We start from the raw sequence: 226387 nt of genomic DNA on the forward strand, positions 1-226387 counted from the left end.
GGGTGATTTCGACCTTGCGGGTTTCGCCGTCGGTGCCTTTGAGCGGGGCAGTGAACTGCCCGCCGGGGTCGCCGCGGGCGATGTGCTGCTCGGGCTGGAAAGCAGCGGGGTGCATTCGAACGGCTTTTCGCTCGTGCGCCGGGTGGTCGAACGGGCCGGGCTCGGCTGGGGCGATCCGGCGCCGTTCGGGGGCGGCTTGCTGGGTGCGGAACTGCTGCGGCCGACGCGGCTTTACGTGAAACCCGTGCTGGCGGCGATCCGCGCGGGCGGCGTGCGGGCGATTGCTCATATCACCGGCGGCGGGCTGGTCGAGAACCTGCCGCGGGTGCTGCCCGACGGCCTGGGCGCGCGAATCGATCTTGATGCCTGGCGGCCCGCGCCCGTGTTCGGCTGGCTTGCGCAGAGCGGCGAGATCGCGCAGGCCGAGATGCTCAAGACCTTCAACTGCGGCATTGGCATGGTGCTTGCGGTGGACGCATCACGTGCCGAGGCGCTTGCCCACCTGCTGACCGAAGCGGGCGAGCAGGTCCGCGTCATCGGCGAGGTGACCGAGGGGGCCGGGCTTTCGCTGTCGGGCCGGCTGCGGTGAGCGCAAGGCGCGTCGCGATCCTGATTTCGGGCAGCGGCTCGAACATGGTGGCGCTGGTCGAGAGCATGACCGGCGATCATCCGGCGCGCCCCTGTCTCGTGCTTGCGGACGACCCCCATGCCGGCGGGATTGCGAAGGCGCGCGCGCTCGGCGTGCCGGTCGCCGTGGTTGACCGGCGCGATCACGCGGGGGACCGCGCGGGATTTGAAGCGGCGCTTCTGGATACGCTCGAGGCGGCGCAGCCCGACATCATCTGCCTGGCCGGGTTCATGCGCATCCTCAGCCCCGGTTTCATCCGGCAGTGGGAGGGGCGAATGCTGAACATCCATCCCTCGCTTTTGCCGAAGTTCCGCGGGCTCGATACCCATGCCCGTGCGCTTGCGGCGGGCGAGGCGGAACATGGCTGCACCGTGCATCTGGTGACCGAGGATCTGGATGCGGGGCCGGTTCTCGGGCAGGCGCGGGTGCCGGTCCTGGCGGAGGATACGGACGCGACGCTCGCTGCGAGGGTGCTGGCGCAGGAGCACCGTCTTTACCCGGCGGTGCTCGAACGCTTTGCCCGCGGCCGCTGCACTGGGCCCGGCTGAGCCGTTAACGCGACGGCGCGCTTTCAAAAACGCGCCGGGCAGCATAAATACGGAGCACCTGCCGGGCGGGGGCATCTGCAACGCCATTCTGCCGCCGCCCGCGGACATGATAAGCAAGAAACGAAATTGCCGATGAGAACAATCACCACGACCGACGACCTTTCCGCTTTCTGCACGCAGGCACGGACGCAGGATTATGTGACTGTCGACACCGAATTCATGCGCGAGCGCACCTATTATTCGAAGCTCTGCCTCGTGCAGCTTGCCATGCCCGGCAGCGCGGGGGATGCCGTTCTCGTGGATCCGCTGGCCGATGGAATCCGGCTCGACCCGCTTTATGAGCTGTTCCGCGATGAAAACGTGGTCAAGGTATTCCATGCCGCGCGTCAGGATCTCGAAATCTTCTGGGTCGATGCGGATGTGCTGCCGCGGCCGCTGTTCGACACCCAGGTTGCGGCCATGGTCTGCGGTTTCGGCGATCAGGTCAGCTATGAGACCCTCGTGCGCCGGATCGCGCATGAAAAGGTGGACAAGTCCTCGCGGTTCACCGACTGGTCGCGCCGTCCGCTGCGCGAGGCGCAGAAGGTCTATGCGCTGGCCGACGTGACCCATCTGCGCGATATCTACGAGTGGCTGGCCATGGAACTCGAACGCAGCGGCCGCAGCCGCTGGGTGGCCGAGGAACTGGGGAGCCTGACCGACCCCGAGACCTACCGGACGCGCCCCGAGGATGCGTGGCGCCGGATCAAGACCCGCAACCATACGCCGCGGTTCCTGGCGATCGTGCGCGAGCTTGCCGCTTTCCGCGAGCGCCATGCGCAGGAAAAGGACATTCCGCGCAGCCGCGTCATGAAGGACGACGCGCTGCTTGAAATCGCTGCGGCAAAGCCCCGCACGCCGGCCGATCTGGGCGGATTGCGGCTGCTGCTGCGCGAGGCGCGCCGCGGCGAGATCGCCGAGGGCATCCTGGCGGCGGTGGAACGCGGCATGGCCTGTCCGCCCGAGGATCTGCCGAAGGACGAGGCGGTGAAGGAGCGGCTGCAGGTCAATCCGGCGCTGGCCGACCTGCTGCGGGTGCTGCTGAAATCAAAGACCGAAAGCTCGGGCGTGGCCGCGCGGCTGATCGCGCCGAGTTCGGATCTGGATGCGATCGCGGCCGGAAAACGCGACATCCCGGCGTTGAGCGGCTGGCGGCGCGAGGTCTTCGGTGCCGATGCGCTGCGGCTTTGCGAGGGCGAGATCGCGCTTGCCGCGAACGGGAACGCGGTGCAGGTGGTGCAGCTTTAAGGCGCTCGTGCCGGCCCGCCGATCTGCGCGGCCGGGCCTGCCGGGCGGCGGGTTTCAGCGGCGCGATTCAAGGGCGTTTTCGGCCCCGCGCACCCGGATTGCGCGTATGTTTTCAAGCTGGTGGTCGGTCAGGCTGTAGGCGGCGGTGATGCTGCGCGTATGGGGGCTGCCGGTTTCGGTGTCGCCTTCGGGATAGACCACGAGGAAATCGAAGGTCAGCGTCGCGGTCTCGTCGGGGCGCAGCTCCGGATCGGTCGGGACCAGACGCGCCTCGAACGCGCCCTGCCGCGCGGCAAGGCCGGTTGCGCGCAGGATCGCGCCGCCGCGCTTGCGTTCGACCACGAGTTCGCTCACCTGCGCGATCGGCTGCGAAAGGTCCGGGGCCTCGCGGCGGCTGAGCAGGCCCGGGCGCTGTTCGGGGATCAGCGCATTGTCGGCGCTGCCCTGCACCGGGACGCTTCGGCCCGATCCGAACCAGTTGGCCGGATTCAGCCGCGAATTGCACCCGGCAAGCGCCAGCGAACCGATCAGAAGAACTGCCAGAGGTCTGTACATGCGCCTGCTGCCCTCGGAATTGGTTTCGTCACGGTTAGCGCATTCACGCTCGGTTGAAAAGCATTCATGGACCACTGGACTCCGGCGGGTACGAGGCATAGCTCGGGAGGGGAAGACAAGGGGATTGCACGATGGCCAGCGCCGCATTCGAGGAAATCGTCGAGGATTTCGAGTTCCTGCCCGACTGGGAGGATCGCTACCGGCACGTGATCGAGCTTGGCCGCGCGATGGAGCCGCTCGACGAGGCGCTGAAGGTTCCCGCGACCAAGGTCGATGGCTGCGTGAGCCAGGTCTGGCTGCACCCGGAGATCGAGAGCGGCATCTTCAGCTTTCGGGGCGACAGCGATGCGCTGATCGTGCGCGGGCTGATCGCGGTGCTGCGCGCGCTTTACTGCGGGCTTCCGGTGGCGGAGGTGCCCGGGGTGGACGCGCGCCGCGAACTGGAGCGGCTGGGACTGAACGAGCATCTGTCCTCGCAGCGCTCGAACGGGTTGCGCTCGATGGTGGAACGCATCGGGCTGGTGGCGCAGGAAAAGGTCTGAGCGGCGGGAACGGTTGCGTTCGTTGCCCGGGGGGCGCTGCCCCCGTCGCCCTTTCGGGCGACTCCCCCGGGATATTTCAGCCAGAAGAAGACCGGGCGGTTGTGCCGGCGCGCGGGTGGGTGTCGTTATAGACCTCGAGCAGGCGGGCCGTGTCGACGCTGGTATAGGCCTCGGTGGTCGAGAGCGAGGCGTGGCCGAGGAGGTCCTGGATCGCGCGCAGATCGCCCCCCGCCGCGAGCAGATGGGTGGCGAAGCTGTGGCGCAGCGCGTGCGGCGTGGCGCTTGCCGGCAGGCCGAGCCCGGTGCGCGCCTCTGCCATGGCTTTCTGCACGAGTCGCCGCGAAAGCGCGCCGCCGCGCGCGCCGCGGAAAAGCGCCCCGTCTTCAGTGAGTGGGTGCGGGCAGAGCCGGACATAGGCCGCGACCGCCTCGCGCGCGGCGGGGAGCACGGGAACGACCCGTTCCTTGCCGCCCTTGCCGGTGATGCGCAGGGTCCGCGGCAGGGGCGCGTCGGCGCCCCGGAGCGAGAGCGCCTCGGAAATGCGCAGCCCGCAACCCCAGAGCAGGGTGAGAACGGCGCTGTCGCGCGCCCCGATCCACGCGGCGGCGGGCTGTTCGCGCACCGTTTCGAGCAGGTTGCGGGCGTCGCCCTCGGCCAGCGGGCGGGGCAGCTTGCGCTGGAAGCGCGGGGCGCGGGCGCTGAGCACGGCGGTCGGTTCGAACCCTTCGCGCTCGGCCAGCCAGCGGCAGAAGGATTTGACCGCCGAGAGCTTGCGCGCGAGGCTGCGCGAGGAGGCGCCGGTGCCGCGCAGATGGGCCATCCAGGCCCGCATCTCGGGGGTGGTGATCCGCCCCAGCGCGACCGGCGCCTGCGGACCGCCCCGGTGTGCGGTCAGGAAGGCGAGGAAATCACGCAGGTCGGTCTGGTAGGCAAGGCAGGTATTTTCGGCCGCGCCCTCGAGGCTGCGCTTGCGCTCGAGCCATTGTTCGAGCGCATCGCGGCAGGCGGGGGAGATGTCGATCACGCAAGCCAGCGGCGCAGGACGCGCTCGAAGACGCCGGTGAAAAAGCCGAGCAGATCGGTGCCCTGATCGGGCGAGAAGAGTTCGGCATCCGATGCGCCAAGCACCAGCATCCCCGGCAGGTGGTCCTTGCCGAGGTCGAGAATCAGGCAGGCCTCGGAGCGGATCCGCTGCGTGGTCTGTCCGTGGATCGCGCCGTCCGGCAACGCGTCGCTGCCCGCGGGTGCCCGCAGGGTGACCTGCCGCGGCGTGCCGCCCCGCCCGCCGGCAATGTAGCCCGCGCAGGTGCCCGGATCGGCGAGCATCAGCACATCCGCGAGGCGCCCCTCGTCCCGTTCGGGATCGGGTCGGGATTCGAGCACCAGCGTGACCGCATCGACGCAGAGGATATCGGCCACGTTTTCGCGCAGGTTGCGCAGGAAGCTTTCGAAATCGCCGGGCTCCAGCAGGCGCAGGATCGCGCGGTGAATCTGGTTCGTGCCGGCGAGATTGTCATAGGCCGCCGCGATCACCGAGCGGTGGGTGTCCTCGAGCCGGCCGAGCCGGGTTTCGAGCCGCTCCATGGCGATCGCGCGCAGATCGACGATGTTGCTGCCCATGGCGCGCTCGTTCGCGGCGACCAGCGCCTGCATCACGTCGGGGTCTTCGAGAATGGCATCCGGTCGGGCGAGAATCGCCTGGCGGAGGGTTTCGTCAAGTTCGGGGCTGCTGCTCATCACTGCCTCGTCATGCCTTTGCGGTTGATTTTCCGCCTTCTAGCACGAATTCCGGCGCCGCGTCGGAAAAACCGCGCGGGCGCCGGAGGACATTGCCGGGAAAAGTTGCCGGAAAGACCCGGTCAGAGGATTTTCTGCCCGGTCTTTTCCCAGTCGGCCAGGAAGGCGGCGAGCCCCTTGTCGGTCAGCGGATGCGCGGCCATCTGGCGGATCACCGCAGGCGGGGCGGTGATCACGTCGGCACCGATCAGGGCGCATTCGGTCACATGGCTGACGCTGCGGATCGAAGCGGCGAGGACTTCGGTCTCGTAGCCGTAGTTGTCATAGATCTGGCGGATATCGCGGACCAGTTCGAGCCCGTCGAGGTTGATATCATCCAGCCGGCCGATGAAGGGCGAGATGAACCCCGCCCCCGCCTTGGCCGCGAGCAGCGCCTGTGCAGCGGAAAAACACAGTGTCACGTTCACCAGGAAGCCGTCGTTGCTGAGCGTGCGGCAGGCGTGCAGCCCGTCCCACGTGAGCGGCACCTTGACCGCGATATTGTCGGCGATCGCGGCCAGCTTGCGGCCTTCGGCGATCATGGCATCGGCTTCGGTCGCGACCACTTCGGCCGAAACGGGGCCGTCCACCATGTCGCAGATCGCTTTCGTGACCTCGACGATGTTCCCCCCCGATTTCAGGATCAAAGAGGGGTTGGTGGTCACGCCGTCCAGCATGCCGAGTTCGTTCAGTTCGGCGATGGCGTCGATGTCGGCGGTATCGGCAAAGAATTTCATGGCATGGGTTCCTTTCCGGGTTGGGGGCCGGTCGGTCCTCCGGGGCGCGCGATATTGTGCCCGATGCCGGCTTGGCCTCTGCTCCTCATGGCTTTAGCTGATGGGGCATGAGGCGGGAACCCCTGAAACCCGAAGGTGTGCCATGGCGGGGCCGGATTATTTTGAAACGGGCGCCCGGGTCGGCGTCCTGACCGCGCAGCCGCTGGATGGCGTGCTGGATTACCGCGCGCCGGAGGGCGGCTGCCGGCGGGGCGATTTCGTCGAGGTGCCGCTTGGCCCGCGCAAGGTCATCGGTGTCGTCTGGGGGGCGGCTGCGGGCGGATTCGACCCCGCACGTCTGCGACAGGTGCTGCGCGTGCTCGACGTGGCGCCCATGCGCGAGGAACTGCGCCTGTTTCTGGAGCGCGCCGCCGAATACACGCTGACGCCGCTGCCCCTGATGCTGCGGCTGGCGACGCGCGCGCCGGGGCTTGGCGATCCGCCCTCGATGCGGCGCGTCTATCGCCCGGGTCCGGGCCGGCCCGGGCGGATGACCGATGCGCGGGCGCGGGTGATCGACGCGGCGGCGGAACACGGCGGGCTGGCCTTCACGCTGCATGAGCTTGCGCGGCTTGCCGGGGTCAGCCCTTCGGTGGTGAAGGGGCTTGTCGCCTCGGGCGCGCTGATCGAAGAGGACGCGCCGCGCGATCTGCCCTTTCCGCGGCTTGATCCGGCGCGGCCGGGAAAGGCGCTGACCGCGGATCAGGCGGCAGCGGCGGCGGCGCTCAGGACCGGGATTCGCGAGGGCGGTTACGGCACGACCCTGCTCAAGGGGGTGACGGGGTCGGGCAAGACCGAGGTTTACCTCGAGGCGGTGGCCGAGGCGCTCGCCCAGGGGCGGCAGGCGCTGGTTTTGATGCCCGAAATCGCGCTGACGGGCGAGTTCCTGACCCGGGTCGAGGCGCGCTTCGGCGCCCGTGCGGCCGAGTGGCACTCGGGCGTCACCATGAGCGAGCGGCGCCGGATCTGGCGCATGGCCGGGCAGGGCGGGGTGCAACTGGTGGTCGGGGCCCGTTCGGCCCTGTTCCTGCCGTTTCGCGACCTTGGCCTTGTGGTGGTCGATGAGGAACACGACGGATCCTACAAGCAGGAAGAGGGCGTGCTTTACAATGCCCGCGACATGGCGGTGCTGCGCGCCTCGATCTGCGGCGCGCGGGTGGTGCTGGCGAGCGCAACGCCGAGCCTCGAGACCTGGGTGAATGCCGAGGCCGGAAAATACGCGCGCCTCGACCTTGCCACGCGGTTCGGGCGCGCGCTCATGCCCGAGATGCGCGCGATCGACATGCGCGCCCAGACGATGCAGGCCGGGCGCTGGATTTCCCCGGCGCTCGGCGCGGCGCTCGAGCAGCGGATCGAGCAGGGCGAACAGGCGATGCTGTTCCTGAACCGCCGCGGCTATGCGCCGGTCACGCTCTGCCGTGCCTGCGGCCAGCAGGTCGGTTGCGAAGATTGCGATGCGCGCATGGTCGAACATCGCCATCTGAACCGGCTGATGTGCCACCAGTGCGGCGCGACCCGCCCGATCCCGGTCATCTGTCCGTCCTGCGGGGCCGAGGGGCGGATGGCGCCGGTCGGCCCCGGTGTCGAGCGGCTCCAGGAAGAGGCGGCGGCGCTGTTTCCGCAGGCGCGGATCGCGACGCTGAGTTCCGACCTTTTCGCCTCGGCACGCGCGCTCAAGGCGGCGATCGAATCGATCGCGGCGGGCGGGGCCGACATCGTGATCGGCACGCAGCTTGTCGCCAAGGGGCACAATTTCCCGCTGCTGACGCTTGTCGGGGTGATTGATGCCGATCTCGGGCTTCAGGGGTCGGACCTGCGCGCGGCCGAGCACACGTTTCAGCTCATGCGGCAGGTCGCCGGCCGGGCCGGCCGGGCCGAGCGGCCGGGGCTTGCGCTGCTCCAGACCTTTCAGCCCGAACACCCGGTGATCCGCGCGATCCTCTCGGGCGACGAGGAGGGCTTCTGGCGCGCCGAGGCGCAGGCGCGCCACGCGGCGGGCGTGCCCCCCTTCGGGCGCATGGCGGGGATCATCCTCTCGGGCAAGGATCTGGGCGCGGTGATGGAGCTTGGCAACCGCCTTGCCCGCGCCGACGGGGCGCTGCGCGAGATCGGGGCCGAGGTCTACGGGCCGGCGCCCGCGCCTGTCGCCCGGCTGCGCGGGCGTCATCGGGTGCGCCTGCTGGTCCGGGCGGCGAAGGGCGTGCCGTTTCAGCAGGCGCTGCGCCGCTGGATCGCGCCGGTTCGGACAAAGGGCGATCTGCGCCTTGCCGTCGATATAGACCCGCAGAGCTTCATGTAGGCGGGTTCGGGCAGGGCAGGCGGCGCGGCACAAAGCCTGCTTGCCTCCGCCGCCTTTTGCGGCAAATCATGGGGATATGAGCAGCCCGCCGTCGCATCTTGCCTTTTCCGCCGCCGAGGGGGCCGTGGCCTTCCACCGCAGCGAACTGGCCGTGATCCTGCCGCTTTACGGGCGGATGGTGGCGGCGGGGGAGTGGCGCGATTACGGCATCTCCTGCCTGCGCGACATGGCGGTGTTCTCGGTCTTCCGCCGCAGCGCCGAGCATCCGCTCTACCGGATCGAAAAGCACCCGCGCCTTGCCGGCCGGCAGGGGCAATATGCGGTCGTGGGCATGGACGGGCGCATCCTGCGCCGCGGACATGATCTGAAAACGGTGCTGCGCGTGCTTGAACGCAAGCTTATCCGCGCGGTGGAATAGGCTGGGATCCGCGCGGCCGGCGCCGCGCGATCATCGGGCCGCCGCCGGCCGCGCGGATCCGGGCACAAGCCGCGGCAAGCGGCTCTTCCGTCACCGCCATGTGATGGGCGTTGGCATGAAGCAGCAGGTCCGGCCCGGCGACCAGCCCGACATGGCCCTTCCAGAACACGAGATCCCCGCGCCGCAGCGGACCCCGCACTTCCGACCCCAGGCGCTGCTGCTGGTCGCTGTCTCCCGGGCAGGCAATCGCGCAGGCAAGCAGCGCCGCCTGCACAAGCCCCGAACAGTCGATTCCGGCGCTGCTGTTGCCGCCCCAGAGGTACGGCGTGTGCAGGAACGACCGGGCGACCTCGATCCAGTCATGCGGGCGGTCATTGATCCTGCGCAGATGGGCGCGAGGGATGAACCCGGCGCCGGTCTCAACGAACCCGCCCCGTTCCGATCGCACTGTGACGCGCGCGCCCAGCGACAGCGCGAAGCCTTCGCGCGTCTTGATGCCGGGGGAGGGATAGACATGGGTTGCCGGGGCGGCGACCCAGTGGCTCGGGGCCTCGCGCGGGGAAAGCGCGGCATCGGGCAGGTATCCGACGTAGCCGTCCTTCTGCGCCTGAACGAAGGCCCAGCCGGCGCGATACTCGTGGACCCGGACGAAATCACCGAGAAGAAGCTGTCGCGCGCGTGCCCCGTTGGGCGCGTCGCACAGATCGACAAGCGGGCGCGCAACCTGCATCGGCTCGCCCCGAACGGCGCGGCGGTCCAGAAATTCAGAGGCCAGATGCGCGGCCGCGACCCGTGGATTGACGGGGGTCAGACGACGATCCCGCAGCACCATTGCTCAGAGCCCGAGCAGGCCGGGAAGCGCGTCGAACATTGCGCGGATTCCCTGACCGACCCCGCCCTTGGGTCGCGCCGGGGCGGGTTTCGGCTGCCAGCCGTAGATGTCCCAGTGCACATAGCGCCCGCTGCCGGCAAAGCGGCGCAGGAACAGCGCCGCGGTGATCGCGCCGGCGAAACCGCCCGAGGGCGCATTGTCGAGATCGGCGATGCCGGGTTCGATCTCGGCCTCGTAGGGCATATGGAAGGGCAGGCGCCAGACCGGATCGGCGACGTTTTCGCCCGCATCGGCAAGCATCTGCGCGGCGGTGTCGTCATCGGTGAAGAACGGGGCAATGTCCGGGCCGAGCGCGACCCGCGCCGCGCCGGTGAGCGTCGCCATGGAGACCAGCAGATCCGGCGCATCCTCGGCCGCGAGCGCGAGCGCATCGGCCAGCACGAGCCGCCCTTCGGCATCGGTGTTGTTCACCTCGACCGTCAGCCCCTTGCGCGAGGTCAGGATGTCGCCCGGACGCATGGAACTGCCCGAAACGCTGTTTTCCACCGCCGGGATCAGCACCCGTAAGCGCAGCGGCAGGCCGAGCGCCATGATCATATGCGCAAGCCCGAGCACATTGGCCGCCCCGCCCATGTCCTTCTTCATCAGGCCCATGCTGCTGCCGGGCTTGAGGTTCAGCCCGCCGGTGTCGAAACAGACGCCCTTGCCGACCAGCGTGAGCGCCGGCCCCGATTCGCCCCAGGACATGTCGATGAGGCGCGGAGCCCCGGCGGCGGCCCGCCCCACGGCATGGATCAGCGGCAGGTCGTGGTCGAGCAGATGGTCGCCCGTCACCACCGAGACATGCGCCCCGTGGCGGGCGGCGAGGTTGCGCGTCGCCGCCTCGAGCTCGGCCGGGCCCATGTCCGAGGCCGGCGTGTTGATCAGATCGCGGGCCAGACATTCGCCGGCGGCGATGGTCTGAAGCCGCGCCGCATTCACCCCGTCGGGCGCGACCAGCTGGCGCCGTTTCCTGTCGCCTTCGGCATAATGGTCGAAGCGATAGCCCGCCAGCAGCCAGCCGAGCGCCTCGTTGCTGCGCGCCGCCTCGGGCAGGCCCGAAACGATGCGATAGCTGCCTTCGGGCAGGCGCGCGGCGGCGGCGGCAAGGGCAAAACGCCCCCTTGCCCGGGTCTCGGCGCTGCCGAAGCCGGCCAGCGCCATGGCCGGGCGGCCGCCCGCGCCGGGCACGAGCAGCGCTTCGCCCAGCTTGCCCCGGAAGCCGTTGGCCCGCACCCAGGTTCCGACATCCTCTGCCTGATCGCTCAGCCAGCCCGACAGGGCGGCGGTTTCGATCACATGCAGGGGCAGGGATTCGGGATCCGAGGAAAACAGGCTGAGGGACATGGGCGCGCTCCGTCTGATGGTCTGGGCCTGGTGGTCTGGGCCGGATGATCGGTCTGGCCGCACCTTACGCCCGCGCGCCGGGGCTGCAAGGCCGCTCAGCCCGGCAGGCCCGGCGAATCCCACACCGCCGAAAGCGAGCGCTCCCCGATCCGGGCCAGCCGCGCCACGGTGGCGCCGAGCGCGGCCGGATCGCGCCGGTCGGCGCAATCGACCACGTCGCGCGCCACCCGCGCCAGCGACACCATGCCGATCTGTTCCGCGATGCCGATGGTCGAGCGCGCGCAGCGGCGCAGTTCCGTGCAGTCGCCCGCGCGCCAGAGCCGTTCGCAGCGTTCGAGCCGCAGCGCGAGTTCCTCCACCGCGCGGCAGAGCAGATCATCCGCGCCGAATGCGCCCATCTCGCGGCAGAGATGGGTGAGTCGGTCCGGTTCGAGCCGGATATGCTCCTCGCGATAGAATTCGCGCAGTCTGATCATCGTGGCCTTCCTTTGCTTTCTCCCGGTTTAGCAGGATCACGACAATCATGGCAGGAGATTGGTGAAAGGTTGCGGCGGGCGTGCGATCTCTCTCGAATTTGATCTTTATCCACTGTAACAAGAGCGCGGAAATCACCACATGAGGACATCCGGGATGAAATACGCGAAACCCCTGCCGGGCTATCTCGCGCAGCGATATCATGGCTGGAAGGCGACTGCATTCAAGGAGAACGAGGTCTGGTATCGCCGCCTTGCCGATGATGGTCAGCATCCGCGTGCGATGATCATCTGCTGCTGCGACAGCCGGGTCGAGGCAACCCAGATCTTCGGGGCCGATCCGGGTGAATTCTTCGTTCACCGCAACATCGCCAACCTGATCCCCCCCTATGAGGTCGGCGGGCAGCAGCACGGCACCAGCTCGACCGTGGAATTCGCGGTCAAGATGCTGAAGGTGGCGCATATCGTCGTCATGGCGCATCAACACTGTGGCGGTGCACAGGGCTGTATCGACATGTGCGAGGGCAATGCGCCGGAACTCGAATCCAAGGACAGCTTCACCGGCCGCTGGATGGAGATGCTGCGCCCGCGCTATGAGCAGGTCGCGGACATCGACGACCCGGAGCAGAAGGCGCGCGAGATGGAAAAACAGACCGTCGTCGTGTCGCTCGAGAACCTGATGACCTTTCCCTTCGTCAAGGAAGCGGTCGAACAGAACGGTCTGAGCCTGCACGGGCTCTGGATCAATATCGGCGAGGGCGTGCTTGAAGGCTACGACCCCGCGACCGGGCGGTTCGCCCCGGTCTGACGGCAGGTGCCCTCCGGTTGCGTGCCGGAGGGCAGAGAGTGCCTTGGTTTCCGTGGCCCGGGCCCGGTTTGCCTCAGCCCTTTTTCAGAACCCGCTTGCCGAGTGTTTCGGCGATCTGCACCGCGTTGAGCGCCGCGCCCTTGCGCAGGTTGTCGCTCACGCACCAGAGGTTGATGCCGTTGTCGATGGTCGGATCCTGACGGATGCGGCTGATGAAGGTGGCGAAATCGCCCGCGCATTCGACCGGCGTGATGTATCCGCCGTCCTCGCGCTTGTCCACGACCATGATGCCGGGCGATTCGCGCAGGATGTCGCGGGCTTCGTCCTCGTCGAGGAAATCCTCGAACTCGATGTTGATCGCTTCCGAATGCCCGACGAAGACCGGCACCCGCACGCAGGTGGCCGTGATCTTGATCGAGGGGTCGAGCATCTTCTTGGTCTCGGCGACCATCTTCCATTCTTCCTTGGTCGAGCCGTCGTCAAGGAACACGTCGATATGCGGAATCACGTTGAAGGCGATCTGCTTCTGGAACTTCTTCGGCTTGACCTCGGCGGTCGGGTTGTAGATCGCCTTGGTCTGGTCCCAGAGCTCGTCCATTCCTTCCTTGCCGGCGCCCGAAACCGACTGGTAGGTGCTGACCACCACGCGCTTGATGCGGGCCCGGTCATGGAGCGGTTTCAGCGCCACCACCATCTGCGCGGTCGAGCAGTTGGGGTTGGCGATGATGTTCTTCTTGTGGCACTGCTCCACGGCCTCGGGGTTCACCTCGGGCACCACGAGCGGCACATCTGGGTCGGTGCGGTAGAGCGAGGAGTTGTCGATCACGATGCAGCCCGCCTTGGCGGCGCGCGGCGCGTGTTTCTCGGTCGCGCCGGAGCCGACGGCGAAAAACGCAATGTCCCAGCCGGCAAAGTCGAACGTGTCCAGATCCTGGGTCTTGAGGGTCTTTTCGCCAAAGCTGACCTCGGTCCCGAGTGACTTCCGGCTGGCGAGGACGGCGATGTCATCCACCGGGAAGTGGCGCTCAGCCAGGATGTTCAGCATTTCGCGGCCCACATTTCCCGTGGCGCCCGCGACGACGATGCGATAGCCCATTTCAAACTCCAGATTCTGGCCGGCAGTTCCGGCCGTGCGGCGGTGCTATACTGCCAATGCCTGACCGTTGAAAGAGGGTGCGGGGCAAACCCTGCGCCCGCCCCGGCTCGGGCGGATGGTGATCGGATGGTGCCGCACGGCGGTTCAGCTTTCGAGCCAACCCTCGAGCGCGGTGCCCCGCAGGTAGGTGGCGTCGGGGGCGAAAGCCTCCCATTCGGCGCGATGCTTTTCGGAAATCGTGGTCACGACCGGCCGCCCGGCGGCAAGCGCGGCCTCGAACGCCGGGAACAGCCCTTTCCCCATGGATTCGAGCTTGCCGAACTTGCTGAGTACCACCACGTCGCTGGCCGGGATCTGCCCGATCAGCGCGGCGCAGGCGGCAGTCACGCCCTCCGCGTCAAGGTGACAGGAAGTATCCGAGGGCGACGTGTCGAGATGGATGCTGAAATCCCGTCCCGAGCCGATGTCGCGCAGGAAGCCGGCCGAACAGGTGCGTTCGGGCGCATCGTCGCGCAGCGCGAGCACGCCGGCCACCCGGCGCCCCGCGGCCTGCCAGCCCGCGACCGCCCGGTCCAGACAGTCGGCGGCCTCGGCGCTCGTCGCGTCTTCGACAACGGCAATTCTGTGCATGGCGGACATCGCGGCACCTTTGCGGAGAGGAATACGGATACGAATGCGAATACGGGGGTCGCTTCCCTGTAGAATGGAGCGCCGCCCGCCCCCTGACAAGAGGCAGGGCTTGCGGAAAAGCGTCGCAGTCTGCGGCTTGCCAGAGTGATTCGCGGATGCTAGGGGCAGGCAAATCCGTTCGGGGAACCCGGCGGCGCCGAGTCCGGCAAAGCCGACGGCCTGAATGACGGCGTGAATCACGACCTCTATCAATGCGGGGTTCGACCATGGCATGGATCATCCTTCTGATTGCCGGGCTGCTCGAGATCGTCTGGGCATTCGCGATGAAGAAATCCGATGGGTTCACCGTGCTGATGCCGTCGATCGTCACCATCGTGACCGTTCTGATCAGCTTCGGCATGCTGGCGGTGGCGATGAAATCGCTCCCGCTCGGAACCTCCTATACGATCTGGACCGGCATCGGCGCCGCCGGAGCGTTCATTGCAGGTGCCGCTTTCCTGGGTGAAACGCTTTCGCCCATGCGGGTGCTTGCCGCCGCGATGATCATCGGCGGGATCATCCTGATGCGCCTCGCCAGTGCCGAATGAAGGCGGGTCGAGGGCGCCGGAAACCCTAGGCGGCGGCGCGGGGTGAATCCATGCAGGCACTCACCATCTACGTTGCGGCGGCCCTTGCCGAGATCGCCGGCTGCTTTGCCTTCTGGGCCTGGTTCCGGCTTGGCCAGAGCATCCTCTGGCTGGTGCCGGGGATAGCGGCGCTCGCCTTCTTCGCCTGGGCGCTGACCTTCAGCCCGGCCGATCAGGCGGGGCGCGCCTATGCGGTTTACGGTGGCATCTATATCGTTGCATCGCTGTTCTGGCTCTGGGCGGTCGAGGGGCACCGCCCCGACCACTGGGATCTGCTGGGCGCCGCGATCTGCCTTTCGGGCGCGGCCATCATCCTCTGGGCGCCCCGGGGCGGCTGACGCCGGCCTCGCGGCCCGACCTGCGTCAACGCGCTTGATCTGGCGACCCTGCAAGTGTATCCACGGCTCCTGTCGCGGGTGTAGTTCAATGGTAGAACGGCAGCTTCCCAAGCTGCATACGAGGGTTCGATTCCCTTCACCCGCTCCAAACATTACCGGTTAAATCAATAAGTTACGGCGCCATCTGTCCCGCGCCGGAGCCATCCGCGGGACACCCTGCCAATCCATCGCCCCGTCGCGGCCATGGCATCCCGGGCGAGGCGCCGCGGGCAGCCTTTGCCGGGGGCAGCCATGCGAATCCCGTGCGACGTAGATTCTCGTGGCCGGCATCCGGCACCCGGCATGAGCGCGTTTGACCGGGACATGTGGTTGCGCATGACGGGGGATGCGACTCCCCGCCGCCGTTCAATCACGACGCAGGGTCCGGGGCGATGACTGCGAACTTCCTGACCTCGCAGATTGATTATCCAGACGGTGGAAACAGATAGCATCAGGTTACCAGCAGGCGGGCGGGAATCATGAGCGATCAGTCAGAAGACTCCGGCGACACAGGAAATCCGCAGCGATCCCAACCGGGTTCATCGGCTGCCGGAAGCGGCGCGGACCCGCGGGGCGAGCCCGGGTCGCGGGCGATGCGGGTGCGCCATCAGGCCCGCCGGGTGGTCGGGGAAATGATCGACCCCGGTCCGGGACTGGTCCATCCGGCGCTGATTCCCGGCATCGGGGTCGAGCGCACCCATTACGTCTTTGGCACCAACCCGGTGGTCTATGCGGTTTCCGGGCTGCTGATCCTCGGCGTGGTCATCTGGGCCGTGGTTCAGCCCGGGGGCATCACGTTGGTCGGGAATGTCTCGCTCGGCTGGGTGACGGCCAATTTCGGCTGGATGTTCGGCGTTCTCGCGATCGCGATCTTCGGTTTCATGATGGTGCTCGGTTACGGGCGTGCAGGGGGCGTGCGGCTTGGTGCCGACGATGAGGAGCCCGAATTCAGCACCGTGTCCTGGGTCGCCATGCTGTTTTCGGCCGGCATGGGGATCGGGCTTCTGTTCTACGGCCCTTACGAGCCGCTGATCTATTTCGCTGATCCGCCCTATGGCTTCGAGGTGGCACCGGGGAGCGTCGACGCCACGCAGACCGCGCTTGCCCAGACCGCGCTGCACTGGGGGCCGATCGCCTGGTCGTTCTATGCGCTGGTCGGCGGCGCGATTGCCTATAACTCCTACCGGCGCGGGCGTCCGCCGCTGATCTCGGCGATCTTCGAGCCGGTCTTCGGCAGTGCGACCCGCGGCTGGATCGGCGCGGTGATCGACATCTTCGCCATCATCGTCACGCTGTTCGGCACCGCCATTTCGCTCGGGATCGGGGCGCTGCAGATCGCGCAGGGCACCGAGATCGTGACCGGCTGGGGCAAGCTCGGCAACCTGTTCATCATCGTCACCATGTCGGTCCTGACCTGCGCCTTCATCATCTCGGCGGTTTCGGGCGTTTCGCGCGGCATCCGCATCCTGTCGAATCTCAACATGGTGGTCGCGGGGCTTCTGGCGCTGCTCGTGCTGGTGACGGGGCCGACGCTGTTTCTGCTGAACTTCTATCCGGCGGCGATCATCTCGTTCTTCCGCGAACTCGGGGTGATGCTGCTGCGCAACCCGAATCAGGGCGCGCAGACCGCCAGTTTCATGGCGGACTGGACCACCTATTACTGGGCCTGGTGGATCACCTGGGCGCCCTTTGTCGGGCTGTTCATCGCCAAGATCTCGCGCGGGCGCACGCTGCGCGAATTCGTGACCGTGGTGGTCCTGATCCCGTCGATGGTCTGTGTCACCTGGTTCGCGATCTTCGGCGGAACGGCCATGTACATGAGTCTCAACGACATGGGCGTCGATGCCTCGCAGGCGCCCGAGGCGCTGCTGTTCAACGTGCTGGCGAACCTGCCGCTGTCCGGCATCACGCCGATCCTGGCCATGCTGTCGATCCTTGTCTTTTTCGTCACTTCGGCGGATTCGGCCTCGATCGTCATGAGCTCGATGACCCAGCGCGGCCAGCCCTCGCCCTCGGCCGGGGTGACCATCAGCTGGGGCGTGCTGCTGGGGCTGACGGCGATTTCGCTGCTGCTGGCGGGGGGCGAGGATGCGCTTTCGGGGCTGCAGTCGATCATGGTGGTTTCGGCGCTGCCCTTTGCCTTTGTGGTCATGGGCATCATGGTCGCCTGGGCAAGGGATTTGCGCACCGATCCCTATCTGTTGCGTTCGAAATATGCGCGCGCGGCCATCGCGCAGGGGGTGCGGCTCGGGATTGCGGATCACGGCGACGATTTCGTCTTCAGCACCAGCGAGGTGGCCAAGGACGAGGGCGCCGGCGGCTGGTTCAACAGCACCGATCCCGATCTCGTGGCCTGGTATGTCGAGGCCGCCGAAGAGGGCGAGATCGTGAGCGCCGAGGACATCCTGCGCACGCTCGATCCCGGCCGGATCCAGCCGCGGGGGCGGCGGCGCCCCGACCATCTTGCCTCGGGCGATGCGGCGACCATCGCCACGCGCCGCCGTCGCCGTCGCCTGCCACCCGCGGACGGCGGCGGGCGCAGCGGCTGATGCCGCAACATCCCTCTGCGCGGGCCCAGCAGTTCCGTGCGGCGGATGGATGCGCGCAGGCCGGCGGAAACGCCACCTTAACCGTTGGGCGTGGACCATGGACTGGCCCGGTCTTGCCAGAGCAGGTTCGATTGACCACATTGAAGGCATCGCTCCGGCCGGGCCGCTCTGGCGGGAGCGATGTCCAAGGCCCGCAAGGATCGTTCCGCAATGACCGCCCCGCAATGACCGCAACCGCCATGCCCGTCCCGGAAAACAGCGCGATGCCCGTTCCGACATGATGCCAGTGAAACGCTCCGGCCTGCTGCGGCTGGCCAGTTACAATGTCCAGAAATGTATCGGACTCGATCTGCGTCGCCTGCCGCGCCGCATCGTCGGGGTGCTGGACGGGCTGCAGGCCGATATCGTCGTGCTGCAGGAGGCCGACAAGCGCCTGCCGCCGCGCCCGGCGGCGTTGCCGCCGCCGGTGCTGGCCGCCGCGGGCTGGCGGGTTGCCGATTTCGGGCCCAAGGGGTCGCTCGGCTGGCATGGCAACGCGATCATCTGGCGCGAGGGCGCGCCGCTCGACCTGATCGAGATGGACCAGATCCCGCTTCCGGGGCTTGAGCCGCGCGGCGCCGTGCGGGCCGAATTCGACACCATGCAGGGGCGGGTGCGGGTGATCGGGCTGCACCTGGGGCTGATCACCCGCGACCGCTATGAACAGATCCGCAGCCTCGCGGCCTATTGTGCCCGGCTGCCCGACATCCCGACCGTCTGGGCCGGTGATTTCAACGAATGGTCGCGGCTGCCGGCCCTGGACAGCCACGCGCCGCGCATGACCTTTCTGCCGCCGTTGCCGAGCTATCCGGCGCCGCGTCCCATGGGGCCGCTCGACCGGATCGCGCTGGGCGGGGGCCTGCGGGCAAGCGGCCACGGCGTCTGGGGCGGGCGCCCGGCGCGGTTTGCCTCGGATCACCTGCCGGTCTGGGCCGACCTTGTGCTCCCCGCTCTGCTGCAGCATGAACAGGGTATCGTTGATGCCGGCCTGCACCCCTGATCAATGCGCCCCCGATCATTGCGCCCGTGCCCCGATCCCGGCCGGGCGGGCATGATGCGCCGGGGGGCCAGGGCACGAGCGCAGGCGGAGCCGCCGCAGGAAGGAGAACACGCCGAGATGTCGGAATCGATCATTGCCCGTTGCGAGGCCGCCGGTCTGCGTCTGACCGAACAGCGGCGCATCATCGCGCGGGTGCTTGGTGACAGCGACGACCACCCCGATGTGGAGCAGCTCCATGCACGGGCGAGCGCGCTCGATTCCGGGATTTCGCTGGCCACGGTCTATCGCACGGTCAAGCTGTTCGAGGAGGCCGGCATTCTCGAGCGGCTGGAATTCGGCGACGGGCGCGCCCGCTATGAGGATGCGGACCGCGACCACCACGACCACCTGATCGACATGACCACCGGCGAGGTGATCGAATTCGTGGACCCCGAGATCGAGGCCCTGCAGGAGCGCATTGCCGAGCGGCTCGGTTACGTGCTGCACGGCCACCGGCTCGAGCTGTATGGCGTGCCGCTGAAAAAGAATCGCGACTGACGCGCAGCCCCGGCCGGGTCCGGGCGACTCTCCGCGAAGGGGCAGGGGGCGGCGTCGCACAGCCCCTTTCCCCGCCGGTCCGACCCGGCTAGAAGGTCTGCGTCAATCAGTAACGACGGACAGCCCGACATGACCACGATCATTGATATCCACGCCCGCGAAATCCTCGACAGCCGCGGCAATCCCACGGTCGAAGTGGATGTGAGCCTCGAGGACGGAAGCTGGGGGCGTGCGGCGGTGCCGTCGGGTGCCTCGACCGGGGCGCACGAGGCCGTCGAGCGGCGCGATGGCGACCGGTCCCGTTACTTCGGCAAGGGGGTGCTGGAGGCGGTCGCTTCCGTGAACGGCGAGATCGCCGATGCGCTGATCGGCTGCGAGGCCAGCGATCAGGTCGCGATCGACCTGGCCATGATCGAGATGGACGGCACCCGGAACAAGAGCCGGCTCGGCGCCAATGCGATCCTCGGGGTGTCGCTCGCGGTGGCGCGCGCGGCGGCGCTCAGCACCGGCCAGCCGCTCTATCGCTATGTCGGCGGCACTTCGGCCCGGGTGCTGCCGGTGCCCATGATGAACATCATCAACGGCGGCGAACATGCCGACAACCCGATCGACATCCAGGAATTCATGATCATGCCGGTCGGCGCCGAGAATATCGCCGGTGCGGTGCGCATGGGGGCCGAGGTCTTTCATACCCTCAAGCGCGAACTTTCGGCGGCGGGGCTGTCAACCGGCATCGGTGACGAGGGCGGTTTCGCGCCCGACATCGCCTCGACCCGCGAGGCGCTCGATTTCATTCTCCGAGCGATCGAAAAGGCCGGCTACACGCCGGGCGACGACATCTGCCTTGCGCTCGACTGTGCCGCGACCGAATATTTCCGCGACGGGCTTTACATGCTCGACGGCGAGGAAGTGTCGCTCACGCCCGAGGAAAACGTCGATTACCTGGGCGCCCTGGTCAAGGATTACCCGATCATCTCGATCGAGGACGGCATGGCCGAGGACGACTGGGAAGGCTGGCGCGCGCTGACCGAAGCGATCGGCGACCGGGTGCAACTGGTGGGCGACGACCTGTTCGTCACCAATCCCGCGCGGCTCTCGGACGGGATCGCGCGGGGCTGCGGCAATGCGATGCTGGTCAAGGTGAACCAGATCGGCACGCTGACCGAAACGCTGCAGGCGGTCGAGATCGCCCATCGCGCCGCCTATGCCAATGTCATGAGCCACCGCTCGGGCGAGACCGAGGACACCACCATCGCCGACCTTGCGGTGGCGACGAACTGCGGCCAGATCAAGACCGGCTCGCTTGCGCGCTCGGACCGGCTGGCGAAATACAACCAGCTTATCCGCATCGAGGAAATGCTGGACGACAGCGCGATCTATGCCGGGCGGTCGATCCTGCGCGCCTGACCCGCGGCCAGCACGACCCGGACGGGGCGTCTGATCCGCAGGGATCGGACAGGCCCGCCGCCCGGGCTCCGGGCGACGGGCGGGCGTGGGGTTACGGGCAGGGCGCCTCGTAATAGGTGCCGTCGCCACGTGCATAGGCGCAGACCTTGCGCTGGTTGTTCTGGGCAACCATGGTGCCGGCAGCGGCGCCGCCGAGCGCGGAAATCACTTTCCAGTTCGAATTCGCGTCGAGCGCGTCTGCGGCAACGAGGCCCGCCGCCGCACCGCCGGCTGCACCGGCGACAGTCCGCTGCTGGCTGGTCATGTTGTCACAGGCTGCAAGGCTCAGGGACATCGCCGAAGCGCCGACGATTCCGATGATCCATTTTTTCACGTCAAATCTCCTTTCAAGGACATGTCGTTGCCGACGTTTACACGGGTTGATGCAACGCCAAGGCCTTACAGTAGCGCATCCCGAAACGAACGCAATGTGGCGCCGGACGGTGCAGCGGCGATGATACGGCTTTCGCGGGGGTTTTCAGCCGCAGCGCCGGCGGAAACCGGCGCGCCCGTAGCTGCGCGGCAACAGCTTGGCGGCCTATCGCGTTCCATGTCCTTGATTTACGCAGTTTCGCCTTAGGGGCTCGCGGTTCAGGAACCTTCGGCCTCGGTCGTCTTGACGCTGTTCCAGAGCCTGTCCATCTCTTCCGGGCTGCTCCCGGCCGGGGTCTTTCCCTGCTCGGCAAGCCGCGCCTCGATGGCGCCGAACCGGCGGGTGAATTTCGCATTGGCGCGGCGCAGCGCCGTTTCCGGGTCGAGCCCGAGATGACGGCCGAGATTGGCAAGCGTGAACAGCAGATCGCCGTATTCCTCTTCCACGGCAGCCGGATCCTCGCCCGCGCGCGCGGCGGCGAGTTCCTCGGTCTCCTCGGCGATCTTGCGCAGCACCCCGCCGGCATCGGGCCAGTCGAACCCGACCCGTGCCGCGCGCTTCTGCAGCTTTACCGCCCGCATCAGCGCCGGCAGGCCGAGCGCAACCCCGTCGAGCACGCCTTTCTGCGCCTGCCCGGCGCGTTCGCGGGCTTTCAGCGCCTCCCAGTCGCGGGTCTGCTGTTCGGCGCTCTTGTCACGCGGCTCGCTGCCGAACACATGGGGATGGCGCGCCACCATCTTGTCGCAGATCCGCCCGGCCACCTCGGCAAAGTCGAACAGGCCGGATTCCTCCGCCATCCGGGCATGATAGACGCTCTGGAACAGCAGATCGCCAAGTTCCCCGGCCAGATCGTCCCAGGCGCGCCGGTCGATCGCATCGGCGACCTCAAAGGCTTCCTCGATGGTATAGGGGGCGATACTCGCGAAATCCTGCTCGATGTCCCAGGGGCAGCCATGGTCGGGATCGCGCAGGGCACGCATGATCGAAAGCAGGCGGATCATGGCCTGCGCGGCGGCTGCGTCGCGCGGCGCGGGAGAATCGTCGGGCATTGCCTTGGCCTTTCGTTAGATGTCACATGGCAGGGAAAACCACGTCCGAGGGAGGAGTCCAGCCCATGCCTGTCGTCAATCGCATCGCCGAGTTTGCCGAGGACATGGCCGCATGGCGACAGTATCTGCATACGATTCCCGAACTTGGCTTCGACTGTCCGAAGACTGCGGGCTTCATCGCCGAACGGCTGCGCGAGGCGGGCGTTGACGAACTGCACGAGGGAATCGCCCGAACCGGCATGGTCGCGATCATCGAAGGACGCGCGACGGGGCCGACCATCGGGCTGCGCGCCGATTTCGACGCGCTTCCCATCACCGAACAGACCGGGAAACCCTATGCCAGCCGCCATGAGGGGAAAATGCATGCCTGTGGCCATGACGGGCACAGCACCATGCTGCTGGGTGCCGCGCGCTATCTGGCCGAGACGCGCAATTTCGCCGGGCGCGTCGCATTGATTTTCCAGCCGGCCGAAGAGAGCGGCGGCGGCGGGCGCGTCATGGTGGAAGAGGGCATCATGGAGCGGTTCGGAATCGAACAGGTCTATGCGCTGCACAACCTTCCCGGCCTGCCCGAGGGGCATATCCACACGACGCCGGGGCCGGTCGCGGCCTCGGTCGCGACCTTCCGCATCGACGTGACCGGGCAGGGCGGCCATGGCGCCATGCCGCACAAGACCCGCGACCCGCTGATTGCCGCCTGCGCAATCGCCCAGGCGCTGCAGACGATCGTCAGCCGCAATCACGACGCCTGCGACGACCTCGTGCTGTCGGTCACGCAGTTCCACGGCGGCACGGCGGATAACGTCATCGCCGACCGCGCATGGCTCGGCGGCACGGTGCGCAGTTTTGAGCCGCATGTGCAGCAGATGGTGCGCGAACGCATCGCGCAGATCGCCGCGGGGCAGGCGGAAAGTTTCGGCACCATTGCCGAGGTGCAATTCGTGCCGAGCTATCCCGCGACGGTGAATACGCCCGAAAAGGCCGAATTCGCGGCCGAGGTCGCGGAAGAGGTCGTCGGTTCCGACCGCGTGGACATCGCCGCCCGGCGGCAGATGTGGGCCGAGGATTTCTCCTATATGCTCGAGGCCCGCCCCGGCGCCTATCTGTTCCTGGGGCAGGGCGACAGCGCCGGGCTGCATCAGCCGGATTACGATTTCAACGATGCGATCGCCCCCGTCGGCGCATCGTTCTTCGCCCGCCTCGTCGAGCGCGCCCAGCCGCTCGGCTGACCCGCCCGGCAGGGCGGTTTTTCTTGACCCCGGCGCCCTGATGGCCGACATGGCGGCCATGGTCTCCGAAGAACGCCTGGAACAGATCGCGCAGCGGTTTGCCTATCTTGAAGCCTGCATGGCCGACGGCAGCCATGCGGACGAGATGGCCCGGCTCGGGCGTGAATATTCGGAACTGCGCCCGGTGGTGGCGCAGATCGCCGCCTGGCAGGATCTGCGGCGCCAGATCGACGAGACCGCGGGGCTGCTCGAAGACCCGGACATGCGCGCGCTCGCGCTCGAGGAACTGGCCGATCTGCGCGCGCGCCTTCCCGATGCCGAACATGACCTGCAGCTTGCGCTCTTGCCGCGGGACGAGGCGGATTCACGTGCCGCGATCCTTGAAATCCGCCCCGGCACCGGCGGCGAGGAAGCCGCGCTTTTCGCGGCCGACCTGCTGCGCATGTATCAGCGCTATGCCGAAACCTGCGGCTGGGGGTTCGACCTGGTCGAGCAGCAGGACACCGAGCTTGGCGGCATCAAGGAGGTCGTCGCGCGGATCAGCGGCGACAACGTGTTCGGACGGCTCAAGTTCGAAAGCGGCGTGCACCGGGTGCAGCGCGTGCCGAGCACCGAAAGCGGCGGGCGCATTCATACTTCGGCCGCCACGGTCGCCGTGCTCCCCGAGGCCGAGGATGTCGATGTCAGGATCGACGCGAACGACCTGCGCATCGACACCATGCGCAGTTCCGGCGCCGGCGGGCAGCATGTGAACACGACCGATTCAGCGGTGCGGATCACCCATATCCCCAGCGGCATCGTCGTGACCAGTTCCGAAAAATCCCAGCACCGCAACCGCGAGATCGCCATGCAGGTGCTGAAATCGCGCCTCTACGACCTTGAACGCCAGCGCGCCCGGACCAGCCGCAGCGCCGAGCGCGCGGCACAGGTCGGCAGCGGTGACCGCTCCGAACGGATCCGCACCTACAATTTTCCGCAGGGGCGCATGACCGATCACCGTATCAACCTGACGCTTTACCGGCTCGACCAGATCATGGACGGCGACCTTGGCGAGGTGATCGACAGCCTGCGCGCCGATGCCCAGGCCCGCCAGCTTGCCGAGATGGGCGCATGAGCACCGCCGCCGAAGCCATGGCCGATGCCGCCGCACGGCTGCGGGCGGCCGGTATCGCAAGCCCCGCCCGCGACGCGCGCATCCTTCTGGCCCATGCGGCACGGATCGACGCCATGCGCGTCACGCTGATCGCGCCCGAGGATCTCGCGCCCGAGATCGCCGAACGGTTCGAGCATCTCGTGGCGCTGCGCGCCGTTCATGTGCCGGTCTCGCATCTGGTCGGAGAGCGCGAATTCTACGGCCGCCGCTTCAAGGTGAGCCGCGAGGTTCTGGACCCCCGCCCCGAGACCGAGACCCTGGTCGAGGCCGCGCTTGCCGAGCCGTTCACGCGGGTGCTCGACCTTGGCACGGGGTCGGGGTGCATTCTCGTCACCCTGCTGGCCGAGCGCCCGGATGCGACCGGCATCGGCGTGGACCTGAGCGAATCCGCCTGCCTGCAGGCCAGCGCCAACGCGGTTCTGCACGAGGTCGCCGGGCGCACGGACATCCGCCGTTCCGACTGGTTCTCGGATGTTCCTGAACGGTTTGACCTGATCGTCGCCAATCCCCCCTACATCTCGCGTTCCGAGATGCGGGACCTGGCGCCCGGTGTGCGCCGCCACGAGCCGGAAATGGCGCTGAGCGATGGCGGCGACGGGCTCGGCGCCTATCGGCGGATCGTGCCGGGCCTTGCGGATCATCTTGTTCCGGGGGGGCGTGCACTGTTCGAAATCGGCCCGACCCAGGGGAAGGCTGTCAGCGGCCTTCTTGCGGGTGCCGGGTTCGATGTGCGGATCCTGCCCGATCTCGACGGGCGCGCCCGCGTGATCTGCGCCAGGATGGGCTGAAAATCGCCCGCAGGGCGTGAAAATTGCCGGCATGGGCCGAAAATATGCAGAATTTTCCACCCAACCCCTTGAATGGCGGGCCGGAACGTGTTTCTTGCTTGGGTATTGCGGCTGCAGAGGCTGTTGAGGCTCTCCCGCGATCCAAGCCCTAAAGTCTGTGATCCGTTCAAACTGCACGCGTCATGCGTCACCCCGGATCAGAGAGCAGTGCATAGCAAGGCTGACACAAGACCTATGAGATCGTCCAAATCCCGCTCGCGGTCGAAGTCGAACCGCAATCGTCCAGCGTCCGGCGGAAATGTCGTGAACCGCGTTTTCGACAGCTCCGGCCCCGAGGGCAAGGTGCGCGGCACGCCGCAGCAGATCATCGACAAATACAACCAGCTCGCCCGCGATGCGCAGCTCTCCAACGACCGCATCGCCACCGAGAATTTCCAGCAGCACGCCGAACATTACCTGCGCCTGCTGAGCGAGGCCCAGCGCGAGATCGACGCCCGCCGCGAGGAACAGGAAGCGCGCCGCGAGGAACAGGAGCGCCAGCAGCGCGAGCGTCAGGCCGAACGCGACCGCGCGGAGGCCGCCCGGCAGGGCCCGGGCGATGACGACGGCGCCGGAACCGATGCAGCGGACGAGGTGCTCGACCCCGCCGCATCCGGCGACAGCGACCTTGTCGAAACGCCCGAGGCGGCCCCGCGCAAGACCCCGCGGCGCAGCCCCGCGCGCAGCCGCCGCACCCCCCGCAAGACCGAGGACAAATCCGACGACAGTTCCGGGGACGGTGCCGAAGCCGGCGGGAACACGCCCGAAGCCGCCGAATAGCGGTCAGCCGGCCAGCGCCCGCGCGAGCGCGCAGAACCCCTCGACCGAGACCTGTTCCGCCCGCAGCTCCGGCGACAGCCCGGCACGGGCCAGCACCGCCGCTATGTCGGGCGCAATACCCTTCAGCGCGCTGCGCAGCATCTTGCGCCGCTGGTTGAAGGCCGCGGCCACGACCCGCTCGAGGATCGCAGCATCGGCCGGAAACCGCGGCGCCGGCAGCGCCGTCACCTGCACGACCGCGCTCGAGACACTGGGCGGCGGGGTGAATGCGGCAGGCGGCAGGCGCATCACGATCCGCGCCTGCGTGCGCCACTGTGCCAGCACCGAAAGCCGCCCATAGGCCTTGCTCCCCGGTGCGGCGGTGATGCGCTCGGCCACCTCGCGCTGGAACATCAGCGTCAGGCTGTCCCAGAACGGCGGCCATTGCTCCGGCGTGAGCCAGCGGATCAGAAGCTCGGTCCCCGCATTGTAGGGCAGGTTCGCCACCACCCGAACCGGCGGATCAAGATGCTCGCGCGGATCGACCGCCAGCGCATCGCCCTCGATCACCACAAGCCGCCCCGGGCAGGCCCGCACGATCTGTTCGAGCGCCGGCAGGCAGCGGCGGTCGCGCTCGATCGCGACCACGCGGCGCGCGCCTTCCGCCAGCAGCCCGCGCGTCAGCCCCCCGGGCCCGGGCCCGATCTCGAGCACGTCATGCCCCGAAAGATCGCCCGCCAGCCGCGCGATCCGGGCGGTGACGTTCAGATCCAGGATGAAATTCTGCCCGAGCGCCTTTTGCGCCGAAAGCCCGTGCGCCGCGATCACCTCGCGCAGCGGCGGCAGCGCATCGAGCCCGCTCACGGCTTCTTCTGGCCGGAAATATCCCGGGGGAGTCGCCCGCAAGGGCGACGGGGGCAGAGCCCCCGCCCGGAGGCCGCCGCCCTCGCGGCCGCCCTCATGACTGCCCCGCCCGACGCCGGGCCATGTCGCGCGCAAGCTCAAGCGCCGCGATCAGGCTGCCCGCTTCGGCGATGCCCTTGCCGGCGATATCGAAAGCGGTCCCGTGATCGGGGGACGTGCGCAGGAACGGCAGGCCGAGCGTCACGTTCACCCCGCTGTCGAAGGCAAGCGTCTTGACCGGGATCAGCGCCTGATCGTGATACATGCAGACGGCGGCGTCATAGCCGGCCCGGGCGCGGGTGTGAAACATCGTGTCGGCCGGCAGCGGCCCGAGAACGTCCATCCCCTCCCGCCGCAGCCGCTCGAGCAGGGGGGCGATCCATTCGATCTCCTGCCGCCCCATGGCCCCGCCCTCGCCGGCATGGGGGTTGAGCCCGGCCACCGCGATGCGCGGTGCGGCAATGGCGAAATTTTCACGCAGGCCGGCCGCAGTCAGCATGATCACCCGCTCGAGCAGCGCCGGGGTCAGCCGCCGCGGCACGTCCTCGAGCGCGATATGGATCGTGGCCGGCACCACCCGCAGCCCGGCGCCGACCAGCATCATCACGACATGTTCGACGCCCCCGAGCGCCGCCAGGAACTCGGTATGACCCGGATAGGCGAAACCGGCCCCGTCGATCAGGGCCTTCTTGTGGATCGGCGCGGTGCAGAGCGCCGAAGCCTCACCGCTCCGCACCAGTTCGACGCAGCGCTCGATCACCCGGATCACGTCACCCGCGTTGCGCGGATCGGCCTCGCCGGGCCGGGCCGGGGCGGCAAACCGATGCGGCAGCACCGGAAACGCCGCGGCGCAGACCGCGTTTGCCTCGGCGGGCCCGGAAATCTCGCGAAACGGCGTGCCGGGCGGCAGATGGGTGGGGTCGCCCACCCAGAAGAACGGACAATCCGCACGCAGCGCCTGCCACGCCTTCACCGCGATTTCAGGGCCGATTCCCGCCGGTTCGCCGCAACTGAGCGCGATCGGCGCGCTCATCGCTCGGTGATGACCGCATTGCCGCGCAGCTTTGCCAGCTGGTTTTCGGAAAACGCCTCGAGGCGCTGCTGCGCCAGCATGTTGCCGATGTCGTCATCCGATGCCTCGGCGGCGCTTTCGGCCGTGCGGTTGCAAAGCATGAGGAACAGGAGCGTCTGCCCGCTGTTGCGGGTCAGCGTGGTCGAGATCTCGCCGCGGTCGAGCTTTGCAAGTTCGATCGCGATGTCCTGCGGGATCTCGCCGGGGGCCTGTTCGACCTTTTCCAGCACCTCGGGCGGCTGCCCGGCGGCGATGCCGAACAGGTCGTCGCAGCGATCCACCCGCGCGGCGACCTCGGCCGCCTGCTTCAGCCCCTCGGGGCTGTGCCCGCCGGGAATGTAGTACTTGGCATAGGAGACCTTCGAATAGGCGTCGCGGTCGCGTCCGGTTTCGCGCATCTCGCGCATCTGGAACAGCGCCACCGCGTTCGAAAGCGGAATCGGCGGCGTCACCTCGCCGGGCTTCAGCTCCATGATGAGCGGGCGCAGCCCGGCAGGCAGATCGTTTACCGCCATCCAGGGGATCTGTCCGCCGGCCTGACGGCTTTCCGACGCGGAATAGCGCCTCGCCGCCTCGCCGAAGGCGTCGAAGCCGCGGATTTTCGACAGTTCCTCGGCCAGACCCTCGACCTGATCCATGTTCTCGGGGGTGACCGGCACGATGATCTCGTTCAAAAGCACGCTCACGCTGCTGCCGCTGTTTCCGGCAGCCCGGGCCTGGTCGATTTCCGCCTTGGAGGGGGCGGCGCGCGGCATGAACGTCGTGCGCACATATTCGCGCCACCCGACGTTCACGGACACGAAATCGCGCAGCGATTCATAGCTCACGCCGCCCTGCTGCAGGGCTTCGACGAATTCCTCGGGCGACAGGTCGGTGCGCTGGGAAAACTCGGCGATGCCTGCCCGGATGTCCTCCTCGGAGATCTCGATCTCCGCGTCCCGGATCGCCTGCTGCTTGAGCCGGTCCTCGATCAGTGCCTCGCGCGCCATCTGCATCGGGTCGCCCGGCGCCCGCAGCAGGTGCAGGAACCGCGCCCGCTGTTCGATCTCGAACCCGGTGATGGCGGCATCGTTCACCGTGATGACCGGGGCGAACAGGTTCTGCGCAAGCCCGGGCAGCGGCATGAGGGCGGTGCCGATCGCCAGCGCAAGGCCGCAGGCAAATGGGCGCAGCCCGCGCCGGAACCGGGGCAGGGACGGAATCGGGAGGGATATTCTCAGCTGCATGATCGCCTGTATTTCTCGTTGCCGCTTTCCACGGTGAAGCCGCGTAGTGAAATGGTAAAGCCGAAATCGGTGGTCGGCTCAACACTTGTCGAGCTTGTATACCGCCGGTTTACCGAAAGATCGACCGCGACGCACTCGTTTTGCCATCCCAGCCCGAAGCCGGCGCGCGTGGCGCTGGAATCGGTCAGGTCGTAACGCAGGTTGGCCCGCCCGGTCCAGTTCGGGGTGATTTCATAGGCCCCGTCCAGCCAGATTTCCGAAAGCGCCTCTTCGCGGCCCTCGTCGGGGTCGATCCCCTGCCAGAGATAGGTGCCGGCAAGACCGGTGCGCCTGCCGGTCCAGCTGCCGCGCAGTTCCGCCTTGGAGATGCCGAAACCGCTGTCGAGCAGGGTGCGGCCGCTGACCGCAAGGCCCCGTTCGAAACTGATCTGGCCGGCCAGCAATATGTCCGATGCCTTCCCCGAAAGCCCCGAGGTGCGGGTAAAGCCCGGATCCGCGTCCTGGCGGAACACCTGGCCGATACTGGCCGAAGCCTGCCAGCCCGAAGGCGCAAAGCGCGCCCAGTTCACGCCGTAGACAAAAGTGAATCCGTCCTCGCGCCGGTCGGGGGCGGGAAACCGCGACAGCGACAGGAGGTTGCCCTCGTCGAATTCGACAAAGGCGCTCTCGTCATTCGGCGGCGTGGTCCCGTGGGTGCTGGCCCAGCCGATCTGGGCGATGGGCTCCAGCATCTGCGTGGCGCCGTCCGCCGTGGTCTTCGTCATCGGATAGCGCAGGCTGAACGCCGACGACGGCGTGACGCGGGACAGGTCGTGGCCATAACTGTCGTCCTGGTAGATACGGAAGATGTCGGCGGCGATGCCAACGCGCCAGTCCGCGCGCAGGCCGGGGCCGATGATCCAGTTGCGCCGCCAGTTCAGGTCGGCGGTGGAGCGGATGACATCGCGTCCGAGGATATTGAGGTTCGAACTGCGGTGATGGCCCTGCACGTCGACGGCCATGCGCAATTCGCCGCCGATCCGGTCGGGAAACCAGCGCCGCTCGTAACGCAGGCTCGGCACGATGGTCGGGAGGGTGGACTGGTAATCGAGATCGCGCAGCGAATCGTAATAGATCAGCCCGGCGCGGAACGCGTCGTTGCGGCGATAGCGCGAGATCACCACTTCGTTGCGCAGCCGGTCGGTGTCGGGCAGGCCGTAATCCACAAGATACGCCTTGTCGCTCGCGGTGCGGATCTGGAAATCGAGGTTGAACCCGCGGTTCAGGTCGAAATGTCCGCTGCCGAACAGGTAGCCGCGCGCGTCGTCGGTCAGGTCGTCGCTGGTATAGGCGCCCTCGAAGCGGATCTCGCCTCGGCGGAACGCCTGCCGGTAACGGAACCCGAGCGTGCGCGTCTTGGGCGAAAGATAGGGTGTCAGCGTCAGGTCGCGATGATCGCCGAGCGGGATGAAATAGGGCACCCGTATCCCGGTGCCGAGCTGGTTGGTGCTGCGGATGGTCGGCACCAGAAAGCCGCGCGCGCGTTTCACGTTGGGGTCGGGCAGACGGAAGCGCGGCAGCACCATCACCGTCGCTCCGCGCACCATCAGGCGCGCGTCCTCGAAATAAAGCTGCTGCTCGTCCTCGTCGTGGATCACCCGGCGGGCCCGGATCTGCCAGAGCGGCGGGCGCCCGTCGCCGCAGACATGGCACGAGGTCACGGCCGTGGTGTAAAGCTGGGTATAGCGCCCGCCGACCCGGTTCATCTGCACCGCCGCAAGCTGCACCTGCCGGTTCAACACCATACGCGCGCCCCGCAGCAGCCCGTTCTGCAATTCGCGGTCGAGTTCGGCGGCGCTGGCCAGCACCGTGACATCCGCGCCCCGCTCGAGCCGGATCGGCCCCTCGATGGCAAGCTGCCCGCTGGCCTCGTCGTAAGTGACGCGCTGCGCGGTCAGGCGCACATCGTTGTGCAGGGCCTCGACATGGCCCTCGGCCACGAGCTGGCGCGAGGGGGTGACGTAAAGCGTGTCGGCCATGAGCACCGCGCGCTCTTCCCGGTCGGTGCCCTCCGCCGGGGTCTCCTGTGCCAGCGCGCTCCATTGCAGCACGAGCGACGCCAGAATGATCGCAAGCATGAGCGCCGCAAGGGCCGATAGGAGATGCCGCCGCCTGCTCATCAGCCGTCCTCTGTCTGCAGCAGCAGCCCGAGCGCCAGCAGGATCGCCGCGACCGGGGGCGCCCATGTGGCAAGAATCACCGGAAGCTGACCGTTCTCGCCGAGCACCTGCGCGAAATCGCGGATGAAATAAAGCCCGAAGCCAAGCAGCACCGCCGCGATCACCGCAACCCCGGTGCCGCCAAGGCGGGTGTGGCGCATGGTGAAGGCGGCGCCGACCAGCACCATGGCGATCAGGAACAGCGGGCGCGCGAGTTCGGACTGGAACCAGACCTCCTGACTGCGGGTCGCGAATCCGGCCTCGCGCAGTTCGCGGATGGTGGCGGGCAGGTCATAGATCGAAATCCCCGATGCCCGCCCGAGGCTTTCCTCGATCCGCGCCTGTGTCAGCGTGGTGGCAAGGGTCATCTCGGAGTGGGTCCGCGCCCGGTGTTCGGGGTTCAGATCACTGGCGAGCGGCCAGACCTTGGCGTTTTCCAGGATCCACTTGCCATCGCCCAGCCGCGCGCTTTCGGCAAGGATGCGCCGGTTCGGCTCCCCCGATGGGCCATAGCCGAGGATCGTCACCTGCCGCAGGGTGATGCCGCCCCGTTCGTGCAGGTAGTCCTCGGCATGGATCACGGCCTGTCCCTCGGCGCCGCCCTGCCGCAGCCAGAGCCCCTCGCTCCCCAGCGAGAGCGCCGAGGCATCGCCGCTGCGATAGATGTCGGAGAGGCGCTGATAGCGGTTCGCTGTCGTTGCCACGATCGGGTTGAGCATCGTTACCGCCAGCACGCCGATCAGCGCCGCGACGCCCAGCGGCGCGACCAGCGTGCGCAGCCCCGACCGGCCGGCCGCGCGCGTGACCACCAGTTCGCTGCTGCGGGCCATGGCCACGAAAAGCGCGATGGTGGCCAGGATCATCAGCAGGGGCAGGATCTTGTCGATGGCGCCCGGGGCGCTCAGGAGGGTCAGCGCGAAGATCCGGGCAAGCCCCGTGTCCGAGTCGCTGAAGCGGCGCAGTTGCTCGATCAGATCGACCAGCAGGATGAGGCTCAGGAACACGGCCGCGACCAGCAGGAAGCTGCCCAGGAAGCGCCGCGCGTAATAGAGGTCGAGGATCATGCCGCGGTCTCTCGCACGCGCGTCTGCCGGCGCAGCCGCAGGGCCGGCGGGCGGGCCGCGATCTGCAGGAACAGCGCGGCCACGGCAAGCCCCGCAAACGTGGGCAGATAGACCAGCGGCCAGAGCCGGGCATCGGCCAGCACCGGGCCCGAGACCAGCCCGCGCAGCACTTCGAGCAGGATCACCAGCACAAAGGCCAGCAGCGCCTGCCGCCAGACGCCGAAGCGCGAGAAGCCGCCGAGCATGAGCGTCGAGAAACCGATCAGCGCCACGGCGACACAGATCAGCGCCCGGGCAAAGCGCAGGTGCAGTTCCTCGGCGAGCTTGCCGGGATTGAACCCCTCGTCGCGGGCGATGTCGCTGCCCCGCGTCAGCAGCTCGATCGTCGGCACTTCGCGCAGGCTGCGTGCGCCGGGCTCGCGACTCGGAAGCAACGCGCTGATGTCGTATGAGAAATCAGAGAACCGCGTGGTCGAAAGCGTGTGCTCGTGATTGTCCTGAAGCTGCGCCATCCCGTTCACCATGACCAGGTTCGCCCGCTCGCCGTCGCGCAGCAGATAGGCGCGCTCGGCGGTATAGGTGACGCTCTGGTCGGAATCGCGTCGGTCCGATAGAAAGATATCGTTCAGCGTGCTGTCGGGGTCGATGCGGCCGATATAGAAGGTCACGCCCGCGACCGGGTGCAGGAAAGTGCCTTCGCTCAGCAGCCGCGCCGAGATGCTCTGCGCCACTTCGGCCTCGCGCGCGGAAAGCTGGCTGATCGAGGCCGGCAGCAGCAGGTGGGTGAGCACGCTCATCATCAGCGCCGCCAGCAGCCCGAATACGAGCGGCGGGCGGGCAAGCCGCCAGGGGCTGGTGCCGGTGGCCTGCATCACCGTGATCTCGCTGTCGCCCTGCATGCGGTTCGTGACATAGACGGCGGCCGCAAAGACCGCCATGGGCAGGATCATGCGGATCAGGTTGGGCAGGGCCAGCGCCGAAAATTCAAGGAACACCAGCAGCGACTGCCCGTCGCCGATCAGCCGGTCGAACAGCACCACCGCCCGGTTGATCCAGAACACCGCGACAAGGATCAATGCGAAGAAGCCGAAGAACAGAAGCAGGCGCGAGAGAACATATCTGTCGTAGCGCGACAATGCGACCCTCCCCGCGGCCCTGACGATTGATCCCGTGTTTTGCGCGACATTAATCCAATTGCCTGCCGGGGAAAACTGCTATCTGGTCAAGCGCAGGCGCCCGCGTTACCTCTGGGCGGCAGAGCGCCGGGCGCGCCCGCAGCAGGATACCGGGGCGTGCGGCGCAGGCCACACATGAAAGGAGGCGCCATGAGCAGCCTGACCCCGATCCGTTTCACTCCGGTCGATCTCGATGCGATGGCCTCGGCCGAAGGGCGCGTCGCGGTGGTGATCCCGCCGGAGGGCAAGATGGACCATGGCGCGCGGCGGGCCAACCGTCTGACCCGGGGCGCCCTTGCGCGGCTGATCGAAAGCCGGGAGTTCGCCCGTGCGAAGTCCGGGCAGGTGATCACGCTGGCCTGGCCGGGCGGGATGGCGGCCGAGGCGCTCGACGTGGTGGTGCTCGACAGCCGTTTCGATGCGACCGCGGCGCGCAAGGCGGGGGCGAAGCTCGCGGCGCTGGCCGGCGGCAAGCCGATGCTCGTCATGTTCGGCAGCCGGCGCCGCGGCGCCGAGCTTGCGCTGGGCATTGCCCTGCGCGCCTATCGCTTCGATGCGCACAAGACCGCGAAGGAAGGCGAGGACGCACCGTTCGACCCCGCGCCCGTGACCATCCAGATTTCGGACCCGGAGGCCGCCGAGACGGCGCTCGCCCCGCTCCTGGCGGTGGCCGAGGGGGTGCATATGACGCGCGATCTGGTGAACGAGCCCGCGAATGTGCTGACCACGAGTGAATTCGCCGAGCGGCTGCGGGCGATGGAGGATCTCGGCCTCAAGGTCGAGGTGCTGGAGGAGGACCGCCTTGCCGAACTCGGCATGCGCAACCTTCTGGCGGTCGGGCAGGGGTCGGACAGCCCCTCGAAGGTCGTGGTGATGGAGTGGCAGGGCGGCGAGCAGGGACGCGCGCCGCTGGCGCTGGTCGGCAAGGGGGTGGTGTTCGACACCGGGGGCATATCGCTCAAGCCCGGCGCCGGCATGGAAGACATGACGATGGACATGGGCGGTGCAGGCACGGTCGCCGGCACCATGCGGGCGCTGGCGCGGCGCAAGGCCAAAGCCAATGTGGTCGGGCTGGTCGGCATCGTCGAGAACATGCCCTCGGGCAATGCCGTGCGCCCGGGCGATGTGGTGCGCTCCATGAAGGGCGACACGGTCGAGATCATCAACACCGACGCCGAAGGGCGGCTCGTGCTGTCGGATGTGCTCTGGTATGCGCAGGAGCGGTTCAATCCAGAAGGCATCATTGATCTGGCGACGCTGACGGGGGCGATCATCATCGGTCTTGGCCATGAAAACGCCGGCGTCTTCAGCAATGACGACGCGCTCTGCGATGCCTTTCTCGCGGCGGCGAAGACCGAGGGCGAGGGCGCCTGGCGGATGCCGCTCGGCAAGGCCTATGACGACATGCTGAAATCGCGCGTCGCCGACATGAAGAACGTGGGCGGGCGCGCGGCCGGCTCGATCACCGCGGCGCAGTTCCTGCAGCGCTTCGTCAAGGAGGGCACGCCCTGGATTCACCTCGACATCGCCGGTGTGGCGATGATCAAGGAGGGCACGGCTTATGCCCCCAAGGGCGCGACCGGATGGGGTGTCGCGGCGCTGAACCGGCTGGTGGCGGATCGTTTTGAAAACGGCGACTAGGGAGCGATGGGCGAGGTCTTTTTCTACCACCTGACGCGGCGCCCGCTGGAATCCATGCTGCCGGCGCTCCTGGATCGTGCGCGCGGGGCCGACTGGCGGATCGAATTGCGCGGCACCGATGGGGGGCGGATGCGCTGGCTTGACGATCTGCTCTGGACCGCGCGCAAGGATTCCTTCCTGCCGCACGGGCTCGCCGGTGGTGCTGATGATGCGCAACAGCCCGTGCTGCTGACCGTGGCGGGGCAGGCGGCGGCGAATGCGCCGCACTGCCTGATCTGCGTCGATGGCGCGCCCCTTGCCGCGGAAGAGGCCGGCGCGGTCGCGCGCGCCTGCGTGATCTTTGACGGGGGTGACGGCGCGGCCGTGAGCCACGCCCGCGCGCAATGGAAGGACCTGGTCGGCGCGGGATGTGCGGCGCAATACTGGTCCGAGGACTCCGGCACCTGGGAGATGAAGGCCGAAAGCGGCTGAGCGCGCCGGCCCGCCCCTCCGCCTGTTGTGCGCCTGCCGCAGAATTCGGGAGCGGCGGTGAAAATCCACGCGCAGGCCACCGCTTTGCTTGCCGCCCGTGGCCCGCCGGGCCATGACGCAACCCGCGATGCGCATGGAGGAACATGAGGAATGGAGCCACGCAACCATAGCGACGACCACCCGGCCGCGATCCGCCCAAAGCCGGGCGGGCGCCGCGTTCCCGCCCCATTGCGCGAATTCGGCGCGCTGCTGTCCGGGCTGGCCGCCCCCCGGGGCAAGGGGGCGCCCGCGGCCTGGACGCTGTGGATGACCCTCGCGGTCATCCTGCTGCCGCTTGTGCTCGTGGTGCTGCATCGCTGGGATGCACCGATCGTGCGGGGTGCCATGACCAGCGATCTCTGGCTGATGGAGGTGGCGCGCCTCGTCACCAGCGCGGTGAAGGCGGTCTACTGGCTGGCGCTCTCGGTCGTCGTCTGGGTGCTGACCTGCTTCGTCCTGCGCGGCGCGGATGGCGCCCCGTGGCGCCGCCGGATCGCGCGCCTGCACGACTTCGCGACCTTCCTGATCCTGTCGATCCTCGTGGCCGGGATCCCGGTCGAGATCGGCAAGCGCACCGCCGGGCGTGCACGCCCCGCCCTGATGGATGAATACGGCTCGCTTCATCTTGAACCGTTCCACGGCGGCCATGCGTTCGAAAGTTTCCCCTCGGGGCATTCCATGATGACCGGGATCCTGCTCGTGGCGCTCTGGATCTTTTTGCCGCGCTGGCGGGGGCTGGTGCTGCCGGCGGCCCTGCTGATGCTGCTCGGCCGGCTTGCGGCGGGGATGCATTATCCGACCGATGTGGTCGCGGGCTTTGCCATCGGAATCGTTGCCGCCGCATGGATTGCACGGTTCATGGCGGGGCGTGGCGTCATTTTTCGGCCGGTGTCCGGGCGGGGGCTGCCGTCGCTTGCTGCGCGCCCGCCGCGAGGGGCGGGCGGGGCCTGAGGCGCTTCAGCGCGTCAGCACGAGCGTTCCGTCCTGGAAGTGCACGCTCGACCAGCGCTGGAGATAGCCCATGCCGAGCAGCGAGCCCGGCATTTCCCCGGCACTGACCCAGGCGCGCAGGTCGCGGTCGCTGATCGGCCCGGCGCTCACGCTGTCGAGCCGCACCGGTGCCGTACGCACGACCCCGTTCGCGGTCATCGCCTGCCCGGTATAGGCCAGATCGTCGGTGTCGATGCCGACCCGCGCCGCGTCGCGCTGCGACAGCACCATTTCCGATGCTCCGGTATCGACCAGGAATTCGACCGGGCGGTCGTTGATCGCGAGCGTCAGATAGTAATGCCCGTCCGGGGCGCGCGGCACGGTGATCGCCCCTTCGCCGGTGACGGTGCCGAGGCTCGGGCGCACGGTGCGGCGGATATCGCCCCAGAGCCCGACCGCCGCGATCACGCCGAGAAAGATCAGCCCCCAGGCGATGGCCTGCTGTGCCACGCGGCCAAGGCTCTGCCGGTTCTGGACGAAGAACCAGAACACCAGCACCGCGCCGAGCAGCACCAGATAGGCGGCGTTACCGATCTGCCATTGATCCATCGCTTGTTCCCTGACTGCGCCTTGAATGGGGATGCGGTTCATATGGGGGCGCGCGCCGCGGCTGTCACCTAGGCGCCGAACAGGCCGAAGGCATGCAGCCCGTCCAGCACGAACTGCACCGAAAGCGCCGCAAGCAGCATTCCGAACAGCCGGGTCGCCACGTTGATCCCGGTCCGCCCCAGAGCGCGTTCGAGCGTCCCGCTGGCCAGGAACAGCAAAAGCGCGAGCGCGATCACCGCCACCATGACGCCAAGCACCAGCACAAGCCCGTGCAGCCCGGGCTGCTGTCCGGTGAGCAGGATCATCGAGGTGATGGCCCCCGGCCCGGCGATGAGCGGGATCGCGAGCGGAAACACGGACGGATCGTCGCCGTCGTCCTCGTCGGCCTGCCCCTTGCGCCGCTTGCTGCGCCGCTCGAACAGCATGTCGAAGGCGGTGACGAACAGCAAAAGCCCCCCGGCGATCTGGAACGCGGCCATGGAGATGCCGACGAATCCGAGCACCGTTTCCCCGAAGGCCGCGAAGATGGTCAGCACGACGATGCTGGTCAGGCAGGCGCGCAGCGCGATGGTGCGGCGGCGCGCGGCACTGTCGCCCTGTGTCAGCGCAAGGAACATCGGCGCGAGCCCGATCGGGTCGATCACCACGAAGAGGGTGACGAAAGCGGTTATGAGATAGGCGCTGTCCACGCTACTGCTCGGCCGATTCGAGCTTTTCGAGCGCCGCGAGCCAGATCGCCTCGGCCCGCTCCAGCCCCTCGCGCACCTCGGCATACTTGCGCTGCCAGACGTCCGCCTCGCCCTCGCGGCCGGCTTCGTAAAGTGCGGGATCGGCCAGTTTCTGCACGAGGCGATCGCTCATTTCGGTCAGCTTCTCGACCCGTGCCTCGCCCTTCCTGACCTCCGAGCGCAGCGCGAGGATCCGCTCGCGGGTCGGGCGGGCGGACCGGGCGGCTCCGGGCGCGGCGGATGCCTTGCCTGCCGTGGCCTTGCCGGATGCGGCGGTTTTTTCCGGTGCCAGCAGCATCGCGCGGTAGCTTTCCAGATCGCCCTCATAGGGCGCGACGCGGCCGCCCGAGACCAGCCAGAGCCGGTCGGCGACCAGGCCGAGCAGATGCATGTCGTGGGAAATCAGCACCACCGCGCCCGGATAGGCGGTGAGCGCCTCGATCAGCGCCTCGCGCGATTCGATGTCGAGGTGGTTGGTCGGCTCGTCGAGAATAAGCAGATGCGGCGCGTCCAATGTCGCGAGCAGCAGCGAAAGCCGCGCCTTCTGCCCGCCCGACAGCCGCCCGACGGTGACATCCGCCTGATCCGCGCCGAGGCCGAAACCGGCAAGCTGCGCCCGCAGCCGGGACGGCGCCGTATCGGGGCGTGCGCGGGCCAGATGCTGGAGCGGGGTTTCGTCGAGCCGGAGTTCATCGACCTGGTGCTGGGCGAAGAAGCCGACGCGCAGCTTCGCGGCCCGCGTCACGCGCCCTTCCATGGTTTCAAGCCGCCCGGCGAGCAGCTTCGCCAGCGTCGATTTGCCCTGACCGTTGCGCCCCAGAAGCGCGATCCGGTCGTCCTGGTCGATGCGCAGGTCGAGCCCGGTCAGCACCACGCGGTCGCCATAGCCCGCGCTGGCGTTCCCGGTCGCAAGGATCGGCGGGGCGAGTTCCTCGGGGGCGGGGAAGGTGAACACCGTGCGCGCCTCGTCCTCGGGCGAGCGGATCGTCTCCATCCGCTCGAGCATCCTGATGCGGCTCTGGGCCTGACGCGCCTTGCTGGCCTTGGCGCGGAAACGATCGACGAACCCCTGGAGATGGGCGCGCCGCGCCTCCTGTTTCTTTGCCGCGGCGGCCTGCAGGGCCCGCCGTTCGGCGCGCTGACGGGCGAACTGGTCGTAATTGCCGCTGTAATAGCCGAGCTTTCCCTGATCCAGATGCAGGATCCCGGTCACGGTGCGGTTCAGCAGGTCGCGGTCGTGGCTGATGATGATGACCGTGTGCGGATAGTGGATCAGGTAGTTTTCCAGCCAGAGCGCGCCTTCGAGATCGAGGTAGTTGGTCGGCTCGTCGAGCAGCAAAAGGTCAGGGCGGGCAAAGAGCACGCAGGCGAGCGCAAGGCGCATCCGCCACCCGCCCGAGAAGGCCCGGCTCGGCATCTGCTGCTGCTCGTTGGCAAAGCCCAGCCCGCGCAGGATCGCGGCGGCGCGCGCCTCGGCCGACCAGGCGTCGATATCGGCAAGGCGCGTCTGCACCTCACTGATGCGGGCGGCATCGGTGGCCGTCTCGGCCTCGGCCAGCAGCGCGGCGCGCTCGGTATCGGCGGCCAGCACCGTGTCGATGAGCGGCGTGTCATCACCCGGCGCCTCCTGCGCCACGCCGCCGACGCGCGCCCGCGACGGCAGGGAGATCGTGCCGCCCTCGAGGGCAAGCTCGCCCCGGATCAGGCGAAAGAGCGTGGTCTTGCCGCTGCCGTTGCGTCCGACCAGCCCGACCCGGTGCCCGTCCGGAATCACCGCGCTTGCACCCCCGAGAAGGGGGCGGCCGGCGATGGAAAAGGAAATGTCGTCGATGCGCAGCATGGGAGGGATGTGGCGCAGCCGCGGGGGCCTGTCAATCCGCGCCGCCACTCCGGACTTCCCACGGCGGGGCGCCCATGCTAGGGCGCGCGCGACCTCAATTCGTTACAGGAGAAAGACCGATGGCCCTCGAGCGCACGTTTTCGATCATCAAGCCCGACGCGACCCGCCGCAACCTCACGGGGCGGATCAACGCCAAGTTCGAGGAAGCCGGGCTGCGCATCGTCGCGCAGAAGCGCATCCATATGACCAGGGCGCAGGCCGGCGAGTTCTACGGCGTGCACCGCGAGCGCCCCTTCTATGACGAGCTTTGCGAATTCATGTCCTCGGCCCCGGTGGTGGTGCAGGTGCTCGAGGGCGAAAACGCCATTGCCCGCAACCGCGAGATCATGGGCGCAACCAACCCCTCCGACGCGGCACCCGGAACCATCCGCGCCGAATTCGCCGAGAGCGTGGGCGAGAATTCGGTCCATGGATCGGATGCGCCGGAAACCGCCGCGGTCGAGATCGCCTATTTCTTTTCGGGTCTCGAGATCGTCGGCTGATGGGATGCCGTGCCGCGGGCGGGGCCGGGCGGCCGGGGCGGGCTGCTCCGGCGGTGGTGGTGCCGTCTGCGTCGGGGCAGAGATTTCATGCCTCCGGCGGGGATATTTCCGGCCAGAAGAAGGCATGTAACGGCGCCCCGCGCCCGTGTTGCGGCAAGGCCGGCTGATGGACCCGGCCCGGCCCGCATATCTGATCGGGGTGGATGGCGGCGGCAGCGGCTGCCGGGTTGCCATCGCCGATGCCACGGGCTGCGTGCTGGCCGAGGCGGCCGGCGGGCCGGGGAACGTGTCCGCCGACCCCGATCAGGCTGCGGCCAACATTCGCGCAGCACTTGACGAGGCCGCCGCCGGGGCGGGGATCGGCGCGGACGCGCTGCGCCACGCCCATGCGCATCTCGGCCTTGCGGGGGTGATGTCGGAGGCGGAGGGCGAGGCGATGGCGGCCCGGTTCGATTTCGCCCGCCTGCGCGTCACCGACGACCGCCCGACCGTGCTGGCCGGGGCGCTCGGTGGCGCGGACGGGGTGGTGCTGGCGATCGGCACCGGAAGTTTCATCGCCCGCAGCCGCGACGGTGCGGCGCGTTTCGTCGGCGGCTGGGGATTCGTCTGCGGCGATCAGGCCTCCGGCGCCTGGCTCGGGCGGGGAGCGGTGGAGGCGGCGCTGCTGGCCGTGGACGGGTTGCGCGAACATGGACAGGTGACGCGCGCGGTGCTCGGGAGCGTGGGCGGCGATCCGGCCATGCTGGCGCACAGGTCGCTTGTCGCGCCGCCCGGCTGGTTCGCGGAATTTGCGCCGCTCGTCGTGCGCGAGGCGGCGCAGGGTGATCAGGCGGGGCGCGAGATGATGGAGCGGGGCGCGGATTACATCTGCCGGGCGCTTGAGCGTCTCGGGCGCGGGTCGGGAGAGGCTGTCTGTGCCTTCGGCGGGGTGTCGCCACATTACGCGCCCTACCTTCCCGAGGACATCCGCGATTGCGTCGTCCGCCCGCTCGGGCGTGCGGTGGACGGGGCGCTGCGGCTTGCGGCGCGGCTTGCGGATGGCTGATGTTGCCCTTCTGGGCGCCGATATTCATGACGGCACCGCGCTGCACCGGAACATGGCGCTCTGGCGTTCCGGCGCGGATCTGCGGATCGTGCCGCCCGGGCATCTGCCCGAGGGCTGCCGGCGGCGCGATCTGGGGGGCGGGATCCTGCTGCCCGGTTTTGTCGATCTGCAGGTGAACGGCGGCGGCGGGGTGATGTTCAATGACGCGCCGTCGCTTGCGACGCTCCGGGTGATCGCGCGCGCCCATCATAGGCTTGGCACCCGCGCCTTCCTGCCGACGCTGATCAGCGACACCCCCGCGCAGGTCCGCGCCGCGGTCGCGGCGGTGGAGCAGGCGATGGCCGCCGGGGTGCCGGGGATCGTGGGGCTGCATCTCGAGGGGCCGCATCTTTCTGCGGCGCGGAAGGGCGCCCATGCGGCCGGGCTGATCCGCCCCATGGAGGAGCCGGATCTGCGCTTTCTCTGCGAGGCGGCGGCGCGGCTTCCCAACCTGATGGTGACGCTTGCGCCCGAGGCGGTGACGGGTGCGCAGATTTCGCAGCTTGCCGCCGCGGGCGTGATCGTCTCGGTCGGGCACAGCGCCGCCGACCACGGGCAGGCGCGGGCGGCTTTCGACGCCGGAGCGCGCTGCGTGACGCATCTGTTCAATGCCATGGAGCCGCTTCTTTCGCGGGCGCCGGGCCTTGTCGGCGCGGCGCTTGCAGATGGACGGATCAGTTGCGGGCTGATCGCCGACGGGTTTCATGTGGATCCGGTGGTGATGCAGGTCGCGCTTGCCGCCAAGCAGGGGCCGGGCCAGGTCTTTCTGGTGAGCGACGCCATGGCCACCGCTGCAAGTGCCGTTCCGGGCTTTGATCTGAACGGACGCCGGGTCCGGCGCATGGGAGGGCGGCTCGTGCTGGAGGACGGCACCCTTGCCGGGGCGGACCTGGATATGGCCGGTGCGCTGCGGGTTCTTGTCGGCAGGGCCGGCGAAAGCCCGGCCCGGGCGATCCGGCGCGCGACGGGCATCCCGGCCGCGCTGCTGCGCGACGACATGGGGCAGGGCCGGCTGCGGGCGGGGAATGTCATTCACCTTTGCGCGGATCTGCACCTGCGGGCCGATAGCGGCGATCTCTGGCAGGGCTGACGGGGCTGCGGAAATAATCCGAAGTTTCGCCTTGCATTACCGCCCGGTCGCGTCTATCTCCCGCAGCCGTGGACCGATAGCTCAGCTGGATAGAGTACTTGACTACGAATCAAGGGGTCGGGGGTTCGAATCCTCCTCGGTCCGCCACCACCCCAAAACAGCGTTGATTTAATTGGTTAATTTGGCGCTTTTGAAAGCTCGCGCACGCCGGTTTCCATGGCCTGCGAGGATTCCGCACCCGGAATCCCCTTTTGATCCGCCTGCCGGGTGTGGTGCGCGACATCGGACAGGCTGGCATGTCCCGTCCATGCGCCAATCTGCGATGCAGTAGCTCCGGCTTTGGCCGATGCGATGCGCGGGCTCTCGCGATCCGTATGCGGCGTGCGGCAAACCGTGAATGACGGCCCGCCGCCTCCATGCGCTGGGCGCCCCCTGTCGCCATAGCGAGACGAGCGCTTGGCGCGCGCTCCCGAGCAATGCGGTCTGAGATCGTCAAGGGCGACGGTCGTGATGCCGCCGCCCGATGGCGGGGCATATCCGTGTCCACCGCCATACGCATCCGAACCGGACCTTCGAAGAGACCGGCACTCACCGGCAGGCCGAACGCTCGATCAGATATTGTCCCTCTTGACCACCTGTTGCCGGCTGGCCCGGTGCCCTGTCGTGTTGGTCACGAAATGTCCCGGCCCCGGCGGGGGCCGCGGCAGGGCGTAGATGTCAGGCGCATATGTCAGGTCATGCCGGGCGCCTGGCTGCCGCGCTCGCGGTAGGGCGTGGTGCCGTAATGGGCGCGGTAGCATTTGGAGAAATGGCTCGGAGAGGCAAATCCGCAGGCCAGGGCCACGTTGATCACGCTCATGTCGGTCTGCATCAGGAGGTTGCGGGCACGGGCCAGCCTCAGTTCCATGTAATAGCGCTTGGGCGAGCGGTTCACATAGCGCCGGAACAGCCGCTCAAGCTGGCGGGTGGACATGCCCACATGCTGCGCCAGAAGCGAGGGGGTGATCGGTTCCTCGATGTTCTGTTCCATCATGTGGATCACCTGCGCAAGCTTCGGGTGCCGCACTCCGATGCGGGCCGGAACCGAAAGGCGCTGCACGTCGTGATCGGTGCGGATGCTGGAATAGATCAGTTGATCGGCCACCGCATTGGCGAGGTCGGCGCCATGATCGTCGGCGATCAGCTTCAGTATCAGGTCGAGCGAACTTGTCCCGCCGGCGGTGGTGAGGCAGTTGCCGTCGATGGTAAAGACCGAGTGGGTCAGGTTCACATCGGCGAAATCCTCGCTGAAGCCGTCGGCGTTTTCCCAGTGGATCGTCGCGCGCTTGCCGTCGAGCAGCCCGGCCCGGGCCATCACGTAGGATGCGGTGCAGAGCCCGCCGATCACCAGCCCCTTGCGTGCCTCGCGCCGCACCCAGTTCAGCAGGGTGCGCGTGGTCGCCGCCTGCACCTTGAGCCCGCCGCAGATCAGGATCGTGTCATCGCGGTTGAATTCGTCGAGCCCCGCATCCAGCTTGAACTGCGCACCGGTCGAACAGGTGGCGGTATCGCCGCCTTCGCCGACCAGCAGCCAGTCATAAATCCGCCGCCCCGCCATGCGGTTCGCGATGCGCAGGCTTTCGACGGCAGAAGCAAAGGAGAGCAGGGTGAATTGCTCGAGCAGCACGAACACAAAGCGGCGGGGGCTGGTGGCAGAGCGCTCCGCTTCTGTCACGGCACTTGGTCTTTCCTTCACTGCGTTTCCTTTTCCCCCTCGTTACCGCCGGCCGCCCGTAATTCGGCCCGCCATGCGGGTGCCCCGCGCCCGACAGGGCCGCGACACCATTTGGCGGTTGCACGCAACCGACGTCAATAGTGTCGCATATCACATATGGCCACTCCGGCGGCGGTTTTGTATACAGCCCCTGACGCATCATGCGGAGGATGAACCATGAGCAACTGGCACAAGGGCGACTGGCGCAACAGGCCGCGCGTGCAGATGCCGGATTACACCGATCCGGCGGCGCTGCGCGAGGTCGAGGCACAGCTTTCCAAATATCCTCCGCTGGTCTTTGCCGGCGAGGCGCGGCGGCTCCGGAAACATCTGGGCGCGGCGGCGCGGGGCGAAGCCTTCGTCCTGCAGGGCGGCGATTGTGCGGAAAGCTTCGAACAGTTCAGCGCCGATGCGATCCGCGACACCTTCAAGGTGATGCTGCAGATGGCCATGGTGCTGACCTATGCGGCCAAGGTTCCGGTGATCAAGGTCGGACGCATGGCCGGCCAGTTCGCCAAGCCCCGCAGCGCGGCGACCGAGACCGTGGACGGGGTGGAGCTGCCGAGCTACCGCGGCGACATCATCAACGAGCTCGCCTTCACCGAAGATGCGCGGATCCCCGATCCGCGCAAGATGCTGCAGGCCTATACCCAGGCATCCGCGACGCTGAACCTGCTGCGTGCCTTTTCCACCGGCGGCTATGCCGATGTGCATCAGGTCCATTCCTGGACGCTCGGCTTCACCGAAGGGGCGAAGGCCGAGAAATACCGCGAGCTTGCGAACCGTATCACCGATGCGCTGGATTTCATGTCGGCGGCCGGCGTGAACCGCGACACGGCGCATACGCTGCAGACGGTCGAATTCTACACCAGCCACGAAAGCCTGCTGCTGGAATACGAAGAGGCGCTGACGCGGCTCGATTCCACCTCGGGCAAATGGCTGGCCGGGTCGGGGCATATGATCTGGATCGGCGACCGCACGCGGCAGCCGGACGGGGCGCATGTGGAATATGCCCGCGGGGTGCTGAATCCGATCGGGCTCAAATGCGGTCCCTCCATGACCGAGGACGACCTGAAGCGCCTGATGGAGCGTCTGAACCCCGAGAACGATCCCGGGCGGCTCACGCTCATCACCCGTTTCGGCGCCGGCAAGGTGGCCGAACATCTGCCGCGCCTCGTGCGCGCGGTGGAGCGCGAGGGGGCGAATGTGGTCTGGGTCTGCGATCCGATGCACGGCAACACGATCAAGTCCTCGACCGGGTTCAAGACGCGCCCGTTCGAGTCCGTGCTGCGCGAGGTGCGCGAATTCTTCGGCGTGCATACCGCCGAGGGCAGCGTGCCGGGCGGGGTCCATTTCGAGATGACCGGGCAGGACGTGACCGAATGCACCGGCGGGGTGCAGGCGGTGACCGAATCCGACCTTTCGCATCGCTATCACACCGCTTGCGACCCGCGCCTGAACGCGAGCCAGTCGCTTGAACTGGCCTTCCTCGTGGCGGAAGAACTTGGCAGTCTGCGGGAGACCCGCAAGGAAAGCCGCGCGGCGGTCTGAGCCCGCCGGCGGTTCCGCGGCCCGGATTCCGGGCTGCGGTTGGCCGGTGTGGTTTGACCGGGATAGTCGGGCTCGCCTGACCATGCCACGTTCCGCACGCTGCCTTCGGACCGGGGCAGGGTGCCCGGGTTCCGAGTGTTGCGACCGGTAAGCGTGTCAGCGGGAGTCGTGGCTCGGGACGAGGCGCAGGTAGCTTGCGTTTTCGGGCATTGGCGCCTGACCCTCGCTCCGCCGGATGCCGCCGCACAGCACCTCGGCGCTGCGGCCTGACACCGGGCGGGCCTCGGCGCGAAGCAATTCGAAACGGCGCGGCGTGGCGGGCATGTCCTGATCCGAAAGCAGCACGCCGAGTGCACGCCCGATCTCGCCGCTGTCGGATCTGAGCGGAAGCAGCATCATCCGCGCCTCGAGCGTCCCGCCGCCCGGGTTGTCCATGTCATCGGCGCCGCCCGCGGTCAGGATCAGGTCGCCGACCGCCGGCATGGCAAAAACGTCCCGCAGAAGAACACCGACTGCGGCGCGGTGCCTGGCCGCGAACAGGGCGGCAAGCGGCATGCGGCGCAGATCCACCCCGGCGAGGTTGTTCACCTGCTGCCCGGCCACCCGGAACTGCGCCTGGTCCGGTGCCGTCCGTTCCAGGATGAACACGTGGCGCAGCACGGATTCCAGCCCGCGCGGGTCGATTTCGTTGCGCCAGGGAATGTCCCCCTCGCGGCGCAGCGCCGACCAGTAGGCCTCGGCCTGGTGCAGGGGCGAAAGCGGGCGCCCGTTGCGGAACCGGTTCATGAACACCACGTTGCCGTTCCCGCTGCCCCTGTCCGGATGATGCCCCGTTTGCGCCATCTGTCCCCATCCCGTCGGAAATCTGCCTGCACTGCGCGGAAGAAGGCGCAGTGCAGGCAGCTTGAACTTCATACTGGTTACCCGGCCGCAAACATGCCTTACTTTTGCCAGATATGGGAGAAGATCCTTAAATTCCGGTTAACGACGACCGGGAGCCATGGAGCTTCGGGGAGAACCATGGAGGTTCCGCGGCGAGCCGCGCGGGGCTTGCCCTTGACGTGCCTGCTGTTCTAGGTGCTGGACGCAACGAGGCGGCAATGCGGAGGAAACATGGCGACATCCGGGCCACTGGCAGGGGCGGCGCTCTCCGTGTCCGCAGGTCAAGCGCAGCAGGGCGGCGCGCATCGGACGGGGAATCACGCGATGGAACGGCGGCGGGGGCTGCTCATTATCCTGTCTTCACCGTCGGGCGCCGGGAAATCGACCCTTGCCGGGCGGCTGCGCGACTGGGATCCCGATATCGTGTTTTCGATCAGCGCGACCACGCGCAAGCCGCGCCCGGGCGAAACCGATGGGGTCGATTACCGCTTTCTGACCCAGGCGGATTTCGATGCCCGCGTGGCGGCGGGCGAGATGCTCGAACATGCGCAGGTGTTCGGCAATTCCTACGGCACGCCGCGCGCTCCGGTCGAGGCGGCGATCGAGACCGGGCAGGATGTGCTGTTCGATATCGACTGGCAGGGGGCGCAGCAGATACGGAACTCGGCGCTCGGGCTCAATACGCTGTCGATCTTCCTGCTGCCGCCCTCGATCGCCGAGCTGCACCGCCGGCTCGAGACGCGGGGGCAGGATTCGCCCGAGACCATCGCCCGGCGCATGCGGCAAAGCTGGGACGAGATCAGCCACTGGGACGGCTATGACTTCGTGCTGGTGAATGCGGACCTTGCCGAGACCGAGGCCCGCCTCAGGACCATCATCACCGCCACCCGCCTGCGGCGCAGCCAGCAGCCCGGCCTGACCGCCCATGTGCTGGCGCTTCAGGCCGAATTCGAGGAGATTCACCCATGACAATCTATGCGCTCGACACACGCAGGCCACAGATCGACGAGGATAGCTGGATCGCGCCCGATGCGAATGTGATCGGCGGCGTCATCATCGAGGCGGGCGTCGGCATCTGGTTCGGCTCGACCCTGCGCGGCGACAACGAGGACATCCGGGTCGGCGCCGATTCCAACGTGCAGGAAAACTGTGTCTTTCACACCGACATGGGCTATCCGCTGGTCGTCGGGCCGGGTTGCACCATCGGCCACAAGGCCATGCTGCACGGCTGTACCATCGGCGAAAACAGCCTGATCGGGATTGGTGCGATCATTCTGAACGGTGCGCGCATCGGCCGGAACTGCCTGATCGGAGCGGGGGCGCTGATCACCGAGAACAAGGAAATCCCCGACGGAAGCCTGGTCATGGGCGCGCCCGGAAAGGTGGTGCGGCAGCTTGACGAGGCGGCCATCGACGGGCTGCGCCGCTCAGCGCGCCATTATGCCGAGCGGATGCGCCATTACCGTGGCGCCCTGAAGGCGATCGGCTGACGGTCGGGATGGCGGACATGGCAGCCGGGCGAAAGAAAAAGGCCCCGCTGGACGGCGCCACGCTCAAGACGCGCCTGGTGGAGCAGGCCCGGGCCGAGGGATTCGTTTCCTGCCGCATCTGCCGCCCGGGCGACATTCCGCAGGTGCCCGGGCGGCTGCGGGCCTATCTCGATGCCGGCTGGCATGGGCAGATGGAGTGGATGGAGCGGCGCAGCGACTGGCGCGGCAACCCAGAGTCGCTCTGGCCCGAGGCGCGCTCGGTCATCATGCTGGCCGAAAGCTATACGCCCGAACATGATCCGACCGCGGTTCTTTCGCTGCCGGACCGCGGCGCGATTTCGGTCTATGCGCAAAACCGCGACTATCACGATCTGGTCAAGAAACGGCTCAAGCGTCTGGCCCGCTGGCTGATTGCGGAAAGCGGCGAGGGGACGGAACTCAAGGTCTTTGTCGATACCGCGCCGGTGGCGGAAAAGCCGCTCGGGCAGGCGGCGGGGCTGGGCTGGCAGGGCAAGCATACGGTGCTGATCAGCCGCGACTGGGGCAACTGGGCCTTTCTCGGTGCCATCTTCACCACGCTCGACCTGCCGCCCGATACGCCGGGGCGTGAACATTGCGGCACTTGCCGGGCCTGCCTCGATGCCTGTCCGACCGATGCCTTTCCCGCGCCCTGGAAGCTCGACGCGCGGCGCTGCATCTCCTACCTCACCATCGAATACAAGGGGCCGGTCGCGGAGGATCTGCGCCCGCTGCTCGGCAACCGCATCTATGGCTGCGACGATTGCCTGGCCGCCTGTCCGTGGAACAAGTTCGCGGTGACGGCGAGCGACATGCGCTATGCCGCGCGCGCCGATCTGGTGGCGCCGAAACTTGCCGACCTCGCGGTGCTGGACGATGCGGGGTTCCGCGCGATGTTCTCGGGGTCGCCGATCAAGCGCATCGGGCGCGACCGTTTCGTGCGCAACGTGCTTTATGCGATCGGAAATTCCGGCGATCCCGGCCTGCTTGGCGTCGCGCGGTCGCTGGTCGATGATCCCGACCCTATGGTCGCCGATGCGGCGCGCTGGGCGGTCGGGCGGCTCGAGGCGTTGGAATAGCGCTCAGACGTCCACTTCCTCGACGAAACGGGCGTTTTCCTGAATATACTGGAACCGCAGTTCGGGTTTCTTGCCCATGAGCCGTTCGACCAGTTCGCCGGTCTCGCCGGGTTCGTCCTCGTCGATGGTGACGCGGATCAGCTTGCGGCTGTTCGGATCCATGGTGGTTTCCTTCAGATCCTTGGCGTCCATCTCGCCAAGCCCCTTGAAGCGCGACACGTCGATCCGCCCCTTGCCGCCCAGCCCCCTGGCCAGCAGCGCATCCTTTTCCGCCTCGTCGATGCAATAGACCCGCCGCGCGCCCTGCGTCAGGCGGAACAGGGGCGGGCAGGCAAGGTAGAGATGCCCGTGGTCGATCAAGGGGCGCATCTTGGCATAGAAGAACGTCATCAGCAGCGAGGCGATATGGGCGCCGTCCACATCGGCATCGGTCATGATGATGATCTTGTCATAGCGCAGATCGTCGAGGTTGAACTTCGTGCCCATCCCGGTGCCGAGCGCCTGGCAAAGGTCGTTGATCTCCTGGTTGCTGCCGAGCTTGGACGAGGCCGCGCCCAGCACGTTCAGGATCTTGCCCCGGAGCGGCAGCAGCGCCTGCGTCCTGCGGTCGCGCGCCATCTTGGCCGAACCGCCGGCGCTGTCGCCCTCGACGATGAACAGCTCGGTGCCGTCGCGCGCGCCCAGAGAACAATCGACGAGCTTGCCGGGCAGGCGCAGCCGGCGGGTTGCGCTCTTGCGCTGGGTTTCCTTTTCCTGCCGTCGCCGCTGGCGTTCCTCGGCGCGCAGCACCAGGAAATCGAGAATCGCGCCCGCCGATTTCGTATCCGCCGCCAGCCAGTTGTCGAAATGGTCGCGTACGGCGCCCTCGACCAGCCGCGCGGCCTCGGTCGTGGCAAGGCGGTCCTTGGTCTGGCCGACGAATTCGGGATCGGCGATGAAGCAGGACACCAGCGCGCAGCCCCCGGCCAGCAGGTCGTCGCGGGTGATCTGCGCGGCCTTGCGGTTGTTCGCAAGTTCGCCATAGGCGCGGATGCCCTTGAGGATCGCGGCCCAGAACCCGGCCTCGTGGGTGCCGCCTTCGGGGGTCGGCACGGTGTTGCAGTAGGACTGGAGGAAACCGTCGCGCGAGGGGGTCCAGTTGATCGCCCATTCGACCTTGCCGGGCACGCCGAACCGTTCGCGGAAATCGACGCTGCCGGCAAAGGGCTGATCGGAATAGGTGCTGGCCCCGGCCAATGTCTCGGCCAGATAGTCGGAAAGCCCGCCGGGAAAGCGAAAGCTTGCCTCGGCCGGGGTTTCACCGTCGTCCACCTCGGATTTCCACCGGATCTCGACGCCCGAGAACAGGAACGCCTTGGAACGGATACTGGTGAACAGCCGCGCGGGCCGCAATTGGTGCTGGCCGAAGATTTCGGCATCGGGGTGAAAGGTCACCGATGTGCCGCGCCGGTTGGGGGCCGCGCCCGCATGTTCGACCGGGCCAAGCGCAATGCCGCGGGAAAACCGCTGCTCATGCAACTGGCGGTCGCGCGCGACCTGCACCACCATGGAATCGCTGAGCGCGTTCACCACCGCCGCGCCGACCCCGTGCAGCCCGCCCGAGGTCTGATAGGCCTTGCCCGAGAACTTGCCCCCCGCATGGAGCGTGCAGAAAATCACCTCGAGCGCGGATTTTCCGGGAAATTTCGGGTGCGGGCCGACCGGAATGCCGCGCCCGTTGTCGGTGATCGTGACCGAGTGATCCGCATGCAGCGTGACCTCGATGCGGTTCGCATATCCCGCGACCGCCTCGTCCATGGCATTGTCGAGAACTTCGGCCACCAGATGATGCAGGGCGCGCTCATCCGTGCCGCCGATATACATGCCGGGGCGCTTGCGCACCGGTTCGAGCCCTTCGAGAACCTCGATCGAGGCGGCATCGTAATCCGAGGCGCTCTCGGCACTGAGAAAGTCGTCGGCCATGGGGTTTCTGATCTGCTCGCTTGGCTTGTTGATGCATATTATGACAGAGCGCGCGGGCCGGGGAAAGTGCTGCCCTGCGGTGCCCGGCTTGCCGCGGATGCGGCTTGCGCCTAAAGCCGGACCGTGATGCCCCGGTTTTCGACATATGCCACCCATCTGCGGGTTCTTCTGCTGCTTGGCCTGCCGCTCATCGGCGGGCATCTGGCGCAGTTCGCCATCGGCCTGACCGACACGGCGATGCTCGGCTGGTACGGTGTGGCCGAGCTGGCGGCGGTCACGGTCGCGAACGGAAGCTATTTCATCGTGCTGTTCCTGTTCGGGGCCGGGTTCGCGATCGCGGTCATGCCGCTCGTGGCGGCGGCCGCCGCGGTCGGGGACGAACTGGCCGTGCGCCGCAGCACGCGCATGGGGCTCTGGCTGTCGGTGCTGTTTTCGGCGCTGGTCATGCCGCTCATGTGGTGGTCGGGTCCGATCCTGCGGGCGCTCGACCAGCCCGAAGCGGTGGCGAACCTTGCCGAGCAATACTTGCGCATCGCCGGCTGGGGCCTGTTCCCGGCCCTGCTGGTGATGGTGCTCAAATCCTATCTGGCGGCGCTCGGGCATACCATGGCGGTGTTCTGGATCACGGCGCTGGCGGCGGTGCTCAACGCGGTCATCAACTATGCGCTGATCTTCGGGCACTTCGGCGTGCCCGAACTCGGCATCCGCGGCGCCGCGATCGGATCGGTGCTGAGCCATGGCATCTCGCTGCTCGCGGTCGGGGTCTATGCGGTCCGCGCCATGCCGCAGCACGAACTGTTCCGCCGCTTCTGGCGCCCCGACCGCGAGATCTTCGCGCAGGTTTTGGCGCTCGGCCTGCCGATCGGGCTCACCACGCTGAGCGAGATCAGCGTCTATGCGGCCTCGGCGGTGATGATGGGATGGATCGGCACGGTTCCCCTGGCGGCGCACGGGATCGTGCTCGGCATCGCCGAGGCGGCCTTCATGGTGCATCTCGGATTCGGCAATGCGACCACGATCCGCGCCGGCACCGCCTACGGGCTGGCCGACCGGGACATGATGCGCAACGCGGCGCTGGTCGCGACGGTGCTTTCGCAGGTGATCGCGCTCGTCAGCGTCATCCTGTTCCTTGCCGTGCCCGAGCCGCTGATGGCGCTGTTCGTGGCGCGCGATGCGCCGGCGCGGCCCGAGATCTTCGCGGTCGGAGCCGGATTCCTTGCCATCGCGGCGCCGCTGCAGTTCCTGATCGGCGCGCAGGTGGTGGCGGTCGGCCTGCTGCGCGGCGTGCAGGACATGCGGGTGCCGATGGTGATCGGGGCGCTGTCCTATACGGTGCTCGGGATCGGTGCGTCCTATGTCCTCGGATTCACGTTCGACCTCGGCGGCGCGGGGATCTGGCTCGGGCTGCTGGCCGGCATCGGCTGCGCGAGCCTTTTGCTCATGCGGCGTTTCTGGCGGCGCGGGCTCGACCGGACGCTGATCGTGCCGGCACCGCCGACAGGGCGGCCCGGCGACTGAACCGGCGACACCGCCCGCAGCCGTGTCAGCCCGGCATGGTCCGGGGGGCTGCGTCGATACGGGCGGCCGTCTTGCGCACGAGGGTGCTGCGCAGGTCGTGCATGGCAAGAAGCAGCGGCTCGGTGAACTGCTCGAGCTCCGCGTCGCTGGCGCGCGCCTGCGCCCAGTGGGTGAGGGCGTTCATCTGTTCGATGCAGAGCCGCACCGATTCAAGCTCGCGCGCCGCCAGAACGGCGCTGCGCTCGGTCATCCAGTCACGGATCCGGGCCTGATCCTGCTCGGACAGGTCATGATCGCCATGCGGCTTTATCTCGCCGTTACGGATATTCACCGCGGCGATCTGGGTCATCTCGATGCGCCGCTGCCGGTTTTCCGTATCGACCCGGAAAACCAGCGCGCCGTTGTCGCGAAGCCGGAAATAGTAATCCGGCGGCGCCATGCTCATCGCAGCGACTCGCAGAAGCGGCGGATGCGCTCGCAGGCTTGTGCCAGAACGTCGTCGGCGGCGGCATAGCTGATGCGGAAATGCGGGCTGAGCCCGAAGGCCGCGCCAAAGACCAGCGCCACGCCGGCCTCGTTCAGGAGCGCGGTCACGAAGGTCTCGTCATCGGCGATCACCGTGCCGTCCGCGGTGCTGCGCCCGATCAGCCCCTTGATCGAGGGATAGACATAGAAGGCCCCGTCCGGCACCGGGCAATCGATGCCGTCGATCGCATTCAGCCGTTCGACGACCATGTTGCGGCGGCGGCGGAAGATCGCGTTATGCGCCTCGATATGGTCCTGCGGTCCTTCGAGTGCGGCGAGCGCGGCCCATTGGCTGATCGAACAGGGGTTCGAGGTGCTCTGGCTCTGGATTTTGCGCATGGCGGCGATCAGGTCTTCGGGCCCGCCGGCATAACCGATTCTCCAGCCGGTCATGGCATGGGATTTCGACACCCCGTTCACGGTAAGCGTGCGCGCGAAAATGCCGGGCTCCACCTCTGCCGGGGTGCAGAAGCGGAAATCGTCATAGGCAAGCCGCTCGTAGATGTCGTCGCTCATGACATGGACGTGTTCGTGGCGCAGCAGCACATCGGTCAGCTCCTTCACCTCGTCCCAGGCATAGGCGGCGCCGGTCGGGTTGCTCGGAGAGTTCAGGATCAGCCACTTGGTGCGCGGGGTGATCGCGGCCTCGAGCTGCGCTCCGGTCAGCTTGAATCCGCTTTCGGCCGTGGTCTCGACAAAGACCGGGGTGCCGCCGGCAAGCAGCACCATGTCGGGATAACTGACCCAGTAGGGCGCGGCGATGATCACCTCGTCGCCCGGATTGAGCGTCGCCATCAGCGCATCATAAAGGATTTGCTTGCCGCCGTTGCCGACGCTGATCTGCGAAGGGTTGTAATCCAGCCCGTTCTCGGTTCTGAACTTGGTGCAGATCGCGGCCTTGAGCGCGGGCATCCCGTCGGGATCGGTGTATTTCGTATGACCGGCGTCGATGGCTGCCTTGGCCGCCGCCTTGACGTGATCGGGGGTATCGAAATCGGGCTCCCCGGCGCTCAGCGCGATGACATCGCGCCCCGCAGCCTTCATTTCGCGGGCGCGGGCGCTGATCGCGATGGTCGGAGACGGCTTGACGCGTGCAAGTGTCGCAGAGAGGAAAGACATGGGAGCCTCCGTTTGAACAATAGGCGCATGCGTCATATGATGCCCCTCATGCCCGATCAAGCCGCGATGATGAACTACAGGCAGATGAGCTTATGACAGAACATCAGAAGGACTGGTTCGGCCCCGAAACCGCGACCTTCGGCGACCGCCTTGCCGGCGCGCGCGAAGCCGCGGGGATGACCCAGACCGACCTCGCCCGGCGCCTTGGCGTCAAGAAAACAACGCTGGTGGCATGGGAAGACGACCTTGCGGAACCGCGCGCGAACCGGCTGACCATGATGGCCGGGCTGACCAATGTCTCGGTCCAGTGGCTTCTGACCGGCGAAGGTGTCGGCGCCGAGGCGCCGGACGATTCCGTTCCGGTTCCGCATGATCTGTCCGAAGCGCTGCATGAACTGCGCGAGATCCGCGCCAGCCTGCGCAGCAATGCCGAACGCGCGGCGCAGCTTGAAAAGGCGCTGCGCCGGGTTCTTCTCGGGCAGGCGGCGGGATGAGCGAATCGCTTGAAATCCGCCGCAAGCGGCTGCTCATGCGCTCCATGCGGCGCGGGATCAGGGAAATGGACCTGATGCTCGGCAGTTATGCCGGCCGTGTGGTGCCGCTCATGACCGAACGGGAGCTTGACGCCTACGAGGATCTGCTCGCCGAAAACGACCGCGATCTTTACCAGTGGGCGATGTGCCCCGCCGAGGCACCCCCGCGTTTTCGGCGGCTGATCGAAGAAATTTCCAATACGTTCCGCGAGCATGTGACCTGCTTTTAACTCAATCTTCGCGATTGTCTCCGACAGTGACGCCTGCAGCAGGACACTGCGGAGGGACCGATGAGTATGGAAATGCGGATCGCGCCGCTTGCGGCACGGGCTTTCATGCCCGCCTATCTGGAGATCCTCATGCTGGTGGAGCGGCTGCACCGCCTGCTGCTCGACGTGATCAAGGACGAGTTCGAGCGGCTCGGCATCATCGACATCAACGCGGTCCAGGCGCTGCTGCTGTTCAATATCGGCGATAACGAGGTCACTGCCGGGGAACTGAAAAGCCGCGGCTACTACCAGGGCAGCAACGTCAGCTACAACCTGAAGAAACTGGTCGAGATGGGCTATATGCATCATCAGCGCTGCGAGATCGACCGCCGCGCGGTGCGGGTCCGCCTGACCGCGCAGGGGCGCGAGATCCGCGATACGGTGACCGAACTGTTCCTGCGTCATGCGGAAGGGCTGCAGAATCGCGAAGCGATCGACGCGGGCACGATCACCGACATGGCGCGCCTGCTGAAACGCGTCGAACGGTACTGGAGCGACCAGATCCGGTATATCTACTGACCCGCACCGGTGGATCCCGCCAGGATATCCGGCGGATGGGCGGAGCGAGCGGGCCGGCAGCAGGTCAGGGCGGGGGACAGGGCGAGAATACGAGCCGGACCGGAAAGAGCGGGCGCAGCAGGACAGCCCGCCGGGCGCGGCTTTTGGCTTTGCCTGCCGCCGAATGGCAGGCTATGTAATCTGACCATGGCCCTGCTTTCCATGCAGGCCCGCGGCTGTGCCGCTCCTTGTCCTGACCGGCATTTCCGGCCGAAATGTGGCAAGGAAAAGGCAGGATGGGACTTTGCCCGCGCCCCCCGGGGCGGTGGTGGCATTTTTCCGACCGGGCATCATATGCCCGCAGCGCCGAGCGGGACCCTCGCCGGAAGGTGGGCCTTGTGTTGTTGTGTTTGTTAACTGGTTGATCTGTCATGATTCGGTTGCAGGACGATGCCGCCCGGAGCGCCGGGACCATACGGCATGACCACTCCCCCGCCGCGGGACGTCCCGGCCATCCGCGAACCGTTCCCTGCTTTACCCGCAATACCCTGATCGCGACCCCCTGCGGCGCCCGCCCCGCCGGCGAACTGCGCGAGGGCGACCGGGTGCTGACGCGCGACAACGGGTTTCAGCGGATCCTCTGGCATGGATCCTGCCGGTTGAGCGGTGCCGACCTTGCGGCCGCTCCCCATCTGGCTCCGGTCCTGATCCGCGCCGGGAGCCTTGGCGAGGGCCTGCCCTTGCGCAACCTGCTGGTCAGTCCGGGCCATCGCCTGCTGCTCGCGGCGGATCGCGCCACCGTCCTGTTCGAGGAACGCGAGGTTCTCGTGGCGGCGCATCACCTGACCGGCTGCCCCGGGGTTGAGCGCCCCCCGTGCCGCGGCGTGACCTATGTCCACTTCATGTTCGCCCAGCACGAAATCGTGCTGTCCGACGGCGCATGGAGCGAAAGCTTCCAGCCCGGAGACCACAGCCTGACCGGGATCGGCACCATGCAGCGCAGGGAGATATTCGCGCTTTTCCCGGAATTGCGCTCGCCCGAGGGGCGCGAAAACTACCGTGCCGCGCGGCGCTCGCTGCGCCGGCACGAGGCCCGTCTGCTCGCGTCGTGACTACTTCCCGGCTCCGGCAGGCGCACCCCCGCCGTCAGCGGCCTTTCCAGACCGGGTCGCGTTTCTCGGCAAAGGCCCGCGCCCCCTCAAGCTGGTCTTCTGAGGAATAGAGTACGTCCACGCTGCGCAACTGCCGCCGCGTGATCCGGTTCATCGTGTCCTGAAAGCGCGCCCCCTCGGCATCGCGCACGATCTCCTTGATCGCTGCATAGACCAGCGGTGGCCCTGATTCGAGCAGGCGGGCCAGTTCCCAGGCGCGCTCCATCAACCTGTCGGCCGGCAGGAATTCGTTCACGAGCCCCCATCGCAGCGCCTCGTCCGCGCCGAACCAGCGCCCGGTAAGCAGCAGTTCCATGGCGATGTGATAGGGGATTCGCTTGGGCAGCTTGATGCTGGCGGCATCGGCCACGGTGCCCGAACGGATCTCCGGCAGGGCAAAGGTGGCATGTTCCGCGGCAAGGATCATGTCGGCGCTCAGTGCCAGTTCAAGCCCGCCACCGCAGGCGATCCCGTTCACCGCGGCGATCACCGGCTTGTTCATGTCGCGCAGTTCCTGCAGCCCGCCGAACCCGCCGACACCGTAATCACCGTCCACCGCGTCGCCCTCGGCGGCGGCCTTCAGATCCCAGCCGGGGCAGAAGAACTTTTCCCCGGCCGCGGTCAGGATCGCCACCCGCAGATCGGGATCATCGCGGAAATCGCGAAAGACCTCGCCCATGATCCGGCTGGTCGTAAGGTCGATCGCATTGGCCTTGGGGCGGTCCAGCGTAACAAGCAGGATCGCACCATTGCGTTCGGTTCTGACGGGAGAGGGAGTGTCACTCATGATCATTCAGCCTTTCGGATCAGGGCATCGGCCGCCACCGCACGCGTCGGCGTGCAGATCAGCGGATTGACTTCAACTTCGGACAGGCTCCCGGCGTTGGCAATCACATAGGACTGGATCGCCTCGACGGCGTCGAGAACCGCCTCGATATCGGCACCCGGCGCGCCGCGATAGCCTTTCAGCAGGGGCGTCATGCGCAGGCGCAGCAGCGCCGCCCGGATCTGCGCCCGGCGGCTCGGCACGAGGAGCGACACCGTATCGCGCAGGATCTCGGTCAGCACGCCGCCCGCACCGATGGTCAGCACGAAACCATGGGCCGGATCGCAGGTCACCCCGATCAGAAGCTCGGCCACGCCACCGGTGACCATCTCCTCGACCAGGAACCGGGCCGCACCGATTTCGCGCGCCGCCGCCTCGACCTCATCCGCCGCAAGCCCGACACGCACCGCGCCATGTTCGGATTTATGGGCAAAACCCATGCCCTTCAGGACGAGCGGCCCGGCAAGATCCCGTGCGGCATCCGCGATTGCCCCGGGCCCCTCAGCCAGGCGCCCGCGCGGGATGGCAAGCCCGTGCTGCGAAAGCGCCCGCTTCGCCTCGTGTTCGGAAAGGGTGCGCAGCGCACCGGTCGCCCCGGGCAGCAGCAGGGGATCAGACGGCTCGGGCAACGGGGCGGCCGCCGCGCGCACCGCGGCAAAGGCCTCGGCCAGCCCGTTCAGCGGCACGACTCCGCCCGCCATCAGTTTGCGTGCGGCTGCCTCGGGCATGAGTTCGGGCAGCGTCGCGACCACCGCGAAGGGCGCACCCGTGGCATGGCGCGCGCCGATTGCGGCTTCGGTCGCGCAGATCCAGTCGCGCGGATCGGTATGCGGATAGTCCACGATCGACATGGTGAGCGCGATCTCCGGCCCGGCCATGGCGGCCCAGGCGCGCGTCATGGCGGCGGTGTCGCGCCAAATATAGGTGTGATAATCCAGCGGGTTGGCAAGCGCCACCATTGGGCCGAGCGCCTCGCGCAGCGCCTGCTTGCGCGCGGGCGAAAGCGGCGGAAAGGATACCCCCCGCTGCGCACCGAGATCGGCGGCAAGGCTCGCCTCGCCGCCCGAACAACTGATCGAGGCGACCTTTGGTGCAGGCAGGCGGCCCGCGCAGTGCAAGAGCTTCAGCGTCTCGAGAAATTCGGGCAACGTATCAAGGCGCGCAATCCCGAGCCGCTCGAGCAGCGCAGCCGCACCCGCATCGCTGCCCGCGAGCGAGGCCGTATGCGACACGGTCGCCTGGCGCGCCTGTTCCGAGCGCCCGACCTTGAGCGCGACCAGCGGAACATCGCGCTCGCGTGCCTTGCGGGACAGATGCTCCCAGTCGCGCAACGCGCCGAACCCCTCGATATGGAGCCCGATCGCGCTCACCCGGGGATCATCCAGCAACGCCGCGGCGATCTCCGCCTGGCTGGTCTGGGCCATGTTGCCGCAGGTGATCATGAAGGCGATCGGCAGGGCGCGGCGCTGCATGGTGAGGTTGATCGCGATATTCGAAGACTGGGTAAGGATCGCGACGCCACTTTCCACCGCGCTCATCCCGTGCTGGTCGGGCCAGACGGCGACGCGGTCGAGCGCATTCACGAATCCATAGCAGTTCGGGCCGAAGATCGGCATTTCGCCGGCCGCCGCGACCAGATCGGCCTGAAGGTCGGCGCCCGACTCGTCCTCGGCCCGCGCCTCGGTAAAGCCGGAGGCAAAGCACACCGCACCCCCCGCGCCGAGCGCGGCAAGGCGGCGCACCATGTCGATCGTCGCATGACGGTTGATCCCGACAAAGGCCGCGTCGATCGGCCCGTCATGGTCCTCGGGCCGTCGCAGCGCGCGCAGCCCCGCGATATCCTTGCCGTCCGGGTGCACCGGAAAGATGTCGCCGCCGTATCCGATCCGCCGGCTGGCCTCGATGATCGCCGCGCACCAGGCGCCCCCGCCGATGACGGCGATGCTGCGGGGGTCGAGAAGACGGGAAAGGTCGTGCATTCCGGCGGCCCTTCTGCAGAGATTTCATGCCTCCGGCGGGGATATTTCCTGCCAGAAGAAGTCATTCTTTGTTAACTCCGTGCGGCGAGACTGGCTGTGCGGTACAGGCGGGGACGCCGATGACCGTGCCAGGAGAAGGCCCCCTGCGCCGGGATCCGGTTGCAGGGGGTCGCGCCCGGAGTCTTCTTCTGGCAGGAAATATCCCCGCCGGAGGCATCGCGCGCGGCACGCGCGCGATTCATGATCCAAAGCGGCGCTCATGCCCCGAGCGCCCGCAGCAGGTCGCGGCTGATGATATGGCGCTGGATTTCACTCGTGCCGTCCCAGATCCGCTCGACCCGCGCGTCGCGCCAGAACCGCTCGAGCGGATAGTCGTCCATCAGCCCCATGCCGCCGTGGATCTGGATCGCCGCATCGGTGACCCGCGCCAGCATCTCGCTGGCATAAAGCTTGGCCGAGGCGATCTCGCGGTTCGCCGGCAGGTTCTGGTCCAGCCGATCGGCCGAGGCGAGCGTCAGCAGGTCGGCCGCGTCGATTTCGGTGATCATGTCGGCCAGCTGGAAGCTCACGCCCTGGAACTTGCCGATCTTCTGCCCGAACTGTTCGCGCGTCGCCGCATAGTCCAGCGCATAGTCGAACACCCGCCGTGCGCGTCCGACCGACATGGCGGCGACGGTGATCCGCGTGGCATAAAGCCAGGTGTTCATGACGTCGAAGCCCCCGTCGACCTCGCCCAGAACCTGCGCATCCGGCAGGCGGCAGTCGTCGAAGTCGAGGATCATGTTCTTGTAGCCCCGGTGGCTCACCGACCGGTAGCCGTCGCGGACCGTGAACCCCGGCGTGCCGCGATCGACCAGAAAGGCGGTGATGCGCTTCTTTGGTCCCTTGGGCGTCTGATCCTCGCCGGTGGCGATGAAAACGATGAAGAAATCGGCGTGATCCGCGCCCGAGATGAAATGTTTCGTCCCGTTCACGATCCAGTCGCCGCCCTCGCGCCGGGCCACGCATTTCATGCCGCGCACGTCCGACCCGGCGCCGGGTTCGGTCATGGCGAGCGCATCCATCCGTTCGCCGCGCACCGCCGGCATCAGGTAACGGTCAATCTGGTCGCCCTCGCAGGCCATGAGGATGTTCTGCGGCCGGCCGAAGAAATGGGTGAGCGCCATCGACCCGCGCCCGAGTTCGCGTTCGACCAGCGCGAATTCAAGATGATTGAGCCCCGCCGCACCTACGCTTTCGGGAAAGTTGCAGGCATAAAAGCCAAGCTCGATGGTCTTGCGTTTGATGTCATGGGCGATTTCGGCTGGCACTTCGCCGCTGCGCTCGACCAGATCCTCGTGGGGATAGATTTCCTTTTCGACGAAACTGCGCACCGTCGCGGCGATCATCTCCTGTTCGTCGTTCAGCCCGTATTGCATGTGAACATCCCTCTCTCCGCCCGTGCGGCGGCCCTTGTTGACCTCGGCGGTCGCTAGTCGGCGTAATCGGATTCATCCGCATCCAGGATGGCCTTCAGTTCGGCAAGATGGCGCTCGGCCTGGCCGGGGTAGGTCTCCAGTTCGCGCGCGGTCTTTTCGGCCACCGCGTCGGAGAGGATGCGCAACTCGCGCCCGGTCTGCAGCGCGCGGATATAGGTTTCGGCCGCGCGCTCGAAATAATAGAGGCGATTGAACGTGTCCGCGACGCTGTCGCCGATCACCATCACGCCGTGATTGCCCATGATCATCACCTTGTGGCGCGGGTCCGCAAGCAGCGCCGCGCAGCGCTCGCCCTCTTCCTCGAAGGCAAGCCCGCCATAGTTCTCGTCGATCACATGGCGGTCGAAGAAGGTCGCGCAGTTCTGGTCGATCGGCGGCAGGCGGCTGTCCTTGAGCGTCGCCAGCACCGTTGCAAAGATCGAATGGACATGCATGACGCAGCGCGCGTGGGGGCAGCGGCGGTGAATGGCCCCGTGCAGCCCCCAGGCGGTCGGATCGGGCGCATCCGGCCCCTCAATCGTCGCCGGATCATCGGCGTCGATCACGATCAGGTCGCTGGCGCGGATGCGGGCGAAATGCATCTGGTTCGGGTTCATGAGAAAGCGCGTGCCGGCGGCGTCGATGGCCAGGCTGAAATGGTTCGCGACCGCCTCGTGCAGGCCGAGCCGCGCCGTCCAGCGAAAGGCGGCCGCCAGATCCACGCGTTCCTCCAGGTGGTCGATGCGGTTGTGCAGCAGCGTCGTGGCCATGGTGCTTCTCCCTTCCGGTTCGCTCGGGGGGGATGGTGCCAATGCGAAACCGTTTTGGCCATTGGAAATTTGACGTATCCGGCGGCAAACACGCGGGCCGCCCCGGATCATGTGCGGGGGCAGGGCGGATGCGCGCGCCGGTTCCGGGAAAGATGTTCTTCCGCGCGGGCTTGCGCCACGAACCCCCGCTGGCTGCCCTTGTCGGCGGGATTGGGCGAAAAAGTCACAAAAAGCGCGGGAATCCGCGAATTTTCCTGGTCACCCACCCAGTATTCGTTGTGTTATCTCACGGGCTTCCCCTAAATGCGCACATCTTGGCCCGACGGAACGGGCGAATGCAGGAGACAGAAGATGTCAAAACCGATGACCAAGACCCAGCTCGTGGCGGCCCTGGCCGATGACATGGGAAGCGACAAGAAGACCGCGAGCGCCGCACTCGATGCGCTGATCGGCATCATCACCCGCGAGGTGAGCGGTGGCGGTGCGGTCACGCTGCCCGGCGTGGGCAAGATCTACTGCCGCGAGCGCCCCGAGCGCATGGTGCGCAACCCGGCCACCGGCGAGCAGTTCAAGAAGGACGCCGACAAGGTCGTGAAGATGACGATCGCCAAGGCGCTGAAGGACAGCGTGAACTCCTGATTTCAGTTCCGGCGCGTGGCCCGGCTGCCCGGGCTGCGCTGCCCGGGCCCTTCGCGCCCCGCCTCGAACAGGCGCGAGCGCGGATGCCGGGGCCTGCGCCCGTACTTTCCCGCAGGATCCGTTTGCAGCGTGGCACTCAGGCGAGCTTTCCGGCCGTCTCGATCAGGCGGCGGGTCTGGTGGCCGATCGCATCCCGGGCCTCCGCGGTGAACCCGGTCCCCTGGGTGTGGCTGTAGCCATAGGGGTTGCCGCCGGTCTTGAAGATCACCTCGTCGGTATAGCCCGGCGCGACAATGACCGCACCCCAGTGCATCGCCGTGGCATAGAAGGACAGCAGCGTGGTTTCCTGCCCGCCATGGGCGTTCTGCGCCGATGTCATGGCCGAGATCGCCTTGTTCGCCAGCGCGCCCGCCGACCAGACGCCGCCCAGCGTGTCGATGAAGGCGCGCATCTGGCTCGCCATGATGCCGAAACGCGTCGGCGCGGAGATGAGATAAGCGTCGGCCCATTCCATGTCCTGCGCGGAAGCTTCCGGCACATCGGCGCTCGCCTCGGCCTGGGCCTGCCAGGCATCGACGCCGGCGACCACCTCGGCCGGGGCGGTTTCGGCGGCCTTGCGCAGCCGCACCTCGGCGCCGGCGGCCTCTGCCGCCTCTGCGGCGATCAGGGCCATCTGATGATTGGTGCCATAGGTCGAGTAATAGACAATCGCCAGCTTGATGCTCATCGGTCGAATCCTTTCATCGGCTCTGCCTGCTGCGGTGCTTTGTCGCCGCGCTCCGGCCCGGGCAGCGGCATGAGCGGATCCCGATCCCCTGTGCCGGCTGCGGTTCCTGTCGCGGCTGCCTGTAATCTGTGGCGCGACGGCGATAAGGCCAGATGACCGGTGCAGATTATCCGATTGTCGAAACGACGATATACGGCAGAACGCCGGGGCACAGCCCGTGCATTCGCCGGGGCCGGGCAGGCGGACGCCAGCCCGGCGCAGCGCGATCGGTTTGCGGTCGCGGCTGCCCGGCCGGAATGACGCGCCGCCTAGAGGAACCCCGCGCGCAGATCCTCGGCGCTGCGGGGTGAAAGCAGGCCGAGCGGGATGTCATAGATCGTCTTGGCGCCGAATTGCCTGAGCCCGTGCATCCGGTGCACCGCGCGGGCGCAGGCCACGAGGACGCTCGCGGTGAACTCCGGGTTGCTGCCGAGCTTCAGGCTGTATTCCATCACCTGCGTGGTTCCGGGCGAGGTGGTGCCGCTGCGGATCACGAAGCCCCCGTGCACCATGGCGCGGTGGTCGCGGGCGAGTTCCTCGGCGCTGATGAAATTCACCACGGTTTCGTAATCCGCGAAATAATGCGGCATGGTGACGATGGCCTCGCGCACGGTTTCGGCGTCGGCGCCGTCCTCCAGCACCACGAAACATTCGCGCAGGTGCATCTGCTGCGGGGTCAGATCGGGGCGTCCGCCCTTGCGCACCTGATTGATCGCGTCTTTCGCCGGGCGGGTATACTGCACCGCGCCCGCAACGCCCGGCACCCGCCGCAGCGCGTCGGAATGGCCCTGGCTGAGCCCGTCGCCCCAGAATGTATAGGTCGCGCCGTCGGGCAGCAGCGCCTCGCCCAGAGCGCGATTGAGCGAAAACACCCCCGGATCCCACCCGGCCGAGATCAGCGCCGTATGCTGGCTGTCCCGCGCCGCGGGATCGACGGCGGCAAAATATTCGGGGATGCGGGCATGGGTGTCGAAACTGTCGACGGTGTTGAACAGTGCGGCAAGCTCGGGGCCCTGCTGCGGCAGATCTTCCTTCGAGCCGCCGCAGAGGATCAGCACGTCGATCTGGTCCGCATGGCTGCGCAGCTGCTCCATCCCGTGCACCGGCGTTTCCGTCTGCCGCGGCGTGATCTGTCCGGCCGGGCGGCGGGAATAGATGCCGGCAAGGCTCATGTCGGGGTTGTGCTCGATGGCCGCCTCGACCCCGCGCCCGAGGTTGCCGTGGCCGGCGATGGCGATGCGAATCTTCCCGTTCATCCGGTTCCCGTCCTTTCCCTTTGCGCCCCGGGGCGGGGCTTTACCGTTGCGGCATAGCAAATCTGACATGCCGATCAAGGCGAAGCGGGCGCGAACCGGGCGCGAAGACCACTTGCAGAACCGTCTGGGCCGATGTAAACCCCGCGCCGACGGGTGATTAGCTCAGTGGTAGAGCGCTTCGTTCACATCGAAGATGTCAGGAGTTCAAATCTCTTATCACCCACCATCATCACAGGATCGACGACTTGCCGTTTCCGCCGGGGCGACGCCGCCCGGCCAGGCCGCGTCCATCGGCCGGCGCTGTCCTCTTGGCGGGCAGCGGGGCGATGATGGCGAGGATCCGGCCGGGACATTCTGAATCGAAGCTGCCAGAATGTTAGGCGACGGACCAGTCTCGACAGGATCTCGACAGGGGGCCCCCATCCGATGAGCCGTGCGATATCGCGAAAATCCGTGGCCTTTGCCGTCGCCGCGCTGACCGGGCTGTGTCTGGCGGCGGTGGTCTGGCTGCCGATGCAGACCGACGGGCAGGCACCCGGAATAGACCCGAACACGCTCGACGACCATACCGTCCTGATCGAGCGGCGGCCAATCGAGGGTCTTTCGAATGTGTCCGGGCTGGCTTACAGCAAAGACACCAATACCCTGTTCGCGGTCATCAACCGGCCGGCTGCGATTGCCGAACTGTCGCTCGAGGGTCGGCTGTTGCGGCATTTCCCCCTGCCCGAGGGGTGGGATACCGAGGGGATCACCCATCTGCAGGACGATCTGTTCATCGTCTCGGACGAACGTGGCAACGATCTGCACTGGATCCGCATTCCTCCCGGGGACGGGGGCGCCGTTCATGAACAGACGACCAGCCTGTCGCTCGGCTGGATTGCCTTGCCCAATCTGGGCCTCGAGGGTGTCATCTGGGATTCGGTGACGTCGGAACTTCTGCTCGTGAACGAGAAATGGCCGCGCAGGATCCTTCAGGTGTCGGGCCTCTGGCCGCTGCAGGAGACGCCGCAGGTCGGGATCCGGGAATGGTGGCCGGAGCGCGCGTCCGGCCTTCCGGTCAGCGATCTGGCCGGCGTGACCTTGAATCACAAGGGCGACGGCAGCGCCGGGAACCTGATCGTTCTCAGCGAGGAATCAAAGGTTGCGCTGGAATACACGCCTGCGGGCGTGCTGGCCGGCGTGCTGCCGCTGCAATCGGGGTCGTCGGGGCTGACGCAGGACATTCCGCAGCCGGAAGGGATCGCGATCGGGCCGGATGGTGAGCTTTACATCGTATCGGAGCCGAATCTCTTCTACCGCTTTGCGGCCCGGACCGACTAGACCGCCCCGCGCGGGAAGCGGATCATGACGGACCGGGCGCCCGATTGCGCCAATGTGGCGCGGCGCGGGGTGAGCGGGTGAGCGGCCTTCGGCCGGATCCCCGCGCAGGACTTTCCGCATGACGGCCCCGCGCTATGCTATCCTGCTGCGCAGCAATCAGGGGCCGTAGCGGGAACATCATCGTGTCACAGGAAATCTGGGCCGCCGTCGTCAGCGAATTTTCGGACATTCCGGACATATCCACCATAACGCGTATCACGGTACGGCTGGTGCTTGCCGCCGTTCTTGGCGGTATCCTCGGATATGACCGCGAAATGAAGGCAAAGGACGCCGGCGTGCGGACGCATATGCTGGTGGCCGTGGGTGCGGCGCTTTTCGTGATCGGGCCGCTGCAAAGCGACATGCCCATCCCCGACATGTCCCGCGTTCTGCAGGGGATCATTCAGGGTATCGGTTTTCTGGGCGCCGGCGCGATCATGATTCGCGCCAGCCAGCAGAAGGTCGAGGGTCTGACCACGGCGGCCAGCATCTGGGCAACGGCGGGGATCGGCGTTCTTGCCGGGCTTGGCCTCGATGCGACCGCGGTGCTTTCGACGGTCACGGTTTTGGTCATTCTGGCGGTGATTCCCCATATCAAGCCCCGTCAGAAAGCGGAGGATACCGACAAGACGTCCTAGGGTGGCTTTCGTGGTCGCAATTCCGGGCCGCACCGGCGCAGCAAATGCCGCAGACAGCCCCCGCCGCCCTATTCGGTGAGGTCCACCCAGTAGACCCCCTCGTAGGGCAGCGAAAGGAACCTCTGGTTGATCTCGGCCAGGGTCGCGCCGGGATCGAGATCGCCAAAGACCTCCGGGTGGATCCATTTCGCGAAGGTCTCGACCGCGACCACGTCGAGCGGAGAATTGATCAACTGGTGGGAAAACCCGTGAACGCGGCCGCTTTTCACTGCCGACAGGCCCGATATGCCCTTGCGCCCCGCGACCCGGCGCAGCGATTCCCGCGCGGTCGCCTCGTCATAGCCGGTGCCCAGAACCAGCCCGCCCGACTTTTCCAGATGCGGCCCGCCGGTGGCGATATAGACGTCGGGTTCGCGCGAAATGACATATTCGATGTTCAGCTTGCCGAACGACTGGCTGATCACGTCCGAGCCGATGTTGTGGCCGCCGACAAAGCTGATGTAATCGCCCACGTTGCCGCGCCCCGGAGAGTTGCAGCAGTCATTGGTGATGCCGGCATGGGCTTCGAGAAAGACGCTCGGGCGGTCGTCTTCCGGCAGCGCCGCCACCTTGTCGGCGATCGCGGTCATCCGTTCGGCCCGGAAAGCGAGAAATTCTTCCGCCTGCGTCTCGCGTCCCGTCAACTGCCCGAGCAGCCGCAGGCTTTTCTGGAGGTTCTCGAGCGGCTGGACGAAGAAATCGACCTGCACGACCGGGATGCCGGCAGCCTCTATCTGGGCGATCTGCGCATCGGTGATGCCGCTCTCGAGCGACAGCAGGGCCAGGTCGGGCCGGGCCGCGAGCAGCGCTTCCATGTTGAAGGAGCCGGCCGAGCTCGCGATCCGGGGCAGGTCGGCCAGTTCGGGCGAGATCTCGAGCAGTTGTTCGTAGGTCTCGGTCCCCAGCCGGTTCACGTCCTGCGGCCACGCCGCCAGCAGCGAAACCGGATCGGGATGGATCAGGCCGAGCGCGACCAGAAAGCGGCTGTCGTCGATGGCGATTCGGTCGGCCGGGCCATGGATGGTCACGCTTCGCCCGCGGATATCGACCAGTTGTGCGCCCTGCGCCGTCGCCGGTTGCTCGGCCCCGGCGCTCTGGAACGAGGCGATGGCAAATGCGCCCGAAACGAGCGCAATGATCACGAAAAGGCCGGCGGCAATGCGCCTGCCTGTCCGGCCGCCGCTGCTGAAACCTCTGGTAATGGCCGCGTCTCCGCTCTTGGTTTCTTGATTGCGTCCCGGGATCCTGTCACGCATTTGGGGTTGACTGTAAAGGGCAAGCGCCGTTCCTGCGCCATATGAGCAGTGATCACGATACCGCCAGCAGCGGCCAGACCGTGCCGTTCCGCGACAACCGCTATCGGCTGGGCGATGGTCACCTGTTGCACGCGGCCGGGACGGATGATGCCTATCGCGTCGATATCGCCGTTCCGGCGGGGGCCGCACCCGGGCCGGGCTGGCCGCTGGTTCTGCTGCTCGACGCGTCGGGCTGTTTCGGCACCTGTGTCGAGGCGCTCGGCCGCATGAGCCGGCGGCCGGATGCGACCGGAGTGGCGCCGATGGTCGTCGCCGGCATCTCCGCACCGGAAGGGGCACCGGACACCACCCGGCGCCGGCGTGATTTCACCTCGGCGGTGGCGGGCGTTCCGGGCAGCGGCGGCGCGCCGGGGTTCCTTGGTTTCATCGAGGAACAGGTCAAGCCGTTCATCGCGCGCAAGGCGCCGCTCGATCCCGCCCGCCAGACGCTGTTCGGCCATTCGCTTGCCGGCTATTTCACGCTCTGGTGTCTTGCCCACCATGCCGGCGCGTTTCAAAGCTATGCGGCAATCAGCCCCTCGATCTGGTGGGACAGCGACGGGTTGACGGCGGCGCTGGCGGATGCGCCGCTCACGGACCGGCAGGTGTTGATCTGTCTTGGTGAATGGGAAGATGCCCTTCCGCCCTGGCAACTCGCGGCTCCCGGCAGTTCCGAGGTGATCGCGCGGCGTGCCGGGCGGCGGATGCTGGATCATGCGCGGGCCGTGAGCGCGCAGCTTGCGGCCATTCACGGCAGCGACCGGGTGCAGTTCCGTTTCCTGCCCGAGGAAGATCACGCCTCGATCGTGTCGGCGGCGATCCCCCGCATGCTGCGCATGGCGAGCGCCGGTTAGGCGGCCGGCCGGCGGTCAGGGATCGTTCGGCACGGCCTCCCGGCGCCTCCAGAGAGCGGTCGTGACCAGCAGCGCCCCGACAAGCGCGTAGGGCAGGCCGGCGCCCAGCCCGTAGACGAGGGTGCCGACAATGGGCCCCAGGATCGTGCCGAGCCCCTGCGCCGCCGCGACCGTACCGGCCGCCGCGCCCTGTTCGTGGCCCTCGACCGAATTTGCCGCCAGGGCCGAGACCGAGGGATAGACCCAGCCCATGCCGAAGGCGGCAAAGGCGTAACTGGCCCAGAGCATGGGCGGATTGACGGCAAACATCGCGCTGGCAAAGCCGGTTCCGCCGATCAGGGCGCCGATGCGGATCAGCCGGGCCGGGGGCCAGCCGAGCCGGCGCAGCACGACCTGGGCGCAGACCAGCGAAATGCCGACTGCGGCAAGGGCCAGCCCCGCGGCGCGGGCCGCCTCGGCCGGGCCGAGGCCAAGCCGGTCGAGCGCGAAGAAACCGACGATGATCTGCGCCACCGAGACGCTGAACATGGCGGCAAAGGCGACCATCATCGGCCGCCGCAGCCGCGGATCAAGAAGCCGCAGCCGCTGCCGCGCCGGGGCCGGGTGGTGCCTGGCTGCCGGCAGCGTCAGCCAGATCAGCAGGAGCGCGATGACCGGCAGCACGGCGGTGACATGAAACGGCAGGCTGAGGCCGAACGGAGCCACGAGCCCGGCCAATCCGGGGCCGACCACCATGCCGGCGGCGCTGGATGCGCCGATCGCGGCAAGGGCGCTCGTGCGTTCCTCGGGCCTTGTGTGGTCGGCGACGAGCGCGGTGCTGGTCGCGGGCACGGCGGCATAGAACAGCCCGGCAATGCCGCGCCCGGCGAGCAGACCCGCAAGCGCAAGCAGCGGCGCCATCGCGGTCCTGAGTGCAAGGTCGATGAACAGCGCCAGAAGAAGATAGCTCAGCGTGAACCCGGCAAGCCCCAGGAGCAGGACCGGGCGGCGGCCGTGGCTGTCGCTCAGCCCGCCCCAGACGCGCGCCATGACCATCCAGCCGACCCCCGCGATCGTCATCGCCGCGCCGATCTGCCAGGGCGGCAGGTCGAGCACGCGCGCAATCGGGCCGGCCAGGGCGACAAAGACCATCATCGCCATGGAGCACACGAAGGCCATGAACATCAGCGGTTTCACGCTGAATGCCTGGGCCGCTGCCGGATCTAGGGGCTTGTCCGTGCCGTCGTCGTTCATTGCTGGTCCCTGGGCCTCCGCCGCTTTGATGTGGTGCCAACGACCGGGTTTAGGCGAGCTTTGCGCCGAAAGCCACGGGGCTCGGCCATGGCCCATGAGGCGCGCCGCGCCATCCGCCCCGGCGGCCGGTGATGCGCGAGGAAATCGGCGGCGCGGGCGCGTTCGGTGTCTTGACCTGCGCGGAAAAATAGTTGACCAAGCCTGTCAGGTAAATCCGGGCAGGGATCTGCAGGCGTCCAGAGGCGGCGGAACGCGCAGCCAGGCCGCCGGTGCTGAATGTGCCGCCCTGCCGGAATCGCCGGAAAAACGATCGCGGAACAAAGACGTGACAGATCATCTTCATCCGCTCGAACAGGAGAGCTCCACCATGACATCCGTCGGCAGACATGCCAGACACCTTGCCCTCGGCCTGCTGCTGGCCGGCGGGCTTTTCGCCGCCGAGGCGGGGGCGCAGACAGCCTTTTCCACGCTCGACCGCAGCACCGAGGCGCAGATCAGGTTCAGCGCCAGCGAACAGGGCAAACCGATCCTGGCCGGGTCGGAGGTGACCTTTACCGGGCAGGGCTTCCAGCCCGGCCAGAAGGTGAAGCTGCTGTACGGAACGACCCCGCTTTCGGACGAGGCGCTCACCGCCGATGGCGAGGGTCAGATCGAAGGCCGGCTCACGATCCCGGAGGAGGCCGCCTTCGGCACCTATCCGATCATTGTCGTCGCCGAAGAACCCTATTACGCCACGGTTGCCGATCTCAAGGTTTCTCCCGAGGTGCCGCTGTCGGGGCAGGACGATTTCGCCGTGGACGAGGCGACCGGCATTGCGCGCGGGCTGTATCAATCGGCCTACAGCGCCGGGAATGACGCGCTTTTCGTCACCTCCTCGATCGGGCGGCCGCCGGTCCGGGAATCGGAGATCGTCAAGCTCGATCCCGAGACGTTCGAGGTTCTGGCCCGGATCAGCCCGGCCGCGGTTCCGGGTGCCGATGATGCCGGCGAAGGCGACACCGGCGGGCCGAGCGTCTTTGCCGTCTACGGCATTGCGCTCGACGACGCGAAGGATACGCTCTGGGTGACGAATACGCGCCAGGATACCGTCGCGGTCTATCAGCAGTCGGATCTGTCGCTGGTCAAGCAGTTCGACCCCGGCACGGTCACCCATGCCCGCGATGTCCGCATCGATTCCGGCGCCGGCCGGGCCTATGTGAGCGCGACCGGAACGCCCGAAGTCGTCGTGTTCGATACCGAAACGCTCGAGCCGGTCACGACGATCGAAATCAAGGCGCTGGGCCGCGGCCAGCAGTTTTCGGCCGCGAGCCTGTCGCTCGATCCCGAAGCAAAGCGGCTGTATGTCGCCAGCCTGTCGACGGACGAGGTCGCCGTGATCGACACCGAAACCAACACCGTTGAAAAGGTGTTCCCGGTTCCCGGCGCGCGCAGCGCCATCGGCGTGTCCCATGATCCCGAAACCGGGCGCATCTTCGTCGCCGCCCAGGGCAGCGACAACCTGGTTGTCCTCGACGGGGACAGCGGCGCGGTGATCGCCGATACCTCGGTCGGCGCGGGCGCGCTCAATGTCGCGTTCGATCCCGTCAACCGGCTCGCATATGTGAGCAATCGGGGCGCCGGAACCATCGCCGTCACCGATCCCGACGGCAATATCGTTGCCAATCTCGGCCCGGCACCGCTGGCCAATCATGTCGCGCTCGGCAAGGACGGCACCGTCTATGCGGTGGACAATTCCTCGGGCCCCGGCGGCGAGGACAGCGACACGATCCTGCGTATCCGCCCGCAGGAGTGAATGACCCGGCCTGCCGGGTGTCCGGGCCGAAGCGTTCCGCTGCCGAACGCTTCGGCCCGCGCCCGGCAGGCCGGCCGCCATCTGCGACTTGCGCGTTGCGAAAACGCCCGCATGACCGCGCCGCTCGCATGGGACATGCGGGCGGACGCCCGGTTTCGGGTGGTCAGGACGCTGCCGTGTCGTGCGGCAGGATATCCTTGATCGTGATCCGCAGGCCGGATTCTTCCGCCTCGACCTGTCCGACGACATTGTAGACCTCGGCCAGGACCGGCGCGGTGATCGCCTCGGCGGGGGCGCCGTCGGCGGCGACCCGGCCTTTCGAAAGCACGATGATCCGGTCCGACCAGCGCGCGGCGATGGACAGGTCGTGCAGCACCATCAGCACGATCATGCCCCGTTCCCGCGCCAGCGCATGGACGAGCTTCATCACCCGCAACTGGTAATGCAGATCCAGCGCGCTGATCGGCTCGTCAAGCAGCAGCACCCGGGGAGAGCGCACCAGCGCCTGCGCGAGCGAGGCAAGCTGGCGCTGCCCGCCCGAAAGACGGTCGAGCCCGGTCATCGCCAGCGGCGTGATCCCGACGCGCTCGATCACGCCGAGCGCGCGCTCGAGCAGTTCCTCGTCTGACAGCGGCGGCCCGTCAATGGGCGAGGCCCGCAACGCACCGACCACGCCTTCGAGCACCGTCAGCGCGACGCGCTCGGGCAGGTTCTGCGGCATGTAGGTGACGAGCCTTGCGTGATCGGCCAGGACCATCGCCCTCAGGTCGCGCTCTCCGAGCGTCAGGGCCCCGCCCGCGGGGAGCAGCCCGGCAATGGCCCGAAGCAGGGTGGTCTTGCCCGCGGCATTGGGCCCGATCAGCGACACGACCGACCCCGGCGCAATCGGCGCCAGGCTCAGCCCGTCGATAATCCGGCGCTTCGCATAGCCGACCGACAGGTCCGACAGCCGCAGGTCTTCCGTCATGTTCTGCGTCATATGCGCTCCGGCCGGCGAAGGATCAGCGCCAGGAACACCGGCACGCCGATCATGGAGGTGACGATGCCGACCGGCAGCAGCACGCCCGGGACCATGATCTTGCTGGCCACCGAGGCCAGCGACATGATGAGCGCCCCGCACAACATCGAGGCGGGCAGCAGAAAGCGGTGATCTTCGCCCAGCAGCAGGCGGGCGATATGGGGGCCGACGAGGCCGATGAACCCGATCGTGCCGACGAAGGCGACCGAGGTCGACGCCAGCGCGCTGATCCGCAAGAGCGAGGCAAAGCGCAGTTGCCGCACGTCGATGCCGAAGCTGCGCGCCCGGTCTTCGCCCAGCCGCAGCGCGGTCATCGCATGGGATGCGCGCATCGAGAACGGCAGCACGACCACCATGACGAGGCCCAGCACGAAAAGATTGGCCCAGGTCGCGCGGCCGAGCGATCCCATGCTCCAGAACACGAGCTGCGACAGCGCCTCCTGCGAGGCGACGAACTGCATCAGTGCGACCAGCGCGTTGAATGTAAAGACCAGCGCGATCCCGAACAGCACCACGCCCTGCACCCCCGCGGCGCGGCTGCGCGCCAGCGCCTCGAGCAGCAGCACCGAGGCGAAGGCGCAGAGAAACGCATTCAGCGGGATCATCCAGTCGCCCGGCACGAAGGGCAGGCTGAGCCCCAGCACGATGGCCAGCGCCGCTCCGAACGAGGCCGCCGAGGACACGCCGAGCGTGAAGGGGCTGGCCAGCGGGTTGTTCAGGATCGTCTGCATCTCGGCTCCGGCGAGCGAGAGCGCCGCGCCGACCAGAATCGCCATCAGCGCATAGGGCAGGCGCACGTCGCGGATGATCGTGACCTCCGACGGGGCAAGCCGCGACGGATCGAACAGGCCCGCAAGGACATCCTGCAGCGACAGGGCCGAGGGGCCGGTCGAGATGTCGAGCAGGAAGGCCGCGACACCACACACGGCCAGCACCAGAAGGATCAGCACGCGGTGCCGGATGGTGCGGCGGTAGGCCCCGACCATGCTCTGGCGCGCGGCGGCGGCGGGATCATTTGCTGGCAAAGGCGCGATACCTTCTCTGGAACCTTGACTGACGTCCCGGCGCCGCGGCATCCGGGTGCTGCCCGACTATCCGGGCCGTGTGGGTGATACCAGCGGGGATGCGCGAAGGTAAACAGGGTTTGCACCGATGCCGCCCGCCGCCTTTCGTCGCGCCGCGTATGGGCCCGGCATCCCGCATACCCCGGGCTGATCCGCGGAAAGCGCGGACAGCACGGCCGGAAAACGGAAGCGAATCGCGTATTGATTCGGCGCTGCAGCGTGAAAAGTCGCCTGATTTTATCAGGATTTACGCTCGGATGATCTAAGTCACGGTAACAGCACGGAAATTAACCCTTTCGGTTTCCCGCGTAAAGTCTTATGGCCTAGCCGGAGATGCCTGCCCCGGCGGCCCGGCACCTGAAGATTGATCAGCTGTATTCGGGAGTTCGATGTGTTTGCGCTCTTTCGCGCCCGACAGTTCACAGAGGCAGAGGGCCTGCGGCACCGGCTGCCGACAGGGCCCGGGGCCTCGCTCGAACAGCATGTGGAAACCTTCCTTCAGGGCCCGCAGGCCGAAGGCGGACCGCCGGTGCTGGTCGGGGCTTTGCCCTTCGACGTGCGGGCACCGGCCTATCTCTATCAGCCCGAGGAGTTCCGGCGCGGATCGGGGTGGGGCATGCTTGCCGGGCCGATCGAAGCCTGTGCGCGCGCCTTCTGGGCGCCGTTCCAGATCGCCCCGGAACCCGACCCGGAAAGCTATGCGGCCATGGTCCGGCGGGCGCTCGACATGATCGGGTGCAACCGGCTGACCAAGGTCGTGCTGTCGCGCAGCCTGTGCATTCGGGCGGCGGTGCCGGTCGATCCGCTGCAGGTTGCGGCGCGGCTTGCCCGCGACCCCGACGCGACCACCTTCATGCTGCCCTTGCCGCCGGAAACCTGCGGCGACGGGCCTTCGACCCTGGTCGGGGCGACCCCGGAACTGCTTGTGTCGCGCAGGGGAACGCAGGTCGTGTCGCATCCGCTGGCGGGTTCGGCCCGCCGCCGGCCCGACCGTGCGGAGGACGAGGCGGCGGCGCAGGCGCTCCTGCATTCCGACAAGGACCGGCGCGAACATATGTTCGTCGTCGAGGCGATTCTCGACAGCCTGGCGCCGCATTGTCACCAGCTCGGCGCGCCCGCGGGCACCACGCTGTATTCGACCACAACCATGTGGCACCTGGGCACGCGGATCGAGGGCGTGCTCCGGGACGATGCGCCCTCGGCGGCGGGGCTTGCGGCGCTGCTCCATCCGACGCCGGCGGTGGGCGGATCGCCACGCTGCGAGGCGCTCGAGGCCATCCGGGCCCTTGAGCCCCGCGACCGCGGGTTCTATGCCGGTGCGGTCGGCTGGAGCGATGTCCGGGGCGACGGGGAGTGGCATGTGGCGCTGCGTTGCGCTGAAATCTGCGGCGCGCGGCTCCGGCTGCAGGCGGGGGCGGGCATCGTCGCCGGTTCCGACCCCGAGGCCGAGGTTGCCGAGACGCGGGCAAAGTTCCAGGCCATGCTCCGGGCCATCGAGATGGAGCAGGCGGAGGATTTCTTGGAGACAGCACTATGACGACGACAGCATCGCCGCTCGCGCAGGTCTGGCCTGCGGATTTCGCCCGGCGCTATCGCGAAGACGGCTACTGGACCGGAGAAACCTTTCCCGCCGTGCTGAGGGCGATGGTGGAAACCCGGGGCGAGGCGATTGCCGTCATCGGCGGCGACCAGCGCTGGAGCTATGCCGAACTCGGGCGACGGGCCGATGTGGCGGCGGCCGGTTTTCTGGCGCTGGGCCTTGCTCCCGGCGATCGGGTGGTGGTGCAGCTTCCGAACATCCCCGAATTCTTCGCGGTCGTTTTCGGCCTGTTCCGTGCCGGGCTGATCCCCGTCTTTGCGCTGCCCGATCACCGGCTGGCCGAGGTGTCCCATTTCGCGCGCAAGGCCGGGGCGGCCGCCTGCGTCATCGCCGACACCCATAACGGTTTCGATTACCGCCCGCTTGGCCATGCCCTGCAGCAGGAGGTGCCCGGCCTGCGTCATGTGATCGTGGTGGGCGATCCCGGCGGGCATGTTCCCTTCAGCGGTTTCGCCGCCGGCCCGGAGCGCCTGCCGGACACTGATCCCGATCCGTCGAGCGTGGCCCTCGTGCAGGTTTCGGGCGGGAGCACCGGGCTTTCCAAGCTGATCCCGCGCACGCATGACGACTATCTTTACAGCATCCGCACCAGCAACGAAATCTGCGGCATGACGCCCGAGAGCGTCTATCTGGCGGCCCTGCCGGTTGCGCATAATTTCCCGATGAGCTCGCCCGGCATCTTCGGGGCGATCCGTGCCGGGGCGCGGGTGGTCACGAGCCCCTTGCCCAACCCCGAGACCGCCTTTCCCTTGATCGCCCGCGAAAGGGTGACGATCACCGGGCTCGTGCCGCCGCTCGCCCTGTTGTGGCTGCAGGCCGCGCCGCGGACCGATCATGACCTGTCGAGCCTCGAGGTGCTGCAGGTCGGCGGCGCCAAGTTCATGCCCGAAGCCGCCAAGCGGGTGCGCCCGGTGCTTGGCTGCACGCTGCAGCAGGTGTTCGGCATGGCCGAGGGGCTGGTCAACTATACCCGGCTCGACGACCCCGAGGACATCATCACCGAAACCCAGGGGCGGCCCATGTCGCCGGGGGACGAGGTGCTGCTGCTGGACGACCAGGGCCAGCCCGTGCCCGAGGGCGTGTCCGGCAATCTTCACACCCGGGGGCCTTATACGATCCGCGCCTATCACGATGACGCGGGGGCCAATGCGCGCTCCTTCACCGATGACGGCTTTTACCGCACGGGCGACGTGGTGCGCCGCCTGCCCGGGGGATATCTGGTCATGCAGGGGCGGGCGACCGACCACATCAACCGCGCCGGCGAGAAGATCTCGGCCGAGGAGGTCGAGGACCACCTGCTTGCGCATCCGCGGGTGTTCGATGCGGCGGTGGTGTCGATCCCCGACAAGTTCCTGGGCGAGCGCAGTTGTGCCTTCGTCATTGCCGAGGGCGAGACCCCGAAACCGGCCGAGTTGAAATCCTGGATGCGCGAGCGCGACATCGCGCCCTTCAAGGTGCCCGACCAGATCGTTTTCGTGGACAGTTTCGCGACCACGGCGGTCGGCAAGATCAGCCGCAAGGAGCTGCGCGCCGGCCTGCGCGCGAACCTGCTTGAACAGGAGGGCAGCAAGCCATGAATGCGCCCCGAAGACTGCCGTCGATTCCGGCCTATGACCTCCCGCAGGAGGGCGACCTGCCGCCCTCGCGCGCCGGCTGGACGCTCGAGGCCGACCGGGCGGCGCTGCTCGTCCATGACATGCAGGCCTATTTCGTCGATGCCTTCACCCCGGATGCAAGCCCGATCAGCAGCGTCATTGACAGCATCGCGCAGATATCCTGGGCCGCCCGCGCGCGCGGCATCCCGGTCTTTCATACCGCGCAGCACGGCGACCAGGAGCGGCGCGATCGCGGGTTGCAGGCGGATCTCTGGGGGCCGGGGATGCGCCATGTTCCCGCGCAGCAGGCGATCATCGGCCCGCTTTCGCCGGAATCCGGCGATTTCGTCCTGACCAAGCACCGCTACAGCGCCTTTCAGCGCAGCAATCTCGAGACATTGATGCGCGCGCGCGGCCGCGACCAGATCGTCATCTGCGGCGTCTATGCCCATATCGGTTGCATGCTGACCGCTGCCGAGGCGTTCCAGCGCGACATCCAGCCGTTCTTCGTGGCCGATGCGGTCGGTGATTTTTCGCGCGACTGGCACGATGCGGCGCTGGCGCAGGTCGCGGATTGCAGCGGCGTCGTGCTCTCGACCCGTCAGGTGCTGGAGGTGCTGCAATGACCACGCAATCCGGGGCCGCGCGATCCGTGACGCTCGAACAGTTGCGGGCCGATATCATTGCCATGCTCGACGAGGATCCGGAAACGGTCGCGGACGATGCCAACCTGCTCGATCTGGGGCTCGATTCGATGCGGGCCATGAACCTTGCCATGCACTGGGACGAGGCGGGGGTCGCGCTCGACTTTGCCGATCTTGGCGAGGCGCCGACCATCGCCGGGCTCTGGGCGCTGCTTTGCGCGCGCGACCCGGGCGCTGCCGCCGACACGGGCCCGGCCGAGGCCGAGCCGCTGACCGAGGCGCAGACCGGGCTCTGGTATTCGCAGCGCCTCGACCCGGCCAACCCGATCTTCAACACCGGGCAGTATCTCGACCTGCGCGGCCCGCTCGATGTCGCGGCCTTCCGGGCGGCGGTCGATCAGGTCGGCGAGGAGGCCGCGGCGCTGTCGCTGCGCTTCGAGGACGGCCCCGACGGCCCGGTTCAGCGCCTCGACCCCGACCGGCGCCCGCGCCTCGCCGTGATCGACCTGTCGGGCGAGCCCGCGCCCGAGGAAGCGGCGCTTGCCGCGATCCGCGCCGACATGAACACGCCCGTCGATCCGGTCGAAGGGGCGCTTGCCGCGCAGGTGCTCTATCGTCTCGGGCCGGAGCGGCATCTCTGGTCGCAGCGCGTGCATCATCTGGTCAACGACGGCTATGGCATGGTGCTGCTGACGGCGCGGGTGGCGGAACTCTATGCGGCGGCGTTCGATCCCGGGGCGCGCCCCGGATCGCCGCTGGCGCCGCTGGCCGGGGTCTGGGCCGAGGACCGCGCCTATCGCGATTCGGCCGAGCGGGCGGAAGATGCGCGCTGGTGGCGGGGCGCGATGGAGGGCATGGAGGAAGTGACCGGCATGGCGCCCGGGCGCGCGGTCACGGCGCATGGCTTCCACCGTTTTGCGCGGCCCCTGGCGGAGACGACCCGCAGCGGTCTTGTCGCCCTGTCGCAAAGCCTGCGCCTTGGCTGGCCCGATGTCCTGACCGGGCTGGTCGCGGGGTATTGCCGCCGCTTTGCCGGCACCGATGAAATCGTGGTCGGCGTGCCTCATATGGGCCGGTTCGGCAGCGCCTCGGCCCGGGTTCCGGCGACGGTCATGAATGTCCTGCCGCTGCGGATCACGCCCGACGAGACGGCCCCGCTTGGCGATTATCTTGCGGCCACCGCCGCCATGACCGCGCAGGCGCGCCGGCATGGTCGTTACCGCAGCGAGCAGTTGCGCCGCGATCTCGGGCTGCTCGGCGGCAACCGCCGGCTTTACGGGCCGCTCGTCAACGTGCAGCCCTATGACAAGCCGCCGCATTTCCCGGGGCTCGATGTGACGCTTCATGTGACCGGTACCGGCCCGGTCGAGGACATCAGCTTTACCTTCCGGGGTGATGCCGCCAGCGGGCTTTCGATCGAGGTCGATTCCAACCCGGATCTCTACAGTGTCGAGGACACGGCCGCTCATGGCGAACGGCTGGCGGAGTTTCTCGCGAATGCGCTGGGGGCGGAGCGGCTGGCCGATGTGCCGACCGCAACCCGCGACGAGGTGTGGAACGAACTCGACGGCTTCAACCGGACCGCGCATCCGGTCGAGGACACCACGCTCGCCGCGCTGATCGAGCGCAGCATGCGCGCAACACCCGAGGCCGAGGCGCTGCGCTTCGAGGGACAATCGCTCAGCTATGGCGACCTTGACCGTCGCAGCGCCGCACTGGCCGATGCCCTGCGCGAAAGGGGTGTCGGCGCGGAAACGGTGGTCGCCGTCGCCCTGCCGCGCTCGCTCGAACTTGTCATCGCGCTGGTCGCGGTGCTGCGCGCGGGGGGCGCCTATCTGCCGCTCGACCTCGACCATCCGGCCGAACGCATCGCGACCATCCTGAAAAGCGCCGCCCCCGTGGTGGTGCTGGCGCAGGACGATGCCCACGGCCTTTATGGCGAACGGCTGCTGCCACCGGCGCGCTGGAGCGATATCCCCGCAGCCGACCCCGCTGCCGGACTGCCGGAACCGCAGCCCGATGATGCGGCCTATGTCATCTATACCAGCGGCTCGACCGGGGATCCCAAGGGGGTCGTGGTCACGCATCGCGCCATCGTCAACCGCCTGATCTGGATGGGCGAGTTCTACGGAATCGATGCGCAGGACCGGATCCTGCAGAAGACCCCCGCCACCTTTGACGTGTCGGTCTGGGAATTCTTCCTTGCCTTCATCCGTGGCGGAACGCTGGTCGTGGCCCCGCCCGATGCGCATCGCGACCCCGTGACTATTGCCACGCTGATCCGCGAGCAGGGGATCACGACGCTGCATTTCGTGCCCTCCATGCTGGCGGCCTTTCTCGATGCGCCGGAATCGCAGGGTCTCTCCGTGGCCCGCGTCTTCTGCAGCGGTGAGGAACTGCCCGCCGACCTGCGGGAGCGGTTCCACAAGCGCCTGCGGGCCGAACTGCACAACCTTTACGGCCCGACCGAGGCGGCGGTGGACGTGAGCTACTGGCCGGCCGGCCCCGATGACCGCTCGCGCCCGGTGCCGATCGGGTTCCCGGTCTGGAACACGCAGCTCGTGATTCTGGATGACCGGGGGCATCCGGTGCCGCCGGGGGTGGTCGGGAACCTCTATCTTGGCGGCGTGCAACTGGCGCGGGGTTATCTCGGGCGGCCGGACCTCACGGCCGAGCGGTTCATCGACAACCCGTTCCGTCCGGGCGAGCGGCTTTACATGACCGGAGATCTGGCCCGGCGGCGCGCGGACGGGGCGGTGCTGTTCCTCGGGCGTTCGGACCATCAGGTCAAGATACGGGGCTTGAGGATCGAACTGGGCGAGATCGAGGCGGCGATTGCCGCATCCGGCCTGACCCGAGGTGTTATCGTGCTGGCCCATGACGGGCGGCTTGCGGCCTATGTCGTGCCCGAGCCGGGCTATGCGCCCGAGGCGCTGCGCGCGATGCTGGCGGCGCGGCTGCCCGATTACATGGTGCCCGCGGCCTTCGTGGCGCTGGATTCGATGCCGGTCACCAGCAATGGCAAGCTCGACCGGAAGGCCCTGCCGGCGCCCCGTTTCGAAAGCGCCGGGGGCGATGCGCCGAAAACACCGACCGAGCGGACGCTGGCCGCGCTCTATGCGGATCTTCTCGGGATGGATGCGGCGCAGATCGGCCGGGCGGACGATTTCTTTGCCCTTGGCGGTGATTCCCTGTCTGCGGTGCGGCTCATGCTGCGGATGCGCGAGGAATGGGGAGACGCGCCGGGGCTGGCGGCCCTGTTCGAATATCCCGATATCGCCACCCTGGCCGCGCGGATCGACGCAGGGGCAGGGCAGGTGGCCGGGGACGACGGGCTCGCACCGCTCATCACCCTGACCCGCGGCGCGGAGGATCGCGATCCCCTGTTCATGGTGCACCCGGCCGGCGGGATCTGCTGGGGCTATCGCACGCTGGCCCGCGCCCTGTCGCCGCACCGCACGGTGCACGGCCTGCAGGCGCCCGCGCTTGATCCCGATGTGCCCGTGCCCGATAGCATCGAGGCGCTGGCCGCGGATTATGCGCGCCGCATCCGCGACACCCACCCCGAGGGGCGCTGCCATGTCGCCGGCTGGTCGGTCGGGGGCATCCTCGCCCAGGCGATCGCGGTTGAACTGCAGGACGCCGGGCGTGAGGTCGGCCTTGTCGCCATGCTCGATTCCTACCCGGCCGAATGCTGGCGGGCCGAGCCCGAGCCGACCGAAAGCCAGGCCCTGCGCGCATTGCTTGCCATCGCGGGGCACGATCCCGAACGCTATCCGCACCTGACGACCCGCGAGCAGATCCTCGCCTTCCTGCGCGAGGGCGAAAGCGCGCTCGGCAACCTGCCGCCGCGGGCGCTCGAAGGCGTGGTGCGGGTGGTGCTCGAAACCAACCGGCTGGTGCGGGGCCACCATCACCGCCGCTACGACGGTGTGCTGACCCATGTCCGGGCCGCCCATGACCACAAGACCCGCCCGCATCTGACGCCGTCGCTCTGGGAACCCTATGGCGCGGCGCTCGATGTGGTTTCGGTTCCGTTCCTGCACCCGCAACTGACCGGTGCCGAGGCAAGCGCCATGATCGCGCCCGCCCTGTCCGAGCGGATGGAGCAGGCAACACCGGCAGCCGGCGCGGCGCGGCGACAGGCATGAGCCGGGACATGAACCGGGACACGGGCCTTGCCGGGCGGATCGCTTTCGTCACCGGCGCCGGTGGCGGGATCGGTGCGGCGCTCGTGCGGCTGCTGCGCAGCGAGGGCGCGCGGGTCGTGGCGAGCGATCTTGCCGTGCCGGCGCTTGAGGGTGATGATATCTGGCCGGCCGCGCTTGACATAACCGACAGCACCGCGGTCGAGGCGCTCGTGGATCAGGTCGAACAGAGTTGGGGGCCGATCGAATTCGGGGCGAATGTCGCCGGTGTTCTGGCGACGGATACCGTTCTGGAGACCAGTGACGCGGACTGGCGGCGGGTGTTCGATGTGAACACCCATGGCGTGTTCCATGTCGGGCGCGCGCTCGGGCGGCGCATGGCGGCGCGGCGGCGGGGCAGCATCGTGGTCGTGGGCTCGAACGCGGCCGGCGTGCCGCGCCATGCCATGGCGGCCTATGCCGCGTCGAAGGCTGCGGCGCATATGTTCACCCGCTGTCTCGGCATTGAACTCGGGCCGCTGGGCGTGCGCTGCAACATCGTGGCGCCGGGTTCGACGCTTACGCCGATGCAGACCGGCATGTGGGCCGACGATCAGGGCGCCGCGCGGGTGATCGCCGGGCAGCCCGGGACCTTCAAGGCCGGGATCCCGCTTGGCAAGCTCGCGGTGCCGGAAGAGGTGGCCGAGGCGGTGCTCTTCCTGCTCTCGGACCGGGCAAGCCACATCACCATGGCGGATCTTTATGTCGATGGCGGGGCAACGCTCCGGGCGTGACGGCCCTCAGCCGAGCCGCTGCCGCACCAGCGTCGCGAAGATGCTTGCGGCCACCGGAAGCAGCGCATCGTCGAAGTCATAGGCCGGATCATGGCACATGGGGCTTTCCTGCCCGAGAAACAGATAGGCGCCCTCGGCGGCGGCCTGCAGGAACAGGGCGAAATCATCCGTGAACGGATAGGCGGGCTGGTCGCGCGTGACATTGGCGGCGCCCAGCACGGCGGCACAGGCGGCGGCCGCATGATCCGCGCCCGCGGGCGTGTTGATGCAGGGCGGAACCTCGGTCAGCCGATTGCAGCGGATGGCGCAGCCGGTCAGCGCCGCCACCCCGGCGCAGGCGGTTTCGAGCCGGGAATGAAGCAGCGCCAGAACCTCCGGGTCGAGCGCCCGCGCCGTGCCGGAAAGCCGCGCCGTGGCGGGAATGATGTTATGCGAACTGCCGGCCTCGATCGAACAGACGGTGATCAGCGCGGAGTCGGCCGGGTCGATATACCGCCCAATGATCGAGGAAATCTCGGTCGCGAGCCGTGCTGCCGCCTGCACCGGGTCGGTGGCCTTGAAAAAGGCGGCGCCGTGGCCGCCGGTGCCGGAAATCTCGGCCTCCCACACGATATAGCCGTTCAGGGTCGCGCCGCTGCGCACCGCGGCCTGTCCCGGTGCCAGAAGCGGCATGTTGTGAAACCCGTATACCTCGTCAAAGGGGAAGCGGTCGATCAGCCCGTCCCGGATCATCGCCCTTGCGCCCAGCCCGTTTTCCTCGGCCGGCTGAAAGATCAGCACGACGCGGCCCCGCGCGGGCGGGTTTTCGGCCAGATGGCGCGCAACCCCGAGCAGCGCGGCGGTGTGGCCGTCATGACCGCAGGCATGGGCGACACCATCCCGGGACGAGCGCCACTCCCGGCCGCTTTCGTCCTGCATCGGCAGGGCATCCATGTCGGCGCGCAGGGCGATCGACGGGCCGGGCGCGCCTCCCTCGACGATGGCCACGACCCCGGTCCTGCCGATCCCCTCGACCGGCGCGAGCCCGAAGTCCCGCAGCCGCTGCGCCACTAGGCCGGCGGTGCGGGTCTCTTCAAAGGCAAGCTCCGGGTGGCGGTGGAAATCACGGCGCCACTCGGTCATGAGAGGGGCAAGGGCAGCGATCTGGTCGATTGTCTTCAACGGTGCAGGGCCTTTGTCGGGGATGCCTCCTGATAGGGCGAAGCGCGGCGCGGCGCAATGGAACGGGAGCGTGATCGCGGACATGCCCCGTTGAATCCGGCGACGATGGCACACAGATATGACGCAGACCGCAGCAGGAGGGGAGCCGGCGCCATGCGCTATGAAAAATCGGCAGAGGCCATCGCGGCGCTTTCGCCCGAGGAATATCACGTCACGCAGGAAAGCGGCACCGAGCGGCCGGGCAGCGGAAAGCTGCTGCACAACCGCGAACCGGGCATTTATGTCGATATCGTCTCGGGCGAGCCGCTGTTCGCGAGCGGCGACAAGTTCGACGCCGGCTGCGGCTGGCCGAGCTTTACCCGCCCGATTGAATCCGCCCATGTGACCGAACACGGCGACCACAGCCTTGGCATGTTGCGCACCGAGGTCCGCAGCGCCCATGGCGACAGCCATCTGGGCCATGTGTTCCCCGATGGCCCGGTGGATCGCGGGGGCCTGCGCTATTGCATCAATTCGGCGGCGCTGCGTTTCATCCACCGCGACGACATGGAGGCCGAAGGTTACGGCGCCTGGCTCGGCCGGATCGGGGGCGGGCATGAGCAGGACTGAACGCGCCGTCCTTGCCGGGGGCTGTTTCTGGGGCATGCAGGATCTGTTCCGCCGCCGTCCCGGCGTGATCGCGACCCGGGTCGGCTACAGCGGCGGCGACGTGCCGAACGCGACTTATCGCGATCACGGCAATCATGCCGAAGCGCTCGAGGTGATCTTCGACCCCGATGTGACGGGTTATCGCGACATCCTTGGCTTCTTCTTCCAGATCCACGACCCGACCACCCCCGACCGGCAGGGCAACGACCTCGGCCCGAGCTATCGTTCGGCGATCCTTTTCGCGGATGAACGGCAGGAACAAACCGCGCGCGAGACCATCCGCGACGTGGATGCTTCCGGGCTCTGGCCGGGGCTGGTTGTGACCGAACTCGCCCCGCTCGGCGATTTCTGGGAGGCCGAGCCCGAGCATCAGGATTATCTCGAACGGTTCCCGAACGGCTATACCTGCCATTTCATCCGTCCGCACTGGGTGCTCCCGCGGTCTGCGGCATCGTGACGGATCGCGCGTTCGGCGCTTGACTTGGGCCCGGTGCTTCGCGACAGTCGCGCTGATGGTTTCCCGGGGGCGGCAAAGGCGGCCTGCGGGATGAAAAGGGAACGCGGTGCGGAGGAATCTCCAAGGCCGCGACTGCCCCCGCAACTGTAAGCGGCGAGCGCCCATCCTCCTTGTGCCACTGGGGCCTTGATGGCTCCGGGAAGGCAGGGAAGGGCGCAGCGACCCGCGAGTCAGGAGACCTGCCATCATCGTTGAAACCATGAGACGGGCGGGGTGCCCCGAGGAGCGTTTGCCGTGATGACGGAGCCACTCGAGACCATGCAGACCATGCGCCGCCCTCTTCTGCGCGGAGGGCGCGATGAGCATTTCATTTCCGGACCACCAGTTCCAGATCACCACCTGTCTGCGAAGCGGGCGCGAATGCCCCGTGGCGCGGGCCTTTGCCGAACGGCTCGTGCAGGCCGCGCGGCTCGCCTGTTCGCTGCGGCCCGGCTTCGAGATGACCGGGCGGGCCATGCTTGACGGTTGTGCGGCCGGGGGCGAGGCCCTGTTCGTGCTGAACGCGCACCGGGTGGAGCTGTTCTGCGGCGTCGAAAAGGGCGAGGATGCCGCGGCGCTCTGCGCCTTTTCCACCGCATTCTTCGAGGACCGCGACGCGCGGGGCCCGCTGTCCCGGCTGATGGCCCCGCCGCGGATGATGCTGCGGGCGCCGGTCCGCATGGCTTGCCCTGCCCGGGCCGAACCCTGCGAAACGGCGAGGATCTGACATGCGTGTTTTCCCCCCCGAACGGATCGTCTGCCTGACGGCGGAAACGGTCGAGGTGCTTTACCTGCTGGGCGAAGAGGCGCGTATCATTGGCGTCACAGGCTTTGCCACCCGCCCCGCGCGGGTGCGGCGCGAAAAGCCCCGGGTCTCGGGATTTTCCTCGGCGGATATTTCGGCGATCACCGCGCTTGAACCTGATCTCGTGCTGAGCTTCTGCGATATTCAGGCCGACATCACCGCCGCGCTTCTGCGCGAGGGCGTGGCGGTCATGGCCTTCAACCAGCAGGATCTGCGCGGCATTCTTGCCATGATCCGCCATGTCGGCGCGCTGGTCGGTTGTCCCGGGCGGGCCGACGACCTTGCGCGCGGATACGAGGCGCGCCTTGCCGAGGTCGCCGCCCGGGCCGAGGGGCGGGCAAGGCCGCTGGTCTATTTCGAGGAATGGGACGACCCCATGATAACGGCCGTGCGCTGGGTGTCGGAACTGATCGGCATCGCGGGCGGGCGCGAGGCGTTCCCGGATCTTGTGACCAGGGGCAAGGCCATGGAGCGCGTGGTGACGCCCGAACAGGTGGCGGCGGCGCGCCCCGATGTCATTCTAGGCTCCTGGTGCGGCAAGAAGCTGCGCCCGGAGCGGATGGCGGCGCGCCCGGGCTGGGACACGATCCCGGCGGTTCGCAATGGCCGCATCCACGAGATCAGCTCCTCGCTGATCCTCCAGCCCGGCCCGGCGGCGCTGACCGACGGGCTCGACGCGATCATCGAGGCGCTGGGCTGAGCGTCAGCCGCCGCGCGCTTTCACGGCATCCGTGACGGCACGGATCACCCCGAGCGTGGGCGGCTCGTCAAGGAAGGGCACATGACCCCGGTCCGGCACGGTTGCGCTGACCATGTCGGGGTGCCGGAGTTGCATCTGCCGCAGCGTTTCGGCCGAAAGGATGTCGGAATTCGCGCCCCGGATCACGCCGAGCGGCAGCGGGCGGAGTGCATCGAACAGCGCCCATGGGTCGGGTGCATCCGCCGCGCTGCTGTCCGCGCCGGCTGCCGCCACCGCGTCGCGCAGATGCGGGTCGTACCGCAGCACGAGCCCGCCCGGCCCCTTGCGGTAGCGCGCCCTTGCCTCCTCCCGCCAGCGGTCAAGGGGAACGCCCGGGAATTTCGCCGCATTGTCCCGCGCCAGTGCATGCGCGGCGTCCTCAAGGCTGCGGGCCTCGGGCGGGCGGCCGAGGCGGTCCAGAATCCGCGCAAGCCCCGCCGGTTCGATCACCGGGCCGATGTCGTTCAGGATCACACCCGAAAGCCGCGCCGGGGCAATCATCGCAAGCGCCATGGCGATCAGCCCGCCCCGCGACGTGCCGAGGATCACCGCCCGCTCAAGCCCGAGATGATCGAGCAGTTCAAGCGCATCCCCGGCCTCGCGCGGGATCGAATAGTTGCGGAAATCGGCGTCATAGGCGGAGTCGCCCCGCCCGCGATAATCCATGCGGATGACACGGCAGCCCGCGAGATGCGGCGCGACATGGTCGAAATCGCGGCAGTTGCGGGTCAGGCCGGCAAGGCAGAGCAGGGCAGGGCCATGGCCCGTGTCCTCGTAATAGAGCGAGAGCCCGTCGCTTGTGTCGAAGCTCGCCATCAGGAGGGGCGCCCGTTCATTGCATGCCGTCCCGGTGCCGGGCCGGCTGCCGGCGGAATATCATTGTCCCACCGCCGGTTGTGCGTCATGGCTCACATGGATTCGGGCTGCGGCATGCCGAGCACGTGATAGCCACCATCGACATGGATGATTTCGCCGCTCGTGAAGGCGCCGGCATCCGACGCCAGCCAGACCGCCGTACCGCCCACGGCCTCCAGCGTCGCGTTGCTGCGCAGCGGCGCGTTCTGCTCGGTGAACCGGTAGGTCTTGCGCGCACCGCCGATGGCGGCACCGGCCAGGGTGCGCATGGGGCCCGGAGAAATCGCGTTGACGCGGATGCCCTCGGGCCCGAGGTCGTTTGCCAGATAGCGCGTCGCGGATTCGAGCGCGGCCTTCGCCACCCCCATCACGTTGTAATTCGGGATCACCCGGTTGCTGCCCTGATAGGTGAGCGTGATGAGCGTCCCGCCATTCTCGCGCATCAGGGGATGGCTGCGCCGGGCGACCTCGATGAAGGAATAGGCGCTGATTTCCAGCGAATGGAGGAAATTCGCCCGGCTCGTGTCGAGGAAACGCCCGGTGAGTTCGGACTTGTCCGAATAGGCGATCGCGTGGACCACGAAATCAATGGTTTCCCAGCGGCCGGCCAGTTCGGCAAACCCCGCGTCGAGCGCCGCGTCATCCGTCACGTCGACGTCGATCAGCAGCGTCGAGCCCAGGCTTTCCGCAAGCGGTTCGAGGCGGCGGCCGAAGGCGGCGCCCTGATGGCTGAAGGCCAGTTCCGCGCCGGCCGCGCTCATGGCCCGTGCAATTCCCCATGCGATCGAATGGTCGTTGGCGACGCCCATGATCAGGCCGCGTTTCCCGGCCAGTGGCTGCATCATCTGTTCATTATCCCTGATACCTGGAGAGGATCATCGAACCGTTGGTTCCGCCGAATCCGAAGCTGTTGGTCATCACGCTGTCGAGCCCGGCATTCTCGACCAGGGTGCTGGCGATCTCGGATGGATCGAGCGCCGGATCGAGGTTTTCGATGTTGATCGAAGGCGCGATGAAATCATGCTTGAGCATCAGGAGGCTGAACACCGCCTCGAGCGCGCCGGCCGCGCCCTGCGCATGGCCGGTCATGGATTTGGTCGAACTGATGGGCGGGGTCGTTCCCTCGCCGAAGACGCGCCGCACCGCCTCGACCTCGCCGACGTCGCCGACCGGGGTGCTGGTGCCATGGGCGTTGATATAGCCGATGCGCCGCGCCTCGGGCAGGGTTTCGAGCGCAAGCCGCATGGCGCGCTCGCCCCCTTCGCCGGACGGGGCAACCATGTCGTGCCCGTCGCTGGTCGCCGCGTAACCCGTCACCTCGGCATGGATCGTCGCACCGCGGGCAAGCGCATGGTCCAGATCCTCGAGCACGAGAATGCCACCGCCGCCCGAGATCACGAACCCGTCGCGTCCGGCATCAAAAGCGCGGCTCGCCCGTTCGGGCGTGTCGTTGTATTTCGACGACATCGCGCCCATGGCATCGAACAGGCAGGACAGCGTCCAGTCGAGCTCCTCGCCGCCGCCGGCGAACATCACGTCCTGCTTGCCGAGCTGGATCTGCTCGACCGCGCTGCCGATGCAGTGCAGGCTGGTCGAACAGGCGCTGGTGATCGAATAGTTGACGCCGCGGATGCCGAAGGCCGTGGCCAGATTGGCCGAGATGGTCGAGGACATGCATTTCGGCACCGCGAAGGGGCCGATCCGCTTGGTCACGCCGGTCTTGAGCACGCTCTGGTGTGCCGCGAACATGGCGCTGGTCGAGGGCCCGCCCGACCCGGCGATGACGCCGGTGCGCGGATTGACGATGTCGCCCTCTTCAAGCCCGGCGTCGCGGATCGCCTCGGTCATGGCGATATGGGCATAGGCGGCACCCGGCCCCATGAAGCGCATGGTGCGCTTGTCCACATGTTCGGCGGGGTCGAGCTTGATCGTGCCGGCGATGCGGCTGCGGAAGCCGTGCTCGGCCATTTCCGGCACCGCCTCGATCCCCGAGCGCCCGGCCCGCAGCGAGGCAAGCACTTCCGGCACGTTGTTCCCGATCGAGGAAACGATGCCCAGACCTGTGATGACGACGCGGCGCATCGGCTTCTCCCTCTGTTCTCGGTCGATGGCCCGGACAGGGCATTCAGCCTGCGGCCGTGGCCAGACCGACCTTCATGTCCTTGACCGAATAGATCTCTTCGCCATCGGCGACAACACGTCCGTTGGCCACGCCGATCTTGAGCTTGCGGTCGATGACCCGGGTCATGTCCACGTAATATGTCAGCAGCTTGCGGTCGGGGCGCACCATGCCGGTCAGCTTGACCTCGCCCACGCCGAGCGCCATCCCCTGGCCCAGCATGCCGCGCCAGCCAAGGTTGAACCCGGTCAGTTGCCACAGCCCGTCAAGGCCGAGACAGCCCGGCATGATCGGATTGCCGGGAAAATGGCAGGCAAAGAACCAGAGATCGGGATGGATGTCGAATTCGGCCACCACATGGCCCTTGCCGTGGCTGCCGCCGTCGGCACTGATTTCGGTGATGCGGTCCATCATCAGCATCGGCGGTTCGGGAAGCTGCGCATTGCCCGGCCCGAAAAGTTCGCCGCGGGCGCATTTCAACAAGTCTTCCTTGTCGAAGCTGCTGGGGTATTGAGCCATATGGCGTTCTCTCCTGCCTTGCTGGTCTCGCGGATCGCGCCTCGTCTAGCACTGGGTTCGGGCATCCTGCAAGATCGCGGGCGGGGGCTGCCCGTGTCCTCATGTCGCGGAGCGCGAATGAATTTCATTTGAAACCGCTCCACAAAGCGCACTATATGAACAACATGGCCGAGATCGAGATACCAAAGGGCAACAGCCCCACAGAAACCGCTGCCCGCTGGCTTGGCAAGGGCGATCTGCGACCGACGCGGCAGCGGGTCGCGCTGGCCGAGCTTCTGATCGGGGACGGGCGCCATCGCCACGTCACCGCCGAAAGCCTTTACGAGGCGGCGCGGGAAGGCGGCGTCTCGGTGTCGCTGGCGACGGTCTACAACACCCTGCGCGCCTTCTGCGAGGTCGGCCTCATGCAGGAGGTCACGGTGAACGGCACGCGCAGCTATTTCGACACCAACACCCATGAGCACCCGCATTTCTACTGGGAAGACGATGGCGTCCTGAGCGACGCGCCGGCCGAGCGGCTGCACATTATCGGCCTGCCGCCGGCCCCCGAAGGCGCCGAGGTCGCCTCGGTCGATGTGGTGATCCGGCTGCGCCGGCGCTGAACATCGTCCAGCGGCGCTTTCGGCCCGGAAGGCACGGGCGTCTCGCGTTGGTTCGCGATGACCGCGGCCCCCGCATCCTTCAGATCAGAACCACTGGCCGGGTTCCATCAGCCCGAGGTCGAGAAGCTGGCGCGAATGCCACTCGAACCGGGTGGAACTGCGCCACAGGAAACTGTCGATCGCATGGCGCGAGCCCGGATTGCGCTTGAGCGCCTTCGCCGTGCGGAACGAACAGATCGCGGCCGTGAGGTTGTGGTGCCAGGGGCAGGAATAGGTGTTGTATTCCTGCTCGGCGAAGCGATGGTCGGGCAGCAGCCGCAGGCTCGGCGCGGCGCGGAACAGGGCGACCCGGTCGATCCGGCGGCTTTTGGGCGGGATGTGTTCCTCGTAGCGCCAGCGCAGCCCGCCGAAGAAATCGAGCTGCCGTTCGCGCGGATGGCCGGTCGCCGGGTCGATCCGTGCCAGCGCGTAATAACCCGCGCGGTCGAGATGGGCGCGATCAAGCAGCACCGGCTGGTCATCCGCTTCCGTATCGGCATAGAGGTCGACCACATAGGTCAGCATCGCGTCGCGTTTCTCTTCGCCGTGAAAGGCCAGCAACTCGCCCACGCTGCGGCTCTCGCAGAAGGGAAAGAAAAGATATTCCGCGTTGAAGCAGTAATAGAACCAGAGCCCCGGCGCCGCCTCGATGAACCGGTTGACCGCATCGGCCAGCACTTCGGGCGAGGCGCAGTCGAAACCGATTCGATGCACGCGCGGATCGGCAATGTCCTTGAGCGCAAAGGCATCGGGCATGAGCGCCAGGACCGCGCCGAAGCCGCATTTCAGGTGGTGGCGCAGGGTGGATTCGATCTCGGTCTCGTCCTCGACGAAGATCAGCGCCACCGGCCCCTTGCCCAGCAGCGCGCGGCCTTCGCCGATAAAGCTGTCCAGCGTTGCGAATCGCATGGGTCCGCCCCCTGATTCCGGCTGTCGCCGGCCTTGTTCTGGTGATCCGCGCCAGAATCGGATAATTGCGGAACCGATGCAAGCCGGGCCCGCACGCGCCGGCGCGAAACCCCTGATCGAAGGCGTTGCCGACATGAGCGCACCCCGGAAGCTGTTCATCAGAACCTATGGCTGCCAGATGAACGTCTATGACAGCGAGCGCATGGCCGAGGCGCTGGGCGAACAGGGCTATGAACAGGTCGACAGCCCCGAAGGCGCCGACATGATCCTGCTGAACACCTGCCATATCCGCGAAAAGGCCGCCGAAAAGGTCTATTCCGAACTCGGTCGGTTCCGGGGCCTGAAAGAGGCGAAACCCGATCTGAAAATCGGTGTCGCCGGCTGCGTGGCCCAGGCCGAGGGCGAGGAAATCATGCGCCGCGCGCCGCTTGTCGATCTGGTGGTCGGGCCGCAGAGCTATCACCGCCTGCCGGCAATGGAGGCCCGCCTGCGCGAGGGCGGGCGCGCGATCGACACCGATTTCCCGGTCGAGGACAAGTTCACCGGCCTGCCGCCGCGCCCGCGTGCCAGCCGCGGCCCCACGGCGTTCCTGACCGTGCAGGAGGGCTGCGACAAGTTCTGCGCCTTCTGCGTCGTGCCCTATACCCGCGGCGCCGAGGCATCGCGCCCGCCCGAACGCATCCTTGCCGAGGCGCGCGATCTGGTGGCGCGGGGCGTGCGCGAGATCACGCTTCTCGGGCAGAACGTGAATGCCTATCACGGCGCGGGCGAGGGGGGCGACTGGAGCCTTGCGCGCCTGATCCGCGCGCTGGCCGGCGTCGACGGGCTCGAGCGGATCCGCTATACCACCTCGCACCCCAACGACATGAGCGACGATTTGATCGCCGCCCATGGCGAATGCGACAAGCTCATGCCCTATCTGCATCTGCCGGTCCAGTCCGGCAGCGACCGGATCCTGAAGCGCATGAACCGCAGCCACAGCGCCGAAAGCTATCTGCGGCTGATCGAACGCATCCGTGCCGCCCGCCCCGACATCCTGATTTCCGGCGATTTCATCGTCGGCTTTCCCGAAGAGAGCGACGCGGATTTCCGGGCCACGCTCGATCTGGTCGAGGCGGTGGGATACGGGCAGGCCTATTCCTTCTGCTATTCGCCCCGCCCCGGCACGCCGGCGGCGGAACGCGCGCAGGTGGACCCGGCGGTCGCTGCCGAGCGGTTGCAGCGGCTTCAGGCCCTGCTCGGGCAGCAGCAGAAGCGTGCGCAGGACCGCATGGTCGGGCAGGAGGTCGGCGTATTGTTCGAGAAACCGGGCCGCGAGGCGGGGCAGATGGTCGGCAAGTCGGACCACCTGCACGCGGTGCATGTGAACGGCGGCGGTGTCGGACCGGGTGTGCTGGCGCGGGTGCGAATCGTCGCGAGCGGCGCGAATTCGCTGGCCGGAGAGGTAATTGCCGCCGAATGAGGCAGGGCCCGGCGGCGGCGCTGCCCAAGTGAAGCCCAGGTGAGGCCCAAGTGAGGATTGTCGGCAACGTCCCGCCCGAAAACATGGTTGCCCCCGCTGCTTCGACCCTTTTGCACTGGACGCATGGCGTTCCATTGACGATGTAGGATGCAACAGGGCAGTCTGGACGGATCGGGCAGCCCCCGCGTGCGAAGGATGAATGAGTTGAAACCGCTTTTTTCTGTGTCCGCAAAGATTCGTGACTCCCTGCTGATTGCCGGATCGACGGCCGCGCTGACCTGCTGGCTCGGCGGTGCCGCGTTTGCCGGCAACCTCGAGGAACCGGTGGTCGAGGCGCCGATCTTCACCCCCGCGCCCGCGGAACCGGCGCCGAGCTGGGCCGGGTTCTACCTGGGCGGCAGCATCGGCTATGATTTTCAGGGTGATGACGAGGTCGGCCACCGCAATACGGCTGGCACCATCGTCGCGTCGCCTGACACGCTGAAACAGCACGGGTTCAACTACGGCCTGCATGCGGGCTGGCGTGGCGAACGGGCGCTGAGCGACCGCACCGCGGTGTACGGGCTCGAATTCGGCTATATGGGCGGCAAGGCGGATGACGATTTCACCACCGATGGTTATACCGCCTCGACCGATCTGAACTATGTTCTCGGCCTGCGCGGCAAGGCCGGCGTCACCAACCGTTCGGGCGATACGCTGTTCTACGGTATCCTCGGCTTCGTGCGCGGCGATTTCGACTATTCGGTCACTGGTACGACCGGCGGGGATTCGATCGCGCTCGATACATCCTACAAGAGCAACGGTTTCGCAGCCGGTGTCGGGGTCGAGCGCAAGCTGTCGGAAAACTGGTCGGTGCGCGCCGAATACGAATATCTCCAGTTCCAGAAAAAGGATCTGACGGATGCGGGCGGTGCCTCGACCAAGGCCACGCCGAAGTTCCACAATGTCCAGCTTGGCGTGAACTTCCGCTTCTGATGCGCAGTGACCGGAGATGACCGGAATTACCGGCCGCCCTGCATCCGGGGCGGTCGTTTTCGTTTCCGCCTGTCGCGCACCCCGCGGGAAGGTGCTGCCCTGAAATACGGCCCCGAATGATCGCGACGGCTTGCGCAGCCCGGACGATATTGGCACGCTGACGGCTGGAACCTGAATAGGAGAGCGGCTTGGCCACCGGCCCCCTGACCCCGTTACAGCCCGACGACGCCCGGCGCGAAGTCGAGATCGAATTTCCGGACAATCGCCTGCTGATCGAGCTTTGCGGCGAATACGACCGCAATCTTGCCCTGATCGAGCGCGAACTCGACGTGCAGATCATGCACAAGGGCAATATCCTGACGATTATCGGCGAACCCGACTCCCGCGTCCGCGCCGGGGAGGTGCTGCGGCTGCTGTACGCGCGGCTCGAATCCGGGCGCAGCATCGAAAGCGGGGACATCGACCGCGAGCTGCGGCTCGGCGGTGCAAGCCCGGCGCCCGGACGTCCCGGCACCGGCGGCCCGGCCACCGAGATCCGCACCCGCAAGCGCGTCGTGGAGCCCCGCACCGAGGCGCAGCGCAGCTATCTGCGCACGCTTCTGGACAATGACCTCGTGTTCGGCATCGGCCCTGCCGGCACCGGCAAGACCTATCTCGCGGTGGCGGTCGGGGTGTCGATGTTCATCGCCGGGCGAGTCGATCGCATCATCCTGTCACGCCCGGCGGTCGAGGCGGGGGAAAAGCTCGGCTACCTGCCCGGCGACATGAAGGAAAAGGTCGATCCCTACATGCAGCCGCTTTACGACGCGCTTGACGATTTCCTGCCCGGGAAACAGTTGAGCCGGCTGATGGAGGAACGCCGCATCGAGATCGCGCCGCTGGCCTTCATGCGCGGGCGCACGCTTTCGGATGCCTTCGTGGTGCTGGACGAGGCGCAGAACGCCACCACCATGCAGATGAAGATGTTCCTGACCCGCCTTGGCGAGGGCTCGCGCATGGTGGTGACGGGCGACCGCACCCAGGTCGATCTGCCGCGTGGCACGGCTTCGGGGCTTGCCGATGCGGAACGGCTGCTCAAGGGGGGCATTCCGTCGATCGGGTTCAGTTATTTCACCGCCCGCGACGTGGTGCGTCACCCGCTGGTCGCCGCAATCATCGAGGCTTACGAGGCCGATGGCTGACGGATACACGGATCCGCACCGCCATCGCGTGCCAGCAGGGGCGCGGCCAGGGGCATGAGCGTCGATGTGATGATCGAGGACAGCCGCTGGACCGCCACCGGCCTGACTACGCTGGCGGCGCGCGCGGGTGATGCCGCGCTTGTGCATCTGGGCCTGGACCCCGCGCGGTTCGGGATTGCGCTGCTTGGGTGTGATGACGCGCGGATCGCCGCGCTGAACGCCGCCTTTCGCGGGCAGGAGCAGGCGACCAATGTCCTGTCCTGGCCGTTGCGCGACCGCGCACCGGAACGGGAGGGCGCGCGGCCCGCGCTCCCCGGTGCCGAGGAATGCGAGCTTGGCGATATCGCGCTCGCCTTTGACACCTGCACGGCCGAGGCCCGCGCGGCCGGGCGCGCGCTCAGCGACCATGTGACGCATCTTGTTGTGCATGGGGTGCTGCATCTTCTTGGTTACGATCACCTTCGCGATGGCGATGCAGAGCTCATGGAGCGGCTCGAGCGCGAAATACTTGGCACTCTGGGGATTGATGACCCATATGAGTGACAGCAGACCGGCCCGATTTCGAGACAGGGTTTCATGAACGACACCACGGACACAGCCCCGGCATCCGCCGGGCAACAGCCAGAGACCGAAGACGACTCATCCGCGCCCGATGGACGATCGGGCTTTTTCAGCCGCCTGCTTGACGCGCTGACCCCGGATGCGCCAGCCGAAGACGGCCCGAAACCCGGCGGCCCGCTGCGCGGGATGGTCAACCTTCATCGCATGCGGGTCGAGGATGTGGCGATCCCGACGGCGGAGATCGTCGCGGCCCCGCTCACCATCGGCAAGGAGGAGCTCGTCACCCTGTTCCGCAACAGCGGCATGTCGCGAATCCCGATCTATGACGGAACGCTGGATACGCCGCTTGGCTTCGTCCACCTCAAGGATCTGGCACTGAGCCATGGCTTCAACGGCAACGGGCTTGATTTCGACCTCACGGCCATGCTGCGTCCGCTGCTTTTCGTGCCGCCCTCGATGCCGATCGGGGTGTTGCTGACCAAGATGCAGACCGAGCGGCGGCACATGGCGCTCGTGATCGACGAATATGGCGGCGTCGACGGGCTCGTGACCATAGAGGATCTGATCGAGCAGGTGGTGGGCGAGATCGCGGACGAACACGACAGCGACGAGAACCAGACCTGGATCCGCGAAAAACCCGGCTGCTACCTTGTGCTGGCGCGCACGCCGCTGGACGATTTCGAATCCGAGATCGGCATGTCCCTGACCGAAAACGAGGATGTGGACGAGGAAGAGATCGACACGCTCGGTGGCCTCGTCTCGATGCTTGCCGGGCGCGTGCCGACGCGGGGCGAGGTGATCCAGCACCCGGACGGCCCCGAATTCGAGGTGATCGACGCCGATCCGCGCCGGGTCAAACGTATGCGCGTGCGCTTTCCGGCTGCCGGCTGATGACGATGCAGCGACCGTCGGTGCTGCGGCTGCTCGCGGCGGTGCTGCTTGGCGTGGTCGCTGCGCTCGGGCTTGCGCCGACCGGCTGGTGGTGGCTGACCCTCGCGGGGCTGGCAGCGCTGCCGGCGGTGCTGGCGCCGATCCGCCGCCCGCGGGGGCAGGGGCTGGTCGGCTGGGGCTTTGGCCTTGGCTATTTCGCCCATGGCCTGTTCTGGATCATCGAGCCGTTCCAGGTGGACGTGGCCCGCCACGGCTGGATGGCGCCCTTTGCGCTCCTGTTCCTTTCGGGCGGGCTTGCGTTGTTCTGGGGCGCGGCCTTCTGGGGTGCGGCGCGGCTGGCGCGGCGGGCCGATTTCCGCCCCTTTGCGCTGGTGACGTGCTGGACGCTGGCCGAATATGCCCGCAGCTACCTGTTCACCGGCTTCCCCTGGGCGCAGTTTTCGCAGATCTGGATCGACACGCCCGCGGCCCTTGCGCTGGCCTGGATCGGGCCGCTGGGGCTGAGTTTTCTCACGCTGGCGGCGGGGCTTTCGCTCGGCGTCTTCCTGCTGCGCTTCGTTACCCGCCACATGCGGCTTGGCGGTGCCTGGCCCTGGCTGCTGCCCCCGGTGGGCTGTGCGGCCCTCGCGGGAGCGGCCGCCGCGCTCGCCCTGCCGCTCCTGCCGGTGGAACCGGCCGGCGGGCGGGTCGTGCGCCTCGTGCAGCCCAATGCGCCGCAGCAGGAGAAATGGGATCCCGAACGCAATGCCGTCTTTTTCGAGCGCCAGCTTGCCTATACCGCCGCTGCGCCGCGGCCGGACCTGATCGTCTGGCCGGAAAGCGCGATCCCCTGGCTGCTTGAGGATGCGGATTTTGCGCTTGCCGCCATCGCCGGGGCAGCCGGCGGCGTGCCGGTCGTGCTGGGCGCGCAGCGGGACGGCGAGGGGCGCTATTACAATACGCTGGTTTACCTGGATGCGGAGGGGGCGGTTGCGGGGCTCTATGACAAGCACCACCTTGTTCCGTTCGGTGAATATATCCCCTTTGGCGATCTCGCGGCGCGCTTCGGCCTGCACGGTTTCGCCGCGCAGGAGGGGGCCGGCTACAGCGCCGGGCCGGGGCCGCAGGTGCTCGGTTTTGGCGGGATCGGGGCGGGTCTGCCGCTCATCTGCTACGAGGCGGTTTTTGCCCATGACGTGAACGCGGCGCCGGAGCGGCCGGATTTCCTGATCCAGATCACCAATGACGCCTGGTTCGGCAAGCGCAGCGGTCCCTATCAGCACCTTGTTCAGGCGCGGATGCGGGCGATGGAACAGGGGCTGCCGCTGATCCGTGCCGCGAACACCGGGGTTTCGGCGATGATCGACCCGCGCGGGCGCGTCACCGCCAGCATCGCGCTGGGCCAAGCCGGATTCGTCGATGCGGAACTGCCCCGGCCGCTGCCGCCGACGCCCTATTCGCGCACGGGCGATCTGCCGCTGTTCCTGTTGCTGCTGCTCGGGCTTGGCGCAATCCGCGCAGGGCAGCGGGCGAGAAGCGGCGCGGCGCGGCGCGGAAAACGCGATTGACCCTGCCGCGCCCCGCGCGTAACCACTTTTGCAACCCGTCACAACGGCTTCCTGACGTGGCGGGATAATCTCAATGGAGCACTTTCATGTCGCGTGACAGCTATATCTTCACCTCGGAATCGGTTTCCGAGGGGCACCCCGACAAGGTCTGCGATCGTATTTCCGATGCCATTCTCGATGCGCTGCTCGAGCAGGAGCCCGAGGCGCGCGTGGCGGCCGAGACCTTTGCGACCACGAACCACGTCGTCGTCGGCGGCGAGATCGGCCTTGCGGATACCGGTCGTCTGCACGAACTGATGGGGGATATCGAAGACATCGTCCGCGCCTGCATCCGCGACATCGGTTACGAGCAGGAACGGTTCCATCATGCGACCTGCGAAATCACGAACCTGCTGCACGAACAGTCGCTCGACATCGCCCAGGGTGTGAACGCGGCCGAGAACAAGGACGAGGGCGCGGGCGACCAGGGCATCATGTTCGGTTTTGCGACACGCGAGACCGAGGCCCTGATGCCGGCCCCGATCCACTATGCCCATGCGATCCTGCGCCGCCTGGCCGAAGTGCGCAAGGACGGCACCGAGCCCGCGCTCGGCCCCGATGCGAAAAGCCAGCTTTCGGTACGCTATGAGGGCGGAAAGCCCGTTGGCGTGAGTTCCATCGTGCTCAGCACCCAACATCTGGATCCCGAGCTTGGCAGCGATGACGTGCGCGCGATCATCGAGCCCTATATCCGCGAAACCCTGCCCGGGGGCTGGATCGACGAGCGCACCGTCTGGCACGTGAACCCGACCGGGCGCTTCGTGATCGGCGGGCCCGACGGGGATGCGGGGCTGACCGGACGCAAGATCATCGTCGATACCTATGGCGGCGCGGCGCCCCACGGGGGCGGCGCCTTTTCCGGCAAGGATCCGACCAAGGTCGACCGGTCGGCCGCCTATGCGGCGCGTTACCTTGCCAAGAACGTGGTCGCGGCGGGGCTGGCGGAGACATGCACGCTCCAGCTTGCCTATGCGATCGGGGTGAGCGAACCGCTGTCGATCTATGTCGACACCCATGGCACGGGGCAGGCCGACAACTGCGCCATCGAGCGCGCCCTGCGGAAGATCATGGATCTGACGCCGCGCGGCATCCGCGAGCATCTGGACCTGAACCGCCCCATCTATCAGCGCACCGCCGCCTATGGCCATTTCGGGCGCGAACCGGATGCGGATGGGGGGTTCAGCTGGGAACGCACCGACCTGGTCGAGGATCTGCGGGCGGCGCTCTGAACCGGCCGGGCGGGCCGGTCTTGACTGCGGGGACGAGGGGCGCTGCCCCTCGTGCTCCCCGGGATATTTCCGGCCAGAAGATGCCCCTGGGGGCTCGGGGAGCGGGCGCGCGCTTTCAGGCGACCGCGTAGAGCGATTCGTAGATCGGGGCGAGGGTCGTGTGCTCGAACAGCGAGGAGACCGAGGTGCCGTCCCAGATGTTGTGGATCGCCTGGGCGAAGATCGGGGCCGTCGGCACGATGCGGATGTTGCGTGCGGCGATGACCGCGGGTGCCGGCTGGATCGTGTCGGTGAGGACCAGCGATTTCATGACCGAATTGGCGACCCGTTCCGCCGCGGGGCCGCTCATCACCCCGTGGGTGATATAGGCGTGGACCTCTTTCGCACCGTTTTCGATCAGCACCGCCGCCGCCTTGCAGAGCGTTCCGGCGGTGTCGCACATGTCATCGACGATGATGCAGGTCTTGTCGCGCACGTCGCCGATGATCGTCATTTCGGCGACTTCGCCCGGTTTCTCGCGACGCTTGTCGACGATGGCGAGCGGTGAATTGATGCGCTTGGCAAGTTCGCGCGCGCGGGCCACCCCGCCCACATCGGGGGAGATGACGATCAGATCTTCCATATGGCCGCGGAAATGCGCCTGGATGTCGAGCGCGAAGATCGGGCTTGCGTAAAGGTTGTCCACGGGGATGTCGAAGAAGCCCTGGATCTGCGCGGCGTGGAGATCCATGGTCAGCACCCGTTCGATGCCGGCCTCGACCATCATGTTGGCGACGAGTTTGGCAGAGATCGGCGTGCGGGCCTTGGTGCGCCGGTCCTGCCGGGCATAGCCGAAATAGGGCAGGATCGCGGTGATCCGGCTGGCCGAGGAGCGGCGCAGCGCATCGGCCATGATCAGCAGTTCCATCAGGTTGTCATTGGCCGGGTTCGAGGTCGGCTGAATCACGAACATGTCTTCGCCGCGCACGTTCTCGAAGACTTCGACGAAGATTTCGCCGTCGTTGAAGCGCTCGACCCGGGCATCCACGAGGCCGGTATGGACGCCGCGGTGCATGGTCATGCGCTGGGCGATCGCTTCGGCCAGGGGCCGGTTCGCGTTGCCGGCGATGAGTTTGGGTTCGGTGTGGTTCGGCATCTGTCTTTGTTCCCTGCCCCTGGTTTTCTGCTGAAACGGCGCTGTTCCGGCAGTCGAGTCGCTTTCCCGCTATCGCTTAGCATGGGCCCGCACCGGGGCAAAGGACGGGTGCGGCCGCGGCCTCTCAGGTGGGTTCGTCGATGATGTGATCCTCCCAGTCGTCCTCCGCGACCTCGGATTCACTGACCATGCGTCCGCGCAGCGAAATGCCGGCGCGGTGGACGCTTTCGGGGTCGCCCGAGACGAGCGGATGCCAGTCGGGCAGCGGCCGCCCTTCGTGGATCAGGCGATAGGCGCAGGTTTCGGGCATCCAGGACAGGTGCCGCTCGAGTTCGCCCGGGCGCAGCACGATACATTCGGGAACATAGCTGTGGCGGTTCGCGTAATTGCTGCAGTGGCAGGTGTCGAGATCGAGCAGCCGGCAGGCGACGCGGGTCAGGGAGACGTCGCCGCTGTCCTCGTCCTCGAGCTTGTTCAGGCAGCATTTGCCGCAGCCGTCGCAGAGGGCTTCCCATTCGTGGCGCGACATGCGCGAGAGCGGTTTCGTTTTCCAGAAGCCGGGCGCCAGGCGGCTGCGGTCGATCGGATCGGTCATGTCCGGGCGAGGACGGCGCGGGCCTGCGTGCAGTCGTGCTCCATCCGGGCGATGAGGGCGTCGAGCGAATCGAATGTCTGCTCGGGACGCAGGTATTCCACGAGGCCGACCGAGAGCGTCGCGCCGTAGAGATCGCCCGAAAAATCCAGCAGGAAGGTTTCGAGATTGGGGCGGTTCTCGCCGAACATCGGGCGCACGCCGATGCTCGCGGCCCCGAGGTAGCTGCCCTTGTGCGGCCCGTCGCAGACATCAACGAGCACGGCATAGACCCCGAAAGCCGGCGGAAGAAGCCCGTCGATCGACATGTTCGCGGTTGGAAATCCGAGCTCCCGGCCACGCCGGGCGCCGGTGATCACCGGACCCTCGATCCGGTGCCAGTGGCCGAGCATCTCGGCCGCGTCGCGGGGGCGCCCTTCGGCCAGGGCGCGGCGGATTGCGCTGGACGAGACGGTCTTTCCCGAATCGCCAAGCAATGGTGCGACCGTCACCCCGAAATCCATCGCGGCACCGAAGCGCACCATGTCCTCGGCCCGGCCGCGCCGCTGATGGCCGAAGCGGAAATTTTCACCCACCACCACGTGGCGCAGGCCAAGACCGCGGGAAATGACCTCGCGTGCGAAATCTTCGGGGCTCATGTTCGCGAGCGCCGCATCAAAGGGCAGTTCGAACAGGAGATCGACCCCGATCTTGCGCAGCCGGCTCTGACGGGCATGGGGGCTCATGAGGCGGAAGGGGGGCGCATGGGGGGCGAAATATTCGCGCGGATGCGGGTCGAAGGTCAGCACGCCGAGCGGTGCGTCGGGGCATGCGTTCCGGGCCATGTCGATCACCGAGCGGTGACCGATGTGGACACCGTCGAAATTGCCGATGGCGGCGGTGGCGCCGCGATCCTGCGGCTGAAGAGAGCGGTAATCGGCAATAATGCGCATGGGCCTTGCCTAATCTGCAACGCCGGCGGAGTGAAGGGCCTTTGCGCTATCGGGGCCAGGTTTCGGGCCGGGCGGGCGCGTGCCGGAAATACGCGGCCCTATGCGCCCGGGCCCTGTCGCGGTCCTGTGGTCAGTCGAACTTGCGCGAGGGGGCCAGCACCATCGCTTCGCCCACGAGCACCTTCTTCCCGTTCACCGAGCAGTGGCAATCGAGCTTGACCCGGCGCTTGGCAAGGTCGATGTCGATCACCGTCACCTCGGCATGGACCGTATCGCCCGGCCGCACCGGGGCGAGGAATTTCAGCGTCTGGCCCATATAGACCGTGCCGTGTCCGGGCAGCTGTTCGCCGATCACCGCCGAGATCAGCCCGGCCGTCAGCATGCCATGGGCAATCCGGCCCTCGAAAATCGTGTCGCGGGCGTAATCGTCGTCCAGGTGCACCGGGTTGCGGTCGGTGGAGACCCGGGCAAACATCTCGATGTCTTCATCGGTCACCACCTTTCGCAGGTGGCGGCTCATGCCCATCTCGATGTCTTCGATGCAGATGGTTCCGCGGGGCATATTGTCCAACATGATGTCCTTGTCTTCCTTGTCCCTGAGTGTCGCGGCAATAATTCTGCCATGCGAAGCCGGATGCGCGTAACTTTATTACTTCGCAACCGCAGAAATCAAGGGCAATTTTGTTTCATTGCAGGAATCCGATGGCATAGGTCGGGCTGATGCCTTCGTTCTGCAGGAACCGTTCAAGCGCATCGGGTGCCGGGGCATGGCCGGTTGCGGTCTCGTCGGCGGCAAGCCCGCCGGTGATGAATAGGGAATCGAGATCCTCGCCCATGGCGCCCAGGATGTCGGTGTGGGGGCCGTCGCCGATGGCGAGGATCGCGGCCTTGTCGGTGTCGCACCCGAGTGCCGCGAGCCGGCGGCGCGCAAGGTCGTAGATCGGCGGATGCGGCTTGCCGAAATAGAAGCTTTCGCCGCCCATCTCGGTATAGAGCCGGGCGATGGCGCCGGCGCACCACTCACGCTTGTTGCCGCGGTCCACCACGATGTCCGGGTTGGCGCAGAGCAGCTTCAGCCCCTTCTGCTTGGCATAAAGAAGCTGCGGGCGATGCGCCTCGGGATCGGGCAGGGAATCGAGCGGCCCGCAGCAGACGATGCCCTCGGCCTCTTCCAGCGGCACGCGCTCAATGGGAACCGGCGAATCGATCACCTTCATCGGGTCGAAAAAGCTCTTGTCGTGGTCCCAGTTCCCCATGAACCAGACTTTCGAGCCGACCACTCCCTGGAACATGGCGGCGCGGGCGCTGTCGCCGGAGGTGGCGATCGCGTCCCATGCGTCTTCGGGCACGCCGAGTTCGGCAAGCTGGTGCCTCACCCCCTCGCGGGAGCGGGGGGAGTTGGTGACGAGGATGACGGTGCCGCCGGAGCCGCGATAGGCCTGAAGCGCGGCAACCGCCGCCGGAAAGGCGCGCACGCCGTCATGAACGCAACCCCAGAGGTCGACGAACATCACCTTGTAGCTGGACTGGATTTCGGAAAGGGCGTTGATGATACGGGTCATGCGGGCCTCGTGGTCGGAATGCGCCCCGGTGGCGCAATTTGACCAGAGACCAGCATGAACGGGCGGTTTTCACAAGGTCCGGGCAATTCCGGGCGATTCCGGGCGGCGCGGATTCAGCGGTGCAGCCACCGGGCGCAGAGGCCGGCGGCCTGCATCGGCTCCGCTCCGGCCAGGGTCGCGGGGGCACCCTGCAGCGCGAGCCCCGCCACCTGGGTGCGGGCAAGGGCGCCATCGCCGATGACGGCGATCTGCTGGCCGAGCCAGTAGGGCCGGACGGCGGCAAGTTCGGCGCCGATCAATGCACCCCAGAGCCGCGCCGCGATTTCCGGCTGGCCAAGCTCGCGCCGGGCCGCGGCCTCGGCCAGGCGCGCGGCAAGCATTTCGGGGCGCGCAATCGTGTCGGCGAGCGCCCCGGCGAATTCCGAGCCGTCCTGCATGGCAAAGGCCGTCGGGCCGGATTGCTCCGGTTCCGCCGCCGCCCCGGCCAGTTGTGCGGTCAGAAAGCACCGGATGCTGACGATCTCGGCGGCGCTGGTCTGCGCCCAGACCGTTACCGGACCGGGCAGACAGATCACCCCGTCCCAGTCGGGATTGAGCGACAGGAACCCCGCGATCGCGGTTTCGGGCCCGCGAATCACCGCCGGCGGATCGGACTGGACCAGCCCGGGGAGCAGATGCAGCGCCAGCCGCCGATCGCGCGCCGGCGCGACAGCGGCATCGAGCGATCGCAACGACACCGGAATCCGCACGAGAGCCGCACCGGGCGCGCCGCTGATGACGACCGTTACGGGCCTGTCGGGATCGTCGAGCCATGCGTCAAGATGCGGCCTGAGCGCAGCTTCCGGATCGGCCCCGTCCGCCGGATTGAGCGGGCCGCTCAGCCCGGCCAGTTTCCGGCTGCCGTCATAAAGCCAGGCATGGAACCGGTCGCCGAGGATCGAAACGCCGATCCAGCGCGATGTCTTTTCCCGGGCGGTCATGATCGGCAAACGGCGCAGAGGGGTGGCAGGGTCATGGAATAGCGCAAAATAGGCCTCAAGTTGGAAGATTTCGCAACGTAAGGTTAATAATTGGTAAGTAAAATCTTGAATGTTTCAAACATTAACGTAGGATGCAGATGCATGAGCGGTCGGTGCTCGGAACTGGGGGCGGAAGTTTCCGCATAACATTGATGTCCGACAGCCGGCGTGTCCGAATCACGGCCCTGTCAGGCCGGGGTGTGGGTGCGCCCGGGAACCCTTGAGCCGCGATACCGGACGCCAAAGGAATACTAGGTCATGAGTGAGGAAGTTCGGTTCCTGTTCGTTTGAATTAAGGCGTGAACGATCGCCGGCGCAGGCCAGAGCCCGGCGTGACCCTGCTGATATTCCGGGGCATTATGCGTTCTGGCCTCCGGCTCCGTATTTTCGGAGATTGCTCTTCGAGGGCAATATGAAAGAATTTGATGTAAGTTTCGACCAGTCTTCGATTTTTGGTCCTTCTGTCAGGCACGGCGGTGGAGAGAAATCCTTGAACATCTATTTGCCGTGCGACCACGGCCGGGCGGCAGCATTCGAGGAAGGCAGCCCGGAGCCGGTTCAGGCTCCGATGGCGGGCGTCGTGCCGAATTTCGGCCAGCGGTTCTATCGCAGGCTCGGCAAGCCGGCGCTTGATCTTGTTTTCATTCTGCTGACGCTGCCCCTGACGCTTCCCATCATCCTGCTTTGCGCGCTGGCGCTCTGGTTCGAGGGCGGGAACCCCTTTTACCGGCAGGCGCGCCTGGGCAAGGATGGCCGCGTTTTCCACATCCTCAAGCTGCGCACCATGGTGCATAATGCCGAGGCGCGGCTGGTGGAATACCTGCGCGACAATCCAGAGCGGGCCGAGGAATGGCACCGCACCCAGAAACTGCGCGACGATCCCCGCGTGACCCGGCTCGGGGCGGTGCTGCGGTCGAGCTCGCTGGACGAGCTGCCCCAGCTCTGGAACGTGTTCCGGGGCGAGATGAGCCTTGTCGGGCCGCGGCCGATGCTGCCCGAGCAATTGCCCCTTTACGGCGACCCGGAGGCCTATTTCGCGGTCCGCCCCGGTATTACCGGGCTCTGGCAGGTCTCTTCGCGCAGCGACAACAAGTTCTCGGAACGGTGCCGGCAGGATACCGATTACTACGCGAATCTGTCGCTTGGTGGCGATCTGCGCCTGATGATGCGCACCGTCGGGGTGGTCATGCGCCATTCAGGGTGTTGAGTCGGCCCGAATTTCGCCCATATTGCCTGCCATGAAGCAAATTTCAGGCACCGCCCCGCTTTCCGGTTCCGGCAGGCGAACAAGGGCGTTACACTGCAGATTGATTTCATCGGCGCCAAATGCTCGCACCAGGCGTCTGCCAGCACGTCGGATACCGGGCAGCATATGACGCAGTTTTCCAATTCCGAGCGACACCGCCGCCGCATCTTTGCCGAGGCCGATCCGCCCGGCGCCGCGGCCGCTCCCGGCGAGGCGCTGGTGCGGCGTGATTCGACCGCGCTCACCCCGGTGGAGCGCAACGATGCGGCCCTGCAGTTCGCTGCGCTTCCGCAGGTGCAGCCCACCCGCCCGCGGGGCGATATCAAGCGCATCCTGCTGCGCGATTTCTTTCGCCCCGATCCTGCGGGCAAGGCCTTCGACCTGTTGCGCACGCGCCTGCTGCAGACGCTGCGCAGCAACGGCTGGAGCCGTATCGCCATCGCCGCGCCGACGGCGGGCTGCGGTGCGACCTTCACCGCCGTCAACCTGGCCGAGAGCCTGGCGCGAATCCCCGGGAACCGGGTCGTCCTGATGGACATGAACCAGCGTCAGCCGGGCGTGGGCGAAGCCTTCGGCTTGGACGACCATGGCAATCTGCGCGAGTTCCTTACCGGCAATGCCGGGGCCGCCGAATACCTGGCGCGCATCAGCGATACGCTGGCCATCGGACAGGCGCAGAAGGTCGGGCGCGGCGCGGCAGAAACACTCCATGATCCGCGCAGCAGCGATGTGCTGAACCGGATGTTGGCCACCCTGCGGCCGGATGTTGTGCTTTATGATTTCCCGCCGATGCTGGAATGCGACGATCTGGCCGCTTTCCTGCCGCAGCTTGACGGCGTTCTTCTGGTTACGGACGGCACCCGCACCCTCGCCCGCGAAATCGACGCCTGCGAGCGGATCCTCGAGGGGCAGAGCCGGCTGCTCGGCGTGATCCTCAATCGCGGCCGGGGCAAGAGCCGATGATTTTCAGCGTCCGCCCCGCTCCCGGCGATGGGCGGGACCAACAGCGGAGAGCATGACATGGGGCCGATACAGACGCTGGACGATGCGCTGGACATGCTTCGCCGTCGCGCGTGGATCATCATCGGGGTGATTGTCATCGGCTGTGCGATCTCGCTCGCTGTGGCGCTCACCCGCCCGCGCGCCTATACCTCGACCGAGGTGCTGCAGATCTCGCGCGCGATGCTGTCCGACACGGCGGCCCGCGCCGCCGGGCAGCCGGCATCGACCGCGCGCCGCCTGCAGTTGATCGAACAGCGGCTGATGACCCGGGACAGCCTGCTGGAGGTGATCTACAGCCTTGATCTTTATACCGAACTGCCGCTGACCCAGAACGAGAAGGTCGATCTCCTGCGCAGGGCGGTCGGGGTGGATTTCATCGCCGCGGCGCGCAGTGGCTACAGCGATGACGGGGCGATCTCGATCATGAGCGTCACGGCGACCATGGGCACCGCCGAACTGGCCCAGAAGGTTGCGCATGAGCTCGCCCAGCGCACGATCGCGCTCAGCACCGGGACGCGGCTCGCCGAAGCGCGCGATACGCTGGAATTCTTTGCCGAACGTGAACAGCACCTGCGCGAACAGCTTGTTTCGCTGGAAGACGACATCGTCGAATTCCACACCAGAAACGATATTTCCCTGCCCGGCAGCGTCGAATCGCGGCGCGATGAAATCGACGCGATCAATTCGTCGCTGCTGGAACTGAACCGTGAACTGATCGTGACCCGGCGCCAGGCGGAACGCGAAATCCGCGATGCGCGCGAGGCCACCGCGCGCCGCCTGCGCCGGGACTTCGATGACCAGATCGCGGTTCTCGAAGACCAGCGGAACCTGCTTCAGCAGCGCCGCTCCGAACTGTTGCAGAGCATCGAGACCACCCCGGAGATCCAGCGCGAACTGAACGTCCTGGTCCGGCGCCGCGACGATGTGCAAAGCCAGCTTGATACCGTGAGCGGGCGCAAGGCCGATGCCGAAATCATCCTGCAGCTGGAAACCGAGAATCAGACGGAACGCCTTTCGGTGATCGAGCCGGCGTCGCTCCCTGATTATCCCTCGGGCGGCGGCCGCAAGAAGCTGGCCATGATGGGCGGGATGATGAGCGTCGGCATGGCGTTCCTGATCGCTTTCCTGCTGGAACTGCGCCGCCCGGTCATCCGCAGCGCGGCGCAGATGGAGCGTGAAACCGGGCTGGAACCCGTGATCGCGATTCCCTTCATCAAGTGACCCGGGCGCTCGTGGGCCTGGCATGGCGCGCCCGGGGGCGCGAGCGCGCCGGTCAGCGAAGCTCCATCAGCGCGCGGAAGAAATCGATGTGCAGGGAAAGCGCCGCCGCGGTCACCACGGCCGCAATCGCGAAATAGATGACGTCATGGAGCGGATCCCAGACCCGGTGCCGGCGCGCGAGCCAGATCAGCGTCGGGTGGCTCAGCAGATGCGCAAGCCCGAGCCCGACGATCGCGCCCGTCACGCCATAGGAGATCGTCCCGCCAAGAAGGAGCGAGACCTGGAGCACCGCCCGCGTGGCCGCAAGCGCGAAATAGGACCGGCTGTCGCCGGCGGCGAGCGCGGCCTGCTCGTAGCTGAGCCCGATCACCGCCGGAAGCTGGGAACAGGCCAGCAGCGTGACGATCGGCGCGGCCATCAGATAACGGTCGTCATAAAGAACCCCGACGATCCAGGGTCCGAGCATCGCCATCGCTCCGAGCATGAGGACAAGTCCGGCCGTCAGCGCAAAGCGCATCCGCCGCAGCTTGCGATGCACCCCGGGATCGACCCGGCCCGCCAGATCGCGATAGACCGGGATCAGCAGCCGGAAGACGATGCTGTGCCCCAGCAGCAGCGGAAAGCTCGCCAGGAAATAGCCGATATTGTAAAGGCCGAGCGCATCCAGCGACATGAACCGCCCGAGAATCGCCCGGTCGCCCTGGTTGCTGATGAACGAACAGGCGGTGGAGAGGAACACCCATTTGCCGAAGCGGATCAGCTCGGCCGCCGCCTCGGGCTCCCAGCGGAAACGGTTCCTGATCCCCGGCAGCATCCAGTTCGCGAGAATGAGCCGCGCAACGGTCGAAAACAGCCCGCCGATGACCAGCGCCAACACCGATTTCATGATCCAGGCGAGGATGATCAGGATGATCACCCCGATGACCTGGCTGAGCAGATCGACAAGGGTCAGCCGACCCATGATCAGATGCCGTTGCGCGGTATCGACCTTGGTCGGCTCGAATCCGTACAGGATCAGCGTCAGCCCGGAAAGCGGCAGATAAAGCGCGAGTTCAGGCGAGTTGTAGAATTTCGCCGCCGGAATCGCCAGCGCGGCGGTAAAGGACCAGAGCGCAAAGCCCCGAATGACCTGGATCGTCCAGGCGGTGTTGAGGAAATCCGGGTCGTCGCCGCGCTTGCTTTGGGCAATGGCGGGCGAGGTGCCGACGTCGGAAAACATCGTCAGCCCGACCGTCACCACGGTGATCAGCGCCATCAGACCGAAGGCTTCGGGAAACAGAAGCCGGGTCAGGATCAGGTTCGAGCCAAGGCGGATGACCTGGGAAATCCCAAAACCGAGGGTCAGAAACGACGCGCTGCGCAATCCTCGCGCCATCAGCCCATCGCCGCGAAAAGCTCCGGTGATCGCCCGCATTCAATGTTGCCTCATTCCAATATGGTGCAAGCTATGGTTCACTCTGCACACCGTCAACGCCGCTTTCGCGGCCCTCCCGCACCGGGTGCGGTGGGGATATTGCGGGCATGATCGGATTGCCGGCACCCGCCTGAGAGATAGAGGTAAACGGTTAAATCTTTACCGGGTAGAATGCCATGATACCTATGGTTTCCGATCCGGACATTCGCATGAAAAAGGTGAAGCGTGAAGGTCGCCTATATCCTCAATACCTATCCGCAGCCATCGCACAGTTTCATCCGCCGCGAATTGCATGCGCTTGAACGCGGCGGGGCCGAGGTGCGGCGTCTGGCGATGCGGCGCAGCACGGCGCCGCTGGTCGATCCGGCGGACCGGGCCGAAGCCGAGCGCACCACCCATGTTCTCGACCTGGGTGCGACGGGACTGCTGCGCGAGGTGCTGGCCTGTGCGCTGCCGGCGCCGCGGCGTTTTGCCCGGGCGCTCGGGCTTGCGCTGCGCATGGGGCGCGTGTCCGAAGTTGGGCGGCTGCGTCATCTGGTCTATCTGGCCGAGGCGAGTGCCGTGGCCCGGATCTGCAGTCGCGAGGGCATCGAGCATCTGCACGCCCATTTCGGCACCAATGCGGCGGCGGTGGCGCTGCTGGCCCATGCTCTCGGCGCGCCGGGATACAGCTTTACCGTTCACGGACCGGAGGAATTCGATGCGCCGCGCGCGCTTTCGCTCGGGCTCAAGCTCGACCGGGCCGATTTCGCGGTTGCCGTCAGCCAGTTCGGACGCAGCCAGCTGGCACGCTGGGCCGCGCACGAGACCTGGCCCCGGCTGCAGGTGGTGCATTGCAGCATCGAGCCCGGCCGTTTCACCGATCCGCCCGACCTGCCCGAGGGGCCGCTGCGGCTTGTGAACATCGGGCGCTTTGCCGAACAGAAGGGGCAACTGCTGCTGATCGAGGCCATGGCGCGGCTGCGGGAGACGCATCCCGATCTGCATCTGAGCCTTGTCGGTGATGGCGAGTTGCGCCCCCAGATCGAGGCGCTGATCGCGCGCAACGGGCTTGACCGCAACGTCACGCTCTGCGGCTGGCTGGACGAAGCAGGAGTGCGCCGCGAACTGGCCGCCGCCCATGGGCTCGTTCTGCCGAGCTTTGCCGAGGGGCTTCCCATGGTGGTGATGGAGGCCATGGCGATGGGCCGCCCGGTGATCGCGACCTATATCGCCGGCATCCCTGAACTCCTGCGCACGGGAGAGGCCGGCTGGCTTGTGCCGGCCGGTGATGTCGGGGCGCTGGTCGGGGCGGTGGTGGCAATGGTCACGACCCCGCGCGCGCGGCTTGCCCGGATGGGGCGGGCGGGGCGCGAGCGGGTGCTGGAACGCCACGATGCCGAAGTCGAGGCCGCACGGCTTGCCGGCCATTTCAGGGCCGCGATCGAAAGGCGGGCCGGGGCGCCCGTGTCGGCCGACGACCTGCGGCGGGCTCGGGAACAGGCGGGCTAGCGTCGGGAAGGCTGGCGTCGGGCGGGCCGGGGGCCGGGCCAATTAGGCGTCGCGCTCGGCAATGATCGCGTCCCACCGCGGATTGCTGTCGGACAGAAACCGAAGCCCGCCCCAGCTTCCCCATTTGCCGGGCACCCCGACATCGACGAAGATATTGAACAGGTCGGCGCCCAGGTCATACCAGCCGGAGATCAGCTCGTGATAAAGCTCGGCCATCTCCGGGGTGTAGTTCAGGTGAATGAAGAAATCGGTGATTTCCTCGTCATCGACCATGGGGCCGATCCCGACCACATGGGTGCCGCCCTCATACATGATGAGCGAAAGCCCGTGCTTGCGCGCCACGTTCATGTGCCAGGGCCAAACTTCGCCCATGAGATGCGCAAGCGTATCCGAACCCTCGCCGCTGACCGAACCGTCGCGGAGCTCCTTCTGGGCCTGCTTTACCGCCGCATCATAGCGGTGGTCCGCAATCCATGTCTTGCGTTCCTGCCCGCTCAGCCCCTGTTCGTCCGCGCTTTCCTCGGCCTCCCGCAGGCTGCGCCGCAGCCAGCCTCGGACCATGGGCGCATATTCCTCATTGCCGATGCGGCTGCCGAAATAGCCGGTGACGGTATAGGCATCGAAAAAGCTGTGCGGCGGCGGATTGCCCTCGGACTGCCAGAGCGGCGCATTCAGCGCCATGTCCTCGAGGCCGAGCCATCCGGTCTGCGATGAAATCACCCGCACGAGGCGCTCGTCGGCGCTTTCGCCGAATTCCTTGCGCCAGATTTCAGAGATTTCCGCGGCGCGCATGCCGTAGAACTGCAGCCAGGCATTGTCCTTGCCCCATCGCGCCCTTGCCTGTTCGTCGGCCCATGCCGCCTGCGAGAACTGCCAGTTCCAGACCTCGTTCGAATATTCCACATAGGCGCGCAGTCCGGGGGCAAGCCGGTCGCGCACCATGGTGGCAAAGTTGTGGTTGTATTCGTCATCGCTGAGATGGGGCACGGTGAACCAGGGATCGACCCGGAGCCGGTTCACCAGGTCCAGCATGATCTCGAGCGGCACGCCCTTGTATGTCCAGGCGTAATCGTTCACGCGCGGACGGTTCGCCCAGGTGTCCTGCGTGGAATCGTTGGGCGCCATCCAGTTCATGAAGCGGATCACCTCGAATCCGTCCAGCAGGTCAAGCCATATCGGATCGAAGATTTCCCCGGCCGCATGGGCGTCCAGGTGCCGTTCGTGAACGATGGTGATGTTGCGGATATGGTCGCTGCCGTCTTCCTTGTTGCCGGTGCGGGTGATGCGAAGATCAATGAGCCCGTCGCCCGGCGTGAAGTCGAAGCTGATTTCCTTGCCCCTGCGCCGCCGGTTGCGGACGCGGCCGCCGACCTCGAGTATCCCCTCGCCCTCGTAACGCAGCACATAGCGCCCGGCGAGCAGATGGGCCTCTTCCGGGAGATCCGTCAGGAGAACGGTGCCGATCGCCGAAAGCTCTGGCGGAATCCGCGTCGGCCAGCCGTTCTCGTCCAGGTGACCGGCGGCCTCGAGATCGTGGTGATCCTGCCCGCCCCACTGGCCGGGCATGTGGCCGATCCAGCTTCGGGCGGATTTCATCACGTCGATGAAGGGCTGCAGGCTTGCCCAGTCGGCAATGCCCCCCGGGTTGACGGCCATGCCGCGTTTGCGCGCGCCATCGCCCGCGCTGTCCTGCGCCGACAGCGAAAGGGGCAGCAGGGTGGAGCCCGACAGAACGAGGCCGGAAAGCAGGAAATCTCGGCGGATCATGGGGCAACTCCGGTCTTTTCGTAACTCGTGACGATCTCCCAGGTGGTTTCCTGCATGACCTGCGCCGCCTGCGGGCCGGGGGCGGCGGCGGGCGTGCCGTCGGCGCGCAAAAGCTCATGCGGCAGCCCGACCGGGGAGCGGTGATAAAGCGTGGCATAATGCACGAGTGCGACGAGGTAATTTCCCAGATCGTTCAGATGGATCGAATCCAGATCGCCCTTGTCGTCGCGGGCGAACAGGGCGGTGCGGTCATGGATATTGTCGATCCCGCCGGCTTCTTCCACCTTGCGCACGAAAGCGGCCAGAACCTGACCGGCCGGAATCACATGGACGGGGCGCTGCCCTTTCGTGGCGACGAGATCGGGCCCGAGCAGCCGGCGCTCCCAGAGTGTTTCCAGATCGTTGTCGAGCCGCCCGAGCCAGTCGGGATCGGTCAGCGGGTGCCAGGTCTCGTAAAGATAGACCTGCGTATCCTCCCGCGCCACGCGCGCCAGATTGGCCCAGAGATGCAGATAGCGGCTGCTGTTGTGCCAGCGGATCGCATCGCGCAGTTCGACCATCTCGGTCAGGATCACCGCGTCATAATCGCCCGAGGAAATCGCCGGATAGGCGGCGCGAAAACGGGGATGCGCGTTTTCTTCGCGGAAGCCCTGAATCTCGATCGTCGGCTCCCAGTGGTCCATCAGGGAACTGCCCCAGCCAAGCTGGCTGGCATAGTCGTGCCCGCGCCCGGCAAGCTGCGCCAGCATCGCCGGCATGTCGCGCCCGACCAGACTGTGCCCCAGATGATAAACCGAAAGCGGTCCCTCGGGCCGGGGAAGCGGCGTCGCATAAGCGCTTTCCAGAAGGACCGGGCCGGCGGCACGCTGGCGTACCAGCACCCAGATCGTCAGCCCGGCCAGCACCAGTGCCAGAACCAGAAGAACCGCGGGATAGCGCTGGATCATCGTCACCTCCAGGAACAGAACCGATCCTGTTTCATTGCGTGTCTTTCCCATCGGGGGCAAGTTTCATTGCCGTGACGATGAGCCCCTGCCGGCGCTGAAAGCGCCCGAAAAGGCGGCAACCGGGCGCGAATGTGCCGATCTCCATGAGGAAACGCGCGGTGAATTCGCCCCGGTCGGGAACCAGCGTGATCTCCAGCCCGTCAAACCCGAAGATCCGCCCGGTCAGCGGATACTGGCATTTATAGGCGCATTCCTTTGCCGAAAAGATCAGCTTGGCCAGGTGGTTCACCTCGGCCCGGGGCTGCGCGGCCAGCCAGTCGCGTTCGGCAGGCGTGCAGATCACCGCGATCAGATCCGCATCAAGCGGCGTGTCCTCCTCGACATCGAGCCCGATCGAAGCCGCCGCCCATGACGGGGCCACCGCCGCCAGGCAGCAGCGATCGCAATGGCTGATGCTGCCCACGAGCCCCTCGGGCCAGAGCGGGGCGCGGTCCGCCGCCATGGGGATCGCGCCGGCGGCGATACCAAGCCGGCCCGCGGCCTCCCGCGCGGCGGCGCGGCCGGCGGCGAATTCGCGAAACCGGCGCGGCACGGCGCGACGCATGGAGGCCGCCTCTTCGGCGAAGAGGGGCGGGGCCTGCCCATGGGGGTCGCGGGCGGCCACGGCCACCGGATGAGCGAACAGCGCCTCGGCCATCTCCCGGCCCCGGACATGGGCGGGGCGGTGGTCGAGCGCCGTGATCATCCGGTCTTGCGCTCGCGCCCGGCACGCATGGCCCGGCGCCGCGACATGGTTTCGGCCCGCGTCTCGGGATCGTTCGCCGGGGGCGGCGGCACGATCTCGTCCCCGCCGACGTGGCTGGCGAGCGCCGCGAGCGTCGGAAAGCGGAAGATGTCGGTGATCGAGAGCGCCGGCAGGTCGAGTTCGGCCCGGATCTCGCGATGAGCCTGAACCGCGAGAAGGGAATGGCCGCCAAGCTGAAAGAAATTGTCCTCGGCCCGGATGTCCTCGACGCCCAGAATGCGCGCCCAGATGCCCGCGATCCGGGCCTGGGTGCCGCCGCTCGGCGCGTCGCCGCGCGCGGCGGGATCGGTCCCCTGCACCCCGCGCTGCACCGGATCGGGCAGGGCGTTGCGGTCGATCTTCTTGTTCGGGGTCAGCGGAAAGCTGTCGAGCCGCACGAGGTGGGTCGGAATCATCACCTCGGGCAGCGCGGCGCCCAGGTGGTGACGCAGGTCGGCCTCGGGCAGGTCATGCGCGGCGGTGTAATAGCCAAGCAGCCGCGGATCGCCCGCGACCAGTTCGCGCGCGATGACCACAGCCGACTCGACCCCCGGAAAATCGGCAAGCACGGTCTCGATCTCGCCAAGTTCGATGCGCTGGCCGCGGATCTTCACCTGGTGGTCGGTGCGCCCGAGATAGGCAAGGCTGCCATCGCTCTGCCAGCGTACCAGGTCGCCGGTCTGATAGATGCGCTCGCCGGGGTCGAATGGGTCGGAAACGAACCGTTCGGCAGTGAGGTCGGAGCGCTTCCAGTAGCCGCGCACGACGCCGGCGCCGCCGATGAACAGCTCGCCCGGAACACCGACCGGGCAGGGCCGGCCCGCTTCGTCCAGCACCCGGATCACCGTGTTGGCGATCGGGCGGCCGATCGGCTGAATGCCGGGCGCGGCCTCGTCCACGGGGTGAACCGTCGACCAGATCGCGGTTTCGGTCGGACCGTACATGTTCAGGATCCGGGCATCGGTGCAGCGTTTCACCGCCTCGACCAGTTCGCCGGGCAGACCCTCGCCGCCGATCAGCATCTGGCGCAGTTGCGAAACGGCAAGGCTCGCCTCGTCGTTCTGGGTGATCATGCGCGCAAGCGAGGGGGTGCATTGCAGGTGGGTCGCGCCGTGGCGCAGGATCTGCGCGGTGAGCGAGAAATCATTCGCCTCCAGATCCGAGGGCGCATTGGTGCGCCGCAGCGCCTCGGCCAGCGGTTTCAACCCTTCAAGCACCATGTCCGGGGCAATGCCGAAGTCGATCAGGCAGCCGATTTCGTCCACACCGATGCGTTTCAGCTGTTCGGCGCGGACAAGCGCGTCGTCCACGGTGCCGAACAGGCCCGAATCCTCGAAATAGCGCTCGAAGGCGAAATCGAGGATCGCGTCGACCTCGCTTTCGTCCAGCGAATCAAGGTCGATATCCATCGGATTGTCGACCCCGCGGGGCTTCTTGAACGCCGGGAAGGTCCAGGCATATTGCTTGACCAGCGCGGTGGCCGCCGCAAGGTAATCCTTCATCGGCTGGCGCGCCACTTCGCGGGCGGTCTCGCGATCCTTTGCAAGATAGCTGTGCAGCATCAGCGTGACGTTGTGATCCTTCGGATCGTGCCCGCTGTCGCGCAGTGCCTGATAATAGATTTTGATCTTTTCGCCGACCTCCTCGATGGTCTGGCCCAGCAGGTGGGTCAGCACATTCGCCCCGATCCGGCCGGCATCGCGCCAGGTTTCGGGGTTCCCGGCGGTGGTCACCCAGATCTTCAGTTCATTCGAAACCGGGCGGGGCTGGGTCAGGACATCGACCATTTTTCCGCCGCCCATGGGGAAGGGAACCTTTTCGCCGCGCCACATGCGGCGCAGCATCTCGATGGTCTCATACATCGCCGGCTTGTTCTTCGGCGGCGAATTCTCCGGGCGCAGGACGAAATCTTCCGGGTGCCAGCCCGAGGCGATCGCCAGCCCGGTGCGCCCGTTGGTCAGGTTGTCGATCACCGCCCATTCCTCGGCGATGCGGATCGGGTGGTGCAGCGGCGCGACGCAGGAACCGGCGCGGACCTCAAGGTTGCGCGTAACCGCCGCCACCGCCGCGCCGGTGATCGAGGGGTTCGGATAGGGGCCGCCAAAGGCGTGAAAGTGCCGCTCGGGCGTCCAGACGGCACAGAAGCCGTTTTCATCGGCAAAGCGCGCGCCATCAAGCAGCAGGCGGTATTTCTCGCGCCCGATACCGTCGTCGTTGCCCCAGTAGAACAGGCTGAAATCGAGGTGGCGCTTCAGCACCGGGCGCGACGTGCCCGATACCGCGGCGCGGTTCTCGTCGCCAAGCAGCACGATCTTGAACCCGCGCGCCAGCGTCCAGAACAGTTCGAGCACGGAGATGTCGAACGACAGGCTTGTGACCGACAGCCAGACCCCGTCTTGTTCATGGTCGATATGGGCATCCATGCCGGTAAAGAAATTCGACACGTTGCGGTGTTCGACCATCACCCCCTTGGGCGTCCCGGTCGAGCCCGAGGTATAGATCACATAGGCCAGATCCGCGGCGCCGGCGCCGCCGTCCACGTTCTCGGCGCGGGTGTCGGGTGTGATCTCGACGATGGTGGCGGTATTGGCCGGCAGGCCGGAGCGCAGCGCCGCATCGGTCAGGATCACCCCGGCCTCGCTGTCGCCAAGGTAATGGGCGATGCGCTCGGCCGGATAGGCGGGGTCGAGCGGAACATAGGCGCCGCCCGCCTTCAGGATGGCCATGGCGCCGATCAACAGCTCCGGGCCGCGCGGAAGGTAGATGCCCACATGATCGCCACGCTTCACACCGGCGGCGATCAACTGCGCGGCGACGGCATTGGCGCGGGCATTCAGTTCGCCATAGGTGAGCGTGCTGTCCTCGTAGACCAGCGCCGGCGCATCGGGGTGGCGCGCCACCTCGGCCTCGAAGGCGTGATGCAGGGTCAGCGCCTCGTCATAGGGCACCCGGGTGCGGTTCCAGGCGTCGAGGATCAGGTCGCGTTCATGCGGGGGGAGGATGTCGATGTCGGCGATCGGCCCGTCCGGGGCCCCGGCCAGCATCTGCAGGCGCTCTTCGAGCAGGGCGAGACCGGCATCATCGAGGCGGTTGCGATCGCGCAGCAGTGCCACCTGCCCCCCGGACATCGTGAAGGTAAGCGCCGTGCCCGCGATCGGCTCGTTCAGGTCCAGAGAGACGCCGATCGCCGGCATCATAGGTGCGGTAATTGCGGGGTCGCGGGCGATCAGATCGGCCGCATAGCCGCCGTGCCCGGCAAGCATGTCGAGCGTCCGCATCACGCGAGTGGCGGCGTCCGGGATCGTCTCCGCGCCCTCGATCCGCAGCGGCACCCAGGGCGCGACCAGGCCGGGATGGGCCGCGGCATCCGCCGCAAGCCGCCCGTCGCGCAGGGCGAGATCCGCGACCATTTCTCCGGCCGAACGCAGGGCCAGCGCGCCGATGAGCGCAAGCGCCTTTGCCGGCTCCGGCCCGAGCGCCACCGGATGCCGCTGCCAGTCGGGTTCGCCGTTGTCCCGCGCCGCAAGCGGCAGCTCGACCGGGTGGGCTTGCGCGAGCGCCTCGCGCCAGAAGGATTCGGCCCCAAGCAGGCGCTGGATCAGCGCGTCGATGGCGGCCCGCTCGGCCGGATCCGGGCTTTCGAGCGTCTCGCCCTCGCGGGCGATGTCACGCGGGCGCAGCGGCTGCCCGGTGCTGTCGGTCAACCCGCCGAGCCGCAGCGCGCCGTCGGCGCAGGCAACGGTCAGGCTTTCCTTATTGAGCGCGATAATGGTGCCCGGTGCGCCGGACCCGTCGACCTGTTCCACTGTCCCGATCAGGACGACCCCGGCATCGGTCACGATCTTCGCGCGGACCAGCGGGTTCCAGTAGCCGCCGAAATCAAGCGCCCGCACGAGGCGCGAAATCACCTCTGCCGGCCGGGTGAAATCGAGAATGCCGGCAGCCTCCGGCCGCCTGTCGCGGGTGAAAATCTCGCGCGGCAGGGCCGGATCCTGCGGGCGGCGATCAAGCCGCCCGCTTTCGAGCTGGGCCAGCACGTCGGCGAAACTCTCGAGCCCCTGCGCATAGCATTTCGTGTTCAGGGAAAAGGCGGTTTCATCCGCCGCGACGTCGAAACGACGCTCGGCCAGGATGTCACCCTCGTCGATGCCGCGCTCGATCACATGCCAGGTGACGCCGTGCTGGCCGCGCCCGTTGACGAGCGCCCAGACCGGCGTGTTGAGCCCGGCATAATCGGGCAGCGGACCGTCGTGGAAGTTGATCGCCCCCCCGCGCGCAAGGTCGAGCACGGGCCGGGCGATCACCTTGAGGTTGGCGATCGAGAACAGCCAGTCGAATGTCGCCCCCTCGAGATCCTGCATGTCGCGGTGGGTCGTGATCCCCTGCGCCTGCGCCCAGTCGCGCACGCCCGCATCCGCCGAGACCACCGCCGCGATCACATGCCCGCGGTCGCGCAGCATGTCGCCGCAGCCCGCGACGAGGGATTCCTCGCCGATCAGCACACAGGAAAATGCGGTCATTGTCTGTCCTCCAGGAAACGGGGCGCCAGCCGGACTTCGGAACCGGAACTTCGGGTCAGGTTCCTTGCAGAATGCACGACCAGATCCCGCAGGAAATGCGGCGGATCGTCCACCTTGCGGCGCGAAATGAACTGGCGCAGCCGGAACAGCAGGCTTCCCCCGACATGCGCGAGGGTCGCCGCCATCCAGTAGGTGCGCCCGTGCACCTTGATGAAATAGTGCTGGCGGGAATCGAACCAGTAGGTCGGCACCCGGGCCCAGTTCTTCATCCCGGTCGAGACCGAGCCGATATGAATCACCCGCCCCGCGGGCAGGTACCAGCATTCCCAGCCCGCCCGGGCCGCGCGCCGGCAAAGCTCGGTCTCTTCGAAATAAAGGAAGAAGGTCTCGTCGAAGAGCCCGATCCGGTCGAGCATGTCCATGCGCATCATGAGGCTTGCCCCGGCCACCCAGTCCACCCTTGTCGCGGTTTCGTAACAGGGCAGGGCGACGATGTGGCGCGCAAGCAGGCGCGAGATCGGCCCGATCCGCGCGCAGCTTTCGAATTCGCCCGCGATCGAGGGAAAGCGGAACGCGGTCTGGTGGTCCACGCCGTCCTCGCCCCGGACCGCGCTGCCGGCCATGCCGACCGTGGGGCGGTCCTGCATGAAATCGAGCAGGGTGCGGATGGTGCCCGGTTCGGGCCAGGCGTCCGAGTTCAGCAGATAGACGAAATCCGCGCGCGAACCGTCCGAAAGCCCGGCACGGATGCCGACGTTGTTGCCGGCACCGAAACCGCCGTTGCGCCCGGCGTCGATCAGCCGCACGCGGTTGTCGGCGTCCCAGCCGCGGCGGCTGATGGCGGCCGAGATGGCGCCGAGCGACCCGTCACGGGAATCGTTGTCGACGATCACGATCTCGGCCCGCATGTCGCGGCTGTCGGCCAGCGCCTCGGCCGCGGCGCGCAGCGTCAGCTCGGCGGTGCGGTAATTCAGGATGACGATCAGAAGCGAAGGGTCGGTCATGGATTTCACTCGGCTGCCTTCGCAAAGGGCCATCCACCCGGTTGCTGCCCGGTATCCGCGCCGCCGGGGCGGCTGTCCGCCCGGTTCTCCGGCCCCGATTCGGCGCGGCGGATGCAGTCGCGCAGGTGCTGGGCCAGGGTGGCGACGTTCGGGGCCAGCACCATGCTGTCGTGATCGCCGCTTACCTCGAACACCTCGATCCGGGGCGCATGGCGCGTCCAGTCATTGTCGGGATAGACATATTCGCGCGCGCTGCTGACCCAGCGCCCGCCCGAGACGCGCCATTTGCGATCGAGCGGCGGGCGGAACAGCACCAAGGGGCCCGGCCAGGGCGCGACCTCGTAGCGGCCGACGGCCTCGCGGAAGGCGGCTTCGATCTGGAGATCGTTGAAAGCGGTCTCCGAGACGATCGCCTGGTCGCGTTCGCTTGCGCGGCGACGGCGCTGGATTTCCCAGGCAATGCGGTCGCCGGCCCATTCGGAAATGAATCCGGGGCCCTTTTCCCGCAATTCGCCCCAGCGGATCATCAGCCGGTCGAGGCGGGAAAGTCCCGGGCGCACCGGCAGCGGCGTATCGAGGAAGGCCAGCAGCGACACGGTTTCCCCGGCCGCCTCGAGCTGGCGCGCCATTTCAAGCGCGGTGATGCCGCCGCCCGAATAGCCGCCCAGCATATAGGGCCCCTCGGGCTGGACCTCGCGGATCTCGGCGATGTAGTCGCGCGCCGCATCGACCAGGGAGCGGTGGGGTTCGTCGCTGCCGATCAGGCCACGCGCCTGCAGCCCATAGACCGGCCGGCCCTTTCCCAGCGAAAGCGCAAGCTGGCGCAGATTCAGCACATTGCCGAACATGCCCGCGACAATGAAGAACGGCCGCTGCCCGGCCTTGCCCTGATGCAGCGCGACCACATGGCGATGCCGGGGAGCGGCGGGGGCCGAGCCCTCGTCCGGCGCACCCGCGGCGGCCGGCGCATCGACCACCCCGCGTTCGGCAGTGATCAGCGCGGCGAGCTTTTCGACGCTCGGCGCCTCGAACAGCACCGAGATCGGGAACTGGATATCGTAAAGCCGCTTGATCTGCGCGAACAGGCGCACGGCGATCAGCGAATGCCCCCCGAGATCGAAGAACCCGTCCTGAATCCCCACCTGACCGATACCGAGCAGCGACTGGAACAGCCCGGCGAGGGTCTTTTCCAGCTCGTTGCGCGGCGCGACATAGGAGGTCTCGAGGTCCGGGCGGTCGAAGCTCTGGCCATCGGTTTCGGGGGCGGAACTGCTGCGCCCGGTCTCGGCGATCAGCGCGTCGAGGTCGAGCGGCGAAACGATCACCTGCGGCAGGTCGAGCGCCAGCGCCCGGCGCAGGGCCTCGGCCCCTTCCTCGGCGCGGATGCCCTGGGCGATGGTGTCATGCAGGCGCTCTTCATCCGCGGACAGCGGCCGCAGCGGCGCCGGCTCGAGCCCGAGATCGGCCGCGCTCGCATCGGGCGCCTCCGGTTCGGAAAGGTCGAGCGCACCCTCCATGCGTTGCATGTGGAACCCCTCGAGCACCGCGCAGACCTGCCCCGAGAGATCCGAAAGCGCCACGTCGAAGGACACGGTGCCCTCGCCGGGCGGCGAAGCGGGGTCAAGGCGCACCCAGCTTGTCAACTGCTGCGGCAGCGGGGCAAAGACGCGGATCCGCTGATAGGAGACCGGCACCCAGAGGTGACGCGCGCCATAGCCCGGAATCAGCCCCATGGCCCAGCCGGTCGCCAGATCCAGAAGCCCGGGATGCAGCAGCACGCCCGCGTCCCCCTGCGCGGCCTCGGGCAGTTCGAGCCGTGCCAGCCCCTCGCCCTTGCCGAGTGCGGTTTCGCGCAGCACATGCCAGCGGGGGCCGAATTTCAGGTGCGCCTCCTGCGGCGATCTGAGCCGCGCGCCGCCCTCGGGGCGCTGCACCGGCCCGCAGCGCGCCGCGATCGCGTCAAGGTCGAGCGGCGCCGGGCGATCGTCCTCGAGCGGTGAAAGCTCCGCCTGCGCATGCAGGACATACCCCTTGCCGTCCGCCGTGCGGCTGTAGACGGCGAAGGCGTCGTGATCGTCCTCGGGCACGAGCCGCAGCAGCAATTCGCGCGACGTCCCGTCCGGCACATGAAGCGCGCGCAGGAAATAAAGATCGTCCATGCGGAATGCCGGTGTGCCGCGCGCCGCCATGGCCTCGGCCGCGAGTTCGATATAGCCCGTGCCCGGCATCAGCGCCGCGCCCTCGGCGGTGCGGTGCTCGTTCAGCACCCAGCGGTCCCGCGTGGCGTAGCGGGCGGCAAAGATGCGGTTGCCCTCGCGGTCGAAACCGGTCTCGTCCAGAAGCGGGAGCCCGGCCGGGAAGAATTCGACCGAAGCATCCTCGCCCAGGCGCGCGGCCATGGCCTCGGCCGCCATGCCGATATCGGACCACACGCCCCAGTCCACCGCCAGCACCCGCGTCGCCCCGCCGCGACGCGAACGGGCAAAGGCATTGAGGTATTCGTTCGCAGCCACATAGTCGATCTGCCCGGCGGGATGCGTGGCGGTCGAGGAGGAGGAGCACAGCACCATCAGGTCGAGCGTGCCATCGGGGAAAATCTCGTCCAGCACCCGCAAGCCGGTGATCTTGGGGGCAAGGACATGTTCGACCTCGGGCGTCGTGCGCCCGAGGATCGGCGCGTCGTCGATCACCCCGGCAGCATGGATCACGCCGTGGATCGGGCCGAGGATGTCCTGCGCGCCGGCCACCGCGGTTTTCATGGCCTCGGGATTGGTGATGTCGGCGGCAACCGGCAGAACCCGGCCCCTGCCGCCCTGTTCCAGCGCCTGCACCGCGCGGATCGCGCGCGAGACGCGGTTCGCCGGCCCGTGGCGTTCCAGATGGTCGTCCCATTCGGAGCGCTCGGGCAGGCGGGTGCGCGAGGTGAGGATGATATTCGCGCCGAAGCGTTCCATCAGGTCGGCGGCGATGCTGCGGGCGATGCCCCCGAACCCGCCGGTCAGCAGATAGGTGCCGCCCTCGCGGAACGGGGTGCCATCAATCCTGCTCTCCGCTTCGGGCAGGGCGACGGGGCTGTAGCGCTGTTCATAGCGGCGCCCGTTGCGGAGCGCGGCCACGGTGTTGCCGGGTGCGGCAAGGAGTTCCTCAAGCAGCAGATCGCGCAGCAGCGGATCGAGTTCGGGCGCAGGTTCCTCGGGGCGCAGGCGCGCGAAGAATCCCTGTGCCACCGCGCGCTGGGCGAGCGGAATGTCGATGCGTGAACAGGTCAGCCCCGGAAACTCGCGCGGAATCACCCCGACCGGGCCGGCGATGGTCGCCTTTTCCGGCCAGGGAAGGGGTTCATCCGCGACCTGTGCCGCGCCGTTCGTCACCACGAAAAGCGCGGGCGGCACCTCGGGGTCGGCGCCCGAAAGCGACTGGGCAAGCCACATCAGGCTGTAAAAGCCCTGCTCCATGTTGCGGTCGAAAAAGCTGCTGCCGGGGCGGAAGCTCTCGTCGCGGGTCAGCAGCCAGAAATGCGCGATCCGGTCGGGCAGGGCGCCGCTTTCCTCGAGGTCGGCGATCAGCGCGTCATAACCCGCGCGGCCCTGTTCGGGGGCAAGCTGATAGCGCCCCTCGCCGAGTTTCGCATAGGTGTCGCCGGCCCGGACCCGCAGAATCCGGTGCCCCCCGGATTCGAGCCGCCCGGAAAGCGTCGCGGCGACGCCGTGATCGTCCTCGAAGAAAAGCCATGTGAGCGGCGCGCCGAGCGTTGCATCATGGGTCACGTCGATGTCGCAATCGGCGCTGCGCGGGCGCCAGGCGGGGCGCCAGCCCCAGTCCGTCAGGTCGTCGCTGCGGGCCAGCGCGGTGTCTGCCTCGACCTCGGCGGGCTTGCCGGGTTCGATGAAATAGCGGCTGCGCTGGAACTGATAGGTCGGCAGGGGCAGGCGGTTGCGCCGCGCCTCGCCCCAGATCTGGGCCCAGTCGGCATTGACCCCGCAGGCCCAGAGCCGTCCGATCACCCCGAGGAAATAGGCGTCATCGGCGATCGCCTGATCCGGGTGGCGCAGCGAGGCCAGAACCTGCGCCGGCTTGACCGCGGCATTCATGCGCGCAAGCGAACTCAGCGCCTTGCCGGGCCCGACCTCGAGAAAGACGCGCGGCGCGCCTTCGGCAGCGGTGGTGATGCAATCGGCAAACAGCACCGGCTGGCGCAGCTGGTTCACCCAGTAATCCGGGTCGGTGGCCTCGTCGGCGGCAAGGATTTGACCGCTGCGGTTCGAGATGATCGGGATCGCCGGTGCGTGCAGCGAAAGGCCGCGCAGGAAGGCGCGGAACTCGTCCAGGATCGGGTCCAGCATTCGCGAATGGGCGGCGATGTCGATGGCGATGCGCTGGAATTCGACCTCCGCGGCGGTCAGCCGCTTGCCCAGCGCCTCGAGCGCCTCGTCAGGGCCGGAGACGGTGGTGAGCGTCGGCGCGTTCACGGTGGCGATGTCCAGGTCGTCACCGATGAATGCCTCGGTCTCTTCCCGCGAGAGCGCGATGCTCAGCATGCCGCCGCGCGGCACCCGGTCGAACAGCCGCCCGCGCAGCAGCACGAGGTCGATGCAATCCTCGAAGGACAGGACGCCGGCCAGGCAGGCGGCGGTGTTCTCGCCCATGGAATGGCCGACCAGGGCGGCCGGGCGCACGCCCCATGACATCCAGAGCTGCGCCAGCGCATATTCCACGATCATGATGAGCGGAAGCTGCACCGAGGGCCGCGTCAGTGCCTTTGCGGCGGCGCCGCGCTGGTCCGGCTCGGGCAGCCAGAGCGCGCGCAGGTCGTAATCGAGCTGCGGCTCGAGATGGGCCAGCCCGCGATCCATCCATTCGGCAAAGACCGGCTCGGTCTCGTAAAGGTCGCGCGCCATGTCGGGATATTGTGCACCACCCCCGGGGAACATGAACACGCATTCAGGCGCATCGCCCAGCACTTCGTGGGTGAACACCCGCCGCTCGTCGCCCGAATCCAGAAGGTCGGCGGCCTCCTGCGCCGTTTCGGCCACGAGAACGCGGCGGCGTTCGAACCCGCGCCGTCCTTCCTTGAGGGTAAAGGCCACATCGGCGAGATCGAGACCGGGGTTGGCGCGCAGATGCGCGGCGAGCGCCTTGCCGTTCGCGTCGAGCGCGGCGCGGCTGCGCCCGGAAATGCACAGCACATGGAACGGCCAGTCGGATTCATCCGAGGCGGTGCGCTCGGGCGCTTCCTCCAGCACCACATGGGCGTTGGTGCCGCCGACACCGAGCGCGTTGATCCCGGCGCGGCGCGGCCCCCGGTGCGATTCCCAGTCCGTCAGGCGGTCGGCGACGCGGAAGGGGCTGGTCTCGAAGTCGATCGCGGGGTTCGGCTTTTCATAGCTGAGCGAGGGCGGAATCTGGCGGTGATGCAGCGCAAGCGTGGTCTTGATCAGCCCCGCGACCCCGGCGGCGGTATCCAGATGGCCGATATTGGTCTTGACCGACCCGACCCGGCAATAGCCGCTGTCCCGGCTGGTCTTGCGAAAGGCTTCGGTCAGGGCGCTGATCTCGATCGGATCGCCGAGATAGGTCCCGGTGCCGTGACATTCCACATAGTCGATGGTGTCGGCGCTCACCCCCGCATTCGCAAGTGCGGCGGTGATCGCCGCCGCCTGACCATCGACCGAAGGCGCGAGATAGCCGGCCTTGGCGGCGCCGTCGTTGTTGACCGCGCTGCCCTTGATCACCGCCCAGATGTGATCGCCGTCGCGGGTTGCGTCGGACAGCCGGCGCAGCGCCACCACCCCCGAACCGCTGCCGAACACGGTGCCCTGCGCACGGTGATCGAAGGCGTGGCAATGACCGTCGGGCGACAGCACTTCGTTCTCGCGATAGAGATAGCCGCGCCCCTGCGGCAGTTCGATGGTGACGCCGCCGGCGAGCGCCATGTCGCAATCGCCCCTGCGCAGGGCCTGCACCGCGTAATGGGTGGCCACCAGCGACGTTGAACAGGCGGTCTGGATGTTCACGCTCGGCCCCTTGAGGTCGAAGACATGGCTGACCCGGGTGGTCATGAAATCCTTGTCGTTGCCGGTGTGACGCAGCAGGAACATGCCCACGTCATCCACCAGCCCGCGGTTCGAGCAGATGTTGAAATAGAAATAGCTGCCCATGCCGCAGCCGCCGTATACGCCGATATGTCCGTTCAGGCTTTCCGGCGGGTGGCCGGCGCTTTCCATGGCTTCCCAGGCCGTTTCAAGGAACTTGCGGTGCTGGGGGTCGAGGATCGCCGCCTCTTTCGGGCTGAAGCCGAAGAATTCGGCATCGAAACGGTCGAAACCCTCGAGCCGGGCCGTGGCGGGGACATAATTCTTGCGGCGGATCAGGTCGGGGCGCTCGCCGGCCTCGAGCAGCGCGGCCTCGTCCAGGACCTCGATCGATTCGACACCGTCCCGCAGGTTGGACCAGAACGTCTCGGCCGAACCGGCCCCGGGGACGCAAAGCGACAGGCCGACGATGGCAATGTCTTCGTCTGCAAGGCTGTCAGCGGGTTGTTGTGACATGGTGGAGGGAATTTCCAATCAGCTTGAATATAATCGGCGGTGCGGAATGCGGGTGCTGAATCGGGCGGAACAAAAAACCGAAAAACGCGCCGCTGGCCGGGAACATGCAGGATGATTGCGTCAAAATTCTGATGCCGAGGTTGGACTCACCAGCATCGGTTTCGCAATCCCCCACCCGTGTCCAATTCCGGAATCCGCAGCAGGGCACAGCATAGCGATAACCCGCCGAAAGTCTATGGTCTGAACATTGCCAGCCGGGCCTTTCCAGTCACGCGGCGGGGCTCAAAGCACCGTGCGCCGCCGCTTTGCCCGCCGCCGCGTTGCCGGCTCTGCCGCTCCGGCCGGGTTTTCGGCGTCCGGGGGCGGGCCGTCGGGAACGGGCTCATTCGCGGTGCGCGCCGCGATCCGCTCGGCATGGCCGAGAACCGCCCCGGCGCACAGCCAGGTAAAGGGCACCAGCGTGGCGTTCACGGTCATGTCGACCAGCGTTGCCGCAACTATGATCGCGACCGGTGCCGCATAGGGCGACATGGCTTCGGGGTGGCGCCGCCGATGCCAGCCGAGCAGCAGCAGCGGCAGCGCCAGCAGCCCGGTTTCCGCCACGTAGCCGACCCAGCCATAGTTGCCGAAGACGATGATCCACCGGCTGTCTGTTACGGATTCGTTTTCGCCGGTCTCCGAGTCGTAGATCAGGCCGCGCCCCCAGGAGCCCCAGCCGAACAGGGCTTTTTCCCGGGCACGCTCCATCAGCAGCTCTTCGTTGATGAACCGGAAATCGAGCGAACGCGAGCGATCCACGTTCAACTGCGCGACCTGCGCGACGATCCCGTCGAGCGGGACGAGTTGCGCCGCCCGCGCGGCCGGGTAGGTGAAGGCGAGCGTTGCCAGAACGATCGCAATGCGCAGTTGCAGCTTCGGGCTTCCCAACAGGGCGAAGGGTGTGAGCAGAAGCCCGTAACCGAGCGCCGCATAGCTTTTGCAGAGCACGAGGATCACGCCGAGATAACCGGTGAGCATGCGGTATCGCTGCCGCAACTCCGGCATGTCCCGCGTCAGGGCCGCGGCGGAAAGCAGCGCGGTGAAGAAGAACAGCGCCGCCCAGAGCCCGTGGGGAAGAAAGACGATCGGGCGGAACCCGCCCGAGCGCATCATCTGCTCGAAGCTGTGCTGGAAAAAGCCGTAGACCCAGACGTTGATCTGCGGGCTGAAGCGGATCTCGACCAGCGCCGGCAGCGAATAGGCGACCCCGGCCACCACCAGCGCCACCAGCAGTTCTCGCAGCCCCGCCGGACTTGCGAGGATCTCGCGCGCCATCAGGAACGGCAGGAGCGTGACCGCCTGCCCGATCATGAGCGACACCAGATCCTTGTATCCCAGTCCCGGCAGCGGCGGCAGCGCCGCCCCGAACGGATTGTGGACGAGGAACACCGGCTCGCCGTTGTTCATGATCGTGGGGATGATGCTGAAGACGAAGACCACGCTCAGAACGCGCAGCGGCGCAGACTCCGGTAACAGCGGGATGCGGCGCTTCATGACGAAGACGCAGATCATGAAGGGAACGATGCTCGCCATGGCGAACTTGTCGACCGGAAGCGCCGGCAGATGGAAATAGGTGTCCGGGGGGAGGACGAGATACCCGCCGAGCACGCTCCAGATCAGCGCGCGCTCGATCGGCATCCGGCGGAACATCCAGAGGCAGATCAGCGGCCAGAGCGCCAGCATCAGGTAAGCGAGTATGTTCGGCATGCGGATTCGGCTCGGAACCTCGGGGCCGGACGTGTCGGCATGGGGGCGCCAGATCGCAGATGAGGGCCGCTTGTCAAGGACGATCAGGCACCAATCTCGGCCCTCGACGGTGCCAGACAGCACGCCGGCGTGTCAAAAACAAGGCCGGCACCCTGCCGCGACCGCTTCGCGAACCGCGCGGATACGGGACATTCGCGGCGCTTGCGCGTCATTTCGAGGCTTGGTGCCGCGGCCCCATGCAGGCTAAGACAGCGGCGGGATCCCTTACTTGGCAGCGGACGGAGCCGATCATGCAGTTCGATTTCCACGGAGAGACCATCCGCGTCAATCTTCCCGGTCGCCCGGCGCTTGACGCGGCCGTGAGCGAACGTCTTGCGGCGCGGGAAGGCTTTGCGCTGGCGACGGTGAACCTTGATCATCTGGTCAAGCTGCGCGAGTCGCCCGATTTCGCCCGGGCCTATGCCGGGCAGGATTTCATCACCGCCGACGGGCGCCCGATCGTCTGGCTTTCGCGGCTGGCCGGGCGGCCGGTCGAACTGCTGCCCGGATCGGATCTCGTGGTGCCGCTCTGCCGGATGGCGGCGGATGCCGGGGTGCCGGTGGCGCTGGTCGGATCGACCGATGCCGCGCTTGAGGACGCGCGCGCCTATCTCACCGCGCGGATCCCGGGGCTCGCGGTGCCGCTTCGCATCGCGCCCTCGGTGCCCTTCGACCCAGATGGCGAGGAGGCCGCGGAAATCCTGCACCGGCTCGAGGCGGCGGGAGTCGGGCTTTGCCTGCTTGCGCTCGGTGCCCCGCGGCAGGAGGCGCTGGCCCTGCGCGGGCGCAGCCTTGCGCCCGGGGTCGGATTCGCCTCGATCGGTGCGGGGCTCGACTTTCTGGGCGGACACCAGCGCCGCGCGCCGCTCTGGATGCGCCGGGCCGGGCTGGAATGGCTCTGGCGGGCGCTGTCGAGCCCGCGCCGCCTCGTGCCGCGCTATGCCGCCTGCGCCGCGATCCTGCCCGGCGAGATCCGCCGCGCCCGGCGCCGGCGCTGAGCGGGCCGCACCGTTACTTGTATTCGATCAGCCCGACCCGGCGGCCGCGCCAGCGCGACAGGTGAAAGCCGATCACGCCCCATGATTCGGGGAATTTCCCGAGCGTGGTGAAAAAGGCGCGCTGCCAGCCGTCGCGGCCGCCGCCCTCGCGCAGGGCAAGGCGCGTGACCTGCGCCGGATAGGCCAGCAGGAGAAGCCAGAAAACCGGGTGGACAAGCGCGAGCAGCAGGGTCGCGAGCGGCAGGGCGGCCCCCCAGAACAGCGCGCGCCGGGCCTCGCGGCCCCAGTGCTGCGGCCCGTGCAGAAAGGCGCCCTCGGCAAAGGCATGTCCGGCGCGGCGTGCCCGGCGCGCCCATTGTCGGAGGCTGTGAATCCTTGCGTCATGCAGCGTCATCTCGGCGTCGATGCGCCAGATCTGCCAGCCGCGTTCGCGCAGGCGCAGGCAGAGTTCGGGCTCTTCCCCGGCAATGAGGTCTTCGCGATAGCCCTGGGCCGCGCGCAGCGGCGCAAGCCGCATCAGCGCATCGCCCCCGCAGGCCAGCGCCAGGCCGCAGGGCGTGTTCCACTCCGCATCGCAGAGCCGGTTATAGACCGACGCTTCGGGGTGTTCCTCGCGCCGGCGTCCGCAGACCACGGCGGCCTCGGGGTGATCGGCAAGAAAGGCGGCGGCGGTCGCGATCCAGTCCGGCTGCACGATGCAGTCGCCATCGACGAACTGGACGTGCTCGGCATCCTCGAGCAGGGCAAGCCCGGCATTGCGTGCCCGCGCCGCGGTAAAGGGGCGGCGCATGTCGAGCGCAACGACCTCGGCCCCCGCCTTGCGCGCGGCCTCGGCGCTGCCGTCGTTCGAGCCCGAATCGACATAGACGATGCGGCGCACCTGCGGCGCAAGCGAGGCAAGACAGGCCAGCAGCCGCGCGCCCTCGTTGCGCCCGATCACCACCGCGTCGATCACGGTGCGTTGCGCCGCCGAAGCGGGAACCTCTGCGCGCTTGCCGGTCACGTCTTTCCGTCCTCGCCGGGATGGTCAGTAATCCCGTTCATAGAACAGCCCGAGCGAAGTTTCACCGGCATTGTCCGCCGTGCCCTTTGCGGTCAGGCTCTCGGTCAGGTCGAGATTGAGGTTGAGCTCGGTCTCGCCGCGGGCGTTCACGGACACATCCGTATAGATGTTGTCCGAGATGTAGTTGCCGACGCCAAGCTGCCCCGAGCCGCTCGCGTCGGTGCCGATGTCCAGCGAATCAAGGCCGAGCCCCTCGCGCAGGCGCGTCATGAAACCGCCGCCCTTGCCGCTCAGCGTTGAAAGCGACGAGGCGATCTGCGCGATGCGGATCGGCGACAGCGACGTGAAATCCTCGCCGAACAGCAGCATGGCCAGTGCTTCTTCGCTCGGGCGTTCGGGGTCGGACGTGACCTCGATCTTGGGCGCGTCGAGCGGCCCGCTGATCTGGAGCGTGGCGGTGCCTTCGGAGGTGCTGGAGCTTGCGGCGAAATCCATCACCGGCTGAAGCTGGCCCTGCATGGTGATGAGCCCGTGATCGAGCGCGAGCCGGCGCCCGAGAATGTCGAAGGTGCCCCGCAGCAATTCGATCTGCCCGGACGGCACGACGTTCCTGGTGGTGCCGCCGACGTGGACCGCGCCGCCAAGTTCCGCCTGAAGGCCGCGTCCGCGCACGAAAACGCGGCGGTGCGCGTTCAGTTGCAGATCGAGCCCGATCGCCGGGCCGCCTTCGCCGTTGCCGCTGCTGATCAGCCCGGCGAAATCGCGGGTGCGCCGGGCCGCGGCGGGCTCGCCGATATGGCGGATGTTCGGAATCGGTGCTGCGCCGACCGCACCGGAAAGCGCGGCGATGTTGATGTTGGTCTCGCCGAAGTCGATGACCCCCGACAGCGTGCCCCCGCCCAGCAGGGGGCCGCGGAACGCCAGTTGTCCGTTCGCGCTCGATTCGATGCTGACGTGATCGGTGATGACGAGGTCGTTCAACTGTGCGGTCAGATTCGCATCCATCGGCGGGGTGAGGGCGATCGGTCCGCTGACGCGGATGGTGCCGCCATCGCGCAGGGTGCCGCCGGCCGTCACCTGCGCCCGGCCGCTGGCAAGCTGAACGGTCGCGTCGATGCCGGTCAGGGCGGTGGGAACCGAGGGCAGGGCCAGGCTCGCGCCGCTGGTGCTGACCGTGCCCGAGAGCGCCTCGAGCCCCGGCTTGCCCCGCAGCGCGAGGTTGAACCGCGCCAGCCCCTGCACCGAGTTCGGCGTCATGAAGCGGTTGGCGGCGGCAAGCTGAAGCTGGCCGTCGGCGCGCATGTCCGCCTGCATGGTGCTTTCGTCGAGCGTGCCGCTCAGGCTGGTCGAGATGGCCGCCGGACCGGTCGCGTTGGCGTCGACGGCCCAGACCGAGCCGCTGCGGGTCGCGGCGCCCTTTGCGGTTACGGTGCCCGGGAAATCGGGCACGAAACGCTCGATCCGGGCAAGCGAGGCGTTGAACTGCAGATCGGCGTCGCCGTCGTTCTCGATCAGCCCGGTCAGGTCGGCAAAGGATCCGGCCGGTCCGTCGAGCCGGGTCGCGATGCGCCAGAGCGAGCCGTCGCTTTCCGCGTGCCCCTTGGCCTTCACGATGCCTCGGATCTCGGGGATGAAGCGGTGCGCCTCGCTGAAGGCGGCGTCGAAATCGACATCGGCCGTGCCGTCCTCGCCGTAGCGGCCCGTCAGGGTTGCGGTCGACTCTCCCGGCCCCTGCGCATTTACCGTGCCGCTCCAGGTGGCTTCCTTCTTGGCGAGATCGCCGGAAATCGTGACCGGCCCGGAAAGCTGCGACACCACCCGGCCGAGATCGTCGAGCCGTGCGGTAAAGGTGGCGGTGCTGTCGCGGGTCTTGAGATCGGCCGTCGCCTCGGCGCTGAGCGCGCGCCCGTCGAGCGTGAAGCGGCTGAGGCGCAGCCCGTTCTCGTCACGCGCGGCGGCGGCCGAAAGCTCGCTTTTGCCGGCGATCAGCGGATCAAGCTGGGCGATGCCACTTTTCAGGTTCTCGGCGCTGGCGTCCAGCGTCACGTCGAAAAACCCGCCGAGCGGGGTTCCGTCGCCGCTCAGCCGCGCGGTCACGCTGCCGCCCAGCGGGCGCCCGGCCAGTTTCGAAAAGCGCCCGAGATCGCGGGCGGTGATCTCGGCGTTGCCGATCATGTGAAACCCGCTGCCGAGCCCGTCGATCAGCCCGGAGATCCGCGCCGCGTAATCCGCGCCCGAGACGGTGATATCCTCGAGTTTGAGCGATTCGGCATCGGGACGCTCGAACCGGCCGGCAAGGGTGATGTCCTTGCCGACGGCTGCGTTCAGCGCGTCGTCCTTCAGGTCGAGCCCGGTCAGCGCGCCGTCGATGGTGCCTTTGATGCTGAAGCCGCTGCTCTGGTCCAGTACCCCATCGGCGCCGATTTCGCCATGTGCAAGCTCAAGCCCCGGGCGCGCGAGCCGGTCGAGATCGAGCCGCAGCCGCCATGCGCCGCCGGCATCCTCGTCAAGGCGCAGCGCAAGGCGCGCACCCTCGATCGAGGTCGGCGGCCCCGAGATCGGCAGCACCACATTGTCGCCCGCGGGCGGGGTGATTGCGCCGTCGAGCCGGGCGCTGCGGATCCGCCCGCCCTCGGCCACGTCGAGCGTGCCGGCAAGTTCGAGCGCCTGAGACCGCAGATCGAGCCGACTGATCGACATGGCCCCGCCGCCATCGCTGCGCCCGGCGACATCAAGCCGTGTCTCGCTGCCGAAGAATTCGCGATATTCCGGGGCCATGAGCGGGCGCAGATCGCCCGAGAGCAGCGCGGCGAAGCCGATGCTCTGACGCTCGGCCGTTGCGTCCGATCCGTCATCGGTCCCGTCATCGTCGGACAGCGCCTTCAGCTGCACCTGACCGGAAAGGCGGTCCTCGCCGTCGGAAGCAAGCGCGATGTCGGCGGTGAAATCGTCGAGCGGCCCTTCGCCCTTGGCGGTCAGGGCAAGCGCCGGGGCATCCGGGATCTTCAGCATCTCGGACATCAGCCCGCCGGCGTCTTCCTGCACATCAAGGTCGAGCGAAAGGTGGCTGTTTTCGTTGCTGTATCCGGCCTTCAGGTCAATCCGGTCGGAGGGGCGGTCAAGGCGGGTGATCTCGAGGCTCGAGTCGAGCGTGCCATCAGCAAGCGACAGCGTCCCGTCGATCGAAAGTTCGGCGGCGATGCCCATGACCGGTTCGGCCAGTTCCAGCCGCCCGACCTCGAGCTTGTCGATATTGACCGCAACCGGCAGTTCCGGGAGGCTGAACGGCTCGGCCTCCGGGGTGGGGAGTTCGGGATCCTGCTCGATCGGGGTCGGGGCGCGGGCGACGACGATCTCCCCGGCGGTGAGGGTCTCGACCGAGAAGCGGCGGCGCAGCAGGGCGAGGCGGCTCCATTCCAGTTCGGCGTCGTTGATGGTCAGCCAGACACCGTCATCATCGGCGATGGTGATCTGCTTGACCCTTGCATGTGAACTCAGCGCCCCTTCGAGACCGGTCACCTGGATGTAACGGTTGTCGCCGGAAAGCGCCTTTTCCAGCAGGTTGACGATGAAGCCGCCCGGCTCTTCGCTGTCGGTGTCCTGCGCCGCGAGCGGGGCAGAGAAGAGCGTGAGCGCAAGTATGAGGACTGTCAGAAACCGCATCAGAAAGCCTGCCCGATCCCGAGATAGAATTGCAGCCCCCTGCCGGTGTCGCCATCGACCGGCAGCGCCAGGTCGAGCCGGAGCGGACCAAGGCCGCCAAGGTCATAACGCACGCCGAGGCCCGCGCCGGAATGATGCTGCGACCCGGAGCCGATGAACTGGCCGCTGTCCACGGCCCCGACGTCATAGAATCCGACCACCGAGAATTTCTCGGTCACATGGGCCCGAATCTCGGCCGAGGCGGTCACGATCGAACGCCCGCCGGCCATTCCCGTTCCGACCGGCACGCCGAGCGACTGATAGGGCTGTCCGCGTACGGTGCTGGCGCCGCCGGAATAGAACAGCAGGTCCGGCGAGGTTTCCGACAGCGACGCGCCCAGCACCGATCCCATCTGCACCCGCCCGGCAAGCACGATGCGATCCGAGGCGCCGAAACCGTAATAGACCCGCGCATCGGCATGGAGCCGCGCGCCCGAAGCCGTGTCGGAAAAGCCGAGGAACGGCGTGAGTTCGGTCTCGAGAAAGAACCCGCTGGTGGCGCTGACCGGATCGTTGCGGCGATCCCACTGCACCTTGACCGGCATGGTCAGCATCTTGAAATCGCGTTCGCCGAAAACGTCGTCGGCCCGGCTCCAGCCCGCCTGCAGCGAGACCTCGGCCCAGAGCTTGTCCGAGAATGTCCGCCGCACCCCGACGCCGCCGTAAAGCCGGGTCAGGGTGTAATGCGGCTTGCTCTGGCGCTCCAGCTCGAGGATGTAGAACAGGCTGTCGTCGGGGCCGAGCCTGGCCGGCTGGTCAAGCCGGATCAGGAACAGCCCGTCGATGTCTTCCTCGCCGCCGATGTTGCGCAGCCGCCCTTCGATCCGCAGCCGCTCGGCCGCGCCCCAGAGATTGCGGTGCATCCAGCCGGCCGAAAGCTCCACGCCCTGCCGCGAGGAAATCTCGGCCCCGAAGGAGATGCGGCGCGGTTTCTGGTCCTCGACCGCCACATCGAAATCCAGCGTGCCATCGGCATTGGGCTGTTCCGCCTCGTCGAGCGCGACCGACTTGAACGCCCCGGTCTGGCGCAGCCGCGTGCCGACGCGCTGGATCTTTGCGGGGCTGAACACCTCGCCCTCGGGGAAACCGGCAATGCGGCGGATCGCTTCGCGGCGCACATTCGATTCGCCGCTGATCGACATCTGCCCGAACCGCAGCTTCGGCCCCTGGTCGATGCCGATGGCGGCGTTCAGGGTGCGCCGCGGATGGTCGGCCACGATATCCTGACGTCCGGGCCGGGCCTTGGCATGGCCGATCTCGCGCCAGCCCTTCACCGCCGCGCCGGTCGCGTCGCGGATGGCGCCCGTGCTGGCCGGCTCGCCGGTCGCGAATTCCCTGGGCATCTCGGTATCGGGGGCGAGCGGGGCGACCTCGGCGCGGCCGAAGCGGAAGGCGGGGCCCGGGTCGACCGCGATCCGGATCGTTCCGATCCGCGCCGGCGGGTTCAGCGGCGGGATTGTCGCCGCCTCGCGCCCGTCGACGAGTATCCGCACCTCGGGGCTGAAATAGCCGCCGTCATACAGCACCTGCACCATGGTGCGATAATCGGCATTCGCCGCCGCCAGAAGCTCCTGCGTGCTGGTCAGTTCGTTGGTTTCTGCCGACATGACCGCCGAGGCGGCCTCGAGCTTGTCCCGCAGGTCGTCCGGGGCCTGGGGGGCCGAAAGGCTGACTTCTGCCGCCTGGGCGGTGCCCGGAAGCAGCAGCAGGGCGGCCAGTATCAGTCGGCGGGGGCTGGCGGTCGGGGAAGGTGCTCGGGTCATCTTGATCCTGATCATTCTGTCCCCGGGTTCCGGAGGATGAGACTGTCGTTGCCGCCGCCGAGGAGACCATAACCGCTCCGGCGTTCGCTGTGTTCCCGGCAGCCGGCATCCGCACCGCCCGCCGCGGGCCCGCACCGGCATCGCCGCTCGCAGATGATATCCGGGGGGAAGGCGGTAACGGTGTCTCGTCCTGCTTTCGGGTTGCGTGACTTGCGTCCGACCTTTCTCGCAGAAGCGGCAAATTCCCGCAAGCCGGGCCGAAGGATGCTGCAGGAAACGGCAGGGCCCCGCTAGTTCACCGCCGCATCGTCATGCAGGGAGCGCCGGCCGATTCGCGCGAGCGCCGCCCGCTCAGGTAAGCGAGGCCCTGCGCTGGGGAACGATCTGCTGCACGATGCCGGCAAAGAGCAGATAGAGGCTTGTCACCACGAGCCCCCAGTGCGCCCAGCTTTCGGGATGAAAATCGACCCAGGCGGCCCATCCGGCGAAAAAGGTCCAGGCGGCGGCCATGGGCAGCGACACCGCGCGCCAACGCTGCGTGCGCACCGGGTGGATGAACTTGAGCGGCAGGAACATCCCCACCGAGAGCACCGTGACCAGAACCAGCGTCAGCCAGAAGTTCGGCTCGAGCGCAAAGATCACCAGCACCACCATGTTCCAGCAGCCGGGAAAGCCGGAAAAGGAATTGTCCTTCGTCTTCATCCGCGTGTCGGCGAAATACATGGCGCTGGCAAAGGTGATGATGATGATCGCGAACCAGCCGGTCCAGCCGCTCATCAGCCCCGATTCGAACAGGGCGAAGGCGGGGATGAACACATAGGTCAGATAATCAATGATCAGGTCGAGCAGCACCCCGTCGAAGGTCGGCGCGTAACGCTTGACCTTGTAGCGCCGCGCCAGCGGGCCGTCGGCCCCGTCCACCGCGAAGGCGACGACCAGCCACAGGAACATCAGATCCCATTTGTCCTCGGCCGCCGCCAGCATGGCCAGCATGGCGAATACCGCGCCGGTTGCCGTCAGGAGGTGCGTTGCAAGGGCCTTGAATTGCGCTGTCATCAGCACCGTCGCTGTTTATGGAATCGCCGGGCGTGGTTCTCGAAGGCACCGAAACCGCGCATCGCGGCCGCACCGCGGCTCGGGATAGGTGACCAAATAGTGAAGTGCAAGGCCCCGCACGCATGAACCACCTGAAAGGAAAGCTCCGCGACCGGCGCCCCGCCCGACGGCGGACCGGGCGCGGGTCGCGGGTCGCGCTGCGTCAGCGGTCCTCGATGTCCAGATAGTCGCGCGCGCTCTCGCCCAGGTAAAGCTGGCGCGGGCGGCCGATCTTGTTCTGCGGGTCGGCGGTCATTTCCTTCCACTGCGAGACCCAGCCCACCGTGCGGCTCACGGCAAAGATCGGCGTGAACATCGAGGTCGGAAAGCCCATCGCCTCGAGGATGATCCCGGAATAGAAATCGACGTTGGGGAACAGCTTTTTCTCGATGAAATAGGGATCGGCCAGCGCCTGCTGTTCCAGTTCCTTGGCGACCTGGAGCGTCGGGTTGTTGTCGCAGCCCAGCAGTTCGAGCACCTCATCGGCCGATTTCTTCAGCACGTTGGCGCGCGGGTCGAAGTTCTTGTAGACCCGGTGCCCGAATCCCATGAGGCGGAACGGATCGTTCGGATCCTTGGCGCGGGCGATGAACTCCGGGATGCGGTCGGGGGTGCCGATCTGCTTGAGCATCTCGAGCGCGGCCTGGTTCGCGCCGCCATGGGCCGGCCCCCAGAGACAGGCGATGCCGGCGGCGATACTGGCAAACGGATTGGAATGCGACGACGAGGCAAGGCGCACGGTCGAGGTCGAGGCATTCTGTTCGTGGTCCGCATGCAGCATGAAGATCCGGTCCATCGCGCGCGAGAGAATCGGGTTCACCTCGTATTCCTCGGTCGGAACCGCAAAGCACATGCGCAGGAAGTTCGAGGCGTAATCGAGCGCGTTCAGCGGATACTGGAACGGCTCGCCGCGGGTATATTTGAAGGCCATGGCGGCGATGGTCGGCATCTTGGCAAGCAGGCGGATGCAGGCGACCTCGCGCTGGTGGGGATCGGAGACATCGGTGCTGTCGTGATAGAAGGCAGACATTGCGCCGACGACGCCGACCATGATCGCCATCGGATGGGCATCGCGCCGGAAACCGCGGAAGAAATAGATGATCTGCTCGTGCAGCATCGTGTGACGGGTGACGAGCACCTCGAAATCCTCAAGCTCCCGCGGCGAGGGCAGCCCGCCATAAAGCAGCAGATAGCACAGCTCGAGGAAATGCGATTTCTCGGCCAGTTGTCCGATCGGATAGCCGCGATGCAGCAGCACCCCTTCTTCGCCGTCGATATAGGTGATGCGGCTGTCGCAGCTTGCGGTCGAGGTATAGCCGGGGTCGTAGGTGAAGATGCCCGCTTCCGAGTAGAGCGAGCGGATATCCACGACATCCGGTCCGAGGGTCGGCGAAAGGAGAGGCAATTCGTAGGTCTTGCCATGAACGGTGAGCTTTGCTGTCTGCTTCTGGTCCGTCATTGATGTCCCTTTCTCTGAAACGCGGGCCGGGCGTACGTGCCGCCTCACCCGCGTGGACAAGTCTGCGCCGGTATCGTCCTGCAGACGGTGCCAGGCGGAAGCGGTATTATCCTACCATGGTTCAGGAGGAGCAACCCGCATCGGCAAGCCGGGCAAGGGTTTCCTCGCGCCCCAGCACCAGCATCATGTCGATGACCGAAGGTGTGACCGCCCGCCCTGCAAGCGCGGCACGCAACGGGGCGGCGAGGGCCCCGAACTTGATGCCAAGAGTGCTGGCCAGCGCCGCAAGGCCGGCTTCGAGAGTCTCGCGCGTCCAGCTAGCATCCTGAAGCGCGCGGGTCAATTCCGGCCACAATCCCCCGGGCGCGGCATGAAGCGCCTCGCGCGCCCGGGCGTCGGGATCGAGCGGACGCGCGGCCAGCGCGAAATGCGCCTTGTCGAGCAGATCGCCATAGCTGCGGGCGCGGTCCTTGAGGCAATACATGGCGCGCCCGAGCGCCGCGTTCCCGGCCGCGTCGAGCGGTGCCTCGCCACGCGACACCAGATAGGCATTCACGCCCTCGACCAGATCCGCGTCGCTCATGGCGGCAATGTGCCGCGCACTCAGATGGTCGAGCTTTTTCGTGTCGAAGCGTGCGGCCCCGCGCCCGATGCCGCCAAGGTCGAACCACTCGAGCGCCTCCTCGTCGGTGAAGAACTCGGCGTCGCCATGGCTCCAGCCGAGCCGGGCAAGGTAATTGCGCATGGCCGGGGCGGGATAGCCCATGGCGCGGTATTCCTGCGCTCCGAGCGCACCATGGCGCTTGCTGAGCTTCTTTCCGTCCGGGCCGTGAATCAGCGGGATATGCGCCCAGACCGGGGCCTGCCAGCCCATGGCGTCATAGATCAGCATCTGGCGCGCGGCGTTGTTCAGGTGGTCGTCGCCCCGGATCACATGGGTCACGCCCATGTCGTGATCGTCAACCACCACGGCCAGCATATAGACCGGCGTGCCGTCGCTGCGCAGCAGCACCATGTCGTCGAGCTGATCGTTGCGGAAGGTGACGTCGCCCTGCACGCGGTCGCGGATCACGGTTTCGCCCGTCTGCGGCGCCTTGATGCGGATCACGAAGGGCGCATCGGGATGAGTCGCCGGGTCGGCATCGCGCCAGGGGCTGCGGAACAGGGTGCTTTCCCCCCGGGCCCTTGCCCCCTCGCGGAAGGCGGCGATTTCGTCCTGCGTCGAAAAACACTTGTAGGCCCGTCCCTGCGCAAGCAGCGCATGGGCGACCTCGGCATGGCGGGGCGCGCGGGCGAACTGGCTGACCGGATCGCCGTCCCAGTCGAGCCCGAGCCAGGTCAGCCCGTCGAGAATCGCCTCGGTCGCCTCGGGCGTGGAGCGTGCGCGGTCGGTGTCCTCGATCCGCAGCAGGAATCGCCCGCCGCGCCCGCGTGCATAAAGCCAGTTGAACAGCGCCGTACGCGCACCGCCGATATGCAGGAACCCGGTCGGCGAAGGGGCAAAGCGGGTGACAACCGGATCTGACATGGGGCGCGTTTACCTTTCGGTAAGAGATGCGGATCTAGCTTGCTGTTATCTGCCGGTGTCTATCTGGCCGGGATGCGGGGGGCAAGCATGCGCATCTTGTGCATGACGGACCGGCTGTTGCTGGGCCAGCAGGGGCATCTTTTCCCCTGGGCGCCGGTCTGCCTCGCGGTCGGGATCGGCGGCTATTTCCTGCTCCCGTTTGAGCCGGCGGTCATGGCTCATGTGGTGGTGCTCGGCATCGGTGCGCTGTGCCTTGGCGCCGCGCTGGTCCGGCCCGGCGGGCTTGCCGCGCTCGGCTGGATTGCGGCGCTGGTCGCGGTCGGGTTCTGCCTTGCGGGTGCGCGCAGCCATCGCCAGGCCGCGCCGGTGATCGGCTGGCATTACTATGGCCCGGTCGAGGGGCGGGTGGTCGGCCTCGACCGCTCGGCCTCGGATGTGCCGCGCGTCACGCTGGATCAGGTCCGGCTGCGCCGCACCTCGCCCGACCGCCTGCCGGAGCGCGTGCGCATCTCGCTCCACGGGCCGGACGCCGAACTGCGCGCGGGGCAGCGGATCATGACCACCGCGAGCCTGTCGCCGCCCATGGGCCCGACCGAGCCCGACGGTTTCGATTTCCGTCTCGACGCCTGGTTCAAGCGGCTCGGCGCGATCGGCTATGCCCGCGGGCCGGTCGTGACCGTCGCACCGCCCGAGGCAAACAGCCTTTCGCTGCGCATCTTTGCCCTGCGCCGGATCCTGTCGGAGCGGATCACCACCGTACTGCCCGGCGATGTCGGCGGCTTCGCGACCGCCGTCACCACCGGGGACCGCAGCACGCTCGGGCAGGGGGCGGTCGAGGCGCTCCGGGCCAGCAACCTTGCGCATCTGCTGGCGATTTCCGGGCTTCATATGGGGCTTCTCGTCGGTTTTGTCTTTGCCGCGCTGCGCCTTTTCCTGTCGCTGGTCCCGCCGCTCGCGCTGCGGCTGCCGGTCAAGAAGGTCGCGGCACTCGGGGCGATGGCGGCGGCGAGCTTCTACCTCGCGCTGTCAGGAGCCAACGTGGCGACCGAGCGCGCCTTCGTCATGGCCATGGTGGCGCTCGGGGCGGTGCTGATCGACCGGCGCGCGATCTCGCTGCGATCGGTTGCCATCGCCGCGCTGATCGTGCTGGTGATGCGGCCCGAGGCGCTGCTCGGCCCGGGTTTCCAGATGTCCTTTGCGGCCACCACGGCGCTGGTCGCGGTTTTCGGCTGGTTGCGCGATGCCCCCTGGCGGGCACTGTCGGGATGGAAGCACCAGTTGTTCACGCTCGTGCTTTCCTCGACCGTTGCAAGCCTTGCCACGGCGCCGATCGGAGCCGCGCATTTCAACACGCTGTCGCATTACGGCCTGATCGCGAACCTGCTTTCGGTGCCGCTCATGGGGGTTCTGGTGATGCCGGCGGCGGTGGTCGCGCTTCTGCTGTCGCCGCTCGGGCTCGAATCGCTTGCGCTTTCGGTGATGGGATGGGGCCTGCGCTGGATCCTCCTGGTGGCGCATTGGGTCGCCGGATTCGACCATGCGCAGGGCCATGTGCTGCGCCCCATGGGCGCGGTGCTGCCCATGCTGGCGCTCGGGTCGCTCTGGGTGATGATCTGGCAGGGGCGCGGGCGGCTGTTCGGGGTGATTCCCGCCGTTGCCGCGCTCGTCCTCTGGGCCGGGAGCCCGCGGCCCATGGTCCTGATCTCGGACAGCGGCAGCCTCGTCGGTGTCATGACCGGGGCGGGCCGCGCGCTCAGCAAGGAGCGCGGCGCCGGCTTCGAGGCGCGCAACTGGCTTGCGGGCGACGGCGACGGGGCCGATCAGCCCCATGCAGCGGCGCGCTGGCCGGCTGCGGGTGATCCGGGCGGTGCGGCCGCGGATCCGGCGGACCAGAAGGGGGTGCGGATCATCGAAACCGAAGCGGGCGTCATCGCCCATGTGATCGGCAAGCGCGGGGCCGGGGCCTTCGGCGGCTGTCCGGTGCCGATGCTGGTCGTCACCTCGGTTCCGATGGAGCCGCGAGCGGGTTGCGACATCTACGACCCGCCCCGCCTGCGCCGGACCGGCAGCATCGCCCTGACCCCGGACGGAAGGATGCGGACCGCACGGGAGGCGGCAGGGCGCCGGCCATGGAGTGATCCGCCACGGCGCCGCGATCAGTAGCTTCGGATCAATCCGACGAGGCGACCCTGAATCCGCACCCGGTCCTCGCTGTACCGGCGCGTTTCATAGGCCGGGTTCGCCGCCTCGAGCTCGATCAGCCCGTCGCGGCGCTGGAAGCGTTTCAGCGTCGCCTCCTGTTCGTCCACGAGCGCGACCACGATGTCACCGTTCTGCGCCGTTTCCGTTTCGCGGATCACCACCACATCGCCATCGTTGATGCCAAGGTCGATCATGGAATCGCCCTTGACCTCGAGCGCGAAATGCGACCCCGCCGCCGAGAGCATCGAGCCCGGCACCGCAATCTGATGCGAAACCTCGCTGATCGCCTCGATCGGGACGCCCGCCGCGATGCGCCCCATGACCGGCAGTTCAAGCGCATGGACCGCGGCCATGTCCGGCATCGTTGCGCCGCGCCCTGTCGCCGTATGGCCGGGCGATGCGGGCGCCGGCGCTGGCGCGGCTGGGGCGGCCAGGGCATCCGGCAGGCGCAGGATTTCGATGGCGCGGGCACGGTGGGGCAGGCGGCGGATAAAGCCGCGTTCCTCGAGCGCGGTGATGAGCCGGTGGATGCCCGACTTGCTGCGCAGGTCGAGCGCGGATTTCATTTCGTCAAAACTCGGGGGGACGCCGTCGCGCTGCACGCGCTTGTGAATGAACGAGAGCAGGTCGAGCTGCTTTTTCGTGAGCATGGGCGCATTCCCTCCAGTCCGCGACTGGATTTGTTCTAGCGATGTTCACGATTTGTGTCAATCACCTTCCGCCCGGCTGATCGGCAGATAGCCGATGCTTTCGCCGGCGCGGCGCGGGGGATCGTGGGGCGGGCGCACGAGCAGGGCATTGGCCTGCGACAGCACCGTGAGCAGGGCGCTGTCCTGCCGGTCAAAGGCGCGGACCTCTCCGTTGCGGACGACGGCGCGCATGTAATGTTCGCGCGGCCCGTTGGCCGAAAGCGCCTCGGCAAGGAACGCCTGGCGCAGGTCGGGGACATGGCGGTCAAGGCCCAGCAGGATGCGGATCATGGGCGCGAGAAAGACGTGACCGCAGACCATGGCCGAGACCGGATTTCCCGGCAGGCCGACCATGGCCGCCGCGCCCATCCGTCCGGCCATGAGCGGCTTTCCGGGGCGCATCGCCACCTTGTAGAAGGCGCGCTCGAGCCCGAAACGCGCGGCGGCCTCTCCGACCAGGTCGTGATCGCCGACCGAGGCCCCGCCGATGGTCACGACAAGGTCCGCACCCTCGGCCGTCTCGAAGGCCTCGCGCAGCGATTGAAGCGTATCGCGCGCGATCGGCAGCAGCCGCGGTTCGGCGCCAAGCTCGCGCAGCATGGCGTGGAGCCCGAAACTGTTCGACGCGATGATCTGGTCGGGGCCCGGATCCTCGCCCGGCATCACGAGTTCATCCCCCGTGGACAGGACCGCGACGCGCGGGCGGCGGGTGACCGGCACGTCAGCGATGTTCATCGAAGCAAGCAGCGCGATATCGGCCGGGGTAAGGCGGCGGGGCGCGGAAACCGTGGCCCCGGCGGCGAAATCCGATCCGGCCGGGCGGATGTTGTGACTGGTGCCGGGGTCGGCGGTGATGGTCATCACGTCGCCATTCTGCTGCGTGTCCTCCTGGATGACCACGAAACCGGCGCCTGCGGGCAGGGGCGCGCCGGTGAAGATCCGCACCGCCTGCCCCGCGCCGAGAGGGCCGGAAAACCCGTGTCCGGCGGCGGATTCGCCGATCACCTTGAACATGGCGCCGCGAACGGCCTCCTCGGCGCGGATCGCATAGCCATCCATTGCCGAGGCATCGAACGGCGGCTGGGCACGGTTTGCCCGCAGGTCACGCGCCAGAACACGCCCCGATGCCTCGATCAGCGGCACTGTTTCGGCTGGCAGCGGCGCGACCAGATCGAAAAGCTGCGCGCGGGCTTCCTCGACCGGGATCATGGCGCCTCGTAACGGCCTGATTTTCCGCCCTCTTTCAGGGTGACCCGGATGCCGCCGATCTGCATCCCGCGATCCACCGCCTTGACCATGTCATAGACCGTGAGCGCCGCGGTCGAAACCGCCGTGAGCGCCTCCATCTCGACTCCGGTCTGCCCGGTGGTGCGCACGGTGGCCTCGATCCGCACGCCGGGCAGGGCCTCGTCCAGGTCGAGCTCGACCGCCACCCGGGCAATCGGCAGCGGATGGCAGAGCGGAATCAGATCCGCCGTCCGCTTCGCGCCCATGATCCCGGCCAGCCGCGCCACCGCAAGCACATCACCCTTGGCGGCCCGGCCCTCGCGGATCAGGTCGAAGGCCTCGCGGCTCATGCTGACATGGCCGCGCGCAGTCGCGGTGCGGGCGGTCACGGGCTTGTCGCTCACGTCGACCATATGGGCATCGCCCTTGGCATCGAAATGGGTGAGCGCCATCACATGCCCCCGGCGGTGCGCGGATTGGCCAGCAGTTCGCGCGTCGCGCCGGCCACATCCGTGCGGCGCATCAGGCTTTCCCCGATCAGGAAGCTGCGCACGCCGTAGCGGCTCAGTTCGGCCAGATCCTCGGGGGTGGACAGCCCGCTTTCGGCAATGATCGTCCGCTCGGCCGGCACCAGCTTGCTGAGCCGGCGGGTCACGTCGAGCGAGGTTTCGAAACTGTGCAGATCGCGGTTGTTGATCCCGACCAGCGGGCTTTCGAGCAGTTCCGCGCGTTTGAGTTCCTCGTCGGTATGCACCTCGATCAGCACATCCATGCCCCATTCCTGCGCCGCCGATTCAAGCTCGCGCGCCTCCTTGTCGCTGACCGCCGCCAGAATGATGAGGATGCAGTCGGCGCCGAGCGCCCTTGCCTCGGCCACCTGATAGGGATCGAACATGAAATCCTTGCGCAGCACCGGCAGATCGCAGGCGGCGCGCGCCTCGGTCAGATAATCAGGCGCGCCCTGAAAGCTCGGCCCGTCGGTCAGCACCGAAAGGCAGGCCGCGCCGCCTTCCGCATAGGCCCGCGCCAGCGCCGCCGGGTCGAAATCGGCGCGGATCAGCCCCTTGGAGGGGCTGGCCTTCTTGATCTCGGCGATCAGCCCGTAGCCGAGCTTGGAATGTTTGCGCAGGGCCTCGGCAAAGGGGCGCACCACAGGGGCCGCCGCCGCATCCGCCTCGACCTCGGCCAGCGGGCGGGCGGCTTTTGCGGCGGCGATTTCCTCGAGCTTGTATGCCTTGATGCGGTCGAGAACGGTCTCGCTCATGTCTTCTCCTGCGTGATGCGTGCCAGCGCCGCCAGTTTGTCCCGCGCGGCACCGCTGTCGATGCTTTCGGCGGCGAGCGCGGCCCCTGCGGGCAGGTCGGCCGCAACCCCGGCGACCACCAGCGCGGCGGCCGAATTGAGCAGCACCGCGTCGCGATAGGCCGAGCGTTCGCCGGCGAGCAGCGCCTGTAGCGCGCGGGCGTTTTCCTCGGGGGTGCCGCCGAGGATGTCCTCGAACGGGTGCACCGGCAGACCGGCATCCTCGGGGTGGATTTCGGCCTCGCTGAACTCGCCGTCCTCGAACCGGGCGACCCAGGTGATGCCGGTTATCGTCATTTCGTCGGTGCCGTCGCTGCCGTGGACCAGCCAGGCGCGCTCGGATCCGAGGCGGGCGAGCGTCTCGGCCATGGGGCGGATCAGGTCGCGCCGGAACACGCCGGTAAGCTGGCGTTTCACCCCGGCCGGATTGGTGAGCGGCCCGAGGATGTTGAAGATCGTGCGTGTGCCAAGCTCGGTGCGGCTTGGTCCCACATGGGCCATGGCAGGGTGGTGCATGGGCGCCATCATGAAGCCGATGCCGACCTCGCCCAAAGCCTTTTCGACATGCGCGGGCCCGATCATCACCTCGATGCCAAGCTGCGTCAGCGCATCGGCCGCGCCGGATTTGGAACTGAGGTTCCGGTTGCCGTGCTTGGCGACCGGCACGCCGGCGCCCGCTACCACAAAGGCCGTCGCGGTCGAGATATTGAGCGTGCCCTTGCCGTCGCCGCCGGTGCCGACGATGTCCATGGCGCCCGCAGGCGCGGCGACCCGGTGGCACTTGGCGCGCATGACCGAGGCGGCGGCGGTATATTCATCGACCGTCTCGCCGCGCGTGCGCATGGCCATCAAAAGGCCCCCGATCTGGCTGGGCGTCGCCTCGCCCTCGAACAGGATCGAGAATGCGCTCTCGGCCTCGGCGGTGGTCAACGGGCGCTCGGCCGCCGCCGCGATCAGCGGTTTGAGCCTCTCGCTCATGCGGGAACCGGCAGCATGTCGAGGAAATTCTTCAGCAATGCGTGCCCGTGTTCCGAGGCAATCGATTCCGGGTGGAACTGCACCCCGTGCACGGGCCGGTCACGGTGCGCAAGGCCCATGATCGTGCCATCGGCCAACTCGGCCGAAACGGTGAGGCAGTCGGGCAGGCTTTCACGCTCGACCACGAGCGAATGATAGCGCGTGGCGAGGAACGGCGAGGGCAGTCCGCTGAACAGACCTTCGCCGGTGTGGCGGATTTCGCCCATCTTGCCGTGGACGATCTCGTGACAGCGCACGACGCGTCCCCCAAAGGCCTGGCCGATGGTCTGATGCCCCAGGCACACCCCGAGCAACGGAATCCGCGCCTCGGCAGCGGCCAGCGTCAGATCAAGGCAGAGCCCGGCGCGATCCGGGTCGCAGGGGCCGGGCGAGAGCACGATGCCCTCTGGGCGCATCGCGAGCGCCTCGTCGACGCTCAGCGCATCGTTGCGGCGGGTGACCACATCGGCGCCGAGTTCGCCCAGATAATGCACCAGATTGTAGGTAAATGAATCGTAGTTGTCGATCAGCAGCAACATGATGGAATCGCCTGATAGGGGCTGGAGGCGTGCGGCCCGCTCGCGGTAAAGGATATGCACATACTTGTTCAGGCTTGGCCGGCATCGTCAAGGGCGCGCGCCTGCGGAATCCGGTGAAAACAGCAGGACGGAAGGAACGGGATGCGTGGTTTTCTTGGTGGTCTGGTTGGTGGAGCGATGCTTGTCGTGGCGGCGCTCGTGGCCTGGGTGTTTGTCACGGCGCTGATGTCGTCGCCGCCTGGCGGCCCCGGTAATCCGGCGGCGGGGACGACGGAAACGGCGGCAGGAACGGGCGAAGAAGCCGGGCCCGTGGCCGCCGAAGCGGATCCGGTCGAGGCAGGCCCGGCCGCAGCGGAGCCGGAGGCCCCTGCGGCGGAGCCGGAGGCGGCAAGCATTGCACCGGATTCGGGGCCGAACGCCGGCGCTGATGCAACCGAGGACAAGCCGCGCCTGCCGACCATTTCGCCCGACGCCCCGGCCGTTTCGCAGCCGCAACCGGATGCGCTCACCGATCATGAGACCATACCCGGCGAAGGCGGCCCATTGCGCTTTTCCGGTGGCAAGATGCCGGGGCGGACGTTTGAGCCGGATGCGTCGCGCCCGGCGCTCGCGGCGCTGCCCCGGCTCGACGGGGGGCGCGCGTCCGCCTCCACAACGCCCGGAACCCCGGCACGGCGCCTGACGGAGGAACCCGAAACCCCGCCGCTGCGGGGCGCGCTTGACGAGTTCGCCGCGCCCTTCAAAGGCGGCCGGGACCTGCCGCTCATGGCGCTGGTGCTGATCGACACCGGCAATGAGGGGCTCGCGGCGCTCGAAGGTTTTGCCCATCCGGTGACGGTCGCGATCGATCCCTCGGCGCCGGATGCGGACGAGCGGATGGGGGGCTATCGCGCCGCCGGGCACGAGGTGCTTGCGCTGATCGACCTGCCCGGGAACGCGAATGCAAGCGATGCCGAGGTCGCGCTCGAGGCCGGGTTCAGCCGGCTTTCGCAGGCGATCGGGCTGCTTGAGGGCGAGGGCGGTTTCTCCGGGCAGCGGGCACTGGTCGAACAGGTGGCGGCGCATCTTGCCGAGGACGGGCGCGGGATGATCCTGCGCCATGCCGGCCCGGCAGCGGCACTTGCTCCGGCGCGGCGCGCGGGCGTGCCGGCCGCGGGCCTGTTCCGCGATCTCGACGGGGCGGGGCAGGGGCCGGGCGCCATGCGCCGGTTTCTCGACCAGGCGGCGCTGCGGGCGGGGCAGGACGGCTCGGTGATCCTGCTCGGGCGCCTGCGGCCCGAAACGCTGGCGGCGCTCGACGGCTGGTTCGTGCAACAGCGCAGCGCCCGGGTGGCCCCGGCGCCGGTGTCGGCGGTGCTGCGCGAGGCCGGGGCAGGTGAGCCGGTGACCGGCAGGTGACGGAAGCGGGTCATGCCCGGTGTCCACCAGAAGCGTCCTCCTGCGATGGGTCCGCGCCGTGCACCGGCTACGGACGCGGGCCACTTGGCGCCGGATTCCCTTCAGGGTTGCTGGCGGGCCGGGCAACGGGAATATGCGTGTCGTTCCGTCATGACGGCTGCGCGCATCAGAACGGCCTTGCGTAAAGGCAGGACCGCCCGGCGAAGCGCGAGGGCAACGCCGGCGGTGCTGCGCTGAACATGGCGATGGCAGGGCCGGCCGGGGCCGGCTCTGCGGCGGTTGATGGTCAGCCCTTCCCGCTGCCGCCGGCAAAGCGGGCGGCGTCGGCTGCGGCGCGGCGGATCGCGTTCGACTTGTGCACCGTCTCCTGCCATTCCTTTTCCGGGTCGCTGTCGTGAACCACCCCGCCGCCGGCCTGGATATAAAGCGTCTGGTCCTGGATCAGCGCCGTGCGCAGGGCGATGCACATGTCCATGTCGCCCCCGGCACTGAAATAACCGACCCCGCCGCCGTAAAGCCCGCGTTTTTCGGGCTCCAGTTCGTCGATGATCTCCATCGCCCGCAGCTTGGGCGCGCCGCTCACCGTGCCGGCGGGCATGCCGGCAAAGAAGGCATCGAGTGCGTCCTTGTCCGGCGCCAGTTCGCCGACCACGTTGCTGACGATGTGCATGACATGGCTGTAGCGCTCGATCACGAAAGTTTCGGTCGGGTGCACGCTGCCGGTCGTGCAGACGCGGCCGCAGTCGTTGCGCCCGAGGTCAAGCAGCATGAGGTGCTCGGCGCGTTCTTTTGTGTCGGCAAGCAGTTCCGCTTCGAGCGCACGATCCTCCTCCGGGGTGGCGCCGCGCGGGCGGGTGCCGGCGATCGGGCGGATCGTCACTTCGCGGCCAAAGACCCGCACGAGGATCTCGGGCGAGGCACCGACCACCTGGAACCGTCCGAAGTTGAAATAGAACATGAAGGGCGAGGGGTTCGTGCGCCGCAGCGAACGGTAGAGCGCAAAGGGGGGCAGGCGGAATTCCTGCGCCCAGCGCTGGGCGGGCACCACCTGAAAGATATCGCCGGCGCGGATATATTCGCGCGCGCGCTCGACCGCCTGCAGATAGCCCTGCTTGGTGAAATTCGACACGGGCGGTGCGATCTCCGCCGCCTCGCCGATTTCGCGGCTGTCCTCGGGCAGCGGGCGATCCAGCGCCTGCAGCGCCTCCCGCAGGCGGGCGGTGGCGCGGGTGTGGGCGGTTTGAGCATCCACGCCGGGGCGCACCCAGACCGGGGTGACGATGGTGACCTCGCCCTTCACCCCGTCCAGAACCGCGATCACCGAGGGGCGCAGCAGCACCGCGTCGGGCATGTTCAGCGGATCGGGCGCGGCATGGGGCAGGTGTTCGATATGGCGCGCCATGTCATAGCCGAGATAACCGAACAGCCCCGCAGCCGATTGCGGCAGGTCTTCGGGCAGGTCGATCCGCGATTCGGCGATCAGGGCGCGCAGGTTGTCGAGCGGCTTGCCGCGCTCCTGCTCCCAGCCGTCCGGGTCGGTATCGGGGGTGCGGTTCACCCGGGAATCGGTCCCGTCGCAACGCCAGATCACGTCGGGTTTCATGCCGATGATGGAATAGCGCCCGCGCACCTCGCCGCCGGTGACGGATTCGAGCATGAAGGCGTTCTGCTCGGCGCCGGTCAGCTTCAGCATCAGCGAAACCGGGGTGTCGAGATCGGCGGCAAGGCGGGTATAGACCACCTGGCTTCGGCCCGCCCGGTAGGCGGTTTCGAAATCATTGAAAGTCGGGATCAGCTCCATGGTTCCCCCTAGCGGAAGCTGGATTGCACCGCGCTCAGCGCGCGTTCGTTGATCTTGGGATTGGCCCGTGCGAGCGCATCCCGGGCGAGCGCCTCGAAAAGCGCATTGGCAAGCGCCTGGTCGAGTTCGCCGCCAAGCCGGTCGCGCAGCGCGGCAAGGTCGTCGGAGTCGGCCGGCGGCAGCACCTCGTCAAGCTGCACCACCGCCACCTTGCCGTTGCCCGCGATGACGCGCGTCTCGCCCGGTTCCATCGCGAACACCTCGCCCATGAAGTGATCGGGCACCGCCTCGAGATAGGCGCTGCGGGTCAGGCCGGTCTCGCTCTGCACGTCGAGATCGCTGTCGGAAAGCGGCGCGTCCTCGCCGAGCGTGGCAATGATCGCCTCGCCCTGTTCGCGCAGGGCCGTGAGGCGCAACTGCGCCTTCAGCGCCCCGGCCACGCGGGCGCGGGCGTCTTCAAAGGGTTCGGGACGGGGCGGCAGCACCTCTTCGAGTTCGATGGCGAAGATGCTGCCATCCTCGAGTTCGGCAATCTCGGGGTAGTCGTCGCTGCTGACCTCGGCCGCGGCGTCGCGGAACGCTTCGTAGCCGGCGACACCGTCGCTGCTCTGCCGGGTCCAGTCGATGGTGCCGATTTCCATGCCCGCATCCTCGGCGAGTTCCTCGAGCGTCGCGCCGGCGGCGAGCATGTCGTCGATCTCGTGGGTGCGGGATTCGATCAGCCGCGCCGCCCGCGCCCGCACCAGTTCATCGCGCAACTCGCCTTGAACCTCGTCAAAGGGCACCTCATGTGCCTCGAGCCGGCCGTTCACGCGGTAGAGCGCCGGGCCGAGCGACGAGGGAAGCGGCCCCACCACATCGTTGATCTCGGCGTCAAAGACCGGCTGCGCGGCCTCGCCCAGATCCTCACGCGTCATATCCCCGAGATCGACATCCGCAAGGTCGAGTCCGCGCGATTGCACCAGCGATTCGAACGTGGTTCCGCCGGTTTCCAGCTGTGCCCTGGCCGATTTCGCCGCGCTTTCGTCGGGAAAGACCAGCCGCTCCACAAGGCGGCGCTCCGGCTGGCGGAATTCCGATGCGCGCTCGTCATAAAGCCGGTGCAGCGCCTCCTCGTCCACGTCGATCTCGTCGCGCAGCATCAGCGGCGAGAGCAGCACATAGGTCAGCCGCTTGGTCTCGGGCAGCGAGAAATCCTCCTGATGCTCGTCATACCATGTCTTCAGGTCGGCGGCTTCGGGCTCGGGCAGGGGATCGACCAGATCGTCATCGCCGAGCGCGGCCCAGCTGAAGCTGCGCCGCTCGGCCAGGTAGCCGGTGATCGTCTCTCCCATCAGGGGCGGCATCCCGACCCCGGCGATGATCGCCGCCTGAAGCATGGTGCGGGCGCTTTCATTGCGCAGATCCTGTTCGAATTCGCTTTCGCGCAGGCCCGCCTGCTGCAGGGCAAAGCGATAGGCATCGCGGTCGAACCGGCCGTTCGATCCCTGGAATGCCTCGATGTTCATCACCTCGCGCCCGAGCGTCTCGTCACCGATGGAAATTCCCATGCGGGTGGTTTCGTTGTCGATCGCGGCAAGGGTGACGAGCTGGCGCAGCACCTGCTGATCCAGCCCCATCTCGCGGACCCGGCTCATGGGCAGGGGGGTGCCGGTCCCCGCCTCGATGGCGCGGATCTCGCGCTGGAGTTCGCGGCTGTAGGCATCGACGCTTACGCTTTCGCCGCCGACACTTGCGACGGTGCGCGCCTGCCCGGTGATATTGGTCGCGCCAAAGCCTGCAAGGCCCAGCATCAGGAACCCCATCAGGATCCAGACCAGCGTCCGGGAAAAGGATTTGATACGCGCCGCCATGGTGTCCTCCGCCAGAATGACCGGAAACTGCGGGTCTCGGGCCGCGCCCTGTCTATGTCGCGCCCGCGGTCACGGCAAGCGTGGCTTTGCGTCGAAAACGCCCTAGCGCGGATTGCGGAAGGGTTTGACGTATTGCAGCGCCATGTCCCAGGGAAAGAAGATCCACGTGTCCTGGCTGACCTCGGTCACGAAGGTATCGACCGCGGCGCGCCCGGCGGGTTTCGCATAGACGGTGGCGAAATGCGCCCGGGGCCAGAGCCGGCGCACAAGGCCGAGCGTGCGGCCGCTGTCGACAAGGTCATCGACGACCAGGATGCAGCTGCCGTCCCGGACCAGATCCGCATCCGGGGCTTTCAGGAGCGTCGGCTGTGCCTGCGTCTGGTGGTCGTAGGACCGCACGCTGACCGTATCAATGGTGCGGATGCCGAGTTCGCGCGCGACGATCATTGCCGGCACGAGCCCGCCCCGCGTCACCGCGACCAACGCGCGCCAGCACCCGTCATCCGGGCCCGTGCCGTCAAGGCGCCAGGCCAGCGCGCGCGAATCCCGGTGCAACTGGTCCCAGCTGACGTGGAAACCTTTTTCGTGCGGAAGGCGCCCGGCGTCGGAGCCGTTCATCGCCTATCCCCTGGTGATGTCGGGGGCATCCACCGCCTTCATGCCGACCACGTGATAGCCCGCATCCACATGCAGAACCTCGCCCGTGGTGCCGGCACCCAGATCCGACAGCAGATAGAGCGCGGCATTGCCCACGTCCTCGATCGAGACGTTGCGGCGCAGCGGAGAGTTGTGCTCGTTCCATTTCATGATGTAGCGGAAATCGCCGATGCCGCTGGCGGCAAGCGTCTTGATCGGGCCGGCGCTAATCGCGTTCACGCGGATGTTGTCGCGGCCCAGATCCTCGGCCATGTAGCGCACGCTTGCCTCGAGCGCGGCCTTGGCCACACCCATGACGTTGTAATGGGGCATGACGCGTTCGGCGCCGTAATAGGTCATGGTGAGGGCAGAGCCGCCCTGCGTCATCATCCGCGAGGCCCGCTGCATCACGGCGGTAAAGGAATAGACCGAAATATCCATCGACATGGCGAAATTCGCCCGGCTCGTGTCGATGTAGCGGCCGCGCAGTTCGTTCTTGTCGGAAAACCCGATGGCATGAACCAGGAAGTCGAGCGTTCCCCATTCCTGTTTCAGGCTTGCGAACAATGCCTCGACGGAGTCCTCGTCGCTCACGTCGCAGGGCAGGACGATCCGGCTGCCAAGCTGCGCCGCCAGCGGATCGACCCGTTTCTTGAGCGCGTCGCCCTGATAGGAAAAGGCGAGTTCGGCCCCGGCGTCGGACAGCGCGCGGGCTATCCCCCAGGCGATGGATTTATCGTTGGCCAGCCCCATGATCAGGCCGCGCTTCCCCACCATCAGCTGATTGGGCATCTGCACACTCCGCATGTTTTCCTGCACGGAGATGTCCTTTAGGCGATTGCCCATGCGGCATCAAGAGCACGGTCTTGCCGCCTGCCGGCGCTTTGCCTAGCGTAAGCGGACAACGGGCATGAGGGAGCCGGAAAATGAGCGATCGCAGCGGGATCTTTGCTGGCGATGATCCGTTCGCAATTGCGCGGGACTGGCTGGAAGAGGCGCGGAAAAGCGAGCCCAACGATCCGGACGCGATTGCGCTTGCCACCGTGGACGAGGCCGGATTGCCCAATGCCCGCATGGTTCTGCTGAAGGCGATCGAAGCCGAAGCCTTTGTCTTTTATACAAATTACGGCAGCACCAAGGCGCGCGAGCTTGACCTGGGCGGCAAGGCCGCCTTCGTGATGCACTGGAAATCCCTGCGCCGGCAGATTCGGGTGCGCGGGCTCGTTACGCGCGAAGAGGGCGAGGCGGCGGACCGCTATTTCGCCTCGCGTTCGCTCAAAAGCCGGCTCGGCGCCTGGGCCTCGCGCCAGAGCCAGCCGCTCGCGAACCGGGCCACGCTGATGGGAGAGGTGGCGCGCATCACCGCACGGCTGGGCGTGAATCCGCCGCGGCCGCATTTCTGGGGTGGCTACCGGCTGGTTCCGCTCGAGATGGAGTTCTGGGCCGACGGTCCGTTCCGCCTGCACGACCGTTTTGTCTGGAAGCGGCCGAATCCCGACAGGGAGTGGTGCATCAGGCGGCTGAGCCCCTGATGCACTTGCAAGCTGTATTGTACATTATTGTTCTCCAATGAGTTAATGTGCTTGAAATTTGTGCAGAAAGTTGCGCAATTCGTCGCCGCGGGTGATTCATCCGATGGAACTGGGCAGAAAATGGCTGATGAGCAAGATTTAATTCACGTTCGCGGGATCGTGAAGTGGTTTGATCCATCCAAGGGGTATGGTTTCATCGTCGCCGAGGCGGGCAGCGGCCTTCTCCCCGAGGATATCCTGCTTCATGTCAGCGTGCTGCGGAACTTCGGCCAGAGTTCGATCGCCGACAGCTCCCGTATCGAGATCGAGGCAAGCCGGACGGATCGCGGCATCCAGGCGGTGCGGGTGCTGTCCATTACGCCCCCGGCCCGCGACGAGACGCCGGCCCTTTCGGATTTCGCCGATATGGATCAGGACGAGATCCGTGCCGCGCCGCTGGAGCCTGCCCGGGTCAAATGGTTCGACAAGTCCAAGGGCTTCGGCTTTGCCAATGTGTTCGGCAGCCAGGAAGACATCTTCGTTCACATCGAAGTGCTGCGCCGGTCCGGCCTTGCCGACCTGCTGCCGGGCGAGGCGATCAGCCTGCGTGTGGTCGAGGGCCGGCGCGGGCGTATGGCGGCCGAGGTGGTCACATGGGAAGCCGCCGCACAGACCATCGAAAGCGGGCAGAACGACGGTTGAAGCTGCGCCGTCCCCTGTTCCGCCTTCTGTCTGTTATCAGTGCGGCCATCATTGCGCCCGTCCTTGCCGCCGCCGTTGCCGCGCCGCTCGCCGCCCAGTGCAGCCCGGAGGAGGTCACCCTGCGCGGCGACTGGGGCGAGGTGCGCCTGGCGGTGGAGCTCGCCGATACACCGCAATCGCGCAACCGCGGCCTGATGCACCGCGAGACCCTGCCGGCCCGGGCCGGGATGCTGTTCCTCTATGACGAGCCGCAGCCGGTCAGTTTCTGGATGAAGGACACGCTCATTCCGCTCGACATCCTGTTCGCGGACCGCAGCGGGCGGATCACCCGTGTGCATCACAAGGCCATACCGGGCGACCTGACCCCGATTCCGGGCGGAGACGCGGTTTTCGCGGTGCTCGAGATCAATGGCGGGCTGGCGCGGGCCTGGGGAATCGGACCCGGCAGCGAGATGCGCCATCCGGCCTTTGCCGGTGGTCCGCCCGCCTGGCCCTGCGCGCCCGCGCCCGCGTCGGCAAGGTGACGGCACGCCGGACCCGCATCGCCGCCGCGGGCCTCTTGTCGCCGGAAAATCGCCGGGCCGGCGCGGCAGGACTTTCCAAGCGCGGACAGGGCGGCTAGAGATGGCCCCGGTCCGGGGCGTGGCGCAGTCTGGTAGCGCACCTGTTTTGGGTACAGGGGGTCGTGAGTTCGAATCTCGCCGCCCCGACCAAGCCGTTTTCTGACGATAGCCGGGGCATCCGTCCGTCCGGGTCACGATCTGCCCTCTGGGTGCCGCCGCGTCCGGGCCCGGTCGGCCAAAGGTCGGCCTTGGCCTTTTGCGGCTATAGCAGGTCGAGAACGCGTTCGCTCATGTGCCCTGCCACCTGCCGGGCCGCATCGCCCCGATCGCTCCAGTCGTCCGTAACCTCGCCGCGATAGCCCGCCCGCGCGTGGTCCAGCGTCGCTGCATACGGCGCGGAGAGGCGGGGAACGGCCCACCGGGCGGCGGCATCCTTGGTGACGAACTGTCCCGTGCTCGCCGTGTGCCACATCCGGGCCAGCGTGAGCAGCACGTTCCGCTCGTCTGCGTGCAATCCATCCAGCAGGGCGGGCAGCGCATCGCGCATGGCCCGGCGAATCCGCTCCGGCGGAACTTGCGGCAGCAGCTTGTCCGCTGGTGGTCCAAGCAGGGCAACGGCCTCTTCGCGGGCCTGTGCGATCAACAGCGAATACTCGGGATCGCGCCCGGGCATCGGGCTCCCGCCCGCCTCGAAGGCCTCCCGCAACCACTCGCCATAGACGAACTCGGCCCGCGCCGGATAGTCGTCAGCGGCAAGGTCAGGGCGGCGGAATATCAGGACCTCAAGGCAGCGCGGGGCACCGGCAACGGGCGGATGGCGGCCGGACAGGCGCAGCAGGTCCAACAACAGGTGACGGCGCTGGCTTGCGGTCAATTCGGAGTCGACCACGGCAAGGAAGTCGATATCGCTTTGCGGCCGGAGCCCGCCGGTCACGGCGGAGCCATGCAGATATACACCGAGCAGCGCATCGCCGAGATGACGGCGCAAGAGATCCGGAACCGTCCGCACCTGGTCCGTTCGAAGGGGCATTTCGGGTGTCTGCTGCATGATGGTCTTTTAACCGGCATGGCGCGTCATCGAAAGCTCGACAAGGGGCGTCGGTGCCGGCCCGAAGCCGACCCCATCTGATTGCAGGGGTCGGCAAGGGGTCGGCAGTGGCCGAAAGGATCCTGCCGGTTCTTCCGCCGCCCTTGCATCCTGCGGCGTCCTGTCACGCGGGCGGGCGCAGGAGAAGCGGCTTTTCCCTTGCCTTTTCATGCCTGTGCCGCTGATGTTGGGCGCAGCCTGCCCGGATGCGAGGGCGATCCCGCCCTGCGGCGCCGCCGGGGCGGAGCCGGTTCCGCCGGTGGGTGGGGCGGCGAGACGAGACATGCAGCCAGCGGCCCCCCGTGTCGCAAGCCAGCGAGCGGCGAATGCCATGAAATCCTTCTCCCGATCCGATCTTTCCCTTGCCCTGTCGATCCTCGCGGGGCTTGGCCTTGCCCTCGCCGCTGCGGGGCTCTGGCTGCCGGTGCCGGGCCCTGCCGGCTGGCTGGCCGGGGCGGGGCTCGTCATCGTCTACCTTGCCGGCGGGCTGCCGGCCGGTTGGCGCGCGCTCGGCGAATTGTGGCAGCGCCGGGTGCTCGACATCGACCTGCTGATGGTGGTTGCGGCCATCGCCGCGGCACTGGTCGGCGCGCCGTTCGAGGGCGCGGTGCTCCTGGTGCTGTTCAGCGCCGCCGGTGCGCTCGAGGACCGCGCGCTCGGCCGTGCCCGGCGCGCGATCGAGGCGCTGATGAGCCTGCGGCCCGAGACCGCGCTGCGCCGCAGCGGCGATGGCGGGGTGCGCGAAATCCCGGCGGCGGACCTTGTGCCGGGCGATGTGGTGATTCTGCGCCCCGGCGCGCGCGTGCCGGCCGACGGCACCGTGAGACAGGGGAGCGGCGGCATCGACGAGGCCAATATCACCGGCGAATCCATGCCGGTGAGCAAAGCGCCGGGAGACGCGGTTTTCGAGGGCACCGTGAACCTTGACGGCGTGCTCGATGTCACCGTCACCCGCGCCCTGAGCGACAGCACCATCGCCCGCATGATCCGGCTGGTGACCGAGGCCCAGGCCGCCCGCGCGCCCTCGGAGCGCTTCAGCGACTGGTTCGGGCAGCGCTATACCATCGCGGTGATGCTGGGGGCGGTGCTCGCCTTTGCCGGATTCTGCTGGGCCGGCCATGACTGGCATGGTGCGCTCTACAAGGCGGCGACGCTTCTTGTGGCGGCGAGCCCCTGCGCCATCGTGATTTCGGTGCCGGCGGCGATCCTCTCGGCGCTCTCGGCGGCGGCCCGCGGCGGCGTGCTGTTCAAGGGCGGTGGTGCGCTCGAAACACTGGCAAGAGCCGAGACATTCGCCTTCGACAAGACCGGCACGCTGACCACGGGCCGCGCGCGCATAACCGGAATCGCAAGCCTCGACGGGGACGAGGCCGGGTTTCTTGCGCTGCTCGGCGGTATCGAGGCCCAGTCCGAACACCATATCGCCGCCGCGATCCGCCGCGAGATCGAGGAACGCGGCCTGCAGCCGGTCCCGGTGGAGGACGTGACCGCGTTTCCCGGCAAGGGGCTGACCGGGCGGGACGGAATTGGCGCGCTCTGGGCCGGGAACGCGGCCTTTGCCAGCGACATGGGGGCGAAGGCCGATGATGCGCGCTTCCGGCCCCTGACCGACGCTGCCGGAACGGTGGTCTTTCTGGGTCGGGGGGCGCGCATTCTCGGTGCGGTCAGCCTTGCGGACGAGCCGCGCGGCAGCGCGGTTGCGGCGCTGGCAGCCCTGCGGCAAAGCGGTGTGCGCCGCATCGTCATGATGACCGGCGACCGCCGCGCGGTCGCGCTGCGGATCGGTGCCGCGCTCGGGTTCAGGGCGCCGGCGATCCATGCCGACATGCTGCCCCAGGACAAGGTGGATGCCGTGGCCGCGCTCGGCGCGCAGGGCCATGTCGCCTTTGTCGGCGACGGGGTCAACGATGCGGCCGCGCTGGCCCGGGCCGACATCGGCATCGCCATGGGCGCCGGCGGGTCCGAGGTGGCGGTGCAGGCCGCCGACGTGGCGCTGCTTTCCGAGGATCTGGAGCGTCTCGCCCATGCCCATCGCCTTGCGCGGCGCACGGCGCGGATCATTCGCCAGAATCTCGCGCTCGCGATCGGTGCCATGGTGGTGCTGGTCACCGGCGGGCTGTTCTTCGACCTGCCGCTGCCCCTCGCGGTGATCGGCCACGAAGGCGGCACCGTGCTGGTGGTGCTGAACGGGCTGCGCCTGCTGCGCGACCCGATCCGCGAGCCGGGCCGCGCCGCCCCGGCGCAGCCGCCATGCGCGCCCGAAGCGCCCGCGCCACCCGCCCTGCCGTCCGCGGCGCCGCGCGGTTAGGGCCGCCGCGCCGAAAACCGGCGCCGCACGCAGGCCGCACCGATCACCGTCAGGGCCTTGGCAGCATGAGCGCCCGCGAAAGGGCACAATCGCGCGCCACATCCCTGCCGCAGGCGCGCGGCTCCAGTTCGCGCGTGAGGCAAAGGCGGACCTCGGCGATCAGGTCGCCGCGGCAGGTGACGCTCAGCATGTCGGCGGTGATGCCGGGATTGGCCTTGAGGAACGCCTCTTCCACGACCGAGGCGGGCAGGCGCACGGGCTTGCGCAACTGGTCAAAGACCGGCGGCAGCGTGATTGCGTCATGGGCGGCCCGGGAACGGGCGAAATACTCTGCCGCCGACAGGCCGCTGCAACTGCCGTGTTTGCGCCATTGATGCCAGGCAAGCCCGGCGCTGCCCATGATGTCGGCCATGGCGGCGGTCATGCGGCGCGGGGGCGGGCGCTCGGCGCTTTGGCACCAGGCCGGATAGCCGCGCTCGTGCTGGGGCCAGAGCCCGTGCAGGATCCAGCCGTGTTCGCGGTCGCATTGGTCGGCCCCCCTTGCCTCGCTCTCGGCCGCGCACCAGTTCGGTGACCAGGAAAGCGCCAGAATGTAGTAATCGAAAGCCCCGGCCCGGTCGTTTCCGGCGGCGGTCGGGGCGGAAAGCGCAAGCGAAAGGAACAGCGCCGCCGCGATTCGCCGGATTGAGGTCTTTCCATGGCGCCTCGGCGCCCGTATATATGCCATCAGTCCCCCGACAATGGTAACCCGCCCTTACCAGCAGGGCCGCCGGCAAGCCAGGCACCAGGAAAGATATGAGTCAAGGAGCGAGCGAAGAAATGGCAAAACCGATCATGGCCCGAGCGACCGCCGTCTGGCTGGTCGAGAACACCACCCTCACCTTCAAGCAGATTGCCGATTTCGTCGGCATGCACGAACTTGAAGTGCAGGGGATTGCCGATGGCGACGTTGCCGCGGGGGTCAAGGGTTTTGATCCGGTGTCGAACAACCAGCTGACCGAGGACGAGATCAAAAAGGCGCAGAAGGATCCCCGGCACAAGCTGAAGCTCAAGTTCAACCCGGCCGCGGTCGGTGAGGAAAAGCGGCGCGGTCCGCGCTATACGCCGCTGTCCAAGCGGCAGGACCGCCCGGCGGCGATCCTCTGGCTGGTCAAGCTACACCCGGAACTGAGCGACGGCCAGATCGGCAAGCTGATCGGCACCACCAAGCCCACGATCCAGTCGATCCGCGAGCGCACCCACTGGAACATCGCCAACCTGCAGCCGATCGACCCGGTGGCGCTCGGCCTGTGCCGGCAGACCGAGCTTGACGCGGCGGTCCAGAAGGCGAACGCCCGCAAAGAGGCCGAGGGCACGGCGATCAGCGATGACGAGCGCCGCAAGCTGATGAGCACCGAGGAAAGCCTTGGCGCCGCGCCCGAGCCGCGCATCCCGACCGCGATCGAGGGGCTCGAGACCTTCACGCTCGGGGGGTCGAAAAAGGATGAGGACGAGGAGGACAAGCGCGACGTTTCCGATGCCGAGAGCTTCTTCAACCTGCCGCGCGGCGATGATGCGGACGACGAGGACGACGACGGCCGCTGAACAGGCCGGAGGCGTTTGCAAGAGCGCGGCCGCAGGAAGCGAAAAGCGCCCGCGCGCCCGGTGTGCGCGGGAGGGAAAATCCGGGTGGGCCGGCGATGCAGTTGGCGGACGCAGGATTGGCAGCGCCATGGTTCCGCCCGTGATGCGCAAAGCGTCGGCTCTCTGCGCCTCGCCGCTTCCGAACGGATTGCCGGGACACGGGCCGGCGCGGGGCAGGGAGCGTTCAGAACGCCTTGCGTGCGGCGAGCGCGGCGGTGATCGTGCCCTCGTCGAGATAGTCGAGTTCACCGCCGACCGGAACGCCCTGCGCAAGCGAGGTCAGCCGCACCATCCCGTCAAGCCGGTCGGCGATGTAATGCGCCGTGGTCATGCCGTCGATCGTGGCGTTGAGGGCAAGGATGACCTCGGTCACCTCTTCGGCGGGGATGCGCTCGACCAGGCGCGGAATGCGCAGTTCGTCCGGCCCGATCCCGTCGAGCGCCGACAGCGTGCCGCCCAGCACGTGATAGCGCCCGCCAAAGACATTCGCGCGCTCCATCGCCCAGAGATCGCCCACCGTCTCGACCACGCAGATCTCGCCCGTGGCCCGCTTGTTCGACGCGCAGATGTCGCAGATTTCCCCGGTGGCGATATTGCCGCAATTGCCGCATTCGCGCACGTTGCGCGCCACCTCCTGCATCGCCTCGGCCAGGGGTGACAGCAGGGTCTCGCGCTTGCGCACCATCTGCAGCACCGCGCGCCGGGCCGAGCGCGGCCCGAGTCCCGGCAGCCGGGCCATGAGGTCGATCAGCGCCTCGATCGGTTGGTTCTGCGCCATGGGCGGGATCAGAACGGCAGCTTCATGTCCTTGGGCAGACCCATGCCCTCGGTCAGCTTGCCCATTTCTTCCTGCGCCCGCTCGCTCGCCTTGCCTTGCGCGTCCTTGATCGCGGCGAGGATCAGATCCTCGACCACTTCCTTGTCGTCGCTGTTGAAGATCGAGGGGTCGATATCCAGCGTCTTCAGTTCGCCCTTGGCGGTGCAGGTCGCCTTGACCAGCCCGGCGCCGGATTCGCCCTCCACGATCAGGTTGTGCATGTCCTCGTGAAGCTGCGCCATCTTGGCCTGCATCTCCTGCGCGGCCTTCATCATCTTGGACATGTCGCCAAGCGCACCAATTCCCTTGAGCATCTGCGGCCCTCCTCGGTTTGCGGTGGTTCAGAGATACGATTGCCGCCCGGCTCCCACAAGGGGCGTCACAGGGGATGGGCGCCGCGTTCCTCTTCGAAGGGATCCCAATCGTCGTCAACTTCGGGCAGGGCCGCGGCGCCGGCTTCGGCGGCGATCTCCTCGGCGCTGCGGATGCCGGTGATCCGCGCTTTTGGAAAGCGGGCGAACACCTCCTGCACCATGGGATGGGCGCGGGCCTCGTCGTGCAGGGCGCGGGATTTCGCGTCTCGGGTCTCGGCAACGGTGGGTTCCCCGCCCGAGGCGACCACGCTCACGCCCCAGCGATTGCCGGTCCAGCGCTGGAGCGCGCTGCCGAGGCGCTGGGCAAGGTCGGCGGGGGCGCTGTCCGCCGGGCGGAACTCGATCCGTCCGGGCTGATAGCTGACCAGGTGCAGACCGTCCTCAACATCGACCAGGAGCTTCACGTCGCGGTTCGCGCGGATCAGTTCCAGCACCGCGTCGAATGTCGCGAAGCGGGCAAGCGACAGGTCGGGCGCAAGGGCAGGAATGGTGCTGCCATGGCTCTGCGTCGGTCCGCCTTGCGGGCTGGTCCCTCCGGCTGCGGGCGCAGAGCGGTTGTCGCCGCTGGGCGCCGGTGCCGGCGGGCGTGCCCCGCCGCCGTTACCGCCCCCGCCGCCCGGGGACGGTTCGGGCGGGGGCGTTTTCTGCAATTCGCGAATCAACTGGTCGGGTGTCGGCATATCCGCCACATGGGTCAGGCGGATCACCGCCATCTCCGCCGCCATCATGGCGTTGGGCGCCGCCGCCACCTCGTCCAGCGCGCGCAGCAGCATCTGCCACATGCGCGCCAGCACCCGGAGCGGCAGATGCTGCGCCATTGCGCTGCCGCGGGCGCGCTCGTCGGCGGAAATGGTCGGATCCTCCGCCGCCTCGGGGGTGATCTTGACCACGCTCACCCAGTGGGTGATCTCGGCCAGGTCGCGCAGCACCGCGAGCGGATCGGCGCCATCGGCATATTGCGCGGAAAGTTCGGCCAGGGCCGCCGCCGCATCACCGCTCATGATCATGTCGAAAAGGTCGAGCACCCGGCCGCGATCGGCAAGCCCGAGCATGGCGCGCACCTGCTCGGCCCCGGTTTCCCCGGCGCCGTGGCTGATCGCCTGGTCAAGCAGGCTGGTCGCATCGCGCGCCGAGCCTTCTGCCGCGCGGGTGATCAGCGCCAGCGCATCCCCGGCGATCCGCGCGCCCTCGGCCGTCGCGATACGCTCGAGCAGGGCCATCATCGCCTCGGGTTCGATCCGGCGCAGGTCGAAGCGCTGGCAGCGCGACAGGACCGTGACCGGCACCTTGCGGATTTCGGTGGTGGCGAAGATGAATTTCACATGCGCCGGGGGTTCCTCGAGCGTCTTGAGCAGCGCGTTGAAGGCGCTGGTCGAGAGCATGTGCACCTCGTCGATGATGAAGATCCGGTAGCGGGCGCTGGCCGCGCGATAGCTGACGGTTTCGATGATCGCGTCGCGTATGTTCTGCACGCCCGTGTGCGATGCCGCGTCCATCTCCTGCACGTCGACGTGGCGCCCCTCGGAAATCGCCCGGCAGTGTTCGCAGACGCCGCAGGGGGTGATGGTCGGCCCGCCCTGGCCGTCCGGGCCGGTGCAGTTCAGTCCCTTGGCGATGATGCGGGCGGTGGTGGTCTTGCCGGTGCCGCGGATGCCGGTCAGGATGAAGGCCTGCGCGATGCGGTCGGCCTCGAAAGCGTGCTTCAGCGTGCGCACCATCGCGTCCTGCCCGACCAGATCGGCGAAGGTCTCGGGGCGGTACTTGCGCGCCAGCACCTGATAGGCCGGCTCCGGTCTGGTCTGTGCGGGGGTGCTCATCGGTGCTCCTGTTCCAGGTTCATGTTTATCGGCGCGCCCGCTGGATAACAACTGTTCCGCGGGACCGGTAAATTTCTTCCGATAACCAAATCATAACAATCGTTTGCTTCTGTGGCTTCATCCATTCGTGAAAGGGCCGCAACGGCCGGGAAGGAAATACATTGATGTCTGGACCGATTTTCCGGGCAGGGCTTGCCGCCCTGCTCATGGGCTCGCTTGCGGGCTGCGCGACGATTACCCGCGGCACGACCGATGTTCTGGTCGTCAATTCGACGCCGGGCGGGGCCCAGGTCAAGCTGAGCGACGGGCAGGAATGCACATCGACCCCCTGTTCGTTCAAACTGCCGCGCAAATCCGAATTGAACGTTCTTGTCAGCAAGCCGCGCTGCAAGCCCCAGCAGGTGCGGGTGACGAACAAGGTCGCGGGATCGGGCGGCGCGGCCATGGCCGGAAATGTCATCTTCGGCGGAATCATCGGCGCCGGGGTCGATGCCGGCACCGGGGCGATGCTGGAACTGGTTCCGAACCCCGTGGAGGTCGAGCTGGAGTGCAGCTAGGTCATCCGCTCCCCGCCCCGGATGCCCTGTCCCGGATGCCATGTCGCGGAGCCCGGCGCGGATCCGGGTGCCACCCGCATCGCGGAGCGGGGATTCCTGGTGGAGGGAGGGCAGGGAAGAGGTGAGAGACCGGACATCGACCCAAGCGGGGCTCGTTGCGGCTGCTTCCTTCCGGACCTGACCGGGTTGGCGAGGCGCTTGCCCGCGCCAGCCTCTCACCCCGTGAGATAGGCGAATCGGAAGGGCTTGGCAACCGCCTGCGTCGGGAAACGGCGCCTCAGAGCGGAAGCAGAAGTTGCAGGAATCCCGCTCTGTCGCGCCCCATGATCCGCGCGCCCCGGGCCGAAAGCTCGTCCATGTATTTCTGCGCGCCGGGTCCGGTCGGAACCGTCACGCTGGCGCCCGGCATCGGCAGGAAACCCCAGTCCGGCGGGGTGCCGGTCAAGGGTTCGGGCGGCAGGGCACCGCTCAGATAATCGCGCAGCGCCTCGCGGATCAGCCGCCGTTCGGGAAGCAGTACCGATTCCGCGCCCTGCAGGGCCGGAACATGTCCGCCGCCGCTTGCCCGGTAGCTGTTGAGCGCCACGACAAAGCGCTGGCCGGGGGCGACCGGTTCGCCCTGCCAGCGCAGATCGCGGATGCGCCCGGCTTCGTCCGCCCCCGGAACCCTCGGGGCCGCGGCAAGATCGACCCGCCAGCCAAGCCCGTGCAGAAGGTCGAAATCATGTCCGGCAAAAGCCGGGTCGATCAGCGGGGCGGCCGTCGCATCCGGCGCGATGCGGTTGAACAGGCGGGCCGAGGTTTCCAGCCAGTCGCGGATCTCGGCCCCGGTCAGGATCACGGCGGCAAGGCTGTTCGGGAAGGGCAGCAGCGCACCCAGATGCCGCAGCCGCAGCGGCCCGGCCGGGATATCGGTATAGCTCCCGGGGCCGGCGCGGCCACCGAACAGCCCGGGCGCCACCGCCGACAGGAGCGGCAGCCCCCCGGCGGCCGAACCCGCGAGCAACGGGCGCAGCGCCGCAGCCTGCGCCGCCGCCACCAGCGCAAGGCCGCGATCGGGGGCGAAAAAGGTGAAATGGCTGTGCAGCGGGGCAGGAGCCGTGCCGATCCGTTGCTCCATGAGGGCACGGGCGCGGGCGATGTCCCCGGCGACAAGGTCCAGCACGGCGGGGTCTTCCTTGACAAGCGCCACATGCGCGCCCCGGGCATCGCGTCGCGCAACCGGGCGCAACCGGCTGCGGAATGCCGTGACCACCGTGGCGCCCGCGCGGGTCTCCAGTTCGAGGTCGATCACGCCGAGGTGACTTGCGGCCGATCCGGGCATGACGGCGGGCCGTCCGTGGATACTGCCGGCCTGCGCATCCACATGGGGCAATCCCTCATGATCCGAACCGGGAAGCAGCAGATGGGTATGACCGGCGATCAGCGCGTCGATCCCCGCGACCCCGGCAAGCGGGATCGCGGCGTTTTCCATACCGTCATGCGCCTCGGATCCGGCAAGCCCGGAATGGGACAGCGCCACCACGAGATCGCAGCCGGCGGCGCGCAGCCGCGGCACCAGCCGCGCGGCCGCCTGCAGGATGTCTTCGGCCACCAGCGCCCCGTTCAGGCGATCGGCATTCCAGATCACGGTCTGCGGCGGCAGAAAGGAAAGGATGCCGATGCGCAGGGGTTTTCCCGTCTCGTGGCCCGGCCGGGGCCGTTCAAGAACGGCCCAGGGCCGGAACGGGACCGGTTGCCCGTCGATGCGGCGCAGGTTCGAGCAGATCACCGGGAAGTCCGCGCGACCGACCGCAGCACCAAGCGCGGCAAGCCCGTGGTCGAAATCGTGGTTCCCGAGCCCGGCCGCGTCATAGCCAAGGTGGTTGAAGGCCCGGATCAGCGGATGCGCCTGCGGGTTTTCGGCGGCAAGCTCGCCCAGCGGCGTTCCCTGCATCCCGTCGCCGTTGTCGAGCAGGAGCGCGAGTGCCCCGGCGGCTGCGGCCTCGTCCCGGGCAGTGCGGATAAGCGTGGCAAGACGGGAAAGACCCACTGCCGGATTATCCCCGCCGCTGCGGAAATCATGCCCCGTCAGGGCCATGTGCAGGTCGGTCGTCGCAAGGAGGCGCAGGCGCAGCCGCCCCGCGCCAGGCTGGCCCCGCGTCACCGTCGCCCCGATCCGCGCCGTCCGTGTCGCATCCGCATGGTCCTTACCCTCCGGCCCGGTCCGGGCCGCTACTTCTTCTTCTGGCATCAGCAAACGATTCGCAGCGAATTCCTGCAAGCCCGGATCGCCCCGAGGTTGTGCACGCGCCCTTGCACTGTTGAGCGTCCGGCAACAACAAACCCCGGACAGCCGTGATTGTGCCATTCCTGTACAATGTGCACAATCGCATCGCGCGGGAATTGCCGGCGGTGGCGATGCTGGGCATTGCGCCATTATCGTGAACAGTTGCGGGCAAGACCATGCCCCGTCCGGCCGCTTTGCGCGCAGAACGCAGAGGCCGGGCCGATCACGGCTTGCGGCGCAACCCGATTGGCCGCAGGTTGCGCCGGAATTGTGAACAGTGACTGGTTAACGAGGGGATCGGGGATGAGGTTCTCGAGCCGACAGGACATTGCGGCATCGCCGGACGAGATTTTCGCCATGCTGACCGAATTCGACGCGATCGAAAAGGGTGCGCGCCGTCGCCGGATTGCCGTGCGCCGGATCGCGCCTGAGCCGGGCGGCAATAAACCAGACGGCCGGCCAGCCTGGGATGTGGGTTTTCGCCTGCACGGGGGCGAGCGGCGCGCGCGCCTCGTGCTGACCGAATGCGACCTTGATCGCGGCGTCTGTCTCCGCGGCGAGGTCGAGGGCATCGAGACCGTTCTGCGGCTCGACCTCATTCCCCTGTCGCGGCATCTCACCCGGATCGCGGTCGCGGCGGACCTGTCACCCCGCACGATTCCGGCGCGGCTGCTGGTTCAGTCGCTGCGGCTGGTGCGCGGCAAGCTCGACCGGAGTTTCGCGCGCAAGGTCGAGGAATATGCCGCGCTCATGGAGCAGCGCGCGCTGGATTCGCGCGGGGCGCGGTTTCACTGGCGTTCGGGCGCGGCCGGATAGGTTCCGAGGACGGCGACATTGGTGGTGAAATAGGCCAGTTCATCCATGGCCAGCCGCACGTTCGGATCATCGGGGTGCCCCTCGATATCGGCATAGAAGCGCGTTGCCGTGAAAGACCCGCCCACCATGTAGCTTTCGAGCTTGGTCATGTTGACCCCGTTGGTCGCAAACCCGCCGAGCGCCTTGTAGAGCGAGGCGGGAATGTTGCGCGCCTCGAAGACGAAGGTGGTGATCATCCCGTCGCCGCCGCGCCGCGACATGTCGGGCTCGGGCGCCATCAGCAGGAAACGTGTGGTGTTGTTCGAGTTGTCCTCGATATGTTCGGCCAGCGCCTCAAGGCCGTAGATCTCGCCCGCGAGCGGGCTTGCGAGCGCGCCGAGGCTATGGTCGCCGGTCTGCGAGACATGCAGCGCCGAACCGGCGGTGTCGGCGCCGGTGATCCGGTGGATCCCGTGCCGGGCGAGGAACCCCTTGCACTGTCCGAGCAGCACCGTGTGGCTCATGGCATGGGTGATGTCCTCGAGCCGGGTGCCGGGCAGGCCGAGCAGGTTGATATGCACCCGCAGAAACACCTCGTCGACGATATGCAGCCCCGATTCCGGCAGCAGCGTGTGGATGTCGGCAACGCGCCCATAGGTCGAATTCTCGACCGGGAGCATGGCGAGCGAGGCCGTCCCGCTGCGCACCGCGTCGATCGCATCCTCGAAGGTGCGGCAGGGCAGGGCCTCGGTTTCCGGGCGGAGCTTGCGGCAGGCCTGATGGCTGTAGGCACCCGGTTCACCCTGAAACGCGATAGGCTTGGACATGGCTTCGCTTTCTGCAACAAATCGGAGATCGGCCTCTTGCGGGCTCTCTATACCTTGCCTCGCGATGGGGGAAGGCTTAGAAAATGCGCGAAACGGAACAAATTGGACAGGCGACCTCATGAATACGATGACCGTGACCAAAGCCGCCGCCGGGGTGATCGGTGCCTTTCTGGTGCTGCTCCTGGGCGCCTGGGCGGCTCAGGCGATCTACCATGTCGAAAGCCCGGGCGACCCGGCCTATGCCATCGACACCGGCGATGAAGGCGAGGACGGGGATGAGGGGCCTGGGGCAAGCTTTGCCGATCTTCTGGCCGAGGCGGACCCGGACGCGGGTGAACGGGTCTTCAGAAAATGTGTCGCCTGCCACAAGCTCGAACCGGGCGCGAACAGCACCGGTCCGGCGCTTTACGGGGTGGTCGGTCGCGAGGTCGCGCATGAGGCCGGATTCAACTATTCGAGCGCCATGGCCGACCACGGCGGCGTCTGGACGCCCGACCTGCTGAGCGATTTCCTCGCAAAGCCGAGCGACGAGGTTCCGGGAACGGCCATGAGCTTTGCCGGGCTTCCCAAGGACACCGACCGCGCCAATGTGATCGCCTATCTGAACACGCATTCCGACGATCCGATCGACCTTGCGGCCGCCGCCGGCGGTGACGCCGGAGAGGGCGAGGCCGCTGCCGACGAGGCTGAAGAAACCGGCGAAGCGTCCGACGACGCTGCCGCCGACGAATCCGGCGATGAGGCAACCGAGGAGGAAACCGGCGGAGAGGAAGCGCCTGCCACGCAGGATGAGGAGTCCGGCGACACGGCCACGGATGATGCGGCTGCCGAGGACGAAGCCGCCGACGCGGCTGCTGACGATGCGACCGCTGACGATGCGGCTGCTGACGATGCGACCGCTGAAGATGCGGCTGCTGACGACGCGGCTGCTGACGATGCGGCTGCTGAAGATGCGGCTGCTGACGACGCGGCCGCTGACGACGCGGCTGCCGCCGATGAAGCAGCGGAAGAGGACGCTTCTGCTGACAACGCCGCGGAAGAGGACGCTGCCGGCGGAGAAGCCGGGGATACGGGCGACGAAGCCGGCGCCGAGGATACCGCGCCTGCGCAAGGAACAGGGTCGAATCGACGTGATCAGTTACCTTGAAAGCGTTTCGGAGTGACCGCAGCCGCGGGCTGACCGGGACCGGAAAACGGGCCGCTGCATCCGGCAGCGGCCCGTTTCCATGTGAGGGGCCGTCCGGCGGGCCTTGCCGCGGATGGCATCACGGATTCGAAAGCGGGGGCTGCCGGGGCTGGACCCGCGTGGCGCATCGGCACTAGAACTGGACGGAAGTCGAACTGCGAAAGAGGATCTGCCGATGATCATGGACCATCCCGCCCCGGGCAGCCGCGCGGTTCTGCGACGCCACGGGCTTGCGGCGCTGGCTGTCCTGGTGCTCGGGCTCCTGCTTGCAAGCGCGGGCAGCGCCGAGGAAAAGATCATCAAGAGCCACGGATTTTCCGAATTCGGCGAATTGAAATATCCCGAAGGATTCGAGCGGTTCGACTATGTGAACCCCGACGCTCCGCGGGGCGGCGAACTTTCCTATGCGGCGCAGGGCACCTTCGACAGCTTCAACCCCTTCACGCGGCAGGGCCGGGCGGCGGCGCGGTCGGGCGAGCAGTATGAAACGCTGCTGGTGCCGTCCTACGACGAACCGGCCTCCTATTACGGGCTCGTGGCCGAGAGCATCGAATATCCCGAAAGCCAGGATTGGGTGATCTTCAACCTGCGCCCCGAGGCGCGGTTTTCCGACGGCAGCCCGGTGACCGCCGATGACGTGGTGTTCTCGCATGAAATTCTGCTGGAACAGGGGCTCCAGTCCTATTCCGAGGCGGTGCGCAAGCGTATTCCCAAGGCCGAGGCGCTGGATGAACATCGGGTCAAGTTCTATTTCGCCCCGGATATTCCGCGCCGGGCGCTGATCACCCAGGTGGGCGGCACGCCGATATTTTCCAGGGCGTGGTTCGACGAAGACCCCGAAAAGCGCCGCCTCGACAAGCCCCGCATGGAGCCCGGGATCGGCTCCGGCCCATATGTCCTGGACAGGTACGACGTGAACCGGCGCGTCACCTACAAGCGCAACCCCGATTACTGGGGCGACGATCTGAACGTGAATGTCGGGCGCAACAATTTCGACCGCATCCGCATCGAGTATTTCAGCGATTCCGTGGCCGCCATGGAGGCGTTCAAGGCCGGCGAATACACGCTGCGCCAGGAGAACAACTCGAAAAGCTGGGCCACCGCCTATGATTTCCGCGCGGTGAAGAACGGGCAGGTGGTGACGGACGAGATCGACGACGGCAATGTGCCGCCTGCCATGGGCTTCATCATGAACATGGATCGCCCGCAGTTCCGGGATCCGCGCGTGCGCGAGGCGGTGCAGCTTGCGTTCAATTTCGAATGGACCAACGAAAGCCTGCAATACGGCCTGTTCCAGCAGCGCAGTTCGTTCTGGGAGGGCACCCCGCTCGAGGCGGAGGGCCTGCCCGAGGGGCGGGAGCTCGAAGTGCTGGAGGCGCTCGGCGAGCGGATCGACCCCGCGATCCTGACCGGCGAACCCGTCAGCGCCCATGAAAGCCGCGCCGACCGGCAGAGCGACCGCCGCAACCTGCGCAAGGCGATGGGGCTTTTGAACGAGGCCGGCTGGAACGTCGGGGAGGACGGCATCCGCCGCGACGAGAACGGGCGCAAGCTTGTGATCGAGTTCCTGTCGGACGATCCTGTGCTCGACCGCATCGTTCTGCCATTCGTGGACAATCTGCGCGGCATGGGCATCGACGCCAGGTACAACCGCATCGACGATGCCCAGTACACCCTGCGCCGGCGCGAGCGCGATTTCGACATGATCGCCGGTGCCTATCCGATGTCGCTTGAACCCTCGACCGGGCTTTATCAGCAGTTCGGCTCCGAATCGGCGGAATTTTCGGTGTTCAACCTTGCCGGCATCCATGACCCGGCCATTGACGCGCTGATCGACAATATCGTCGCCGCGAGCGATGGAGAGGAGCTCACCGCCAATGTGCGTGCGCTGGACCGGGTGCTGCGGGCCAAGCGGTTCATGGTGCCGACCTGGTATCTGGGCAAGCATCTGGTGGCCTACTGGGACATCTACGGCCATCCCGATCCGCTGCCGCCCTATTCGCTCGGGGTCGAGGATCTCTGGTGGGCCGATGCCGACAAGCGCGACAGGCTCAAGGCGGCCGGGGCGCTGCGCTGAGACATGGGAGCCTACATCGCCCGCCGCCTGCTGCTGATCATCCCGACGCTGCTTGGCATCATGATCATAAATTTCGTGCTGGTGCAGTTCGTGCCGGGCGGCCCGATCGAGCAGATCATTGCCCAGATGGAAGGCGGCGGCGATGCCTTTGCCGGGTTTTCCGGGGGCGGCGCCGACCTTGGCGTGCAGAGCGGCGGCGTGACCGAACGCTATGTCGGCGCGCGCGGCCTCCCGCCCGAATTCATCGAGGAACTCGAGCGCGAATTCGGCTTTGACAAGCCGCCGCTTGAACGGTTCCTCACCATGATGGGCAATTATCTGCGTCTCGATTTCGGCACGAGCTATTTCCGTTCGATCAACGTGACCGACCTTGTGCTGGAAAAGATGCCGGTGTCCATTTCGCTCGGCCTCTGGTCCACGCTGATTGCCTATCTCGTGTCGATTCCGCTCGGTATCCGCAAGGCGGTGCGCGACGGCACGGCATTCGATACCTGGACCAGCGGCGCGATCATCGTCGCCTATGCGATCCCCGGATTCCTGTTCGCGATCCTGCTGCTGGTGCTGTTTGCGGGGGGCTCCTACTGGCAGATCTTTCCACTGCGGGGGCTCACCAGCGACAACTGGTCGGATCTGAGCCTCCTGGGCAAGATCATTGATTACTTCTGGCACATCACCCTGCCGGTGCTCGCCAGCACCATCGCCGCCTTTGCGACGCTCACGCTTCTGACCAAGAACAGCTTTCTCGACGAGATCAAGAAACACTATGTCATGACCGCCCGCGCCAAGGGGCTGTCCGAACGCCGGGTGCTGTATGGTCATGTATTCCGCAACGCCATGCTGATCGTGATCGCGGGCTTTCCGGCGGTGTTCATCGGCGTGTTCTTTTCCGGCTCGATCATCATCGAGACGATCTTTTCGCTCGACGGGCTCGGGCGTCTCGGATTCGAGGCGGCGGTGGCGCGCGATTATCCGGTGATCTTCGGCACGCTGTTCATCTTCGGCCTGCTCAGCCTCGTGGTCGGTATCGTATCGGATCTGGCCTATGTGCTGGTCGATCCGCGTATCGACTTCGGCAAGCGGGAAGGGTAGGCCGATGGACGAAATGATCCCGCCCCTTGCGCCCGATCAGCGCCCGGCCCCCGCCGGCGAGGCGCTCGACAAGGGCGGTGCGCCGCTCTCTCGCTCGCGGTTCCTGTCGCCGCTGAACGCGCGGCGCTGGCGCAACTTCTGCCGCAATCGCCGGGCCTTCTGGTCGCTCTGGATCTTTGCGGTGCTGTTCGGCCTGTCGCTGTTTGCCGAGTTCATCGCCAACGACAAGCCGATCATGGTGCAGTATCGCGGCGAGTATTTCATGCCGATCTTCCGCTTCTATCCCGAAACCGCCTTTGGCGGCGATTTCCAGACCGAAGCCGTCTATCGCGACCCCGAGGTGCAGTGCCTGATCGCGTCGGGCGGGCTCGATGCCTGTTTCGACGACCCCGAAGCGGTGATGGAACAGGCGCGGACCGGCATGGTGGACGGAGAGGAGATCGAGCGCGGCTGGGCGCTCTGGCCGCTCATTCCCTATTCCTTCACCACCACGGTGGACCGGCCCGGCGCCGCGCCGCTGCCGCCCAATGCCGAGAACTGGCTTGGCACCGACGATACAAAGCGCGACGTGCTGGCGCGGATCATCTACGGCTTTCGCCTGTCGATCCTGTTCACCCTGGCCGTGACCGCCGCGTCGAGCGTGATCGGCGTCTTTGCCGGGGCGGTGCAGGGTTATTTCGGCGGCTGGCTCGACCTGGTCTTTCAGCGGCTGATCGAGATCTGGCAGGCGACGCCGTCGCTTTACGTCATCATCATCATGTTCGCGATCCTCGGGCGCGGATTCTGGCTGCTCGTGTTCCTGCTCGTGCTGTTTTCATGGACGGCGCTGGTCGGGGTGGTGCGGGCCGAATTCCTGCGCGCGCGCAACCTCGAATACGTGCGCGCGGCCAAGGCGCTGGGCGTCGGAAACATGACGATCATGTTCCGTCACATGCTGCCCAATGCCATGGTGGCGACGCTGACCATGCTGCCCTTTGTCGTCACCGGGACCATCTCGACCCTCGCGAGCCTCGATTTCCTCGGCTTCGGGCTGCCGTCCTCCGCGCCGTCGCTCGGTGAGCTCACGCTTCAGGCCAAGCAGAACCTGCAGGCACCATGGCTCGGGTTTTCGGCCTTCTTCACCTTCGCCATCATGCTTTCGCTGCTCGTGTTCATCTTCGAAGGCGTGCGCGACGCGTTCGATCCGCGGAAGACCTTTTCATGAGTCCGATCCTCAAGGTCGAAAATCTGCGCGTCTCGTTTCATCAGGACGGCACCGTGACCGAGGTGGTGCGGAGCGTGTCCTTCGCGCTGTCGCGGGGCGAGACGGTGGCGCTGGTCGGTGAAAGCGGGTCGGGAAAGTCGGTCTCGGCGCTGTCGGTCGTTTCGCTGCTGGGCGATTCCGCGCGGGTGTCGGGTTCGGTCACCTACGCCGGCCAGCAGATGATCGGCGCGAGCCCGAAGCTGCTGCGCAAGGTGCGCGGCAACGACATCAGCTTCATCTTTCAGGAGCCGATGACCTCGCTCAATCCGTTGCACACGATCGAGCGGCAGCTTTCGGAATCGCTTGCGCTGCATCAGGGGCTGCAGGGCGAGGCGGCGCGGGCGCGCATTATAGAGTTGCTCGAACGGGTCGGGATCCGCGACGCGGCCGCGCGTCTTGGCGCCTATCCCCATCAGTTGAGCGGCGGGCAGCGGCAGCGGGTCATGATCGCCATGGCGCTGGCCAACAAGCCCGACATCCTGATCGCGGACGAGCCGACGACGGCGCTCGATGTGACCATTCAGGCGCAGATCCTCGAACTCCTGGCCGAATTGAAGGAACAGGAAGGCCTGGGGCTTCTGTTCATCACCCATGATCTTGGCATCGTGCGCCGGATCGCCGACCGGGTCTGCGTGATGAAGGACGGCGAAATCGTCGAGGCCGGCCCGGCGGCCGAGATCTTTGCCGCGCCAGAACATCCCTATACGCGGAAACTGCTTGCGGCCGAACCCGCCGGCCTGCCGGCCGAACCGGAGGCGCGCGCGACCGAGATCGTCCGCACCGAGGGCCTGCGGGTCTGGTTCCCGATCCAGCGCGGTTTTCTCAAACGCACCACCGGCCACGTCAAGGCCGTGAACCACGCGAATATCGCGGTGCGCGAGGGCGAGACGCTGGGCCTTGTGGGCGAAAGCGGGTCGGGCAAGACCACGCTTGCGCTTGCGATCATGCGGCTCATCGCGTCGGAGGGACAGCTTACCTTCGACGGGCAGGACATGCGCGGATGGTCCACCCGCACGCTGCGCCGGTTCCGCAGCGAGATGCAGATCGTGTTCCAGGATCCCTTCGGCAGCCTTTCACCGCGCATGACCTGCGAGCAGATCATCGCCGAGGGGCTGGGCATTCACCGTGTCGACCCGAGCCGCAATCGCCGCGAACTCGTGGCCGAGATGATGGGTGAAACCGGGCTCGATCCGGCGATGATGCATCGCTATCCGCATGAATTCTCGGGCGGCCAGCGCCAGCGCATCGCCATTGCCCGCGCCATGGTGCTGCGGCCGCGCCTGCTGGTGCTGGATGAACCGACCAGCGCGCTCGACCGCACGGTGCAGGTCCAGATCGTCGAGCTTCTGCGCGGGTTGCAGCGCAAATACGGGCTGGCCTATCTGTTCATCAGCCACGATCTGCGGGTGGTGCGGGCCATGTCTCACAAGGTGGCCGTGATGCGCGCCGGCGATATCGTCGAATACGGCCCCGCGGCCGAAGTTTTCGACAACCCGGCGACCGATTACACCCGAAAACTGATCAAGGCGGCGGTCTGAATACGGTCGCGGGGCAGGGGGCTCGGATGGCGGGCTCAGATGGCCGAACTGTGCCCAGCCTTGCTGAGGTCATAGGCATCAAAGGCCCGCGCGATCACCCGTGTGAGCGGCCGCAGGCCCTGTGGGATCGAAAGCCCCTCCGGCCCATGCGAAAGATGACCGTCGAATTTCGCGTTCACCTGTGCGAACAGCGCGTCGAGCCTGTCGCGGGAGATGCCATAGCGGTTGCAGAGCTCCTCTGACGCGACCTCGAAATCGCACATCAGCGCCTCGATCACCCGCCCGCGCAGCCGGTCGTCCTCGCTGAACCGGTGCCCGCGCGTGGTGGAAAAGCCCCCGTCGCGGACCCGCGCCGCATGGGCCGAGGTCGCCGGCGCGTTCTGGGTATAGCCCTGCGGAAAGCGTGAGATCGACGAGGCGCCGACGCCGATCAGCACATCCGCCTGGTCGTCGGTATAGCCCTGAAAATTCCGCCGCAGCCGGCCCGTCTTCTGGGCGATGGTCAGCGGATCCGAAAAACTGGCGAAATGGTCGATGCCGATTTCGGCGTAATTGTCCCACATGAACAGCTTGCGCGCGGTCTCGAACAGTTCGAGCCGCTCTTCGGGGCTCGGCAGCGCGTCGGCCGGAATCAGTTGCTGGCGCTTGGCGACCCATGGCACATGCGCATAGCCGTAAAGCGCCACCCGGTCGGGATTGAGCGACAAGAGCTTCTGCACGCTTTCGGTGATCTTGCTGCGGCTCTGGTGGGGAAGGCCGAACAGGATATCGGTGTTCAGGCTGGTCACGCCACAGTCGCGAATCATCGCCACCGTATCGCGGGTCAGCTCATAGCTCTGCATCCGGCCGATGGATTTCTGGATCTCGGGGTCGAAATCCTGCACGCCGATCGAGGCCCGGTTGAGCCCGGCCGCCGCCAGCGCATCGAGGCGCGGGCGGTCGATCTCGTTCGGGTCGATCTCGACCGAGAATTCCCCGCCCTGACCGAGCGGGGCGACGTCATGAATCGCACCGGCAAGATCGGCGATCATCGCGGGTGAAAGCAGCGTCGGCGTGCCGCCGCCCCAATGCAGCCGCGACAGGGTGATTCCCTCGGGAAGCTGCCGTTTCAGCAGCGCAAGTTCGGCCTTCAGCACGTCGAGATAGGCCCGCACCGGCGCGTCGCTCTGGGTGCCTTGCGTGCGGCAGGCGCAGAACCAGCACAGACGGCGGCAAAAAGGGACATGGATATAAAGCGATATGGCCGATCCGGGCGGAATCCCGCGGATCCATTCCGCATGCTGCGTGTTCGTGATTGCATTTCCGAACTGCGGCGACGGAGGATAGCTCGTGTAGCGGGGAACCCGCGCGTCAAATAGCCCGAAGGCTGCCAATTGCGATTTGTCGAACATGATACTACATATTCCCAAGGACTGGGTGCCTGCCTTGACCTATATCAATCGAGGCCATGATGATGCAGACATCTCCCGCGATAACCACGAAATGCGTCGATTGCGCGATCCGTCACCGCGCGGTCTGTTCCCGTTGCGGGGGTGACGAACTCGCCCGGCTGGAAGAGATCAAGTATTACCGCCGCTACAATTCGGGCGAGACCATCACCATCGCCGGCGAGACCATGGATTTCGTCGGCTCTATCATCTCGGGTGTCGCCACCCTGACCCAGACCATGGAGGACGGGCGCACGCAGATGGTGGGCCTGCTCCTGCCGAGCGATTTCGTCGGACGTCCGGGCCGAAGCAGCGCCGTCTATGACGTGGTGGCGGTGAGCGATGTGGTGATGTGCTGTTTCCGCCGCATCCCGTTCGAGAACCTGCTCGGCGCAACCCCGGCGGTGGCGGGGCGGCTGCTCGAGATGACGCTCGACGAGCTCGATTCCGCGCGCGAATGGATGCTGGTCCTCGGGCGCAAGACGGCGCGGGAAAAGATCGCGAGCCTTCTTGTCATCATCGCCCGGCGCGCCGGTTCGCCCTGCACCGAATCCTCTCCGGGCAACATATGGTTCAATCTGCCGCTCACGCGCGATGCCATGTCCGATTACCTCGGGCTGACGCTCGAGACCGTGAGCCGGCAGATGTCGGCGCTGCGCCGCGACGGCGTGATCCGGCTCGAGGGGAACCGCCACGTGGTCATCCCCGACATGCGCCGCCTGATGGAAGAGGCGGGTGACGATGCCGACGGGGGGCTTCCGGGATAAGGCGCCCGCCCCCGGCCGTCGCTGGCATCGTCCCGTTCAGCGGCTCAGCGGGCTCAGCGGGCCATGAACACCGGCACCTGCGCCGCTTCGAGCATGTTGCGCGTGGCCCCGCCCAGAATCGCCTCGCGGAAGCGGGAGTGCCCATAGGCGCCCATCACGATCATTTCCGCGCCCGTGTCCATGGCATGGCGGTTCAGGATGTCGGAGACCTGCGGGCGCGTCTTTCCCAGCACGTCGATGGTGCAGTTCACGCCGTGGCGCGCCAGCATCTGCCCGAGCATGCTGCCCGGCTCCGACCGCTCGATTCGCCGCTCCGGCGGGCCGATGATGGCGATATGCACGGTCTGCGCCGCTTTCAGAAAGGGCAGGGCGCGGCGAATCGCGGTCATCGCCTCGGCGCTTTCGTTCCAGGCGACCATGATCCGTTCCGGGACGGGCGGGAACGCGCCCTGATCCGGCACCACCAGAACCGGTGCGTCACCCTCGAACATCGCCGCCTCGACCGCAACCTCAAGCTCGCCGCCCCGGTCCTCGCCATAGGGGCGCGGCAGCAGCACGAGGTCGCAAAACCGCGCCTTCTGCGCCACCTGCCGGTTGAGATCGGCGATCTGCGTCAACTGCTCGTCCATCGACCAGCGAATCTCCGAGCGTTCCAGCAGGCCGCGTGCGAAACCGGCATTCTCGACAAGCTCGGTCCGCGCCTGGGCCAGCGATTCCTGGATGATGATCGCATTGGCGCCCTCGTAGAAATAGCTGGTCTGGGTGCGGTCCACGCCGAGGCAGAGCGCGTTCAGATGGGCATCCAGGGTCTTGCTGAGGGCAATGGCATGTTCGAGCGTCCGCCTGGCGATGGTGCGGTCGGTCAGAATGGTCAGAAGCGAGCGATACGCCATTTGTAACCTCCAATCGGCTGTTCCGCGTCGGGGTTCCCGGCGACAGGGTGTCTGTCCACGCGGCGATTGTCCTGCCGCCCGGCCCGCCGGTCAAGCCCGTCTGCCGGCCGCGGCGCGCGCCTGCCCGTTCTCACCCCATGCTGCTGCCGGGGCTGCGGATGCGGGTGCGGGCCGCGTCGCTGCGCATGCTCCAGAGCGCGATCCAGACCCAGCTGGCCAGGTAGACCGCGCCGATGAGCAGGACCAGGGCGCCCGGAATCGGGCCGATATCCGCCCGCAGGAGCAGTTCCTCCGCGGTGCGGACCGGGAAGGGATGCACCACCAGCTTGCCGACATAGGCCAGCGTCTGGATCAGCAGGATCCAGAGATAATTGCGCCGGATGCGCCGCCCGATCGCCGCCAGGGAGCTTACGTGATAAGCCGGAAATTCGTAATCCCCCGCCAGCGTTCGCTGCCAGTTCTCCTCGAGCCGCAGATCGCCGTCGCGCAGCAGCGGCACGTAGAAATTGACCTCCATCCATCGCGCCCGCGCCCGCCAGACGTTGAAATAGCGATAGCGCCGCGCTTCGAGCATCAGGAACAGGATGATCAGGATCCCGACCAGAACGAGCGGCAGCGGCGAGGCATCGGGCGACGCATAGGAGATCGAAAGCGCCACCCCGAGCGTCACCACCGCCCAGTTGGTGGTGTTGTCGAGCCGGGTGCGCCACATGGTGCTGCGATAGACTTCGCCGCGATAAAGATGCGCGATGGCGCCGATCTCGGCCCCGTTCAGTTCCCGGTGCTGCCCGCCTGTCTCGGTAATGACACAAATCCTTTCGCTTCCGCCCCACTATGCACCGGTCTTGACTTTGGTCAAAGAAAGCCTGCGACAAATGGTAACTAGTGACGCAAGGAAGTGGACATCGTGCCACGTCCATGCGCCCGCTGCGCCGGCAGGATCGCATCGCGGGCGCGGCGGTGTCGGCTGTCTGAAAAGGTTTGATGTTTCCCCAGTGCCGGCACCGCCAATCTCGCGGCCCCGGCGCGGGCACATGGCACCGCGGCGCGAGGCGGCGCAGAGCTTGGCTGCGGCAATAATCACCTTGATCGCAAGGCGCGCGAGGCCCATGTCTGCTGCACGACTGTCCGGAACGGAGAACGGCATGCAGTTTCTGGCCTGGCTTATTCCGATTTCGCTGCTGATGGGCTCGGTCGGCCTCGTCGCCTTCATCTACTCCGTGCGCAGCAACCAGTATGACGACCCCGAGGGGGACGCCCGCCGCATCCTTACGGATGAATGGGACGATCGCCCCTGACGGTGCTTCCCGCGGCGCATCGTCTCATCTTCTTCTGGCAGAAATATCCCGGGGAGCGCGAGGGGCAGCGCCCCTCGTCCCCGATTCCCTCCACCATGCCCGGCCATGCCGCCGTGGCTTCGGCGGTCAATGGGCCGGTACGGTCACCGGGTCGAGCAACGTGCGCCCGCCGTCCAGGGTCAGAACCTGCCCGGTCATGAAACGCGCCGCGTCCGAGGCGAGAAACTGCACCGTGTCGGCCAGTTCATCGGGAGAGGCGATGCGGCCGAGCGGCGTGTGCTGCTCGATATCCTGCCGATATCCGCTTTCGGCCTTCAGCGCCTCCTGCAGCGAGGCGCTCATGACCGAGCCGAAGGCGACCGCGTTCACCCGGATGCGATGCGGCGCCAGCGCGACCGCCAGCGACCGCGTCATCTGGTCGAGCGCGGCCGAACTGATCGAATAGCCCAGCATCTCGGGGTGGGTGCGCCGCGCCGCGATCGAGCTCAGGTTGACGATTGCCCCGATCTGCGTCCGGTCATCGGTCCCGTTGTCCTGTGCATGGCGGATCATGCGCCGCGCCGCCATCTGGCTGAGGCGCAGCGTGGTCATCAGGTTCTGGTCGAGCAGGTCCGGGACCGACTCGTCATCCGGGTCGAGCGCATCGCTCGATGCCATCTGCCGCGCTCCGTTGATCAGTATGTCGATGCGGTCAAAGGCATCCACGGTCGCCGAAAGCAGATTCGCGGCCGCGAGCTTCTCGCGCAGGTCGCCGGCGAAATAGCGGACGTTCTCATGCTCTGCGGTCAGTTCGCCAAGCTCCTCCGCCAGGAGCTTCTCGTTCGCGTCGGTGAACATGACATTGGCGCCGGCGCGCATGAACTGGCGCGCGATGGCCAGCCCGATCCCGGTTGCCGCGCCGGTGACGATGGCCGTCTTGCCGCTGATGGAAAAGGACATCGCAGAACCTCCGAAAAATGTCCCCGCCGAGTCGCCCGGCCGGGGTTCAGCGGCGGCGGCGCGGGCTGCTGGCGTGAATCACCTTGAACCGGCGGTCGCCCCCTGCCTCCTGCACCCGCTGGAAGGCCCCTGCAAGCGCGGCCTCATAGGGAAGGTGCCGGTTCGCCACCATCCAGAGCTGCCCGGACGGGGCCAGAATCCGCGCCGCCGCGGCGATGAAGGCACGGCCGAGCTCCGGTTCCGCGGCGCGGCCGCTGTGGAACGGGGGGTTCATCACCACCGCATCGGGCCGGCTGTCCGGGCTCCATCGCCGCGCATCGGCCCAGTGAAATGCGCATCGCGCATCGCGCAGGTTGTCGCGCGCGCAGTCAAGCGCCAGATGGTCCGCCTCCACCAGGTCGAGCCGCTCAAGCCCCGGCAGCGCCAGGATGCTCGCGCCGAGATAGCCCCAGCCGGCGCCCAGATCGACCACGTGACGCCCGAGCCCGGCGGGGGGCAGGGCCGCGGCCAGCAGGTGCGAGGCCGGATCGACCTCGGCGGCGGAAAATACGCCGGGTGCGGTGACGAATCCCTCGACGCGCTCGGGCTGCTCCGGGGGGCCGGCAAGGGGCGTGTCCGGGCCGGGGGTGAACCAGAACAGCTTGCCATGGGCCTTGGCGACGGGTTCGCTCACCCCGACCTGCCGGCGCAGGGCCTTCAACATGCTGTCGATCCCGTCGCTCTTCGCGCCGTCGATCACCACCCATCCGCTGCTGCGCCGCGCGGCCTCGCCGACCAGAAGCCAGGCGCGCGCCTTGGCCCGCGGCAGGCATATGATCGCCATGCTGCAGGGTCGGTCGCTTTCGGGCCGGCAGTCAAAACCAAGCGCGGCAAAGCGATCATGGGCCGGCCGGAACGGGGTCACGACCTCGATCCGCTCCTGCGGCAGGACGGAGAGGTCCGCATCCTCGGGCGGCGACAACACGCTGATCCGCCCCGACTCGGGCAGGGAGAGCGCACCCGTCTCGAGCGCATGGCGCAGCCGGACGGTCATGGGCGGGCCGGGCGAAGGGGCATGGGCGACGTCAGTCCTCGCGCTCCATGGTGCATTGCAGCGGGTGCTGGTGGCGGCGGGCGAAATCCATGACCTGCCCGACCTTGGTCTCGGCGATCTCATGGGTAAAGACCCCGACCACGGCAAGACCCTGCTTGTGCACCGTCAGCATCATCTCGAAGGCATGGCCATGCGACATGCCGAAGAACCGCTCGAGCACATGCACGACGAATTCCATCGGCGTGAAATCGTCGTTCAGCAACAGGACCTTGTAAAGCGGCGGCCGGCGGGTGCGGGTGCGGGGCTCGAGCAGGGCCGTGCCGTCGGCATCGTCACCGCCGCCCGACATGCCTGTCGTCATCATGCCTGTCATCATCGTCTTTGACACGACCGATCCCCGATGCAGCATCACCCAAGCCTGGCCCTTCTGAGAAATCCGTTCCGGTTCCCTATATAACCCATGAGCAGGATTAGAAAAGAGGCTGCGCGGCGCAGGCCCGCCCGGAGCCGGAGCCCGTGCTGGTCGTGCGTCCCTTTGCCGCCCGCTCCCCCGTTCTCTGGGCCGCCGGCCGGATATGGCGGTACAGTTCTGGTGGCGCTGAAGGGGCTGGCCGCAACATCTGGTAGGTCGCGAGCAAAACAGGGTAAGAGCTTCAAAACCCGTATTTATTTTGCGGAAACCCTGTGTTAACCTGAGGCTCAATAAAGTGTCAGCCGGAAAACCGGCGACCAAGAGGCAGAGCAAGGGCAGTAATCGTGAAGGTTCGGCGCAGCAGTCCGGCCCGCTTGTGGCTGTATATCATCACCGCAATCTGGCTGCTTGTTCTCTTGCCGCTCAGCGCCATCGCTGCGCCCTATGCCGATTACGTGATGGACGCCCGCACCGGGCAGGTGCTGCATTCAAGCAACTCCGAAGCCCGCCTGCATCCGGCCTCGCTCACCAAGATGATGACCCTTTATATCGCCTTCGAGGCGATCGAGCATGGCGAGATTTCGCTCGACAAGCAGGTGACGATCTCGCGCAAGGCCGCGTCGGAGCCGCCGTCCAAGCTGGGGCTGAAGAGCGGGCAGCAGATCGCGCTCCGCTACCTGATCCGCGCTGCGGCGATCAAGTCGGCCAATGACGCCGCGACCGCCATCGGCGAGGCCATCAGCGGCTCCGAAGCCGCCTTTGCCGAGCGCATGAACCGCACCGCCCGGATGATGGGCATGACCCAGACCACCTTTCAGAACGCCCACGGGCTGACCCGGAGCGGGCACCTTTCAACCGCCCGCGACATGAGCATCCTGGGGCGGCACCTGATCTATGATTATCCGCAATATTACAACCTGTTCTCGCGCCGTACCGCCGATGCGGGCGTGGCGACGGTCAATCATACGAACCGCCGCCTGCTGTCGAGCTACAGCGGCGCGGACGGGATCAAGACCGGCTATACGGTCGCGGCCGGCTTCAACCTGACCGCATCGGCCGAGCGCGGCGGGAAGCGCATCATCGCCACCGTCTTCGGGGGGCGCTCGACCGCGACGCGCGATGCCAAGGTGGCCGAACTCCTTGATCTCGGCTTCCGCCGGGCGCCGGGCAGTGCCCCGCTGCAGAAACCCGGCCGGCCGGCCTATGTGGGCAATACGACCGGGGCAGGGGCCACGCGCGTGGCCGGCGCCGTCAGCCGGAGCCTGCGCCCGCAACCGCGCGCTGCAGATCAGAACGCCGTGCTGATGGCGGCCGCCGCTGCCGCCGCGGCGACGCAGGATGATGCGCTGATCAAGGCGGCGATTTCCGAAGGGCTCAACGCGGCAATGAATGACGGCGCCGCGCCCGAGACCGAGGTTGCCGATGCCGCGGCTGCTGCGCCGGATGTCCCGGATCTGCGCCCCTCGTCCCGGCCCGAGCAGCTGGTCCTCGCCGCGGCGGAACCTGCGGCCGAGGCCGTTGCCCCGCCGGAAGAGGAATTCGCCGAAGGCGATACCACGCTGGCCGACGAGGCGCAGGAGATCGTCACCCGCATCGCCAGCACGGGGAGCGATCAGCACTGGGGCATCAATGTCGGGCGCTACAACAGCCGTTACCAGGCCGAGAAAGTCCTGCTGCGCACGGCCCTGACCGAAATGGCGACGCTGGACGGCACCCGGCGCAAGGTGGTGCAGTCGTCGCAGGGCTTTGATGCGAATTTCATGGGCATGTCACGCGAAACGGCCGATCTCGCCTGCCGGCGCCTGCAGGCCCGCAACGTCTCCTGCTTCATGATCGGCCCGTCCTGATCTTTTCCTCCCGCCCGGCCCGCGCCGTTCGCCGCGTGGCAGAAGAGGAACGAAAATTACTCGGGGCCCGGTCAGATTACCCATTGCACTCCCCGGCGGAGCCCACTAGATAGAGCCCAAGCAATTGGCGCGGGGTGGAGCAGCCCGGTAGCTCGTCAGGCTCATAACCTGAAGGTCACAGGTTCAAATCCTGTCCCCGCAACCATTGAGACCGACAAACCCGCCGCACCAACGGCGGGTTTTGTCATTTTGCAAGCCTTCCCAATGGCTTGCCGATCCGTCCATTCGAGGATCGTGCGCAACTCGCCGTGCAGCGTCGCGAAAATCTCGCCCCGTTCCGGCCCCGGCGTCAGCACGATCTTCTCGATCAGCATCCGCAACGCCGCCGCCGCATGCGGCCGTTCGTCGGGCTTGGCGAGAACGGCGGTCAGCGCGGAAACCTTCTTCGCGTAGATCGCCGAAGCGCTCGGCAGCAGGTCCGGCGCATCCTCGGGAATATCGGCGAGCAGGCCGGTCAGCTCCGCCTTACGGGCTTCCAGCGCATCCATCTCGCCCTTCATGCTCGGATGGAACATGCCTTCCTTGATCGCCTCGATGATGCCCCTGATCTGCTTCTCGACCTTCACCAACTCGACCTTCCAGGCATCGCCGTTCGAGCGGCGTTCCCGGTTCAGCCGGTTCGTTTCCTCGGCATAGGCGCGCATCGCCTCGGCAGCCACTTCCGGCGCCATCATCCGTTCCTTCAGGCCGGCGAGAACGCGCCGCTCCAGATCTTCGCGCAGGATGGTGCGGCTGTTGGAGCAGGTGCCCTTGGTCACATGCGTCGAGCAGGCGAAACGATCCGAGCCACGGATGGAGAAGGGGCCACCGCAGCAGCCGCAGAAGATCAGGCCCGAGAGCAGGGTCTTGGGCCGATGGGTGCCGTTCAGGCGGTTCTTCTTGTGGTGCTTGCGCACACCCTCGGCGACATTGGCATATTTTGCCGAGGTCACGGCCTGTCGCGCCTTCACGGCCTGCCAGAGTTCGTCGTCGACGATGCGCAGATCGGGAACGTCCTTGACGATCCACTCCGATTCCGGGTTCAGCCGCGAGACGCGCTTGCCGGTCGACGGGTCTTTGAGATAACGCAGCCGGTTCCAGATCAGGCGGCCGATATAGAGTTCGTTGTTGAGGATGCCGGTGCCGCGCTTTGTGTGGCCATGGATGGTGGTGTCGTTCCAGAGCCGCCCCTCGGGGCCGGGCACGCCTTCCTCGTTCAGTGTCTTTGCGATGACGCGCGGGCTGACGCCGGCGACATAGTCGCGGAGAATGCGACGAATCACTTCCGCTTCGGCGGCGTCGATCTCGCGGTCGCCCCGGATCGGATCGCCGCGCGAGTCCAGCTTCTTGACCACCTTGTAGCCGTAGCAAAGCCCGCCGCCCGACTTGCCGTCCTCGACCCGGCCGCGCAGCCCGCGATGGGTCTTGGCCGCGAGGTCTTTGAGGAACAGCGCGTTCATCGTCCCCTTGAGGCCGACATGCAATTCGCTGATCTCGCCTTCGGCCAGCGTGACGATGGGCACGCCGGCGAACTTGAGGTGCTTATAGAAGGTAGCGACATCGGCCTGGTCGCGGCTGATGCGATCCAGCGCCTCGGCCAGCACCATGTCGAACTGTCCGGCCTGCGCGTCCTGCAACAGCATCTGGATGCCGGGACGCAGGATCATGCTCGCGCCCGAGATGCCCGCATCCTTGTAGGCGCCGACGACCTTCCAGCCTTCGCGTTTCGCCTGCTCGCGGCAGATGCGGAACTGGTCCTCAATGGACGCCTCGCGCTGATTGTCGGAGGAATAGCGGGCATAGAGGGCAACGCGGGTCATGGCAAACTCCTTCAGGCAACCTTGTCGAAGCGGCTGGGCCGGATCAGAACCTCGGCCGAGATGCCGAGATGGTCGTGCAATTGCCGGATCATCTCGATGGACAGGCCTCGCTTGCGGTTCAGCACATCCGCGACCCGGTTGCGCGGGCCGATCATCGGCTCCAGATCCTTGCGTGTCAGGCCTTGCTGCTCCATGCGGAACCGGATCGCCTCGATCGGGTCGGGCGGGTCCATCGGGTGCTGCTTCTCTTCATAGACCTCAATCAGCGTCGCCAGCACATCGAGCCGATCGCCGTCCGGCGTGCCGCTCTTCGCGCCCCAAAGCCGTTCCACTTCGGCAAGCGCCGCATCGTAATCCGCCTCGGTGCGGATGGGCTTCAATTCAGTCGCCATGTCTGACCTCCGTCACGTCGATCCTGTCATAAGCCTTGTGGGTGCCGATCCACTTGATCCAGACGATGGTCTTCTCGAAGTCGACCGCCACCAAGAGGCGATAGTCGTTGCCCTTGATGTTGAAGACGATGCGCTCGGCGCTGACGATGCTGGCGGTCGCATAGAGCCGCTTCACATCCGCCGAACTCTTCCAGTCCGCCTTGCTCACTTCGTCGAACCAGGCATCGAGCGCGGCTTTGACAGCCGGCTGGTCCTTCTGCCCCGCGAGGCTGTCGACGGACTGCCGCAAGGTGCGGCGGGCAATGATCCTCATAAGCCACCTATATCACGGGACCAAAATGGTCACAAGAAGAATATGCAAATGCCCCGGCGCGGGGGTCGCGGCGGGGCGATGACCGACCTGCCGGGCTCCGGTCGCTACCCGAGCAGGGCGTCCAGCGGCGTGAACCCGGCGTCCATCTCTGCACGCTCAACCGCGTCGATAACGACATCGACGGCTTCCGCCGTGCGGTGACGCCGTTTCGCGGCAGCCCGGAGCCAGTCATAGTGGTCGGCGGGCATCAGCACGAAGGCGCGGCGACCCTGCCGGGTGATCTCCACCGGCTCGCGTTGTGCCTGATGCAGAAATTCTTCGGGACTGCGCTGGAATATGACAGAATCGATAGTAGGCATGGCTGTATCCTGAACAAATCCGCTGCCCGGAACCATAGGCGTCACGCATCCCCGTCTGCCGGGTGCTTCTTCTGCGCCTTGCGTTCGCGCGCGATCTTGCGCTCGAACTGCTCGCGGGCGATCTGGCGGCCGATCAGCCGGGCGAGGGACCGGATGGCTGCATCGGCGCGCGCGGGATCGTTCCGGCCCGTTTCCGGTCCTATCACCTTGATACTGATCCTGTCACGTTTGAGCGCCATCGTCTCCAGAAATCCCATGCCCGGGAGGGGCAGGGACCATCGAAGAACCGCTCACGCCTGAAAGAAAAGGCCCGGAGCGCAGCCGTGCGGCATATGGGATACTGTAGCGTATAATAGGGATGGTCTGTAATCGGGGGAGCATCGTGGGATGGAGATCGACAAGACCAGGATCGACGGTGCGATTCTTGTGATGCCGCTTAAGCTTCGCAGACCGGCAGCATGTCCCGCGAAGACGTGCAGTCTGTCGCTCCGGCACTTGAGCATTACGCGACGGACACGGTGGCGAACGGCCTCTGGCAGCGCCCCGGCCTTGCGCCGCGGGATCGCAGCATCATCACCGTGGCGACCGTCATCGCGCGCAATCAGACCGTCTTGCTTCCTGAGCAATTGCAGCTCGCCCTCGACAACGGCGTGAAGCCGGCCGAGATTTCCGAGATCATCACCCATCTGGCTTTCTACGGCGGATGCCCTCGCTGCCGGGGTCCCGAGCGGCATCTTGGCGGTCGCCGACAACGGCGGATGCAGCCCGACCGATGTTATCCAGTCACCGGCCGATCTGCAGCGGCGGCAGGGTGCCGGACATCAGCGCCGAGACCGCCCGGATAAAGGGGCGCGTGGGCTCGTCGGGGCTGGTGGCGCGCAGAACCGCGGCGCAGCCCGAGGGGGTTTCCACGTGCCCGGTCCCGGTCGTTCCCGCGGCGGTCGCGTCCATCGCCTGCCACAGTTTCTCCGCGCGTGCGGCGGCGGCCTGCGCCGTCGGGCAAGCTCGCGCTTGTGCTCTTCCATGATCCTGGCGCCCTCGGCCCGGGCGCGTGCCTCGGCCTGGGGAGACATCTCGCCGGAATCCGGTCTGGATGCAGAGGGCTTGCCGGTTCCGCCCGGATCGGCGCCTTGCTGCTGATGCAGCCGCAGGTTGTGTTCGCGCATCGTGTCGAGGTGGATGCCCAGATAATCCTGCGTCGAAGCCGGGCCGGCGGTGGCCAGGGCGCCCAGCAGGATCAGGGCGCAACCGGATCGTCCCGTCGCATTGCCGAGCAACGTCATGACAGCGGGCCTTTCAATCGAGCGCGCCGCCGGACGTGGCCTGAAACGGCTGTCGCGGGTCAGGACAGGCAGGGCAGGACAGGGCGGAGAACGGTGCGCATCCTCAGCCCCCCGGCTGCGGCAGAGGCGCACCGGCCAGCGCCCCGATCTGCGCCGCGCGCAGCGTGGAAAGCCCCTGCAGGAACGCCTTGGCGGCCTCGTTGCCATAGACGCGGTGGCTGATGCCGAACATCAACACCCCGGGGCCGCCCGCGGCCTCGGCCAGGGGCGCATAGCGATAGGCGTTCCATTCGACGATGTATTCCCCCGCCTCGTCCTTGCTGCTGACGATGAAATCCAGCAGCGCCTCGCCCGTGTCCTCGTTCTGGATGACATCCATGTTGACCAGCGGGTCGGTCGCCTTGCGCCGGGTCAGCATCTCGGTCTGCGCCCGCACCGCATCCATTACCCCGGCGCCGCCCGAGACCGTCTCCACCAGCAGCATCCGGCTGTAGCTGTCCGTGGTTTCGCCTGCCGGCAGGTATTCCTGCTTGATGTAATTGTCCGCCGGGCGCGAGGACCAGGCCAGGGCATAGCTGTCGCCCCCCAGCGAGATCGGGCCGGGCAGGCCCAGATGATCCGTCGTCTGCGCCTGCACGGGTGCAAGCCAGAGCACGGCGGCCAGCGCGGCCGCAAGGCGGCGCAGCGGTGTGGGGATGGTCATGGGTAAGCTTCTCCTTGCGGCATAGGTCAGCGGTTTTCCAGCCCGTTGGCGGTGCGCTCGCGGCGGATCTCGTCGCGGCTGGCGTCGACCCGGGAGATCAGCCGGGCCAGTCCCTCCCGCACCCCGGCCAGTTCGGCGGCATGGTCGGTGCTGGAAGTGATATTGTTTTTGGTCGCGGCGTCCCAGTCCAGCGCCCAGCGCATCGCCGCGATCCATTCATCGGGGTCGCCGGCGATATATTCGTTCACCGGTCGGCCGACCTGTTCCGTCAGCGCCGAAAACAGGATGCGGTCGCTGGCGCGCGCATCCGGCACCGCCAGCAGGAAGCGATAGCGCAACTGGCCCGCATACATCCAGTTCGCCGCTTCCTGCCCCTTGCCTTCGGCCAACAGCCGGCCGGCAAGCACATAAAGCGCCGAAGGATGAAGCGACCCCGCTTGCTCGACGATCTGCGCCGAGGGCATGTTTTCGATGTTCGATCCACCCCCGGCGTGGCCCGCGGGCAGCAACCCGCAGGACAGCAACAGCGCGGCGACAAGGGTTTTCATGGCCTGGTTTCCCACTTCGTTAACCTTGTAACGCGCAAGCGGCGCGAAATCTTGGGCGGCGCCGCAAAAATTCCTGCCGCGCTCCTTGCGGCACCGCAGCGGCGTCTGGCCCCAACCAAGACCCGGAAAGAGATTCCCGGGTGATGCGTGGAAGCTACAGTGCAAGACCCCGCACCCGTAAGGGCCGTTGGATTGCATTTGCGATTGCAGCTTCTGGCATGGAAGATGGAAGGACGCCTGCGTCAGAGGATGGAAGTGAGGGGTTCAATTCATGACGGCCAGCTGCCTGTTCTGCCGGATCGCTTCGGGTGAACTGCCCGCCCATCGCTTGTATGAGGACGACCATATTCTGGCCTTTCTCGATCTGCACCCGATCCGTGCCGGCCATGCGCTGGTCATTCCCAGGGCGCACCATGTCTGGTTCGAGGATTTGCCCGAGGATCTGGCGACACGGATCATGACCTGCGCGCAACGCCTGGCGCGGCGCATGAAGGCGATCTACGAGGTCGAGCGCGTGGCGATGTTCTTTACCGGCATCCATGTGCCCCATGCCCACGCCCATGTGGTCCCGATGCAGCACGTGCATGACGTCACCTCGCAGGCATATCTGTCGGCGGGGTCCGATGGTTATGCCCTGCCGCCGCAGCTTCCCGCCGCCGAGATGGAAGAGATTGCCCGGCAGTTGCGCAGGGGATAGGTGCCGTTCGGCGCCTTTGGCGGAAGGGCGCCAACCCATGCGTGTCTTGCCGCGGTCCCGGTGCGGCGGGCGCGCCCAGACTGGCGGTCGCTGATCATGAATCACTCCATACTGGCGGGATTGGCCGCCGGAGCCCTCTGGGGGCTGACCTTCATAGCGCCGAACTTCATCGGTGCCGCATCCGCGGGGGAACTGGTGATCGTCCGCTACGGCGCCTACGGGTTCTGCTCGGTGTTTTACCTGTGGTGGATCGGCTTCAATCCATTCCGGGCCTTGCGGCGTGGCGACTGGATCCGCCTGATTGCCTTCGGGGCTCTGGGCAACTCGCTGTATTACCTGTTGATGGCGATGTCGGTGCGTGCCGGAGGGGCGGCCCTGACCGCGTTGATCATCGGGACGCTGCCGGTCCTGTTCGCCGTGGTCGGGAACCTGCAGCGGCCCGTAATCGGCTGGCCCGGCCTGATGCTTGCCCTTGGTCCGATCGGTGCGGGGATCGCGCTTCTGGCGGCCGGGGATACCGAAGGCGCCACGCTCGTGTTTTCGCCACTGGGGGCCGGGCTTGCCCTCGCCGCCGTGGCGAGCTGGCTGATCTACGGCCTGACCAACGCGCGCTACATGGCGTCGAACACGGCAAGATCGCCGCTGCTCTGGGCTGCGCTGGTGGGCGTCGGCACGATGGTGACGCTGCCGGTCCTCGCCGCCGGGGCGATGCTGCGCGAGGGGGTTCTTTTCGGCCTGGGGGTCGACGCCTATGGCCCGCTGCTGTTCTGGGGCCTCGTGCTGGGCACGGTGTCGTCCTGGCTGGCGACATGGCTCTGGAATATCGCCAGCGCGGGCGTGCCCCCCGTCGTCCTTGGCTATCTCATCGTGTCCGAGACGGTCTTTGCCCTGATCTATGCCTTTGTGCTCGACGGGCGCTTGCCGGGGCTGCTTGAACTGTCCAGCGCCGCGCTGCTTGTCGGCGGTGTTCTCGTCGGGATCAATCTGACAAGGCGGGCCCGCGATCCGGCCGCGGCCCCGTGAGAGGGCCGACCGCCCTTCGCGGCGGCCCGGTGCCTTGCGGGCCTCAACTTTCATCCAGCAGCCAGTCATACGCAAGCCGCGCCCGTTCTGACGCATGGGGATGCAGCCGGACGTAGAAATCCTCGCCCGGTTCCACCTGGTCGGGCAGCAGCGGGACCAGTTCCCCCGCGTCGAGCAGCCGGCGCGTCAGACCGACCCAGCCCAGGACCGCGCCCATGTCGTCGCGCGCGGCCTGCAGGGCGATCACGTAGTTGTTCACGCGGTGACTGTGCTGCACCTGCCCGCCATAGCCGATTGCCGCGAACCAGTCCTGCCAGCCGGTCCAGCCGGCGACGGCCGTGTCGAAGTGGATCAGCGGCAACCGCGCGAGATCAGCCGGCCGCTCGACCGGATGCGCCCGGGCAAAGCGGGGGCTGCCAAGCGCCATGATCCGGTCGTTGAACAGGACCGCACAGGTATCGGACTCCCGGTCAGGAGGGCCGTAACGGATGCTGAGGTCGCAATCCGCCGGGACATGGTCGGTGTCGCTGACGATCTGGGCCACCGAGATATCGCCGTGCAGCTTCCAGAACTGCGCCAGCTTCGGCGTAAGCCAGAGCGAACTGACAGCCGTCGTGACCCGGATCGTGACCGAGGCGCGGTGAACCCGCTGCCGCAGCTGATCCACGGCACCGCCCATCGCCTCGAAGCCGCGTTGCAGCGCGACCAGCAGATAGGCGCCGGTTTCCGTCAGTTGCACCCCGCGGTGATGACGGTGGAACAGGGCGCAGCGCAGATCGGCTTCGAGCGCCTTGACCTGATGGCTGACAGCCGAAGGAGTGACGTTCAACTCGCGCGCCGCCGCCTTGAAGCTCACGTGCCGGGCGGCCGCCTCGAAGGCGATGAGCGCGCTCATCGGCGGAAGGTCATAGGGGCGCCTGGACAAGTGATCCTCACTTTTCGGGCCGGAATATGCGCCCTTTGCTCAACGGGACCGGGGCACAGTCTTCCCTTAACATGAATTCAGCTAACCCTGCATGAAATATTTGGCAGTTGCCCCAGCGGCCGGGACGGGGAACCGTGGTCATATCACCGGCGCCGGCCCGCCCGCGCCGGATCACCCCCGGGCGCAGGAGGCCAATGCAATGTCAGGGATCAGGACGTTAGGGATCAAGACCGCAAAAGCACCTGGCCGCCGGTCCCGCCGGGGCCGCGCAGGCGGTGCGGGCCGCAGCGCGCCGCGGCAGAACGCGCACCTGCACGTGCCCTTCATCACCCGCAAGATACCGACTTATGACCTGCTGAACGACGAGGCGCTGGCGCGCATCGAACAGGCGGCCGACCGCATTCTGGCCGAAATCGGGATCGAGCTGCGCGAGGACGCCGAGGCAATGCGGCTTTACCGCGAGGCGGGCGCGACGGTGACGCCGGTGAGCGATGCCGCATGGAACATCCGGTTCGAGCCGGGAATGCTGCGCGAGATCCTGAAAACCGCACCGGCGCGGTTCACCCAGCATGCGCGCAACCCGGCCAACAATGTCGAGATCGGCGGCGATGCGGTGGTCTTTGCGCCCGCCTACGGATCGCCCTTCGTGATGGACCTGGACAAGGGGCGCCGCTACGGCACCATCGCCGATTTCGAGAACCTGGTGAAGCTGGCGCAATCCTCGCCCTGGCTGCACCATTCCGGCGGCACGATCTGCGAGCCGACCGACATCGCGGTGAACAAGCGGCATCTGGACATGGTTCACGCGCATATGCGCTATTCCGACCGCGCCTTCCTTGGCTCGATCACCGCACCCGACCGCGCTGCCGACAGTATCGAGATGTGCCGCATCCTGTTCGGTGCGCAATTCGTGGATGAGAACTGCGTCATCATGGGCAATTTCAACACCACCTCGCCGCTGGTGCTGGACGGTGTGACGACGGCGGGCATCCGCACCTATGCCGCGGCGGGACAGGGCTCGATCCATCTGCCGTTCCTGCTGGGCGGCGCGGTGTCGCCGCTGACCATGGCCGGATCGGTGGCGCAATGCCTGGCGGAATCGATGGCCTCCTGCGCGCTGACGCAGCTTGTGCGGCCCGGCGCGCCGGCGGTGCTGGCGGGATTCCTGTCCTCGATGTCGCTGCGCTCGGGCTCGCCCACCTTCGGCACGCCGGAACCGGCGCTCGGTTCGCTGGTGATGGGGCAGCTTGCGCGGCGGCTGAACCTGCCGCTGCGCTGTGCGGGCAATTTCAGCACCTCCAAGCGGCCCGACGGGCAGGCGATGCAGCAAAGCATGATGTCGATGATGTCGGCGATCCAGGGCGGCGCGAACTACATCCTGCACACCGCCGGTTTCCTGGATGGCCTCCTGTCCATGTCCTACGAGAAATTCGTGATGGATTGCGACATGGCGGGCGCATTGCATGCCTATCTGAACGGGATCGAGGTGACAGAGGACACGCTGGGCGTCGAGGCGCTGGCGCAGAACGGGCCGGGCGAGCACCTGTTCGGAACGGATCACACGCTGCGCCACTATCAGACCGCCTATTGGGACAGCGGTCTCAATGACGATCAGCCCTTTGAAACCTGGGACGAGCAGGGCGGCATCGACCACGCGCAACGCGCCAATGCGCGGTGGAAAGAGATCCTGGCCGGCTACGAGGCGCCCCCGATGGACGAGTCGACCGGCGAGGCGCTGAACGATTTCATCGCCCGGCGGAAGGCCTCGATGCCCGATGCGTGGTACTGAGGAATGGCGCCTCTTCCCGGCCATGCGCTCCGGCGATGGATCGCGGGGCGGAGGGCATTGCTGCAACGCCGCTGCGCCCGGCTGGATCGGGACGGAGCAGAACACCCGCATGATCGACGCCGCTGGCGATCCGCAGGCGTTCCGGGCGAATCCCGGCCGCAGGGAAGCCCCCGAAGAGGTCGTGGCGCTGGTCGCCTTCCTCGCCGCCGAGGAGAGCGGCCGGCCCGGCCCGGCCCCATCACGCCGCGCCGTCCCGGCGTGATTCCTCGCGATTCCCGCCGTCCGTGAAGGACACGCCCGTGATCTCGGCGCCCGCGATCAGTGCCTCGACATAATCGCGGCTGGCCTTCGCCCAACCGGCCTTTTCATGCGCCTCGCGCAGGCGCGGCCGCACGGCATCCAGCGGCAGAACCTCGCCCCGTGCGCGACCGTCGAGGCGGATGATGTGGATGCCATAGCGCGTCTCGACCAGCGACAGCGCGCCTTCTTCCATCGTGGCCAGCGCCGCCTCGAATTCCGGCACGGTGTCGCCCGAACTCAGTTGCCCGAGCAAACCGCCGGCGGTTTTCGAGGAACAGGCGCTGTGATGTGCGGCCAGCTCGGCAAAGCGGCGCGGCTGGGCCGTGATCTCGGCCAGAACCGCCTCGGCATTGGTGTGCGCCTGGTCCCGCGCCCCGGCGTCTCCGGGCGTCGCGGCGAACAGGATATGCGCCGCTTCATAAAGCGAGGGCGCGCGGAACTGGTCGGGATGGGCGTCGTAATAGGCGGCAAGCGCGGCGTCGTCGGCGGGCTCGGGGCGGATCGCCTGTTCCAGCAGGGCGCGGATCGCGGCCTCGTCGTCGGTCTCCCACTGGCCCGGCGCGAGTTCGGTCGGGCAGGGGGCAATGCCCCGGGCGCGTGCCTCTTGCAGCAGCAGCTCGCGCAGGGCCAGCGCACGGGCGGCGGCGCGCCAGGCATGGCCGGGCTTGCCCTTGGGCGCGGGGTGGTTCTGCGCCTCGGCCGCGATGCGGCCGGGGTCGATGGTCGTGCCGTTGACGGTGACGGGGGGCAAAAGCGGTTTCATCTGCATGGCCGTCATTTTGCCGCATGCCGGCGCGAGCGCACGATCTGATAGCCCGGCCGCCAGAGATAGCGCACCGGGACCGAGATCATGTGGACCAGCCGGGTGAAGGGGAACAACAGGAAGATCGTCAGGCCAAGGAAGATATGCAGCTTGAACAGCCAGTGCACATTGACGATGTGATCCGCCGCGCCCGCCTGGAAATAGACGATCCCCTGCGCCCAGGACATCAGCAGCAGCATCTCGTGCCCGTCCAGATGCTGCGCCGAGACCAGGATGGTCAGCAGCCCCAGCACCAGTTGCGCGACCAGCAGGATCAGGATGCCGTTGTCGGCCGGCGACGAATGGGCGCGGACGCGCGGATCGGTCAGCCGCCGGTGCAGCAGCATCCCGCCGCCGACCAGCGCCATCACCCCGGCGATGCCGCCCGCCGCCATCGCAAGGATCTGCTTGGCGCCGTGGCTGATGCCCATGGCATCGAAGACCGCGACCGGCGTCAGCAGCCCGACCAGATGGCCGAAGAAGATCACCAGCACCCCGACATGGAACAGGACCGAACCGATGACGAATTGCCGCCGCCGCAGTATCTGGCTGGATTTCGATTTCCAGCTGAACGGGTCGGCGTCGTAGCGGATGATCGAACCGAGGATCATCACGGTGATGGCGATATAGGGATAGATCCCGAAAACGAAATTATGCATCGAAGCCTCCTTTACCTCGGGGCCGCCGGGGCGCGCGGGGCGTCCATGCGGGCAAGGATGTCGCGGCTGATCGGGCAGCCGGCATCGGGGTCGGGGCCGAAGGTCACCTGCGCCTCGGCCCAGACGGCGTCCAGCGCCTCCAGATCCTCGGGGTCGTCGTCCGGGATCGCGGCCAGTTCGGCCGGCGTATCGGCGGGTGCGGCGGCCAGCCCGGCCAGCGCGGTCAGCACGGCGGCATAGCGGGTGTCGCGCCGGATCAGCCGTTCGGACAGCGCGACCAGGATATGCCCGGCATCGGCCAGGATCGCCCGTGCCTCGGCCAGGGGCCGGGTGGACAGGTATTCCAGCAGCACCGGCAGGTGGTCGGGCAGTTCCGTCCCGGCCAGATCGAAACCATGGGCGCGATAGGTCTCCAGCAGGTCGACCATCGCCCCGCCCCGGTCGCGGCTTTCGCCATGGACATGTTCGAACAGGTTCAGCGACAGCGTGCGCGAGCGGTCGAACAGCAGCACGTAGCGTTCCTGCAGATCGTAAAGGTCGCCCTCGCGCAGTTCGCGCAGCAGGTGGCCGATCTCTTCCATGCGCTTCGGCCCGAGCAGCCCGTCCCGGCGCAGTGTCGCGTCGATCTCGGGCAGGGCCGCGATCAGGTCGGGGCCGGGATAGGACAGCAATGCGGAAAGTGCCTTGAAGGTCTTCATGCGATGAACTCCTGCGGGCTGCGGAACTTCTTGCCGCCGAACAGCGACGGTGTGTTGCCCGAGGAACAGCCGTGCCCGTCGGTAAAGCCGCAGCCGCCCTTCAGGTCATAGGCGTCCTCGACCACCTCGCGATGGGTGGTGGGGATGACGAAACGGTCCTCGTAATTGGCGATGGCCAGCAGGTGATACATCTCGTCGATCTGCTGCGGTGTCAGGCCGACGCGGCTGGCCACGCCCAGGTTGACCACCCCGTCCACCGATTTCGACCGCATGTAGCTGCGCATGGCCAGCATCCGCTCCAGCGCGGCGGCCACGGGCGCCTCGTCCCCCGCCGTCAGCATGTTCGCCAGATAGCGCAGCGGGATGCGCAGGGACCGCACGTCGGGCATGTCGTCCTGCGCGGCGATCCGGCCCGCCTCGGCCGCGTTCTGGATCGGCGACAGCGGCGGCACGTACCAGACCATCGGCAGGGTGCGGTATTCGGGATGCAGCGGGAAGGCGATCTTCCATTCCATCGCCATTTTCCAGATCGGGCTGTTCTGCGCGCCCTTGATCCAGTCCTCGGGCACGCCTTCGGCACGGGCGGCTTCGATCACCTGCGGATCGTTGGGATCAAGGAACACGCCGAGCTGCGCGTCGTAGAGGTCCATCTCGGACTCCGCCGCCGCCGCCTCGGCGATCCTGTCGGCGTCATAGAGCATCACCCCCAGATAGCGGATGCGCCCGACGCAGGTCTCCGAACAGACCGTCGGCTGGCCCGATTCCAGGCGCGGATAGCACAGGATGCATTTCTCCGATTTTCCGGTGGACCAGTTGTAATAGATTTTCTTGTAGGGGCAGCCCGAAACGCACATCCGCCAGCCCCGGCACTTGTCCTGGTCGATCAGCACCACGCCGTCCTCTTCGCGCTTGTAGATCGCGCCGGACGGGCAGGAGGCCACGCAGGTCGGGTTCAGGCAGTGTTCGCAGAGCCTGGGGAGATACATCATGAAGGTGTTTTCGTATTCGCCGTAGATGTCCTTCTGGATGCCCTCGAAGTTGTAATCCTTGCCGCGCTTCTCGAATTCGCCGCCGAGGATTTCCTCCCAGTTCGGGCCCCATTCGATCTTTTCCATCCGCTCGCCGCTGATCTTGGAGCGCGGACGCGCGGTCGGGAATGCCTTCATCTCGGGTGCCGATTTCAGGTGGTCATAGTCGAAATCGAAGGGCTCGTAGAAATCGTCGATCTCGGGCAGGTCGGGATTGGCGAAGATATTCGCCAGAATCCGCCACTTGCTGCCCTGCCTGGGTTGCAGATGGCCCGAGCGGGTCCGCACCCAGCCGCCGTTCCAGCGCTTCTGGTTTTCCCAGTCCTTGGGATAGCCGATGCCGGGTTTGGTCTCGACATTGTTGAACCAGGCGTATTCGACCCCCTCGCGCGAGGTCCAGACGTTCTTGCAGGTGACCGAACAGGTGTGGCAGCCGATGCACTTGTCCAGGTTCAGCACCATGCCGATTTGTGCGCGCACTTTCATTTCGCTGCCTCCGTCGCTTGGCTTGCGGGTTGTGTCTTCAGCGGCTCGTCCAGCCAGTCGATCCGGTTCATCTTGCGGACGATGACGAATTCATCGCGGTTCGAGCCGACCGTGCCGTAATAGTTGAAACCATAGGAAAGCTGCGCATAGCCGCCGATCATGTGGGTGGGCTTTGGCACGATGCGCGTGACCGAATTGTGAATGCCGCCGCGCTGGCCGGTGATCTGGCTGCCCGGCGTGTTCACGATCTTTTCCTGCGCGTGATACATGAACATCGAACCTTCCTTCATGCGCTGGCTGACCACCGCGCGGGCGGCGATCGCACCGTTGCTGTTGAAGACCTCGACCCAGTCGTTATCGACCAGCCCGGCCGTCCGGGCGTCGGTCTCCGACAGCCAGACCACCGGCCCGCCGCGGTTCAGCGTCAGCATCAGGAGGTTGTCGGTATAGGTCGAATGGATGCCCCATTTCTGGTGCGGCGTCAGAAAGTTCAGCACCACGTGCTTTTCGCCGCTGGCCAGCGATTTCGTGGCATGTACGCCGATGGTCTTGAGATCGACCGGCGGGCGCCACGTCACGAAGCCCTCGCCGAAGGCCCGCATCCATTCGTGATCCTGATAAAGCTGCTGGCGCCCCGACAGGGTCCGCCACGGGATCAGTTCATGCACGTTGGTCCAGCCGGCGTTATAGCAGACCTCCTCGCTTTCGATGCCCGACCAGGTGGGGCTGGAGATGATCTTGCGCGGCTGGGCGGCGATGTCGCGGAAGCGGATCTTCTCGTCCTCCTTGACCTCGGCCAGGTGGCGGTGGTCGAGGCCGGTGGTGCGGCCGAGCGCATCCCATGCCTTCACCGCCACCTCGCCATTGGTTTCGGGCGCCAGCATCAGCACGACCTCGGCCGCGTCGATGGCGGTGTCGATCCGCGCCATGCCCCGGGTCGCGCCCTCCTCGGTGACGGTGCCGTTCAGCGCCTGCAGGTGATGCACCTCGGGCTTGGTGTCCCAACTGATCCCCTTGCCGCCGTTGCCGAGCTTCTCCATCAATGGCCCCAGAGCGGTGAAGCGCTTGTAAAGGTTCGGATAGTCACGCTCCACCTCGATATAGGCGGGCGCGGTCCGGCCGGGGATCAGGTCGCATTCGCCGCGCTTCCAGTCGCGCACCACGGGCTGGGCGATCTCGCCGGGGCTGTCATGCTGCAGGGGCAGTTGCACCACGTCCGTCTCGACCCCCAGCACCTCGGGCGCGAGTTCCGAGAACTTGCGGGCGATGGACTTGAAGATTTCCCAGTCGGACCGCGATTCATAGGCCGGATCCACCGCCGCCTGCAGCGGGTGGATGAACGGGTGCATGTCCGAGGTGTTCATGTCGTCCTTTTCGTACCAGGACGCGGTCGGCAGGACGATGTCGGCATAGACGGCGGTCGTGGACATGCGGAAGTCGATCGTGACCAGCAGGTCGAGCTTCCCCTCCGGCGCCTCGTCGTGCCAGACGGCCTCGACCGGTTTCGCGCGGCCTTCCTGCCCCAGATCCTTGCCCTGCACACCGTGGGATGTGCCCAGCAGGTGCTTGAGGAAATATTCATGCCCCTTGCCGGACGACCCGAGCAGGTTCGAACGCCACACGAAAAGGTTGCGCGGCCAGTTCTCCGGCGCATCCGGATCTTCGCAGGACATCTGCAATTCGCCCGACTTCAGACGTTCGGCCACATAGTCCTTCGCCGGGAGGCCCGCTTGCTTTGCCGCGCGCCCGACCTCCAGCGGATTGGTCTTCAACTGCGGCGCCGAGGGCAGCCAGCCCATGCGTTCGGCCCGGATGTTGTAGTCGATCAGGCTGAGCCGGTGCCAGTCGCCCTCGGGCGCGGTGGGCGACAGGATTTCTCCCGCCTTCACCGTCTCGTAGCGCCACTGGTCGGTATGGGCATAAAAGGCGCTGGTCGAGTTCATGTGCCGCGGCGGGCGGTTCCAGTCGAGGGCGAAGGCAAGCGCGGTCCACCCGGTCTGCGGGCGCAGCTTTTCCTGGCCCACGTAATGCGCCCAGCCGCCCCCCGACTGGCCGATGCAGCCGCACATCACCAGCATGTTGATGACCGCGCGATAGTTCATGTCCATGTGGAACCAGTGGTTCATCGCCGCGCCGATGATGACCATGGACCGTCCCCTGGTCTTTTCGGCATTGTCGGCGAATTCGCGCGCCACCTGCACGATCCTGTCGCGGCGCACGCCGGTGATGCGCTCGGCCCAGGCGGGGGTGAAGGGCACGTCGGCGTCGTAATCGCGTGCGACATTGTCGCCGCCCAGACCCCGGTCCAGACTGTAATTCGCGCAGAGCAGGTCGAAAACCGTCGCCACCAGCGCCTCGCTGCCATCGGCCAGCGTCACGCGGCGGGCGGGCACGTTGCGGGTCAGCACCTCGCCCCGCTCGTCCAGCGCAAAGCCGTTGGTGGCCGCACCGCCGAAGAAGGGGAAATCCACCGCTGCGATCTGGTCGTGATCGCCCTCCAGGATCAGGCTCATCTTCAGGCGCACGTCACGCTCGCCGGCCTTCTGTTCAAGGTTCCAGCGCCCGGTTTCCGCGTCCTTGCCGTCTTCGGCGCTCCAGCGATGACCGATGGAGCCGTTGGGCGCGACCAGATCGCCCGACATCTCGTCGATGGCGACGGTCTTCCAGTCCGGGTTGCCATGCTGGTCCAGCGCGCCGGGCAGGTCGGATGCGCGCAACTGCCGTCCCGGCACCAGCCGGTCGCCCTGCCGGTCCAGCACCACCAGCATCGGCATGTCGGAATAACGGCGGCAGTAGTCCTCGAAATATTCGGTCTGCCGGTCGAGGTGGAACTCGCGCAGGATGACATGGCCGAAGGCCATGCCGAGCGCCGCATCGGTGCCCTGCTTGGCGTTCAGCCAGATGTCGCCGAACTTCGCGGCCTCGGAATAGTCGGGGCAGATCACCGCGGACTTGGTGCCCCTGTAGCGTGCCTCGGTATAGAAATGCGCGTCGGGCGTGCGCGTCTGCGGCACGTTCGAGCCCCACAAAAGCAGGTAACCCGCATTGTACCAGTCGGCCGATTCCGGCACGTCGGTCTGTTCGCCCCAGGTCATGGGCGATGCCGGCGGCAGGTCGCAATACCAGTCGTAGAACGACATGCAGGTGCCGCCCAGCAGCGACAGGTAACGCGTCCCCGCCGCGTAGGAGATCATCGACATGGCCGGGATCGGCGAAAAGCCGAACACCCGGTCGGGGCCGTATGTCTTCGCGGTATAGGCGTTGGCGGCGGCGGTGATCTCGGTCGCCTCGTCCCATGTGGCCCGCACGAAGCCGCCCTTGCCGCGGGTGCGGGTATAGCTTTCGCGCGCCGCCGGGTCGTTCTGGATCGCACTCCATGCCTCGATGGGACTCATGATCTTGCGCTTCTCGCGCCACAGCCGCATCAGCCGGCCGCGGATCAGCGGCGTCTTCACCCGGTTCGCGGAATACAGATACCAGCTGTAGGAGGCGCCCCGCGCGCAGCCGCGCGGCTCGTGGTTGGGCAGGTCGGGCCGGGTGCGGGGATAGTCGGTCTGCTGCGTTTCCCAGGTCACGATGCCGGACTTGACGTAAATCTTCCACGAACAGGAGCCGGTGCAGTTCACGCCGTGGGTCGAGCGCACGATCTTGTCGTGCCGCCAGCGTGAGCGATAGGTGTCCTCCCAGTCGCGGTTCTCGGTCGTGGTCTGGCCATGCCCCTTTGAAAACACGTCCTTGCGGGCGGGTTTCAGAAAGTTCAGGCGATCCAGCAGATGGCTCATGGCTGTCTCCTCAATTCTCAGGCTGGGTTGGCACCGCCGGCGATGGCGCGGCCGTTTTCAATGTCGTGCAGCAGTCCGCCCGGCCGGGTGTAGAACACCCATGTCACGGCAAGGCAGACCACGTAGAAGGCAAGGAAGGCCCACAGCGCGCCGAGCGCCGATCCGGTCATGGCGATCGAGCTGCCGTAGGCCTTGGGGATGAAGAAGCCGCCATAGGCGCCGATCGCGCTGGTGAAGGCGATGATCGCGGCGGATTCGCGGTCGGACTGGCGGCGGCGATCCTCGGGCGACAGTTGCGGCTCCAGCCGGGCGACTTCCTTGCGCATGATCACGGGGATCATCTGGAAGGTCGAGGAATTGCCGACCCCGGTAAAGAAGAACAGCGCCATGAACCCCGCGAAGAAGCCCCAGAAGGACAGTGCCTGCAGCGAAAGGATCACCAGCACGACCGAGGCGATCATCCCCGCGAAGACCCAGAAGGTGACGCGCCCGCCGCCGACCCGGTCGGCCAGCCAGCCCGATCCCGCCCGGCTGAGCGCGCCGACCAGTGGTCCGAGAAACACGAACTGCAGCGCGTTCACCTCGGGAAAGGCCAGCCCGATCAGCAGCGGGAAGCCCGCCGAATAGCCGATGAAGCTGCCGAAGGTGCCGATATAAAGGAGGCACATCACCCAGTTGTGCTTGCGCGTGAAGATGACCGCCTGTTCGCGGAAGCTGGCGCGCGCGTCGGTGATGTCGTTCATGCCCAGCCATGCGGCGGCGGTCGAGGCGATGATGAAGGGCACCCAGATGAAGCCCGCATTCTGCATCCAGAGCTGCCCGCCGTCGGACAGGACCTGCGGCGCGCCACCCATGGCGCCGAAGACGCCCATGGTGATGACGATGGGGATCAGGAACTGCATCAGCGACACGCCGAGGTTGCCCAGCCCCGCGTTCAGCCCCAGCGCGTTGCCTTTTTCCGCTTTCGGGAAGAAGAAGCTGATATTGGCCATGGAGGAGGCGAAATTGGCCCCGCCCAGCCCGCAGAGCAGCGCCAGCGCGATGAAGATCAGGTAGGGCGTGGCCGGATCCTGCACCGCATAGCCGATGCCCATGGCCGGGATCAGCAGCGAGGCGGTGCTGAGCGTGGTCCACAGCCGCCCGCCGAAGATCGGCACCATGAAGCTGTAGAAGATCCGCAGCGTCGCCCCCGACAGCGCCGGCAGCGCCGCGAGCCAGAACAACTGGTCCTGCGTGAAGGCGAATCCGATCGAGGGCAACCGGGCCACGACCACCGACCAGACCATCCAGACCGAGAAGGCCAGCGTCAGCGCGGGGATCGAGATCCACAGGTTGCGCTGCGCGACCTTGCGGCCCCGATCGGCCCAGAAGGCCGGATCCTCGGGGCGCCAGTCCTCCAGCACGCGCGGCATGACGGTGCGCTCGGGATCATGCACCTCGGCCAGTTCGGGAAAGCTCGGCAGCCGGTCCAGCGCCTTGCCATGGGCCTGCCGCTCCATCGCGCGGATCGACAGGTGCATCCAGGCCATGGACACGATGGTGACGACCAGCAGCAGCGCAAAGCTCGAGGTCCAGATGCCGGTCAGGTCCAGAAGCGCGCCGAAGACGATGGGCAGGACGAAACCGCCCAGCCCGCCGATCATGCCGACAAGCCCGCCGACCGCGCCGACGTGGTCCGGGTAATAGACCGGGATATGCTTGAAGATCGCGGCCTTGCCCAGGCTCATGAAGAACCCCAGCGCGAACAGCGTGACCACGAAGGGCCACAGCCCCATCTCGGTCGAGAAGGTGATGATCCCGTCCTTGCCCCGGATCGCATAATCGGTCGGCGGATAGGACAGCATGAACAGGAACAGCGTGCAGAAGCCCAGGGTCCAGTACATGACCGTGCGGGCGCCGAAGCGGTCCGACAGCACGCCCCCATAGGCGCGAAAGACGCTGGCCGAGAGACTGAATGCCGCGGCCGCAAGGCCGGCGACGCGCAGGTCGACGCCGTAAACCTCGGTCAGGTAATGCGGCAGCCACAGCGCCAGCGCGACGAAACCGCCAAAGACGAAGAAATAGTAAAGCGAGAACCGCCAGACCTGCAGCGATTTCAGCGGCGCGAACTGCTGGGCCAGCGTCGGCGCCGCGATCCCCTCCGCACGGCGCCTTTCGAAACCGGGATCGTCGCGCGCGACCAGCAGGAAGAACAGGCCCATCAGCCCGATGCCGACGGCCCAGATCTGCGCCACGGCCTGCCAGCCCCAGGCGACCAGGATGAAGGGCGCGAGGAACTTGGTCACCGCGGCGCCGACATTGCCCATGCCGAAGATGCCGAGCGCGGTGCCCTGCCGCTCGGCCGGGAACCATTTCGACACATAGGCCACGCCGATGATGAAGCTGCCCCCCGCCAGCCCGACGCCAAGCGCGGCCAGCAGGAACCCGGCATAGCTGCTGGCCCAGGTCAGCGCCCAGGTTGCCACCGCCGTGAACAGCATCTGCAGCGAAAACACGAGCCGCCCGCCGTAGCGTTCGGTCCAGACGCCCAGGATCAGCCGGGTCAGCGATCCGGTCAGGATCGGCATGGCGATCAGCAATCCGTACTGGAATTCGGTCAGGCCGAGTTCGTCCTTGATGGTGATCCCGATGATCGAAAAGATGGTCCAGACTGCGAAACACAGCGTGAAGGCGGTGGTGCTGAGCCACAGCGCCTTTTGCTGCTGCATCGGGGGCGGAGAATATGGGTCCGGCATGGCGGCTGCTCCGATTGGTTCTTCGCGTGGTCACTCGCCCCGAAGCAGCACGGGCGGGCGGGCGGGCGATTTGATCTCGGTCAATGTGCGAATCCGAAGCCGGAAAAACCGTGTTCATTTGGATTTCGGTAACGCGATCGGGGTTAAACGATAAACCGGGAACCCGTGTTTGCCTGAGTGAGAGATGACAAATGTGTTATGATGGATTGATTAAAATCAATAATTGGGTCAGTGTGAATCACCCGTAACCAGTCACCAGTTACCCACAAGGACAGCCCAATGCGCGAAGAAGACCGGGCCGAAATCCGCAACCTGCCCCTGTTCCACGAGATGGCGAGCCCCGCTTTCGATGCGCTGATGCAAGCGGCCTATGACCAGGTCTTTCCCGCCCAGCTGGAACTGGTCCGCCAGGGCGAGGGCGCGAATTTCCTGCATGTCGTTCTGGAGGGCGCGGTCGAGCTCTATGCAGGCTGGCGCAATCAGGAGACCACCATGGCGGTGGTCCAGCCGGTCGCGACATTCATCCTTGCGGCCTGCATGCGCGATGCGCCCTATCTGATGTCGGCGCGCACGCTGCAACGGTCCCGGATCGTTCTGATCCCGGCGGTGGACGTGCGCGCAGCCTTCACCAATGATCCGGGCTTTGCGCTGGCGACGGTGCAGGACCTCTCCGAAAGCTATCGCAGCCTCGTGCGCCATGCCAAGAACCTGAAGCTGCGCAACGCCCGCGAACGGCTGGCCGCCTATCTGCTGCAAAGATCCGCCGAAGCGGGCAATGCGAAGGGCTTCGTGCTGCCGCAGGAAAAGCGGCTGCTGGCCTCGTATCTGGGGATGACGCCGGAAAGCCTGTCGCGGGCCTTCAGGACGCTGGAGGATCATGGCGTGCATATCGCCGGAATGCGCATAACCATCACCGATCCTGCCGCGCTGCGGGCGCTGGCCCGGCCCGACAACCTGCTGGACGCGGCCCTGAACATCCCCTGAGACCACGTGGCCCGGCCAGGATGAAAGGCGGGAATATTTCTGGCCAGATCAGTCGGTTGCGCGGGGAAGCTGTCCTTTTATCTCATGCCCGGTCGGGGGCGGACAGGCGTGGTCTCCGCGGCCTTTCCTGCGCCTGCTTGCCCGCCCGGCCTCGGCTGCCTTATCTGCTTTCGATCACATCGTGCCCTATATTATGATGCCTGCGCCAAGGGGATTCCTGTCATGACGTTGACGACATGTTGACACCTCGGGGTGATGACATCGGCGGGATTTCCGGCTTGAATCCCGAAACCCAGGGTGCCCGAAAGGTCCACGTGGCGGACGGGGTTGGGCGAAAACCGTTCAGCAGGGTCGTCCTCCGGCGCGGCGTCCGGTTTCCATCCGCGAGAAGGAGCAACAAAGGGTGATGATCGAGCGCCTCATTCCGCCTTCCGGCCCCGGTGCTGCCCAAGAATCCGGCACGTTGGTCACGGTGATCGACCGCGGGCGCGGCACCATCGCGCGGATGCTTTCGGTCATACGATGATGTTGTTCACTCCGGCGCCGGACGGGACCAAGACGTGACAAGGAACAGCCCCCTCAGGCTTCGGCTGGTTGCGGAGTTCCTGGGACTGTTCGTCCTGACACCGTTCCTGGTGGCCGTGTTCCTGCCGCCATCGGCCATGCTGGCCGTCCTGCTCGTCGTCACGGCGGCGAGCATGGTCCTGCTGCACCGCACGCCGGGATTTCGCTGGCGCGATCTCGCGGCCGGCTGGCGGCGGGTCGAGATCTGGATCGTGGCCGCGTTCTCCGGCGTCACGGTGGCCGCCGCGCTGGCGGTCGTCACGCTGGTGGCGCCGGAGGCATTCCTTGGTCTTTATCGCCTCGATCCGGTTACCTGGCTTGCGGTGATGGTGCTGTATCCCTTTCTGTCCGCCCTCCCGCAGGAAATCGTGTTCCGCCCGCTGTTCTTTCTGCGTTACGGGCGGATATTGCCGGCGGGGCGCATGGTGCTGGTGCTGAATGCAGCGGTGTTTTCGCTCGCGCATCTGCTCTATTGGAACTGGATCGTGGCCACCATGACCTTTGCCGGCGGGCTGGTTTTCGCCTGGGCCTATGTCGAGCGGAGATCATTCCCCCTGGCGGTCGTTCTCCATGCCGCGGCGGGCGATATCCTGTTCACCGTCGGGGCCGGAGTGTTCTTCTACACCGGCACCGTCGTGCGCCCGTTCTGATCTTCCCGGACTTTGCTGCACAGCGCTGGCGCGTTCCCGGCGCCAGACCTCGATCATCCACCCCAGCATGACGGCGTTGAGGATATGCCACATGAAATGCGTGCCCAGCGGCAGGGCGCCGCAGAGCGGCTGGTCCAGCGTGCGGAAGATCAGCGAGGCGATCAGGATCCCGGCGCCGATGGCAAGGCCGCGCGCCGTTCCGGGCAGGCGTTTGCGCAGCAACAGCGCATAGATCAGGATCAAGAGCGGCACCGGCGCATAGCTGGCCGAGGACCCAAGGCCGGGGATCATGGCGAAAAGCGGCGCCGTCGCGGCGGCATAGGGGATGACGCCCGCAGCCACGAGCGCGGCGAGCCGGGGCCCCGCGCCGAGCCAGTCCCGCGTGGCGGCGAAAACGTATAGCAGGACGAAGGCAAGGATCGGCAGCACATCCAATAGCCCGGTCAGCCGGTTCGCATGGGTATGAAACAGCCAGGAGCCGATGCCGATCACGAACAGCACCGCCGCCAGCGCCCGGCCCATTGCCATCTCCGGCCCCCGCAGCCGCGGCCAGATGACAAGGGCGGCGATCAGGAAGGCCAGGTTGGTCACGGCGTTGACCGGCTCGGACCAATAGTCCGGCCCGGTGCGCTCGCAATAGGCATCGACAGGGGAAAGCCAGTTCATCGGGACGGGTTCCCGCACAGGTCGTCTTGCGGGGGCGGCAATTGCGCGGGGTCGTGGAGTGTCGTGCAATCCTGCATGTCGATCCTCGTTGTCCGCACCGCCCAGGGGCCTTGGAGTCGTGAACCGGAGCTTCGCTCCTGCGAGCGGGCAAGGCAAGCGATCCACCCGCTCGGCAGCCGCCGGCCCGGTTCGGACGGATTCCCCCGGGCCGGGACGTGTCGCTGCCGGATCAGTTCGAGGGGTGGCCGTGCCCGTGGCGGCCCACCTTTGCCATGGGGCATGACGCATAATAATATATGGAAACAGTGGCTTGCATAAGTCGCCGCCGCCTCCCCGCGTTTTCGTGATTGCATGATGATATGTTATTACGTAACTAGATTCGCAAATCACAAGGGAGGCTGCGGCATGTCGGCGCGAGGCGTATTTTTCAGCGGTGTATCCATGATCGCATTGGGGGCGGTGCCCGCCGGCGCGCAGGAGACCGCGAATGAACCGATCACCCTCGACACGGTCGTCATCACCGCGACCCAGTCCGAGCGCAGCCTGCGCGACGCGCCCGCCAGCATTTCAGTGATCGGCGGCGAGGATCTGGAAAAGCGGCCCGTCCATGACCTGGCCGATGCGCTTCAGGGTATGCCCGGCGTGACCATCAGCAGCGTGGGCGGCGGCCATCGCGGTATCTCGATCCGGGGGATGGATACGGATCACACCCTGGTGCTGATCGACGGGGCGCGGTTCTCGAACTCGGCCTCGGCTGTGGCGCATTCGGATTACGAACTGGGCTGGGTTCCGGCGGCGGCCATCGACCGGATCGAGGTGGTGCGCGGGCCGATGTCCTCGCTCTATGGCTCCGAGGCGCTGGGCGGCGTCGTCAACATCGTCACACGCCGGCCGGGCGACGAATGGCGTTCGGCGGTGACGCTGAACGGTGCGGCGACTCCGCGCGGCAGGGGTGGCGATCAGGCGGGGCTGAGCCTTCACGCCGACGGACCGCTGGTTCCCGGTGTGCTGGGGCTGAGCGTCTGGGCCGAGCACCGCCGCCGTGCGGCGCTGCCCTCGGTTGCGGATCCGCAGGCGTCCTCCCTGGGCGAGCACGAGACCAGCATGGCGGGCCTTGGGCTGACATGGACGCCGGACGACCGCCAGCGCATCGCGTTCGATTTCGGCGCGGGCTACGAATCGCGCTGGCGCGATGTGGTTGCGGCGAGCGGCAGCTATCGTTCGGACGACCGGATCCGGCGCAACCGCGCGGTGCTGTCGCATGAAGGCGAATGGGGTTGGGCCGACAGCCGGCTGCGCCTGACCCGCAGCACCCTTGAGCGCGAGAACCGCCGCAGCGACGGCGGCGTGCCCTCGGGGCCGCACCGGCTGACCGATACCGTGCTGGACGGGCAGGTTGCCCTTGCGCCGACGGGCGCGCACAGCCTGACCTTTGGCGCCGAAATCCGCGATGAAAGGTTGAGCGATTCCACGGTCAACGCGGTGGGCAAGGCCAGCCAGACCCATTACGCGGCCTTTCTTCAGGACGAGATCCGGCTGGCCGAGGGGCTGGAACTGGTGCTGGGCACCCGCTTTGACCGGCACGAGAATTTCGGCTGGGAGATCAGCCCGCGCGCCTATCTCCTGTGGCACGCGAATGATGCGCTGACCGTCCGGGGCGGTGTCGGCAGGGGCTTTCGCGCGCCGACCCTGAAAGAGCTGTCCCCCGAATACGAGGCCATCGGCGGCGGTGGACGTTTCACCATCATCGGCAACCCCGATCTGGAGCCCGAAACCAGCGTGACCATGGAACTCGGCGCGGATTACGCCGGGCCGGGATGGTCGCTTGGCGCGACGCTGTTTCAGAACGACGTCTCGAACCTGATCGAGACCACCTGCATTCTTGCCTGCGACCTGCCGCGCGGCTCGACCCGGACCTATAACAACGTCAACAAGGTGCGTATCCGCGGGGTGGAACTGGGCGGCGATTTGGAACTGCATCGCGACTGGATGCTGCGCGCGCATTACACCTGGCTGGACGCGGTGGATCGCACCGACGGCTCGCGCCTGCACGGGCGCCCGCGCCATGCCGCGACGGCAGAGGTGGAATGGTGGGCGAGCACGAATTTCTCGGCCACCCTTCGCCTGCAATACACTGGTGAGCAGGCGACCTCGACCGGCAGCGGGCGAGCGCCCGGTTATATGATGGCCTCGCTTTTCGGAGATTACGCGGTGAACGACAGGGCGTCGATCCGCTTCGGGGTCGAGAACATCGGTGACAGGCGGCTGGCCGACGACGACCCGGCCTATGCGATGGTCGATCCGGGCCGCCGCGCCTTTCTGGGCCTGACGGCGAGGTTCTGAGGATGCGGGCGATTGTTCATGCGCTGGCCTTACTGGCGCTGCTGGCCGTACCGGTTTCGGCGCAGCAAGACCGCGCCCCGGTGCTGCGGGTGCTGGCCTCGGATTTCGTGCTGCCGGGCAAGTTCCGCGCACTGGCGCCCCTGGCCGAGGCCGAGGGCGTGGTGCTGGAATCGGTGACCGTCGGGCCGGATGCGGGCGATCTGCTGACGGGCGCTGACCTGATCTTGCTGGACGTGCCGCGGGGCAATGACCGCGCGCAGGTTGAGGCCGCGCTGGAAGGGCGGGGCGGCGTGCCGCGCCTGACCGTGGGCGGCGGGCCGCCCGACTGGCAGGAGCTTGCGCCGCAGGACGCCGCGCGGCTCGCGGGCTGGTATGCGGCGGGGGGTGCGGAAAACTATCGCCAGTTCTTCCGTTATCTCGCCGCATGGTCGCGGGACGCCCCGCGCGAGGGTTTCCCCGACCCCGTGCCGCTGCCCGAGACCGGCATCTATCACCCCGACGCGCCGCAGATCTTCGACAATGTTTCCGATTATCTCGACTGGACCGGCGGTCAGGGCAGCGTGGTCGGCGTCGCGATCAGCCCCGGCGCGGTCACGGGTCTGCAAAGCGGGGTTGAGGATACCCTGATCCGCGCCATCGAGGCCGAGGGGCTGATCCCGGTTGCCTTCTGGGCGCCGCAGGACGCGGTGGCGGCGCTGGCGCGCGAGGCCGGTCTGGCCGCGCTGGTGGTCCGCACCCATATGCGGGGCGGCCCCGATCTGGCCGAGGCGGTGCTGGAGATGGACATCCCCGTCATCCAGACGCTTGGTTATCGCGACGGTTCCATCGCCGATTTCCGGCAGGCGCAAAGCGGCGTCGGTCAGGGCGCGGCGGCGATCTTCCTTGCCGGGGCCGAGGTCTGGGGCGCGTCCGATCCGCTGGTGCTGATGGCCGTCGAGAATGGCGAGGAGGTCGTGATCCCCGAACAGCTCGACGCGCTGACGGCCAAGCTGCGCGGCATCGCTGCGTTGCAGCGCAAGCCCGATGCCGAAAAACGCCTCGCCCTGCTGTTCTGGAACTATCCGGCGGGGGAGCGGAACCTTTCCGCCTCGAACCTCAACGCGCCGCGCAGCATCGCCGCGATCACCGAGGGGCTGGCCGGGGCGGGCTACGGCGTTGACACCATCACCGAGGATCAGGCGATCCGGGGCGCGCAGGCGCTGCTTTCCGCCATCTGGCGCTCGACCCCGCCCGAGGAATTGCTGGCCGAGGGGCTGGCCGCGACCCTGCCGGTCGGCGACTACCGCGACTGGCTGGAGACCCTGCCGCCCGAGCGTCAGCGCGAGTTGCGCGCCTCGGGCGATCCGGCGCGGCACCCTGCTGTGCGCGAGGTGGACGGCGTTCCGTCCTTTGTCATCCCGCGCCTGCAACTGGGCAATCTGGCGATCCTGCCGCAGATGCCGCGCGACGCTCACGGTCATGGGCATTACCATGACACCGCCGCCGCGCCGGATCATCTGTATCTGGCCGCCTATCTGTGGCTGCGCGAGGGCTTCGGGACGGATGCGATCATCCATCTGGGCACGCATGGCACGCAGGAATGGCTGAAGGGCAAGGACCGCGGGCTGTGGGCCGCCGATTATCCCATGCTGGCGGTCGGCGACGTGCCGGTCTTCTATCCCTATCTGCAAGACAATGTGGCCGAGGCGATACAGGCCAGGCGCCGGGGCCGGGCGGTGATCGTCAGCCACCAGACCCCGCCCTTCGCCCCCGCCGGTCTGCAAGAGGATCTGCGCGACATCCACCACCTGATCCACGACCACGCGCAATTGGCCGAAGGGCCGGTGCGTGACGAGGCTGCCCGCCGTATCCGTCAGGCGGTGGCGGAAAGCGGCCTCGACGCCGATATGGGCTGGGACGAGGCGCGGATCGAGGCGGATTTCGACCGTTATCTGGCGGAACTGCATGACCACCTGCATTTCCTTGCCCAAAGCGCGGTGCCTCTGGGCCTGCACACCTTCGGCAAGGCCCCCGATCCCGATCACCGGCTGGTCACGGTGATGCAGCAGCTTGGCCCCGATTTTCTGGACGGTTTCGCGGATGATGATGAACCTGCCATCGAGGACCCCGACCGCATCATGGACAGCGCGCCGGTCGCCACATTGCGCCGCTGGCTGCGCGAGGGCCAGCCCGACGGCTCGGACACCGCCGAGCGTGCGGCCGAACTCGACGCCGCACTTGCCGCGCCGGGCGAGATGGAATCGCTGCTCGCGGGCCTTTCGGGCCGTCTGGTCCCGCCGGGCGCGGGCGGCGATCCGATCCGCAATCCCGACGTGCGCGCGGGCCGCAACCTCTATGCCTTCGAGGCCGACCGCATCCCGGCCGAGAGCGCCTATGCGGCGGGCGGCGAGGCGCTGGCGCAGGTGATCGACAGCTATCGCGAGACCCACGGCAGGATGCCCGAGAAGCTGGCCTTCAGCCTCTGGGCCAGCGAGGCGATCAGCCATCTGGGCGTGACCGAGGCGCAGGTGCTGCACGCGCTCGGCCTGCGCCCGGTCCGGGACCGTGGCGGGCGGGTGACGGCGCTGGAGATCATCCCCGCCGAGGAACTGGGCCGCCCGAGGATCGACGTCGTGATCTCGGCCACCAGCGTCTACCGCGACCAGTTCGACAGCTTCATGCGCCTGCTGGCCGAGGCCATCGACCGGCTGGCGGAACTGGACGAGCCGGGCAATGCCGTGGCCGCGAACAGCCGCCGCATCGCCGAGGGGCTGGCCGCTCAGGGCATCGCGCCCGATCAGGCCGCGCGGCTTTCGCGCTATCGCATCTTCAGCAACGAACCCCAGAGCTACGGCTCGGGCGTCAGCCATGTCACGCTGGACTCCACAAGCTGGGACGACGAAGCCGTGCCCGCGCAGACCTTCCTGAACGGCACGCGCTACGCCTATGGCGCGGCGGGCTGGGGCGAGGCGCCCGAGGGCGTCAACCTGTTCGCCGAGCAGTTGCGCGGCAGCGATGCGGCGATCATGTCGCGCTCGTCGAACCTGCACGGCGTGCTGGGCACCGATCACCCGTTCGAGCTTCTGGGCGGGCTGGCGCTGGCGATCCGCCATCTGGACGGGGCAAGCCCGGAACTGTTCATCTCGGACCTGCGCCGGGGCGCGCCGCGCACGGCGACGCTGGCCTCGTTCCTGTCGGATGAATTGCGGCTGCGATACCTCAGCCCGCAATGGATCGAGGCGATGCAGGACGAAGGCTATGCCGGCACGCTGGCGGTGCTGGAGGGGGTGAACAACCTGTTCGGCTGGCAGGTGACGGCGCCGGAAAGCGTGCGCGCCGATCAGTGGCAGGCGATGTTCGACACTTATGTCGCCGACAGCCGGGACATGGGGATCGAGGACTGGTTCGAGACCCATAACCCCTCGGCGCAGGCGCAGCTTATCGCCCGCATGGCCGAGGCGATCCGCAAGGATTACTGGGACGCGCCCGAGAATACCCGTCGCCTGATGGCCGAACGCTGGCAGGAACTGGCCGCCATGCCCGAGGTGCGGGCGGGCGAGGCCGGGGCGACGCGCGAATTCCTGGCCGCGATGGCGGCGGGCTATGGGCTGGACGCCGCGCCCGCGCCTGCCGAGGCCGAGGCGGCGGGCGCCGAACCGGCAGCGGCAGACCCTGCGCCGCCCGATCCGGCCCCGACCCCTCAGGCGCAACCCGAGCAGGTTCAGGGCCGCGTCCTCGAACAGGTGCAACCCGCGCCGCCCCCCGACAGCCGCCTGCCATGGGGCCTTGCCCTGATGATCGCGCTGATCGGCCTTGGGGCTGCGATCCAGATCGGAACCAACCGCAGAGAGCCAACAACAGAGAAAATGCATGACCTCGCTTGAGACCACCCTTTACGAATTGTCCCGCCTGTTCCTCGTCCCGGTTCTGGCGCTGATCCTTGCCGCGCTGGCCTATGCGCTGGTCAGCTTCGGCATGTTCCTGGCCGAGGCCGCGCAGCGCAGGCGCGGCACATGGCGGCCCACGCTGGCCCGCCGCGCGGCATCGCCCGCCAGCGACGACCTGGAACTGGAGATCCTGCGGCGCACCGAATGGCTGCGCATCACCTCGCGCGCCGCGCCCATGCTGGGGCTGGTGGCGACGATGATCCCGATGGGTCCGGCGCTGCTGGCGCTCGGGCGCGGCGACGGCATCGGGGTCGCGGACAATCTGGTCGTCGCTTTTTCCTCGGTGATCCTTGCGCTGGTCGCGGCCTCGATCTCGTTTCTGGTGCTGACCGTGCGCCGCCGCTGGCTGCTGGCGGAACTGCGCGATCACGAAAGGGCGGCGTGATGCGCTTTCTGGAACCCGAGGACGACGATCCGATCCTGTCGGTGGTCAACCTGATCGACCTGTTTCTGGTGGTGATCGGCATCCTGATGATCGTGATCCTGCAGAACCCGCTGAATCCTTTCGCGGCGCAGAACGTCACCGTGGTCGAGAACCCCGGCACCGAGGAGATGCGCATCACCGTCAAGGAGGGGCAGGAGTTGCGCCGCTACGAGGCCAGCGAAGGCATCGGCGAGGGGCAGGGCATCCGCGCGGGCATCACCTATCGCCTCGATGACGGCCGCATGATCTATGTGCCCGAGGACCAGCCGGATCAGCCCCCTGACCTGTAAGGCTGGCGGCACGGCCCCGGCGATCGAGTCGGAGAACGACATTGCGGGCCCTGCCGATTTCACTTAATAATAGTTATGTAATAACATTTCGAATCGGGAAGATATCATGCCGGAAAGCCAGCAAAGCCGCGACACCCGCCTGCCCGTCACCGTCCTTTCGGGGTTCCTCGGGGCGGGCAAGACCACGCTCCTGAACCACATCCTGAACAACCGCGAGGGCCGCCGGGTCGCGGTCATCGTCAACGACATGTCCGAGGTGAACATCGACGCCGATCTGGTCCGCGACGGCGCCGAACTGTCGCGCTCGGAGGAAAAGCTGGTCGAGATGACCAATGGCTGCATCTGCTGCACGCTGCGCGACGACCTGCTGACCGAGGTGCGGCGGCTGGCCGCGGAGGGGCGCTTCGACTACCTGCTGATCGAATCCACCGGCATCGCCGAGCCGTTGCCGGTGGCCGCGACCTTCGATTTCCGCGACGCGAACGGGGACAGCCTGTCGGACGTGTCCCGGCTCGACACCATGGTGACGGTGGTCGATGCGGTGAACCTGACCAAGGATTTCTCCAGCCACGATTTCATCGCCGACCGGGGCGAGTCCCTGGGCGATCAGGACGAGCGCACGCTGGTCGATCTGCTGACCGACCAGATGGAATTCGCCGATGTGATCGTGCTGAACAAGGCCAGCGAGGCCGGCCCGGCGCGGCTGGATCAGGCCCGCAAGATCGTGCGCGCCCTGAACCCCGACGCCCGCTTGATCGAAACCGATTTCAGCCGGGTCGATGCGGATGCGATCTTTGACACCGGCCTGTTCGACTTCGATCGCGCCCATATGCATCCGATGTGGGCCAAGGAGCTCTACGGTTTCGAGGATCATGTGCCAGAGACCGAGGAATACGGCATTTCTTCCTTCGTCTATCGTGCGCGTCGCCCCTTCCATCCGCAGAAGATCCACGACGCGCTGAACGGCGACTTACCCGGCGTGATCCGCGCCAAGGGGCATTTCTGGATCGCCTCGCGTCCCAACTGGGCGGTGGAGTTTTCGCTGGCGGGCGCCATGTCCAGCGTCACGCCTCTGGGCGGCTGGTGGGCGAGCGTGCCGCGCGAGCGCTGGCCGACGCATCCCGACAGCTTGGCCGAGGTGGCAAGGCACTGGAAAGACCCCTGGGGCGACCGCCGGCAGGAACTGGTCTTCATCGGGGCGGGTATGGACAGGGTGGCGCTCACCGCGGCTCTGGATGCCGCGCTGGTCGAGGCCGCGGAGTTCACCCCCGACGCCTGGGCAAAGCTGCCCGATCCGTTCCCGAAATGGGGCCAGCGCAGGGTTGCGTAAGCGGCCGGGCTCCGAACCTGTCCTGAACCGACCGGTGCACCGCTCCATGAAAATCCGCGCCGCCGTTGTTCGTAAGCCCTCACCGGAAAGATCGTGACGCATGAGCACTGTCCGGGGCCGCAACCTGGCCACTTCGCTCAAGCGGCGTAACCGGCCGCGCCCGATGGAGCGGTACGACCGCCTGCCGCCCGAATTGCGCGGCTGGCTGGCCGGCGCGGCATTGCCCTGGAGCCCGCATTCGGCGCTGAAGCTCTGGAGGCGGCTGAAGCGGGAATGCCAGGGCGATATGGCGGCTATCCGGCGCCGGATGGATCTGGCCGAGGCGCGCATGCTGGCGCGGGATGCGCCGAAGATCTGGGGCCATGCCTACCCGACCGAATTGATCGCCGCCGATACCCGGCCGGCATGATCTGATATGATCCCCACCGAACCGGATTATCCGCTCAAGGATCGGGGGCGTCGTCAGGGCCGTTCCCGGGTGTTCCGGCGCGCGAAATAATCCGCTGCAGGCTGGCGCCGGCTGCGCTGCCGGCCGGCCGTGTGGAACGGCGGGATTTCTGCAGATCGAACGCGCCAAAGGTGCCATCCGGCTAACGGGCCGGGTCACTGCGCTGCCCGGTGAAAGGCGGCAATATAATAGATAATATATGCAATTGCGAAAGATATGCCTGATTAAATATAGATAACATACCACGGCAGCCGCGGGTTTGCCCGTTTTTGAGGGTGTGAATATGCAGGACGCAACTGAAATCTATAATCTTCCCCTGATGGATCTTCTTTATCATGCGCAAACGGTCCATCGGGCGCATTTCGATCCGAATGTGATTCAATGTTCCAGACTGCTGTCGGTCAAGACCGGTGGCTGCCCCGAGGATTGTGCGTATTGTTCGCAATCCGCGCGTAACGGCGCGGCGCTTCCGGCTTCGAAGCTGATGGAGGTGCAGAAGGTGCTGGCCGAGGCCCGGCGGGCCCGGGATGCCGGGGCGACGCGCTATTGCATGGGGGCGGCGTGGCGCTCGCCCAAGGACCGCGACATGCCGGCCATCCTGGCGATGGTGCGCGGCGTCAAGGCGCTGGGCATGGAGACCTGCATGACACTGGGCATGCTGGACACGGACAAGGCCCTGCAGTTGAAAGACGCCGGGCTGGATTACTACAACCACAACATCGACACGTCCGAACGATACTATCCCGAAATCATCACGACCCGCAGTTTTCAGGACCGGATCGACACGCTGGAACGGGTGCAGGCGGCGGGACTCAAGGTCTGCTCCGGCGGGATCGTCGGCATGGGCGAATCCGCGGAAGATCGCATCTCCATGCTCGAGGCGCTGGCCGGTCTGGAGGAGCCGCCGCAATCGGTGCCGATCAACATGCTGATGCCGATGGACGGCACGCCCATGGCCGACGCGCCGCGGCTGGATCCGGTCGAGATGGTGCGCACGATCGCCACCGCCCGAATCCTGATGCCGCGATCCCATGTTCGCCTCTCGGCCGGCCGGTCCGGGATGAGCGACGAGTTGCAGGCCATGTGCTTCTTCGCCGGGGCGAATTCGATCTTCGTCGGCGATTGGCTGCTGACCGCCGGCAACCCGGACGAGGACAAGGATGCCGCCCTGTTCGCCAGGCTCGGCCTGCGTGCCGAGGCCCCGGTGAGTGCCGGGGAAAACGTCCCGGCATGACGGAATTTCCGCGTCACGACGACCTTCTGGCGGCCCTTGCACAGCGCAACCGGCTGCGCTGCCTGTCCGGGGCATCGGGGCTGGATTTCGCATCGAACGACTATCTTGGCCTGACGGGGGCGGGGCTGCTTGCAGAGGCGGCGCAGGATGCGCTCGCGCGGGGTGTGCCGCTGGGAAGTGGCGGGTCGCGGCTGCTGCGCGGCAACCATGCCGAACATCGGGCGCTGGAAGACGAGGCGGCCGCGTTCTTCGGCGCCGAGGCCGCGCTTTACCTGGGCAGCGGGTTCCAGGCCAACCAGGCCCTGTTTTCCACGCTGCCGATGCAGGGTGATCTGGTGCTGCATGATTGCCTGATTCACGCCAGCGTGCATGAGGGCATGCGGCTTGGGCGGGCGACATGCGCGAGCTTTGCCCACAATGACGCGGCCGATGCGGCGCGCGTGATTGCGGACTGGCGCGCGGGCGGCGCAACGGGCCGGGTCTGGATCGCGGTCGAAAGCGTCTATTCGATGGATGGCGACCTGGCGCCCCTGGCCGATCTTGCCGGGCTTGCCGCGCGCGAGGATGCCGTGCTCGTGGTGGACGAGGCACACGCGACCGGGGTTTTCGGGGCGCAGGGCCGGGGGCTGGCTGCGGGGCTGACATGCCCGCTTGTCACGGTCCACACGGGCGGCAAGGCGCTCGGCGCCGCGGGTGCGCTGGTCTGCGCCGACCGCGTGCTGATCGAGACATTGGTGAACCGGGCGCGTTCCTTCATCTATACGACGGCGCCGCCGCCGTTTTCCGCGGCGATCCTGCGCGGGGCGATCCGCATGCTGCGGGACGGGCCGGCGCTCACCGACGATGCCCGGGCGCGCATGGCACATGCGCATCGGGCGGCACGGGCCTGCGGTATCGACGCAAACAGCCAGATCATCCCGCTGATCATCGGCGACGAGTGCCGTGCAAGGGACACGGCGCGTGCCCTGCAGGACCAGGGTTTTGACGTTCGTGCGATCCTGCCGCCGAGCGTTGCGCGCGGCACGGCGCGGCTGCGCATCTCGATAACCGGCAATGTCGGGGCGGGGGATATCACCGCGCTGTTCGACACGCTTGCCACGCTGAACCGTGTCGCGGCATGAGCGCCGTCATCGTTACCGGCACCGATACCGGCATCGGCAAGACCCTGTTCAGCGCGGGGCTGGTGCATGCGCTGGGCGGTGCCTACTGGAAACCCGTGCAGTCCGGCCTTGACGGGGAAACGGACAGCGCCGTGGTGCGGCGGCTGTCCGGTTGCCCGGTGCTGCCCGAGGCCTACCGGCTGCGGCTTGCGGCCTCTCCGCACCTCTCGGCCGAGCAGGAGGGGGTCGCGATCCGGCCCGAACGGCTGGCGCTGCCGCGATCGGACCGGCCGCTCGTGGTCGAGGCGGCGGGCGGGCTGATGGTGCCGTTGACGCGCCGGATTCTTTACCTTGATGTCATGTCCCGCTGGGCGGCGCCGGTGGTGCTCTGTTGCCGCACCGCGCTCGGGACCATCAATCATTCGCTCCTGTCGCTCGCGGCGCTGGAGGCGGCCGGCTGCCGGGTGGCGGGCGTGGTCTTTATCGGCGACGAGATGAAAGACAGCCGCCGCGTGATCTGCAGCATCGGCAAGGCGCGCGATCTCGGCCGCCTGCCGGTCCTGCCGCGGATTACCCGCGAAACGCTGAGCCGGGCGTTCGCCGGCATCGACGTGGCCGGCATCCGCGGGGTGCTGTGATGGCGGACCTCGCGTTCGAGCGCGCGCATCTGTGGCACCCCTACAGTTCGATGCGCGATCCGGGGCCGGTCCACATGGTCCGAAGTGCCGAGGGCGTCTGGCTTGAACTTGCGGACGGCACGCGGATGATCGACGCCATGTCCTCGTGGTGGTGCGCGGCGCACGGGCATCGCCATCCCCGGCTTGTGGCCGCTGTCGCGGCGCAACTGGAATGCCTGCCCCATGTCATGTTCGGCGGCCTCACGCATGCTCCGGCGATCGCTCTGGCGGAGCGGCTGACCGGCCTGCTGCCCGACGGGCTGGACCGCATATTCTACAGCGACAGCGGCTCGGTCGCGGTCGAAGTCGCGCTGAAGATGGCCATACAGGCGCAGCTTGGCCGCGGACACGCGGACAGAACGGCGATCGCCACCGCGCGCGGCGGCTATCACGGTGACACCTGGAAGGCGATGAGCCTGTGCGACCCGCAGACCGGCATGCACAGCCATTTTGGCGCGGCGGTGCAGATCCAGCATTTCGTGCCGCGCCCGCCCATCGCCTTCGATGCGGACTGGATCGACGATCCGGCCCGCAACGGCCTTGGTCCGGTCGAGGACCTGTTTGCGGAGCGCGGCGCCGGAATCGCCGCCTTCATCGTCGAGCCGGTGGTTCAGGGCGCCGGGGGCATGTGGTTCTCGCATCCGCAATGGCTGGCCGGAGTGCGGGCGCTCTGCGACCGCTACGGCGTGCTGCTGATCCTTGACGAGATCGCCACCGGTTTCGGCCGGACCGGTGCCCTGTTTGCCATGGAACATGCCGGTGTCACCCCCGACATCCTCTGCCTTGGCAAGGCGATGACCGGCGGCATGATGAGCTTTGCGGCAACCATCGCATCGCGGCAGGTGGCCGAGGCCATCGCAGACGGGCCGATGCCGGCGCTGATGCACGGGCCCACCTTCATGGGCAATCCGCTGGCCTGCGCGGCAAGCTGTGCCAGCCTCGATCTGCTGGCCGAGGGCGCATGGCTGCGGCAGGTTCCGGCGGTCGAGGGGTGGCTGCGCCGCGGCCTCGCGCCGGCCCGCGAATTCGCCGGGGTGCGGGACGTGCGCGTTCTGGGCGCCATCGGGGTGATCGAGTTGCACAGGCCGCTCGACATGATCCGCGTGCATGCCGTCTGCCGGGACAGGGGTGTCTGGCTGCGCCCGTTCGGCCGGCTGCTTTACTGCATGCCGCCCTTTGTCGTGACGGCCGGGGATGTCGCACGCATCTGCGAGGTCATGGTCGAAATCGCGGGGTGGCCATGAAGGCCGAGTGGCTGCAGCGCGGCGGGGGATCGTCGCTGATCGTCGTGCTGACCGGCTGGGCGGTCGGGGCAGGGCCGTTCCGGCACCTGACCGGGGCCGGGCCCGGGGCCTGCGACGTGCTGGTCCTGTCGGATTATCGCGATCTCTCCCTGCCGCGATGGCCGGAAGGCTACGAGACCGTGGACCTGGTCGCATGGTCATTCGGCGTCGCTGCCGCCTGCCGCCTGCCGCATAGGGGCCTGTTCCGCCGCAGGGTCGCGCTCTGCGGATCATGGATGCCATGCGACGACGGCCTGGGCATCCCGCGCGCCCTGCTGCAGGCGACGAAAGCGGGCCTGTCCGCGCTGTCCTTGCAGAAATTTGCGCGGCGGGCGGGCTGTGACCTGCCGGAAGATGCCGACATCGGGGCCCTGCGCGAAGAACTGGAAACCGTTATGGGCTGGGAGGACGTCGCGTTGGTGCCGGATTTCGACCGCGTGGTGCTGGGTGCCGCCGATCGCATCTTTTCCCGCCGCAACCTAGATCGTGCCTGGCGCGGCCGGGCCGGGCGGTTCGAGGTGCTGGATTGCGGACATAACCCGTTTGGTCTGTGGCGCGACTGGGGCGAGGTTCTGGCGTGACCGCGACGACCGACCGGGTGGCCCGGGCCTTTGCGCGCGGACTGGCCAGCTATGATCGGGCCGCGCTGGTCCAGAGACGGATCGCGACGCGGCTGTTTGCCGGGTATCGCGCCATCGCTCCCGGCCATCGCCCCGGCCGCATACTGGAGGCGGGGTTCGGCTCGGGGCATCTGACCCGGCATCTGCTGGAGCTGGACCCCGAGCGCCTCTGGCTCAACGATCTGGTCGCGCGCCCCTTGCCGGGCGTTGCCGCCGAATATCTGCCCGGGGACATTGCGCAGGTGCCGCTGCCGGGCCGGATCGACCTCGCTGCCTCGGCCTCGATGATCCAGTGGGTGGAAGATCCGCGCAAGACCGTGGAGCGCCTGTGTCGCACCGTGATTCCGGGCGGGTATCTTGCCCTCTCCGGCTTCACGCCTGAGCATTTCCCGGAACTGCGCAGCCTCGGCAGCCGGGCCGCCGCGCCCTCCTGCCTGAGCGCGGGCGGGATGGCGGCTTTGCTGCCGACCGGCTGGCGGGTCCGCAACGGCGGAGAATGGCGCGCGACCCTGCACTTCCCCACCGCGCTCGCCGTGCTGCAACATCTGCGGGCGACCGGGGTCAACGCACGCGCGGGGCAGTTTCGCTCGGCCGCCGCGCTGCGCGGATTCACGCAACGCTACGAAACCCGCCATGGCACCGCGCAGGGCGTGCCGCTGACCTATGTCGCAAGCTGGTTGATAGCTGAAAACGTTTTGAAACCAGAGGTCTAGCCGACGATGATGAAGGCTTCGCGCTGCTGCCCCCGGGGAGACGGAAGCCCGCGGCGGCCGATCCGGCGCACATGCCGGGCCAGCGTCGCGCAGGCCCGGTCGATTTCTCCCTTGCGCAATGCGGCGAGGATGACGCGATGGTCATGGTCGGTCTGCTGTTCCCAGTTCGACTGCCAGGCGGCAAAGAGAAACCTGGCGCTCGCCGCATGGAGGTCGTCAATGGCCGCAAGCAGGCGCGGCATGGCGCAAGGCGTCAGGATAAGCTGGTGGAAATGGCGATTGGCCTCTTCCCAGCTACGCACGTCGTCCGAAATGTCTCCGGCCCGGATCGCCTCTTCGGCCGCCTGCAGGATGGCCGGCGTCAGGTGGGGCGCGGCATGGCGCAGCGCAAGATCCTCGAGCGCGGCGCGCATCTCGGCAACCTCCTTGACCTGGGGAAGGTCGAAGGCCGTGACCCGGACGCCCTTGCGCGGCTCGCTCGTGACGAGGCCCTGCGCTTCCAGCCGGCGGAATGCCTCGCGGACCGGAACGTGGCTGGCGCCGAATTCCTCGGCGATATAATCTTGGCGCAGCCACTCGCCCGGGCCGATCTCGCCGGCGACGATCCGGTCCGCAAGGATACGGCTGATGCGCGCCGCCAGGGTTTCTTCGAATCCGGTTCTCATGTGTTTTGCATATGCAGTATCGGGAGCCGCCGCAATACGACGCGGGACGGCTGCGGCCGGCGCGCGGGCCGGCCCGCCGGTGTTTCCCCGTGTTCCGGCATGCCGCCAAGCGCGCGGCCAGCGTGAAGGGCGAGTTACCCCGCTCTGACGAGAACGGCGATCAACACGACCTCGGCCGGGTGGCCCCGCGCTGGTCCAGGCCCTCAAGCCCGGCCGGGCGGCTTGGCGCCCTCTTTCCTTTTGGCGGAAGACGGCCTTAACTCGACGAACGGCACCTCCTTTGGGCGCGGGTTTTCATGGTTTCTCATCTGCTGGATTGGCCTGGCAAAAGCGGCCGGGATGGCGGGCCCGAACATCCTGCCATCTATCATATGCTCGACGTGGCTGCGGTTGCCGAACGGCTGTTGCGGGGCAGCACGCGTCCCGAAGCGCACAAGGCGGCATTCACGCTGCTGATCGCGCTGCATGATCTGGGCAAGATCGGCGCGCAATTCCGGGAGATGATCCGCTGCGGAACCCGACAGATGATCCGGCACTGGGAACTGACCGAGGCGTGGCTTCTGGATGATCCCTGGCTTATGGACCGCTTGCAGGCCGATCCCTGGGCGATGCGTGCCCTGATCCCGGCCATTGCGGGTCATCACGGGCGGCCTTCGAAACAGGATGAACGCTTCTTTCCCCGAATGCGCAGCGGCGCGGGTGCGGAAGCGGAGGCGGACATTCCCGCGACCATCGAGGCATTGGCCAGCCTTTGGCCGGAGGCATCGCTGGCGGGGCTGGATGAAATCGAGGCGACGCGACTGTCCTGGTGGCTGGCCGGGCTGACCACGGCGGCGGACTGGATCGGCTCGAATGCCGACTGGTTTCCGGCCAGATCGCCTGACCTGTCCCTGGCTGAATATCTTGCGCTGGCGCGGGGTGCCGCCGCGCGCCATGTGCCCGAGGCAGGCGTCGCGGGAACGGCGGCCAGAGCCGGCGAACTGTTCGATTTCACCTTTCGTCCCATGCAGCAGGCCGCGGCATCCGCGCCCTTGCCCGGGGGGCCGATGCTGGCTTTCATCGAGGACGAGACCGGCGCGGGCAAGACCGAGGCCGCACTGATCCTCGCGCAGCGCATGTTGCTGGCCGGGAAGGGCAGGGGGCTGTTCTTCGCGCTGCCCACCATGGCGACGGCAGATGCGATGTTCATCCGTGCCGCGGCGGTGGTCGGGCGGATGCTGGATCGGCCGACGCTGACCCTGGCGCATGGCCGCGCCGGGCTGTCGGTGCCGTTTCTCGACTTGCAGCACAGGCGCAGCCGCAGCGATGACGTGACCTGCACTGAATGGCTGGCGGATGACCGGCGGCGGGCGCTGCTGGCCGATGTGGGGATCGGAACGGTCGATCAGGCGCTGCTGGCGGTGATGCGGGCGCGGTTCTCGGCGCTGCGGCTGTGGGGGCTGTCCTCCAAGATCCTGATCGTGGACGAGGCGCATGAAATTTCGGGCGACGGCTATATGGCGATCCTGCTGGAGCGGTTGTTGCAGGCCCATGCCGCGCAGGGCGGATCGGCGGTCCTGCTGACGGCGACCCTGCCGCTGGACGCGCGGGCGCGGCTGATGCGAGCCTTTGCCGAAGGAGCGGGCATGAATTGGGCCATGGATCGCGACCCGGCCTATCCCGCACTGACGATCCCGGGAGCAGACAAGCCGCAGCCCGTTGCCGCGACGCCCAGCCCGAAGGGGGTGGTGACGGTCGAGAGGTTGCCCGATGGCGAAGCGGCCGCGGATCTGCTGGCACGTTCGGCGCAGGCCGGCGCGGCCTGCGTCTGGGTGCGCAATGCCGTCGATGACGCAATCGCCGCCGTCGATCTGTTGCGGGCGCGCGGGATCGACGCCTCGCTGCTGCATGCCCGCTTCGCGCTCTGCGACCGCAAGCGGATCGAGGCGGCGGAACTGGCGCGCTTTGGGCGCAATGGCAATGGCCGCGCGGGCCGGGTGCTTGTGGCGACACAGGTGGTGGAATCCTCGCTGGATTTGGACTTCGACGTGATGGTGTCCGACCTTGCGCCGATGGCCGCGCTGATCCAGCGCGCCGGGCGTCTGTGGCGGCATATGGACGAACGCCCGCAGGACCAGCGGCCCGTTCCCCGGCCCATGCTGCATGTCGTCTCGCCCGATCCGGCCGAGGTGCCGGATGCCCGCTGGCTGCATCAGGTGCTGGACGGCGGTGCCTGGGTCTATCCGCTGGCCGAGCAATGGCGCACCGCCGACCTGCTGTTCCGGCGGGGCGAGATCAACGCGCCGCATGAGTTGCGCGATCTGATCGAGGCGGTGCACGGCGACGGGGCGGTTCCGGTCCCGCCGGTCTTGGATGCTGCCGAGCAGGAGCGGATCGGCGAGGGCTATGCCCGCCGCTCGCTGGGCGATCAGAACGTGGTCGATTTCGGCGCGGGTTACCGGCAGGGCGCGGCGGGGGCGGACGACACCCGCTATCCGACCCGGCTGGGCCGCGAGACACGGACGCTGGCACTGGCGCGCCGGGTGGATGGCGTGCTGGTGCCTTGGGCGCAGGGCGATGGAACGCTGGCCGATCGTTGGCAACTTTCCGAAGTGTCGGCAGACAAGGCGCGGCTGGATCGCCTGCCCCTGCCGGATCAGGAAGCGCCCCAGATTGCGGCCACCACGCGCGACTGGCCCGACTGGCGCCGCGCGGCAGTGACGGTTTGCCCGGCGGACGATGCCGGCGAGATTTGCGAGGGGTTGCGTTATTCGAAGAGTTCGGGCTTGCGTTGGGTGTGATCTCCGGATGCGCGGAGATAATCCGCAACAGTGAGCCGAGCGGGCCCGCTCCCCGTCTGTACGCTCCTTTCCCCTACCTACCGGGTTATCCGCGCCGACCTCCATCAGCCCCATGGGCTATGGCGGATCTATATTTCAACCACGGCCGGGTAGAGCACGGGAAGGGACCAATAGGATTGACAGCAGAGAGGCGGCTCTGGTTGGATCAACCATAACGTGAATCGCGGGGTTGTCCTGATGCCTCTCAACCTCATCACCGATCCTTGGATTCCGGTTCTCCGTTCCGATGACGGCCCCCGCATCATCCGCTCCGACCAGATCGCCGAGCCGGGCGTCATGTTTCCTGACTGGCCGCGCGCCGATCTGAACATCGCCTGCCTCGAACTGCTGATCGGCCTCGTCTTTCTTGCCGATCCGCCGGCCAATGCGCAGGACTGGCGGATCCGCAAGCCGGATGCTCAGCGTCTGCGTAAGCGGCTCGCCCGTCTTGCGCCGGCCTTCAATCTGATGGGTGACGGTCCGCGCTTTCTTCAGGATTTCGATCCGCTGGAAGGGGAGCCGAACCCGCCCGACATGCTGTTCATCGATTCGGCGGGTGGAAATACCGCGCGCAACAATGCCGATCTGATGGTGCGGAGGGGCCGCTATCCGGTGCTGGATCCGGCCCTGGCCGCGATGGCGCTTTACACGCTTCAGGCCCATGCGCCTTCGGGCGGGGCGGGCAATCGCACTTCGATGCGCGGCGGCGGGCCGATGGTGACGCTGGTCGATCCGGGTCGCGGCAATCTGTGGGATCTGGTCTGGGCCAATGTCCCCGATGGCCGACCGGCCGGCCCGGAGGTGCTGCCATGGATGCGCCCGACCCGCACATCCGAGGCGAAGGGGGCCGAGGTCTACCCCGACACCGCGCACCCGGCCGAGGCATTCTTCGGCATGCCGCGCCGCTTGCGGCTGGTCGGCGAGGAAACGATCCGCGGCGTGACCCAGAAGCCCTACGGCGTCAATTATGCCGGATGGCAGCATCCCTTGACCCCCTATTACCGGCAGAAGGCAGGGGCCGAACTTCTGCCGCTGCACCCCCGCGCCGGTGCTTTCGGCTATCGCAACTGGCTGGGCGTGGTGATGGACATGCCGGGGGACGAGGCCGATCTGCGGCGCCGCGCGCAAGCCTTGGACAGCTATGAGCAGCGTGTGCTGCTGCGGGACAGGGCCGGGGCAAGCGTGATCGTGGCCGGCTGGGCGATGGACAACATGAAGCCCAGGGATTTCATCTGGTCGCGCCAGCCGCTGCTGCCGATCGACACCGGGGCGGGGCTGACCCTGATTGCCATGATCCAGTCGGCGGAAACCTTCGGCCTTGCCCTGCGCGGCGCGCTGAAGGTTGTCGCAGGCGAAGGCAGCGCGCTGGAAGCGTTGCGCGAGGAGTTCTTTACCGCGACGCAGGCGGAGTTCGAGGCCGGACTCGGCAGATTGCTGGCTGGCGCTCCGCCTGACGATACTGCAGCGCGCTGGCTGCGGGCGATGGAGCGGGGGGCGCTGACGATCTTTGACCGGCAGGCTTTGCCGGGGCTGGACCAGCAACGGCCCGAGGCGATGGAGGAGATCATCCGGTCGCGCGAGGGGCTGCGC

At 67.2% G+C, this 226387-nt stretch carries 197 protein-coding genes, 5 tRNA genes, 1 other RNA gene, 1 pseudogene and 2 riboswitches (2 of these 206 only partly in view); of the genes and pseudogenes, 102 read left to right on the plus strand and 102 right to left on the minus strand.

Annotation, left to right across the window (positions count from 1 at the left end; genetic code table 11):
* From purM to rnd, 3 genes are all read left to right on the plus strand, one after another.
* Positions 1 to 589: the 3' portion of a phosphoribosylformylglycinamidine cyclo-ligase gene (purM, locus tag B0B01_RS09540; protein WP_076649657.1), read on the plus strand. Its footprint begins 461 nt before the window's first position; 589 of the gene's 1050 nt are visible here — the last part of the coding sequence; the start codon falls outside the window, past its left edge; it ends in the stop codon at positions 587 to 589.
* A complete protein-coding gene (gene purN, locus B0B01_RS09545) occupies positions 586 to 1176 on the plus strand; it encodes a phosphoribosylglycinamide formyltransferase (RefSeq protein WP_076649658.1) in 591 nt (196 codons plus the stop codon). Before purM ends, purN begins: the two co-directional genes overlap by 4 nt.
* A 132-nt stretch (positions 1177 to 1308) precedes the next feature.
* Positions 1309 to 2463 (plus strand): ribonuclease D, encoded by a 1155-nt coding sequence (gene rnd / locus B0B01_RS09550; RefSeq protein ID WP_076649659.1) that lies wholly within the window; start codon positions 1309 to 1311, stop codon positions 2461 to 2463.
* Positions 2464 to 2517: 54 nt separating this feature from the next.
* On the opposite strand, the gene B0B01_RS09555 is transcribed toward rnd, so the two are convergent.
* The gene (locus B0B01_RS09555; RefSeq protein ID WP_076649660.1) at positions 2518 to 3018 is read right to left on the minus strand and encodes a hypothetical protein; all 501 of its coding nucleotides are present in this window, start codon (positions 3016 to 3018) and stop codon (positions 2518 to 2520) included.
* A gap of 131 nt (positions 3019 to 3149) precedes the next feature.
* On the opposite strand from B0B01_RS09555, the gene B0B01_RS09560 reads away from it, so the two are divergent.
* On the plus strand, positions 3150 to 3560 hold the full coding sequence (locus B0B01_RS09560) for a SufE family protein (protein ID WP_076649661.1): 411 nt from the start codon (positions 3150 to 3152) through the stop codon (positions 3558 to 3560).
* A 76-nt stretch (positions 3561 to 3636) separates the two neighbouring features.
* Here the strand turns inward: B0B01_RS09560 and B0B01_RS09565 are convergent, their stop codons facing one another.
* The 3 genes from B0B01_RS09565 to fsa all read right to left on the minus strand — a co-directional run bounded on the left by B0B01_RS09565 (position 3637) and on the right by fsa (position 6073).
* Positions 3637 to 4584 carry a tyrosine recombinase XerC gene (locus B0B01_RS09565; protein ID WP_076649662.1) on the minus strand — a complete coding sequence of 316 codons (948 nt, stop codon included), beginning with the start codon at positions 4582 to 4584 and terminating at the stop codon, positions 3637 to 3639.
* Positions 4581 to 5297 (minus strand): DUF484 family protein, encoded by a 717-nt coding sequence (locus B0B01_RS09570; RefSeq protein ID WP_076649663.1) that lies wholly within the window; start codon positions 5295 to 5297, stop codon positions 4581 to 4583. The genes B0B01_RS09565 and B0B01_RS09570 overlap by 4 nt, the downstream gene beginning before the upstream one ends.
* Positions 5298 to 5419: 122 nt before the next feature.
* Positions 5420 to 6073 (minus strand): fructose-6-phosphate aldolase, encoded by a 654-nt coding sequence (gene fsa / locus B0B01_RS09575; protein ID WP_076649664.1) that lies wholly within the window; start codon positions 6071 to 6073, stop codon positions 5420 to 5422.
* 142 nt (positions 6074 to 6215) lie between these two features.
* On the opposite strand from fsa, the gene B0B01_RS09580 reads away from it, so the two are divergent.
* Positions 6216 to 8411, plus strand: a complete 2196-nt coding sequence (locus tag B0B01_RS09580) for a primosomal protein N' (protein ID WP_076649665.1) — start codon at positions 6216 to 6218, stop codon at positions 8409 to 8411.
* A 76-nt stretch (positions 8412 to 8487) separates the two neighbouring features.
* Positions 8488 to 8829 (plus strand): DUF2794 domain-containing protein, encoded by a 342-nt coding sequence (locus B0B01_RS09585; protein WP_076649666.1) that lies wholly within the window; start codon positions 8488 to 8490, stop codon positions 8827 to 8829.
* Here B0B01_RS09585 and B0B01_RS09590 read toward each other — a convergent pair.
* The 3 genes from B0B01_RS09590 to B0B01_RS09600 form a co-directional block, all read right to left on the minus strand.
* Positions 8810 to 9661, minus strand: coding sequence for a C40 family peptidase (locus B0B01_RS09590; RefSeq protein ID WP_327082988.1), 852 nt, complete (start codon positions 9659 to 9661; stop codon positions 8810 to 8812). The genes B0B01_RS09585 and B0B01_RS09590 overlap by 20 nt on opposite strands.
* 3 nt (positions 9662 to 9664) lie before the next feature.
* Complete coding sequence (locus B0B01_RS09595) at positions 9665 to 11047, minus strand: leucyl aminopeptidase family protein (RefSeq protein ID WP_076649667.1); 1383 nt, start codon at positions 11045 to 11047, stop codon at positions 9665 to 9667.
* Between the two features lie 95 nt (positions 11048 to 11142).
* Positions 11143 to 11523, minus strand: coding sequence for a hypothetical protein (locus B0B01_RS09600; protein ID WP_076649668.1), 381 nt, complete (start codon positions 11521 to 11523; stop codon positions 11143 to 11145).
* A gap of 154 nt (positions 11524 to 11677) precedes the next feature.
* Here B0B01_RS09600 and B0B01_RS09605 point away from each other — a divergent pair, with 154 nt between their 5' ends.
* Positions 11678 to 12328, plus strand: coding sequence for a carbonic anhydrase (locus tag B0B01_RS09605; protein WP_076649669.1), 651 nt, complete (start codon positions 11678 to 11680; stop codon positions 12326 to 12328).
* A gap of 73 nt (positions 12329 to 12401) precedes the next feature.
* On the opposite strand, the gene B0B01_RS09610 is transcribed toward B0B01_RS09605, so the two are convergent.
* A complete protein-coding gene (locus B0B01_RS09610; RefSeq protein WP_076649670.1) occupies positions 12402 to 13424 on the minus strand; it encodes an aspartate-semialdehyde dehydrogenase in 1023 nt (340 codons plus the stop codon).
* A gap of 144 nt (positions 13425 to 13568) precedes the next feature.
* Positions 13569 to 14054 carry a DUF2478 domain-containing protein gene (locus tag B0B01_RS09615; RefSeq protein ID WP_200805413.1) on the minus strand — a complete coding sequence of 162 codons (486 nt, stop codon included), beginning with the start codon at positions 14052 to 14054 and terminating at the stop codon, positions 13569 to 13571.
* Between the two features lie 266 nt (positions 14055 to 14320).
* Between B0B01_RS09615 and B0B01_RS09620 the strand changes: the two genes are divergently transcribed.
* The 7 genes from B0B01_RS09620 to eno all read left to right on the plus strand — a co-directional run bounded on the left by B0B01_RS09620 (position 14321) and on the right by eno (position 20589).
* The gene (locus B0B01_RS09620) at positions 14321 to 14641 is read left to right on the plus strand and encodes a DMT family transporter (protein WP_076650160.1); all 321 of its coding nucleotides are present in this window, start codon (positions 14321 to 14323) and stop codon (positions 14639 to 14641) included.
* A gap of 50 nt (positions 14642 to 14691) precedes the next feature.
* Positions 14692 to 15018, plus strand: a complete 327-nt coding sequence (locus B0B01_RS09625) for a YnfA family protein (RefSeq protein WP_076649672.1) — start codon at positions 14692 to 14694, stop codon at positions 15016 to 15018.
* Positions 15019 to 15092: 74 nt separating this feature from the next.
* Positions 15093 to 15166, plus strand: a tRNA-Gly gene (locus tag B0B01_RS09630).
* Between the two features lie 484 nt (positions 15167 to 15650).
* Complete coding sequence (locus tag B0B01_RS09635; RefSeq protein WP_143733040.1) at positions 15651 to 17606, plus strand: BCCT family transporter; 1956 nt, start codon at positions 15651 to 15653, stop codon at positions 17604 to 17606.
* 280 nt (positions 17607 to 17886) lie between these two features.
* Positions 17887 to 18645: an endonuclease/exonuclease/phosphatase family protein gene (locus B0B01_RS09640; RefSeq protein ID WP_076650161.1), complete on the plus strand. Its 759-nt coding sequence runs from the start codon at positions 17887 to 17889 to the stop codon at positions 18643 to 18645.
* Between the two features lie 117 nt (positions 18646 to 18762).
* Positions 18763 to 19182 (plus strand): Fur family transcriptional regulator, encoded by a 420-nt coding sequence (locus B0B01_RS09645; RefSeq protein WP_076649673.1) that lies wholly within the window; start codon positions 18763 to 18765, stop codon positions 19180 to 19182.
* 129 nt (positions 19183 to 19311) lie between these two features.
* A complete protein-coding gene (gene eno / locus B0B01_RS09650; RefSeq protein ID WP_076649674.1) occupies positions 19312 to 20589 on the plus strand; it encodes a phosphopyruvate hydratase in 1278 nt (425 codons plus the stop codon).
* A 91-nt stretch (positions 20590 to 20680) separates the two neighbouring features.
* Here the strand turns inward: eno and B0B01_RS09655 are convergent, their stop codons facing one another.
* Both B0B01_RS09655 and mazG read right to left on the minus strand, forming a co-directional pair.
* Positions 20681 to 20923 (minus strand): glycine zipper 2TM domain-containing protein, encoded by a 243-nt coding sequence (locus tag B0B01_RS09655; RefSeq protein ID WP_076650162.1) that lies wholly within the window; start codon positions 20921 to 20923, stop codon positions 20681 to 20683.
* Positions 20924 to 21219: 296 nt separating this feature from the next.
* Positions 21220 to 22050: a nucleoside triphosphate pyrophosphohydrolase gene (gene mazG, locus B0B01_RS09660; protein ID WP_076649675.1), complete on the minus strand. Its 831-nt coding sequence runs from the start codon at positions 22048 to 22050 to the stop codon at positions 21220 to 21222.
* 65 nt (positions 22051 to 22115) lie between these two features.
* On the opposite strand from mazG, the gene B0B01_RS09665 reads away from it, so the two are divergent.
* From B0B01_RS09665 to B0B01_RS09680, 4 genes are all read left to right on the plus strand, one after another.
* Positions 22116 to 23279 carry a M20 aminoacylase family protein gene (locus tag B0B01_RS09665; protein ID WP_076649676.1) on the plus strand — a complete coding sequence of 388 codons (1164 nt, stop codon included), beginning with the start codon at positions 22116 to 22118 and terminating at the stop codon, positions 23277 to 23279.
* Between the two features lie 58 nt (positions 23280 to 23337).
* Positions 23338 to 24393 carry a peptide chain release factor 1 gene (gene prfA, locus B0B01_RS09670; protein ID WP_076650163.1) on the plus strand — a complete coding sequence of 352 codons (1056 nt, stop codon included), beginning with the start codon at positions 23338 to 23340 and terminating at the stop codon, positions 24391 to 24393.
* Positions 24390 to 25220, plus strand: coding sequence for a peptide chain release factor N(5)-glutamine methyltransferase (gene prmC / locus B0B01_RS09675; protein WP_076649677.1), 831 nt, complete (start codon positions 24390 to 24392; stop codon positions 25218 to 25220). The genes prfA and prmC overlap by 4 nt, the downstream gene beginning before the upstream one ends.
* A 303-nt stretch (positions 25221 to 25523) precedes the next feature.
* Positions 25524 to 26039 carry a DUF4167 domain-containing protein gene (locus tag B0B01_RS09680; protein WP_407675271.1) on the plus strand — a complete coding sequence of 172 codons (516 nt, stop codon included), beginning with the start codon at positions 25524 to 25526 and terminating at the stop codon, positions 26037 to 26039.
* Between the two features lie 3 nt (positions 26040 to 26042).
* Here the strand turns inward: B0B01_RS09680 and rsmA are convergent, their stop codons facing one another.
* From rsmA to lptF, 6 genes are all read right to left on the minus strand, one after another.
* On the minus strand, positions 26043 to 26882 hold the full coding sequence (rsmA, locus tag B0B01_RS09685; protein WP_076649679.1) for a 16S rRNA (adenine(1518)-N(6)/adenine(1519)-N(6))-dimethyltransferase RsmA: 840 nt from the start codon (positions 26880 to 26882) through the stop codon (positions 26043 to 26045).
* 94 nt (positions 26883 to 26976) lie between these two features.
* The gene (gene pdxA, locus B0B01_RS09690; protein ID WP_076649680.1) at positions 26977 to 27954 is read right to left on the minus strand and encodes a 4-hydroxythreonine-4-phosphate dehydrogenase PdxA; all 978 of its coding nucleotides are present in this window, start codon (positions 27952 to 27954) and stop codon (positions 26977 to 26979) included.
* Positions 27951 to 29219, minus strand: a complete 1269-nt coding sequence (locus tag B0B01_RS09695; RefSeq protein WP_076649681.1) for a peptidylprolyl isomerase — start codon at positions 29217 to 29219, stop codon at positions 27951 to 27953. The genes pdxA and B0B01_RS09695 overlap by 4 nt, the downstream gene beginning before the upstream one ends.
* A complete protein-coding gene (locus B0B01_RS09700) occupies positions 29210 to 31378 on the minus strand; it encodes an LPS-assembly protein LptD (RefSeq protein ID WP_076649682.1) in 2169 nt (722 codons plus the stop codon). The genes B0B01_RS09695 and B0B01_RS09700 overlap by 10 nt, the downstream gene beginning before the upstream one ends.
* On the minus strand, positions 31378 to 32481 hold the full coding sequence (lptG, locus tag B0B01_RS09705; protein ID WP_076649683.1) for an LPS export ABC transporter permease LptG: 1104 nt from the start codon (positions 32479 to 32481) through the stop codon (positions 31378 to 31380). The genes B0B01_RS09700 and lptG overlap by 1 nt, the downstream gene beginning before the upstream one ends.
* The gene (gene lptF / locus B0B01_RS09710; RefSeq protein WP_076649684.1) at positions 32478 to 33617 is read right to left on the minus strand and encodes an LPS export ABC transporter permease LptF; all 1140 of its coding nucleotides are present in this window, start codon (positions 33615 to 33617) and stop codon (positions 32478 to 32480) included. The genes lptG and lptF overlap by 4 nt, the downstream gene beginning before the upstream one ends.
* A 189-nt stretch (positions 33618 to 33806) precedes the next feature.
* On the opposite strand from lptF, the gene B0B01_RS09715 reads away from it, so the two are divergent.
* The 3 genes from B0B01_RS09715 (at position 33807) to B0B01_RS09725 (ending at position 36758) form a co-directional block, all read left to right on the plus strand.
* Positions 33807 to 35297, plus strand: a complete 1491-nt coding sequence (locus tag B0B01_RS09715) for a leucyl aminopeptidase (protein WP_076649685.1) — start codon at positions 33807 to 33809, stop codon at positions 35295 to 35297.
* A gap of 6 nt (positions 35298 to 35303) precedes the next feature.
* Entirely contained in the window at positions 35304 to 35768 is a 465-nt protein-coding gene (locus B0B01_RS09720; RefSeq protein ID WP_076649686.1) for a DNA polymerase III subunit chi, read from the plus strand.
* 150 nt (positions 35769 to 35918) lie between these two features.
* Complete coding sequence (locus tag B0B01_RS09725) at positions 35919 to 36758, plus strand: phosphatase PAP2 family protein (protein ID WP_076649687.1); 840 nt, start codon at positions 35919 to 35921, stop codon at positions 36756 to 36758.
* Positions 36759 to 36764: 6 nt separating this feature from the next.
* Here B0B01_RS09725 and B0B01_RS09730 read toward each other — a convergent pair whose 3' ends face one another.
* The 3 genes from B0B01_RS09730 to B0B01_RS09740 all read right to left on the minus strand — a co-directional run bounded on the left by B0B01_RS09730 (position 36765) and on the right by B0B01_RS09740 (position 39914).
* Positions 36765 to 37346: a retropepsin-like aspartic protease family protein gene (locus tag B0B01_RS09730; RefSeq protein ID WP_076649688.1), complete on the minus strand. Its 582-nt coding sequence runs from the start codon at positions 37344 to 37346 to the stop codon at positions 36765 to 36767.
* Positions 37347 to 37414: 68 nt separating this feature from the next.
* Complete coding sequence (locus B0B01_RS09735; RefSeq protein WP_076649689.1) at positions 37415 to 38035, minus strand: MarC family protein; 621 nt, start codon at positions 38033 to 38035, stop codon at positions 37415 to 37417.
* 1 nt (position 38036) lies between these two features.
* A complete protein-coding gene (locus B0B01_RS09740; protein WP_076649690.1) occupies positions 38037 to 39914 on the minus strand; it encodes an ABC-F family ATP-binding cassette domain-containing protein in 1878 nt (625 codons plus the stop codon).
* Positions 39915 to 40033: 119 nt separating this feature from the next.
* Between B0B01_RS09740 and ndk the strand changes: the two genes are divergently transcribed.
* The 4 genes from ndk to B0B01_RS09760 all read left to right on the plus strand — a co-directional run bounded on the left by ndk (position 40034) and on the right by B0B01_RS09760 (position 42777).
* Complete coding sequence (ndk, locus tag B0B01_RS09745) at positions 40034 to 40456, plus strand: nucleoside-diphosphate kinase (RefSeq protein ID WP_076649691.1); 423 nt, start codon at positions 40034 to 40036, stop codon at positions 40454 to 40456.
* 166 nt (positions 40457 to 40622) lie between these two features.
* Positions 40623 to 41501 (plus strand): glucosamine kinase nucleotide-binding domain-containing protein, encoded by an 879-nt coding sequence (locus B0B01_RS09750; protein ID WP_076649692.1) that lies wholly within the window; start codon positions 40623 to 40625, stop codon positions 41499 to 41501.
* Positions 41494 to 42630: an N-acetylglucosamine-6-phosphate deacetylase gene (nagA, locus tag B0B01_RS09755; protein WP_076649693.1), complete on the plus strand. Its 1137-nt coding sequence runs from the start codon at positions 41494 to 41496 to the stop codon at positions 42628 to 42630. The genes B0B01_RS09750 and nagA overlap by 8 nt, the downstream gene beginning before the upstream one ends.
* A gap of 70 nt (positions 42631 to 42700) precedes the next feature.
* A tRNA-Arg gene (locus tag B0B01_RS09760) sits at positions 42701 to 42777 on the plus strand.
* A 583-nt stretch (positions 42778 to 43360) separates the two neighbouring features.
* Here the strand turns inward: B0B01_RS09760 and B0B01_RS09765 are convergent.
* On the minus strand, positions 43361 to 44344 hold the full coding sequence (locus B0B01_RS09765; RefSeq protein ID WP_234967745.1) for a GlxA family transcriptional regulator: 984 nt from the start codon (positions 44342 to 44344) through the stop codon (positions 43361 to 43363).
* Positions 44345 to 44560: 216 nt separating this feature from the next.
* Between B0B01_RS09765 and B0B01_RS09770 the strand changes: the two genes are divergently transcribed.
* The gene (locus tag B0B01_RS09770; RefSeq protein ID WP_076649695.1) at positions 44561 to 45934 is read left to right on the plus strand and encodes a class II 3-deoxy-7-phosphoheptulonate synthase; all 1374 of its coding nucleotides are present in this window, start codon (positions 44561 to 44563) and stop codon (positions 45932 to 45934) included.
* A 156-nt stretch (positions 45935 to 46090) separates the two neighbouring features.
* On the opposite strand, the gene B0B01_RS09775 is transcribed toward B0B01_RS09770, so the two are convergent.
* Positions 46091 to 46777, minus strand: a complete 687-nt coding sequence (locus B0B01_RS09775; RefSeq protein WP_159438971.1) for a PAS domain-containing protein — start codon at positions 46775 to 46777, stop codon at positions 46091 to 46093.
* A 363-nt stretch (positions 46778 to 47140) separates the two neighbouring features.
* Here B0B01_RS09775 and gmk point away from each other — a divergent pair, with 363 nt between their 5' ends.
* The 3 genes from gmk to queG are packed head-to-tail and all read left to right on the plus strand — an operon-like array spanning position 47141 to position 49403.
* Positions 47141 to 47785 (plus strand): guanylate kinase, encoded by a 645-nt coding sequence (gene gmk / locus B0B01_RS09780; protein ID WP_076649696.1) that lies wholly within the window; start codon positions 47141 to 47143, stop codon positions 47783 to 47785.
* A complete protein-coding gene (locus B0B01_RS09785) occupies positions 47782 to 48306 on the plus strand; it encodes a gamma carbonic anhydrase family protein (RefSeq protein ID WP_076649697.1) in 525 nt (174 codons plus the stop codon). Before gmk ends, B0B01_RS09785 begins: the two co-directional genes overlap by 4 nt.
* A gap of 17 nt (positions 48307 to 48323) precedes the next feature.
* Complete coding sequence (gene queG, locus B0B01_RS09790; protein ID WP_076650165.1) at positions 48324 to 49403, plus strand: tRNA epoxyqueuosine(34) reductase QueG; 1080 nt, start codon at positions 48324 to 48326, stop codon at positions 49401 to 49403.
* 3 nt (positions 49404 to 49406) lie between these two features.
* On the opposite strand, the gene parE is transcribed toward queG, so the two are convergent.
* The gene (gene parE, locus B0B01_RS09795; protein ID WP_076649698.1) at positions 49407 to 51365 is read right to left on the minus strand and encodes a DNA topoisomerase IV subunit B; all 1959 of its coding nucleotides are present in this window, start codon (positions 51363 to 51365) and stop codon (positions 49407 to 49409) included.
* Positions 51366 to 51491: 126 nt separating this feature from the next.
* On the opposite strand from parE, the gene B0B01_RS09800 reads away from it, so the two are divergent.
* The gene (locus tag B0B01_RS09800; protein WP_076649699.1) at positions 51492 to 52883 is read left to right on the plus strand and encodes an MATE family efflux transporter; all 1392 of its coding nucleotides are present in this window, start codon (positions 51492 to 51494) and stop codon (positions 52881 to 52883) included.
* A 25-nt stretch (positions 52884 to 52908) separates the two neighbouring features.
* Here B0B01_RS09800 and B0B01_RS09805 read toward each other — a convergent pair whose 3' ends face one another.
* Together B0B01_RS09805 and B0B01_RS09810 are read right to left on the minus strand one after the other, a co-directional pair.
* On the minus strand, positions 52909 to 53328 hold the full coding sequence (locus B0B01_RS09805) for a hypothetical protein (protein WP_076649700.1): 420 nt from the start codon (positions 53326 to 53328) through the stop codon (positions 52909 to 52911).
* A complete protein-coding gene (locus B0B01_RS09810) occupies positions 53325 to 54527 on the minus strand; it encodes a pyridoxal phosphate-dependent aminotransferase (RefSeq protein ID WP_076649701.1) in 1203 nt (400 codons plus the stop codon). Before B0B01_RS09810 ends, B0B01_RS09805 begins: the two co-directional genes overlap by 4 nt.
* A 92-nt stretch (positions 54528 to 54619) precedes the next feature.
* Here B0B01_RS09810 and B0B01_RS09815 point away from each other — a divergent pair, with 92 nt between their 5' ends.
* The 4 genes from B0B01_RS09815 (at position 54620) to B0B01_RS09830 (ending at position 56939) form a co-directional block, all read left to right on the plus strand.
* Positions 54620 to 55021 carry a helix-turn-helix domain-containing protein gene (locus B0B01_RS09815; protein WP_076649702.1) on the plus strand — a complete coding sequence of 134 codons (402 nt, stop codon included), beginning with the start codon at positions 54620 to 54622 and terminating at the stop codon, positions 55019 to 55021.
* Positions 55018 to 55290: a succinate dehydrogenase assembly factor 2 gene (locus B0B01_RS09820; RefSeq protein WP_076649703.1), complete on the plus strand. Its 273-nt coding sequence runs from the start codon at positions 55018 to 55020 to the stop codon at positions 55288 to 55290. The genes B0B01_RS09815 and B0B01_RS09820 overlap by 4 nt, the downstream gene beginning before the upstream one ends.
* 60 nt (positions 55291 to 55350) lie before the next feature.
* Entirely contained in the window at positions 55351 to 55848 is a 498-nt protein-coding gene (locus B0B01_RS09825) for a MarR family winged helix-turn-helix transcriptional regulator (RefSeq protein ID WP_407675272.1), read from the plus strand.
* Positions 55849 to 56258: 410 nt separating this feature from the next.
* Complete coding sequence (locus B0B01_RS09830; protein WP_076649705.1) at positions 56259 to 56939, plus strand: Hint domain-containing protein; 681 nt, start codon at positions 56259 to 56261, stop codon at positions 56937 to 56939.
* Positions 56940 to 56973: 34 nt separating this feature from the next.
* Here the strand turns inward: B0B01_RS09830 and B0B01_RS09835 are convergent, their stop codons facing one another.
* The 4 genes from B0B01_RS09835 to B0B01_RS09850 all read right to left on the minus strand — a co-directional run bounded on the left by B0B01_RS09835 (position 56974) and on the right by B0B01_RS09850 (position 62010).
* Complete coding sequence (locus B0B01_RS09835) at positions 56974 to 57765, minus strand: carnitinyl-CoA dehydratase (protein ID WP_076650166.1); 792 nt, start codon at positions 57763 to 57765, stop codon at positions 56974 to 56976.
* 2 nt (positions 57766 to 57767) lie between these two features.
* Entirely contained in the window at positions 57768 to 59783 is a 2016-nt protein-coding gene (locus B0B01_RS09840) for an acetate--CoA ligase family protein (protein ID WP_076649706.1), read from the minus strand.
* A 257-nt stretch (positions 59784 to 60040) separates the two neighbouring features.
* Positions 60041 to 61201, minus strand: a complete 1161-nt coding sequence (locus B0B01_RS09845; protein ID WP_076649707.1) for an acyl-CoA dehydrogenase family protein — start codon at positions 61199 to 61201, stop codon at positions 60041 to 60043.
* A gap of 53 nt (positions 61202 to 61254) precedes the next feature.
* Positions 61255 to 62010 (minus strand): class II aldolase and adducin N-terminal domain-containing protein, encoded by a 756-nt coding sequence (locus B0B01_RS09850; RefSeq protein WP_076649708.1) that lies wholly within the window; start codon positions 62008 to 62010, stop codon positions 61255 to 61257.
* A 351-nt stretch (positions 62011 to 62361) separates the two neighbouring features.
* Here B0B01_RS09850 and B0B01_RS09855 point away from each other — a divergent pair, with 351 nt between their 5' ends.
* Positions 62362 to 62649 carry an HU family DNA-binding protein gene (locus B0B01_RS09855; RefSeq protein ID WP_076649709.1) on the plus strand — a complete coding sequence of 96 codons (288 nt, stop codon included), beginning with the start codon at positions 62362 to 62364 and terminating at the stop codon, positions 62647 to 62649.
* A gap of 136 nt (positions 62650 to 62785) precedes the next feature.
* Here the strand turns inward: B0B01_RS09855 and wrbA are convergent, their stop codons facing one another.
* A complete protein-coding gene (gene wrbA, locus B0B01_RS09860) occupies positions 62786 to 63376 on the minus strand; it encodes an NAD(P)H:quinone oxidoreductase (RefSeq protein WP_076649710.1) in 591 nt (196 codons plus the stop codon).
* A 308-nt stretch (positions 63377 to 63684) separates the two neighbouring features.
* A complete protein-coding gene (locus B0B01_RS09865; protein ID WP_076649711.1) occupies positions 63685 to 64671 on the minus strand; it encodes a diaminopimelate dehydrogenase in 987 nt (328 codons plus the stop codon).
* 151 nt (positions 64672 to 64822) lie between these two features.
* Here B0B01_RS09865 and B0B01_RS09870 point away from each other — a divergent pair.
* The 3 genes from B0B01_RS09870 to B0B01_RS09880 all read left to right on the plus strand — a co-directional run bounded on the left by B0B01_RS09870 (position 64823) and on the right by B0B01_RS09880 (position 66668).
* Positions 64823 to 64897, plus strand: a tRNA-Val gene (locus B0B01_RS09870).
* Between the two features lie 200 nt (positions 64898 to 65097).
* Positions 65098 to 65991, plus strand: coding sequence for an SdiA-regulated domain-containing protein (locus tag B0B01_RS09875; protein ID WP_076649712.1), 894 nt, complete (start codon positions 65098 to 65100; stop codon positions 65989 to 65991).
* 182 nt (positions 65992 to 66173) lie between these two features.
* A complete protein-coding gene (locus B0B01_RS09880; protein ID WP_200805414.1) occupies positions 66174 to 66668 on the plus strand; it encodes an MgtC/SapB family protein in 495 nt (164 codons plus the stop codon).
* A 68-nt stretch (positions 66669 to 66736) separates the two neighbouring features.
* On the opposite strand, the gene B0B01_RS09885 is transcribed toward B0B01_RS09880, so the two are convergent.
* On the minus strand, positions 66737 to 67849 hold the full coding sequence (locus tag B0B01_RS09885; protein WP_200805415.1) for an ABC transporter substrate-binding protein: 1113 nt from the start codon (positions 67847 to 67849) through the stop codon (positions 66737 to 66739).
* 155 nt (positions 67850 to 68004) lie between these two features.
* On the opposite strand from B0B01_RS09885, the gene B0B01_RS09890 reads away from it, so the two are divergent.
* Positions 68005 to 68856 (plus strand): alpha/beta hydrolase, encoded by an 852-nt coding sequence (locus B0B01_RS09890; RefSeq protein ID WP_083946151.1) that lies wholly within the window; start codon positions 68005 to 68007, stop codon positions 68854 to 68856.
* A gap of 15 nt (positions 68857 to 68871) precedes the next feature.
* Here the strand turns inward: B0B01_RS09890 and B0B01_RS09895 are convergent, their stop codons facing one another.
* Complete coding sequence (locus B0B01_RS09895) at positions 68872 to 70089, minus strand: MFS transporter (protein ID WP_076649714.1); 1218 nt, start codon at positions 70087 to 70089, stop codon at positions 68872 to 68874.
* Positions 70090 to 70414: 325 nt separating this feature from the next.
* Here B0B01_RS09895 and B0B01_RS09905 point away from each other — a divergent pair, with 325 nt between their 5' ends.
* Positions 70415 to 71881: a YncE family protein gene (locus tag B0B01_RS09905; RefSeq protein ID WP_200805416.1), complete on the plus strand. Its 1467-nt coding sequence runs from the start codon at positions 70415 to 70417 to the stop codon at positions 71879 to 71881.
* A gap of 163 nt (positions 71882 to 72044) precedes the next feature.
* On the opposite strand, the gene B0B01_RS09910 is transcribed toward B0B01_RS09905, so the two are convergent.
* On the minus strand, positions 72045 to 72860 hold the full coding sequence (locus B0B01_RS09910; RefSeq protein WP_234967746.1) for an ABC transporter ATP-binding protein: 816 nt from the start codon (positions 72858 to 72860) through the stop codon (positions 72045 to 72047).
* Complete coding sequence (locus B0B01_RS09915; protein WP_234967747.1) at positions 72857 to 73924, minus strand: FecCD family ABC transporter permease; 1068 nt, start codon at positions 73922 to 73924, stop codon at positions 72857 to 72859. The genes B0B01_RS09910 and B0B01_RS09915 overlap by 4 nt, the downstream gene beginning before the upstream one ends.
* Before the next feature lie 430 nt (positions 73925 to 74354).
* Between B0B01_RS09915 and B0B01_RS09920 the strand changes: the two genes are divergently transcribed.
* From B0B01_RS09920 to B0B01_RS09945, 5 genes are read left to right on the plus strand one after another with little or no spacing between them, the layout of a single operon-like run.
* Entirely contained in the window at positions 74355 to 75500 is a 1146-nt protein-coding gene (locus tag B0B01_RS09920; protein ID WP_143733041.1) for an isochorismate synthase, read from the plus strand.
* Positions 75497 to 77140: a (2,3-dihydroxybenzoyl)adenylate synthase gene (locus B0B01_RS09925; protein WP_076649718.1), complete on the plus strand. Its 1644-nt coding sequence runs from the start codon at positions 75497 to 75499 to the stop codon at positions 77138 to 77140. The genes B0B01_RS09920 and B0B01_RS09925 overlap by 4 nt, the downstream gene beginning before the upstream one ends.
* Positions 77137 to 77784 (plus strand): isochorismatase family protein, encoded by a 648-nt coding sequence (locus B0B01_RS09930; RefSeq protein ID WP_076649719.1) that lies wholly within the window; start codon positions 77137 to 77139, stop codon positions 77782 to 77784. Before B0B01_RS09925 ends, B0B01_RS09930 begins: the two co-directional genes overlap by 4 nt.
* Positions 77781 to 81953 (plus strand): non-ribosomal peptide synthetase, encoded by a 4173-nt coding sequence (locus B0B01_RS09940; RefSeq protein ID WP_083946155.1) that lies wholly within the window; start codon positions 77781 to 77783, stop codon positions 81951 to 81953. The genes B0B01_RS09930 and B0B01_RS09940 overlap by 4 nt, the downstream gene beginning before the upstream one ends.
* A gap of 8 nt (positions 81954 to 81961) precedes the next feature.
* Complete coding sequence (locus B0B01_RS09945; RefSeq protein WP_076650172.1) at positions 81962 to 82723, plus strand: 2,3-dihydro-2,3-dihydroxybenzoate dehydrogenase; 762 nt, start codon at positions 81962 to 81964, stop codon at positions 82721 to 82723.
* Positions 82724 to 82729: 6 nt separating this feature from the next.
* Here the strand turns inward: B0B01_RS09945 and B0B01_RS09950 are convergent, their stop codons facing one another.
* Positions 82730 to 83884: an amidohydrolase gene (locus tag B0B01_RS09950; protein ID WP_083946157.1), complete on the minus strand. Its 1155-nt coding sequence runs from the start codon at positions 83882 to 83884 to the stop codon at positions 82730 to 82732.
* 153 nt (positions 83885 to 84037) lie between these two features.
* Between B0B01_RS09950 and msrB the strand changes: the two genes are divergently transcribed.
* From msrB to B0B01_RS09970, 4 genes are all read left to right on the plus strand, one after another.
* On the plus strand, positions 84038 to 84493 hold the full coding sequence (msrB, locus tag B0B01_RS09955; protein ID WP_076649721.1) for a peptide-methionine (R)-S-oxide reductase MsrB: 456 nt from the start codon (positions 84038 to 84040) through the stop codon (positions 84491 to 84493).
* The gene (gene msrA / locus B0B01_RS09960; RefSeq protein ID WP_076649722.1) at positions 84480 to 84989 is read left to right on the plus strand and encodes a peptide-methionine (S)-S-oxide reductase MsrA; all 510 of its coding nucleotides are present in this window, start codon (positions 84480 to 84482) and stop codon (positions 84987 to 84989) included. Before msrB ends, msrA begins: the two co-directional genes overlap by 14 nt.
* 39 nt (positions 84990 to 85028) lie before the next feature.
* A riboswitch (cobalamin riboswitch) is annotated at positions 85029 to 85250 on the plus strand.
* Between the two features lie 97 nt (positions 85251 to 85347).
* Positions 85348 to 85755, plus strand: a complete 408-nt coding sequence (locus B0B01_RS09965; RefSeq protein WP_076649723.1) for a hypothetical protein — start codon at positions 85348 to 85350, stop codon at positions 85753 to 85755.
* Between the two features lies 1 nt (position 85756).
* Positions 85757 to 86533: a cobalamin-binding protein gene (locus B0B01_RS09970; protein WP_076649724.1), complete on the plus strand. Its 777-nt coding sequence runs from the start codon at positions 85757 to 85759 to the stop codon at positions 86531 to 86533.
* 3 nt (positions 86534 to 86536) lie between these two features.
* On the opposite strand, the gene B0B01_RS09975 is transcribed toward B0B01_RS09970, so the two are convergent.
* The 4 genes from B0B01_RS09975 to fabA form a co-directional block, all read right to left on the minus strand.
* Positions 86537 to 87388: an alpha/beta fold hydrolase gene (locus B0B01_RS09975; protein WP_076649725.1), complete on the minus strand. Its 852-nt coding sequence runs from the start codon at positions 87386 to 87388 to the stop codon at positions 86537 to 86539.
* A gap of 92 nt (positions 87389 to 87480) precedes the next feature.
* The gene (locus B0B01_RS09980) at positions 87481 to 88272 is read right to left on the minus strand and encodes an enoyl-ACP reductase FabI (protein ID WP_076649726.1); all 792 of its coding nucleotides are present in this window, start codon (positions 88270 to 88272) and stop codon (positions 87481 to 87483) included.
* A 7-nt stretch (positions 88273 to 88279) separates the two neighbouring features.
* The gene (fabB, locus tag B0B01_RS09985; protein ID WP_076649727.1) at positions 88280 to 89509 is read right to left on the minus strand and encodes a beta-ketoacyl-ACP synthase I; all 1230 of its coding nucleotides are present in this window, start codon (positions 89507 to 89509) and stop codon (positions 88280 to 88282) included.
* A 43-nt stretch (positions 89510 to 89552) separates the two neighbouring features.
* Complete coding sequence (fabA, locus tag B0B01_RS09990) at positions 89553 to 90065, minus strand: bifunctional 3-hydroxydecanoyl-ACP dehydratase/trans-2-decenoyl-ACP isomerase (RefSeq protein WP_076649728.1); 513 nt, start codon at positions 90063 to 90065, stop codon at positions 89553 to 89555.
* Between the two features lie 164 nt (positions 90066 to 90229).
* Between fabA and irr the strand changes: the two genes are divergently transcribed.
* Positions 90230 to 90667: a Fur family transcriptional regulator Irr gene (irr, locus tag B0B01_RS09995; protein ID WP_076650173.1), complete on the plus strand. Its 438-nt coding sequence runs from the start codon at positions 90230 to 90232 to the stop codon at positions 90665 to 90667.
* A gap of 84 nt (positions 90668 to 90751) precedes the next feature.
* Here irr and B0B01_RS10000 read toward each other — a convergent pair whose 3' ends face one another.
* Positions 90752 to 91615 carry a hypothetical protein gene (locus tag B0B01_RS10000; RefSeq protein WP_076649729.1) on the minus strand — a complete coding sequence of 288 codons (864 nt, stop codon included), beginning with the start codon at positions 91613 to 91615 and terminating at the stop codon, positions 90752 to 90754.
* A gap of 133 nt (positions 91616 to 91748) precedes the next feature.
* On the opposite strand from B0B01_RS10000, the gene miaB reads away from it, so the two are divergent.
* The 7 genes from miaB (at position 91749) to metK (ending at position 99500) form a co-directional block, all read left to right on the plus strand.
* Entirely contained in the window at positions 91749 to 93077 is a 1329-nt protein-coding gene (gene miaB / locus B0B01_RS10005; protein ID WP_076650174.1) for a tRNA (N6-isopentenyl adenosine(37)-C2)-methylthiotransferase MiaB, read from the plus strand.
* A 204-nt stretch (positions 93078 to 93281) separates the two neighbouring features.
* The gene (locus B0B01_RS10010; protein ID WP_234967748.1) at positions 93282 to 94052 is read left to right on the plus strand and encodes an outer membrane protein; all 771 of its coding nucleotides are present in this window, start codon (positions 93282 to 93284) and stop codon (positions 94050 to 94052) included.
* A 188-nt stretch (positions 94053 to 94240) separates the two neighbouring features.
* The gene (locus tag B0B01_RS10015) at positions 94241 to 95233 is read left to right on the plus strand and encodes a PhoH family protein (RefSeq protein WP_076649730.1); all 993 of its coding nucleotides are present in this window, start codon (positions 94241 to 94243) and stop codon (positions 95231 to 95233) included.
* Between the two features lie 54 nt (positions 95234 to 95287).
* The gene (gene ybeY, locus B0B01_RS10020; protein ID WP_076649731.1) at positions 95288 to 95776 is read left to right on the plus strand and encodes an rRNA maturation RNase YbeY; all 489 of its coding nucleotides are present in this window, start codon (positions 95288 to 95290) and stop codon (positions 95774 to 95776) included.
* Between the two features lie 33 nt (positions 95777 to 95809).
* Positions 95810 to 96685 (plus strand): hemolysin family protein, encoded by an 876-nt coding sequence (locus B0B01_RS10025; RefSeq protein WP_076649732.1) that lies wholly within the window; start codon positions 95810 to 95812, stop codon positions 96683 to 96685.
* A complete protein-coding gene (lnt, locus tag B0B01_RS10030; protein ID WP_076649733.1) occupies positions 96685 to 98232 on the plus strand; it encodes an apolipoprotein N-acyltransferase in 1548 nt (515 codons plus the stop codon). The genes B0B01_RS10025 and lnt overlap by 1 nt, the downstream gene beginning before the upstream one ends.
* 32 nt (positions 98233 to 98264) lie before the next feature.
* Positions 98265 to 98313, plus strand: a riboswitch (SAM-SAH riboswitch).
* A 5-nt stretch (positions 98314 to 98318) separates the two neighbouring features.
* Positions 98319 to 99500 carry a methionine adenosyltransferase gene (metK, locus tag B0B01_RS10035; protein ID WP_076649734.1) on the plus strand — a complete coding sequence of 394 codons (1182 nt, stop codon included), beginning with the start codon at positions 98319 to 98321 and terminating at the stop codon, positions 99498 to 99500.
* A gap of 115 nt (positions 99501 to 99615) precedes the next feature.
* Here metK and B0B01_RS10040 read toward each other — a convergent pair whose 3' ends face one another.
* From B0B01_RS10040 to B0B01_RS10065, 6 genes are all read right to left on the minus strand, one after another.
* Positions 99616 to 100635, minus strand: a complete 1020-nt coding sequence (locus B0B01_RS10040; protein WP_076649735.1) for a ribose-phosphate pyrophosphokinase — start codon at positions 100633 to 100635, stop codon at positions 99616 to 99618.
* Between the two features lie 124 nt (positions 100636 to 100759).
* Positions 100760 to 101230, minus strand: coding sequence for a YcgN family cysteine cluster protein (locus B0B01_RS10045; RefSeq protein ID WP_076649736.1), 471 nt, complete (start codon positions 101228 to 101230; stop codon positions 100760 to 100762).
* Positions 101227 to 102159, minus strand: coding sequence for a bifunctional riboflavin kinase/FAD synthetase (locus B0B01_RS10050; protein WP_076649737.1), 933 nt, complete (start codon positions 102157 to 102159; stop codon positions 101227 to 101229). Before B0B01_RS10050 ends, B0B01_RS10045 begins: the two co-directional genes overlap by 4 nt.
* Before the next feature lie 130 nt (positions 102160 to 102289).
* A complete protein-coding gene (locus B0B01_RS10055) occupies positions 102290 to 102733 on the minus strand; it encodes a MaoC family dehydratase (RefSeq protein ID WP_076649738.1) in 444 nt (147 codons plus the stop codon).
* Positions 102734 to 102845: 112 nt separating this feature from the next.
* Positions 102846 to 103721, minus strand: coding sequence for a TIGR01459 family HAD-type hydrolase (locus B0B01_RS10060; protein ID WP_076649739.1), 876 nt, complete (start codon positions 103719 to 103721; stop codon positions 102846 to 102848).
* Between the two features lie 113 nt (positions 103722 to 103834).
* Positions 103835 to 104701 carry a 2-dehydro-3-deoxygalactonokinase gene (locus B0B01_RS10065; protein WP_076649740.1) on the minus strand — a complete coding sequence of 289 codons (867 nt, stop codon included), beginning with the start codon at positions 104699 to 104701 and terminating at the stop codon, positions 103835 to 103837.
* 529 nt (positions 104702 to 105230) lie between these two features.
* Between B0B01_RS10065 and B0B01_RS10070 the strand changes: the two genes are divergently transcribed.
* The 3 genes from B0B01_RS10070 (at position 105231) to B0B01_RS10080 (ending at position 108209) form a co-directional block, all read left to right on the plus strand.
* A complete protein-coding gene (locus tag B0B01_RS10070) occupies positions 105231 to 105947 on the plus strand; it encodes a sugar transferase (RefSeq protein WP_327082989.1) in 717 nt (238 codons plus the stop codon).
* A 165-nt stretch (positions 105948 to 106112) separates the two neighbouring features.
* Positions 106113 to 106949: a CpsD/CapB family tyrosine-protein kinase gene (locus B0B01_RS10075; protein ID WP_076649742.1), complete on the plus strand. Its 837-nt coding sequence runs from the start codon at positions 106113 to 106115 to the stop codon at positions 106947 to 106949.
* Between the two features lie 57 nt (positions 106950 to 107006).
* A complete protein-coding gene (locus B0B01_RS10080) occupies positions 107007 to 108209 on the plus strand; it encodes a Wzz/FepE/Etk N-terminal domain-containing protein (protein WP_076650176.1) in 1203 nt (400 codons plus the stop codon).
* A gap of 52 nt (positions 108210 to 108261) precedes the next feature.
* Here the strand turns inward: B0B01_RS10080 and B0B01_RS10085 are convergent, their stop codons facing one another.
* Entirely contained in the window at positions 108262 to 109584 is a 1323-nt protein-coding gene (locus B0B01_RS10085) for an oligosaccharide flippase family protein (protein WP_234967749.1), read from the minus strand.
* Between the two features lie 264 nt (positions 109585 to 109848).
* Between B0B01_RS10085 and B0B01_RS10090 the strand changes: the two genes are divergently transcribed.
* Positions 109849 to 111114: a glycosyltransferase gene (locus tag B0B01_RS10090; RefSeq protein ID WP_076649744.1), complete on the plus strand. Its 1266-nt coding sequence runs from the start codon at positions 109849 to 109851 to the stop codon at positions 111112 to 111114.
* Positions 111115 to 111156: 42 nt separating this feature from the next.
* Here B0B01_RS10090 and B0B01_RS10095 read toward each other — a convergent pair whose 3' ends face one another.
* The 7 genes from B0B01_RS10095 to B0B01_RS10120 all read right to left on the minus strand — a co-directional run bounded on the left by B0B01_RS10095 (position 111157) and on the right by B0B01_RS10120 (position 128430).
* The gene (locus B0B01_RS10095) at positions 111157 to 112881 is read right to left on the minus strand and encodes a hypothetical protein (RefSeq protein WP_083946161.1); all 1725 of its coding nucleotides are present in this window, start codon (positions 112879 to 112881) and stop codon (positions 111157 to 111159) included.
* Complete coding sequence (locus B0B01_RS12905; RefSeq protein ID WP_234967750.1) at positions 112878 to 113879, minus strand: cupin domain-containing protein; 1002 nt, start codon at positions 113877 to 113879, stop codon at positions 112878 to 112880. Before B0B01_RS12905 ends, B0B01_RS10095 begins: the two co-directional genes overlap by 4 nt.
* The gene (locus B0B01_RS10100; protein ID WP_076649745.1) at positions 113860 to 114573 is read right to left on the minus strand and encodes a 4'-phosphopantetheinyl transferase family protein; all 714 of its coding nucleotides are present in this window, start codon (positions 114571 to 114573) and stop codon (positions 113860 to 113862) included. Before B0B01_RS10100 ends, B0B01_RS12905 begins: the two co-directional genes overlap by 20 nt.
* Positions 114570 to 119132, minus strand: coding sequence for a MupA/Atu3671 family FMN-dependent luciferase-like monooxygenase (locus tag B0B01_RS10105; protein WP_076649746.1), 4563 nt, complete (start codon positions 119130 to 119132; stop codon positions 114570 to 114572). The genes B0B01_RS10100 and B0B01_RS10105 overlap by 4 nt, the downstream gene beginning before the upstream one ends.
* Positions 119129 to 120136 carry a glycosyltransferase family 2 protein gene (locus tag B0B01_RS10110; RefSeq protein ID WP_076649747.1) on the minus strand — a complete coding sequence of 336 codons (1008 nt, stop codon included), beginning with the start codon at positions 120134 to 120136 and terminating at the stop codon, positions 119129 to 119131. The genes B0B01_RS10105 and B0B01_RS10110 overlap by 4 nt, the downstream gene beginning before the upstream one ends.
* 5 nt (positions 120137 to 120141) lie before the next feature.
* Positions 120142 to 126684 (minus strand): type I polyketide synthase, encoded by a 6543-nt coding sequence (locus tag B0B01_RS10115; RefSeq protein ID WP_076649748.1) that lies wholly within the window; start codon positions 126682 to 126684, stop codon positions 120142 to 120144.
* Between the two features lie 282 nt (positions 126685 to 126966).
* The gene (locus B0B01_RS10120; protein WP_076649749.1) at positions 126967 to 128430 is read right to left on the minus strand and encodes a hypothetical protein; all 1464 of its coding nucleotides are present in this window, start codon (positions 128428 to 128430) and stop codon (positions 126967 to 126969) included.
* 290 nt (positions 128431 to 128720) lie between these two features.
* Here B0B01_RS10120 and B0B01_RS10125 point away from each other — a divergent pair, with 290 nt between their 5' ends.
* Positions 128721 to 129467 (plus strand): WecB/TagA/CpsF family glycosyltransferase, encoded by a 747-nt coding sequence (locus B0B01_RS10125; protein WP_076649750.1) that lies wholly within the window; start codon positions 128721 to 128723, stop codon positions 129465 to 129467.
* Between the two features lie 13 nt (positions 129468 to 129480).
* Here B0B01_RS10125 and B0B01_RS10130 read toward each other — a convergent pair whose 3' ends face one another.
* From B0B01_RS10130 to gltX, 6 genes are all read right to left on the minus strand, one after another.
* Positions 129481 to 130470, minus strand: a complete 990-nt coding sequence (locus B0B01_RS10130) for a glycosyltransferase family 2 protein (protein ID WP_076649751.1) — start codon at positions 130468 to 130470, stop codon at positions 129481 to 129483.
* Between the two features lie 24 nt (positions 130471 to 130494).
* On the minus strand, positions 130495 to 134133 hold the full coding sequence (locus B0B01_RS10135) for a translocation/assembly module TamB domain-containing protein (RefSeq protein WP_076649752.1): 3639 nt from the start codon (positions 134131 to 134133) through the stop codon (positions 130495 to 130497).
* On the minus strand, positions 134133 to 135935 hold the full coding sequence (locus B0B01_RS10140; protein ID WP_076650177.1) for an autotransporter assembly complex protein TamA: 1803 nt from the start codon (positions 135933 to 135935) through the stop codon (positions 134133 to 134135). Before B0B01_RS10140 ends, B0B01_RS10135 begins: the two co-directional genes overlap by 1 nt.
* Positions 135936 to 136286: 351 nt before the next feature.
* Complete coding sequence (locus B0B01_RS10145; protein WP_076649753.1) at positions 136287 to 136991, minus strand: CDP-alcohol phosphatidyltransferase family protein; 705 nt, start codon at positions 136989 to 136991, stop codon at positions 136287 to 136289.
* Between the two features lie 202 nt (positions 136992 to 137193).
* Positions 137194 to 138489, minus strand: coding sequence for a citrate synthase (locus B0B01_RS10150; RefSeq protein ID WP_076649754.1), 1296 nt, complete (start codon positions 138487 to 138489; stop codon positions 137194 to 137196).
* Positions 138490 to 138610: 121 nt separating this feature from the next.
* Positions 138611 to 140017 carry a glutamate--tRNA ligase gene (gltX, locus tag B0B01_RS10155; protein ID WP_076649755.1) on the minus strand — a complete coding sequence of 469 codons (1407 nt, stop codon included), beginning with the start codon at positions 140015 to 140017 and terminating at the stop codon, positions 138611 to 138613.
* An 87-nt stretch (positions 140018 to 140104) separates the two neighbouring features.
* On the opposite strand from gltX, the gene B0B01_RS10160 reads away from it, so the two are divergent.
* Positions 140105 to 142180, plus strand: coding sequence for a ComEC/Rec2 family competence protein (locus tag B0B01_RS10160; RefSeq protein ID WP_076649756.1), 2076 nt, complete (start codon positions 140105 to 140107; stop codon positions 142178 to 142180).
* Here B0B01_RS10160 and lexA read toward each other — a convergent pair.
* From lexA to B0B01_RS10190, 6 genes are read right to left on the minus strand one after another with little or no spacing between them, the layout of a single operon-like run.
* Complete coding sequence (gene lexA, locus B0B01_RS10165; RefSeq protein ID WP_076649757.1) at positions 142174 to 142869, minus strand: transcriptional repressor LexA; 696 nt, start codon at positions 142867 to 142869, stop codon at positions 142174 to 142176. The two genes, B0B01_RS10160 and lexA, sit on opposite strands and share 7 nt — an antisense overlap.
* Before the next feature lie 57 nt (positions 142870 to 142926).
* Positions 142927 to 144117: a molybdopterin molybdotransferase MoeA gene (locus tag B0B01_RS10170; protein WP_076649758.1), complete on the minus strand. Its 1191-nt coding sequence runs from the start codon at positions 144115 to 144117 to the stop codon at positions 142927 to 142929.
* Positions 144114 to 144587, minus strand: coding sequence for a cyclic pyranopterin monophosphate synthase MoaC (moaC, locus tag B0B01_RS10175; RefSeq protein WP_076649759.1), 474 nt, complete (start codon positions 144585 to 144587; stop codon positions 144114 to 144116). The genes B0B01_RS10170 and moaC overlap by 4 nt, the downstream gene beginning before the upstream one ends.
* Complete coding sequence (trpC, locus tag B0B01_RS10180; protein ID WP_076649760.1) at positions 144587 to 145399, minus strand: indole-3-glycerol phosphate synthase TrpC; 813 nt, start codon at positions 145397 to 145399, stop codon at positions 144587 to 144589. The genes moaC and trpC overlap by 1 nt, the downstream gene beginning before the upstream one ends.
* Complete coding sequence (gene trpD / locus B0B01_RS10185) at positions 145396 to 146415, minus strand: anthranilate phosphoribosyltransferase (protein ID WP_076649761.1); 1020 nt, start codon at positions 146413 to 146415, stop codon at positions 145396 to 145398. Before trpD ends, trpC begins: the two co-directional genes overlap by 4 nt.
* Positions 146412 to 146993, minus strand: a complete 582-nt coding sequence (locus B0B01_RS10190) for an anthranilate synthase component II (protein WP_076649762.1) — start codon at positions 146991 to 146993, stop codon at positions 146412 to 146414. The genes trpD and B0B01_RS10190 overlap by 4 nt, the downstream gene beginning before the upstream one ends.
* Positions 146994 to 147134: 141 nt before the next feature.
* Between B0B01_RS10190 and B0B01_RS10195 the strand changes: the two genes are divergently transcribed.
* Positions 147135 to 148391 carry a divergent polysaccharide deacetylase family protein gene (locus B0B01_RS10195; RefSeq protein ID WP_143733042.1) on the plus strand — a complete coding sequence of 419 codons (1257 nt, stop codon included), beginning with the start codon at positions 147135 to 147137 and terminating at the stop codon, positions 148389 to 148391.
* A 286-nt stretch (positions 148392 to 148677) separates the two neighbouring features.
* Here the strand turns inward: B0B01_RS10195 and trpE are convergent, their stop codons facing one another.
* From trpE to fabI, 4 genes are all read right to left on the minus strand, one after another.
* Positions 148678 to 150192 (minus strand): anthranilate synthase component I, encoded by a 1515-nt coding sequence (gene trpE, locus B0B01_RS10200; protein ID WP_076649764.1) that lies wholly within the window; start codon positions 150190 to 150192, stop codon positions 148678 to 148680.
* Positions 150193 to 150200: 8 nt separating this feature from the next.
* Complete coding sequence (locus B0B01_RS10205; RefSeq protein WP_076649765.1) at positions 150201 to 152045, minus strand: SurA N-terminal domain-containing protein; 1845 nt, start codon at positions 152043 to 152045, stop codon at positions 150201 to 150203.
* A gap of 102 nt (positions 152046 to 152147) precedes the next feature.
* Complete coding sequence (gene gpt / locus B0B01_RS10210) at positions 152148 to 152663, minus strand: xanthine phosphoribosyltransferase (protein WP_076649766.1); 516 nt, start codon at positions 152661 to 152663, stop codon at positions 152148 to 152150.
* A gap of 3 nt (positions 152664 to 152666) precedes the next feature.
* A complete protein-coding gene (gene fabI, locus B0B01_RS10215) occupies positions 152667 to 153473 on the minus strand; it encodes an enoyl-ACP reductase FabI (protein WP_076650178.1) in 807 nt (268 codons plus the stop codon).
* 134 nt (positions 153474 to 153607) lie between these two features.
* Between fabI and pdxH the strand changes: the two genes are divergently transcribed.
* The 4 genes from pdxH (at position 153608) to B0B01_RS10235 (ending at position 155607) form a co-directional block, all read left to right on the plus strand.
* A complete protein-coding gene (gene pdxH / locus B0B01_RS10220; protein ID WP_076649767.1) occupies positions 153608 to 154213 on the plus strand; it encodes a pyridoxamine 5'-phosphate oxidase in 606 nt (201 codons plus the stop codon).
* A 120-nt stretch (positions 154214 to 154333) separates the two neighbouring features.
* Positions 154334 to 154894 (plus strand): cold-shock protein, encoded by a 561-nt coding sequence (locus tag B0B01_RS10225; RefSeq protein ID WP_076649768.1) that lies wholly within the window; start codon positions 154334 to 154336, stop codon positions 154892 to 154894.
* Between the two features lie 35 nt (positions 154895 to 154929).
* Positions 154930 to 155418 (plus strand): DUF192 domain-containing protein, encoded by a 489-nt coding sequence (locus tag B0B01_RS10230; RefSeq protein WP_407675281.1) that lies wholly within the window; start codon positions 154930 to 154932, stop codon positions 155416 to 155418.
* A 112-nt stretch (positions 155419 to 155530) separates the two neighbouring features.
* A tRNA-Pro gene (locus tag B0B01_RS10235) sits at positions 155531 to 155607 on the plus strand.
* A 112-nt stretch (positions 155608 to 155719) separates the two neighbouring features.
* On the opposite strand, the gene B0B01_RS10240 is transcribed toward B0B01_RS10235, so the two are convergent.
* Positions 155720 to 156505 carry an aminoglycoside adenylyltransferase family protein gene (locus B0B01_RS10240; RefSeq protein WP_200805417.1) on the minus strand — a complete coding sequence of 262 codons (786 nt, stop codon included), beginning with the start codon at positions 156503 to 156505 and terminating at the stop codon, positions 155720 to 155722.
* Positions 156506 to 156875: 370 nt separating this feature from the next.
* Here B0B01_RS10240 and B0B01_RS10245 point away from each other — a divergent pair, with 370 nt between their 5' ends.
* Positions 156876 to 158852: a heavy metal translocating P-type ATPase gene (locus tag B0B01_RS10245; protein WP_083946163.1), complete on the plus strand. Its 1977-nt coding sequence runs from the start codon at positions 156876 to 156878 to the stop codon at positions 158850 to 158852.
* Between the two features lie 49 nt (positions 158853 to 158901).
* Here B0B01_RS10245 and B0B01_RS10250 read toward each other — a convergent pair whose 3' ends face one another.
* Positions 158902 to 159579, minus strand: a complete 678-nt coding sequence (locus B0B01_RS10250; protein WP_143733043.1) for a ribonuclease T2 family protein — start codon at positions 159577 to 159579, stop codon at positions 158902 to 158904.
* Between the two features lie 92 nt (positions 159580 to 159671).
* Here B0B01_RS10250 and B0B01_RS10255 point away from each other — a divergent pair, with 92 nt between their 5' ends.
* On the plus strand, positions 159672 to 160436 hold the full coding sequence (locus tag B0B01_RS10255; protein WP_076649770.1) for a DUF1013 domain-containing protein: 765 nt from the start codon (positions 159672 to 159674) through the stop codon (positions 160434 to 160436).
* Between the two features lie 223 nt (positions 160437 to 160659).
* Here B0B01_RS10255 and recR read toward each other — a convergent pair whose 3' ends face one another.
* The 3 genes from recR to B0B01_RS10270 form a co-directional block, all read right to left on the minus strand.
* Positions 160660 to 161253 carry a recombination mediator RecR gene (recR, locus tag B0B01_RS10260; RefSeq protein ID WP_076649771.1) on the minus strand — a complete coding sequence of 198 codons (594 nt, stop codon included), beginning with the start codon at positions 161251 to 161253 and terminating at the stop codon, positions 160660 to 160662.
* Between the two features lie 8 nt (positions 161254 to 161261).
* Positions 161262 to 161606 carry a YbaB/EbfC family nucleoid-associated protein gene (locus B0B01_RS10265; protein WP_076649772.1) on the minus strand — a complete coding sequence of 115 codons (345 nt, stop codon included), beginning with the start codon at positions 161604 to 161606 and terminating at the stop codon, positions 161262 to 161264.
* A gap of 65 nt (positions 161607 to 161671) precedes the next feature.
* Positions 161672 to 163483 carry a DNA polymerase III subunit gamma/tau gene (locus B0B01_RS10270; RefSeq protein WP_076649773.1) on the minus strand — a complete coding sequence of 604 codons (1812 nt, stop codon included), beginning with the start codon at positions 163481 to 163483 and terminating at the stop codon, positions 161672 to 161674.
* A gap of 164 nt (positions 163484 to 163647) precedes the next feature.
* Here B0B01_RS10270 and B0B01_RS10275 point away from each other — a divergent pair, with 164 nt between their 5' ends.
* A complete protein-coding gene (locus B0B01_RS10275; protein ID WP_076649774.1) occupies positions 163648 to 164040 on the plus strand; it encodes a translation initiation factor 2 in 393 nt (130 codons plus the stop codon).
* Between the two features lie 119 nt (positions 164041 to 164159).
* Here B0B01_RS10275 and ffs read toward each other — a convergent pair.
* Together ffs and B0B01_RS10285 are read right to left on the minus strand one after the other, a co-directional pair.
* An RNA gene (gene ffs, locus B0B01_RS10280) (signal recognition particle sRNA small type) lies at positions 164160 to 164258 on the minus strand.
* Between the two features lie 59 nt (positions 164259 to 164317).
* Positions 164318 to 166273 carry a 5'-nucleotidase C-terminal domain-containing protein gene (locus B0B01_RS10285; protein WP_083946281.1) on the minus strand — a complete coding sequence of 652 codons (1956 nt, stop codon included), beginning with the start codon at positions 166271 to 166273 and terminating at the stop codon, positions 164318 to 164320.
* Positions 166274 to 166612: 339 nt separating this feature from the next.
* Between B0B01_RS10285 and B0B01_RS10290 the strand changes: the two genes are divergently transcribed.
* Positions 166613 to 167125: a hypothetical protein gene (locus tag B0B01_RS10290; protein WP_076649775.1), complete on the plus strand. Its 513-nt coding sequence runs from the start codon at positions 166613 to 166615 to the stop codon at positions 167123 to 167125.
* Here B0B01_RS10290 and B0B01_RS10295 read toward each other — a convergent pair.
* Positions 167098 to 167931: a prephenate dehydratase gene (locus B0B01_RS10295; RefSeq protein WP_076649776.1), complete on the minus strand. Its 834-nt coding sequence runs from the start codon at positions 167929 to 167931 to the stop codon at positions 167098 to 167100. The genes B0B01_RS10290 and B0B01_RS10295 overlap by 28 nt on opposite strands.
* Positions 167932 to 168049: 118 nt before the next feature.
* Between B0B01_RS10295 and B0B01_RS13550 the strand changes: the two genes are divergently transcribed.
* The 5 genes from B0B01_RS13550 to B0B01_RS10320 all read left to right on the plus strand — a co-directional run bounded on the left by B0B01_RS13550 (position 168050) and on the right by B0B01_RS10320 (position 175064).
* Positions 168050 to 169078, plus strand: coding sequence for a c-type cytochrome (locus B0B01_RS13550; protein ID WP_076649777.1), 1029 nt, complete (start codon positions 168050 to 168052; stop codon positions 169076 to 169078).
* Positions 169079 to 169292: 214 nt separating this feature from the next.
* Positions 169293 to 171194: an extracellular solute-binding protein gene (locus B0B01_RS10305; RefSeq protein ID WP_076649778.1), complete on the plus strand. Its 1902-nt coding sequence runs from the start codon at positions 169293 to 169295 to the stop codon at positions 171192 to 171194.
* Positions 171195 to 171197: 3 nt separating this feature from the next.
* The gene (locus B0B01_RS10310; RefSeq protein WP_076649779.1) at positions 171198 to 172283 is read left to right on the plus strand and encodes a microcin C ABC transporter permease YejB; all 1086 of its coding nucleotides are present in this window, start codon (positions 171198 to 171200) and stop codon (positions 172281 to 172283) included.
* Positions 172284 to 172287: 4 nt separating this feature from the next.
* Positions 172288 to 173487, plus strand: a complete 1200-nt coding sequence (locus B0B01_RS10315; RefSeq protein WP_234967751.1) for an ABC transporter permease — start codon at positions 172288 to 172290, stop codon at positions 173485 to 173487.
* Entirely contained in the window at positions 173484 to 175064 is a 1581-nt protein-coding gene (locus B0B01_RS10320; protein ID WP_076649780.1) for an ABC transporter ATP-binding protein, read from the plus strand. Before B0B01_RS10315 ends, B0B01_RS10320 begins: the two co-directional genes overlap by 4 nt.
* Positions 175065 to 175099: 35 nt before the next feature.
* On the opposite strand, the gene hemN is transcribed toward B0B01_RS10320, so the two are convergent.
* Positions 175100 to 176455, minus strand: coding sequence for an oxygen-independent coproporphyrinogen III oxidase (gene hemN / locus B0B01_RS10325; RefSeq protein ID WP_076649781.1), 1356 nt, complete (start codon positions 176453 to 176455; stop codon positions 175100 to 175102).
* Positions 176456 to 176517: 62 nt separating this feature from the next.
* Between hemN and fnrL the strand changes: the two genes are divergently transcribed.
* Positions 176518 to 177258: a transcriptional regulator FnrL gene (gene fnrL / locus B0B01_RS10330; RefSeq protein WP_407675274.1), complete on the plus strand. Its 741-nt coding sequence runs from the start codon at positions 176518 to 176520 to the stop codon at positions 177256 to 177258.
* A 53-nt stretch (positions 177259 to 177311) separates the two neighbouring features.
* On the opposite strand, the gene B0B01_RS10335 is transcribed toward fnrL, so the two are convergent.
* Both B0B01_RS10335 and B0B01_RS10340 read right to left on the minus strand, forming a co-directional pair.
* A complete protein-coding gene (locus B0B01_RS10335) occupies positions 177312 to 178151 on the minus strand; it encodes a universal stress protein (RefSeq protein ID WP_076649783.1) in 840 nt (279 codons plus the stop codon).
* A gap of 130 nt (positions 178152 to 178281) precedes the next feature.
* Complete coding sequence (locus tag B0B01_RS10340; protein WP_234967783.1) at positions 178282 to 178965, minus strand: DUF2270 domain-containing protein; 684 nt, start codon at positions 178963 to 178965, stop codon at positions 178282 to 178284.
* Between the two features lie 331 nt (positions 178966 to 179296).
* On the opposite strand from B0B01_RS10340, the gene ccoS reads away from it, so the two are divergent.
* On the plus strand, positions 179297 to 179449 hold the full coding sequence (gene ccoS, locus B0B01_RS10345) for a cbb3-type cytochrome oxidase assembly protein CcoS (protein ID WP_076649785.1): 153 nt from the start codon (positions 179297 to 179299) through the stop codon (positions 179447 to 179449).
* A 126-nt stretch (positions 179450 to 179575) separates the two neighbouring features.
* Here ccoS and B0B01_RS10350 read toward each other — a convergent pair whose 3' ends face one another.
* Genes B0B01_RS10350 through clpS form a run of 3 tightly spaced genes read right to left on the minus strand, consistent with a single transcriptional unit; the run spans position 179576 to position 181770 of the window.
* A complete protein-coding gene (locus B0B01_RS10350) occupies positions 179576 to 180388 on the minus strand; it encodes an SDR family NAD(P)-dependent oxidoreductase (RefSeq protein WP_076649786.1) in 813 nt (270 codons plus the stop codon).
* Positions 180389 to 180434: 46 nt separating this feature from the next.
* Positions 180435 to 181421 carry a class I SAM-dependent methyltransferase gene (locus B0B01_RS10355; RefSeq protein WP_076649787.1) on the minus strand — a complete coding sequence of 329 codons (987 nt, stop codon included), beginning with the start codon at positions 181419 to 181421 and terminating at the stop codon, positions 180435 to 180437.
* A gap of 31 nt (positions 181422 to 181452) precedes the next feature.
* Positions 181453 to 181770 (minus strand): ATP-dependent Clp protease adapter ClpS, encoded by a 318-nt coding sequence (clpS, locus tag B0B01_RS10360; protein ID WP_234967784.1) that lies wholly within the window; start codon positions 181768 to 181770, stop codon positions 181453 to 181455.
* 407 nt (positions 181771 to 182177) lie between these two features.
* Between clpS and B0B01_RS10365 the strand changes: the two genes are divergently transcribed.
* Positions 182178 to 183680 carry a D-alanyl-D-alanine carboxypeptidase family protein gene (locus tag B0B01_RS10365; protein WP_076649788.1) on the plus strand — a complete coding sequence of 501 codons (1503 nt, stop codon included), beginning with the start codon at positions 182178 to 182180 and terminating at the stop codon, positions 183678 to 183680.
* 128 nt (positions 183681 to 183808) lie between these two features.
* Positions 183809 to 183885 (plus strand) — tRNA-Met (locus B0B01_RS10370).
* On the opposite strand, the gene B0B01_RS10375 is transcribed toward B0B01_RS10370, so the two are convergent.
* The 5 genes from B0B01_RS10375 to B0B01_RS10395 all read right to left on the minus strand — a co-directional run bounded on the left by B0B01_RS10375 (position 183842) and on the right by B0B01_RS10395 (position 186842).
* Positions 183842 to 185539, minus strand: coding sequence for a recombinase family protein (locus B0B01_RS10375; protein ID WP_076650184.1), 1698 nt, complete (start codon positions 185537 to 185539; stop codon positions 183842 to 183844). The genes B0B01_RS10370 and B0B01_RS10375 overlap by 44 nt on opposite strands.
* An 11-nt stretch (positions 185540 to 185550) precedes the next feature.
* Positions 185551 to 185931 carry a helix-turn-helix domain-containing protein gene (locus tag B0B01_RS13555; RefSeq protein ID WP_076649789.1) on the minus strand — a complete coding sequence of 127 codons (381 nt, stop codon included), beginning with the start codon at positions 185929 to 185931 and terminating at the stop codon, positions 185551 to 185553.
* Complete coding sequence (locus B0B01_RS10385) at positions 185921 to 186220, minus strand: type II toxin-antitoxin system HigB family toxin (RefSeq protein WP_234967753.1); 300 nt, start codon at positions 186218 to 186220, stop codon at positions 185921 to 185923. Before B0B01_RS10385 ends, B0B01_RS13555 begins: the two co-directional genes overlap by 11 nt.
* Positions 186221 to 186348: 128 nt before the next feature.
* Complete coding sequence (locus B0B01_RS10390) at positions 186349 to 186603, minus strand: type II toxin-antitoxin system prevent-host-death family antitoxin (RefSeq protein WP_076649791.1); 255 nt, start codon at positions 186601 to 186603, stop codon at positions 186349 to 186351.
* 41 nt (positions 186604 to 186644) lie between these two features.
* Complete coding sequence (locus tag B0B01_RS10395; RefSeq protein WP_143733044.1) at positions 186645 to 186842, minus strand: hypothetical protein; 198 nt, start codon at positions 186840 to 186842, stop codon at positions 186645 to 186647.
* A gap of 219 nt (positions 186843 to 187061) precedes the next feature.
* Here B0B01_RS10395 and B0B01_RS13580 point away from each other — a divergent pair, with 219 nt between their 5' ends.
* Positions 187062 to 187448: a carboxymuconolactone decarboxylase family protein gene (locus tag B0B01_RS13580; protein WP_083946169.1), complete on the plus strand. Its 387-nt coding sequence runs from the start codon at positions 187062 to 187064 to the stop codon at positions 187446 to 187448.
* Here B0B01_RS13580 and B0B01_RS13285 read toward each other — a convergent pair.
* The 3 genes from B0B01_RS13285 to B0B01_RS10410 all read right to left on the minus strand — a co-directional run bounded on the left by B0B01_RS13285 (position 187387) and on the right by B0B01_RS10410 (position 189137).
* The gene (locus B0B01_RS13285; protein ID WP_200805448.1) at positions 187387 to 187554 is read right to left on the minus strand and encodes a hypothetical protein; all 168 of its coding nucleotides are present in this window, start codon (positions 187552 to 187554) and stop codon (positions 187387 to 187389) included. The two genes, B0B01_RS13580 and B0B01_RS13285, sit on opposite strands and share 62 nt — an antisense overlap.
* 435 nt (positions 187555 to 187989) lie before the next feature.
* Positions 187990 to 188589, minus strand: coding sequence for an SNARE domain-containing protein (locus B0B01_RS10405; protein WP_076649793.1), 600 nt, complete (start codon positions 188587 to 188589; stop codon positions 187990 to 187992).
* A 26-nt stretch (positions 188590 to 188615) separates the two neighbouring features.
* Positions 188616 to 189137 (minus strand): hypothetical protein, encoded by a 522-nt coding sequence (locus B0B01_RS10410; protein ID WP_076649794.1) that lies wholly within the window; start codon positions 189135 to 189137, stop codon positions 188616 to 188618.
* A gap of 271 nt (positions 189138 to 189408) precedes the next feature.
* Here B0B01_RS10410 and B0B01_RS10415 point away from each other — a divergent pair, with 271 nt between their 5' ends.
* Together B0B01_RS10415 and B0B01_RS10420 are read left to right on the plus strand one after the other, a co-directional pair.
* Positions 189409 to 189834, plus strand: coding sequence for an HIT family protein (locus B0B01_RS10415; RefSeq protein WP_076649795.1), 426 nt, complete (start codon positions 189409 to 189411; stop codon positions 189832 to 189834).
* A gap of 96 nt (positions 189835 to 189930) precedes the next feature.
* Positions 189931 to 190857: a DMT family transporter gene (locus B0B01_RS10420; RefSeq protein ID WP_143733045.1), complete on the plus strand. Its 927-nt coding sequence runs from the start codon at positions 189931 to 189933 to the stop codon at positions 190855 to 190857.
* A gap of 43 nt (positions 190858 to 190900) precedes the next feature.
* On the opposite strand, the gene B0B01_RS10425 is transcribed toward B0B01_RS10420, so the two are convergent.
* A complete protein-coding gene (locus B0B01_RS10425) occupies positions 190901 to 191782 on the minus strand; it encodes a LysR substrate-binding domain-containing protein (protein WP_234967754.1) in 882 nt (293 codons plus the stop codon).
* A gap of 199 nt (positions 191783 to 191981) precedes the next feature.
* Here B0B01_RS10425 and B0B01_RS10430 point away from each other — a divergent pair, with 199 nt between their 5' ends.
* Both B0B01_RS10430 and B0B01_RS13185 read left to right on the plus strand, forming a co-directional pair.
* The gene (locus tag B0B01_RS10430) at positions 191982 to 193571 is read left to right on the plus strand and encodes a trimethylamine methyltransferase family protein (RefSeq protein WP_076649798.1); all 1590 of its coding nucleotides are present in this window, start codon (positions 191982 to 191984) and stop codon (positions 193569 to 193571) included.
* Between the two features lie 109 nt (positions 193572 to 193680).
* Entirely contained in the window at positions 193681 to 193833 is a 153-nt protein-coding gene (locus B0B01_RS13185; RefSeq protein WP_159438972.1) for a hypothetical protein, read from the plus strand.
* Here the strand turns inward: B0B01_RS13185 and B0B01_RS10440 are convergent.
* Genes B0B01_RS10440 through B0B01_RS13560 form a run of 6 tightly spaced genes read right to left on the minus strand, consistent with a single transcriptional unit; the run spans position 193810 to position 204061 of the window.
* On the minus strand, positions 193810 to 194634 hold the full coding sequence (locus tag B0B01_RS10440) for a peptidylprolyl isomerase (RefSeq protein WP_234967756.1): 825 nt from the start codon (positions 194632 to 194634) through the stop codon (positions 193810 to 193812). The two genes, B0B01_RS13185 and B0B01_RS10440, sit on opposite strands and share 24 nt — an antisense overlap.
* Before the next feature lie 11 nt (positions 194635 to 194645).
* Positions 194646 to 195332 (minus strand): respiratory nitrate reductase subunit gamma, encoded by a 687-nt coding sequence (narI, locus tag B0B01_RS10445; protein ID WP_076649801.1) that lies wholly within the window; start codon positions 195330 to 195332, stop codon positions 194646 to 194648.
* Positions 195333 to 195343: 11 nt separating this feature from the next.
* Positions 195344 to 196030 (minus strand): nitrate reductase molybdenum cofactor assembly chaperone, encoded by a 687-nt coding sequence (gene narJ, locus B0B01_RS10450; RefSeq protein ID WP_076649802.1) that lies wholly within the window; start codon positions 196028 to 196030, stop codon positions 195344 to 195346.
* Positions 196027 to 197544, minus strand: a complete 1518-nt coding sequence (gene narH, locus B0B01_RS10455; protein ID WP_076649803.1) for a nitrate reductase subunit beta — start codon at positions 197542 to 197544, stop codon at positions 196027 to 196029. The genes narJ and narH overlap by 4 nt, the downstream gene beginning before the upstream one ends.
* Complete coding sequence (locus B0B01_RS10460; RefSeq protein WP_076649804.1) at positions 197541 to 201326, minus strand: nitrate reductase subunit alpha; 3786 nt, start codon at positions 201324 to 201326, stop codon at positions 197541 to 197543. Before B0B01_RS10460 ends, narH begins: the two co-directional genes overlap by 4 nt.
* 17 nt (positions 201327 to 201343) lie before the next feature.
* Positions 201344 to 204061, minus strand: a complete 2718-nt coding sequence (locus tag B0B01_RS13560) for a nitrate/nitrite transporter (protein ID WP_076649805.1) — start codon at positions 204059 to 204061, stop codon at positions 201344 to 201346.
* Positions 204062 to 204340: 279 nt separating this feature from the next.
* Between B0B01_RS13560 and B0B01_RS10470 the strand changes: the two genes are divergently transcribed.
* Positions 204341 to 205045: a helix-turn-helix domain-containing protein gene (locus tag B0B01_RS10470; protein ID WP_076649806.1), complete on the plus strand. Its 705-nt coding sequence runs from the start codon at positions 204341 to 204343 to the stop codon at positions 205043 to 205045.
* A 560-nt stretch (positions 205046 to 205605) separates the two neighbouring features.
* The gene (locus tag B0B01_RS10475) at positions 205606 to 206259 is read left to right on the plus strand and encodes a CPBP family intramembrane glutamic endopeptidase (RefSeq protein ID WP_076649807.1); all 654 of its coding nucleotides are present in this window, start codon (positions 205606 to 205608) and stop codon (positions 206257 to 206259) included.
* Between the two features lie 21 nt (positions 206260 to 206280).
* Here B0B01_RS10475 and B0B01_RS10480 read toward each other — a convergent pair.
* Positions 206281 to 206925: pseudogene (locus tag B0B01_RS10480) on the minus strand (ceramidase domain-containing protein); the annotation flags it as partial.
* A gap of 441 nt (positions 206926 to 207366) precedes the next feature.
* On the opposite strand from B0B01_RS10480, the gene B0B01_RS10485 reads away from it, so the two are divergent.
* The 12 genes from B0B01_RS10485 to B0B01_RS10540 all read left to right on the plus strand — a co-directional run bounded on the left by B0B01_RS10485 (position 207367) and on the right by B0B01_RS10540 (position 221313).
* Complete coding sequence (locus B0B01_RS10485; protein WP_076649808.1) at positions 207367 to 209268, plus strand: TonB-dependent receptor domain-containing protein; 1902 nt, start codon at positions 207367 to 207369, stop codon at positions 209266 to 209268.
* Between the two features lie 2 nt (positions 209269 to 209270).
* Positions 209271 to 213131, plus strand: coding sequence for a cobaltochelatase subunit CobN (cobN, locus tag B0B01_RS10490; protein ID WP_076649809.1), 3861 nt, complete (start codon positions 209271 to 209273; stop codon positions 213129 to 213131).
* Complete coding sequence (locus tag B0B01_RS10495; protein ID WP_076649810.1) at positions 213118 to 213579, plus strand: MotA/TolQ/ExbB proton channel family protein; 462 nt, start codon at positions 213118 to 213120, stop codon at positions 213577 to 213579. The genes cobN and B0B01_RS10495 overlap by 14 nt, the downstream gene beginning before the upstream one ends.
* Complete coding sequence (locus B0B01_RS10500; protein ID WP_076649811.1) at positions 213579 to 213908, plus strand: DUF2149 domain-containing protein; 330 nt, start codon at positions 213579 to 213581, stop codon at positions 213906 to 213908. The genes B0B01_RS10495 and B0B01_RS10500 overlap by 1 nt, the downstream gene beginning before the upstream one ends.
* A gap of 106 nt (positions 213909 to 214014) precedes the next feature.
* Positions 214015 to 215238, plus strand: coding sequence for a zinc metallochaperone GTPase ZigA (gene zigA / locus B0B01_RS10505; protein ID WP_076649812.1), 1224 nt, complete (start codon positions 214015 to 214017; stop codon positions 215236 to 215238).
* Between the two features lie 100 nt (positions 215239 to 215338).
* Positions 215339 to 215647 carry a DUF6525 family protein gene (locus B0B01_RS10510; protein ID WP_076649813.1) on the plus strand — a complete coding sequence of 103 codons (309 nt, stop codon included), beginning with the start codon at positions 215339 to 215341 and terminating at the stop codon, positions 215645 to 215647.
* A 322-nt stretch (positions 215648 to 215969) separates the two neighbouring features.
* Positions 215970 to 216920 (plus strand): biotin synthase BioB, encoded by a 951-nt coding sequence (bioB, locus tag B0B01_RS10515; protein ID WP_076649814.1) that lies wholly within the window; start codon positions 215970 to 215972, stop codon positions 216918 to 216920.
* On the plus strand, positions 216917 to 218041 hold the full coding sequence (locus B0B01_RS10520) for an 8-amino-7-oxononanoate synthase (protein WP_076649815.1): 1125 nt from the start codon (positions 216917 to 216919) through the stop codon (positions 218039 to 218041). Before bioB ends, B0B01_RS10520 begins: the two co-directional genes overlap by 4 nt.
* Positions 218038 to 218658 (plus strand): dethiobiotin synthase, encoded by a 621-nt coding sequence (gene bioD, locus B0B01_RS10525; protein ID WP_076649816.1) that lies wholly within the window; start codon positions 218038 to 218040, stop codon positions 218656 to 218658. The genes B0B01_RS10520 and bioD overlap by 4 nt, the downstream gene beginning before the upstream one ends.
* Complete coding sequence (gene bioA / locus B0B01_RS10530) at positions 218658 to 219941, plus strand: adenosylmethionine--8-amino-7-oxononanoate transaminase (protein WP_076649817.1); 1284 nt, start codon at positions 218658 to 218660, stop codon at positions 219939 to 219941. Before bioD ends, bioA begins: the two co-directional genes overlap by 1 nt.
* Entirely contained in the window at positions 219938 to 220561 is a 624-nt protein-coding gene (locus B0B01_RS10535; RefSeq protein ID WP_076649818.1) for a pimeloyl-ACP methyl esterase BioG family protein, read from the plus strand. The genes bioA and B0B01_RS10535 overlap by 4 nt, the downstream gene beginning before the upstream one ends.
* Complete coding sequence (locus tag B0B01_RS10540) at positions 220558 to 221313, plus strand: methyltransferase domain-containing protein (protein WP_076649819.1); 756 nt, start codon at positions 220558 to 220560, stop codon at positions 221311 to 221313. The genes B0B01_RS10535 and B0B01_RS10540 overlap by 4 nt, the downstream gene beginning before the upstream one ends.
* Here the strand turns inward: B0B01_RS10540 and B0B01_RS10545 are convergent.
* Positions 221310 to 221978, minus strand: a complete 669-nt coding sequence (locus B0B01_RS10545) for a GntR family transcriptional regulator (RefSeq protein ID WP_076649820.1) — start codon at positions 221976 to 221978, stop codon at positions 221310 to 221312. The two genes, B0B01_RS10540 and B0B01_RS10545, sit on opposite strands and share 4 nt — an antisense overlap.
* A gap of 296 nt (positions 221979 to 222274) precedes the next feature.
* Here B0B01_RS10545 and cas3 point away from each other — a divergent pair, with 296 nt between their 5' ends.
* Together cas3 and casA are read left to right on the plus strand one after the other, a co-directional pair.
* Positions 222275 to 224758, plus strand: coding sequence for a CRISPR-associated helicase Cas3' (cas3, locus tag B0B01_RS10550; RefSeq protein ID WP_159438973.1), 2484 nt, complete (start codon positions 222275 to 222277; stop codon positions 224756 to 224758).
* Positions 224759 to 224995: 237 nt separating this feature from the next.
* Positions 224996 to 226387: the 5' portion of a type I-E CRISPR-associated protein Cse1/CasA gene (gene casA / locus B0B01_RS10555; RefSeq protein WP_076649821.1), read on the plus strand. Its footprint extends 90 nt past the window's final position; the window shows 1392 of its 1482 coding nt (coding positions 1-1392); the start codon lies at positions 224996 to 224998; its stop codon lies off the right edge, out of view.

Origin of the sequence: Pontibaca methylaminivorans (assembly GCF_900156525.1) — a bacterium.
GTDB classification, from domain to species: Bacteria; Pseudomonadota; Alphaproteobacteria; order Rhodobacterales; family Rhodobacteraceae; genus Pontibaca; species Pontibaca methylaminivorans.

Coding starts and splice junctions, on each gene's coding strand:
- rnd (WP_076649659.1), top strand. CDS start 1,309: ATGAGAACAATCACCACGACCGACGACCTTTCCGCTTTCTGCACGCAG.
- B0B01_RS09555 (WP_076649660.1), bottom strand. CDS start 3,018: ATGTACAGACCTCTGGCAGTTCTTCTGATCGGTTCGCTGGCGCTTGCC.
- B0B01_RS09560 (WP_076649661.1), top strand. CDS start 3,150: ATGGCCAGCGCCGCATTCGAGGAAATCGTCGAGGATTTCGAGTTCCTG.
- B0B01_RS09570 (WP_076649663.1), bottom strand. CDS start 5,297: ATGAGCAGCAGCCCCGAACTTGACGAAACCCTCCGCCAGGCGATTCTC.
- fsa (WP_076649664.1), bottom strand. CDS start 6,073: ATGAAATTCTTTGCCGATACCGCCGACATCGACGCCATCGCCGAACTG.
- B0B01_RS09580 (WP_076649665.1), top strand. CDS start 6,216: ATGGCGGGGCCGGATTATTTTGAAACGGGCGCCCGGGTCGGCGTCCTG.
- B0B01_RS09585 (WP_076649666.1), top strand. CDS start 8,488: ATGAGCAGCCCGCCGTCGCATCTTGCCTTTTCCGCCGCCGAGGGGGCC.
- B0B01_RS09590 (WP_327082988.1), bottom strand. CDS start 9,661: ATGGTGCTGCGGGATCGTCGTCTGACCCCCGTCAATCCACGGGTCGCG.
- B0B01_RS09595 (WP_076649667.1), bottom strand. CDS start 11,047: ATGTCCCTCAGCCTGTTTTCCTCGGATCCCGAATCCCTGCCCCTGCAT.
- B0B01_RS09600 (WP_076649668.1), bottom strand. CDS start 11,523: ATGATCAGACTGCGCGAATTCTATCGCGAGGAGCATATCCGGCTCGAA.
- B0B01_RS09605 (WP_076649669.1), top strand. CDS start 11,678: ATGAAATACGCGAAACCCCTGCCGGGCTATCTCGCGCAGCGATATCAT.
- B0B01_RS09610 (WP_076649670.1), bottom strand. CDS start 13,424: ATGGGCTATCGCATCGTCGTCGCGGGCGCCACGGGAAATGTGGGCCGC.
- B0B01_RS09615 (WP_200805413.1), bottom strand. CDS start 14,054: ATGCACAGAATTGCCGTTGTCGAAGACGCGACGAGCGCCGAGGCCGCC.
- B0B01_RS09620 (WP_076650160.1), top strand. CDS start 14,321: ATGGCATGGATCATCCTTCTGATTGCCGGGCTGCTCGAGATCGTCTGG.
- B0B01_RS09625 (WP_076649672.1), top strand. CDS start 14,692: ATGCAGGCACTCACCATCTACGTTGCGGCGGCCCTTGCCGAGATCGCC.
- B0B01_RS09635 (WP_143733040.1), top strand. CDS start 15,651: ATGCGGGTGCGCCATCAGGCCCGCCGGGTGGTCGGGGAAATGATCGAC.
- B0B01_RS09640 (WP_076650161.1), top strand. CDS start 17,887: ATGCCAGTGAAACGCTCCGGCCTGCTGCGGCTGGCCAGTTACAATGTC.
- B0B01_RS09645 (WP_076649673.1), top strand. CDS start 18,763: ATGTCGGAATCGATCATTGCCCGTTGCGAGGCCGCCGGTCTGCGTCTG.
- eno (WP_076649674.1), top strand. CDS start 19,312: ATGACCACGATCATTGATATCCACGCCCGCGAAATCCTCGACAGCCGC.
- B0B01_RS09655 (WP_076650162.1), bottom strand. CDS start 20,923: ATGTCCCTGAGCCTTGCAGCCTGTGACAACATGACCAGCCAGCAGCGG.
- mazG (WP_076649675.1), bottom strand. CDS start 22,050: ATGCCCGACGATTCTCCCGCGCCGCGCGACGCAGCCGCCGCGCAGGCC.
- B0B01_RS09665 (WP_076649676.1), top strand. CDS start 22,116: ATGCCTGTCGTCAATCGCATCGCCGAGTTTGCCGAGGACATGGCCGCA.
- prfA (WP_076650163.1), top strand. CDS start 23,338: ATGGTCTCCGAAGAACGCCTGGAACAGATCGCGCAGCGGTTTGCCTAT.
- prmC (WP_076649677.1), top strand. CDS start 24,390: ATGAGCACCGCCGCCGAAGCCATGGCCGATGCCGCCGCACGGCTGCGG.
- pdxA (WP_076649680.1), bottom strand. CDS start 27,954: ATGAGCGCGCCGATCGCGCTCAGTTGCGGCGAACCGGCGGGAATCGGC.
- B0B01_RS09695 (WP_076649681.1), bottom strand. CDS start 29,219: ATGCAGCTGAGAATATCCCTCCCGATTCCGTCCCTGCCCCGGTTCCGG.
- B0B01_RS09700 (WP_076649682.1), bottom strand. CDS start 31,378: ATGAGCAGGCGGCGGCATCTCCTATCGGCCCTTGCGGCGCTCATGCTT.
- lptG (WP_076649683.1), bottom strand. CDS start 32,481: ATGATCCTCGACCTCTATTACGCGCGGCGCTTCCTGGGCAGCTTCCTG.
- B0B01_RS09715 (WP_076649685.1), top strand. CDS start 33,807: ATGAGCAGCCTGACCCCGATCCGTTTCACTCCGGTCGATCTCGATGCG.
- B0B01_RS09720 (WP_076649686.1), top strand. CDS start 35,304: ATGGGCGAGGTCTTTTTCTACCACCTGACGCGGCGCCCGCTGGAATCC.
- B0B01_RS09725 (WP_076649687.1), top strand. CDS start 35,919: ATGGAGCCACGCAACCATAGCGACGACCACCCGGCCGCGATCCGCCCA.
- B0B01_RS09730 (WP_076649688.1), bottom strand. CDS start 37,346: ATGGATCAATGGCAGATCGGTAACGCCGCCTATCTGGTGCTGCTCGGC.
- B0B01_RS09740 (WP_076649690.1), bottom strand. CDS start 39,914: ATGCTGCGCATCGACGACATTTCCTTTTCCATCGCCGGCCGCCCCCTT.
- ndk (WP_076649691.1), top strand. CDS start 40,034: ATGGCCCTCGAGCGCACGTTTTCGATCATCAAGCCCGACGCGACCCGC.
- B0B01_RS09750 (WP_076649692.1), top strand. CDS start 40,623: ATGGACCCGGCCCGGCCCGCATATCTGATCGGGGTGGATGGCGGCGGC.
- nagA (WP_076649693.1), top strand. CDS start 41,494: ATGGCTGATGTTGCCCTTCTGGGCGCCGATATTCATGACGGCACCGCG.
- B0B01_RS09770 (WP_076649695.1), top strand. CDS start 44,561: ATGAGCAACTGGCACAAGGGCGACTGGCGCAACAGGCCGCGCGTGCAG.
- B0B01_RS09775 (WP_159438971.1), bottom strand. CDS start 46,777: ATGGCGCAAACGGGGCATCATCCGGACAGGGGCAGCGGGAACGGCAAC.
- gmk (WP_076649696.1), top strand. CDS start 47,141: ATGGAACGGCGGCGGGGGCTGCTCATTATCCTGTCTTCACCGTCGGGC.
- B0B01_RS09785 (WP_076649697.1), top strand. CDS start 47,782: ATGACAATCTATGCGCTCGACACACGCAGGCCACAGATCGACGAGGAT.
- queG (WP_076650165.1), top strand. CDS start 48,324: ATGGCAGCCGGGCGAAAGAAAAAGGCCCCGCTGGACGGCGCCACGCTC.
- parE (WP_076649698.1), bottom strand. CDS start 51,365: ATGGCCGACGACTTTCTCAGTGCCGAGAGCGCCTCGGATTACGATGCC.
- B0B01_RS09800 (WP_076649699.1), top strand. CDS start 51,492: ATGCCCCGGTTTTCGACATATGCCACCCATCTGCGGGTTCTTCTGCTG.
- B0B01_RS09805 (WP_076649700.1), bottom strand. CDS start 53,328: ATGAGCATGGCGCCGCCGGATTACTATTTCCGGCTTCGCGACAACGGC.
- B0B01_RS09810 (WP_076649701.1), bottom strand. CDS start 54,527: ATGTCTTTCCTCTCTGCGACACTTGCACGCGTCAAGCCGTCTCCGACC.
- B0B01_RS09815 (WP_076649702.1), top strand. CDS start 54,620: ATGACAGAACATCAGAAGGACTGGTTCGGCCCCGAAACCGCGACCTTC.
- B0B01_RS09820 (WP_076649703.1), top strand. CDS start 55,018: ATGAGCGAATCGCTTGAAATCCGCCGCAAGCGGCTGCTCATGCGCTCC.
- B0B01_RS09825 (WP_407675272.1), top strand. CDS start 55,351: ATGAGTATGGAAATGCGGATCGCGCCGCTTGCGGCACGGGCTTTCATG.
- B0B01_RS09830 (WP_076649705.1), top strand. CDS start 56,259: ATGATTCGGTTGCAGGACGATGCCGCCCGGAGCGCCGGGACCATACGG.
- B0B01_RS09835 (WP_076650166.1), bottom strand. CDS start 57,765: ATGAGTGACACTCCCTCTCCCGTCAGAACCGAACGCAATGGTGCGATC.
- B0B01_RS09840 (WP_076649706.1), bottom strand. CDS start 59,783: ATGCACGACCTTTCCCGTCTTCTCGACCCCCGCAGCATCGCCGTCATC.
- B0B01_RS09845 (WP_076649707.1), bottom strand. CDS start 61,201: ATGCAATACGGGCTGAACGACGAACAGGAGATGATCGCCGCGACGGTG.
- B0B01_RS09850 (WP_076649708.1), bottom strand. CDS start 62,010: ATGGCCACGACGCTGCTGCACAACCGCATCGACCACCTGGAGGAACGC.
- B0B01_RS09855 (WP_076649709.1), top strand. CDS start 62,362: ATGTCAAAACCGATGACCAAGACCCAGCTCGTGGCGGCCCTGGCCGAT.
- wrbA (WP_076649710.1), bottom strand. CDS start 63,376: ATGAGCATCAAGCTGGCGATTGTCTATTACTCGACCTATGGCACCAAT.
- B0B01_RS09865 (WP_076649711.1), bottom strand. CDS start 64,671: ATGAACGGGAAGATTCGCATCGCCATCGCCGGCCACGGCAACCTCGGG.
- B0B01_RS09875 (WP_076649712.1), top strand. CDS start 65,098: ATGAGCCGTGCGATATCGCGAAAATCCGTGGCCTTTGCCGTCGCCGCG.
- B0B01_RS09890 (WP_083946151.1), top strand. CDS start 68,005: ATGAGCAGTGATCACGATACCGCCAGCAGCGGCCAGACCGTGCCGTTC.
- B0B01_RS09895 (WP_076649714.1), bottom strand. CDS start 70,089: ATGAACGACGACGGCACGGACAAGCCCCTAGATCCGGCAGCGGCCCAG.
- B0B01_RS09910 (WP_234967746.1), bottom strand. CDS start 72,860: ATGACGCAGAACATGACGGAAGACCTGCGGCTGTCGGACCTGTCGGTC.
- B0B01_RS09925 (WP_076649718.1), top strand. CDS start 75,497: ATGACGACGACAGCATCGCCGCTCGCGCAGGTCTGGCCTGCGGATTTC.
- B0B01_RS09930 (WP_076649719.1), top strand. CDS start 77,137: ATGAATGCGCCCCGAAGACTGCCGTCGATTCCGGCCTATGACCTCCCG.
- B0B01_RS09940 (WP_083946155.1), top strand. CDS start 77,781: ATGACCACGCAATCCGGGGCCGCGCGATCCGTGACGCTCGAACAGTTG.
- B0B01_RS09945 (WP_076650172.1), top strand. CDS start 81,962: ATGAACCGGGACACGGGCCTTGCCGGGCGGATCGCTTTCGTCACCGGC.
- msrB (WP_076649721.1), top strand. CDS start 84,038: ATGCGCTATGAAAAATCGGCAGAGGCCATCGCGGCGCTTTCGCCCGAG.
- msrA (WP_076649722.1), top strand. CDS start 84,480: ATGAGCAGGACTGAACGCGCCGTCCTTGCCGGGGGCTGTTTCTGGGGC.
- B0B01_RS09965 (WP_076649723.1), top strand. CDS start 85,348: ATGAGCATTTCATTTCCGGACCACCAGTTCCAGATCACCACCTGTCTG.
- B0B01_RS09970 (WP_076649724.1), top strand. CDS start 85,757: ATGCGTGTTTTCCCCCCCGAACGGATCGTCTGCCTGACGGCGGAAACG.
- B0B01_RS09975 (WP_076649725.1), bottom strand. CDS start 87,388: ATGGCGAGCTTCGACACAAGCGACGGGCTCTCGCTCTATTACGAGGAC.
- B0B01_RS09980 (WP_076649726.1), bottom strand. CDS start 88,272: ATGATGCAGCCACTGGCCGGGAAACGCGGCCTGATCATGGGCGTCGCC.
- fabB (WP_076649727.1), bottom strand. CDS start 89,509: ATGCGCCGCGTCGTCATCACAGGTCTGGGCATCGTTTCCTCGATCGGG.
- fabA (WP_076649728.1), bottom strand. CDS start 90,065: ATGGCTCAATACCCCAGCAGCTTCGACAAGGAAGACTTGTTGAAATGC.
- irr (WP_076650173.1), top strand. CDS start 90,230: ATGGCCGAGATCGAGATACCAAAGGGCAACAGCCCCACAGAAACCGCT.
- B0B01_RS10000 (WP_076649729.1), bottom strand. CDS start 91,615: ATGCGATTCGCAACGCTGGACAGCTTTATCGGCGAAGGCCGCGCGCTG.
- miaB (WP_076650174.1), top strand. CDS start 91,749: ATGAGCGCACCCCGGAAGCTGTTCATCAGAACCTATGGCTGCCAGATG.
- ybeY (WP_076649731.1), top strand. CDS start 95,288: ATGAGCGTCGATGTGATGATCGAGGACAGCCGCTGGACCGCCACCGGC.
- B0B01_RS10025 (WP_076649732.1), top strand. CDS start 95,810: ATGAACGACACCACGGACACAGCCCCGGCATCCGCCGGGCAACAGCCA.
- lnt (WP_076649733.1), top strand. CDS start 96,685: ATGACGATGCAGCGACCGTCGGTGCTGCGGCTGCTCGCGGCGGTGCTG.
- metK (WP_076649734.1), top strand. CDS start 98,319: ATGTCGCGTGACAGCTATATCTTCACCTCGGAATCGGTTTCCGAGGGG.
- B0B01_RS10040 (WP_076649735.1), bottom strand. CDS start 100,635: ATGCCGAACCACACCGAACCCAAACTCATCGCCGGCAACGCGAACCGG.
- B0B01_RS10045 (WP_076649736.1), bottom strand. CDS start 101,230: ATGACCGATCCGATCGACCGCAGCCGCCTGGCGCCCGGCTTCTGGAAA.
- B0B01_RS10050 (WP_076649737.1), bottom strand. CDS start 102,159: ATGCGCATTATTGCCGATTACCGCTCTCTTCAGCCGCAGGATCGCGGC.
- B0B01_RS10055 (WP_076649738.1), bottom strand. CDS start 102,733: ATGTTGGACAATATGCCCCGCGGAACCATCTGCATCGAAGACATCGAG.
- B0B01_RS10060 (WP_076649739.1), bottom strand. CDS start 103,721: ATGACCCGTATCATCAACGCCCTTTCCGAAATCCAGTCCAGCTACAAG.
- B0B01_RS10065 (WP_076649740.1), bottom strand. CDS start 104,701: ATGACCGCCCGGGAAAAGACATCGCGCTGGATCGGCGTTTCGATCCTC.
- B0B01_RS10075 (WP_076649742.1), top strand. CDS start 106,113: ATGACGCAGTTTTCCAATTCCGAGCGACACCGCCGCCGCATCTTTGCC.
- B0B01_RS10080 (WP_076650176.1), top strand. CDS start 107,007: ATGGGGCCGATACAGACGCTGGACGATGCGCTGGACATGCTTCGCCGT.
- B0B01_RS10085 (WP_234967749.1), bottom strand. CDS start 109,584: ATGGCGCGAGGATTGCGCAGCGCGTCGTTTCTGACCCTCGGTTTTGGG.
- B0B01_RS10095 (WP_083946161.1), bottom strand. CDS start 112,881: ATGATCCGCCGAGATTTCCTGCTTTCCGGCCTCGTTCTGTCGGGCTCC.
- B0B01_RS12905 (WP_234967750.1), bottom strand. CDS start 113,879: ATGGGAAAGACACGCAATGAAACAGGATCGGTTCTGTTCCTGGAGGTG.
- B0B01_RS10100 (WP_076649745.1), bottom strand. CDS start 114,573: ATGATCACGGCGCTCGACCACCGCCCCGCCCATGTCCGGGGCCGGGAG.
- B0B01_RS10105 (WP_076649746.1), bottom strand. CDS start 119,132: ATGACCGCATTTTCCTGTGTGCTGATCGGCGAGGAATCCCTCGTCGCG.
- B0B01_RS10110 (WP_076649747.1), bottom strand. CDS start 120,136: ATGACCGACCCTTCGCTTCTGATCGTCATCCTGAATTACCGCACCGCC.
- B0B01_RS10115 (WP_076649748.1), bottom strand. CDS start 126,684: ATGTCACAACAACCCGCTGACAGCCTTGCAGACGAAGACATTGCCATC.
- B0B01_RS10120 (WP_076649749.1), bottom strand. CDS start 128,430: ATGCCGAACATACTCGCTTACCTGATGCTGGCGCTCTGGCCGCTGATC.
- B0B01_RS10125 (WP_076649750.1), top strand. CDS start 128,721: ATGCAGTTCGATTTCCACGGAGAGACCATCCGCGTCAATCTTCCCGGT.
- B0B01_RS10135 (WP_076649752.1), bottom strand. CDS start 134,133: ATGCGGTTTCTGACAGTCCTCATACTTGCGCTCACGCTCTTCTCTGCC.
- B0B01_RS10140 (WP_076650177.1), bottom strand. CDS start 135,935: ATGACCCGAGCACCTTCCCCGACCGCCAGCCCCCGCCGACTGATACTG.
- B0B01_RS10145 (WP_076649753.1), bottom strand. CDS start 136,991: ATGACAGCGCAATTCAAGGCCCTTGCAACGCACCTCCTGACGGCAACC.
- B0B01_RS10150 (WP_076649754.1), bottom strand. CDS start 138,489: ATGACGGACCAGAAGCAGACAGCAAAGCTCACCGTTCATGGCAAGACC.
- gltX (WP_076649755.1), bottom strand. CDS start 140,017: ATGTCAGATCCGGTTGTCACCCGCTTTGCCCCTTCGCCGACCGGGTTC.
- B0B01_RS10160 (WP_076649756.1), top strand. CDS start 140,105: ATGCGCATCTTGTGCATGACGGACCGGCTGTTGCTGGGCCAGCAGGGG.
- lexA (WP_076649757.1), bottom strand. CDS start 142,869: ATGCTCACGAAAAAGCAGCTCGACCTGCTCTCGTTCATTCACAAGCGC.
- B0B01_RS10170 (WP_076649758.1), bottom strand. CDS start 144,117: ATGATCCCGGTCGAGGAAGCCCGCGCGCAGCTTTTCGATCTGGTCGCG.
- moaC (WP_076649759.1), bottom strand. CDS start 144,587: ATGGCGCTCACCCATTTCGATGCCAAGGGCGATGCCCATATGGTCGAC.
- trpC (WP_076649760.1), bottom strand. CDS start 145,399: ATGAGCGAGACCGTTCTCGACCGCATCAAGGCATACAAGCTCGAGGAA.
- trpD (WP_076649761.1), bottom strand. CDS start 146,415: ATGAGCGAGAGGCTCAAACCGCTGATCGCGGCGGCGGCCGAGCGCCCG.
- B0B01_RS10190 (WP_076649762.1), bottom strand. CDS start 146,993: ATGTTGCTGCTGATCGACAACTACGATTCATTTACCTACAATCTGGTG.
- B0B01_RS10195 (WP_143733042.1), top strand. CDS start 147,135: ATGCGTGGTTTTCTTGGTGGTCTGGTTGGTGGAGCGATGCTTGTCGTG.
- trpE (WP_076649764.1), bottom strand. CDS start 150,192: ATGGAGCTGATCCCGACTTTCAATGATTTCGAAACCGCCTACCGGGCG.
- B0B01_RS10205 (WP_076649765.1), bottom strand. CDS start 152,045: ATGGCGGCGCGTATCAAATCCTTTTCCCGGACGCTGGTCTGGATCCTG.
- gpt (WP_076649766.1), bottom strand. CDS start 152,663: ATGAACGGCTCCGACGCCGGGCGCCTTCCGCACGAAAAAGGTTTCCAC.
- fabI (WP_076650178.1), bottom strand. CDS start 153,473: ATGCCCAATCAGCTGATGGTGGGGAAGCGCGGCCTGATCATGGGGCTG.
- pdxH (WP_076649767.1), top strand. CDS start 153,608: ATGAGCGATCGCAGCGGGATCTTTGCTGGCGATGATCCGTTCGCAATT.
- B0B01_RS10225 (WP_076649768.1), top strand. CDS start 154,334: ATGGCTGATGAGCAAGATTTAATTCACGTTCGCGGGATCGTGAAGTGG.
- B0B01_RS10240 (WP_200805417.1), bottom strand. CDS start 156,505: ATGCAGCAGACACCCGAAATGCCCCTTCGAACGGACCAGGTGCGGACG.
- B0B01_RS10245 (WP_083946163.1), top strand. CDS start 156,876: ATGAAATCCTTCTCCCGATCCGATCTTTCCCTTGCCCTGTCGATCCTC.
- B0B01_RS10250 (WP_143733043.1), bottom strand. CDS start 159,579: ATGGCATATATACGGGCGCCGAGGCGCCATGGAAAGACCTCAATCCGG.
- B0B01_RS10255 (WP_076649770.1), top strand. CDS start 159,672: ATGGCAAAACCGATCATGGCCCGAGCGACCGCCGTCTGGCTGGTCGAG.
- recR (WP_076649771.1), bottom strand. CDS start 161,253: ATGGCGCAGAACCAACCGATCGAGGCGCTGATCGACCTCATGGCCCGG.
- B0B01_RS10265 (WP_076649772.1), bottom strand. CDS start 161,606: ATGCTCAAGGGAATTGGTGCGCTTGGCGACATGTCCAAGATGATGAAG.
- B0B01_RS10270 (WP_076649773.1), bottom strand. CDS start 163,483: ATGAGCACCCCCGCACAGACCAGACCGGAGCCGGCCTATCAGGTGCTG.
- B0B01_RS10275 (WP_076649774.1), top strand. CDS start 163,648: ATGTCTGGACCGATTTTCCGGGCAGGGCTTGCCGCCCTGCTCATGGGC.
- B0B01_RS10285 (WP_083946281.1), bottom strand. CDS start 166,273: ATGCCAGAAGAAGAAGTAGCGGCCCGGACCGGGCCGGAGGGTAAGGAC.
- B0B01_RS10290 (WP_076649775.1), top strand. CDS start 166,613: ATGAGGTTCTCGAGCCGACAGGACATTGCGGCATCGCCGGACGAGATT.
- B0B01_RS10295 (WP_076649776.1), bottom strand. CDS start 167,931: ATGTCCAAGCCTATCGCGTTTCAGGGTGAACCGGGTGCCTACAGCCAT.
- B0B01_RS13550 (WP_076649777.1), top strand. CDS start 168,050: ATGAATACGATGACCGTGACCAAAGCCGCCGCCGGGGTGATCGGTGCC.
- B0B01_RS10305 (WP_076649778.1), top strand. CDS start 169,293: ATGATCATGGACCATCCCGCCCCGGGCAGCCGCGCGGTTCTGCGACGC.
- B0B01_RS10310 (WP_076649779.1), top strand. CDS start 171,198: ATGGGAGCCTACATCGCCCGCCGCCTGCTGCTGATCATCCCGACGCTG.
- B0B01_RS10315 (WP_234967751.1), top strand. CDS start 172,288: ATGGACGAAATGATCCCGCCCCTTGCGCCCGATCAGCGCCCGGCCCCC.
- B0B01_RS10320 (WP_076649780.1), top strand. CDS start 173,484: ATGAGTCCGATCCTCAAGGTCGAAAATCTGCGCGTCTCGTTTCATCAG.
- hemN (WP_076649781.1), bottom strand. CDS start 176,455: ATGTTCGACAAATCGCAATTGGCAGCCTTCGGGCTATTTGACGCGCGG.
- fnrL (WP_407675274.1), top strand. CDS start 176,518: ATGCAGACATCTCCCGCGATAACCACGAAATGCGTCGATTGCGCGATC.
- B0B01_RS10335 (WP_076649783.1), bottom strand. CDS start 178,151: ATGGCGTATCGCTCGCTTCTGACCATTCTGACCGACCGCACCATCGCC.
- ccoS (WP_076649785.1), top strand. CDS start 179,297: ATGCAGTTTCTGGCCTGGCTTATTCCGATTTCGCTGCTGATGGGCTCG.
- B0B01_RS10350 (WP_076649786.1), bottom strand. CDS start 180,388: ATGTCCTTTTCCATCAGCGGCAAGACGGCCATCGTCACCGGCGCGGCA.
- B0B01_RS10355 (WP_076649787.1), bottom strand. CDS start 181,421: ATGACCGTCCGGCTGCGCCATGCGCTCGAGACGGGTGCGCTCTCCCTG.
- clpS (WP_234967784.1), bottom strand. CDS start 181,770: ATGTCGGGCGGCGGTGACGATGCCGACGGCACGGCCCTGCTCGAGCCC.
- B0B01_RS10375 (WP_076650184.1), bottom strand. CDS start 185,539: ATGACCCGCGTTGCCCTCTATGCCCGCTATTCCTCCGACAATCAGCGC.
- B0B01_RS13555 (WP_076649789.1), bottom strand. CDS start 185,931: ATGGCGACTGAATTGAAGCCCATCCGCACCGAGGCGGATTACGATGCG.
- B0B01_RS10390 (WP_076649791.1), bottom strand. CDS start 186,603: ATGCCTACTATCGATTCTGTCATATTCCAGCGCAGTCCCGAAGAATTT.
- B0B01_RS10395 (WP_143733044.1), bottom strand. CDS start 186,842: ATGGCGCTCAAACGTGACAGGATCAGTATCAAGGTGATAGGACCGGAA.
- B0B01_RS13580 (WP_083946169.1), top strand. CDS start 187,062: ATGTCCCGCGAAGACGTGCAGTCTGTCGCTCCGGCACTTGAGCATTAC.
- B0B01_RS13285 (WP_200805448.1), bottom strand. CDS start 187,554: ATGGACGCGACCGCCGCGGGAACGACCGGGACCGGGCACGTGGAAACC.
- B0B01_RS10405 (WP_076649793.1), bottom strand. CDS start 188,589: ATGACCATCCCCACACCGCTGCGCCGCCTTGCGGCCGCGCTGGCCGCC.
- B0B01_RS10410 (WP_076649794.1), bottom strand. CDS start 189,137: ATGAAAACCCTTGTCGCCGCGCTGTTGCTGTCCTGCGGGTTGCTGCCC.
- B0B01_RS10415 (WP_076649795.1), top strand. CDS start 189,409: ATGACGGCCAGCTGCCTGTTCTGCCGGATCGCTTCGGGTGAACTGCCC.
- B0B01_RS10420 (WP_143733045.1), top strand. CDS start 189,931: ATGAATCACTCCATACTGGCGGGATTGGCCGCCGGAGCCCTCTGGGGG.
- B0B01_RS10430 (WP_076649798.1), top strand. CDS start 191,982: ATGTCAGGGATCAGGACGTTAGGGATCAAGACCGCAAAAGCACCTGGC.
- B0B01_RS13185 (WP_159438972.1), top strand. CDS start 193,681: ATGATCGACGCCGCTGGCGATCCGCAGGCGTTCCGGGCGAATCCCGGC.
- B0B01_RS10440 (WP_234967756.1), bottom strand. CDS start 194,634: ATGAAACCGCTTTTGCCCCCCGTCACCGTCAACGGCACGACCATCGAC.
- narI (WP_076649801.1), bottom strand. CDS start 195,332: ATGCATAATTTCGTTTTCGGGATCTATCCCTATATCGCCATCACCGTG.
- narJ (WP_076649802.1), bottom strand. CDS start 196,030: ATGAAGACCTTCAAGGCACTTTCCGCATTGCTGTCCTATCCCGGCCCC.
- narH (WP_076649803.1), bottom strand. CDS start 197,544: ATGAAAGTGCGCGCACAAATCGGCATGGTGCTGAACCTGGACAAGTGC.
- B0B01_RS10460 (WP_076649804.1), bottom strand. CDS start 201,326: ATGAGCCATCTGCTGGATCGCCTGAACTTTCTGAAACCCGCCCGCAAG.
- B0B01_RS13560 (WP_076649805.1), bottom strand. CDS start 204,061: ATGCCGGACCCATATTCTCCGCCCCCGATGCAGCAGCAAAAGGCGCTG.
- B0B01_RS10470 (WP_076649806.1), top strand. CDS start 204,341: ATGCGCGAAGAAGACCGGGCCGAAATCCGCAACCTGCCCCTGTTCCAC.
- B0B01_RS10485 (WP_076649808.1), top strand. CDS start 207,367: ATGATCGCATTGGGGGCGGTGCCCGCCGGCGCGCAGGAGACCGCGAAT.
- cobN (WP_076649809.1), top strand. CDS start 209,271: ATGCGGGCGATTGTTCATGCGCTGGCCTTACTGGCGCTGCTGGCCGTA.
- B0B01_RS10495 (WP_076649810.1), top strand. CDS start 213,118: ATGACCTCGCTTGAGACCACCCTTTACGAATTGTCCCGCCTGTTCCTC.
- B0B01_RS10500 (WP_076649811.1), top strand. CDS start 213,579: ATGCGCTTTCTGGAACCCGAGGACGACGATCCGATCCTGTCGGTGGTC.
- zigA (WP_076649812.1), top strand. CDS start 214,015: ATGCCGGAAAGCCAGCAAAGCCGCGACACCCGCCTGCCCGTCACCGTC.
- B0B01_RS10510 (WP_076649813.1), top strand. CDS start 215,339: ATGAGCACTGTCCGGGGCCGCAACCTGGCCACTTCGCTCAAGCGGCGT.
- bioB (WP_076649814.1), top strand. CDS start 215,970: ATGCAGGACGCAACTGAAATCTATAATCTTCCCCTGATGGATCTTCTT.
- B0B01_RS10520 (WP_076649815.1), top strand. CDS start 216,917: ATGACGGAATTTCCGCGTCACGACGACCTTCTGGCGGCCCTTGCACAG.
- bioD (WP_076649816.1), top strand. CDS start 218,038: ATGAGCGCCGTCATCGTTACCGGCACCGATACCGGCATCGGCAAGACC.
- bioA (WP_076649817.1), top strand. CDS start 218,658: ATGGCGGACCTCGCGTTCGAGCGCGCGCATCTGTGGCACCCCTACAGT.
- B0B01_RS10535 (WP_076649818.1), top strand. CDS start 219,938: ATGAAGGCCGAGTGGCTGCAGCGCGGCGGGGGATCGTCGCTGATCGTC.
- B0B01_RS10545 (WP_076649820.1), bottom strand. CDS start 221,978: ATGAGAACCGGATTCGAAGAAACCCTGGCGGCGCGCATCAGCCGTATC.
- cas3 (WP_159438973.1), top strand. CDS start 222,275: ATGGTTTCTCATCTGCTGGATTGGCCTGGCAAAAGCGGCCGGGATGGC.